Here is a 230,686-nt window from a genome sequence, read left to right as displayed (position 1 = left end):
TATGTCATCTATACTTCGGGATCTACCGGACAACCGAAGGGAGTGATGGTGTCGCACCGCAATGTCATTCATTTTTTTGCAGGAATGGATCAGCGCGTCAAACCTGCGGATGACGATGTCATGCTTGCCGTAACGACAATCTCCTTCGACATATCCGTTCTGGAATTGCTATGGACCCTTACGCGCGGAATTTCGATTGTACTGCATGGGAAGAAAGGGCGAGAGTTTGATTACTTTGACCGTTATTTGGATGAATACCGGGACACAAGTATGGATTTCAGCCTCTTTTTCTTTTCCAGTTACGATAACAAGCATAAAGAAAATAAATATCAGTTACTGCTGGATATGGTAAAGTATGCGGATCAGAACGGATTCAGCGCCGTATGGACACCGGAGCGACATTTTCACAGTTTCGGCGGCCTGTACCCGAATCCATCGGTAACGTCGGCGGCATTGGCGATGGTAACCGAGCGGTTGCAATTGCGCTCGGGAAGTGTCGTTGCACCTTTGCATAACACCCTTCGGATCGCGGAGGAATGGGCAGTCGTGGACAATCTCTCTGGCGGCCGCGCTGGCGTTTCGTTTACGGCTGGCTGGCACCAGGACGACTTTGCGTTGAATCCTAAGAATTATGAGCAACGGCACGAAGTCATGTTTCAACAGATTGAGGAAGTAAGACGGCTGTGGCGCGGGGAGAGCGTGCCTGTGTCGAATGGGCTGGGCAGTGAAATCGAGGTCCGAGTTTATCCGGAGCCAGTTCAACCCGAGATTCCGATTTGGATCACAACATCGGGTAGCCGCGATACGATAATCGGCGCCGGCCAGATCGGTGCTCATTTACTGACTCATCTGCTTGGCCAGGATGTGGATAGCCTGGCCGAGAACATCGCTCTATACCGGAAAACATTAACGGAAAACGGTTTTTCTGCCGATCACGGCAAAGTTGTTCTGATGCTGCACACCTTCATTGGCGAAGATCTAGAAGCCGTGAAGCAAACTGTCAAGGAGCCGTTCTGCGATTATTTGCGTTCCAGCCTGAGTCTGATTCGCAATCTGGCGGATGCTCTCAACATGAACATGGCGGAGCTTCAGACGGAAGAAGCCATGCAAACGCTGTTGGATTACGGCTTTGACCGCTATTGGCAGACTGCTGCGTTGCTCGGCACCTTGGAAAGTTGCAAGGAGATGGTGGGGCGATTGTCACGCGTGGGAGTAGATGAAATTGCCTGCCTAATCGATTTCGGTGTCGGGCACAATCTAGTTATGGAAGGTTTGGAAAAGCTTTCCTTGCTTCGTCAATCATTTGAGAAGCCATCCGGTGTGCCGGAGAAAACAGGCAACCGACACGTGACTATGCTACAGTGTACGCCTTCCCGTCTCCGTTCCTTAATCAAGGATCCGCAGTCGCAAGAGTTTCTCCGCTCGCTCCGCACGATTATGGTCGGTGGCGAACCGTTCCCTATGGATCTTGCCGAGAAGCTTGGAAGGTTGACGACCGCCCGCATTCTTAATATGTACGGCCCTACCGAAACGACAGTCTGGTCTGCGACGTACGAGATACCTCCACAGCCCACGCGCATGTGCGTTGGAACGCCGATTGCCAATACACAGATCTACTTGTTGGATCCGCACGGGAATCCCGTTCCGGTCGGAGTTGCCGGTGAATTGTACATTGGTGGCGAAGGGGTGACGCAAGGATATCTAAACCGGCCCGAATTGACCGCCGAACGCTTCCTGCCGAACTCGTTCACCGGCACAGGCCGAATGTACCGAACGGGGGATATAGGCCGTTACTTGCCTGACGGCAACATTGAAATATTCGGTCGGCGCGACGACCAGTTGAAGGTGCGCGGCTACCGCATGGAAGCGGGCGAAATCGAAGCCGTTCTGCTTCGTCACGACAGCATCCGGGAAGCTGCCGTTATGGTGCAGGAGGAGGAGTCCGGCGAGAAGACCCTTGTCGCGTATGTCACATGGAAGTACGCCGGGAACGAAGCAGATCTAAGAGCGTTTGCGAGCAGTTTTCTGCCTTATTATATGCTGCCTGCTCAATATATCGGCCTGGAGAGCATGCCGCTTACGCCTAATGGAAAGGCGGACCGCAAAGCGCTTCGACGCCTTGAGCACGTCGCTGGCCAATCCGACAGGTTCTTGGAGCCGACGAGTGAGATCGAAATCGTCATGGCCCGGATATGGCGCCAAGTTTTGGGTTTGGAGAACATCGGCATACACGACAACTTTTTCAAGCTCGGAGGCGATTCGATCAGCGCGTTGCAAATCTCCTCTCAATTGCACAAATACGATTACAGGATGGATATGAAGCATCTATTCCAACATCCGACAATCGCAGAATTAAGCAAGCTAGTGCACACCTCGAACGGCAAGAGGGATCATAGCCAACCGGTGGAAGGGCTTGTTCCGCTCACGCCGATTCAGCATTGGTTCCTGGAACAAAATCTGATGGATGCGCATCATTACAACCATGCCGTTGTTCTCCGCGCTGTGAACTGCTTTGATCCGTCAGCCGTGCAGTGTGTGTTGGAAAAGATTGTGTTCCATCACGATGCTCTGCGCATCGTTTTCCGGCAAGAGAGCGGTGACGGTTCGGTCAAGGCGATTAACCGTCCTACTAGCGCAGGGCTGATCGAGCTTCGTGTGACGGATCTGCGCGGGGAAGATCGATTCGTGGAAAAGGCGGAAGCGGAGTTTGCGGGGCTGCAATCGACGCTGAATCTGACGGAAGGGCCTCTGTTCCTGGCAGCATTGGTTCACACGGACGACGGAGACCACCTGATGCTCGTGATTCACCATTTGCTGGTCGACGGCGTATCCTGGCGGGTACTGATCGAAGATTTTACCGAAGGGTATCGGCAGATATTGCGCGGGGAGGACATTCGTTTTCCGAACAAAACGGATTCGTTTCAAACCTATGCGTTGCGCCTTGCGGAGTTTGCGAAAAGCGAAGCGTTGATGGCGGAGAAAAATTACTGGAAACAGTTGGGGGACTTTTTGTTCCAGCCGCTTCCGCGGAAAAACGCGCTCACGAAGCGGTCTGCGATGAACACGAGCCGTGTGGCTCATCTTACACTTTCGCAGCAGGAGACGCAGCAATTATTACAAGAGATTCATCACGCCTACAATACGGAAATCAATGATATTCTGCTTGCGGCGTTGGGGTACGCGGTGAAGGAATGGACCGGCTCCCCGCATTTGCTGTTCGATCTGGAAGGACACGGGCGCGAACCTTTCGTGGACGACCTTGACGTGACGCGGACGGTAGGCTGGTTCACCTCCGTGTTTCCTGTGGCGCTTGATATGTCGAAATCCGAAAACTTATCCGACCAAATTAAGCGCGTGAAGGAGAACTTGCGGCGTATTCCCGGCAAAGGTCTCGGCTATGGCGTACTGAAGTATTTGACCCCTGCCGAGAAGAAGTGCGAAATTTCCTTCGACGTGCAGCCTGAAATCATGTTCAACTATCTCGGGCAATTCGACCAAAGCGTGCCAGAGGATTTGTTCGAGCTATCTTCATTGTCGGCCGGGCCGATGCTCTCACCAGCCTCGGAACGCAGGTACGCCCTCCTAATTAACGGCATCGTGCGGCAAAAAACGTTCACGCTCTCGTTCGACTACAGCAGCGAACAATTCGAACAATCCGATATAGACAGACTGGTGGAATCGTATCATCGCCATCTGCTGCGGATTATGAATCACTGCCTAGGAAGAGAACAGACGGAACTCACGCCAAACGACCTGCAGTATAAAGGTCTAACGATTGAAGAGTTGGACGAGCTTAGCGAAGAAATCGCGGCGTCCATCACCGAAATAGGAGATAAAGATTAATCATGTCAAAAAAAATGGAAATCCAAAATATTTATTCGCTTAGCTCTATGCAGGAAGGCATGCTTTTCCGTTCGCTTGTCAATCCGGAAATTGGCGAATATGTGTTGCAGTCGGAGTTCGACATACGAGGATCGATAGACATCGAAACGTTTAACAACAGTTTTCAGATTCTGGTGAACCGCCACGACATTTTGCGAAGCATTTTTAACTACAAGAAAGCGAGCCGACCGCTGCAAATTGTTTTAAAAGAAAGGGCAGTATCCGTCCATTCGGAAGACTTTCGTCATCTGGAGTATCCGGACAAGCTTGAGCGGCTGGCCGCGTTCAAAGGCACGGATCTGGCGCGTGGCTTCGATTTGACCAAGGATGTGTTGATCCGTAGTGCGATCCTTCGTATGGACACTGACTACTGCAAGCTGCTGTTAACCTACCATCATATTTTGATGGACGGTTGGTGTCTCGGCATCTTGTTTAACGAGTTGACGCAAATTTACCGCAGCTTGAAAAACGATAAGGAGCTTCAGCTCCCGCATGCATATCCTTACGGAACGTTCATCAACTGGATCGAACAGCAGGACAAGGAAGCGGCGGAGCGATATTGGGAGCGGTTGCTTGCTGGCTATGAGCATCCAGCCCTGCTTCCTCAAGCGGAGACACAGCGGGATACAGGCCGATACGACTTTCAGAAATATGCGTTCGAATTCGATACCTACACGACGCGGGAGCTGACGCTGTTTGCACAAAGCTCGCAAGTGACGCTATACGTCGTCATGCAAACGCTTTGGGGCGCGCTGCTTCAAAAATACAATAATACAACGGATGTCGTATTCGGAGCTGTCGTATCGGGACGTCCGGCGGATTTGGCGGGTGTTGACCGAATGGTGGGACTGTTTATCAATACAGTTCCGGTACGTATCCGCCAGGAGGACGGTGAAACATTCTCCGGACTGGTCAGAAAGGTGCAGATGCAAACGACCGAGGGAAACCCGTACGAGTATTTCCCGTTGCACAACGTGCAAGCGAAGACTGCACTCAAGGGAAATTTGTTTCAGCATATCATCGCCTTTGAGAATTATCCGATGCACCGTGAACTGCGCGGCGCCGACTCCACAAACGACGATTTGGGATTTACCGTGGACGACTTCACGATTCGCGAACAGACCAACTACGACTTGAACGTCATTTTTGTTCCTGGCGAGCGAATGAAGGTGACGATGACCTACAATGCGGAGATATATTCGGCTATCGGAGTGCAAACAATTGAGGCGCACTTACGCCAGCTCGTTCGAGAGGTTCTGCACAATCCAGCGCGCGGGTTGTCCGATTTGGAAATCGTTACCGCACAGGAGCACAGCATTCAGCTCTCATTCAACAATCGTGCGTCTTATCCCGAACGGGCAACCTTATCTGAATTGTTCGAACGGCAGGCACAAACAACGCCTGACAAAGTTGCCGTTGTCTGCGGGGAGCAGAGCTTGACCTACCGCGATCTCAACATCCGAGCGAACCAGCTTGCATATGTGCTCCGTAGCAAGGGTGCAGGGCCGGACAAACTTGTGGCGCTGCTGTTAGAGCGCTCAGCTGAGATGATCGTGGCTATCCTCGCAACATTGAAAGCAGGAAGCGCTTATGTGCCGATTGATCCGGGCTACCCGGAAAAACGCATACGCTACATGCTGCAAGATAGCGAGGCGTGCTTGCTGCTGCTCGAATCGCAAAACAGGCAGATAGTAACGGATTTCGGAGGATCTGTTGTCGAAATCGATAATTCGGAAATCGCTCATGCACCGGGTTTCGATTTGCCGTCGGTGGCAGAAGCCCACCATCTTGCCTATATTATTTACACCTCCGGCACGACCGGCATACCCAAAGGGGTGATGATTGAACATCGCAACGTCGTTCGATTGTTTTTCCACGAAGGCTGTTTGTTTGATTTTGGATCGGACGATGTGTGGACGATGGGCCACTCCTACTGTTTCGACTTTTCGGTATGGGAGATGTACGGAGCACTTCTGTACGGCGGTAAGCTCGTCATCGTGCCGGAGCAAACTGTTCGCGATCCGCAGCAGTACTTGAAATTGCTGCAAACGGAGCAGGTGACGATCCTGAACCAAACTCCTACGATGTTCTATCACCTTATACAAGCAGAGGAAAAACTGCCGCAGTTCGATCTTCGCCTTAGAATGGTCATTTTCGGCGGCGAAGCGCTTGCACCTTACCAGTTAAAGAACTGGAAGGCAAGACATCCGCAAGTCCGGCTGATAAATATGTACGGCATTACGGAAACGACGGTACACGTAACCTTTAACGAGCTAACGGAAGCTGATATTGATCGCAATCTCAGCAATATTGGGCGTCCGATTCCTACACTCGCACTCTATATTCTGGATCGGAATTTGAACCTGCTGCCACAAGGCGTTGTTGGTGAAATGTATGTAGGAGGGGAAGGCGTTGGACGTGGTTATCTAAATCGGCCTGAATTGACGGCTGAACGATTTCTCCCGAATCCTTATGTCCCCGGCGATGTTCTTTACAGGACGGGGGATATGGGCAGGTGGAGGCACAATTGGGAATTAGAGTACTTGGGACGTGCGGATCATCAGGTGAAAATTCGTGGTTATCGGATTGAGCTTGACGAAATTGAGTTATGTCTGCTAAAGCATAACTCGATTCAAGGGGTTGTCGTGCTGCCGAAAGAGGGAGCAGGAGAAACAGCCGTTCTTTGTGCATACATCAAGGCAAATCGGCCTCTTCAATTGGAGGAAGTTAGGATCTATATGGAGGACAAGCTGCCATCCTATATGATACCTTCATTGTTCTTTCAAGTCGATCACATCCCGTTAACGACGAACGGAAAAATCGATCGTCAAGTGTTATTGGCAGAAAAAAATGCGCTTGGTACCTCTAAGGAGGAATCTATTGAACCAACGGATGAATTGGAACAGGAATTGTTTGCGATTTGGAAACAAGTATTGGGCGCTGACCATTTTGGCATACACGATCATTTCTTCGATGTCGGAGGAAATTCCATTTTATTGATTCAGGTTCACAATCGGCTCGACAATCGTTACCCAGGGAAAATAACGATTGCCGATTTATTTGCTTATTCCACCATCTCCAAGCTGAAGGAACAAATCAGTCGGCTAAATCACTCGGAGCTGTCGTCGGTAAACATTGAAGGACTGGTGCTGCCTTCCGAATATTATGCCGGAGATCCTTCGCTAGAAGAGGGGACCCAATATCGTTACACTCTCTCAAGCGATTTACATAATCGATTAGCGAGGATTTCCCGACAGGAGCAGATTTCGGTTTCGGATCTAATGCAGGGGTTGTTCGCGTACGTACTTTCCGAAATATTGCAAACAGACCGCATGCCGTTGCAACTCATTGAGTCAAGCGGCATCTTACAGGTTGTAATCGCGTTCAACTCGATTGCAGAGTTTTCGGATCTTTTCCATAGGGTGGCCGATGGAAAGGGGAAGCGGGACGAACTTTACAGCTTCTCACATATGAGCAAAGCGAGACAGCAAGCAAGCTCGGAAACGGTTTATCCTGTGTTCGTAGAAGCATCCGAAGAGGACGGAACGTTGAATTTGACGGACTTTTTTGATTTTGGATTGGAATGGAGAGCACAACAAGGGGGAGGAGAACTCTTCTTTCACTTTGATCATCGTCGATTGGAGAAGGAAAAAATGCGATCCATTTTTTCACAATACATCGGTTTCCTTAAGCTCTTTGCAGAAAATCACAATGGTGCGATCCGCAAATAACAAGGTCGTTTTAAGAAGGGCGGGTCAACCGCACGGAAGAACGCTTAGATGGTCTTGCTAGGGATAAGACCGTATTTGTCGCTCCCCTGCGGAAGCGGCAGCAGACGCTGACATCATCCTGGCCTGTGTGACAGATGACCAGGCGAGCGAACAAATATGGTCTGGATCGTACGGAGCGTTTCCAATGCAAAGCAAGGCATTGCTGCCATTGAAAGCTCCTCTTTGTCCGTATCTTACATTGATAAGTGGTAATCGGCTATATGGATTGCTCGTCTGTTAGCGAATTATATTTTGAACGCAACAATAGGCCCCATCGGCAATCGTGTGAGAATATAATCCAATGCTTGCCGAGTTGTTAGGACAATTAAATGATGAATAATGGCGGTGTTCAGTGATGCAAAAAATCGGAGTCGTCGGTGCAGGGACGATGGGGATCGGTCTTTCTCAGTCTTTGGCCCAAGCAGGTTTGGAAGTCGTTCTTGTCGATATTTCGGATGACATTCTCGCCCGTGCAAAAGAAGAAATTCGCAAAAGTATACGATTTTCCGCATTCTTTAATAAGGGTCATTCGTTGGAAAGCGTGGACGCTGTACTTACCAGAATCACCTTGACCACGGATCACCACTTGTTATATGACGTAGATTTCCTTGTGGAGAACGTGACCGAAAAATATGAAGTGAAGCAGGCGGTATATGAGATTATCGATCGGATTTGCCCTGAGCACTGTGTTTTTGCCGTTAACACTTCCTGTATTTCGATAACCAAATTGGCGGCTGGGACGAAACGTCCAGATCGGGTGATTGGCATGCATTTCATGAATCCGGTCATGATGAAGCCGACAGTCGAAGCGATTCGAGGTTTTCATACCTCCGACAAGACTATTGAAACCGCTAAAGATTTCCTTGCCCGCTTCGGCAAGGACATGATTCTCGTAAACGATCTTCCGGGGTTCGTTTCCAACCGTATTTCACACCTGCTCATGAATGAAGCGGCATTTGTCGTACAGGATCAGGTGGCTCAACCAAAGGATGTCGACGACATTTTTAAGAAGTGTTTTAACCATGCGATGGGACCGTTAGAAACGGCTGATCTTATCGGACTCGATACGGTCGTCCATTCTCTCGATGTGCTCTATGAAAGCTATCAGGATTCGAAGTACCGCGTCTGCCCGCTGCTACGCAAAATGGTCGACGCCGGCCTTCACGGTCGAAAAAGCGGACGCGGCTTCTACGACTACTGATTTTCCAGTTTGGTCAATTCTATCTTTGAAAGGTGAAACTAATATGAGGCTTAGGTTAAGTGCAGAGCAGGAGCAGTTTCAGGAAGATTGCAGAGCGTTCGTCGACCGTGAGGTATTGCCGTTGGCGAACCGGATGGACAGGGAGGAGCACACGCAAGCAGATTTGATCCGGAAAGTAGCAGAGCAGGGTTACCTCGGGGCAGTTATTCCGAGATCCTATGGAGGGTGTCAACTTGATTACATAAGCCTCGGCCTTATGCACGAGCAAACCGGGCGCGCCTGCTCCTCCATACGCAGCCTGTTGACGGTCCACGGTATGGTAACATTGGCGATTCGTAAGTGGGGCAATGAACTTCAGAAGCAGCAATGGCTGCCTGAACTGGCCTCAGGAACCCGGATTGGCGCATTCGGGCTCAGCGAACCAAACATTGGTACTGATGCAAAAAGCATCGAGACTACTGCTGAGTTGGTGAACGGGCGATATGTACTAAACGGTAGAAAAAAGTGGATCACCTATGGTCAAATCGCCAATCTCTTTTTAATCTTTGCACGCTGTGAGGGACAACCAACCGCTTTCCTGGTAGAACGTGACAGCAAGGGATTTACGGCCAATGCGATTGACGGCATTTTGGGAACAAAGGCTTCCATGCTTGCAGAACTTCACCTTGACAATTGCGAGGTACCAGCGGAGAACTTGCTAGGGAGAATCGGTATGGGACTATCCTTCGTCGGAACTCACTGCCTGGATTACGGCCGATTCTCAATCGCATTCGGTGCGGTTGGAATTGGACAGGGCTGTTTAGAAGATAGTCTCGAATATACGTCAAATCGTAAACAGTTCGGCGTCGTTCTCCGTGAACATCAATTGATTCAAAAAATGATAACCGAGATGATCGTCAATGTCGAGGCGGCACGACTGCTTTGTCATCAAGCTGCATATTTGGCCGATCTCGCCGATCCCGACTTTATGATGGCAAGCTGGAAGGCAAAGTATTTTGCCACGTCGATTCTTAGAAAGATCACAAGCGATGCGGTTCAGATACAAGGCGCATTCGGCTGCAGCACAGATAGCAATGCGCAACGCTATTTCCGCGATGCGAAGATTATGGAAATTATCGAGGGCACGACGCAGATGCACGAAATGATTATTGCGAGACATGCTTATATATAATACAGCACTGGGCGGAATTCCTCCAGAATCCTGAATCATCTCAATTTATTCAATTACTACGAACCTATATTCGTTCGTATTTTAGGAATTTTGAGACGTTTAATCCCCGTCCCGCATACGAGCATCTTGATACCGAATTCATGCTGTTCATGGTGATAAAGAAAAGATTCCGTTACAAGCTATCGAAGCCTGGCGTCATTACACTTCACGTTCTAGCCAAATTGAAGTATTTTCTGGTGGGCATTTCTTCATCAATGACTACGCCGAACAGCTAACAGAATTGATGAAGTGTATATTGTCCAAGCACAGGGAATAATGCAACTCGATAAGACAAAGAGGTGGGCTGAGTGGGACTTTCATCGAACAATCAAACGAAAATGGAAACCAATCATTTGTCTGAAATACTAAAGAAAGAGAAAATTCACAGCTGTTTGATCAGCGTAGGTAGCGAGCCCATATATCAATTTTTTAAGAACAAAAAATCGGTTAACAAACTTCATAAAGTCAATTCATGTACAAAAAGCGTGACCTCATGCCTGATCGGGATTGCACATGAAAAAGGCTTCATTCCCGACTTGACTGCTCCGATTGCAACCTATTTTCCATCGCTGCTGAAAGATCAAGATCCGAGAAAGCAGTTTATCACGATCGACCACTTGTTGACTATGACTGCCGGATTCGATTGGCCCGAGATGGAGGATTGGGGAGGCTGGCCTCAAATGATCCATAGCTCGAACTGGGTGAAGTATGTGCTGGAGAGGCCCTTACTCACCGAACCCGGTCTAGTGATGAACTATAACTCGGGTTGCAGCCAGCTACTTTTGGCCATTTTGCAAAAAGCGACGAATCAAAAAGCACGTGAATTTGCTGTCCGCCATTTATTTTCTAATCTGGGCTTTGAAGATTTCATTTGGCATGAGGATCCGCAGGGCGTGAATATCGGCGGCTTCGGACTTTATCTTACCGTTCAGGACATGCATAAATTTGGGAGCTTATATTTGAACATGGGAAGATGGGGAAAAAAGCAATTGATAAGCGAAAAATGGATTGCACAAACGACGCAGCCAGAAAATCTGTCCTACCCCGATTTGGGTCATTACGGGAGGCATTGGTGGGTTTCTCAAACCTCTGGTGCCGGAGGGTTTTATTTTGCAATGGGCATGGGAGGGCAGTATATTTGTGTCGTTCCGTCCCGAAAAATAGTCATTAGCATGACAAGTGATACTTACGGGGATACGCTGAGGCCATTGCAAATCATAAAAAGTTCCATTTTGTAGTTTCGCTGAGACAAGTGCTGTAAGCATTGGATTAAGTTATTATATGGTACAACTTGCTTTCATGAAAATTTGGAAAGTCTGCTTGGAGTTCAGTTAAAGTGCTAATACAGTATCAGATTTAAAACTGTGTGTAGGAAAAGGAAACTTATGCATTCCGGAATCACATTGTTATCTGAAACACTGTATTAGCTCTGATGCTGTACTGTTTTTTTACAAAATTGATTATTCGAAAGGCATGTATTGATACAAATTATCTAGGGGATGTATTATGGGTACAAAACGACTTCGTATTGCGATTCCACCAGTTCTCGGCTATTTAGGTCAAGCTTATCCACTCTCCATCATGGCACAGTCTAATCATTATTTACCTTGGTTTTATACTAACTTTATTCATCTATATTATGAAAGTAATTTACTCGATGCTAAGATCCAACAATCCACATTAAATTTCTACAACTATGCATATAAAGGGTATGATGGCCCAATAAACAGTCCATGGATTAATGCTGCTGGAATAGATGGGAAAATTGTTGAAGGGTATAAAGGTGGGCCAATAAAGTTTATTACTGATTGTATTGATAATCGACAATATGTTGAGTTAAATGTGGATGAGTTTTATATCCCTAATACTTATGCACATGGTGAATATGAATTCAAACATCAATTCATGGTATATGGATATAGTATGCGTAAGCAAACAATTTACGGTCTTGGATTTGATAAAGAAGGTAAATTCACCGAATTGCCTGTTACATTCAACGATTTTGAAAAATCTCTGATGAGTTACAAAGATATTGAAGGTAAGCTAGGCCTATACAATTTGTGGACATATAATGATAATGCGAATTTTCGTTTTGAAGTTCGTTTTGTAAGAGAATCATTGAGAGAGTATTTGGAATCAAAAAATCTTGATGAAAGGATAAGTATGTTTATAAATCCAAGAAAAAGGGTTTATGGAATGGCTATTTATGAGCAACTTTTGATATTTTTGGAAGGGTGGATGACGGGGAGAACATCCTATGATATTAGGCCAATTCATATTATGTTGGAACATAAAAAATGTATGTCTTCAAGAGTAAAATATATGATTAAACACAAATATCTCTCCGATGAATTTGATTATATCAAAAATTTCGTATCAATAGAAAAAATGGCCCGAACAGGAAAAAGTATGGTTATAAAGTATAAACTGACTAACGATAATGATATAATAAAAAGACTAATTGAGCTTTATCGTCAGATGCAACTGGAAGAATATAATGCAATTCAAGTTGTTGTTGACTCTTTAACTGAAAGAACTCTGCCTTAATATTTTGGTTGGCGTATCTTATTCAGTAAAGTCTATTAAAGAGTTCTGTAGATAAGATTGCTAAAAAGCTGAACTTATAACAATGAGACCACCCCCCTCCCTGTTTGTGAGAAAGGGATCAAAATATCTACAAGTTTAAGCAGCCAGTCGTCGGAAATTAACTGCCGACTGGTTATTTAGTTTCGTTTGAATGCGAATGAGTTATAGTAAGTAATGTAATCTCGAACGGTCTGCTCTACAATTGCCGTCAGGTTTGAAGCAGTGACGTGATCTTTCGGTACCCATAACGGAATTTATGTTCCGTACAGAGCTCTCGAATTTTCTCAACGACATAATTTACACGCTTAGCTCTGCAAGACGATTTCCAACGGTAATAATTAGCTCGAGGAATTCCTAACCATGTACAGGCCTGTGTAATACAATACTATTTATTTCTCCTCGAATGGACTCTACCCAAGCAATGACTAACTAACTTCAGCTGACACCTCCTTTCCAACTCCTTATACTTTTTTTAGAACATCTAGTTGCTGCTTAAGGAAACGATTCCCTGCTTTCACTTTTTCAAGTTCTGATGTGTATTCCGGCTCTTTACCGTAGCTATAGTGCTTACCTACTGGCTGTTCCAGACGATGGAGTTCATCTTCCCGATACCACTTTATCCTGACTTTTAATTGAGTCACATTTTTAATATTTAGCTCGTTCATGACTTCTTTCACAGGAATACCAGCTGATCTCATTTCAATTGCTTTCAATTTCACTTCCACAGGTAGCTCATTCTAGTTACCAACGCAAAAACACCTCCAAGATTGTCTCCCTTATCTTACGGTATGCTCATGTCTGCTCATATGTTGTTATCACTGACTGCGGAATGACTAAGTAGAATTTGGGTATTTCATTACACAACATCCATCTTAACTTAATTCTCTTCAAAATAATGACGCATATTGGGTTCTATAATAACGGAAAATAAGCTGAAAAACACGAACGATATTACCAGATTATTATTTATACAATCGTTAGGATATACAGTAGTTACAGCATTACATAATTATAAAATGTGCGTATCTCATGTAGATATGGATTGAGAGCTATATTCATGTCAGCTCAACTGTAGAATATATTCAGAACTTCAAGACTTTAATGAGTATCGAAAATGATATTCGCACAGAATCGAGTCTTAATATAGCAATATTAAGCTCAAAATCGCTTCCTCGCCACTTAACTGAAATGTTGTCGATACTGCTCATAAAACAATTATTTTTGGGATTGGAAAACCGACATGCCTGCTAGAATACCACGAGTGAAATGCCAATCATGTACCAAATTCACTCAACTTCCAGTGAAATGGGTTCGATCGCTCTCACATTTCACTCTGCTATTTGAAGCGTGGGCGATGCGATGATGGCTGAAATTCTCTTGACGGCGCAAGGGTTATGAAACTAGCAACTATGCTTTTACCCGTCTGTACAGCGAAGAGCCCTACTTCCGATGATCGATATTTTGTATCATCGTTTCTTTCCTCCCCGTGTAGTTTCTGAATACTCCTACCATGCTTCTTCTTTCTTGTATTTCATTTACATATGAACCCACTGGTCTGCAGCACCGACTTGTCTCACTTGAGCTCTAGATATCGACTTTATGAAAATATTGAAATCGCTTCCAAGTTGGATTATATCGGATTTCGCAAAGGGGGGATCAAAATCGAGCATTCACCTGGGACAGGGGGAATCGTTGTTAAGAAGAAAGGAGGCTAGGTCTGTACTTATACTGACTGTTGCATTTGACAATCCGTACGAGAAAAAATAAAAGAAAGGATGATAGTTATAATGAACAACTCCCGGTTTCAAAAGTCGTTGGCAAAGCTCTTGTTATTGTTTGTGCTGTGCATTGGTTTGTTTGGGTTCAATTATTCGCAGGCCTTTGCGCTTGACAATGGGCTTGCGGAAACACCTCCGATGGGCTGGAACGGTTGGAACGCCTTTCATTGTGACGTGAATGCCGTTCTCGTGAAGGAAACGGCTAAAAAGATGGTAGAATCCGGGATGAAAGAAGCGGGCTATCAATACGTTAACCTCGATGATTGTTGGATGCTTAGTCAGCGCGATGAAAACGGCAATTTGGTTCCCGATCCGGCAAAGTTTCCAGACGGGATTAAGGAAGTCGCCGATTATGTTCACTCTCTCGGTCTGAAAATTGGTATCTACGCAAGCGCAGGTACCACGACTTGTGCGTGGTATCCGGGGAGTCTCAATTATGAAGAGAAAGATGCCCAAAGTTTTGCCGAGTGGGGAATCGACTATTTAAAGTATGATAATTGTGGCGATCCTCAGGGTCGACCGATACAGGAACGCTATGAGAAGATGCGTGATGCGCTTGCGGCTACAGGACGGGACATTGTTTTCAGTATGAGCGTTGGAGGAGGCGATGATCCGTGGTTATGGGGCAAGCAGGTGGGCAATCTGTGGCGGACAATCGGTGATATTAGTGATTCGTATCTAAGGATGTTAGTCGTTTTCCTTAAGAATGTTGAACTGTATCCGTACGCCGGTCCGGGCTATTGGAATGATGCTGATATGTTGGAAATCGGTAACGGGGGCATGAGTCTAGAAGAATATCGTACCGAATTTAGTCTTTGGTCCATAATGGCTTCGCCATTGCTCGCGGGTACCGATTTACTGAATGCCTCCAAAGAAATTATGGATATTTACACCAATCGTGAAGTGATTGCGGTGAATCAGGATCCAATCGGGCTACAGGGACGTCCCATCAAGCAGAAAAACGACGGTAGTATGGTATTGTTGAAACCGATGGCCAATGGGGACAAAGCCGTGGTGTTCTTCAACTCAAGCAATGCTGCGTTAAATGTGGAGATAAGTCTTAGTCAATTGGGCATACCATTCTCTGTCGACAAGAAAACTTATACGGTTCGGAATCTCTGGGCACATGAAACGGTATCGACCACAGACAAAATCAGTGCTTCTGTTCCGGCTCACGGAATTATGATGTATCGCATCAGTCCGGGAACGAAAAATGAGGTTTCAACTGACGGATTTAAGCGTGTTATCAATAATGACGGCAAAGAAATTTGGGTGAAATCGTTATCTGACGGAAGCAAAATGATTACATTGGTCAACCGGACTACTGCCGCGACAACAATCAGTGCTGAGCCGGAAAAATTAGGTTTCAAACATGCCTCGGTTTATTTGGCTGAAGACTATTGGACTGGCCAAAAATTGAGTTATGCCAGCAAAATCTTCTCCGATGTTGAACCATTTTCAGCGGTTACCTACCGTGTTACACCGGGGACACCAAACGAGGTGCCTGCCGCTGTTGGTATATCGTTTGACGGTCCTTCTTTAATAGCCCCAGGTGAAACCAAAACGATCATAACAACGATGACCAATTATGGTAGAAACGCTGTTCATAACCTGGATCTCAAACTAAATGTACCGGAAGGATGGAAAGTTATCCCCGGTTCGGACACCACATTTAAAACCATGCCACCGGAAGGCAAAAACAATTCCGTTAAGGTGAGTTGGAAGGTGACGGCGCCTCAAGACGCTGAGGCTGGCTGGAGTCATCTTACAGCGGATGTCATGTTCGATTCTGGTGGGGGAAATCAGGGGCATGTACGCTCAGGATTATCCGTACAAATCCCGTCCGCCCCTCCGACAGAAAATGCATTTCTAAGCGACATGCAATTTTTTGGCAACGTTTCGAACGGCTGGGGTCCGATTGAAAGGGATACAAGTGTCGGTGGGAACTATCAAGGAGATGGCAAAATGATCACTCTGAACGGTAAAGGGTATGAAAAAGGATTGGGTGTCCATGCATACTCTAAAGCTTCATTTTATATTGGTAAAAACTTTTCAAGGTTTATTTCTGATATTGGACTAGACGGTGAAACTCATGGGGGCTCTGTCATCTTTCAAGTGTGGGGAGACGGGGAAAAGCTCTATGATAGCGGTGTAATGAAAGATAACGCGGATGTCCAGCATGTCAATGTTGATGTTTCCAATGTCGATGTTCTTATGTTGGAAGTAATGGACGGTGGCGTTGGCAATGGTGCGGATCATGCTGATTGGGCTGGAGCGAAGCTGTTGAAAGAGGTGTTAGTAGATGACATCAAGATCAACGGGGAATCCTTATCAGGTTTTGATCAAGTAACTACAGATTATTACATGACATATTTGGAAGGTACGATATCGGATGTACCTACGGTGGAAGTCATTCCGGCCAATAATGATGTTAAGGTAGATATTTCACCGGCTGAACAACTTCCGGGTACTACCGTGATTACCGCCACCTCGGCAGATGGATCAGTGACGAAAACGTATAAGATTCATTTTAACGTCACTCCACAATTGTATGTAAGCGACCTTCCGTGGATTTATGCGACGACTGGCTGGGGAACGATTCATCGAGATGCTAGTGTCGGAGAGAACCCGATTAAATTGTTAACTGATTCGGGCATTGTTACCTATGATAAAGGAATTGGAACGCATGCTATTTCAGAAATCATTTACGACATTGCCGGGAGAGGGTATGGTCGCTTTCAAAGCTACGTAGGCCTAGATCACGAATCACACAATAACGATAGCGGATCCATAGTTTTTCAAGTATGGGCCGATGGTGAATTATTATTTGACAGCGGGACGATGAAAAGAGACACTCTGGCCAAGTTTGTTGATGTTGATGTTAGTGGCAGAAAACAATTAAAGTTAATCGTTACCGATGCCGGCGATGGAAATGGCAACGATCACGCCGATTGGGCGGACGCCCAATTTATTGCTGGCAACACGGCTTCCGAAATCCATACAAAGATGAACGATGAGGATCTTCCAACTGAAGTGACTATACCTGATTCAAATCAATGATTTCACGTGGAATGATATAGGTTCTTATAGGCCGTGTCCAGTTCGGACTTGGCCTTTTTTTAAATGTCAGTTTACGTATTTTCACAGACAGTAGTTCTCGTATGGCGTATGAAAAAAATTGCGTAGTGTATCAAATTATGTTGCTTGTTCTCCTGCAAGTCCCCCTCTATCATGAACCCATGCGGAAGAAATTACAGTCATATTTCAATGTATAGGGTCGTGATCGCGTTCAAAATGATCTACAGGCGAAATATTTTTTTCTGTTTTGAAAGCGCTAACTAAATTGGTCTTGAAGCTATTGTTTGAAGGCTGGTACGCAGTACGTTTTTACTCAGCTTCTACTCATTCGTTTTCGGGTTTTGGGTGCCTGTTTCTGCAAGTGCTCCCTAAATGGTTTATGCCGGATGCTGCGAAAGGGGGGATCAAAAATCGAGAGTTCGTCTAGAACAAAGGAAGTGGTGAAAGGTTTCTGGAATTTCAGTACTTAATAATATAAGAAAAGGAGCTGAATTAATGAAATCGAATAAAAAATGGGGATCGGTTCTGATTGCAGCTTTATTGCTGATTACCTCAGTTTCTGTGGTGCAGGCGAAGTCAACTATTCCGACAGTGACCATCACAGAGACGGGAGATGCGATCCAGACAGAAGGGAATGACGCGGGAAATCCACAAACCTTACCGGAACAACCAACGGATGACGGAGGGACAGCTATGGATCAGGCTAATCAAACACAGGACGTATATCAAAAAGCAGCATCATCAGAGGATCAGATGAAATTCCGCAATCTTGCGTTAGGTCTTCCCTATGAATGGTCTGAACAGCCGGACGCATCGCATCCGGACGACGGCTATAAGCTTACAGATGGGAAATATGGAAAGTTGGATAGGAATGACCCGGCGTGGGTAGGACATGTGCGCGGAAAAGCACGTGAAGTCGTGTTCGATTTGGGCGAGGCAAAGTCGATCGGCAAGATATCAGCCCGCTTTTTTCAGGATTTCCCCACAAACTCTATCCTCGTGCCGTTAGAGGTATCGATGTATGTTTCCGACGATAAGGAGAATTGGGGATTGCTCTCTCATAACGCCACTCAGCTGCTCTGGGGATCAGGGCCTCCTAGACAGGAGACGTTTACATGGGACGGAAGCCGAGACGGAATCAATGGCGGGAAAACAGATGGCAAGCTGGCTTATGCCCGTTACGTGAAAATCATCTTTACGATGCATCCTTCACAATGGGAATACATTGACGAAATTGAAATAACGGGTACGGACGGCAAGGTAGACGGGGCAGTAACCGTTCCTACTGAGCAGCCTCATTTTTTAGAGCCGAGTGAAGCGACAGCTGGTATCCGAAACCTGAATTTACTGTATAACGGACAGTATGCAAATGGTTTGGGTGATTGGAGCAAGGAGCGGATTATTCCTAACATCAGTTATGTGAATAAGGATGGCGAGCCTACCGATTGGCTTTTTGATGGCGTTTTATATCTCGGGCTTGCTTCACCTGCTGGCCGTGATTACGGTCTAGGGCAAACGAACTTAGAAGACTGGAAATGGTATTTGGATAAAACATTTGCGTCCACGGGGGATATGCAGAACTTGAATGAGGCTACCAAGGAAGTCGGAGCCAAGCTGAACCAGCCTGATTATAAAGAGAAGGTTGTGTTAATGATTCCGGATCCAGGAGGATCTTTAACCGATTTTGGTGACGTTGACGGTACTGGTTCCTTGAATTTTAACGAATCCGTTGTCGGCAGAGATAAAGCGCTTGAAAACAGGGGGAAAGCGATACAGTGGTGGCTCGATCAGGTTCAGCAAAGATGGGATGCTGCGAACTATTCAAATCTTGAGCTTGTTGGTATGTACTGGCTGCCAGAACAAATCGATATAGGTGAAACGGGACCAGACGTGGCTCGAATGATGAGTGAAAAAGTGCATGCCATGAATTTGAAGGTGTTCTGGATTCCTCACTCTTTGGCATACAAAATGTATATGTGGAAAGACGTTGGAATAGATGCTGCTGCTTATCAGCCGAATTACTTCTTCGGTGGAATGGATGTTGACCGTCTGGAGGATGCTGCGAATAATGCAAAGCGGTACAGGATGGGGAATGAAGTCGAGTTTGATGACGGGATGCTGACGGACGCCGTACTCCGCGAGCGTTTTATCGAATACTTGAACAGCGGTGTTGAAACGGGATTGATGCAAAATGGCTTTAGAGCTTATTACCAAGGAAATAATGCCGTTTACAACTTAGGAGTAAGCAAGGATCCAAGTTTGCGTTTAATGTATGACTGGCTGTATCAATATTTAAACGGAACATACGTCGTCCACAATAGCCCGGCGCCGGAGGCGGACATATTCATCAACGGACAAAAGTTAAATGGCGATATGGCCATACCGGATACGGAGACCCTTCAGATTACGTGGAAAATCAAAGATGACGATGGAAGCGGATTGGCGAAGGTAACGGTCTTGATGGATGGTAAACCTTACATCCCGGGAACACCATTTGATCTGGCGGGAAAACCGGATAAACATCAACTGGTCGTCACTGTAGCCGCTGCGAAATCCAAGACGACTACTTACATCATCAGAGCGGTGTCGACGGCCGATACGATGAAAGCACATGTGGATCGATTCGCAGAACAGAATCAGTTTACGACGGCCGAAGCCCCTCGTTCGCTGAACAATTATTTGGAACTGATGAAACGCTTTGAAGGAACAGAAGCGGGCCAGGTTGACAAGTACCTAAAAGGCTTCAATGTGAAACTAGATCAATTATGGGCAGACCATATCATTTCGGATACGGCTTACGCCGCGTTGAAAGAAGAGGTTTATAGCCTCGTTGGTAATCTGGCCGAAAATAAACCAGCGACTGCATCTTCCGTAGAAGGCTCCCTTGCGAGATTGGCGCCGGAAAATGCTGTAGACGGATTCTCTTCGACAAGATGGTCGAGCGCCTATGTGGATGACACTTGGTTCCAAGTCGATCTTGGCGAATCCAAAGAATTCGATACGGTTAGTATCGACTGGGAGAATGCCCGAGCTAAAACCTACAAACTCCTTGTCTCCGATGATAATCAGAATTGGATCAGTGTAATTAAGGACAATAACGGAATCATTACTGCGCATGCTGGAAAAGAAACCGTTCATTTTGATCCAGCCACAGCTAGATACGTCAAATTCCAAGGCGTTCAAAAAAATACGGAATACGGCTATTCCTTCTATGAATTTGGAGTTTATAATCTTTCTGGAGGCGGTACGGTCACACCGATTGAGGGCGCAAGAGCTGTGATAGATGTCGATGCAGGGAAATTAACGATCGATGGTCTGGTGATGAATGGAAGCCAGTCCAAAGTGAATTTGAAAGTGCTCGATTCGAAAGGGAAAGTCCGGTACGAAGGCCATACAACAAGCTCGGAAACGGGGAAATTCCAATTTTCGATTAAGCTTGTCGGGAATCTAAAGGGAACGAACGACGCCTATCTCTGGATAGAGGGAATGTCCACACCCGTGAAGTTTACATTCGACTATAGCAAAAAGAACTGATATTTCGAAAACAAAGCCATGGACGCAGTGTTATTTCCACGCTGTGATCCGTGGCTTTTTCTTTTGAATCAGTCTTGATGGTCGTAAGGGAATGATGTGTCCGAGATGAATGAGCAAGCCAAGGGAGATGAGCATCTGTATGATGATCGGAAAAACATATTGAAAGTGAATTAGATTCTAGTTCATAATAAAATTAAGGAGGAATCTGAACTTAAATCGAAACCTGTGCTTTTAACCATCCAATATATCACAAACATGGAATCAATACAATTAAATGTTATCACAATTGAAGGGGAGAAATAATATGACAAGTAGCACGTCAAATATTTCAAATGAAAAGATATTACCTATGTCACCTCCAATTCTCTCCTCATATCCCGTATACTCAAACCTATTATCTGTAATATCAAATGTCCCCGAAGCATCTCCTTGGATATTAAGTAATTATATACAATTAGTTAATAACCCACAGAAACCAACTATTTATTTTCCCACTGGTTATGCTCATGAATGTCCTTTTATAACAGAACAAATTATTAATAAAACCTTCATTAGGAATAAATGGAACAACGATATAGTTGGATTTATTATAGATTGTATTAATTTAGGATACTATATTTATCTAATTGTAGATGAGTACTATATATCAGCATCATGGGCATACAAAAAGCAATCTTTTACACACGATTTATTTGTTTTCGGATACAATAAATCGTTAAAGAAATTTAATATTGCTGACAATTTCAAACACGGAATTTATGCATATAATACATGTTCCTTTTACGAATTACAGAAAGCGTATTCATCTTTAAAAAATGCTGACGAGGATTATTTAGGTTTTAATGGATGTGTAAGATTATATAACATAAATCCCAAAGTAATTTATGAATTCAACATTGATTTGGTTATTGATTCAATCAATGATTATCTTGTTGGTAAATCTACACCACGTGAGCCTGAACATTACCGTAAAAATTATGTTTTTGGAATAAATGTATATAATTATATGAGAGATTACCTAAAAGCAGTGCATAAAGAATGTGATCTAAGAGCATTTCATACTCTTTTTGAACATAAAAAGTTAATGTTGCAACGTATTCAATTCATGGAGAAGTTAGGATTCCTTGAAAATTCTGGTTTGATTTATGACGATTACTCTGCAGTTAAAAATAAATGTGAAACTAATCTTTTCAGGTTAATAAAATTTAACATGACTCAAAATAGTTCCCTTTTAGATAAAGTAGTATCGAGTATGGATGAAATTGTTAGTAGGGAGAAATACGCTTTGGAAAATCTCTTAAATAACATTGTTTTAAAATAAGCTATGCTCCATGTACTTCGAGCTGGAATCCCTCCTGATCCTGAATGATCGCATATCTGATGTCAGAGGATGCAAAACCTCAGATTTTACAACCTATGGACATTTACTTTTTGGAGCTCATATCCAACCTTGAACAACGAGGGAAAATACAGCTTTCCTCGTACATGCACGTATAGGCCACCGCCTACATACAATGTATCACTGCGCCACAACTGTGAAAGAGAATCGAGAATGAACAGGCGCAAGATGCAGAACACAATGTCGTCAGACTTCTGGAGGTGGCTATTACATGACGGGATTATTCACGGCGATCGCACTCTTCATTAAGCAAATATCGCTGCTCGTCTCATACGTGAAGAACAATGCGTTTCCGCAGCCGTTGGCAGAGGAAGAGGAGACAAAGCACCTGCTTCTTATGGCAGAAGGGAATGCACATTCGAGAAATATGTTAGTTGAACATAACTTAAGGCTTGTTGCCCACATCGTGAAGAAGTTCGATAATACCGGCGAGGATCTTGAGGATCTGATCTCGATCGGCACGATTGGATTGATTAAAGCGATCGAGAGCTTTCAGCCGAATAAGGGGACGAAGCTGGCTACTTTCGCAGCTCGCTGTATAGAAAATGAAATTTTGATGCATCTTCGTTCGCTGAAGAAGACACGCAAGGATGTATCGCTGCACGATCCGATAGGGACTGACAAGGAAGGTAATGAAATTACATTAATTGACATACTTGGCACGGAAAGTGATGAGGTTGTCGAGAAGGTGCAGCTTAAGATCGAGAAAAGCAAAATATATCGCAATCTGGATATATTGGATGAACGGGAGCAGGAGGTTATCCGGGGGCGGTTCGGATTAGATGGAGGCGGCGATGAGCGAACACAGCGGGAGATTGCGAAGGAATTAGGCATCTCGCGTTCGTATGTGTCACGGATAGAGAAGCGGGCGCTTATGAAGCTGTATCATGAGTTTTATAAAGTGAAGCGAGATTGATCTATTACGAATAAGAGCTGAGCCTGGTCATGAAGAAATCGAGAAACCGTACAGAGCTGCGAGGATTGCCTTGCGGCTCTTTTTGGTGTGAGCGGATGGAGCACGATGTCGCAATCTCTTATTATTCACAACCTATTCTATATGTGCGACATTTTCTATTGCTTGTTGGCTAACACGTGATACCTATTTAACTCGAAATCGATTACACTTGTGCTAGGACAACAATGATAGAGCATAAGGAGAGAGAGCGAATGACATCGGCTAAGCATCAAGGAATGCAACATACAGAGAATGATTTGCGTAGACCGCTGGACTATCCATGTACCTATATGCCAAGCGGTACGCCAGATTGGAGCTTAACGGATTCGGTAGAGCTAGTAGATGTAGTAACGGGGGCAGCTCCACGCCAACAGACGAAGGTGAGGGCTTGCTGGACAGATACGACGTTCCATATGCAATTTGAATGCGAGGATGATTACATCGTCAGCCCATATACTGACCGGGATGATCCTTTGTACGAGGCGGATGTAGTAGAGTGCTTCATTGATCCTGACGGGGATGGCCGAGCTTATTATGAATTTAATGTAAGTCCGCATAATGTGATATTCGATGCTTACATTACGAACAATCCTGGCGAACCGAAGGGCTTCCATCCGGAATGGAATGCCGAGCATCTGCTATCCTCTGTGTCGTATGTCAATGTTCCAGTACGCAGAGTGATATATGAATTGGCGATTCGCTTTGAGGATTTGGAATGTACTACACCAGAAGTGGGCTCTCATTTCCGTCTTAACTGGTTCCGAATTGATCAAGATAAGCTTGGTGCTCGCACTTATGATGCTTGGGCTCCGACAGGTGCAGTTAATTTCCACATGCCAGAATGCTTCGGAACGATTCGATTTACGAAATAGAATAGTGGTTGATACGAGTAAGCGCCTTTCAGGCCCGTACTCAGCTTCTGTGCTGAGTGGGGACTGGGGGCGCTTATTTGTATAGCGAATAAACGAATCCTCCGAATATGGACATCCTGAAGGCTATTCTTCCTTAGCTTGTAGCGGATTATCAGGAACTGCATACACTAATGTATCGCATAGGGCCGTATCCAGTAATGCAGAGAGGAAGAGTGAATTTGGATAACAGGGTCATGGTACCGTTGTTCAGCTGTATTGTGCTTGTTCTGTTCGTCCTGCTCGCTATTTGCTTGCTTCTGCTGCACCTGCAGCGACTGTTGTAGGCTGTGCATGAAGGCAGTATGAGATACATGACATATTCCATCTCCGAAAGACAAATACTGTGTAGGAATGATGATGCATGTGAAATGATGAATGCTACACAAGTATGTTGCAGGAGGTGGAGATATGGCGTCATCAACGAAATCCGGAACACCGAAATGGAAATCAGGAAATTGGACGCTTTCTGAGCAAGAGTACAAGCAAATCGCCAGTCGACGGGAGCCCGCACGGACGGTAGGCAAAAATTGCATTCGTGCGTTCCTCGTTGGCGGAACGATTTGTTTGATTGGACAAGTTATCCAGCAGCTATATATGACGTATTTAGGAATGAGCGAGAAGGAGGCAGGCAACCCGACAGTCGTCACCTTAATTTTATTGTCCGTCATTCTTACATGCTTCGGCGTATACGACAAAATCGCACAGTGGGCAGGCGCGGGTACGGCCGTCCCGGTTACTGGCTTTGCCAATTCCATGTGTTCGGCGGCATTGGAGCATCGCAGTGAGGGCTTAGTACTGGGGGTAGGAGCGAACATATTCAAATTGGCAGGGTCGGTCGTCGTGTTCGGAACCGTAGCGGCGTTCTTCGTTGCGTTGATTTATTTGATCTTTGGACTCCAGCATTGACCTGCTGCCGCATTATGAACGCATGCATGAGGAAGGGGGATTTGGATGCAAATCGGACGTCATACATGGCGATTCCAGAGTGAGCCAGCGATCATTGGTACGGCAACAGTTGTGGGTCCTGATGAAGGAGAAGGGCCGCTGGCTGCTGACTTTGATTATATACATGATACGCTTGATATGCAGGAGAAAAGCTGGGAGAAAGCCGAACGTAAACTATTGGAGCAGGCGACGCAGCTTGCAATTGTTAATTCCCATATTACGCAGGACGATCTGAACTTTTTTGTCGGCGGGGATTTGCTTAATCAGATTATTAGCAATTCCTTCGCAGCGCGTACCCTGGGAGTTCCTTATATTGGCGTATTTGGTGCTTGTTCGACATCGATGGAATCGCTTGCGATTGCCTCTCTGCTTGTAGATTCGGGCAATGCGAACAAGGTGATGGCAGCTACTTGCAGCCATAACTGCACAGCGGAGAAGCAGTTCCGCTATCCGACCGAATATGGTTCCCAGAAGCCGCCTACGGCGCAATATACAGTAACAGGTGCTGGAGCAGCTGTAGTTGCCAAGGCAGAGAAGCAATACTCATCCATGCCTCGTGTGATTGCAGCTACGATCGGCAAGATTGTCGATCTCGGAATTAAGGATCCATTCAATATGGGGGCGGCAATGGCTCCAGCCGCAGTCGATACGATCCAGACTCACTTAAGCGATCTGGATCGCAAGCCTCAGGATTATGACTTGATTGTCACGGGCGACTTGGCATCCATCGGTCTGTCGATCGCCAATGATCTGTTCCAACAGAACGGACTGCATATGGAGCGGACAACTTTCAATGATTGCGGCCTTATGGTCTATGACTTGAACAAGCAGGCCGTACAAGCAGGGGGCAGTGGCTGCGGATGCTCGGCAGTCGTTACATACGGCCACATTCTGAAGCGTTTGCGCGAACGGAAGCTGAGACGTGTGCTTGTAGCTGCTACGGGAGCACTGCTCTCGCCGCTATCCTTCCAGCAAGGGGAGACGATTCCTTGCATTGCACACGCAGTAACGATTGAAATGAAGGGATGAAGCAGGATGATATATGTATGGGCATTTGTCATAGGCGGGTTAATCTGTGTAATCGGTCAGCTCATGTTCGATGTTGCCAAGCTGACTCCGGCGCACACGATGACGATTCTTGTTGTCGCAGGAGCGATTATCGACGGACTTGGCTGGTATGAGCCGCTTATTAAATTTGCAGGAGCAGGGGTAACCGTTCCGATTACGAGCTTCGGCAACTCTCTTGTACATGGAGCCTTGACCGAGATTAAAGCTTCCGGGTGGGTAGCACCTGTCAGCGGTATGTTCAAGACAACAAGTGCAGGCATTTCCGCTGCGATTGTGTTTTCCTTTTTAGCTGCTCTTGTCATTCGACCTAAGGGATGAGTGGAAGTTCTATTCAGATCTCGTCAATCGAATAAGGATACATGTAAAGTTCTGACGCTATTTCGATGGTGTCAGAGCTTTTTTTGTTGGTGATCACAATCCATGGTTTTAGCGATAAAACGAAGATATTTGACAAGATTCACCATGAATGGACATGTACGTTATTCCTTGAATGGTGTAAAATGAAAAAATGCATGAATTTTTAAAACTTTATCACGTGGAAAGTTACTAATTCTTCTACAAAATAATGAATGAACCCAATAGGAGGTCGTTGCCATGTCATCCTACCAATCATTGCATGCCCTAATGCGAAAGATGCAATCGACATTGGAACGATGTATTTTAGGTAAATCCCAAGAAATTGAACTTCTGCTGACAGCGATGCTGGCCGGAGGGCACGTTCTTATTGAAGATGTTCCCGGGACAGGCAAGACGCAACTTGTCAAATCATTAGCTCGTACGATGAATGGTTTATTTCGGCGAGTGCAGTGCAACCCGGATTTGCTTCCAACTGATATTACAGGTGTATTCATCTTCCATCCTAAGGATCAGCAATTTGTCTATCGTCCGGGCCCAATCATGGCGAATGTCCTGCTGGTAGACGAAATTAACCGTGCTACTACAAAGACACAATCTGCATTGCTTGAAGCAATGGAGGAACATCATATTACGGTAGATGGGCAGACTTTCTCTCTTCCTTCACCTTTTGTTATGTTTGCAACACAAAATCCGATTGAATTTGAAGGTACTTATGTACTTCCGGAAGCACAGCTGGATCGTTTCATGTTCAAGCTTAAGCTGGGGTATCCGGATGAGCAGACAGAGCGTACGATGCTGATTCGCCATGCGGAAGGTCTGCCATCGGAGAGAGCGGAGACTGTCACGGATATTGCCTCCATCAAGCTGATGCAGGAGGAAGTTCGCAATGTATATGTGGATGATGCAGTCGCGGCCTATATGATTGAGATCGTGCGGGCTACACGTGAACAAGCACATGTCCTGCTCGGAGCGAGCCCGCGCGCTTCCGTTGCCTTGATGCAGGCTGCGAAGGCGAGAGCATGGATGCATGAGCGGAATTTCGTTACGCCTGATGATGTGAAGGAACTGCTTCCTTTTGTATTGACGCACCGGATTGTATTGCGCATGGAGGCGAAAATGGAGGGCATTACAGCTCAGCATATTGTAAGCGGTATTACGGAGCGTGTTCGTGTACCAATCCGATTGGGGACGTAGCATATGAATCATTCGCAACGTATGTGGCAGCGCAAAGGAGCTCGCAAGCGAACGATTATAGCTGTAGCCAGCATGTACGTCTCGTGTTTGTTCTATTTCTTATTTCAAGGCGGCAAGACGTCAGTCATGCTGCTAGCTATGGCGACTGTGCTGCTAGTGTATTGGGGTTTAGTGTTAGTTGGCGGCATTCGCAGCGTACGGGGAACAAGAATGCTTGGCGATGGATCAGGTGTCTTCTTTCCCGCCAATTCGCAATTATACGTTAACATCCGAGTCACTGTACCAGGTTGGCTCCCCATTCCTTACCTCGTCGTCCGTGATGAGCTCTGTCGCTTCGGCAGCAGCTGTAATACGATGGAGTCTGCAGTTGTTTTAGGTGCTGGCCGTTCGGCTGCAGTCACTTACCGGACTCCGTCTTTGGCAAGAGGATATTATGAATTTGCTCCAGCGATATGCAGTTCTAAGGATCTGTTCGGGTTGTTCGAGCAGTGTAGAAGCTTGAATGCGCCATCCGCCTTCTATGTGATGCCAACTGTCATACCTATTCCGAGGTGGACACACGCGGAGCGACAGGTAGGTCACGGTGTGCATGCAGCATCTTCTGTCCGTCATCACAGAGAATCTTCACAACAAAACGGTGTGCGTGAGTATGTGTACGGAGATAAATTATCTCGCATTCACTGGAATGCAACTGCGAAGACGGGGATGTTGAAGACAAGACAGTTCGAACCAGAGTCCCAATCGCCTATCATTGTTGTGTTGGATTGCCGTTCACTTTCCTATGAGGGAAATAAAACAGTGGCGGATGAAAAATTTGAAGCTGCTGTATCTACGATGGCATCTCTTGTACAATACGGTGCTCAGTGTCAACGCCCAACCTATGTGGCGGCTATCGGGGAGCGATTGAATTGGTGGACGGCTGATCAGGCCAAACCAGAAATTGCTGTATTTCGACAATGGATGTCTACTGTGCAGCTGGAATCATCAGAAGAGCAAGAACAACTGCTTGCAGCACTTACTGAGCATGCATCGATGCTTCACGGAGCCTCACTTGCTTTCATTAGCGGACATGCCTCTTCAGATGTGTTGATATATACGCGGACATTATCGAAGCTGGGGTGTTCCGGGAGCTTTATTCATGTGAAGGAAGAGGTGTCAGCCCCGCATAACGAGAGGAGTCAATCTCTTATACGCTTGCTGGCCTCTCAGCGCTTGCACTACATTTCCTTGTCTCAAGTACAAGATCTGCCGAAGCTTCTAGGAGGTGGGGCCGCATGAAGACGGAACAGCCGTACTCCGCTCCTTCACGTACCTCAACCGTACAGAAGGCTGCAGATGATCGAATACAAGTGTGGTTATCCTCCTATTGGACAGAGCGGATGATCTGGACCTGTATGATTGTGATGGTCTGGCAATGGCTTGTCATGCTGGAACCGTATTGGTACGACGAGACGTTAGCCATGTCGCGCATGTTCATGATTGGATTATGGGGTGCAGTTATGCTCTTCCCATGCCAATTCATAGGCAGACTGATCATTACCCTCCCAGCTTTATGCTATATCGTGTATCGGAATCTCGTACAATTTGATATATGGATAGATGGTGGTGAACGGTGGGACAAGCTCCTTCAATTTCACCCTTACATCTGGTTTCTGCTAGGACTGTGGTTATGTTGCGAATCTCTTGTAGTGCTCGTGCAAGGCAAGGCGCGTGTTCTCTTATGGCTGCTTGTCCAAATTATGATCTTCGGCATACTGGATTCATTTACCGACGAAATATTGTGGATGCAGGTGGCGTGGATTGTTGGCGCGTCATTGATTTGGCTCATTTGTATTCACTATAAACAAATGAACACGGACTATCCGAACATATGGCGCGGATCCGTACGTTACCCGCTGCAAATGGGGCTGCTCGCTGTGTTCGTGATTTCTCTCATTATTTCTGTAGGGGTCAGTGTACCAGAAGTCAAGCCAATCTTGACTGACCCGTATACCGCTTGGAGCAATCGCTATGGCGATGGGAATAACCCGATGTCGGATCTCGTATCGAAAGTGACGGGTAGCGGGAGCGGATCTCGTACGAGTACATCCGGTTACAGCCATTCGGATGCAGAGCTGGGCAATGGCTTTAACATGGACTATATGCCTGTTATGTCCGTAACAACGGAAATGCGCGGCTACTGGAGAGGGGAATCGAAGGACTGGTACACTGGACAGGGCTGGGATAAAACACCAAGACGCAATCCCATTTTTAGTCTTCGACAACAGCTCACAGCAGCGGATCAGCCTGCTCGAAACATTCCTACAAGAATGATTCAACAAACAATTACGATGCAAAATAAGGACTTGTATCCCGTGTTATTCGGTTTAGGAATGATTGAGTCGGTAGAGTCAATTAGTAATTCTCTTGAGGCGGTTCTGCGTTGGAACGAGCAGGAAGGGGAAGTCAGGTATGAAGATCCGAAGACAGATAAATACCCGACTAGCTACACTCTAACTTCGCGAGTCCCGATTTTTACCGAGGAAGATTTGCGCAAGTCATCACAGACAATATCTACAGATGCGGATCGATTCCAGAGATATTTGCAAATTCCAAATACGCTTCCGCAGCGAGTCAAGGATTTGGCGCAGGAATTAACACATGACGAAACTAACTATTACGACAAGGTAAAAAAGGTAGAAAATTATTTGCGTACGCAGTATCGATATACGAATGCGCCGAATTTATCCTTGCGCAAGAGCGAGGATTTCGTCGATGCCTTTTTGTTCGAAATCAAGGAAGGGTATTGCGATCACTTCTCAACATCGATGGCCATTCTTCTTCGTTCTGCTGGCATCCCAACACGCTGGGTGAAGGGATACGCACCAGGAACGCGTCAGAACGGGGACGCTCCCACTCATGAGCTGGCCGAGCAATCGCAGGACAGTGGAGCTGGCACGTATCAGGTGACGAATGCAGAGGCTCATTCCTGGGTCGAAGTATACATGGGTGACTATGGCTGGGTTGCGTTTGAGCCGACGCCTGGCTTCACCTATCCGCGTCTGCAACAGGAAGAGAAGAAGCCGGAGCCAGAGAAGAAGGAAGAACAGAAGCCGGAAGAGAAGCAAGAGGAGAAGAAGCCAGAACCGAAGCAGGAGAGGCAAGACGCATCACTTCCAGCTTGGCTCGTTCAGGGGGCGAAGTGGATTGTTATCGTGATGGCGGCCGTATGTTTTCTTCTATTATTGTGGAAATGGAGAACGATCGGCTTCTCCCTGGGGTTCTTCTGGCTGCTGAAGCGTAATTTAACCTACAAGGAACAGATCATTTTGCATACAGACTTGTGGCTAAGCTATTGCAGATGGAAGGGCATGCGCAAGGGAGCGCATGAGACTGTGCGTGAAGCTGCCAAGAGATGGTCGGATCAGCGAGAGGGCAGAAGCGCTCCAGCGGCAGTGATCGTCAATAAGTTCGAGCAGGCGAAGTATGGCGGGCATCCTGTAATGGAATCAGATGTGAAGCAACTGAAAGAAGCAATTCGGGCGTACAAACACATCGGATAACAGGTTATATAGCATGTGACCATTTTCCAATAAGTAGTTGTTTTTGCGAATCCAATGCGAGGAAGATGTATCCGTAAATGTGGCAAATGAAAGTCGTTCCGCATAGGAACGGCTTTTTTTTGCACGAAAAACAAAGAATATGGTATAGTTTTTCGTATGAAAACGAGGTGACCGCTTTGTTGGAAAGGCTTATTCCCCGTCTTCGGGTTCGTACGGTGTACGATATTAACCTTGCGGAGCTGATGGACAAAGGATACAAGGGAATTATTACGGATTTGGATAATACGCTTGTAGGCGCGAAGGAACCTTTGGCAACGCCCGAATTAACGGCTTGGCTTGAACAAGCCCAGCAAATGGGGTTTCAAGTGGTGATTGTGTCGAATAACGATCATCCGCGAGTATCCCGGTTTGCGACGCCGCTCAATATTCCGTTTGTGAATTCAGCACGGAAGCCTTCGCAACGGGCCTTTCATCAAGCATTGAAGCTGATGGGGCTGACACCTGAGCAAGCGGTGGTAGTTGGAGATCAAATGTTGACCGATGTGCTCGGAGGCAACCGCATCGGGATGTATACGATATTAGTTGATCCAATCGCAATCCAAGATGAGGGTTGGATGACACGCATTAATCGGCGAGTCGAACGCATCGTAACGAAACGTTTTCGTAAAAAAGGAATGTGGCACGAGGAGGAACGACATTGACAGAAGAACAAATGGCACGGAAATGCAGCGGCTGCGGTACAGCTCTGCAAACGGAGAGTCCGGAAGCATCCGGGTACGTGCCGGCAAAAGCGTTGGAACGGACGCCTGTAATTTGCCAGCGCTGCTTTCGGATAAAAAATTATAATGAAGCAATATCCGTCGCATTCGATCAGGACGAGTTTCTTCGCCTATTGGGACGTATCGGCGAGGAAGACGCGCTCGTCATACACATTGTCGATCTATTCGACTTTGACGGCAGTATTATTTCCGGCTTGCAGCGATTTGTGGGGACTAACCCAGTACTGCTCGTCGTGAACAAAATCGATTTGCTGCCGAAGGTAACGAATTGGAATCGCATCATCAATTGGGTACAGCGCCAAGCGAAGGAACACGGCATTCGGATTGTAGACATTGCGCTCGTGAGCGCGAAGCGCAATCTTGGCTTCGACCGGTTGATCGATCAGGTTTCCGAGTGGCGCGGCAATCGCGATGTCTATGTCGTTGGTGCAACGAATGTAGGCAAGTCAACATTAATTAACCGCTTGATTCGGGACTATAGCGATTTGGACGGCGAGCTTACCACTTCTCGCTACCCGGGAACGACGCTTGATATGATCCATATCCCGCTTGACGATGGTAAGCATATCATTGATACACCGGGGATTGTGTACAAGAGCCGCTTGACGGAGCTTGCGAGCCGTGAGGACTTATCTTCCCTGCTGCCGGACAAATCTTTGAAGCCACTGGTATACCAATTAAATGAAGGGCAAACGTTGTTCTTTGGCGCGTTCGCTCGATTTGATTTCGTGGAAGGCGAGCGTCAATCCTTCACTTGCTACTTGTCGAACGATCTTCCGATCCATCGGACGAAGCTGGAACGTGCGGACGAGCTCTATCGTGATCACCGCGGCGAGCTGCTCGCTCCACCGACTCGCGAACGAATTGACGAGCTTCCAGCATGGACGAAGCACCAGCTTCGCATTGGGCGTGGAGGAGAGACAGACGTGTTCATTTCCGGCTTAGGCTGGATCAAGTGCAACGGTACAACTGGCGCGCTGGTTGAGATCCATGCGCCTAAGGGAGTTAAGGTGCTGGCACGCCACTCCTTAATTTAATTTTCGAAAGAGAAGAGACAGTCAATAAGCAGGGGGATGGGGTTCATGCCGGATAAGGATGCATCATATTCGAACAATCTTGTAATGAACATGAATAGCAGTTCCAAGGTGTATGCGGTAATCGGGGATCCGATTGCACATTCCAAGTCGCCGCTCATGCACAATGCAGCCTTGCAGGCGATGGACGTGAACGGGATATATACTGCATTTCATGTAAGGCCAGAACAGCTTGAATATGCCGTAGCAGGCATTCGCGCACTTGGTCTCGGAGGGGTGAACGTTACCATTCCGCATAAGGAGCGAGTGATGGCTTATTTGGATGAGGTTGATGGCAGCGCTCTGGTGATTGGTGCGGTCAATACGATTGTCCAACGTGACGGCAAGCTGCATGGTTACAACACGGATGGTCTTGGATATGTTCGTTCCTTGAAGGAAGAGATGCAAGCAGATATCCCATCCTCCCGCATTGTAATTATAGGGGCTGGCGGTGCGGCTCGGGGGATTGCGCACGCTCTTCTTACAGAGGGCTGCAAGGAGCTCATCATTGCAAATCGTACGGTGGAGCGAGCGCAGTCACTTGCGGACGACTTGTCGGGACTCGGCAATGTAAGAGCAGTTATGTTGGGCGATGCGCCTGCAATTGCGCCGAACGATGTTGACATCGTCATTCAGACAACTTCCGTCGGTATGCATCCCCATATAGAGGCGTCACCCGTGTCCGCGGAATGGCTGCAAGCCCATATGCTTGTAAGTGACATCATCTATAATCCACTAGAGACAGCCCTGCTGCAAGCAGCAAAGGCGAAGGGGTGCCGGATTCATAATGGGCTCGGCATGTTCGTTCATCAAGGGGCAATCGCATTTGAATTGTGGACAGGCTTGAAGGCCCCGACAGCGCTTATGCGGCAGCGCGTACTTGAGACGCTGCAATCCTAATTTCAAGATGTGGATACTCTAATACAGAAGCCATTAAGGCACGAAGGAGTCGCACGTTCCAGATATGGAGAGTAGGCTCATTACTATCACTCATGAATAGATAAGGCAGGTTAAACTTATATGCTAACGGGTAAACAAAAACGCTATCTTCGCTCTCTTGCACATCATCTGCAGCCTATTTTCCAAGTAGGCAAGGGCGGTATGAATGATCAACTCGTACGTCACGTTGAGGATGCAATCGAGAAACGCGAATTGATGAAAGTATCGGTATTGAACAATTGTTTGGAAGATCCGCGCGAAATCGCAGGGGAGCTTGCTTCACGCTCCGGATCCGAACTTGTTCAAGTCATAGGCAAAACGATCGTGCTGTACAAGGAATCGACAGATAACAAGCAGATTGAACTGCCATAACGATCACTGGAGGGCTACCGAATGAAGTTCGTAGGGATCATGGGCGGGACTTTTGACCCTATTCATCTCGGGCATCTAGTGGCAGCGGAATGCGCTAGGGAGACAGCTTCCTTAGATGAGGTATGGTTCATGCCAGCGCATGTGCCGCCGCATAAAGCGCATCGACCAGCTGCTTCTGCGGAGCAGCGCTTGGAAATGGCGAGGCTGGCGGTGCAAAGTAATCCGCATTTTCGAGTGTGCGACTGGGAGATTAAGCATGGCGGTGTATCCTACACGCTAGACACTGTCCATGGGCTGCGCCGGGAGTATCCCGACGTCAAGTGGGCGTGGATTATCGGCGGCGATATGGTCGCTTACTTGCCCCAGTGGCATCACATCGATGAGCTGATGGAGCAGATTCAATTTGTTGGATTGCATCGTCCTGGATCAAGCTGGGATGCTGCCAAGCTGCCTGCTGCGTGGTCTTCTCGGCTCATCGAGAGCGAGATGCCGCAGATGGATATCTCATCGACCGATATTCGGCAGCGATTGGCCGAAGGGCGATCGATCAAGTATATTGTGCCGGACGAGGTTCAACAGTATATAGCAAGGTGGGGTCTATATGAATCGGACGCGCGAACAACTGATTGAGGCTGTACAATCCCAGATGCCAGCTGTAAGATGGCAGCATACGCAAGGGGTTATGACAACAGCCGTTCAACTGGCCAAGAAGTATGGAGCAGACCCGAATAAGGCGGATATCGCGGCCATACTGCACGATGTAGCAAAGTACTGGCAGACAGATCGAATGGAACAGATGATTCGGGAACATAACATGCCATCCGAATTGCTGGAGTATGACAAGCAATTATGGCATGCGCCTGTGGGCGCACATGTGGCGCAGCATGAATATGGAATTGAAGATGTAGAAATACTGGATGCAATCAAGTACCATACTTCCGGCAGAGAGAAGATGACCCTGTTGGATAAGGTAGTGTGTCTGGCAGATTACATCGAGCCGGGGCGGGATTTCCCTGGAGTTGATCATATACGTGAACTGGCGGAGCAGAATCTAAATGCGGCGTTAATTGCCGGATTTGACTCGACCATTCGATTCTTGATTGAGCGCCGCCGCCGGGTATTCCCGCTGACGATCCTTGCTCGCAATGGGCTGATCCTCGAACTGGAGGCAGAACTTGAACTGTCAGCAACTTAATCACGAAATGGGCTTAGAAATACAAGAATAAGAATGGCTCAAACACAATGTGGAGGTAATTGAATGGCAGACAACATTAAACAATTGCTCGAAATCGCCGTAAGTGCGGCTGAAGATAAGAAAGCGATGGATCTTATTGCGCTTGACCTGCAAGGCATATCCCTTATTGCAGATTACTTCGTAATCTGCCACGGCAACTCGGATACACAAGTTCAAGCGATTACGAACGAAATTCGCAAGCGTGTGCATGAGGTAGGCGGACATGTGCGTGGTACAGAAGGATTTGACTCCGCACGCTGGGTTCTCATTGATTTGGGTGACGTAATCGTGCACGTGTTCCACCGCGAAGAACGCGAGTACTACAACATTGAGAAGCTGTGGTCCGATGCGAAAGTTGTGGAGTTTGCATGATTTGGGAAGCAGGAACGATTCAACGATTAATAATCGACCGTGAAGTATCTCCGTACGGATATTTCTTGACGAACGGAGAGCAGGACGTGTTGCTGCATTATACAGAGCTTACGGGCAAAGTAGAGCCTGGCGATTACGTGGAAGTGTTTTTATACTATGACACGGAAGATCGCATTGCTGCGACAATGAAGCGTCCGCTGTTGACACTCGGAGAGATTGCTAAGCTTACGGTAGCGGATATTCATCCGAAGTACGGCTGCTTCCTGGAGATGGGGATTGGGCGTCAGCTGTTGCTTCCGAAGGGAGAGCTTCCCGAGTTTGAGCCGCTTCACCCGAAGGTTGGCGATGAGGTATATGTCCGGATGGAACAGGATCGCTACGGACGACTTATTGCACTGCCAGCTCGTGAAGATGATTTGGTTCCTTATATGTTCGCAGCTCCTGAGTCTTGGAACAACACATGGCGCGATGCGGTCGTGTACCGTCCTCTCAAGATGGGAACGTTCGTAGTTGTAGACGGCGCGCCTGTTGGAGAAGGTGTTATTGGATTCATACATGAATCGCTTCGTCCGCGCCTGCTTCGTCTAGGTGAGTCTGTCCGTGTTCGCATTACGCATGTGCGTGAGGATGGCCGCGTTAACGTTACGATGGCAGAACGCAAAGAAGTCGGCATGGATCAAGATGCTGAACGCTTGTTCACCTTCTTGAAGGAGCGTCCGAACGGCACAATGCCATATTCCGATGAGACGCCTGCCGATATTGTGAAGCAGCGCTTTGGCATTAGCAAGTCAGCATTCAAGCGTGCTATCGGCCGCTTGCTGAAGGCAGGTCTCATTCGTCAAAATGGGAATTGGACCGAATTGACGGAAACGGCTGCTGCAATGGATACGGCACAGCTTCACAAGGCACTGTCGGCGGCACAAGCCGAAGCGCGTGAAGCACATAAGGCTCGCTCGCACGGCACCGACAATGCACGCTAAGTCCTTCGTTCAACATGCATTACGAATGATGGAATGATGGAATGAGGGAACAACCTCCGGCAGGGGAAGTGAAAATAGATGATTTCATATGGGCGTGTAGCGGAGGTTTATGACCGCTTAATGGAGGACATGCCATACGACCAGTGGGTGTCATTTGCTCGGCAGGCCTGGGAACGATTTGGAAGCGGCGAGGTTCGTTCTATCGTTGACCTTGGCTGTGGAACCGGGAGTACGGCATTGCCACTGGCGAAGCTCGGTTATGATGTAATCGGCATCGATATTTCAGAATCGATGCTGTCAATTGCGAGCAGCAAGGGAATAGAGGCTGGACCGCTGAAGGGCGACGTGCGTTGGGTGAATCAGGATATGTGCGATTGGGCCATGCCTGGAGAAGCGGATGCCGTCGTTTCGTTCTGTGACAGCTTGAACTATGTGACAGAAGAGGACGACGTGAAACGTGCTTTTCAAGCTACCTATAACAACTTGAGATCTGGCGGCGTTTTCTTGTTCGATGTGCTTCATGTCCGTCAATTCGAACATTATGCGGAGACCCAGCCTTTTGCCTATGATGATGAAGATATCTCTTACATTTGGTTTTCGGATTATGATGAAGAACGCCAGGAGATTGAGCACCAGCTGACCTTGTTCGTTCGTCAGCAGTCCGGAGGCTTGTACGAGCGTATTGACGAGGAGCATGTTGAACGCGCCTATGATCCAGACTGGTTAGAACGTATGCTGAAAGAAGCTGGTTTCGATCATGTCGAGCAATTTGCGGACTTTGAATGGCAGTCGCCGGACGAAGAGTCGCGCCGAATCTTTTTTGTTGCAGTGAAGCCATAAAGATAGATGTGCATAGTTTCTGAAGATGCATGTGATATGCACATTGATCCGTCGTGAGATGTAGAATTCGGTGTTACTTTCTCAATTCAAGGCGAATGAACAAGAAAGATTTGGAGTTGCATGGCGATCATTGACAATAAGAAAATTTTTCATTATGATATAGCTACTTGCATCTATTTGGATGCATCATAATCATATTCAAGCTGAATAGGTAGAATGGAAAGACTTCGAAGAGGAATAGTACCTTAGGTCCCATCTTCAGAGAGCCGGCGGTTGGTGCAAGCCGGTGATGGTGCAGAAGCGAACTCGCCTCAGAGTCGCGCAGCAGAATCGGGAGCGGTAAGCTGCGACGTATTGCCAGCGTTAATGGTGTAAAGGGAGTGGATAGCAAAGCATGCTGTCCGCTAACTAGGGTGGTACCACGGGAATAATGCCTCTCGTCCCTAGCGATAATCGCTAAGGATGGGAGGCTTTTTTAATCACATTTATTCATTGCCACAAGTATGACGGACATGCGCGAGCAGCCGTCTGGGCATCGTAGGAGGAGTAAGCATGAGTCAAGAAGCGAAGCAGCCGCACGGTTACGTGCCGCAGCAGATCGAGCCGAAATGGCAATCCTATTGGGATGAACATAAGACATTTGCAACGACAGAAGATGAGAACAAGCCGAATTTCTATGCACTGGATATGTTCCCATATCCATCTGGCGCCGGACTTCATGTAGGACACCCGGAAGGATATACGGCTACAGATATCATGTCTCGTTACAAGCGCATGCAAGGATACAATGTCCTTCATCCGATGGCATGGGACGCATTCGGCCTTCCAGCTGAGCAATATGCGATCGATACGGGACAGCATCCGCGTGAATTCACGGTAAAGAATATCGACAACTTCCGTCGTCAGATCAAGTCCTTGGGCTTCTCTTATGATTGGGATCGTGAGTTCAGCACAACTGATCCGGAATATTACAAGTGGACGCAGTGGATCTTTATTCAATTGTACAAGAGAGGACTCGCTTACGTTGCAGAAGTTCCTGTTAACTGGTGTCCAGCCCTCGGTACAGTACTTGCGAATGAGGAAGTCATCGATGGCCGTTCGGAGCGTGGTAATCACCCAGTTATTCGTAAGCCAATGCGTCAGTGGGTATTGAAGATTACGGAGTATGCAGAGCGTTTGTTGCAAGATCTGGATGAGCTTGACTGGCCGGAGAGCTTGAAAGACATGCAGCGCAATTGGATTGGGAAGTCCAAGGGAGCTGAAGTTCGCTTTGTAATCGACGGTCACGAAGAGGAACTGGTTGTATTTACAACTCGTCCAGATACGCTGTTCGGTGCAACTTACTGTGTCATGGCTCCTGAGCATGAGCTTGTCGAACGCATCACGACAGCTGAACAGCAAGCTGCTGTGAAGGCATATCAAGAGCAGGCGGCACGCAAGAGCGATCTGGAGCGTACGGATTTGGCGAAGGATAAGACGGGTGTATTCACAGGCAGCTATGCGGTGAACCCGGCGAATGGAGCGAAGCTTCCAATCTGGATCTCGGATTATGTGCTTGCTGGATACGGTACAGGTGCAATTATGGCTGTTCCCGGACATGATCAGCGCGACTGGGAATTTGCGAAGCAATTTGACCTGCCGATCATCGAAGTGATTGAAGGCGGCAATGTGCAGGAAGAAGCATATTCCGGCGATGGAGCTCATGTGAATTCAGAATTCCTGAACGGAATGGACAATGCGGCTGCAATGGCGCGCATGATTGAATGGCTTGAAGCAGAAGGCAAGGGCGAAGGCAAGGTAACGTATCGCCTGCGCGACTGGTTGTTCAGCCGTCAACGCTACTGGGGAGAGCCGATTCCAATTCTTCATCTGGAAGACGGAACAATGAAGCCTGTACCGGAATCCGAACTTCCGCTTACACTGCCGGATGTCGATCAGATTCGTCCATCGGGTACTGGAGAATCTCCGCTTGCGAACGTAGACGAATGGGTGAACACAGTTGATCCGGAGACAGGCATGAAGGCTCGCCGTGAAACGAATACAATGCCGCAATGGGCGGGAAGCAGCTGGTACTACCTGCGCTACATCGATCCGCACAATAACGATGAAATCTGCTCCAAAGAGAAGCAAAAGAAATGGCTTCCAGTTGATTTGTACATTGGCGGCGTTGAGCATGCGGTTCTTCACTTGCTGTATGCGCGCTTCTGGCACAAGGTATTGTTCGACCTTGGTGTCGTAGATACGAAGGAGCCATTCCAGAAGCTTGTTAATCAAGGGATGATTCTTGGTACAAATGGCGAGAAAATGTCTAAGTCCCGCGGCAATGTCATCAATCCAGATGATATTGTGAACGAGTTCGGCGGCGATACGCTGCGCATCTATGAAATGTTCATGGGTCCACTGGAAGCGACGAAGCCATGGAACACGAATGGTGTAGAAGGAAGCTACCGATTCTTGAGCCGCATCTGGCGCTTGTTCATTAACGAGGAGACAGGAGCCCTGAACAGCAAGATTGCTGACGGAACGGATGGAGCAGATCCGGCCTTCGTTCGTACATGGCACAAGACCATCAAGAAGGTGACGGAAGACATCGAAGGATTCCGCTTCAATACGGCAATCAGTCAATTGATGATCTTCATCAATGAGGCGTATAAGACAGAGGTTCTTCCACGCCAAGCGATGGAGAACTTCGTTCAATTGCTGGCACCGCTCGCGCCACATATCGCGGAAGAATTGTGGCAGCGTCTTGGCTACCAAGAGTCGATTACGTACGCTGCGTGGCCGACTTATGATGATTCGCTTACAGTTGATGCGGAAGCAGAAATTGTTATTCAAGTGAATGGCAAGATTGTATGCCGTGCAAATGTAGCAGCAGATGCTGACGAAGAAGCAATGCAGCAAAAAGCGATGTCCCTCGCGAACGTTCAGGATGCCATCGCTGGCAAGACGGTTCGCAAAGTCATCGCAGTAAAAGGCAGACTTGTTAACATTGTGGTCGGTTAAGTTCTTCGCCAAATAGTTGGGATTCGACCTTGTGTAGATCCTCCTCATATTTGGCATGGGTGACTTGAATGAGCTGCTGGAATACCCCATCCAGCTCACCATCCAACAGACGGAGCGCCTCGGCGGTAATGCCGCCGGGGACTGCTACCCGCTGTCTCAAGTGCTCCAGGCTGAATCCTCCCTCCGTTAGCAGCTTGCCAGTACCAAGCAGCATCTCGCTGGCCAGGCGCTCTGCCTCATTCCTTTCGATTCCTGTAACTTCAACTGCAGCCTCTATCCATTTCTGCACGAAAAAGGCGATAAATGCCGGCCCACAGCTTGAGATATCCGAAGTGATGCGCGTATACTGCTCGGATACCTGAACTGGACGGCTAATGGACATCATCAACTGTTCCAATAGCAGCCTGTCTTCTGTTTGAATTCTGCTTCCATACATACATAAGGATGCTCCACTCCATACATAATTCGTAACACTTGGTATAATTTTTGCTATCTTGCAGGATAGCTGCCGCTCCAAATGGCTAATGAGCACTGGACTCGTTATCGATACAATGATGAGAGAAGGCTTTACATATTGTGCGATTTCGTTCAGAACGGCTTTGAATTCTGAAGGCTTCACACATAAAAAGACGATATCGCTTTCTTGTACAGTTTCTACATTGCTGCTGGCCAATTGCAGCCCAGGATATTGTGCAGCCAGCTGTTGAACCTTATTCCTCGTGCGATTGCTCGCGATAAGCTGAGATGGTTCCAATGCACCTGATTGAATAAGTGCTTCAATAATCGTAGACCCCATGCTTCCCGTACCTATAAACCCGACTTTCAAGTACGTTCCCTCCCTTTGCTTCTGCCTATTCCGCTGTTGTCGTAGGACGTGATTATGTTCACTTCGTATTCATTTGTGATGAACACAAGTTTATCAAGCTTATTGATCCATATGATGACATGGTTGACCATTATGCCGTCATTCGCTGACGAAGGGTGTGGTGACATGAGAGAAGGAATGAGGAAGACCAGTGCATTGCCAATGCGCTGGCTAATTGCAATGAGTCTAGCAGTAATCGGTGTTGCAATCTGTATGTGGATATGGGTGAAGCCGCAAGGGTCACTGCAAGCAGGGACTTGGGCGGATTTGAATGATGAGATTGAATCGATAATGGCTGCTGAAGGGAAGGAAGCCCAGATCACGGAATCGAAGATGTCTTCGAAGTCGATTCCCGCTGCGGAACAACATGCACAGAACAAGCAGCAGTCTTCCGTATCGACAGTAGCCCATAAGGATGATGGTGCTGATGCGGGAAAGGGAGGACAATCGGAGGCCGCTAGTTTACTTCCTTCAACGGATGTCCTTAAGACGGAGAAGGAGCATTCCAGTGCGTCTGGGAACAAGGGAGCTATGGGAGCTGAATCCCAACTTCTTAACATTAATGAAGCTGATGCATCTGCACTGGTGACACTTCCAGGTATTGGCCCGAGTAAAGCGAAAGCAATCATTGAATATCGCGAGAAGAAGGGGGCCTTCCGCCACGTTGACGATCTCATGAAGGTGAAGGGAATCGGCAAGAAGATGATGGCCAAGATCCGGGATCAGGTACGTGTGGAATAAAATGCGTGAAATGTGCAACATTGTGATGTCTTTAGTTGCATGAATGCGCAGGCCTGCTTACAATAAGGGTAACATACACAACATAGACAAAGGCAGAAGAATGGGGATTGGAGTTATGACAACGACTATGCGCAAAGACTGGGATACGTATTTTATGGATATTGCCTATATGGTGTCTACTCGCTCGCGCTGTCCAAGGCGGCATGTGGGCGCTGTGCTCGTACAGGGCAAGAAGCTGCTTGGTACCGCTTATAATGGCGCTCCGATGGGGATTCCTGACTGCAGTGAGGCTGGCTGCATGATCGCAGAACAATATGAGAAAGTTGTCGTAGACGGCGAAGCGCAGATGGTTAAGAAGCAGCGCTGCATTCGCACGATCCATGCAGAACAGAATTTGTTGCTATTCACGGATCGGAATGATAGAGAGGGATCTACGGTATACGTGACGGATCAGCCTTGCTGGACATGTGCCAATATGCTCGCCAACAGTGGTGTTGTCGAGATCGTTTATCACCGTCCTTATTTGAAGGATAGCGATAAAGTGGCTGCGATGATGGAGCATAAAGGAATTGTGTTCCGTCAACTTGATCATTATCATCCGCCGGCAGAGTCGGTAATGGATGAAGTTAGCGAATAAATGATAAATGTATCGTTGTGAATAGGGATGAGGAAGAACCTCCGTGCTCGAGCAGCACTGTTCGTTTCGTATTTAAATGCGAAGAGCAGTGCTTGCGAGTATAGAGGTTTTTTGTATATGGGCAGGGGGGATGATATGCTGGCACGTCGACCGTTGGTTGTGGCTGCCTGTATGATTGCCGGAGGCTTCCATCTAAGCGCAGTTCTCCCGAATGGAGAGGCTTGGATTTCAGCTCTCGGAATTGTGCTAGTATTGCCGCTTTGTGTCATAGGAGGCTGGTGCAGACGTATGCAAGCAGTCTTGTATGCGCTGCTGCTGCTTATGGCTGTACTCTATTATCAGTTGACGGTGAACAGTGGAGATAGTGTCTGGTCGTATGAGGGAGTTAGTTCTTATGTAGATCAGGTACAGGAAGTGAACGGAGAATGGGAAGGGGTGATCCTAACCCCGCCAGAGCTGGACGGAGATCGGATGCAGTTCCAATTCGGAGTTACAGGCTGGAGAACACCAGAAACGAAGCGCATGGAAAGTGTAAGGGAGACGCTGCTAGTTCAAATCAAGTTATCTAGTAAACAGGAACTGCAACAGGTGCATCAATGGAACCGAGGGCAATTGGTGCGTATACAAGGTAAGCTTGAGGCTCCCGGCGATGCGGGGAACTTTGGCGGATTCAGCTACAGAGACTATTTACATAATTTACAAATCGACTGGTTGTTAAGGGTGTCGGGTTTACAGCATATGACCTCGCAAATAGCACTTGAGACGATCTCTTCCTATGCACCTACTATCATGTGGAATCGAATGCTGGCATATGTGGATCAAGGCAGGGAGCGTCTGGCGGCGATATTGGAGCATATGTACAAGCAGCCCCATAGCGGCTATATGCAAGGGCTTATCCTGGGAACACGGGGAGATATGGATCCGGATATTTATCAACAGTTCTCGCAGTTGGGACTTACCCATATACTCGCCATATCTGGATTGCACGTAGGTGTACTTATCGGAGCTCTATTGTATCTCTTCCGATTGCTGCGCATGACGAAGGAGACGGGCATATCGATCACGATGGGGTTCATCCCGATGTATGTATTGTTGACGGGGGCGTCGCCATCGGTTATTCGTGCAGGTATGATGGCTTTCCTAGCCCTTTATGGGGCGAAGAGAGGCTGGTTGAAGGATGGGCTGCATCTTCTGGCAGCTGCCTTCATTTTCATGGCGGCATGGCAGCCTCGTTATGTACTGCAGGTCGGATTTCAATTGTCTTTTATTGTCACGGCTGGGCTGATTTTATTTGTCCCCCTCGCTATGAGGCTAATGGCTTCTTTGCCGCGGACATTGGCCAGTTCGCTCTCGGTTACACTGGTTGCACAAGCTGTTTCGCTGCCTCTTACTGTCTATTACTTTAATCAATTTTCGCTGTTGTCCTTTTTGGCTAATTTTGTTATTGTCCCCCTCGTCAGCGTTGTTGTGCTTCCAATTGGCTCAGTATCGTTGATTGTCGGTTCACTATATGAACCTGCGGCAGTACCGATCGTTTGGCTTGTTGAACGGTTGAATGAGGTTACGTTCCAACTAGTGTATTGGCTGGCACAAATGGAAGGTGCTACGATCATATGGCCGACCCCTCCATTATGGTGGATCGCTCTTTACTATCTCGGATTCGCCTTGGCGCTGACTTCTGTTCGGCGTTGGTGGGATGCGAGGCAGATTAACCGCAGAGAAAGAGATCGAGGGCATAATTTGAACCATGCTGATGATACACAACCGCTCGATTTTATCCAGCTCCCGGCAGGCGGATATCGATATAGAGGAGCAATTGCGCTTGCAGCCGCTTGCTTGCTCGGGTTCATCGTGCTGCAAGGATATTCCATGGGGCGTTCGAATGATGCAGTTGTTAGTTTTATCGACGTCGGTCAGGGTGACAGCATCTTAATCTCAACGGCTTCGGGCAAACACATGCTTATTGATGGCGGGGGTACTGTGAATTTTCGCAAGCCAGAAGATCGCTGGCGGGAACGCAGAGTGCCCTTTGAGGTAGGGGAGAAGGTAGTTGTTCCGTTGTTGAAGCAGAGAGGCATCAGAGAATTGGATGCTGTTCTGTTAACGCATGCCGATCAAGACCATGCTGGGGGATTGCAAGCTGTACTGAAGCATATCCCGGTGAAGCAGTTCATTATGAACGGGACATGGAAGTATTCCGCCTCGATGAACAGTCTATACCGCACTGCGATTGATCAAGGGATCCCTATTCGCAAATGGGAAGCAGGCCAGCAATGGGAGCTAGATTCGTGGAGCTCCATAGAGGTGATGTATCCTTATCCTTCGACGGATGGTTCTACCCTCGACTTTCAAGACAATCAGAACGAGGCCTCCCTTGTCGTCCAATTGACACTTACCCATCCAACAAGCAGGAAGCAGGCGGTATTCATGCTTACAGGAGATCTGGAAGCCGATGGAGAGAGGCAGATGCTCGAGCGTGTTGCATTGCAGCAATCGAAGTCTATCGACGTCTTGAAGGTGGCTCACCACGGAAGCAAAACCTCTACTACACCTGAATGGCTTGAGCAATGGAAGCCCCAGATAGGGGTCATATCGGCAGGGCGCAATAATCGATATGGACACCCTCATCCGAAGGTGCTGGATACACTGCATGATGCGAAGGTTCCTGTGAAACGAACAGATATGGAAGGGGAGATCCAATTCAAGCTGACGCCTAGTGGTTTGAAGGTGAGGGCGAAGCGTGATAGGATACATTTATAGAATGGAGCAGACAGCACGTCATGCGACGTGCTCTTTTCCTGTTTCTTTCTTCTATTTTTTAAGTTTCGTGACAATTTGATATGCTTTTCAGGGTGTTTTTTGCTATGCTAATCTTGAATTATTGAAGGGAATATCAAGTATTAAAATTAATCTACAAATTGGTAACGATCATCTGCAACCATTTCAGACGTTCTCACGTCAATGGATATGCAAGAGAGGGGGATCAAGGTGGTAGAGCCAGGACTCATTCGATCCGCTCAGTCTGGCGATAGAGACGCGCTTATCACTCTTTTGCGGGAAATCGAACAATATGTGTATCGAACTGCTTATTACATACTGAATAATGAGCAGGATGCACTGGACGCGTCCCAAGAGGCCTTAATCCGGATATATACTAAAATTCAATCGTATGAGGAGAAAGCACAGTTCAAGACTTGGGTACAGCGCATCGTGACGAATATTTGCATCGACAAATTCCGCCGCACGAAGCCGACTGTATCGATAGAGGAGCATAATCTCACATTCCTTGGCAATGAAAGCGTAGAGAGGGATGTCCTATCCTCCCATGCAGCGCAGGATATACGAGAAGCGATTGATCAACTGCCGGAACATCACCGTGCTGTCGTTGTTCTTCGCTACTTGCAAGATTTCTCGTATAACGAAATTGCTGATAGCTTGAACTTGCCTCTCAATACGGTGAAATCATATCTATTCCGCGCCAGACAACAGCTGCAGACTATGCTGCAAGATTACGAGAAAGGTGGTGTGCGAGGATGAACTGTTCAGAGGTGATGGAACTTATGCAGCGGAAATTGGATGGAGACTTGAATGATTCGGAACAGCACCTTCTGACTGAGCATATTAACCATTGCCCCGCCTGCAGTGAGATGGCTAGGCGATTGGAACGACTCCATACGGAATTAGTTCAGCTGCCTAAGGTCGAGCCGAAATTCAGCCTAGTTGATGCGATTATGCCAGCGCTGGATATCATTGATCGAGATGAGCAGCTAGCTGCGGTCGAACCAAATGCAGAAGCATATCCGCAAGAGGCTGTGTCAGCGGGCCATGCAGCGACTGGATCGCCTATCAAGCCGCGTATCGTCAAGGGAACTGCGACGCCTCAATCAACTCAGCAACGTTGGTTCGAACGAATCCGCTGGCGTGCGACCAGCGCTGTCATCGCAGCAGGGCTTGTGCTTGGTCTATTTATTGTCAACTTCAAGCCGCCTACAGAGGAACAGGCTGGCGAGTTTAGTGAGCTTAGGAACGAGCAGCTCATGAAGACCGAGACTGCAGACAAATCCGATAGTTCTCAAGTTACGAAATCCGAATCTAGCTCTCCGATGAAGGAAAAACCGTCGAATAACGATCCACAGAACAATTCAACCGAACCTTCTTCATATGCGACAACAGAGGAAACGGGAGAAGCGGATAAGGAGAAGTCTACTCAAGATAGACAGAAGGAAATGAAAGACTCATCCCAACAGAAGATCGGCATTCCGACACCGAAGGATGTGGAGAAGAAAGAAAGCACTTCTCATCCTAAGAAGGATCAGGAGACAGTTTCAGCAGATCGTTCTGTGGCAGGTGGACAGACGCGAACAAGACCGGATGCAGACAAACAGCCGCCAAATCAAGATGGGCAGAAACAAGATGCGAAGAAGGATCCACAGCAGAAGGATACAGAACAGGTTCTAGCAGAAGAGCCGCCGAAAGAGCCTCAGAAGGATGGAAGCGATAAGATGCCAGAACAGAAGGAAACTAATTCCTTTGTCGGCCCTTCTATTACATCTGTAGCCGAAGCGACGGCACCGAACGGCAGCCTTATGGCGACATGGGACAATGGACAGCTGCTGCTCTATAAGCTAAATGGTCAGGAGCGAACGAAGCTGCAGACGATTGCTGTAGCAGAGAAGCCATCTGAGCTGATTTGGTCGGCAGACAGCTCGAAGCTGACAGTTGTCGCATCCGGAGAGGATGGGAAGTCGAGTAAGCTCCAGTATGAACTGAAGAATGATGCGCTCGAGCCGATTGTGGACGCAGGCAATCCAGCGGAGAAAGAAGTCATTCAAGGAACAATTCAACAATCGAAATAAAAAGGGCTTACATGCAGGGCTATCATGCACACATTGTTACGTCCTTGCGTATAGTATGGTATCAAGAAGACAGAATGCTTTCCCGTACGTCGAATGACCATTTGTGCGGAGTTTCTAGAGCTTCGTGGCAAATGTTTATTATAGATGTTAGGGGACAAAGGGACTCGCGCAACAGTGATGTTGTGCCAGTCCCTTTGTTTTTGTGTCAAAGTCTGCTATGATGAGGTTCGTTATATCGTAAGGGGAGGCTAGCAATTTGGTAGATATTAAAGCAGCCGTCAAGGAAATTAAGCGCGGCTTTCCGCGCCCTATCTATATTCTGTACGGTACTGAAAAATATCGGATTCAGGAGTTCGTACAATTCTTAATAGAGCATGCAGTCGGTGAAGATAATCGTGAATTAGCAATTATGAAGATGGATACTTCGGAACACCCGGTTGAGGCAGTCGTTGCAGAGGCGGAGACGATGCCGTTTCTAGTTCCACGCAAATGTATTCTCGTGAAGGATTCGACAGTATTCGCATCTGGGAAGGATGGCAAGATTGAGCATCAGACGGAGCGATTGCTTGAGTATATGGATAATCCAATGGACACGAGCATTGTTGTATTTCTCGTGCAGGCGGACAAGCTGGATGAACGGAAGAAGACGGTTAAGAAAGCCAAGACAGCTGGAGCAGTGCTTCCTTTCCTGCCGCTTAGCGCAGACGAGCTGACGATGTGGGTTCGCAAGGAAGCGGAGAAGCATGAGTGCTCGATCGAGGATGAGGCTATCCGTGCAATTCTGAACAGTGCAGGGACGAATTTGCAGACATTGTCGGCTGAAATTGAGAAGTGCTGTCTGTTCACAGGGAGAGGCGGAACGGTTGTGGTAGAGACCATCCATTCCTTGATTGCCAAGAACACAGAACAGAATGTATTTCAGCTTGTTGAAGATATTATCAAACGGCGAGCGGATCAGGCGCTCGATACTCTGCACGAATTGTTGAAGCAGAAAGAAGAGCCTATTAAGATTATGGCGCTTATCGTACGGCAATTGCGGATTATGGTACAGGTGAAGGAATTGACGAGCCGCAGCTTCAGTCAGCAGCAGGCAGCTTCCCAACTTGGGCTGCATCCATACGCCGTCAAAATGGCTTATGAGCAAGCGCGTGACTATGATGGAAATAAGCTGACGCAATGGATAGCGGAGGCGGCAGAACTCGACTATGAAATGAAGTCAGGCCGAGTAGAGAAGGTACTAGGCTTGGAACTCTTCATTATGCGGATGTCTAAAGGAATAGCAAGAATACAAAAAGAAACCAGAAGATGAACGCCGAGGCGTTCATCTTCTGGTTTCTTCGCTTCTAGCTAAGTATGAAAAGGCTCCAGCTTACGCTTGTGCAAGCAGAGCGTTCAATTTCGTCGCCAAGCGAGACTTTTTGCGGGCAGCCGCGTTTTTGTGTACCAAGCCTTTTGTCACTGCTTTGTCCAATTTCTTGGAAGCCAAAGCGACAGCAGATTTAGCTGTTTCTGCTTCGTTGTTCGCCAAAGCAGTGTCAGCAGCTTTAACAGCTGTGCGAAGTGCTGATTTTTGGGAAGCGTTCAACAGACGGCGCTTGTCGTTTGTTTTAACGCGTTTAACAGCGGATTTAATGTTTGGCATTGATTTCACCTCCGTTGCATCGTAGTGCGACAACAGAATCCAATTCCCTCGTTCATAAGAAAAATAGATTCACAACTTAAAGTATTCTATCACGCCACAACTTAAAAAGCAATACATTTACCATGTTGGTATCGGAATACACGAACGATGGATAAGGAACGTTCAAAGCTCTGTCACGGTTGGCTTTAGCTTACATCATGATTCGTATAAGAAATGCGTCTGTGCGCAAAATATACGTTAGAAAATGATGTGCGTAGCGGGAGGCGTTTACCATGACAGCAGATTTGAAATCTTATTCAGTTCGAACCGACTTAGCATTAGAATCGAGAGAAATTGCTCAGCCGGACAGTGCAATTCCAATACCTGGGGTATCCGAAGATGTGGAGGATGTTCGCGGGATTAAAGTGACGAAGATTCATGTTCAGACCGAGGAAGGATCACGAGCCATTGGCCGTCTCCCAGGACGATATATTACGATTGAAGTACCGGGCTTGCGGCGCAAGGATAGTCAGCTGCAGGATCGAGTGGCAACCAAATTCGCACAGTTGTTCGAAGGATTTTTGGCAGAGGTCGGGGTGAATCAAGACTCCAAGGCGCTCATTGTTGGTCTAGGCAACTGGAATGTCACGCCGGATGCGCTTGGCCCTCTTGTCGTTGAGAACGTACTTGTTACTCGGCATTACTTCGAAATTATGCCGGATCAAGTAAGTCCCGGATACCGAGAGGTAAGTGCAGTTGCACCTGGAGTACTTGGAGTAACAGGGATTGAATCAAGCGAAATTGTACAGGGAATTGTAGAACGGACGAAGCCTGATGTTATCATTGCGATAGATGCATTGGCGTCCAAGGCGCTCGAGCGAGTGAACACGACCATCCAAATTGCAGATATCGGTATCCACCCAGGTTCCGGTGTAGGTAATAAGCGCCGTGGATTGACGAAGGACATTCTTGGCATACCGTGTATAGCAATAGGGGTGCCAACGGTCTGCTATGCATCCACGATTGTGAATAATGCAATTGATTATATGAAGGAGCATTTCAAGCAGGAAACGAATCAGACGAGAGAAATCCTTGGCATGCTGGACGATATTAACGAACAGGAACGGTTAATGCTTGTCAAGGAAGTACTAGAGCCGCTAGGCCATGATTTGGTCGTTACGCCGAAGGAAGTGGACGAATTCATGGAGGATATGGCGAATATTATTGCGAGTGGGTTGAATGCTGCACTGCATGATGCAGTCGATACAGAGAATGTGAATGCGTATACGCATTAAGTCATCCACAAGTATGACGCGGTCATGCAATGGAGTAACGCCACGACAATAACGAAAAAGATCGAGTTCGGGCCTCCTTAATGTGCCTGCACTCGATCTTTTCGCTTGTTCTCTGACGAATCTATTCGTCGTTATCTTTCTATGAAGAATCGATATCTCATTTCATAGAAGCTGCATCATAAAGTAAGTAAGTGAGCATTCATAGCTGCTTACTTCGTTGCGACAGCACTTTGGCCTGTAATCGTTTGGCCGAACACGGGCTCAATCCCGCCTTCAAAACGAATGCGGATCGACATGCCCTCTTCGAACTGCGGTGTATCAGACACTTGGAAATGAATGTGCGGTTCGCTTGAATTGCCTGAATTGCCGCACTCTCCTAGCAGTTGGCCTTGCTTGACAACGTCGCCCTTTTTGACAACAACACTGCCTTTTTTGAAATGAGCAAGCATGCTGTATTCCCCGTTGCCATGATCAATGACCGCGTAATTCCCCGCCATTTCTTTCTCATTCATGACGCCAACAGGACTATTGTCTGCAACATTGTTCTCCACTCGGACGACTGTTCCGTCTCGCGGAGCTACGACTGGTTGGCCAAATGCGTAGTAGCTTTCATTTTTCGTCGGATCGCCTTTGTAGCTGAATCCATCACGCTCCATAATCAGATCATAGGCATACCGCTGTACTAATGATTCGTAATGATAGTTCAAGAACTCATTATTGCCGCCCCAGAACACAAACCATTGTCCCACAAACGGTGGCTTATAGGCTTGTTTGGTTGGATGAAGATCAGACTCCCATTTGTGAAGCGGGTACATTTGTAAAGTTACGATCTGATTGCCCGCTATCCCTGTTTGAATTCCTCGCAGCCCAGTTGCATCTGTCCATACATAGGATTCAATACCACTGAAGCTCTTGTGGGCGGCAAGGGTGGGACGCTCGCCCTCTTTCCATAGTGCTTGAAGCAGCTTCGGCAGATAGCCTTCCGGTATTGCTTCTTTTAGTTCCTTGGACAAATAGCGGTACAATTGCGAGCCGTTTCGTTCTTGGATCCACTGTTCAACCTGCTGCTGTGTAATTTGGACATTGGCTTTTTCCTGTACAGACACGATCTGGCCTGCTACAGAAGTCGAGACGGGTGCTTTATTCCCATCTTTTTGTTCAGCAGCGGCGGTTAACGGTACAAGCATGCTCAGTGCCATGCATGCAGATAGCAATGCGATTTTTCTTGGAGTAGGTTTCATATTCTGCCATCCTTTCGATAAAAGCTTGGAATGTTGTTATTAAATGTGGGTTATCTGGATGTGATTGTAATGGTAATGTCTAAACGATATATAAACAGCTAGCTGAACTAGCGTTCGAATGTTACTTGATGGATTGGCTTTGTCCTTGAATGAATTGGCCCCTTATCGGGTCGATTTCGTTTTCGAAGGAAATGCGAATAGATCGTCCCTTCATCATGTCAGGTGAATCCGACACTTGATAGTGAATATGCGGCTCGCTTGAATTTCCAGAGTTACCGCATTGCCCTAACAATTGTCCTTTCTTGATCGAGTCTCCCACTTTGACCACAATACTGTCCTTTTTGAAATGAGCAAGACTACTGAATTCTCCATTGCCATGATCGATAACGACTACATTGCCTTCTAGTTGCTGTACATTGGATACGCCTCCAGGTGAATTATCTTCGATGTTGTTTACGACTCGAACTACTTTGCCATCACCCGGAGCAAGTACTTGCTGGCCAAATGCGAAATAACTCTCATTTTTAGTTGGGTCGTTCTGATAACTCAATCCGTCACGGACGATGATGAAGTCATAGGCGTAGCGCTGGTTCGGGTAAGCATAATGGTAGTTGACGAGTACGTTCCTTCCTCCATGTCCCACGAACCATTGATCCGTAAATGGAAGACCATACACTTGCAAAGTTGGGTGATTGTCGGATTCCTGCTTCTGCAATGGAAGCAGTTTAAGACCAGTGATTTGATCATCAATAATCCATATATTGATTCCCTTCAACCCTGCTTCATCGGTTAAAGCTAAATGTCTCGCTCCATTTAGGCTGTATTCGATTATTTGTAAGGGAATCTCATCTTTGTTCCAAAAATTACGGAGAAGCGTACTGAATCCTTCTTCAGATGCAATTTGTTTCATTTCTGCTGAAAAGTAGCTATACAATTTTGCTCCGTCACGCTGTTGTATCCATGTGGAAATGGACTCTGCTGTAAGCTGCTGTACATTTGCAAGTTTGAATTCTGCAATGGCTCCGTTGCCTACTGTTGTGCTTCCTGTAGCAGCTTTCGTTTTTTGTTCTGCAGCAGATGCTAATGAGGGAGTCATGCTAATTGCGAGGCATACGGAAAGCGCAGCGAACCAGCTTTTTGAATTCGTCATTTTCTCAACCCTTTCTACTTAACCTTCATGCTTCATCATGAATGGTTTAGGTCAACCCACTGAAGCCATTGTAAAATGCGAAGCTGAACAGAAGGAAAACGGAAGATCATATGTTTCTTAATTTTGAAGCCATTCTGCCTATAGAGTTAAGGTTGCGTTAAGAAAGCGGTGATAAAGGGGACAGAACGGTGTGATACAATGGGCACAAAAGTAGGATAGAAATATAAATCTCACAGTGAATGGGAGATGGGGGATATGAATTTGCAAGAGGCACGCATTCTCATCGTTGAGGATGAACTCGCGCTGAGCAAGATGGTTCAAGCAGTGCTGCAAAAGGAAGGCATGGAATACATAACTTGTGTCTCGACGGGGGAAGAGGCAATCCGTTGTATCGATAATTCACAAATGGATCTGATCATATTGGATGTGATGCTGCCGGGCAAGAGCGGTTTTGATATCGCTCCTTTTATTCGCCAGAAATGTGATGCCCCAATCATTTTTGTGACAGCGAGAACGACGGATCTAGATAAGCTAACTGGCTTTGCACTAGGTGGAGATGATTACGTTACGAAGCCGTTTAATCCATTGGAATTGGCTGCGCGAGCCAAAGCATTGTTGAAGCGTTATATGACGAATAAGGGGAAGCCAGAGCCTTCAACTGCTACTTCTTTCCCGGAGGTGAAGCGGATATACCGCTATGGTGACTTCCAGCTTGATGCAGCTGCAGGAGAGCTTCGTGTTCGGGGGAAAGTTACGGAGTGTCCGGCAATGGTATTTCAATTGCTGTTGTTCTTTTGCGAACACCCGAATCGGATTTTCTCGAAATCTGAATTGTATGAGCGAGTATGGGGGTATAATTCGCTCAGCGATGATAACACGGTCATGGTTCACATTCACCGAATACGGGAGCGAATTGAGGATCAACCGAGCAATCCGCGTCTGCTGGTCACGGTTCGAGGACTAGGATACAAGCTTGTCCCGCCTGAGAAGGAAGAGGATGATCAATCAGAGCCAATATACGCACAGGGAGACAACAGATGAAGACGGGGAAGCGTTTGGCGTGGCATTATGGTGGTCAATGGATATTGATTGGGGTAATTTTGCTGTTCTTCGTGTTGATTACCTTCGGCTGGATGGTCGATCGGATGAATGAGCTTGAACTTAATCGCAATTTTATGCGTAATGGGTGGGGGTTCATCTCAGAATCAATTTCAATTGATGATGAAGGTAGAGTTACATGGGATGATGAATTGCTAAAACGCGTCCATACAAGCGGGGGCTGGCTGCAAATTGTAAATGAGAAGGGGGACGTAATCAAGTCATATCATGTACCGCCGGATGTTCCGAATCATTATTCGACTGGAGAGATTACTGCTTACTCGGAGAAGAATGTTCCTTTCCCTTATCATCTAGGTGTCTATGTAACAAGTATTAATAACCATATGATCACCGTATTATTTGGTGTTGATTCCTCCAAAGACATATTGCTTGAACGATGGCTGGCTGCCAAAGCGAAGGGAACGGAAGATGCATTCGGGGAAGCTGATAAGATGCTGCGTGATGAGAGAGCTTGGGTTCAACATATTAATAGGGACGGTAAAGAACTGCAATCATGGCGCAAGCCGGGAGAGTGGATTACACAGTATGCCGCATATGATATCGGCCTTCGTAGTGCGTATCCTGAACGATACGGCTGGAGTCTATCCTACCGCTATGAACCTCAGACGAAGGAAACATGGCTGCTGTACCGCCCTCACATTTCAACAGAGTCATCAATCCATGTGGCAGGATTTGCAGTAAGCAGCAACATCCAGTTAATCTGGATAGCCGTATCAGCTGTCATTGTCCTAATGATCCTTGTTTTTATTGGAATGGCATGGTGGCAGAGTGCCCGGCTTGCTAGACCGCTCCAGCATATTATGAATTGGACGGGGCAGATCCAGATCGGGAATTATAAGGAGCCAGTAAACGCGCGTGGAATCCCTCGTTCGCAGAAGTCCAATGGCAAATGGAAACGGAACTATCGGATTTACGGGGATGTAATTCATGCGCTAGAACGCATGGCCCAGCGTTTGCAGGAAGCGGATGAAGCGCGGAAGGGGAATGAGAGACTGAGGGAAGAATGGCTCGCGGGCATCTCGCATGATATGAAAACACCGCTTGCATCCATTATAGGATATGCGCATCTCTTAAATGCCCCTCAATATAGATGGTCAGAGCAAGAAATCGCTGAATTCGCAAATATGATGAAACAGAAGGCAGAGGTAATGGATGAGCTCATTCAAGAGCTGAATTTAACCTATCGACTTCAAAGCGGGAGTCTCCCCTTGCAGTTGGAAATCGTGGATTTGCGGGATTGGCTCCGAGAAGAACTGAGACATTTGCAGCCGCTGCCCGAAAATGCGTCCGAACGTATCGTCTGTTCGATGCCAGAAGAAGAGGTTCTATTCTCGCTAGATCCGCGTTATTTCCGGAGAATGATCGATAATGTATGTGCAAACGTCTTCTTGCATAATCCGCCGGAAACGAAGCTGCATGTACAGGTAACCCGTAAGGAGCAAGAACTAGAGGTAATGTTCAGTGATGATGGGAATGGGATGGACGAGCAGACTTTATCAAACCTTTTCAATCGTTATTATCGAGGGACTGCTACGGATGAATCTGTACGCGGGTCGGGATTGGGGATGGCGATTGCTAAACAATTGGCAGAATTGCATGGGGGTACGGTGATAGCCAGAAGCATACTTGGCGAGGGAACATCTATCATTTTCACCTTCCCAGCTTCGGTAGACTCATAGAGTCTATTGTTATAGTGCTTATGTTGCTTATTTTACAATTATTAATTGTTCTATTTCATAGATTGTCCTCATAGATTCTAGTAAACGTACTCTCTTAGATGATTCATCCTTAGCTGAGCTGAGAGGGGATACGGATGAAGGAGGACAGCACATGTTTCGGACATTTAATGTAGGAAAGTGGAAGCGGAAATGGCTGCAGGCGCTTGTCATGGGGCGGACGTTTGCATTGTTGTCTATCGGAACGGCTATGTTTTTTATCGTATTAGGTATAGGAGGAATGGCGGAGAATAAGCTGAATTCCTCTCCCTTGTCTTCCATGAAGGGTGTTGCAGCACAGCTCTCGACGCGATTCTTCGTAGACATGATGGCTTTGGAGATGCCGAGTCTTCCACAAGGGGAAGGGGAGGCCACACTCACACGCAATCAAGTGGCTCAATTCCTTGTAAGACTTGCAACGAATGTGAATCCGCTTGACCCGAAAACGCTGCTAGCTGGTGAAGTGCCAGGGATTAATAGAGATGCCGCAATTCCACTTCGTCTAAGTATTGGCAATCAGACAGGCATCGAACCGCAGGATTATCCAACGTCCTTAGACAAAGGTGGGAATGCACAGGGTGAGCATGGCGGAGAGCCTCCACAAGATGTGACGCATGGTGAAGTTATAGACGAGAACGATAATGGGACAGAAGAACCGCCTAAGTCCACAGATCCACCAACCAAACCAGGAACAGATAAAGGGGATTCTCCCACGCAAACAGAAGGAGACTCGAAATTACGCAAGGTTGTGTTCATCTATCATTCTCATAACCGTGAATCCTTCAATCCTTTGTTAAAAAAAGAAAGCAGCAATCCGAATGATCCCAAGAAGAATATTACGCTTGTTGGCAAGCGTCTGCAGGAGCAGCTGGAGAAGAGAGGAATTGGAGCTTCCCATTCTAACAAAGACTATTCTTCAAGTGTAGAGGGCTACAACTGGAACATGTCCTATAAGTATTCGAAGCAGACGGTGAAGCAGGCAATGAGCGCGAATCAGGAACTGCAATTTTTCTTCGACATTCATCGGGATTCGAATAGACGCAAGGAATCCACTGTAACCATTAATGGGAAGGATTATGCAAGGGTTTATTTTATAATCGGACACTTAAATCCAAATTGGAAGAAGAATGAGCAGTTTGCAAATGAGATCCATGAACGTCTCGAGAAGAACTACCCAGGGATTTCCCGGGGAATATTCGGCAAGACTGCATTACAAGGCAATGGAGAGTATAATCAATCGCTTTCACCAAATAGTGTCGTTATTGAAGTTGGCGGTGTGGATAACACAATGGAGGAATTATACCGTACTGCTGACATATTAGCTGATTATATCGCAGACATTGTCCAGAAGAAAAAGGATGCCAAACCAGTCAATAAGCCAATTCCAAATCCAACGAACGGGAAAAATGTCGGCAAAACAGTGATGGGTAAAACGCAGTCGAAATCTGTGGGGACGAAGGGATAACCCAAGGGGGGCGCTTGCATGACACGGTTTATGAAACAACTGATCGGCATCGTGGTATTGCTAACGCTTGGTGTATTTATCGGCATGGAAATCACTACTTCGGGGATTGAGCGCATATATGGCCCGATCAATCCATCCCGCATAACAAGCGCCCCAGAGTCGACTGAACGATATTCCAGGGCTAATTCGAATCGAGACAATCTGCCGACGGATAACCGCCGAATGAACGAAGACGCTGCCGCTCAAGACAACTCGCGTTTGACAGTTAATGAATCCACTCCTATAGAAGAGTATCGTAATACATCAGCAGATACCGAGCGTAATACGGCGAATAATCATGAAAATGATATCAACAATACGAATGTAGCGCCTCTTCCTCCGGTAAAAGATGCTACTGTGAATCAATTGGCGGACAAGACGGCGGGTATGCTGCAGCGTGCATCGCAAGCTGGTATTCAAGCGGTTGTTGGCTTGTTCAATGGACTATTCTAAGCGTCATGTGTGTGCCTCAAAGGTTACCAGGATGAGAGGATTGTATGCCCCCATTGCTGTTAGAGGGTCATTCCGGTATAATAAATAAATTGAATCTTGGCATAGTGGTGGGGGTATTGAAATCGAATGACGGAATTGCTGTCACGACAAAAGAAAATTCGGAATTTTTGCATCATAGCACATATTGACCATGGTAAATCAACACTCGCCGACCGGATATTAGAATATACCGGGGCGTTAACGTCCCGTGAAATGCAAGCTCAAGTACTCGATCAGATGGATCTGGAGCGTGAGCGTGGGATAACCATTAAATTGCAGGCTGTGCGCTTGAACTACACAGCAGATGACGGTGAAGAGTATATCCTGAACCTGATTGATACACCGGGACACGTCGACTTCACGTACGAAGTATCCCGCAGCTTGGCTGCTTGTGAAGGCGCCTTGCTCGTTGTAGACGCTGCGCAAGGGATTGAGGCTCAGACGCTGGCGAACGTATATTTGGCGCTAGATAATGACCTGGAGATCATCCCGGTTATTAATAAGATTGACCTTCCAAGTGCAGAGCCTGACCGTGTGAAGCAGGAGATCGAAGAAGTTATCGGTCTGGATTGCTCTGAGGCGGTTCATGCTTCTGCCAAAGCAGGTATCGGAATTAAGGAGATTTTGGAGCAAGTGGTGCAGAAGGTGCCTGCTCCAACAGGGGATCCAGAAGAGCCGCTTAAGGCGCTTATCTTCGACTCCCATTATGACCCGTATAAAGGCGTAATCGTGTACGTTCGCGTTATCGACGGTGCAATTCGCGCGGGCAGCAAAATTAAAATGATGGCAACGGATAAGACATTTGAAGTTATCGAGGTTGGTGCGTTCAAGCCGCGCATGTCAATTGTCGATGAACTTAATGTTGGCGATGTTGGCTTTGTTGTAGCCGGTATTAAAAATGTAGGGGATACTCGTGTCGGTGATACGATCACGGATGCGAAGAAGCCGACTCTGGAGCCGCTTCCAGGTTACCGTCGGATCAATCCAATGGTATTCTGCGGCTTGTATCCGATCGAAACATCGGATTATAACGATCTGCGGGATGCGTTGGAGAAGCTGCAATTGAACGATGCGTCTCTTACATTCGAACCGGAAACTTCCTCAGCGCTTGGCTTTGGTTTCCGCTGTGGCTTCCTTGGTCTTCTGCATATGGAGATTATCCAGGAGAGAATTGAGCGTGAATTCAATATTCCGCTCATTACGACAGCACCAAGCGTTATCTATCGCGTTACGTTGACGAATGGCACTTCTCTAGACATCGATAACCCGTCGAATTATCCAGAGCAGGGAAAGATCGATTTTGTAGAAGAGCCTTATGTCAAAGCATCTATTATCGTTCCTAACGATTTCGTCGGAGCGATTATGGAACTGTGCCAAGGCAAACGCGGTGATTTCGTGGATATGCAGTATCTGGATACGACTCGGGTAACGATTACGTATCAAATTCCATTGTCGGAGATCGTATATGACTTCTTCGATCAATTGAAATCAAGCACAAAAGGATATGCATCCTTCGACTATGAATTGTCCGGTTACCGCAGGTCTAATCTTGTGAAGATGGACATCATGCTTAACAACGAGCAAGTCGATGCGCTGTCTGTTATCGTGCACAAGGATCGTGCTTACCATCGCGGTAAACTCATTTGTGAGAAGCTGCGTGGGCTTATTCCGCGTCAAATGTTCGAGGTACCGGTTCAGGCGTCTATCGGAACGAAGATTATTGCGCGTGAAACGGTTAAGGCAATGCGTAAAAATGTACTCGCGAAATGTTACGGCGGCGATATTTCCCGTAAGCGGAAGCTTCTTGAGAAGCAGAAGGAAGGGAAGAAGCGCATGAAGCAGGTCGGCAGCGTTGAGGTGCCGCAGGAAGCGTTCATGGCCGTATTGAAAATCGACGATAACTAATTCGGAGGAGGGGGCGGAACGCCTCCTCTTTTTTAGAAAGATCATTATTATAGATAGGCTGGTGTCATACAGCCATGAAAGGAGGGTCTCGCCATGCCGGCGAATCAACCTTCACCAGAGCAAGCATCAATACCGGCACGTGCTCCACGCGCGGTATATATTCATATTCCATTTTGTACGAACAAATGCCATTACTGTGACTTTAACTCCTACGTACTGAAAGGACAGCCTGTTATGGATTATTTGCGGGCGATGGAGCAGGAGATGGCATATACAGTGGAGCAGTATCCTCCAGGCGTCATTGACACAATATTTGTAGGCGGCGGTACCCCGACGGTCTTGACGCCAGATCAAATGTCTTACTTCTTGGAGTCTGTTCGTAAGGCATTTCCGAACTGGAGTCCCTCGATTGAGTTCAGTATGGAATCCAACCCGGGTACGACGGATTTAGACAAGCTGCGGGCGATGCGAGACGGAGGAGTGAACCGGATCAGCTTCGGAGTCCAGTCGTTTAATAACGACCTTCTTCATGGCATTGGCCGCATCCATAATACGGATGATGTGTATCGCAGTATTGAGAATGCGCATAAGGCGGGCTTCAGCAATATGTCCATCGACTTGATGTTCGGCTTGCCGAATCAGACGGTCGAAATGCTCGATCATAGTGTGACGAAGGCATTGGAGCTGAATTTGCCTCATTTGTCGATATACAGCCTGAAGGTAGAAGAGAACACTTTGTTCCATGCCATGTACCATCGCAATGAGCTTCCGCTGCCTAGCGAAGAGGATGAGCTGGATATGTATATGCTCATTATGGATCGGATGAAGGCAGCTGGATATGGGCAATATGAGATCAGTAATTTTGCGAAGCCTGGCTATGAGAGCCGTCATAACACCGTCTACTGGCGCAATGAGGATTACTATGGCATTGGTGCAGGTGCGCACGGTTATGTGAATCGGGGGCGCCATCTGAACATTAAAGGCGTTAATCCCTATGTGGAGGCCTGCAAGCAGAGCTTGCCGAGACTCGATTCGTTCACCATTGAAGAGAGTGAAGCGATGGAGGACTTCATGATGGTTGGTCTTCGCTTGCTGGAGGGTGTGAGCAGCACACGCTTCGCGACGCAGTTCAATGGGGCGCTGCTGGATAAAGTATTCTCTGATCCGATTCGCCGACTGTTGAAACAGGGGTTAATCGAAGCTACAGATGACGGATACCGTTTGACGGAGCAAGGACTGCTGTTTGGCAATAATGTGTTCGGAGAGTTTGTAGGTACGCTCACTGCGAAAGAATAACAGTACGACGATAAGGATGGCTGGTCTCTAAACGGGCAACGGCATCGTAACCGTATTGTATTGTAGCAGGTACAGTAATAGATACAATGATTGATAAAACGAGCTTGAGAACATGGATTTGTTTCTCTTGCTCGTTTTTTTATTTGTTGTAAAAAGAGAAGGAATAATTCCGATATGGTGCCTGCCTGTAATAGTCGCTATGTCTGTAGAGGTATCATCAGAATCTGCTCAGGCCTCTCTTCGTTTACGTATTTTACATAAAGAGTAATGGACATGATGTTGCTTGAAGTCGCTAATATGGCGGTTACACATAAGGAAGAAGCAGGTAAAAATAGTCTTGATAATATATGCAGTTGGTTGTATATTAATACGTACATATTTTGGAGTCGAACAGAGATGTACATCCAGTAGATAGAGATTGGGTTGGAGGGACTATACTTATGGTAGCAACGATTCGCAAGGCAGATGAGAACGATATTGAATCATTGGCAGAGCTTATTCAATTTTATGCACAGCAAGGAATTATGCTTCCTCGTTCCAGAGAGGTGCTGGCGAAGCAGATTGAGCATTTTGTCGTTGCCGAATGGGAAGGGGAGCTAATTGGCTGCGGCTCGCTCTGCCAGCTTGGAGCTGACTTGGTTGAAATTCGCTCATTGGGCATATCGCCTGATTTTAAAGGGAGAGGCATCGGAACAATGCTAGTGGATGAACTGCTAATAGAAGCAAAGGCGCGAGCTATTCCCAAAGTTATGGCCTTAACCTATGAATCGAAGTTCTTTCAGAAAAATGGCTTCGATATTGTAGAAAAAGAGATCTTCCCAGAGAAGGTATGGACGGATTGCATTCATTGCAGCAAGCTCCATTGCTGTGATGAGATCGCAGTGATGAAGGTGCTGGATTGATTTGGTGAAGATCCGGAAGTGGTTATATTAGAGACCCTAAATCAGGTACAAAAGGACTGACCCCGTCAAGTAGACAGTACAAAAAATAAGAACCAATTAAGCGGTCTTGATCCTGAGTTCCATCGGACTGAGACCGTTTAACTTTGCTTGTAATCGTTCGTAATGTAAAAATGGATGTACGCCTGAGAAAGCCCTAATACATAGGAGACAACTGATTTATAATGAAGGTTGTGAGTTAATTTTATATTTGATGCACGTCTGGTTTCTTGTAAAAGTTCCCCGATTTTTTTGATGGCCGTAACTTCCAATCTCCTCCCCCCTTCCAATCAATTTATTACCTATATTTTACCATGTTATGAAGGTTAGAGTAAATTGTAGGATGACATTAGAAGCAAAGATAAGAAACGGAGTGAGATAATTCTTCCTCTCTTGTTTTGGGTGGTAAATAGGTTCGATTATAGAACTTCCTCTTCTTCGCATCTGGATTAATCAATGATACAAATGATTTTTAAGAATACACAATAAAATACTTTTACCTACTTAGAGAGGATAAGCAGTGTTTTTTACTTTATTAAATATTGTAAGGACACTAAACTCTTTCCCTAGTCTACTATTCAGGCAATTCAAGCCACTATATAATTGAAGATAAAGCCCTTACGATATAGTGGTTTGGCAACAATCATGTCGGATTCGATCAATAATACTGCTGAATACGGTTCTACAGATAAAATAGGCACGCCCAAAGTACCTAACTGACTTGACAATGGTCTCGTCCGTTTGGTATTTTTGTATTAACGGTTAGCACTCGACGCTGATGAGTGCTAACGACTACAGCAAGAACATTCACGAGGAGGGAATGCGCATGTTGACGGAACGACAACGTATGATTTTGAATGCCATCATTGATGATTATATCCGTTTTGCGGAACCGGTGGGTTCCCGCAGCATCTCCAAGCGCGGCGATGTCGGATTTAGTCCGGCGACCATTCGCAATGAGATGGCCGATCTGGAAGAGCTCGGCTTTTTGGAGCAGCCGCATACGTCTGCAGGTCGCATTCCTTCCCAAAAGGGATATCGCTACTATGTTGATAACTTAGTTCAGTTGGATAAGTTGTCGAGTGAAGAGGTTGGCCGATTGAAATCCGCGTTCGCGGAAAAAATAACGGCAATGGAAGAAATCGTGCAGCATACGGCTTCGATATTGTCGCAGATGACGAACTATACGTCGATTGCGCTCGGCCCAGAAGTATTTGAAGCTTCCTTCCGCCATTTTCAGCTGCTTCCGCTGAACGAGGATACTGCAGTAGCTATTGTTGTTACCAATACGGGGCATGTTGAGAATAAGACAGTACCGATCCCTCCGGGGATCTCGGTGTCGGAGCTTGAGCAGGTTGTGAACTTGCTCAACGCGAAGCTCGTCGGTGTTCCATTATATAAGCTTCGTTCTCAATTATATACCGAGGTCGGCAATGAGATGGGCAGATACGTCTCTCATGTGCAAGAACTGATGACACTGGTTGAGAGTGTGCTCATCGGGGATGACAACCATCGTGAAGTATTCTTGAGCGGAACAACCAATATGTTGGCGCAGCCTGAGTTCAAGGACGTTGATAAGATTAAGACGATCTGGGAGCTGCTTGAGGAAACACCGACGCTTATCAAGGTCGTAGGCAGTGCGCCCACCGGTATCCAAGTCCGTATCGGGCAGGAAAATCCACATGAGGCGATTGCCAATTGCAGTTTGATTACGGCGACATATACGATAGATGGCCAGACGTTGGGTACGATAGGCGTATTGGGACCAACACGCATGGAATATGCGAAGGTCATCAATTTGATGAATCATTTAACGAGTCAATTTGCGTTGCTGCCGCAGCGCTGGAATAAATAACGAATCAAGGTAAAGGAGGCGTCGTCATGACTCAAGCAAGCGGGCATGTGCAGGAGACCGATGAGCGTTATGCGACGCTTCTCAATAATGCAGGGGCTGTTCGTGCCTTGTGCGCAGCAGTAGAAGGAACGCTAGGTCCTAAGGGTCTTGATGTCATGCTCGTTGGGGGTGACGGCGAGGTCATTATTACGAATGACGGGGTTACGATTCTAGAGAAGATGGACGTATCCCACCCGGCTGCCAAGCTGCTCATTCAAGTGGCGCGTGCACAGCAGCATGAAGTAGGCGACGGCACGACTACGGCTACCGTCCTTGCAGGTGCATTGGTACAAGAGGGAGTAGCCCAAGTCACACGCGGTGTTCCAGCAGCTAAGGTGGTTACAGGACTTATGCATGGGGTTGCGGCCGCATGCGAGGAACTTCGCCATCGCGCGGTGCCGCTCAGCGGATGGAGTGATGATCGGCTCCATCGCGCTGTACATATAGCAGGACGAGAGCAAAAGGATATTGTGCAGCTCGTGCTTGAAGCCGGACAGGCGGTAGGCTGGGAACAGCTAGGACAAACGAATTATCGGTATGCAGACAGTATTGTCGCGCATGAGAAGGCAGAGAATGAATGGTTCCACGGTGTAATGCTCAAGCAGAAGCCGCTGCAGCGGGATTGGCTGCCAGAGCGATTGAACTGCCGGGTACTCGTATTGCAGGACAGCTTGGAGCCAGTGGCGCTTGATGAGCAGCTGCTGACGACGGAAGCTGGCTTCCAGCAGTATATGGCGGAACAGGCTCGTTTTATGCATATGCTCGAACAACTTAACGAGCTTGGTGTAGGATTTATCGTACTGGAGCGCGGTATTCATCCCGATGCGGAACAATATTGTCTGGATCACGATATGATGGTCGTGCAGCGCGTTAGCCGCGAGGATATTATACGCGTCTGCCGGCTAAGCGGTGCCAAGCCGCTGAAGCGCACAGCGCTTGCGAAGCAGCGCAGCGAGCTGGAGCCGCTGCTCGGGCGCACCGCCTGCGCTCGCTACGATGAGCGCCTGGAGCGCGTACGGCTGTATGCCCCGGCACAGCCGGGCCACACAGCCCGGAACGCCGATGCCGGCTCCGTCCCGGATCCAGCTTCGGCGCCGCATCGCCCGCAGGTGACGCTCATCGTCGGCGCAAGCACGCGCGAGGTGGTGGGCGAGCGAGCACGCATCGCCCAAGATGCCGCCTCCGCGCTGCAGGCCGCCATTCAAGGCGGCGTGCTTCCTGGCGGAGGCACGACAGAGGTAGCGCTCGCCTATCGGCTGGAGCGCTACCGCGAGAGTGTGCGCGGCATGGAGGCATTCGGCATCGCTGCCGTCGCACAGGCACTGCGCAAGCCAATGGCACAGATCGTGCTCAATGCCGGATTCAATCCGCTTGAGAAGCTGGAGGAGGCGCGCGCGGCGCAGCTTGCCTCGAACAATGATGCAATCGGCATTGACTGCGATTCAGGAGCATTGCTCGATTATGCACAGGCGGGCATTTATGACCCGGCAGCCGTGAAGCTGCATGCTTTGCGTGCTGCAGGAGAAGTAGCCGCAGCGGTGCTTCGCATCCATACGGTAATTAAGATGAGAGCACAATCCTGATTGGAGAACGCTCGCCTGAGCTAAAACTAGGTAACAATGTATATCAACTATAGATGAAAGTATTGAACTACGAAGGGGAGGTGAAGGGGTTGAACCCAGAAAAAGAAGAGAACATTGCAACTGAAACGATGAATGAAGAGGCGGCACAAGCTGCCCATAATCATACAGAAGACATTCCTGCTGCTGATAACGCGACAGCGGAGTCCAGCGAAGGGAATACTTCTTCGAGCGAAGGTGCAGTGGAGGATGCTGAGCTTGCCAAAGCAAAAGCAGAAGCAGAGGAATACCAGCAGCGCTTCTTGCGTGCGCAGGCAGATTTCGATAACTTCCGCCGCCGCACACTGAAGGAGAAGGAAGATCTCGCGAAGTATGCTTCTGCGAAGCTCGTTACCGAGCTGCTTCCTGTGCTCGACAACTTCGAGCGCGCACTTGCAACTGAGCAAGCGGCGAGCGAAGCTGAATCATTCATCAAAGGGGTAGACATGATCTTCCGCCAGTTGGGCCAAGTGCTGGAGCAGGAAGGTGTGAAGCCGATGGAAGCTGTCGGCCAGCCTTTCAATCCAGAATTCCATCAAGCGGTAATGACAGTCGAAACTGATGAATTTGAAGAAGGCACTGTAGTTGAAGAACTGCAGAAGGGCTACTTGCTGAAGGACAAAGTATTGCGTCCGGCAATGGTCAAAGTTAGCGGATAACGTGAACGTACAAGCCGGATTACACGGCCAATGTATGAGCACATCACATTAAGAAATTCATGATAAATGAGAATCGAAGTTAGTTAGAGGAGGATATATTCATGAGTAAAGTAATTGGTATTGACTTAGGTACAACAAACTCTTGCGTTGCGGTTATGGAAGGCGGCGAAGCTGTCGTTATCCCGAACCCAGAAGGTGCGCGCACAACCCCTTCCGTATTAGGTTTCAAGAAGGATGGAGAGCGCGTTGTTGGTGAAACAGCGAAGCGTCAAGCGATCACAAATCCTGATCGTACCGTGATCTCCATTAAGCGTCATATGGGAACAAACCATAAAACATCAATTGATGGCAAAGACTTCACACCGCAAGAGCTTTCCGCAATCATTTTGCAAAAATTGAAATCCGATGCAGAAGCTTATTTGGGTCAACCGGTTACTCAAGCCGTAATTACAGTTCCTGCATACTTCAACGATTCCCAACGTCAAGCAACGAAGGACGCTGGTAAAATCGCAGGTCTTGAAGTTCTTCGTATCGTCAACGAGCCTACAGCGGCAGCACTTGCTTACGGCGCAGACAAAGAAAACGATCAAACGATCCTTGTATACGACTTGGGCGGCGGTACATTCGACGTATCGATCCTTGAGCTCGGCGACGGCTTCTTCGAAGTTAAAGCGACAAGCGGCGACAACCAATTGGGCGGCGACGACTTCGACCAAGTTATCATCGATTACTTGGCTGCAGAATTCAAGAAAGAGCATGGCATTGACTTGGCTAAAGACAAAGCAGCAGTGCAACGCTTGAAAGATGCTGCTGAAAAAGCGAAAAAAGAATTGTCCGGCGTAATGACAACAACAATCAGCTTGCCGTTCATCACGGTTGTTGATGGAGTGCCTCAGCACTTGGAAGTAAACTTGACTCGTGCGAAGTTCGAAGAATTGTCTGAGAACTTGGTTGAGCGTACACTTGGCCCAACTCGCCAAGCGATGCAAGATGCAGGCATGACTCCTGCTGACATCGACAAGATCGTTCTTGTCGGCGGTTCTACTCGTATCCCAGCGGTACAAGAAGCAATCAAGAAGCTTACAGGCAAAGAGCCTCACAAAGGCGTTAACCCGGATGAAGTGGTTGCACTTGGTGCAGCCGTTCAAGCTGGCGTATTGACTGGCGACGTGAAGGACGTTGTATTGCTCGACGTAACACCATTGTCCCTTGGTATCGAAACAGCAGGCGGTGTATTCACGAAGATGATCGAGCGCAACACTACGATTCCTACAAGCAAGTCGCAAGTGTTCTCGACTTATGCAGACAACCAAACGAGCGTAGAAATCCATGTGCTTCAAGGTGAGCGCTCCATGGCTGCTGACAACAAGACACTTGGCCGCTTTATGCTGGCGGATATCCCACCAGCTCCACGCGGAGTGCCACAAATCGAAGTTAGCTTCGATATCGATGCGAATGGTATCGTAAAAGTATCTGCACAAGACAAAGGTACTGGTAAGACTCAAAACATCACAATTACTTCCTCCAGCGGCTTGAACGATGAGGAAATCGACCGCATGATGAAGGAAGCAGAAATGCATGCGGAAGAAGACAACAAGCGCAAAGAAATGGTCGAAGTGAAGAACAGCGCTGACCAATTGGTATACACAACGGAGAAAACAATTAAAGACTTGGGCGACAAGGTTGACCAGGCTGAAGTAGATAAAGCAAACGAAGCAAAAGAAAAAGTGAAAAAAGCACTCGAAAGCAACAACGTTGACGAGATCAAAGCAGCAACAGAAGAGTTGACGCAAATCGTACAGCAGTTGTCTGTGAAGCTGTATGAGCAAGCTGCTCAAGCTCAGCAAGCAGCACAAGGCCAAGAGCCAGAGCAAGGCGCAGCGAAGAAAGACAACGTCGTTGATGCTGATTATGAAGTCGTAGACGAAGACAAGAAATAAGCTTTTCGATGGTGAGGTCAAAGCCGGGAGCACTCGGCTTTGACTTTCCTTTTGCAGTGAATTCGTATAGTCTTCTATAGAGGTATGCTACGAAAGCGTATGGGGGTGGAATAGTGGCGAAACGAGATTATTATGAAGTGCTTGGCGTTGCCAAAGGTTCTGGCGACGACGAGATTAAGAAGGCGTATCGCAAGCTCGCACGCCAATATCACCCGGATGTCAACAAGGCCGCGGACGCAGAAGACAAGTTCAAGGAAGTCAAAGAAGCGTACGATGTGCTAAGTGACAATCAAAAACGGGCAATGTATGACCAATACGGTCATGTCGATCCGAACCAAGGTATGGGTGGCGGCGGAGGCGACTTCGGCGGATTTGGCGATATCTTCGATATGTTCTTCGGCGGCGGTGGCCGCAGCAAGGATCCGAACGCGCCTCAGCGTGGCGGAGATTTGCAGTACACGATGACGATCGAATTCAAGGAAGCTGTATTTGGCAAAGAGATGGACATTACCATCCCGCGTACCGAGCAATGCGACACATGCTATGGTTCTGGAGCGAAGCCGGGAACGAAGCCAGATGCATGTACGACTTGCCACGGAACAGGACAGCAAGAAGTCGTGCAGAATACGCCGTTTGGCCGCATGGTCAACCGTCGTGCATGTTCGACATGTCAAGGCCGAGGCAAAATTATTCGTGAGAAGTGTGGAACTTGTCACGGTGCAGGTACTGTGAAGAAGCAGCGCAAAATTCATGTCCGCATTCCTGCGGGTGTCGATGATGGCGCACAGCTGCGCATGAGCGGCGAAGGGGAAAGTGGACTTCGCGGCGGGCCGAGTGGGGATCTGTATATCGTAATCCGTGTGAAACGCCACGAGTTCTTCGAGCGTGACGGGGACGATATCTATTGCGAGATTCCGCTTACGTTCGCGCAAGCAGCGCTCGGCGACGAAATTGAAATTCCGACGCTGACGGAGAAGGTGAAGCTGAAAATACCGGCTGGTACACAGACGGGCACGTTCTTCCGCCTGCGTAACAAAGGGGTTCCTCGCCTGCGCGGTTCCGGTCAAGGCGATCAGCATGTGAAGGTTGTTATCGTGACACCGACGAAGCTGTCTGACGAGCAGAAGGAGCTGCTTCGCCAATTCGCGGAGAAGAGTGGCGAACATCCGAACTACGGCGGGAATGAAGAATCGTTCTTTGATCGGATGAAGCGTGCTTTCCGCGGAGATTAACAATAATTTCATACAACTGCGATTGGCCGATTTGTCTGTACCATTTATCATTCATGTATATGTTCATAATTTCGGTCGGAGCATAGAGAAGGATCACAACGAACGTATTGAGATTTTCAATGCGTATGTTGTGATCCTTTTTATTGTTTCTTAGAGAACCATGTAAGACTGTATTTACGCCATATGCATAATCCGAGGGGAACTGACTCAAGTTATGGAGGAGATATATTGATGACGAACCCGAAGGAGGCGCACCGATGAACAATTTCCATGATACGCATAACCGCCCCTCAAGCGCTTACAGCGAGCAGGCAGATGCGGACGTTAATCAACAGGTTGTCCCAGCGGACGGCAAGTTTGAAGATGTGGAATTTTCATATGAAGAGGCGGATCGCGATGACTTGAAGGCATTGGAGCGTGCGAATCAGGCCGATGAGCGTGCGGAACAGTCGTGACACGCATAACAGCTACTTTTGAGCATGCTTCGGCTGCAGATGTATGTGAGCGCAAGCTGGAGGCATTAAGAGGGCAAGACATACGTATTACGGCAGGCGACGACTATTACATGGTCAGCGCGGATGTTAAAGAGGACGTGCTGGATCGGGCCTATGCGCTCATCCGCGACCATTTAGGCGAAGCCTCCAAGTAGCGCCGACAACTGAATAATGCGTTGAATGAATCAACATAAAGAGGCAAAACTCCACAGCGATAGCGCTCCTTAGTGAACGCTCGTTGTATGGAGTTTTGTTTTTGTGTACAATAAATAGAATGTGTAGCTATTTTAAGATGTATAGGAGGATGTACGATCGTGCATTGGCATGAATTAACGATACATACAACCGAAGAAGCAATTGAAATGATATCGAACTTTTTGCATGAGGCTGGCGCTGGGGGCGTGACGATTGAAGAATCGGGGACGCTTAACAAGCAGCGCGATACTACGTATGGGGAATTGTATCAATCTCCACTGAACGATATCCCTGAGGGACAAGCAGTCGTACAAGGATATTTTGCAGATGGAACGGATTTGAAGGAAGTAGAAGCAGTCATTCGTGAGCGTATTGAAGAACTCAGAAGCTATCAGATCGATCCGGGTGAAGCTCTAATTTCGTGGAAGACCGTTCATGAGGATGACTGGGCAAATGCATGGAAGCAGTATTTCAAGCCAGCGCGTGTTACAGAGCGATTGACAATTAAACCGACATGGGAGTCCTATACGGCGCAAGAAGGTGAGCAGATTATTGAGCTGGATCCAGGGATGGCATTCGGTACGGGAACACATCCGACGACCTCGCTCTGCTTGCGTACCTTGGAAAGTGTCGTACAAGGCGGAGAAGATGTCATTGATGTTGGGACAGGCTCAGGTATATTGGCAATTGGAGCCTGCAAGCTTGGCGCCAAGCATGTGCTTGCGATTGATCTGGATCCGGTTGCGGTATTAAGCGCGAAGGAAAATACCAGCTTGAACGGTCTAGCCGATGAAATAACAGTGCGAGAAGGCGACCTGCTTAGTATTATCAAAACGAGCGGTACCGATGAGGAGCAGGAGCTTGGCGTGCGGCTTCCGGTTCAGATCGTAGTAGCCAATATTTTGGCGGAGATCATTCTGCTGTTCGTCTCGGATGTCTACGAAGCATTGCAGCCAGGCGGAGTTTACATCGCATCAGGCATTTACAAAAATAAAGAAGACGTCGTGGAGCAGGATTTGCTCGCGAAAGGCTTCATTGTTGAAGCGAAGCACCGGGAAGAAGACTGGATTGCATTCGTTGCGCGCAAGCCGTTTGAATAGAGGAGAGGGGACAATTTATGGATTTTCTAAATAGCCTGCTGGTAGTCAAGCTGGAGTTGCTGCCCTTTCTCGTACTGTCACTGTTGATTTCGTTCACTGTTCACGAATTTGCACATGCTTACTCCGCATGGAAATTTGGTGATCCGACAGCGAAGATGCTCGGCCGCGTCAGTTTGAACCCGACGAAGCATATTGATTTCCTTGGTATGCTGTTGTTCGTCATCGCTGGCTTCGGATGGGCAAGGCCTGTTCCAGTCAATCGGGACAACTTCAAAAAGCCGCGTGCAATGGGGATTGTTGTATCCGCAGTCGGACCGCTCAGTAACTTGCTATTAGCGTTCATTGGTACATTGGTGCTTCATCTTGGATTTAAATTGGGGTTTGTCGATGTGGGATCTGGGAATCGGATCCACTTGGCATTATTTTATTTCTTGTCCTTCTTGATCTCGAACAATGTCCTGCTGTTCTTGTTCAACTTAATTCCACTGCCGCCGCTTGACGGCTATCGCATAGTGGAAGATTTGGCGCCGGCTCATGTACGTTCCCGGCTGCAGCAGATTGAACAATGGTCGATCTTTATCTTCTTGATTATCGTGTTCATCCCTGTGTTACGGGATAAGACGCTAGGGCCTTTGTTCAGCTTGATCCAGCCGATCATGAGGGAGATGTCCCGAGCAGCTATGTTCATCGTAGGCAGTTAAGAATGCCTGCGCAGCAAGCTGTCCACGCTGTCTAAGGAGTAACCAGAATACGAGTGAAAAATGTTGACAATGCTGGCGAATGCCGCTTAAAACGTGTATGATGAGGAATGTTGATTACGATGCAGAAATATTTTGTGCCCTCCGCGCAGTTCGGAGATCAAAGCATACAAATTACGGGCAATGATGCCCACCATATTATGAACGTAATGCGCCTCAAGCCTGGAGCTGAGATATTGGTCAGCGATGGGGAGAAGCGTGAGGCGGTCGTCGTGATTGAGCAGTGTGGTGCGGATGGGGTAGAAGCTCGAATTGTCGAGATGCGGGACTTCGACCGAGAGCCGACCGTACAAGTAACCATTGCGCAAAGCTTGCCGAAAGGCGATAAAATGGAGCTTATCATTCAGAAATGCACGGAGATTGGTGCCGTGCATTTCATGCCGTTCATCTCAGAACGGACAGTTGTTCAATACGACAGCAAGAAGGAAGCGAAGCGCTTGGAGCGTTGGGGCAAGATTGCGAAGGAAGCAGCTGAGCAGTCTCATCGGAATGTTGTCCCGACGATCGCAACATCAATGAACTGGAAGGCCTTGACGGCCCAGTTCGCATCCTATGACCTTGTTCTTATCTGCTATGAGGATGAGCGAGGGACGATGCTGCGTGACGTATTAGAAGCGTTCGCACCTACACAGGGCGACATGCAGGGAGGTATGGCGAAGCAAGCTCGAATGATGGTTGTCATCGGGCCTGAGGGTGGATTTGCTGCGCAGGAAATTCATTCCGCTGTGGAAGCTGGAGCACGATGTGTCAGCTTAGGCCGCCGCATATTGCGAGCAGAAACGGCAGGAATGGCTGCATGTGCCTGCATCATGTATCAATTCGGAGAAATGGGGGGAATGTGAACGATGCCATCAGTAGCATTTTACACATTGGGCTGCAAAGTCAATTTTTACGATACAGAAGCGATCTGGCAATTGTTCAAAAATGAAGGCTATGAGCAGGTCGACTTCGAGCAGACGGCAGATGTATACCTGATTAATACGTGTACCGTAACCAATACAGGCGACAAGAAGAGCCGTCAAATCATTCGTCGCGCTGTGCGCCGCAATCCTGACGCAATTATTGCGGTAACAGGATGCTATGCGCAGACATCGCCTGCGGAGATTCTTGACATTCCAGGCGTTGATCTCGTTATCGGCACACAGGATCGTGAGAAGTTGATGGATTACATTCGTGAGCTGCATGAACAGCGCCAGCCTATTAATGCGGTACGCAACATTATGAAGACACGTGCGTTCGAGGAGTTGGACGTGCCTGATTTCGCAGAGCGGACGCGTGCGTTCTTGAAGATTCAAGAAGGCTGCAACAACTTCTGTACATTCTGTATTATTCCTTGGTCGCGTGGTCTATCCCGCAGCCGTGAAGCGGAGAGTGTGTTGAATCAGGCTCGCCAGCTCGTAGCGGCAGGCTACAAGGAGATCGTGCTCACAGGGATTCATACCGGTGGATACGGCGACGATATGGAGAACTATGACTTGACCGATCTGCTGTGGGATTTGGACAAGGTAGAGGGGCTTGAGCGTATTCGTATCAGTTCCATTGAAGCCAGCCAAATTGATGATCGCATGATCGAAGTACTGAACAAGTCCTCGAAAATGTGTCGTCATCTGCATATTCCGCTTCAAGCGGGCAATGACGAAGTATTGAAGCGTATGCGCCGCAAATATACGACACAGGAATTCGCGGAGAAGATTGCTCGTATTCGCGAGGCAATGCCGAATGTGGCGATTACGACAGACGTCATTGTAGGCTTCCCAGGTGAGACGGATGAGCATTTCCGTCAAGGCTATGAATTTATGAAGCAAGTGGGCTTCTCTGAAATGCATGTATTCCCGTATTCGAAGCGTACAGGTACTCCGGCTGCGCGCATGGAGGATCAAGTAGATGAAGAAGTGAAGCATGCTCGCGTTCATGAACTGATTGATCTGTCTGAACAAATGCAGCTGGAATATGCACAAAAGTTCGTTGGAGAAGTTGTCGATGTGATTCCAGAACGGAACACGAAAGGCGATCAAGGTGCTGGCATGTTGATGGGTTACTCGGACAATTACCTTCAAGTAATCTTCGAAGGAGATGAGTCCTTGATTGGCCAATTATGCCGCGTGAAAATTACAGAAGCGGGCGTGAATGAGAATCAAGGTATTCTTACACGCGTCATTGGCCAGGAGCCAAATGTTGCTTCCTAATCGCCTTGTCTAACCAGGATAGGCTATTGGAAATAGAGAAAAATGCAATAAGCTAGAGAACGAAACAACCGAAACTACTGAATAAAGAATCGAGGAGGATTCTCCGCTCAGCAATGGCTGAATGGATGAAATCCTCTTTCTTTTCGGTTAGGATATATACATAGGAGTAACGAACATAAATGGAGGTGCGCACGATGAAGGAAGTATCCGCAGGAGGAGTCGTTTACCGTAGAAGAGGAGAAGGAATTGAGATCCAACTGATCCAAGATCGGTATGGCAAGATCTCGCTGGCCAAGGGCAAGATGGAGGCCGGAGAGACGATTGAACAGACGGCGTTGCGTGAAATATGGGAAGAGACGGGGATTCATGGACGAATCGATACCAAACTCGATACCATTTATTATCAATATGTACAACCACAAGCGGGTACAATTGATAAAGAGGTGCATTATTTCCTCGTTGAGGCAGAGGAAGGCAAGCTTCATGCGCAAATTGAGGAAATTCGCAGCGTAGAGTGGTACAGTCCGCAAGAAGCGTGGGAGAAGCAGCGTGAGTTCGGATATGATAACAACGACCACATCCTGCAAAAGGCATTTGAGGAATTGTCCATATCCGTAAATCTTTAATTCTCTGCACATTGCAGGAAGGAGAGAGTTTGCATGACGGATCAGCTTCAATTGGCACCATATATCGATCACACCCTGCTTAAGCCGGAAGCGACAGCGCGCGATATTGAGAAGCTGTGTGCGGAGGCGAGCCGATATCACTTCTACAGTGTGTGCGTGAACGGAGCTTGGGTATCCGTTTGTCGCGATCTACTGAATGGAACCGGCGTGAATGTGACGGCGGTATGCGGGTTTCCATTGGGGGCTAGTGCCAGTCAAGCCAAGGCATTTGAAGCGGCTCGGGCGGTAGAGGACGGGGCTGCTGAGATCGATATGGTGCTGCAGATTGGAAGCCTGTTAAGCGGAGATGTGAAGGCTGTTGAACAGGATATCGCCAAGGTTGTCCGGATGGTTGAGGGAAGCGCGATCGTCAAGGTCACCTTGGAGACAGGCATTCTCCATACAGAGCACAAGATTGCGGCATGCAAAGCATCGGAAGCGGCAGGTGCCCGCTTTGTCAAAACGTCGACCGGCTTCGGCAAGGGCGGGGCAACGCTGGAAGATATTCGTCTGTTGCGGGCACATGTACCTGTGCATATGGGCGTTAAGGCTTCCGGCGGCATTCGGGATACCGCCGCAGCGCTCGCAATGATTCAAGCGGGAGCAACGCGCATCGGCACGAGTTTCGGTATTGCAATTGTTAACGGATCCGGTTCCAAACCGGCAGGTAACACAAAGGCAGGGCCAGGAGGGAACTTGCAATATTAAAAATGGTCTGGGCGTGTGCAATCTGGCCGGCGGCGTCGGAGCCAAATACGGCGCTAAGCTGTCCGATCTGGCTGATAAAAGGATAGAATAGGACAGCGCCGCCAATGTTCAGCACGACATGGGTCCAGGCGACGAACTGTCCGCTTCTTGTCCCGCCAAGTGAAGCAATGACGGCTGTGAAGCAGGTGCCAACATTCGATCCAATTGCGATCGCAATGCCAACTTCAACGGGTAATGCCCCGGTAGCTGATAATCCCATGGCCATTGCAATAATAGCTGCACTGCTGTGCACGAGTGCTGTTATGACGACGCCCGCTGCCAAGGCCCAGAGCAGACTGTCGCTTGATCGTTCCAAGAACCAAGTGAATAATCCGCGCTGCTGCAGCGGCTCACTAATCTGCTTCATCCATTCAATGCCGAGCATAATGAAGGCGAAGCCAGCTGCGGCAAGGGAGCCGAATTGGAGCGGTCGCCACCAAGAGGCGATGCGGTGCAGCAGCTTAGGCTGATATTCGTCGGCCAATGCCCCAATGAACCATCCGGCTAAGGACAGGAAGAGGAGGGGCTTGGCGAATTGGCTTATATTTAGACTAATCAACTCGGTTGTCAGACAAGTGCCGATATTGGTGCCTAGAATGATGCCGAGCGTGCGGGAGAAGTTCATAATACCGGCATTGACCAGACCTATCGTAATGACCGTGATGGCCGTGCTGCTCTGCAGTACGGCTGTCATGCCTGCGCTGAACAGCATTCCATGTATAGGGGTGCGGGTAGAACGGTATAGAAACCGCTGCAGGTAGGGGCCAGCCCAAGCATGCAGGGCAAGCTCCATTGTTTTCATTCCGAATAGAAACAATGCCAATCCGCTAAGGAGCGGGAACCAAATTTCTTTAAACATGAAGGGCTCCTTTGTCATCCATAATTCGTCGCAATAAGCTATTCCATTCTATGCTTGCGAGTGGACAACCATGACATGCCATTGGAGCTGAGAGGAGAACTGTAATTGAATAGGCCTTATGTGAAATTAATCCGTTCGCGGAAAAAGAGAATTGAACGCTCCCATCCTTGGGTATATCAATCAGAGATTGAAACAGTCGAAGGAAATCCTCAGCCGGGGATGCTTGTCGATGTCCAGAACGCTCAGGGGAAATACATTGCAACAGGCTATTATAATCCTGCCTCGCAAATTACGGTGCGCATCGTATCCTATGAGCCAATTGAAGCAATGGATGAAGCCTTCTTCAAAGAGCGAATCGAACGTTGTGTTGCACATCGTCAGCGCTTCTTGCCTGGAGCCAAGGCTTATCGCCTCGTATACGGCGAAGCAGACTTTCTGCCAGGACTTATCGTGGATCGCTTTGGCGATGTTCTCGTCGTGCAGATTGTGACGCTGGGCATGGATGTCCATCGGGAAGCGTTGGTGGCAGCCCTAGTCGATGTCATGCAGCCGCGCGGCATCTATGAGCGCAGCGATGTGCCAATTCGTGAGCGTGAGGGTCTTGAACTGAAGACAGGCGTGCTGTATGGAGATTGTCCGCGCCATGTCCAAGTAGAGGAGAACGGGCTTATCATCGAAGTTGATATCGTAGAAGGGCAGAAGACAGGCTACTTCTTCGACCAGCGTGAGAACCGCGCTTCCATTGCGCCGCTTATGACAGGCTGGGGAGCTCGAAGCGGTATCCACATGGGTGAAGTAGAGGCCGAGGATGGAACCGTGCAGAGCTTGCCACTTAATGCGAAGGGAAAGCCGGTTACATTCCCATGGTGGGATGGTGCGACGGTGTTGGAATGCTTCTCTCACACAGGAAGTTTCACGTTGAATGCTTGTAAATATGGAGCCAAGAAGGTCACTTGTCTCGATATTTCCGAGCATGCGATCGAGAGTGCAAAGCGCAATGTCGAACTGAACGGCTTTACAGACCGTGTTGAGTTTGTCGTTGCGGATGCCTTCGCCTATTTGCGTGAGCAGGTTCATGGCTTGGAGGAGCGCACGCAGCGGGCAAGCGGAGAATCTAGTGCGAAGAAGGTGGATACTTCGAAACCGATGACTGCTGGAGGCGGACGTACGTGGGATGTCGTCGTGTTGGATCCTCCGGCCTTCGCGAAGACGCGAGGTGCTGTCGAAGGCGCGTACCGGGGCTACAAGGACATCAATCTTCATGGTATGAAGCTGGTCAATGAAGGCGGCTATCTTGTGACAGCAAGCTGCTCCTATCATATGCGTCCGGACATGTTCATGCAGTCCATATTGGATGCAGCCCAGGATGCAGGCAAGGTGCTGCGCCTTATCGAATGGCGTCCTGCCGGCAAGGATCACCCGCAAATTGCGGGAGTGGATGAAGGTCATTATTTGAAGTTCGCCATCTTCGAGGTTCGCTCGAAGTAATCTTCCTAAAGTATCGATAGGATAAGGAAGAGTAAACAAGAAAAGCGCCATTCATTGCAGACAGGTTTGGGATCGTCTGCAATGAATGGCGCTTGCTGTATTTATGGGATAAAGTCAGCAGTTAGCATATATTCGAGTTTCTTCGGTTTCTTCACTCTATGCTCTTATTCCAGCTGTCGATCGGGTAATAAATGCGCCGCCAAGCCAGCGTCCATATCCACCAGTCTGAGCCCAGTTGAGAGTACCATCCAGTACCTGCTGACCGCTTTTGGTTAAGAGGAGGTGACCAGCATCGGCTAATGGAGACATGAGAGGTTCCGGCAAGGAGGATGAAGAGGGAGAGAGCTCAAGCAACGGAGCGTCTCCGCGGGTCATTCGGCGCAGGTATCCCCAGAACTGCATATCCCCAAGTCCGTATTGCGGCAGTTGATTGCGAACAATCTCGAAGCAATTCTGAAATGTAACAGCCCCATCTTGAACAGCGCCTAGCGTGGATCGCTCGACAATCCCGATTCCATCCTGTGTTGAGGGGTAACGGGAGAGGTGGAATTGAAGCGCTTCCGTAATAGCGCAAAATGGAGCAGGGATACTGCTTGATTCCTGAACCCATTGTGCAATTTTCTGTGGGTTTGGACTTGTATACGCAATCCAAGCAGAACGCATCCATTCGATGCGCTCAGCGGATAACCGTATGGCGGCATCTCGATAAGGGGCCAACTGCTCTCCCGTAAGCACCCCAAATCCGAGATAGCGATCATGTTCAGCAATGGAGGCGATGTCGATCCAATATAGCTTGGCATGCGCATTCTCTTGTGTCAGGCGATCTACTAAGCGGAGCAGCATGGTAATGTCGAACAGATCGTGTTCGAACCATAATGCAATCTCTTGAGCAGGCAAAATATCTGATTTCCACGTGCGTTCCTGTTCATTTCCTCTTTGCAAAAAAACAGTGGAAGGCAGCCCGCACATTCGCTCCAATTGCAGCGCTCGATAAGCCAGATACTGCTCAAGCCTAGCGTATACGGGGCCTTCGGTCAGCAGCTCTGAATATACCCATACCTGCTCATTCCACAGCTGTTCGGCGACTTTGGTTAGCTGCATGGCAGTACAATCTCCATTGACAATATGTATCATGACAATCAGCCTCCTTATTCGAATAGAGGGTAGGTTGAACATGAGCCTCGCCTTCGATTACGAAGTTACATGATGCACTGCAACTCACAAGAAGCAGATGGCGAATATCGGCATCGTTTCCAAACATGTGTTCTATCGCTAGTTTGAAATATGATATAATGAAACCTAATGCTAGAATCGGGTGTAACCGAAATTATATACCAATTATTGGTTTGATCATAGTGTATCATATCGTGGCAAGTAGATGCCATGAATCGCATTTAGGGAAATGGAGGGATCACTTTGCCGTTGCATTTTGTCATCGGTCGTTCCGGCAGTGGCAAGACGGAGCATGTGTTAAGAAGCTTACGAGATGAGCTTCGCAGCCAAGCGGACGGGGCACCGATTATATGGATAGTCCCCGAACAGGCAACCTTTCAGGCAGAGCATGCACTCATTCGTGAGGATGGAATCGCTGGCATATTGAGAGCGCAAGTACTAAGCTTCCGGCGACTTGCGTATCGCGTCATGCAAGAGGCTGGCGGCACTGCACTAACAGCGATCAATGAAGAGGGCAAGAAGATGCTGCTCTACAAGATTTTGCAGCGCCGCAAGTCAGATTTGCCTTTATTTGCGGGTGCAGCAGAACAATTCGGATTTATCGAGAAGCTTAACGATCTCTTTGATGAGATGAAGCGGTATCGAGTAGAGTCCAGTGAAGTTGAGGAGCATCTTGCTTTTTTGGACGCTCACATGACAGGACAACCGCTGTTATCCGCGAAGCTTCGCGACATTTCCAGCATCCTGCATGAGTTTGAATCGGAATTGGCTGGTCGTTACTTGGATGGGGAAGACGTGCTTGCTCGGTTGTCCGAGGGTGTTGCAGCATCGGAGTACGTGAAGAACGCTGATATTTGGATTGACGGGTTTCACGGATTTACCCCACAAGAATATGCGGTTCTCGCTTCGCTCATTCTCCATGCGCCGAATGTAAGTGTGACGCTGTGTTTGGATAAGGCTTATGCGCTTGGCGAAGTTCCGCATGAGCTGAATTTGTTCCATCCAACGGCAACTACTATGCTGAAGCTGTTAGAGATGGCCGATACGCTTGGTGCGGACATCGGAAGCATAACGCATCTTGACTCGAAGGAAGCGCCACTTCCTCGTTATACAGCTTCTCCGAAGCTTGCTCATCTGGAGCGGCATTTTGAACGCAAAGTGCCCTATCGTGAACCGGAAGTTAATGTGAAGAGCAAGGATAGCCATGCGTCCGATCACGATACGAAGCGAGAGGTTACGGTGCAGGCGGCAGTACATCGCCGCGCCGAGGTTGAAGCGGTTGCTGGGGAAATGCTGCGGCGTGTGCGCAACGAGCAGGTACGCTGGCGGGACATGGCGGTAATGGTGCGGAACATTGCACATTATGGTGAGCTGATTGATACGGTATTCACCGAGGCGGGGATTCCCTATTTTACGGATCAGAAGAAATCAGTACTGCATCATCCATTTGTTGAGATGACGCGAGCGGTGCTTGATATCATAATAGGCAATTGGAAATACGACGCAGTATTTCGGTTTGTTAAAACCGATTTTTTGCTGTCCGAAGATGGTTCGATTACAAGAGAGCATTTTGACAAGTTGGAGAACTATGTGCTTGCATGCGGCATCGAAGGGGGCAGGTGGACAAGCAAGCGTCCATGGCCTGCAATGCCGGAAATGTCGCTTGATCCTGATCATGCAGATGGAGCAGCGGAGGGCACAACTGAAGAAGCTGAGGCTGTTGAACGGCCAAGACATGCTCCAGAGTGGGTGGAGCAATGCCGCAGCATCATTGCCGATCCGATTGCTGAGCTTGCACGCGCAATGAAGGCGAGCTCGAACGTTCGCGGCATGTGCGAGGCTATGTATGCGTTCTGGATGGCGCTTGGTGTGCCTCATAAGCTGGAGCGCATGAGCCAAGATGCATTGCTTGACGGAGAGGTTCAACTATCACGGGAACATCGGCAAATATGGGGGGCTCTCTTAGATATATTGGATCAAATGGTAGAGATGGTCGGCGAAGAGAAGATGAGCATTGAATTGTTCGGCGGCATGCTGGATACCGGATTTGAGAGCATCAAGATGGCGCTTGTTCCGCCAGCGCTGGATCAAGTGCTCATTGCTTCGATGGATCGGACAAGACCCGGCCAAATTAAGCACTTATATATGCTTGGCGTGAACGATGGCGTTATACCGGCTCGTCCGATTGAGGATGGCGTGCTTACGGAGCATGAACGGGACACTCTGCAGCAGATAGGCATGGAGCTCGCGCCTGGCGTCCGCCGCAAGCTTCTGGACGAGCGGTTCTTAATTTATCAGTCCTTCGCGACGCCTAGCGACAGTCTGTGGATTAGCTACGCACTCGCTGATGAAGAAGGGAAGACATTGCTGCCGTCCGAGGTGGTTCGGCATGTACGCGGCATGTTCCCACGTGTACAAGAGCGGCTCGTCATGGCTGAGCCGAATGAATTCATGAATGAGGAGGAGCAATCGGAATTCGCTGTCTATCCGGAATCTGCGCTGAAACACCTGATTGTTCAGCTGCGACAGTGGCGCCAAGGAAGACCAATGGCGAATATATGGTGGGATGTATACCGCTGGTTCGCCGCGCAGCCAGCATGGCATGATCGGCTGAAGGTGCTGATGGGCTCGCTATTGTATCGGAATCAAGCAGAGACACTTACTCCGACCACAAGCCGTCACTTGTACGGTACTGCCTTGCGAACCAGTGTGTCTCGCATGGAGCGCTTCGTAGCCTGTCCGTTCTCGCACTTCGCCTCCCATGGCTTGAAGCTGAAGGAACGTCGGGTATATCGATTGGAGGCTCCAGACATCGGGCAGTTGTTCCATGCAGCGCTCAGCCGCTTTGCCATAGATTTGCAGAGCTCGAATCGAACTTGGGCAGCACTGTCGGCGGATGAATGTCGAGCAGAAGCAGATCGTATCGTGGATATGCTTGCCCCAAAATTGCAAGGGGAGATTCTGCTTAGCTCGAAGCGTTATGAGCATATCTCGCTCAAGCTGAAGCGAATCGTTGGCCGTGCTGCTTCCGTGCTTGGAGAGCATGCTCGCAGAGGTCAGTTTGAGCCAATTGGACTGGAAATGGATTTTGGTCCGGACAAGCCGCTGCCGCCGCTTCGATTTACTCTAAGCAATGGATGTACGATGGAGATCATCGGGAGGATTGACCGGGTAGACAAGGCGGACAGTGACCACGGCGTGCTGCTTCGCGTCATTGACTATAAATCGAGTTCGACAGATTTGAAGCTGCAGGAAGTGTATTACGGTCTGTCGCTGCAAATGCTCACTTATTTGGATGTATTGATTACGTATGCGGAACTGTGGCTCGGCTCGTCGGCATTGCCTGCTGGCACACTCTATTTCCATGTTCACAATCCTTTGTTGCAGGCGGCGAATGGAATGAGTGTGGAGCAAGCTTATGAGCAAATGATGAAGAAATATAAAATGCGCGGACTCGTCCTGGCGGATCGCGAAGTTGTGTCCTTGATGGATGAGCCGCTTGAAAAAGGGTATTCAGACATTCTCCCGGTTGCGGTGAAGGCGGATGGGTCGTTCTACAGCAATGCATCTGTTGCGACTACGGAGCAATGGGATATGCTGCGGGGGACGGCTCGTCATGTGATCCAAGATATCGGAACCCGGATTACAGATGGTGATGTTCGGATAGACCCTTATCGCCTTGGGACGAAGAAGGCATGTGATTTTTGCAGTTATAAGCCAGTTTGTCAATTCGATGAGTTGACCGAAGGCAACGACTATCATGTATTGCCGCGGATGACGAAGGACGAAGTGTGGATGAAGATGGAAGGAGGAGCAGCGGACAATGAATCAGAACGAGAATCATAATGGGGACGAAGCGCTCGGCGGCAAGCGGCAGCAGGAGCTGGAGTTCGATCTGCTGAATCTGAATTGGACACAGTCTCGTTCTGTAGAGGCATCGCCTACAGTAAGGGTGCTGCCAGATAAGCCGGAAGGAAGCACCTGGACAGATGAACAATGGCGTGCTGTCGTTGACGGGGGACAAAATGTGCTTGTCGCAGCTGCTGCTGGATCAGGGAAGACAGCGGTTCTCGTGGAGCGTATTATTCAGACGATTAGTGATGAAGAACACCCCGTTCATGTCGACCAGCTGCTTGTCGCAACCTTTACAAAGGCGGCTGCATCCGAGATGAGAGAGCGTATTCGACTTGCCTTGGAGCGGGAATTGGAGGCGAAGCCTGATTCTGAGCATCTGCGCCGTCAACTGGCGCTATTGAATCGCGCTTCTATCACGACACTGCATTCCTTCTGTCTAGAGGTTATTCAGCGCCATTTCCAATCGGTGCAGCTCGATCCGGCCTTTCGCATAGCAAATGACACGGAGACAGAGCTGCTGCGGCAGGACGTATTGGAGGAATTGTTTGAACAGCGCTATGCGGACGGTCACTCGGAATTCAAGCGAATGGTTGATTGGTTCAGCGGGGAACGCAGCGATGAAGCCGCATTCCGCTTAGTGCAGCAGTTGTTCGACTTCTCGCGCAGTCATCCATGGCCGGATGAATGGCTGAAGGAGATGGCCGCTTCGTTCGAGGTGCAATCGGTGGAAGAACTGGGCAAGTCACCTTGGACGACAAGTGTTATGCAGGATGCACGCCTGACCTTGAATGGAATTGTAGAACTGCTGCGGCAGGCGTATCGATTATTGGACGCTCCTGGAGGCCCTGAGCCCTATCGGGAGGCACTAATTCAGGAATTGTCAGGTGCTGCTGCATTGGCTGAGGCCGCTGAACATGAACCATGGGAGAGGCTTTTCTCCTCATTTGACTTATTGGCGTTCGGCCGTTTGGCTGCTTGCCGGGGAGATAAGTACGATAAATCACTGCAGGAGCAGGTGAAGCGTCTTCGCGACCAAGCAAAAGCGAGGCTGCAGCAGCTGCGGGACGAATTGTTCCGCAGAACACCAGAGCAATTTCTACAGGAACTGAACGTGATAGCCCCAATCATGCATACGCTGGCTGATGTTGTCATTGAATTCGGTGAACGCTTTGAGGAAGCAAAGCGCAAGAAGGGATGGCTGGATTTTTCGGACTTGGAGCATTATTGCCTTCGAATATTGCGCCATCCAGACTCGACACCAGCGCATACGATTCCTTCGGAGGCAGCTAGACAGTATGAAGAACAATACGTTGAGATCCTGCTCGATGAATATCAGGACACGAACATGGTTCAAGAAGCGATTGTGAATCTGATTACGCGTTCCGGCGCTGGCAACCGCTTCATGGTAGGGGACGTTAAGCAGAGTATTTACCGCTTCCGCCTTGCTGAACCAGGTCTGTTCTTGAGCAAATATGAATCTTATTCTTCAGATAGCTCCGAGCAGAAGGGGATACGCATTGATTTGGCACGCAATTTCCGCAGCCGACAGGGTGTAGTAGATGCGGTCAATATGCTGTTCCGCCAGATCATGAATGACCGAGTAGCTGAGCTGAAATATGATGAAGCTGCTGAGCTCGTTTGCGGGGCGACTTATCCAACCTTGGAACAAATCAGCGATGAATTGCGTGCTGCTCAGCGCGAGCCGAATATGGAGCAGCTTGCAGAACGCCAAAACTATGCAACCGAACTGGTGCTCATTGAGAAGGCTAGTGCAAGTTCTGATGGTGAGCTGGCCTCCGATGAAAATGAGGATATTGATTCAGATGTGGAAGCTGCGGCTGTCGAAGCGCTTGATCCTGCTGAAATGGAAACAGCACGCCTTGAGGCGCGGGCAATTGCGGCAAAAATCCGCAGGCTGCTCGGGGATGAAGGAACAGAACCGTTCCTCGTGTACGATAAGCATTTGAAGCGAATGCGTCCAGCGACGTATCGGGATATTGTAATTTTACTTCGGGCGACGCAAGCATGGGCACCGCTCATGGTAGAAGAGCTGAGATTGGAAGGCATTCCTGCTTACGCCGAGTTCAATACGGGCTATTTTCAGGCTACGGAGGTAGAGGTTGTACTCTCTTTGCTTCGTGTTATTGATAATCCGCAGCAGGATATTCCATTGGCGGCGGTTCTCCGCTCTCCGATTGTCGGACTTACGGCAGAAGAGCTGGCACAAGTTCGACTTCAGGGAAAGGGTATTTCTTTCTATGATGCTGTGTGTAAAATGATGCAAACCGAAGCGGGAGAACAAGAAGCTCAGGAGGTATCAAGCGACACTGACTTGCAGGATAAGCTGTATCGCTTTCTGTACAAGCTGGAGCATTGGCGGTCGGCGGCACGTCAAGGAAGTCTATCGCAGCTCATATGGCGGCTGTACCGAGAGACGGGGTATTACGAATGGGTAGGCGGCTTGCCAGGAGGTATGCAGCGTCAGGCCAATCTGCGAGCGCTATATGATCGGGCACGTCAATACGAATCCTCTTCCATTCGCGGTCTGTTCCGATTCCTACGCTTTATTGACCGCATGCGCGATACAGGAGGAGACTTGGGAACTGCTCGTGCGTTAGGGGAACAAGAAGATGTAGTTCGCATTATGACGATTCATAAGAGTAAAGGGCTGGAGTTTCCAGTTGTTTTTGTTGCAGGACTGTCGAAGCGATTCAATCAGCAAGACTTGAACTCGCCATTCTTGATGCACAAGCGGCTCGGATTCGGGCCGAAGTTCGTAGATGAAGAGCTCCGAGTTTCTTATCCGACACTTCCGAACTTGGCAATTCGCAGGCAAATGAAACTGGAACTGCTTGCTGAGGAGATGCGGGTGCTGTACGTCGCCTTGACAAGACCGAAGGAGAAGATGATTCTAATCGGTACTGTCAATGATCCAGAGAAGTCAATTCGGGAGTGGGGAGAAGCACTCGATGTAGAGTCCTTGCTGCTGCCTGATTATATGGTGGCACGGGCACGTTCCTACATGGATTGGATCGGGCCATCTGTTATTCGACATATGTCCGCGTCGGAATGGCGCCGATTCGCGGGGCTTCCGAATCGGAACGGGGAGTGCCTGCATGACGATCGCTCGGAGTGGAGACTGTCAATTATGTCCGCCGCGGTTCTTGCATCTGGTACAGCACTCGGCGGAGTGGAACTGGATGAGGATAAGGCGCAGGTGCTTGAGGCATTGGAACGGTTGGAAGTGCAGGAGAACATGCCGTCAAGCGATTGGCAAGCTGTGCTGGATGAGCGGCTTCGCTGGCGGGATCCGAATCGGATTGCAACTTTACTACCGGCGAAGACTTCAGTCACGGAAATGAAACGGATGTCGGCGTCGGATGAATGGCCAGCTGACCAATGGATTTCAGAGCCTCGTACCGACGAGCATGAGCCGATCAATGGAGCGATGGCTGGAAATGAAACAACTATAGTCAATGGTCATTCCTTGGAGATATCAGGGGGGAATAGCTCCGCTACATCTTCTCCTCAGAGTGAAGAGGGCTTCACGCTGCATCTGCGCCGTCCTAAATTTATGGAGGCCAGCAAGGTGACGCCAACGGAACGGGGGACGTTATATCATCTCTTTATGCAGCATATGCCTCTGCATTCGGATGTGACGATAGATACTGTTCGCAATACTCTGCTTTATTTGGTACAGCATCAATATATGACGGACAAGCAAGCGGAAGCGATTGATCAAGCTGCGGTAGCTGGCTTTTTCGAGAGTGAGGTTGGCCGTCAACTGCTGCAGGCAACATGGGTGAAGCGAGAGCTTCCGTTCAGCTATGGTCTGACAGCTGCTGAAGCTTATACGATCGAATTGACGAGACAGCTGCATCTCAGTTCCGGGAATAGCAATCTCGCTCAGGAGCCCCCTGCTCATGAAGATGTGCCGGTAGCTGAGCCAGTTTCTAGCGAACAACCAACGCTCGACAACGATCGGTCGGGGAAATCGTCGATGGAGCGGTTTGTCGCAACTTCGACCTTCGCGGCACGAGACACATCTGGCTTGCTTGATCAGGAGACGGTACTTGTTCAAGGGGTCATAGACTGCCTGTTCGAATGGGAAGGGCAGCTCGTGCTGCTCGATTATAAGACAGATAAGGTGCTTGCACATCGAGGCGGCCTAGAGGCGCTAACGGAGCATTATCGTTTCCAGTTGAATTTATACGCACGTGCAATCGAACAGATATGGCATCGTCCAGTCGACCGTAAGGTGCTGTACTTTTTCGATGCTAAGCAAGCGTGTGAACTATAGTCTATAAGAATCGCAGGAAGAAAGGAGAGACAACCATGCGTATTTTGCATACAGCGGATTGGCACTTTGGGCGGACGCTGGAAGGCAGGAGCCGTCTAAACGAACAGGCTGCTTTCGTCGAAGAGTTCATACAGCTGGCGGATGATGAGCAGGCAGACCTGATCCTGATCGCAGGGGATGTATATGATTCGGTTAACCCACCGGCAGCGGCAGAGCAGCTGTTCTATGAGGCTGCTGCCAGATTGTCGCAGCAGGGCAAGCGCCCGGTCGTAATTATTTCCGGGAATCATGACCACCCAGATCGCTTATCGGCATCAGCGCCACTCGTGCATGAGCTTGGCGTGACGCTAATCGGGCAGCCTAGTCTGGAGCCAGTGACCATACATTGTGCGAGAACGGGGGAAGATGCAGTTATTGCAGGGCTGCCTTATCCATCTGAGGCGCGATTAGGAGAGCTGCTTACAGCCTCCAATGAAGAACATGAGCTGCGCAGTGCATACAGCGCGAAGGTAGGGAAGCTGCTGCTTCATCAGGCCATGCATTTTCGACCTTCTACCGTTAATTTGATTATGAGTCATTTGTACGTTCTTGGCGGACTGGAGAGTGATTCTGAGCGCCCAATTCAGGTGGGTGGAGCTTATACTGTTGATCCAAGCGTGTTCGCTTGTATGGGAGCTTCTGCTGCACCGCAGTATAGTGCACTTGGCCATTTACATCGGCCACAGGCAGTGAAGGGGCCGGGGGTTATCCGCTACAGTGGATCGCCGCTCGGCTACAGCTTCTCAGAGGCGGGTCAGGCGAAGTCGGTCACTCTGCTGGATTTGGCACCGGGTCAGGAGGCTGTTCCTCAGGAGCGATTCCTCTCTTCCGGCAAGCCACTCATGAAATGGAATGTTCGCGGTGGGTATGAAGAGACGCTTCGCTGGATTGAGGAGGGCAAGGATGCTGGTGCTTGGCTGGATGTCTGCATTCATCTTACAGAAGCACTGACGTTAGAGCAGATTCAGAAGCTGCGTCGAAATCATGAAGGTATCGTCAATATTCGTCCCATTTATCCAGAGATTGAACGAATTGCGGCTGAAGAAGGACGCCGTAGTGAACTACCGGTACATGAACTGTTCCGGAGGTTCTATGAGCGTCAGACTGGAGGAGCCAAGCCTGATGATGCATTAGTGGACTGCTTCTTGGAATTGATCGGAGAAGATGGGCTGGAGAAGGAAGGTGAAGGCGCATGAAGCCAATCGAGTTGAAGCTGGCAGGATTGCAAAGCTATCGAGAAGAGCAGTGCCTCGACTTCCGAACACTGTGCGAGACAGGTTTATTCGGTATATTTGGCCCGACAGGAAGCGGCAAGTCTACGATCTTGGATGCGATGACGCTCGCACTGTATGGGAAGGTAGAGCGAGCTACGAATGGCACGCAGGGCATATTGAATCAGGCGGAAAATCAATTGTCCGTAGCGTTTACATTTGAGTTGAACGGTGCTGGGGAGCGTAGAGCGTTCCGCGTAGAGCGCAGGTTCAAGCGGACGGGCGATATTACAGTAAGCAACTCGGTCAGTCGGTTTGTTGAGATTACGCCTGAAGGCGAGGTTGTCTTAGCTGACAAGCTGGCTGAGGTAACTCGCTGTGTTGAACAGCACATTGGATTGAAAATGGATGACTTCACAAGAGCAGTCGTTCTTCCTCAAGGCAAGTTCGCAGAGTTCTTGTCGCTTAAGGGCAGTGATAGACGTCAAATGCTTCAGCGTCTCTTCTCGCTTGAGAAGTACGGAGATGAGCTGTCTGCTCGTATATCTCGTCGTGCCAAGGATGCTGAAGCTGAACTGATGGCTTACTCGGCTGAACAGCAGGGATTGGGTGATGCCTCGCAGGAAGCGCTGGCGAGTGCAGAACAGGCATTGACAGAAGCGGCGGAACAGGCAGAACTGGCCAAGGCGTCCAAGCAGGCTGCTGAGCAGGAGTATCACGCTATGGCTGAGCAGCGTGAGCTTCAACAGGAGCATGCACGAATATCGAGAAGAATGTCTGAGCTGCAGAATGAGGCGCCGAAGCGCGCTGAAGAGGAAACGAAGCTGAATCGTGCGAGAGAGGCAGAGCGGATTGCACCTATTGCCTTGGAAGCGGAGCAGTTGATTGTAAAGCGGAACATGGCTGTGGCAGAGCATGCATCTCGTGAAGAACAAGCGGGTATCGCTGCATCGGATGCACAGAAGGCTGTGACTGCTGCCGAGGAGGCGAAGCACGTTCAAGAGCGTGAAGAGCCGGAATTGCTCCGTCGGAGTGAGCAGCTTCAAGAGGCAGTTCGCCTGCAGCAGGAATGCGAGCGTCTGCGCAAGGAGGAGGGCGAATGGAAGCTCCGCTTGGAGAGTGCCCATGCACGTTATGACTCTGCAGCGTCTGATATTGAACGATCAGAGCAGCTGCTTAAGAAGGCGGCGGCACGTCAAGAGGAGCTTCGAACGACGCTTGCGGCACATGTCAAGACTGCCGAGGAGCAGGAACACTTCCATCAGGCGATCTCTTACTATGATAAGATCACGTTCATGGAAGGACGCTCCAATGAGTTGAATAACCATCGAATGAAGCATGAAGCACAGACAGAAGCTGTCAATCGCAAGCTTAATGATAAGCTTGAAGAGCTGTTGTCCGCAGCTGGGACGATTCGGCATAAACTGGAAGAGGGGCTTCATTCAAGAACATGCTGGAGACGGCTTCGCGAGCAAGTGAGCCATCTCTTTGTACAGGTCGAATCGGCAATGGATGATGAGCGCCAGAAGCAGTGGAAGGAAACAGCGGAGCAAATGGCTGTCCAGTTAGCATTGTCATTGGTTAATAATGAGTCCTGTCCGGTATGCGGATCGAAGGAACATCCAGCCCCCGCCCATGTACATGCGAGTGCTAAGGTCAACTCCACAAATGGAGACGAGCGCTGGCGGCAATGGGAGCAACTGAAGAACATATCGAGCCGATTGCTTCTGGATGTGGACGCTGAAGCAGCTCGTAGTCGTGAACAGTTCTCGACCTGGATGCAGCGTCTGCAGGAAGTGTCCGAGCGAGCGTCGCAACTGATACGCGATCAGTTGTCAGCAGTGGCTGAAGAAGACCAACTGAGAGGCGAACATCCTTCGTGGAGAGACTCTTTGACCGAGCTTGCTGCCGCGCAATCGTTCGGTTTAGATAACAAGGACATGCTGTTGGAAGGTGAATCGCCGCTGCAAGCCGGCGAAGGAGCAGCATCTGAGCAAGCAGGATCACATACGTACAAAGATGTTGAAGAATTGGATTTGGCTGCAGTGGAGAATCAGTTGACAGCTCTACAGCAAGACGTGCAGTCATTCATCCAGAATGCTCGTACAATGGAAGGCCTTATGGAGCAACTGCTGAAGGATGCTGCAGGCAAGCAGTGGGAGCTGCAGCAATTGTCGTCTAGCTACCAATCTTCATATGTGGCGTTGCGTGACGCCAATCGTGCATGGAAGGAAGCAGAAGAGGCTCTGGCCAAGCAGCATGAGGAATGGAATCTTCGTTACAAAGCGTTCCAATGGGAATTTGCACAGATGCCGTCTTTGCAGCAGGAATGGACTGCAAGAGAAGCAGTCGTGAGCGATTGCCGGGAACGACTGGAGAAGAGTGCAGTTTATATAGAGGAAATGAAAGAACGAATTCTTCAATACACGAAAGAGCGTCAAGCTGCTGAGGTTGAGCGTGTCAATGCGCAAGCGGAGTGTAATGGTGTTGCCCGTCTACTAGGGGATTACGAGACTCGGTTGAAGCCATGGTTGCAGAAGCAATCCATAGAGGAGTTTGCAGCAGCTACATCAGCTCGTCTAGCGGAGCTTCGTGAACGAGTTAAGCGAACAGCGGACGAGGCTGAAAGGTTACGGGCTGCAAGCGAAGCTGCAGGCCGTCAGGCGGCTCTTGCTGCGCAAGTCTTGACGAGTCTTGCCGAGCAGGTAGAAGTGAGCGGTCAACGTCTTCAAGATCTGCTGTCGAAGTCTTCCTTTACAGAAATTTCAGATGTGCATGCCGCTCGGATGACAGAAGAACTCACCTCACAATTAGAGCAAACGCTGCTCGCTTATCACGATGCAGTTCGGGATGTTAGTTCGCAGCTGAATCGATTGCAAGAGCGAATAGGTTCTTCAGTGGTTACGGACGAGCAGTGGAACGCTTGCAGCGAGAAGAAAGTGGCGGCCGAAGCAGCGGCAGAGGAAGCCCTTGCTCGGAAAGCAAAGGCAGAGCGGGACGCGGAGCAGTTACGTAGCAAGCATGCACGCTGGACAGAACTTGAGGAAGCACGCTCGCGCACCGAAGAATATGCGGGCCGATTGCACCAGCTGCAGGCTGTATTCCGCGGTAACGCCTTCGTTGAATTTATTGCGGAAGAACAGCTTATGCAGGTTAGCCGCGCTGCGTCAGAACGATTGAAGGTATTAACGAAGCAGCGCTATGCGCTGGAAGTGGATTCTGGCGGGGGCTTCGTCATCCGCGATGATGGCAATGGAGGTATCCGCAGACCAGTATCTACACTATCGGGAGGAGAGACCTTCTTGACTTCGCTTGCACTGGCTCTTGCACTGTCCTCTCAGATTCAATTACGAGGCAAGTACCCTCTCGAGTTCTTCTTCCTTGATGAAGGATTCGGGACACTCGATCCTGAGCTTCTTGATACGGTTGTTACCGCACTGGAGAAGCTGCATTCGGATCGCTTGTCAGTTGGGGTAATCAGCCATGTTCCGGAGCTGCGTGCTCGCTTGGCGAGAAAGCTGGCTGTCATACCGGCAGAACAAGCAGGAGAAGGGTCACGAATCGTAATGGAAACGAATTAGATAGTTGTGAACTAGCTCACAGTAACAGTTTCAACAGGCTGTTATAATACAGACAGCCGACATCAATAATTTTCCTATTTGCACCTCGGTGATCGTATTGTGTCTGCAAACAGTCGTGATCAATGAACCAGAGTCGCGATGCTTGCAGCAACAGTACGCTCACAGCGCTGACGCGCTGCCCGCAATTGCGGGGTACGAGGTGCTCTTTTTTTTGTCCTTTTTTTAATAAATTCCAACCTCATAGTACGGTATGTGCGCATACAAACGCTATTGCTTTTTATAGATCACTTGGACAGGTTTCTTTTTTTTGCTATGATAAGGGTACGCCAAATTAAGAGACATACAGCCTGAATTCAGGCTCAGAGCGAATACATATGAGGGAGGAATGAAAAGAGATGGATTGTATTTTTTGTAAAATTGTCGAAGGCTCCATTCCTTCGAAAAAAGTGTATGAGGATGATACGGTAGTAGCCTTTCACGATATTACTCCCCAAGCTCCAGTACATATTCTCGTGATTCCGAAGAAACATATTGCAACAATGAACGATGCTGAAGGCGAGGATTTCGCCCTAATTGGAGACATTCATCGCGCTGCTCAGCAAATTGCACGTGAGCTAGGCATTGCAGAATCGGGTTACCGCTTGATTAACAACTGCGGCAAGGATAGTGGACAAGTGGTATTCCATATCCATTATCATTTGCTTGGCGGCGAACAGCTGGGAGCATTGGTTGGATAAATCGCGTATTATAGCCATATAGTGGTAGATAAACATGTGGGAAAATGCCGCTGTGCAAACATTTCCAACCATGAAATGTCGTTATAATCTGTTCACATGGTTGACACCTAGTTTTACAATCACATATAATGTAATTTGATGAACCGTGTTTTTGTTCTTGGACGGTCTGTTCGGAGGGAGGGATAACTGGTGTCTGAAACGAAAGTTCGCAAAAACGAGACAATCGATGCTGCACTTCGTCGCTTTAAGCGCTCCATCGCGAAGGATGGCGTATTGGCTGAAGTTAAAAAGCGCAAGCACTATGAGAAGCCAAGCGTTAAGCGCAAGAAGAAGTCCGAGGCTGCCCGCAAGAGAAAGTTTTAGGAGGATTACGCACCAATGGATCTTAGCCAAAGATTGAACGAAGATATGAAGCAAGCGATGAAAAGTCAAGACAAGTTCAAACTCTCCACCATCCGAATGGTTCGTTCGGCGATCAAGAATGTTGAGATAGATGAAAGAAGAACTTTGAATGACGATGAAGTGCTTGAAATTCTAGGTCGTGAGATCAAACAGCGGAAAGATGCCCTCCACGAGTTCGAAAAAGCAGGTCGAGGCGATTTGGCAGATGGGGTTCGGGCGGAAATTGATATCTTGACGCCTTATCTTCCTGCTCAGCTTTCCGAAGAAGAGATAAAAGTGATTGTACAAGAGACCATCCAAGAGACCGGTGCTTCTTCGAAAGCCGACATGGGGAAAGTTATGGGTGCCCTCATGCCAAAGGTGAAGGGGCGCGCAGACGGCAAGTTAGTCAATTCTGTCGTGCAACAATGTCTGCAATAAACGATCTCTTTGCGTCTATTGACGAAACGATAAAAAACACTCCTTATTCATAAGGAGTGTTTTTTTCTATATATCTAAAGATGAAACGCAAGGCATGATCAGGACGTATTATTATATGTGTTCAAAAGGGCTGTTTTCACAATGTGAGTCATGCCACAATTGTCAGCAAGCTTTTTGAATAGCACGTATCGCATTTGTCTACAACAGAATAAGAAAGGGGGTAGTCATTCACCATGCGGTATTTTCGAGGGAAACCACTAGGATTAGCCACCTTAGTTTTGACAGCGATCATGCTCCTGTTCTCCTGCATCCCATTTGTAAGCGCTCAAGTGAAAGCGGAAGGCAGTTCGGCACACAATGTGATTGTCCTTCCACTGAAGGGAACGGTGAATCCAGTTATGGAATCCTTCCTGTTCCGTGCAATTGATGAGGCAGAACAGCTAAGTCCTGAAGCAATTATTATCGAGATGGACACACCGGGTGGACAATTGGAATCTGCGGGCAATATCAGCCAGAGAATTATCTCCAGCCCTGTGCGTACGATTATGTTCGTAGAGGGCAATGCAGCATCGGCAGGCAGTTATCTTGCACTGAGCGCCAATGAGATCGCAATGACTCCAGGCAGTGCAATCGGATCGGCAGCATTGGTTGATGGAGCTCATAATTACGTGAATGATCCGAAGCTGGTCGCCATGTGGGTTAGCAAAATGAAAGCCGTTGCACAAAAAAATGGCAGAGATCCGCTCGTTGCACAAGCAATGGCTGATTTGCAAGGCGCTTACGAAATTAAGGAGCTGGGACGGACAATACCATCGGGTGAGGTGTTGTCATTGAGCTCGGAGGATGCGCGCAAAGCTGGCTATGCGGAATATGTAGCTTCCAATACGGCAGATCTGTTGAAACAGTTGAAGCTGGATCAAGCAAATCTTGTTCAGATTGAGCCTTCTACCTCAGAACAAATTGCAGCCTTTGTTGTTCATCCAGGGATTGCGACATTGCTCCTGTTCCTAGGAATCGCAGGTGTTGCAATTGAACTGTTTGTACCAGGCTTCGGTGTCCCAGGAATACTGGGGATTGCTGGATTTTGTTTGTATTTCTTCGGTCACTACATTGCAGGACTAGCGGGGGTGGAGACCATCGTACTATTTATCATCGGGCTAATACTGCTAGCACTGGAGTTGTTCATCCCAAGCTTCGGCATATTGGGTATACTAGGATCGTTAAGCTTGATTACGGGTGTCGTGCGAGCTGCTAATGATACTGCAGATGCGCTGATGTCGCTTGGCATTGCCTTTGCAGCTGCTCTGGTTGTGGTTATCATTGTCGTTCGTGTGTTCAAGCACCGCGGCATTTGGAATAAGTTCATTCTCCGCGATTCCTTGACGACAGATGAAGGTTACGTGTCGAATATAAATCATACAGAGCTGCTCGGGAAGACAGGGCGTGCATTAACAACATTGCGTCCATCAGGAACGGCTTTGATTGGAGATATCAAATATGATGTCGTCACAGATGGCGGTTTTATAAGCCGTGACGAAGAGATTGAGGTTGTTGAGGTGGAGGGCGTACGAATTGTCGTACGATCGTTGACCAAAGATTGACCCCTTTATGTATTTTTGACTATAGGTTCTAACTCTTGCTTCACACATATAACAAAATATTGGAGGATGATTGAATATGGATCCATCTACGGTAACTGCGCTATTAATAGGGGTTGTTATTGTTATTGCACTAAGTGTATTCTTTAGCTTCTTCCCAGTAATGCTCTGGATCTCGGCTATTGCATCCGGGGTGAAGATCGGGATTATCTCACTCGTCGCTATGCGTCTGCGCCGTGTAACGCCAAGCCGTATCGTCAACCCAATGATTAAAGCTACTAAGGCCGGTCTTGGACTGAATATTAACCAATTGGAGAGTCACTACTTGGCTGGCGGTAATGTTGACCGTGTTGTTAATGCGTTAATCGCTGCACAACGTGCGAATATTCATCTTGAATTCGAACGCGCAGCAGCAATCGATCTTGCAGGACGCGATGTATTGCAGGCGGTGCAAATGAGTGTTAACCCGCGTGTTATTGAAACGCCTATCGTTGCCGCTATGGCGAAGGACGGTATTGAAGTAAAGGTTCGTGCGCGCGTTACCGTACGTGCGAACATCGAGCGCCTAGTCGGTGGTGCTGGGGAAGAGACGATTATCGCGCGTGTTGGCGAAGGTATCGTTACAACTGTAGGTTCCAGCGCATCCCATAAAGACGTTCTGGAGAATCCAGATCTTATCTCCCGTACTGTACTCGGCAAAGGTTTGGATGCAGGAACGGCCTTTGAAATCTTGTCTATTGATATTGCAGACGTCGATGTAGGTAAGAACATCGGTGCACATTTGCAAACTGAGCAAGCTGAGGCGGATAAGCGCATTGCGCAAGCAAAAGCAGAAGAACGCCGTGCAATGGCAGTCGCACATGAGCAAGAGATGAAGGCACGCGTCGTTGAAATGCGTGCACTTGTTGTTGAGTCGGAATCTCAAGTGCCCCTTGCTATGGCTGAAGCGCTTCGCGGCGGCAAATTGGGTGTTATGGATTATATGAATTTGAAAAACATTGAAGCTGATACGCAAATGCGCGGTACAATCGGCAAGGTATCCGACAACAATCCCAACAATAATCACGACAACAAATCAGAAAGCTAGGCGATGAGCCATGGTGATCATTGAGAAGATTATTCATTTCGTCACAAGCAATCCGTTAATAGCGATTATTATTTTGGGAGCTCTTTTTTCTTCACTGGGCGGCTCGAAGAAAAAGGACAAAACCAACCGGATGCCTGATTTTAGTGGAGGGGCTGCAAAAAGCAGCGATGACAAGAGGTATGAGGATGCAGGCGAGGAGGAATATGAGGAGGTAGAACGCAAGCCAGAACGTCAGCCTGTGTTTACGACCAGCGCTGAACGTCCAGCGCCAGCAGGGATGGCTTCAAGTCCGGATAACTCGTATGATTTCATTGACTCGGATGAGGCGCGTCTGACGGAGCTAGAGCAGCGTCTGGCTGCAATCGACCGAATGGCGATCTCGTCCGGATCAGCTTCCAGATTCTCTAAGCGCCATACTTCATCAGCTGCTTCACCCGAACAGGGGCAGGGTTCTTCAAGCCGTGCAGTTACACCTGATGAAGTGATGCAGGGAGTCATTTGGGCGGAGGTACTCGGCCCACCGCGTGCCAAGCGTCCCTATCAGCATCGCCGCTGAATCTATAAGTATTAATACAAGTCCTTGCTGTTCCGTTCAGGAACAGCTGTAGGTGAAGATAGAAGTTCCACATACAGGCTTAGTACAATACGTGCTAAGCCTGCATAGTGGGGCTTTTTTTTATTTCTGCAGTTCCACAGACAATCATTAACATGGAATATTCCTCGAGGATCTCGCGTGAAGGGTCGCTGCAATCGTTATAATCGCGTCATTCTGCGCATAAATTGTAACGAATAGGAAGGGGGCCCGTCGCAAAATGAGTCGCTTTGGCCGCAAATTAAGCAACTGGACAGCGAATTGGCTGGATCTGCCGCAGGATACATTATCGGATACGCCCCGGTTAGCCATGATTGGAAATCGGCATCTTATCGTTGAGAACCACCGCGGGATTGTGCATTTTTCGAACGAGCTGGTTCGGTTGGCGCTAACCAATGGAGAACTAGAGATATCCGGATCAGAGCTTGTTATTCGGGCGATATGGACGGAAGAGATACGTATTGAAGGAATCATACGCAATATCACATACAATGGAACGGGGGAAATGAAGTGAAGGCACCTACGTTGGCCAATGCTCGCGGCTATGTTCGGGTTCGCATTCGAGGAGGGAATGCGGAGTCTTTTATTAATGCTGTCGTCTCTAAACAAATCCAAGTGTGGGATGTGCAGCGGACTTCGTTCCAAGACTTCCAGTGCTATGTACTGCTGTCTGATTATTTTAACCTGAGGCCCATTTTGAAGCAGACAGGCTGTCGGGTTCATGTGGAGCAGCGGATAGGATGGCCTTTTGCGTTGAGACGAGTCCTCCGCCGCAAGTTCTTCTTGATTGGTTTCGCTATGTTTATGCTTGGATTGTACATGCTCTCCTCGCTGGTATGGTCCATTGATGTGAAGGGCAATGATCGCATACCAACAGAGCAGGTGCTTGCGGCTGCGAAGGAGCAGGGGATATATCCTTTTCAGTGGACATTCCGTCTGCGTGACCCTGATCTAATTGCGAAGGCGATGCACACGAAGCTGAAAGAGGCATCATGGGTGGGAGTCAATTGGGAAGGGACCAGGGTATCAATTCAAGTGATTGAAGCAACGAAGCCCGACTCATTGAAATTGGTTAATCCAAGACATATTGTTGCTTCAGAGGATGCAATCGTAACTGATATTATCGCGGAAAATGGACGAGCTGTCGTTGCCCGCAATGCCCGCGTCAAAAAAGGCGCTGTACTTATTTCCGGGGCCGTTGGAACTGAAACTGAACCGAAGGATGTGGCGGCCAGGGGAGAAGCAAGAGGGCTCGTCTGGCACCAATATGAGATTTCCTCGCCGCTCGTAATGAAGCATAAAGTATACACAGGGGAAGAGAAAGAAAGAAAATATATCGTGACAGGCAACCGGAGGCTTATGGTCTCTGGATTCGGAGATATTCCTTATGCTCATTATGAGCAGCTGCAGGAGGACAACACGCTGAAATGGAGGCAGTTGTCGCTGCCTATTGGCTGGACGAATGAGAAAATTAAGGAAGTTCAGTTCGCATCTGAGGAACGAACGGAGACGCAAGCTGCAGAGGCAGGACTGAAGCAAGCTAGGGCGGATGTGCTCGGCAAGAACGGACCTAATGCCCGCATTCATTCGGAAAAAATTTTGCATCAGAAGACGGACAATGGTAAAGTGGTCATGAAGGTGCTTTTTGAAGTGGAGCAATCAATAGCGGAAGAACTTCCGCTTGTTCGCCAGTTTGAACAGAAATCACAACCGGAATCAGAACCACATGAACAAGGACACTGAATACAAGGAGACTGAGGTTTTTGTCGCAACAACAGACTGTTAAAATTTCACTACAAAATGCTGCTGAAGGACTAGCCCTGTTCGGGCCGCAAGATAAGCATCTGCGCTTGATTCAAAGCCGTACAGTTGCACTAGTGACATCGCGCGAGGCGGAGGTTGTCATTACGGGGGAAGCGGAAGAAACTGAAAAATTGGAGCAGTTATTCCTCGTTCTGCTCGAGCTGATTCGCAACAATATTATCCTGTCTGAACGGGATATCATGTATGCAGTCGATTTAGCGCAGGAATGGAAGGTTGATGAGCTGCTTGATTTATTCAGGGGCGAAATCGCACATACATACCGCGGCAAACCGATCCGCGTTAAGACAATAGGTCAGCGGCATTATGTATCAACGATTAAGAAGAGAGACATCGTATTCGGTGTAGGGCCTGCAGGTACAGGGAAAACGTATCTTGCCGTTGTACTTGCCGTCGTTGCGTTGAAAGAAGGAGCCGTCAAGCGAATCGTTTTGACTCGGCCTGCAGTAGAAGCCGGAGAGAACCTTGGTTTCTTGCCTGGAGATTTGCAAGAGAAGGTAGATCCGTATTTGCGCCCTCTCTATGATGCGCTGTATGACGTGATGGGCACGGAACAGGTTGCTAAGGCTCTTGAGCGTGGATTGATTGAGATTGCGCCTCTCGCCTATATGCGGGGACGGACGCTGGATGATGCGTTCATCATATTGGATGAGGCACAGAACACGACGCCTGAGCAAATGAAGATGTTCCTGACACGACTTGGTTTCGGATCGAAGATGGTCATTACCGGGGATATTACCCAAATTGATTTGCCTCGCGGTAAGAGATCTGGTCTCGTGGAAGCAGGGCGAATCTTGAACGGGATTGAGGAGATCGGATTCGTGCATTTTGCCGAGCAGGATGTCGTTCGTCATTCCTTAGTGCAGAAAATTATTACAGCTTACCAGAAGGAAAGCGAAAACCAAGGATAGAGAGGACTGTTCTCTATGCTACAGACAAATCGTTCCGGCAACGGAAATAGCAAACGTCAAGTGAATATGACGGGATGGAAGTATAGCGTAGGCGTACGTTTTCTTCTGTTTTTCTTATTAACATTATTATTTTATTTCAGTTTGGCGCCGAGCATTCTGCCAGAGAAGCTGGATATTGAAGTCAATGCGAAGAGTGAGAAGGATATTATCGCACCGATTCAAATCCCAGATAAGAAGGCAACGCTTAAAGCTCAAGAGCAGGCTGCTGAGCGCGTACAGCCCATTTATGAGATTATCTCGCTCAAAAATGAGCGCTTAATCGATTCTCTGTTCGAGCGTATCGACCAGTTAAATGACGATGAGCTCATATCGTACGCACAGAAGATCAGCTTATATCGCACCGTCATCCCTGATGAGGTCAATAAGTATCTTAGGGAGTTTCTGACGACAAGCCGCAATAAGGATACATATTCGAGTACACTGCTTGACGAAGTAAAGAAACGCATTGACGAGCAGAAGTACGATATCCCTGAAGAAACGTATCTGAAAATTGCACGCTTGACTAAAGAAGACGTCGCACAAATGAAGCCTGTTGCTCGGGAACTAGTGTCTAAGCTGATGGCTGACGCGGTTCCAGATGCCTCTGTGCCGCGTGCCAAGGTACCGGAATACGTCAATGCAAGCTCGCTGGATAAGCGCTCTGCTCGCGAGGTGGTGCAGGAGCTCGTTCGCCTCTGCATTACGCCGAACAAGTTCTACAATGATGACGCAACGAAGGATGCAAAGGTTCAGGCGCGGGAGAACACGCAGCCAATCTTCATTAAGCAGGGCGATATCTTTATTAAAAAAGGGCAGGTTATCTCTCAAGAGACTTATGATTTGCTGAAAGAGAACGATCTTTTGAAATCAGAAGTTAACTACTGGCCGCAATTTGGCTTGTTGCTTCTGTCGGTGATGTTCTCGCTCGTCTTGTTTATGTTTATGCGTCAATCAAGCCATACTCATTTCAAGTTCAACAACGTGCAGTTGCTGATGCTTGTGTTGATTTTCATAATCAATATTATTGCGATTCATATAATCGGCTACGCGCAGACGAAGGAAATCCCTTATATTGGGTATGTTGCACCAACTGCGATGGGGGTTATGCTGATTACCCTGCTCATCGATCTGCCGCTAGCGTATATATGTGCAGTCGTTCTGAGTATCCTTGCGGGGATGATCTTGAACACCAACCAAGGCACGTTGTTTGATTTCCATTTTGGATTTTTTGCGCTCGTGACCAGTTACGCAGCGATATTCGCCATTCATCGTGCAAGCCAACGCTCCACGATCTTGAAGGCAGGCATTATGGTATGTATCTTCGGCAGTGTAACAGCTCTGACGCTGTCCATGCTATATGGAGAGCCAATGAATCAGAGTCATACGATGCTGTCGGCTGCATTTGCTTTTGCCAGCGGACTGCTCACATCAGTCCTTGTACTCGGACTGATGCCGTTTTTTGAAGTTACATTTGGCATTTTGTCTGCACTTAAGCTGGTTGAATTGTCCAATCCGAACCATCCATTACTGCGCAAACTTCTGACAGAAACACCGGGAACCTATCATCATAGCGTGATGGTAGGGAACCTGTCTGAACAGGCTGCGGAATCGATTGGTGCGAATGGACTGCTGTGTCGAGTAGGTGCCTACTATCATGATATCGGCAAAACGAAGCGTCCAAGTTACTTTATTGAGAATCAGACGAATATGGACAACCCGCATGATCAAATCGATCCGAAGCTGAGTACGTCCATTATCGTTGCTCATGCCAGAGACGGCGCTGAGATGCTGAAGGATTACAAGCTGCCGAAGCCGATACGAGATATTGCTGAACAGCATCATGGTACAACCTTCTTGAAGTATTTCTACTTCAAAGCGAAGAAGCAGGCGGAAGAACAGGGTATTGAGCCTGACTTTACTGAGGATGATTTCCGTTATCCTGGGCCTAAAGCTCAATCGAAGGAAGCGGCTATTGTAGGGATAGCGGATTGTGTGGAAGCTGCAGTGCGTTCACTTCGTCATCCGACGGTCGAGCAAATTGAATCGATGATTCATAAAATTGTGAAGGATCGGATGGACGACAATCAGTTCAACGAATGTGATCTGACACTGCGCGAGCTGGATATTGTTGCTCAGTCACTGAAGGAGACTGTAATGGGAATCTTCCACTCCCGTATTGAGTATCCGGATGACTCGAAGTTGAAGAATAAGGACGCGGGTGCTGCAGCGGAAGCTCCGAAGTCGTAGCCTGCGATTGATTCGGTTGAACGTACATCTTAAAACTGCAAGTAAGGAGCAACGAACATGTCGAGTATGAAGCTGGAATGGAATGACGATCAAGACATTTACCCGATAGATCCTTCCCTAATTGATCTGCTGGAGCGTATCCTACAGGAAGCTGCGGCGATGGAGGGCATTCAAGAGGGAGAGGTCGCGTTAACGTTCGTTGATAATGAGCAAATTCATGAGTTAAATCGTGAATATCGAGGAATTGATCGTCCGACAGATGTATTGTCCTTTGCCTTGAACGAATCTGTTGAAGAGGAATTGGACATTCTATACGAAATTGAGGATGAGCAAGAATTGGATGAGATGAATGATCTGCTTGGCGATATCATCATCTCAACAGAACGCGCCAAGGAGCAGGCGGATGAATATGGCCACTCCTTGGAGCGTGAAATTGGATTCTTGTTTGTTCACGGCTTCCTGCACTTGCTCGGATATGATCATCAGGATGAGCCAAGTGAACAAATTATGATGGACAAGCAGGAAGCAGTGCTAGAGAAGGTAGGTTTGCGCCGCTAATGAAGCGTCCGTGGAGCGATACCTTTCGTGTTGCCTTCGCAGGAATAGCCTACGCAATACGAACGCAGCGCAATATGAGGGTACATGCAGCAATGAGTGTGTTGGCACTTCTATTAGGGGCTGTACTGCAAATATCGACTTCGGACTGGCTGTGGCTAGGACTCGCCATTACCATCGTAATCTCAGCTGAACTATTGAATACCGCAGTAGAATCTGTCGTCGATCTCGTGATGCCGAAACCGCATCCATTGGCGAAGGTAGCCAAAGATACCGCCGCAGGAGCCGTGCTCGTGACGGCGGTATTCGCCGTTATAGTTGGCGTTGCTATCTTTTTCGAACCGGGAATGAAGCTGCTTGGTGCGATTCTGCGCGTTATGCACGGATGAAGACATTCATACACGGCGCTATTGTCGTTATTGAACGGCAGAGCGCCGTGTATGCACATACAGAGAAGTTTTGGAGGGGAATTCATGTTTCATAATCAAGATCAAATGAATCGTAATACGTATAAATCGGGCTTCGTCGCGATTGTAGGTCGCCCAAATGTCGGCAAATCTACACTGATGAACCATGTGATCGGCCAGAAAATCGCCATTATGTCAGATAAGCCGCAAACGACACGCAACAAAATTCATGGCGTGTACACAACGGATCACTCGCAAATTGTATTTTTGGACACTCCTGGTATCCACAAGAGAAAGTCGAAGCTCGGCGATTATATGAACAATGTGGCACTGAACACCTTGAATGAGGTAGAGGCTGTCCTCTTCCTTGTCGATGTATCTGCTGGGCTTGGCGGCGGAGATAAATATGTGATTGAACAATTGAAAAAAGTCCGTACTCCTGTCATACTCGTCATGAACAAAATCGATCAGGTTCATCCAGAGGCTCTACCGCCGATGATTACAGAGTACAATGAGCTGCACGACTTCGCAGCGATTGTGCCGATCTCGGCGATAAATGGAAGTAACGTCAACCGGCTGCTGGATGTGCTCGGAGGCTATTTGCCAGAAGGCCCGCAGTACTATCCAGATGATCAAATTACGGATCATCCGGAGCAATTCGTCGTTGCAGAATTGATTCGCGAGAAAATATTGCACCTGACGCGAGAAGAAATTCCTCATTCTATTGCGGTAACGATCGAGGATATGCGTGTGCAGGAGAATGGCGTTGTATATATCTCGGCAGTTATTTTCGTGGAACGGGATTCACAAAAAGGAATTGTTATCGGCAAGCAGGGTGCCTTGCTGAAAGAAATTGGAAAGTTGGCGAGACAGGATATCGAAAACTTGCTCGGTTCCAAGACATTCATGGAGCTATGGGTGAAAGTCAAAAAAGATTGGCGAAATCAGGATCGAGTCTTGCGCGATCTTGGTTTTAGACACGAGTAAATCAAGCGAGGAACAGGCTGGTCTAAACCATACACTCCAATTTTTGCAATGGATATTCCCTTCTAAGCAGCACAACCTAAATGATGACGCATAGTCTTACTGGTCTGTATCCGAAGATATTGCCTCGAACGTTCGCTTCAGGTACAGCAACTATAACTGCCACTATTGTTGCTTGCGGGCATCATAGGAGCATGTCATTGATTAAGGTTCTCTTAACGAAAGGGGATTGTAGCAATGCGTGATTTTTCATGGAATGTATTTGCGAAGACGGGGGATGTCGACGCTTACTTGCTATATAAGCAGGCAGGAATGACTGAAGAGCTTGAGGAGCACCCAACAGAGATTGCGCCAATCGTGGAGCAATCTACAGATTAATTATGATTATGCAGCGTCAATCATGGGAGGACGAGAGTGTTATATCGGGTTGAAGGAATTGTCATCCGCAGCATGGACTATGGGGAAGGCAATAAGATCATCACACTTTGTACGAAATCTCACGGCAAAGTCGGTGTTCTTGTTCGTGGCGCGAAAAAGGTTCGCAGCCGACATGCTGCGGCGACTCAGTTGTTCACTTATGGGGAGTACGTGTTCTTTCGTGGAATGGGGCATATTGGTACTCTTAATTCTTGTGAGATAGTAGAGGCGAATCATCAGCTTCGTGAGCAGCTCCATCTGGCAGCCTATGCGTCCTATGCGGCTGAATTAGTGGATAAGGCACTGCATGATGAAGAAGCTGGGGGGCCAATGTTTGATCAATTCCATGCCTACTTGCAAGCTATTGCCCAAGGCAAGGATGTACAGGTGACAACCCATCTCTTCGAGATGAAATTGTGGCAGCGAACTGGCGTAGCTCCTCAACTGCATGCATGCGTCGCTTGCGGTACAGAGGAGAGGCTTGCTGCTTTTAGTTGGCGGTTAGGTGGTGCACTGTGTGCAAGCTGTAAGCCGAGGGAACATGCGAATTACGTCGCCAATCTGCAAATGCTTGCATTGCTTCAAAAATTCGAGATGACAGACTTGCATCGTCTGGGCAATATTACATTGAAGCCTGCAACTAAGCTGCAGCTTCGGGCTTGCATGCGTGGTTACATGGATACGCATGTTGGGGTACGTCTGAAATCATTGCAGTTCCTTGAGCAGATGGAGAAATATGATCTGGCGCAGCTTGACGAGTAATATCCATTTCGCTATAATAAATCAATAAATTGAGGTATACCTTGTGTTGAAGAAGAAAGTAGTTCGCAGCGTTTGAATGCAGCGATTCAGGGGCAGTGGAAGCCTGAACGAACGAACGAATGAAATGGCACTTTGGAGCAAGGCTCATGTGAAAGTGGATCGGACTTTATTTCGATCAAGTAGGGTGGAACCGCGGGAATATAACTCTCGTCCCTACGTCTGGCATCAGGCGTAGAGGCGGGAGTTTTTTGCATTCTCCCATACGTCAATGCCGTCAATATGAGGCAAAGGAGTCCTGACTGTGAATTTTCAACAAATGATCTTGACGCTGCAGCAATTTTGGGCTGAGCAGAATTGCATCATCGTACAGCCGTATGATGTAGAGAAGGGTGCAGGGACGATGAACCCGATGACCTTCCTTCGTTCCATCGGGCCAGAACCATGGAATGTAGCTTATGTAGAGCCATCTCGTCGTCCAGCTGACGGCCGTTACGGGGAGAACCCGAACCGATTGTACCAGCATCACCAGTTCCAAGTTATTTTGAAGCCATCTCCAGACAATATTCAAGAATTGTATCTGGAGAGTTTGAACCGCCTGGGGATCGATCCGACAATCCACGATATTCGTTTTGTAGAGGATAACTGGGAATCGCCAACCTTGGGTGCATGGGGTCTAGGTTGGGAAGTATGGCTTGATGGTATGGAAATTACGCAGTTTACTTATTTCCAACAGGTGGGCGGTATCGATGCACATCCAGTGGCTGTAGAGATTACGTACGGCTTGGAGCGCCTTGCGTCCTATATTCAAGACAAAGAAAATGTGTTCGACTTGGAGTGGGTAGAAGGCGTAGCTTATGGCGACGTATTCCACCAGCCTGAATTCGAGCATTCGAAATATACATTCGAAGTAAGCGATACGGAGATGTTGTTTACGCTGTTCAATATGTATGAGAAAGAAGCAAATCGTGCGATGGATGCTCATTTGGTATTCCCAGCATATGATTATGTGCTGAAATGCTCCCATACATTCAACCTGCTTGACGCACGCGGCGCGATTAGCGTAACGGAGCGTACAGGGTACATTACACGCGTGCGCAATCTTGCGCGCCATGTGGCTGCGACTTACTATGAAGAACGTGAGAAGCTTGGCTTCCCACTCTTGAAGAAAGGAGAGGAACAAGATGCCTAGACATTTATTGCTCGAGCTTGGCTTAGAGGAAGTGCCTGCACGTTTCATTCGCAGTGCGATGGAACAACTGAAGGAGCGTACGGAACGCTGGATGACAGAATCGCGGATTGCATACGGAACGGTATCTGCGTATGCAACACCAAGACGTCTCGCAGTGCTCATTCAGGACGTTGCAGATAAGCAGACAGACGTTCATGAGGAAGTGAAGGGGCCAGCCAAGAAGATTGCTCACGATGCGAGCGGTGAGTGGTCGAAGGCAGCCCTTGGATTTGCACGCAGTCAAGGCGTAGATCCGTCGGAATTCTTCTTCAAAGAGTTGAACGGAGTCGAGTATATCTACGCGAATAAGAGCAGCCTTGGGACGAATACGGCGGATGTTCTTGTTGAGGGATTGACTTCAATTATTCATGCAATGACTTTCCCGAAAAACATGCGTTGGGGTGCGAAGGATATGCGCTTCGTTCGTCCGATTCGCTGGATTGTTGCTCTGCATGGCGAGGATATTATCCCACTTGAAATTGCAGGCGTAAAAGCGGGCCGCACGACTCGTGGTCATCGTTTCCTTGGTGATGAGGCGGTTATTGATGCGCCGCTTCAATACGTGGAGCGCCTTCGTGAACAGTCCGTCATCGTTGATGTGGCAGAACGCGAAGCAAATATTAAGAACCAAATTCAAGAGCTTGCAAAGAGCAAGGATTGGCACATTGCGATTAAGGAAGATTTGCTGGAAGAAGTACTGTTCTTGGTTGAAACCCCTACCGTATTGTTCGGTGGATTCGATGAAGCGTTCTTGAACATTCCTCAAGAAGTGTTGATTACTTCGATGCGTGAGCATCAGCGTTACTTCCCTGTATTGAATGCAGAGGGCCAGCTCCTTCCTTACTTCGTAACCGTGCGCAACGGTGACTCCAAGGGATTGGAGATGGTTGCAAAAGGGAACGAGAAGGTGCTGCGCGCACGCCTGTCTGACGCGAAGTTCTTCTATGAAGAAGATCAGAAGCTTAAAATTATCGATTGCGTGCACAAGCTAGATTCAATCGTGTTCCACGAGGAGCTAGGCTCTATCGGGGATAAGGTGCGCCGCATTCATGCAATTGCGGATGCATTGGCGCTGGCGGTTCAGACGGATCGTGAGACAGCGCTGTGGGTAAGTCGTGCAGCGGATATTTGCAAGTTCGACCTTGTTACGCAAATGGTCTATGAATTCCCTGAATTGCAGGGGGTTATGGGTGAGGATTACGCTCGCAAGGCAGGGGAACCAGAGGCGGTAGCCCAAGCAATCAACGAGCATTACAAGCCTAGATTCGCTGGCGACCCAGCACCAGCTTCACTTGTCGGTTCGATAATCAGTATGGCTGATAAGATGGATACGTTGACTGGCTGCTTCGGGATCGGCATAATCCCGACAGGGTCGCAGGATCCATATGGCTTGCGGAGACAGGCGACAGGTATTGTGCAAATTCTACTGGAACGCAATCTTCCACTTACTTTGCATACGATCTTCAACATTACGCTTGATGTATATGAACAAGCAGGATTGTTGAAACGTGAACGTGAGGAAGTTCGTAAAGAATTGTATGAATTCTTCGGCTTGCGGGTGAAGAATGTATTGTCTGATTCCGTTCGATACGATGTTGTTGATGCGGTAATGGCTGCTGGCTATGACGATGTGAAGCTCACAGTAGCTCGTGGAGAAGCACTTATGCGTGCTGTACAGGCAGATGAGTTCAAGCTGACGGTTGAATCGTTCAACCGTGTGGGCAATTTGGCTGCTAAAGCAGACAGCAAGGAGATACGTTCTGAGCTGTTCGAGCAGGATGCAGAACGCAATCTTCATGAGAGCTGGCTGCGAGTGCATGAAGCTTATGAAGCAGCTTATAGCAATCCATCAGAGGCACTGAGCGTATTGTCCCAGCTGAAGGATGAAGTCCATTCGTTCTTCGAACAAGTGATGGTTATGGCTGAGGATCAAGCGGTGCGGGTGAACCGCTTGGCTTTGCTTGCGAATATTGCAAATGACATTCAGCGCTTCGCAGATTTCTCCAAGCTTGTCTGGGCGTAATAAGCAACAATGAGATTTATCGTCTATGGACAGTAGGGTAGTTGTTGTAAATGGATGGAACATGAAGAAGGGATTCTTCGGATTCTCTTCGACATGTTCCATCCTTATTTTCATCGATTCGACAAAAACTGAGTTGATGTAGAGGAAATCCGGATTTCGAAGCAGGAATTTTAAACGATACAGCGTATATAATATAAACGGTGAAACGATTAATGAAAGTTCCGACGCTTTACGAAAATGGTGAGAACATGTCTTCTAAACTTCGAATCGTAGTAGACGCCGATGCTTGTCCTGTGAAAAATGAAATTGTTGCCGCAGCCATTGAAATGGGTGCAGGAGTTATTTTTGTAGCTTCTTATGCTGCATTTGCTCCAGACTGGCAGCTTATGAATCTTGATATTCATACTGTTTTTGTGGATCAAGCGTTTCAAGCGGCGGATATTTATATTGCCAACACAGCGCGGTCAGGGGACGTAGTGGTTACGGGCGACTACGGGTTGGCCGCGCTCTGTTTGCCAAGAGGTGCATCCGTACTTACGCCGAGAGGCAGCGAGCTGACCGGCGATAATGTAGATGAGTACCTGACAAGGCGGCATATCTCAAGCAAAGCGAGAAGAGCAGGTTTACGAACGAAAGGTCCGCGAGCGATGAGTGAAGAGGATCGCGAAATTTTCCAACATAAACTGACAAAACTTTTGCTTCGTGAGCAGGAGAAAATGCGCCCATAGCGAATTAGTAATACGTGTTCAGATGAAGGTGATTGACGATGAACGGATATGGACTTATTCCTGACGAAGTTCGCGATGAAGTATTGAAGCGCAACGATATCGTCGATATTGTTGGACAATACGTCCACTTATCGAAGAACGGTAAATATTTGAAGGGGCTCTGCCCTTTTCATTCAGAGAAGACACCATCGTTCACGGTCACGCCGGAGAAGCAAATTTTCCATTGCTACGGCTGCGGGAAGAGCGGGACAGCCATTCAATTTGTGATGGGCCTTGAAGGATATTCCTATCCTGAAGCGATTACCCATCTAGCTGAGTTGGCGGGCATTCCTATAACATGGGGAAGCGGTGACTCGTATGCTGAACGCAATCCGCGGAATGAAGCGAAAGATCGGCTGATTGAAGCACATGAACTGACTGCGAAGATGTATCATTACATATTAATGAATACGACGGAAGGTCAGGAAGCGCTTCGCTATTTGCGTGAACGCGGCATTAATGACAAGCTCATCGAACAGTTTCAGATTGGATACGCACCGCCGAATTGGGATATGATCGTGAAGTTTCTAACGAAACGGCAGTTCGACCTAGCTCTGGTAGAGAAGGGCGGTATCGTATCGGCTAGAACGAATGGTGAAGGGTATGTCGATCGTTTCCGTAACCGGGTCATGTTCCCGATATGGGATCGCCGGGGACGCATTGTTGGATTTGCAGGTAGGGTACTGGACGGAAGTCAGCCCAAATACTTGAACTCACCCGAGACTATGCTATTCAACAAATCGAAGCTGCTGTACAATGTGCATCAAGCAAGACCGCACATTAAGCGCAGCGGAGAAATTGTTCTGTTTGAAGGATTTGCAGACGTTATTCAAGCGTGGGAAGCCCAAGTGATGAATGGCGTTGCAACAATGGGAACTGCGTTAACCTCTGAGCATGTCCAGTTGCTGAAGCAGCTCGGGGATAGTGTTACATTATGTTATGACGGCGATGATGCTGGACAAGCAGCCGCCATGAAATCGATTGACCTATTAGAGGGAAGCGGCCTTCATGTTGCTGTCGCCATGCTTCCTGATCGGATGGATCCTGATGAATTTATTAAGGCACACGGAGCTGAACGGTTCAGGCATGCGATCATCGCGTCAGCTGTTACGCCAACCAAATTCAAGCTTATATCTTTACGTCGAAATCATATACTGCTAGAAGATGATGGCAAACGGCGCTTCAAAGATGCGGCGTTGCGTGTTGTGGCGCAGGTTGAATCTCCTGTCGAACGGGAGATGCATTTGAAGGAGCTCGCTTCACTGCTTGAATTATCAGGGGATTCTGCGATTGCTTCTTTGAAGCAAGAATGCGCGAATATCCGTCAAAAACTGCAAAAAAACAACCAAAACGGGGATAATCAAGACAATTGGTGGAATAATGTTAGGAATGATAAACAAGTTATCTCCCCGCCCGTGTTGCGTCCAGCATACGTCTATGCAGAACGCAGTCTGCTGGCGCTAATGTTCCAAGATATCGAAGTGTCCAACTATGTGGAGCGGAATCTTGGTGAGCAATTCAATGTAGATGATCATGCGGCACTTGCCGCTTATCTATATGCTTATTACGCGCAAGGCAAGGAGCCTGATTTCAGTTGTTATTTGGCGACATTGCAAGATGACCGATTAGAGAAAACGGCTGCATCCATATCGATGGCTGAAGTGCCATTGCGAAATGACACCGCCTTATTAGACGATTACATCGGTCAGATCTTGAAAGTGCCTAGGCATCGTGAAATTGAGCGTAAAAAGGAAGAAATGGTGCAGGCGGAGCGTTCTGGAGACATCTTGCGTGCCGCGCAAATTGCACAAGATATTATAGCCCTAGAGCAACAACTGAAGCGGTAGGAAGCAGAAGTTTCTAGGGAGGAGGGAGTCGGAAAATGGCGAATGATCAACATACTGGACTAGATGCCGAAGCAGCGTTGGAACATGTGAAGGATCAATTGATTGAGCTCGGTAAAAAGCGCGGCTCGCTCAGCTATAAAGATATTACTGAAAAGTTATCGACGTTCGATCAAGACCCTGAGCAGATGGATGAGTTTTATGAACAGCTATCTGATTTGGGCATTGAAGTGGTAAATGAAACGGAAGATGGAATGGGCAATCGCAATAATGGTGATCGGGAGAATGGGGATAACGAAGATTTCCATTTCGATGATGACTTATCGCTGCCACCGGGAATTAAGATTAATGACCCGGTTCGGATGTACTTAAAAGAGATCGGCCGTGTTCCGCTCTTGTCAGCAGAAGAAGAGATCGAACTTGCGAAGCGAATTGAGCAGGAGGACGAAGAAGCGAAGAAACGCTTGACGGAAGCGAACTTGCGCCTCGTAGTAAGCATTGCGAAGCGTTATGTTGGACGTGGAATGCTGTTCCTCGATTTGATTCAAGAAGGAAATATGGGACTGATTAAGGCTGTTGAGAAATTCGACTACAGCAAAGGATACAAGTTCAGTACGTATGCAACATGGTGGATTCGCCAAGCGATTACAAGAGCGATTGCCGACCAAGCGCGTACAATCCGTATCCCTGTTCATATGGTAGAAACGATTAATAAGCTTGTCCGTGTATCCCGTCAATTGCTTCAAGAACTTGGGCGCGAACCAACTCCAGAAGAAATTGCAGCAGAGATGGAGCTTAGTGTTGAGAAAGTACGCGAGATCATGAAGATTGCTCAGGAACCGGTATCGCTTGAGACACCAATTGGTGAAGAAGACGATTCTCACTTGGGAGACTTCATTGAGGATCAAGAAGCATTGGCACCTGCTGATGCGGCAGCATATGAGCTGTTGAAGGAGCAGTTGGAGGATGTCCTTGACACATTGACAGAACGTGAAGAAAATGTGCTTCGTTTGCGCTTTGGTCTCGATGACGGCCGTACTCGCACCTTGGAAGAGGTAGGCAAGGTATTCGGTGTCACACGCGAACGGATTCGCCAAATTGAAGCGAAAGCACTTCGTAAATTGCGTCATCCGAGCCGCAGCAAGCGACTTAAAGATTTTCTTGAATAGTGGCTAACGACGAGACCTTCTTGCGCGCAGTATGCGTGGGGAAGGTCTTTTGTCGCCATGTAAGGTATTCCCACACAGGAGCGTGACAAGCCTCATGGATCAGAAGCAGCGCCAATGGATGTCGCAGGAAATTGCACGTTGGAGACATAATCGATTATTGCCGGAACGCTATTGCGAATTCCTTGCTCAATTGTACCAACTGCCAGAATCAACAGAAGCAGCTGAGCCGTCTGTGGTATCTAACAGACGCTTCGCGGAATGGCTGGCCGATCTTCCTGCCGCCAAATGGCTGGCGTTATTTATCATTTCTGGTTTGTTCTGTACTGCTGGATTTCATTTTACCGCTTTTGACATTCCAATGCAAATTGGGGCTGTCGCCTTATTTGCCCTTATTAACTATGGGCTTGCCGTCTTCAATTCAAAGTATGCGGTAAAGAAAAGTAAAGTGCAAATCGCGGTATTTATAAGTCTCGGCAACGCTGTAAGCATGCTTGGCGCGCTTGCCATTCTCATGCTGCATCAATGGCTTTCCTGGTATGGCGTGGCGCTGTGGCTGATTGGAGCAGGGCTCTTATGGATCATAACAGGATTGCTACTGCGGCGCGGCGGAATGCAGGGTTTCGGTTGGCTCCTGCTGGCGATCGCCTATGCGGTAATTCTCTATTCAATGGGGGGAGAACTTACGCTCATTGAGACGCAGTGGTTGTGGCTTCCAGAGAGCTTATTATTCATCTGGATGGCTTGGGTGATGCACAGTGTTCTTCCTTCAGCTTCAGCAGGGCTGCTGATAGCTTCCCTGATTGCTTGGCATATGCCTGAGGCCGCTTGGCTTGGCAGAATCATCACACTGAAGCTTAATACTGGTGGCGAGGTTCTGCTATTTATGCTAATGAAGCTTTTTATTACGTTTTACATGGGATATTACTTTAGACAACAGTGGGTGAAATGGATTCGTGAACATCAAACTGTCCAAACGACTACAATGGATTGCGGATTGGGTGCCTGAAGGCAGCAAACTTGCAGATATCGGTTCTGACCATGCGCTGCTGCCATCTTATTTGGCGAAGCAAGGCATTATTTCTTATGGCGTCGCAGGTGAAGTGAATCAAGGTCCGTATGAAGCAGCTAGACGCCAAGTGCTCGGATCTCGCTTGGAGAATATTGTACAGGTCCGGCTTGGTGATGGGCTTGCCGTATTGGAGCCTAATGAGGTGGACTGCATTTCTATCGCTGGAATGGGGGGGAGCCTCATTGTCAGTATATTATCAGCTCAACCTGAGAAGCTTGAGGGGGTCAAGCGACTCATCCTCCAGCCGAATGTGGGCGAGGATATCGTTCGTCGCTGGCTTCGCAAGGAAGGCTGGGCACTGCTTAAGGAGCATATTTTAGAGGAAGACGGCAAAATTTATGAGGTTCTGCTTGCAGAGCGCCAGTTCGAATCAGCAGAGACACATAACGCTCGTCTGTACGAGTCTCGGCCTTTATTATGTGGGAAGATGCTGTCAGAGGAGTGGCTGCTGCAATTCGGCCCACTGCTGTCGCAAGCTCCTACAGATGTATTCTTTGAGAAATGGAAGCGTGAAGTAGCGAAGCGGGAGCGTGTACTGCGTACAATGGAACAGGCCGAGAGTGAAGAGGCGAAGCAGCGTCGAGAAGTATTCGTTCAGAACAAAGCGGAACTGGAGGCGATTATTGAATGTTTGCGAAAGGGTCAACAATAATTCAGTGGATGGAGCAGCTGGCGCCTAAGTCATTGGCTGTACCAGATGATCGAATTGGGCTTCAACTAGGTTCGCTAAATAAGGAAGTAGCGAAAGTACTCGTTGCACTCGATGTGAATGAAGAGGTCGTGGAGGAAGCTATCGCTCAGCAAGCGAACCTCATTATCGCTCACCATGCAATCATTTTCCGACCTTTGAAGCATTTACAGACAGATACCCCTGCCGGCCGATTATATGAGAAGCTCATCAAGCATGACATCTCGGTATACATCTCACACACGAATTACGATGTGGCAGTAGGGGGCATGAATGATTTGATGGCGGAACGCCTCCAGCTTACGAATGTCCGTGTCCTCGAAACGCTGCAGCAGGAGCAGATGCACAAGCTGGTTGTATTTGTACCGCAGACGCATGCAGATGAAGTCCGTGCTGCAATATTGGATGCCGGGGCTGGGCACATCGGGAACTACAGCCATTGCAGCTTCAATAGTGAAGGCTTCGGCACGTTCAAGCCTGGCGACGGCACGAATCCGCATATCGGACAAGCGGGCAAGCTGGAGAATGTACCAGAAGTACGAATTGAGACAATTATTCCGAAGTCGGTTCGAAGCCGTGTGCTGCAAGCGATGTTTAAGGCGCATCCATACGAGGAAGTCGCTTATGATCTCTACCCTGTAGATATTCAAGGAACAGAGTATGGCTTGGGCCGAGTAGGCAAGCTGACTGAAGCTGTAACTCTTCATCAATTATCAGAGCAGGTGAAGAGCAGCTTCGAGGTATCGAATGTACGTGTGGTCGGCAATCTGGATCGTTCTGTGCGCAAGGTTGCTGTCCTCGGCGGTTCAGGCGCCCGATATATCCATCATGCGATATTCCACGGAGCGGATGTGCTCGTCACGGGAGATGTGGATTACCACACTGCCCACGATGCACTCGCTGCAGGTCTTGCAATAATTGATCCGGGCCATAATGCAGAGAAGATGATGAAGCAGGATGTCGCAGGACGCCTGCAGCAGGTGGCATCTGACAAGGGAGTATCGACACAATTCGTAGCTTCTTCCACAAATACCGAGCCATTTCAGTTTTTGTAAAAGTTGACGGTTGAGTTTCTTGCGCGAAACTTGTATACTAACGAATGTTGACGGAAAGTTTGACAGACAATCGCTGGTGACTTGGTCACGAGAGGAAAGTCCGGGCTCCATAGGGCAGGGTGCTGGATAATGTCCAGTCAGCGCGAGCTGAAGGATAGTGCCACAGAAATGGACCGCCGATGGCTGCTTCGGCAGCACAGGCAAGGGTGGAACCGTGGTGTAAGAGACCACGAGGAGCGTTGGTGACTTCGTTCCTGGTAAACCCCATCTGGAGCAAGACCTAATGAGATGCATGCCCGCAAGGGCAGCCTTAGCCCGAGGTGCGTCTGGGTTGGTCGCTTGAACCGTGCAGCAATGTACGGTCTAGATAGATGATTGTCACTTTGTAGTGGAAGGGTAGCTCCCGTAATACCACGATCAGTACAGAACCCGGCTTACGGCAAACTTTCCGGAGCTACAACACTTATTGTTCGAAGGATGCATTGTGTACGGAGTGTATAATGCAGATGTCTAACAAGAACGAGTCAACTCAGCTGCTGCATTTGGTTGCACAGCCTCAATACAAGATTATAAGAACCCCCGCACACAAGCTGTGCGGGGGTTTTTGGTTGGAGGACATCAGCTACAATGTCCCATCCCATGGCCATAAGTCGTTTACGGCTGGGAAGCGGGGATTATTGAAGATGGCGTAGATGGACGCTTCACATATTGAGCAATCGTGCGCTTGATTTCGCGTGCAATATTTTGCGGAAGCAGCGACAATGATGTTGTTCCTTGCTCTGCAAGGCTTAGGGCCTGTGCGACATCAATTTCACCATAGCCATAATACATATCTTTACCCGGTGTTCCTAAGTCGACTACACTCTGCCGCATAATATCGTACACCTCCGTATTCTTTAACGAAGGATTCACGGAGCGAATAAGTGCAGCCAATGCGGATACATGCGGGCAAGCCATTGAAGTGCCTGACAATGCCGCATATTGATTGTTCGGATACGTGCTTGCAATCGACGTGCCGGGCGCCACAACATCTACGTAGTTGCCGTAGTTGGAGAAGGAAGCGCGCTTCTGATTCGCATCCGTAGCGGATACGGCAAATACTTCTGGATAAGCAGCAGGGTATCCAGGACGCCGGGTATTGTCATTGCCCGTTGCAGCGATCAGCACGACATCGCGATCATAGGCATACTTGACTGCATCATGCAGAAATGCGCCATCGACATAGTTGCCTAAGCTCATGTTGATGACCTTGGCTCCATTGTCAGTCGCCCAAATAATTCCTTCCGCAACAGAGTACGATGTACCTGATCCGTTATTGTCAAGCGCTTTGACTGGAAGAATCGGATTGTACCATGTAATCCCGGCAATGCCTTCACCATTATTGACAGTAGCGCCAATAATGCCGGCTACATGAGTACCATGTCCGACTTCATCTTTTGGAGGCTGGTTTTTATCAAAGACGTTATAACCCTTCAGCAGCTTGCCTTGCAAATCACGATGATTGGAATCGACGCCGGTATCGACAACCGCCACAATGACATCTTTGGCCCCTTTGCTCGTCATCCATCCTCGGTTCGTATGGATATTCGGCAAATTCCATTGATAAGCCTTGTACAACGCATCATTTGGTTCCTCAGCAGCATCCCCTTGTGTCGGTTCATTCAATGTCTTGGGGCGAGCTTGAGAAGAAGGAGTCGATGGAACTGGTGAGGGCTTCTCATTTGTCATATATAGAAAATGAGGCTCACTGTATATCGGATTGAATTGTTTGAAATAAGAAGTTAATTGCTTAACACTCATCTTATGAGAACGAAACACATACGTGTAACCGAGCTTGCGCGGGTGTGCGCACCCAGTATCCCGCATCATACGCTGCAATTGAATGGTGTCGGGGTCAGAACGGAAGCGCACGACGATTTCATTCTCATAATAATGGCTTGTGCCGGCGTTATCTTCTCCGTCTTGAACCTTTACATCCCGCATCGAGTTGGAATCGACAGACTTGACACGGTACTTGGATTCAGGCGGGTAAGGTACAAGTCGAAGATTTTTTTGCTGATGCTTGCGTACGGTCTGGATGACATCTTGATTCACGATTGCGACAATCCCCTGCTGCGATTGGGGAGAGGCAATGCCAATGACCATATGGCTTTTCCCATTCACTAACACTTCAGGAGAGGAATATGACTGCTGCTTCGTTACGTTCATGGTAGCAGTCCGAACATAACTCTCGAGCTGCTTGTTGGCGTCCCAGCGCTCATCCTTCGGTACATTTCCTTTCTCCCAAGCGGTTGAACCACCTTCGACCCATTTCATGTACACGAAGTGGGGATGGGATTTCATAAATTGCTGAACGGTATCCTGCTTCTGGGCATGAGTCTTGGCTCCCCAATTGGCAAGCGCATCTTCCAGATCACGTCTGGAATCAATGGCGAACATCCGGCTTGTGCGTGTAACGTCCTGATGCAAGATTTGTTTTTTCATGCTCTCTTCGTGTGCGGCTGTCGTCATGCCCCTTGGCTCGGGATGGCGATCTGGAGCCCATAATAGCGGGATCGTAAGTACGGCTGCACAGAGAGCAACTATTCCAACCACATATCGTCGCTGCATACAACTTCCTCCTCTAGCGTTCCTTCCTAATTGTCCTGCCTTTTGATATCAAGCGCCTCTCGGCTGCAGATATCGTATCGTGAACAGACCTGTTTATAGGTTGAGAATTGGTACACGAATTTATTCGGGACGCGGCGGAAAATGATACCCATCATGATCGGATTGTGGTAGGATGAAGGGGAAATGAAAATGATTCCAAATCGGATGCCCGAAGAGTTGAAATTCCAAATGGACGAATGGGGTAAGGGGGAGCTTTCATGCCAGCATCCAATGTGAAGCAGCAATGCGAAGTTTCGAAGGACAAACTTAAGGAAGCGATTGATAAGCTTGAGCAATTTTTAAATGAGTATTCGCTAACTGCTCTTGTTCAAGGGAATGAGGAAGACGAGACTGTTAGTTTCTATAAAGGATTCCTGACGGATATTCGGCATTTGCTCGTATTCACGGAGCAGAGCTATGAACGGCTGGGTGTTGCGTTAAGAAGAGCAACCTTTGATACGGCATTTGGCGAGCACTGCTTGTACGAAGTGTATCATCATTGTGTGAATGCCTTCTTCTACCCGAAGAACGAGTGTTATTCAGAGGATGGTCGATACGCGTATACGGGTCAAGACGCAATTCGTTTCCGGAAGAAGCCTGTTCGAGCAGCGAGGGATATTGTTCTGTCGGTTGTGAAGCTGTTCGAAGATCTCCGCGATGAGCTTGCCTATTATGAGAGTGACTATTTAACGCAGCGTCGTATGCAAGGCTCGAAATAAGGAATTCCAAATATATCAATTACGAAGACGTTCCGTTTATGCCACGGAGCGTCTTTTTCGTTAGATCATGGCAGGAAGAGAGCAGGATATGACATCACGGACTAGGACATGCTGATAACACGGAGGTGATGGATGTGAGTGAAAAACCTGTAGTTCGCTGCAGCGTATCCAACTGTAAATTTTGGGGGGATTTTCGCTGTCAAGCTTCTGAAATTATGATTGATATTGATGCACATGCTAATGTAAAGGCCAATTCAGAGTTTGCGGACGAAACGTTCCGAGGCGACCATAAGGATACAGCCTCTAAGTCCTCTTCAACATGCTGTCAGACGTTTGTGCCCAAATGATCTTGAACGGAAGCTAGGAGTGAGGTGTGATGTCAGGTCACAAAGCACGCAATTCACGCCGTTTTAAGCGGCACCGGGTTAGAAGTCATACCGCGAGAAATCCAGAACAGCAGCAGGATATAGAATTTGGGCAAGAAGCGGGAACTTTCTCAGACACGCTTCGCATTGCAACACAGCATTCGAAGCTCAATCATTGGTCGGGTATTGGCATGCTGGCCGTTATTTTCTCGATTATCGCCTTCTTTCTATTTCCAATTCCGATGGGGATTGGGGCCGCCGCGTTAGGTGTTCTTGCCTACTTGCAGGGAAGTCGTTCATCTGGAATCTTTGCGACCGTTGCTGGGTTATTAGCCGTCCTTGTCCAATTCATAACGATGTCATCATAAGTGAGCATTCAAGCTTGAACCGGTAAGTTGCCCCGGATCAGGCTTTTTCTATATGGGGAGCAAGGGAGCATTAGCTGCATGAAGGATCGATAAGAACATGGGATTAGGGATGGTGCTTTTATGTTGAAACGTGTAAAATAAGTAACATCTTATTTCGTACATGAGATCAACAACGGTGAGGAGCCGATTGCGCCTCGATCCGATTTTGATCTTTTTTGTTGTCATGAGGAGGGAATGTGGTGAGCGCAACTCAGTTGTATTTCGATCATTGTGCATCGACTCCCCCCCATCCGGATGTTATTCGGACGGTTGCGGAGGTGATGGGGCAGGTGTATGCCAACCCTTCATCGATTCATGGTGCTGGGGGGCAAGCAGAGCAGCTTATTCGACGCTCGCGCGAGGTTGTAGCTCGTGCCCTGGAAGTGGAGCCCGAAGATATACTGTTCACATCAGGGGCGACAGAGAGCAATAACATTGCTATATTCGGTATTGCGAAGGCCTATCAAGCTGCAGGCAAGCCAATCCATATGATCGTATCTGAAGTTGAACATGCATCCGTATATAAATGTGTTCAGCAGCTAGAGCAGGAGGGGATTGAAGTTACCTACCTTCCTGTGGATGAGAACGGCCGAGTCCGTCCTGACGAAGTGGAGGCTGCAATTCGGCCTCATACAATACTCGTTAGTATCATGCACGTCAACAATGAAATGGGTGCTATACAGCCTATTGGAGAAATTGGAGATATGCTGCGCCGCTACCCAAAAGTAACGTTCCATGTGGATGGGGTGCAGGGCCTAGGCAAGGTTCCCGTTCGTCTTGCTGAATGGGGTGTAGACCTATATAGTCTCTCGGGACATAAGATTCAAGGGCCACGTGGGGCTGGCGTCCTCGTTAAGCGGAAGCAAGTCGCATTGAAGCCGCTAATGTATGGAGGTTCTCAAGAGGGGGAGCTTCGTCCTGGTACAGAGAATGTCCCCTGCATTGTAGGGCTTGCTAAGGCGGTCAGACTAGCGGTCGAAGGGCAGTCTGAACGCTATGACAAGCTTGTTCGCCTGCGTCAATTCGTACTTGAACATTTGTCACAGATGAAGCCGCTTGTTGTGAACAGTCCTGCTGTTCCATATGGCGCTCCACATATCATCAATGTATCATACCCTGGAATGAAATCAGAGGTTGTGGTTCACGCCCTCGAACAGCGTGGCATTATTGTCTCAACACAATCCGCGTGTTCATCGAAGCTCCATAAGCCCAGCCGTGTGCTGCTGGCGATGACGCATGACTCTCAAGTTGCTGCAAGCGGAATCCGCATCAGTCTGGATGCGAACTGCTCTGAGGATGAGTTGAAGCGGCTTGTACAGAGTTTCAAGCAAATGACAGAACAATTGCAATCTCTTGTGCAGCGATAATATAGGTATTGGAATCGATAGCAAGCGAAAGGCAGGGAAAGAGAAAATTATGGAATACGATATGATTCTTCTTCGTTATGGGGAAATCACAATTAAAGGCAAGAACCGCAGCAAGTTTGAAAAGGCAGCTTACCAGCATGTCAATGCAATGCTTAGTCCTTTTCCTAATGCTAAAGTCATTAAAGAATACGGTCGACTCTATGTTGAGCTGAATGGTGAGCCATTAGACGAAATGATTCAAGTGCTCAAGCATGTGTTCGGTGTGGTGTCCATTAGTCCAGTTAAGCGAACTCCTTCTGAGCTAGAGCCGATTATTGAAACGGCCGTCCAATTAATCCGTGAGATGAATCCTGCGGATGGGACAACCTTTAAAGTTTCTGCGAAGCGTGCTTGGAAGGGATTCCCGCATGGCAGCCAGGAGATGAATTACCTTGTTAGTGCGCCTGTGCTGCGCGAGTTTGAGGGGCTTAAGGTCGATGTGCGCAAGCCTGAAATTGATTTGCGCGTTGAGGTTAGAGAAGAATGGACCTATGTGTATAGCGAAGTTGTACAAGGTGCGGGAGGCTTCCCATTGGCATCCAACGGCCGCGGCGTGCTGCTTCTATCTGGGGGGATTGACAGTCCAGTTGCCGGCTATGAAGCATTGCGCAAAGGGCTGCAACTGGATGCGATTCATTTCCACAGCTATCCGTTCACAAGTGAACGGGCGCAGCGGAAGGTGCTCGATCTTGCTCAAGTGCTTGCGAACTATGCAGGACGGATGCGTGTGCATATGGTTCCCTTTACAGATATCCAGACTCGCCTTCATCAGAGTGGACATGATAACTTGCTTATTACGTTGATGCGCCGTGCCATGCTGCGTATTGCCACACAAATTGCAGAGCAGCGCAATGCGCTGGCAATCGTAACGGGAGACAGCTTGGGTCAAGTTGCGAGCCAGACGCTTGGCAGCATGAATGTCATCGGCCGTGCGACAGATCTGCCATTGCTTCGTCCGCTTGTTACGGTGGACAAGGATAAGATCATTCGTGAAGCAGAGTATATCGGAACTTACGACTTGTCCATTCTTCCCTATGAAGATTGCTGTACTCTATTCATTCCGAAATCGCCGGCGACGAATCCGAATTTGAATATCGTTGAGCATGCGGAACGTTCTATCCCCGAGCTGGATGATCTCATTAAAGCTGCTGTGGAAAACACGGAAGCGATCCTGCTGAAGGCGGGCGGCTCGCCTGATGATGCAATCGTGTTGTCGGGTAAAGACAAAGACAAGGTAGCGAATGCGAATGAGCCTGCTCAGGTTATACAGATAGCAGATGAGTCTGCTGGGCCGGCAGCGCCAGCAACTGGAGATTGGTTCTAAACAATTGGATTGACTTGTTCTGCGCATTGGCTAGCGAATAGCGGAATAGCTCGGCCTCCTCTGTCATAGACCTAACTACAGGGGAGGGACGGGCTGTGGAATCGATATGGTTGTTAGTGGAGATTATGCTGATTAACTTGGTGCTTAGTGGAGACAATGCAGTCGTAATTGCCATGACGAGCAGACGCTTGCCTAAGCAACAACAGCAGCAAGCCATCTGGTGGGGTGCCGCAGGCGCGGTTGTACTTCGTATTGTGCTGACTGTAGCGGCATTATGGTTAATCAACATTCCGCTCCTGAAGGCAGCGGGAGGGGTTATGTTGTTCGTTATCGCGGTTCAACTGATTGCTGAACAGGAGCCTGCAGATACCCGGGATAACGAGGCCCACTCCTTATGGGGGGCAATTCGAATTATTCTATTAGCCGATGTGGTCATGAGTCTCGACAATGTGCTGGCGATTGCAGCGGTAGCCAAGGGAAATCTGGCATTTGTTGCAATCGGCATAGCGCTAAGTATTCCCATTATCGTGTGGGGAAGCGGGTTCATCAGCATATGGCTTCAGAAAATGCCGCTGCTTCTGTATGCGGGTGCAGGGATACTTGGCTATACCGCGGGCGAGATGATTGCGTCTGATGAACGATTGGCGGTATGGCTGCCTGCCATGTGGAGCAAGCTTCATTACGGATTCCCGTGGATCGCTCTTGCGCTCGTCGTGCTGCTCGGATTTTGGTTTCGGCGCCAGGTACGTTATTAGCTCTTTTTGATCTTCTGCAATAGATAATCGGAACAGATGCTTTGTACCTGCCGAAGTACGCTGATGGCAGGTTTTTCTATTATGAATAGAGGGCGGTTATGGAAGTCTCAGGAGGGTTTGGTAAGGGTATTGTGTTTTTTTCAAGGAGCAGGTAGTAATTTTACGAACTTTCATATACACTAGAAAAAGTAAAAAACGACGCGAATTGCGTCACATCGTGTCCGAATCAGAAATCTGGACATGGAGGTTGACCTATGCCTAGAAACCAACAAGTGATTGGCATTGCTATATTGGCTGCAGGCTTATTCATTTTGCTTGGGAAAATGGGAGTGTTTGCTTTCATCGGCGGTACGATGTGGCCGCTCCTCATGTTCCTTATCGGTATTGCCTTGTATGTATTTGCACGAATGGCAATCCTGCCGCCTGTAATGATGGTTCCAGCAGGTATGCTGACGATGTATGGCGTCCTGTTCATGCTAAGCCACTGGATCAATTGGAGACTGTTCGGGTATTTATGGCCACTGCTTCTCATTGGGATTGGCGTGGGCCTGTATGGATACTACGCATACGATCCATACCATTCGAGAGGCGCATGGCAAGGCGCGCTGTTGTTCGGTGGGGTCGGTGTATCCATGCTGATCTTGATGCTCGTATTTGCAATTGGCACGTATATGATTGCCGTTGCACTCATACTTGCCGGAGCAGGGCTTGCATTTGGCGGACTCAGAAATCGATTCCGTTAATGGAAGCACTAGCTGGCGAACATGTAAGCGTAAAGTTCTGAAGTGTCCGTGCTAACATGCTTCAGAATGACCTATCGTAGGAATAGATGCCGCCCTCTATGGCGGCTTTATTCGTGGTTAGCTTGATTTGGATTTTTGGTATGATTCCACACCCAGAAAGGAAAGATTTTACGATGCAAGACAGAAGCTTACTTCGCAATATCGCAATTATCGCACACGTTGACCACGGGAAAACGACGTTGGTAGACAAACTGCTTCAACAATCCGGTACATTCCGTGAGCATGAAGCTATTCAAGAACGCGCAATGGACTCCAATGACTTGGAGCGTGAACGCGGAATTACGATCCTGGCTAAAAATACAGCCATCACGTACAAAGATAATCTGATTAACATTGTAGATACACCAGGCCACGCTGACTTCGGCGGCGAGGTAGAACGCATAATGAAAATGGTTGACGGCGTATTGCTCGTCGTGGATGCATTTGAAGGCTGCATGCCGCAAACGAAGTTCGTACTTCGCAAAGCGCTTGAGAGCCAATTGACGCCAATTGTTGTTGTAAACAAAATTGACCGTCCAAATGCTCGTCCAGAAGAGGTCATCGACGAAGTACTTGAGCTGTTCATCGAGCTTGATGCGAATGATGAGCAATTGGACTTCCCAGTTGTATATGCATCTGCGCTTAACGGTACATCGAGCATGGAATCCGATCCTGCGAAACAGGAAGAGAACATGCAGGCGTTGTATGAGACGATCATCTCCCACATCCCTGCACCAACTGAAAATCCAGAAGAGCCATTGCAATTCCTCGTTACTTTGCTCGATTACAACGAGTACATGGGACGTATTGCGATTGGTCGTGTGAACCGTGGTACGATCCGTCAAGGTCAATCTGTAGCGGTTATTAACCGTGAAGGGAAGACGAAGCAGGCACGCATCGAGAAGCTGTTCGGTTTCCAAGGGTTGAAGCGTGTTGAGCAAGAAGAAGCTGGAGCGGGCGATATCATTGCCATTGCCGGCATTAAGGATATTAACATTGGTGAGACGATTGCAGATCCGGCGAATCCAGAAGCACTTCCGGTTCTTCATATTGATGAGCCTACTCTGCAAATGACGTTCCTCGTGAACAACAGCCCATTTGCAGGGCGTGAAGGGAAATGGGTTACATCACGTAAGTTGCGCGAGCGCTTGATGAAAGAATTGGAAACAGACGTCAGCCTTCGTGTTGAAGAAACAGAGAGCCCAGATGCATTTATTGTATCAGGTCGTGGCGAATTGCATTTGAGTATTTTGATTGAGAACATGCGCCGTGAAGGATACGAGCTGCAAGTTTCGAAACCAGAAGTTATCATCAAAGTTGTGGATGGTAAGAAGACGGAGCCGATTGAGCGCTTGCTTATCGACATTCCAGAAGAAGCTACAGGTCCGGTAATGGAAAGCTTGGGAACGAGAAAAGCAGAAATGGTCAACATGATTAACCATGGCAATGGCCAAGTGCGTTTGGAGTTCTTGATCCCTGCACGTGGTCTTATCGGATACAGCACGTACTTCTTGACGCTGACACGCGGATACGGCATCATGAACCACGCGTTTGACAGCTATGGCCCATATGCTGGCGGTCAAGTTGGCGGACGTCACCAAGGCGTTCTCGTATCGACAGAAACAGGAAATTCAACACTGTACGGCATTATGTCCGTTGAAGATCGCGGTACGTTGTTCGTAAACCCAGGTACTGAAATTTATGAAGGTATGATCGTTGGTGAGCACAACCGCGACAACGATATCGTCGTAAATATTTGTAAAGAGAAGGCGTTGACGAACGTTCGCTCCGCAACCAAAGACGATACTGTAAAGATGAAAACTCCTGTTCTATTCTCTTTGGAACAAGCTTTAGAGTATTTGAATGATGATGAATATTGCGAGATTACACCGTCTTCTGTACGGTTGCGCAAAAAAATACTGAACAAAAGCGAGCGTGAACGCGCAGAAAAGACGCGCAAAGTATCCGAATCCCATGTATAATGGGATTTGGACAACTTTGGCAAAGGAGTGAGCGTTTACGATGCAGGAATGGTTGGCTTCCCATCCCTTTGTAAGTTATGCGCTTATTTATCTGTTAATCGTGTATGTGTTCAATAAAGTCTTCCGTGTGCAGAAACTCCCGATATTGAAGGAGGTACTGATCTATTTGCTGATGGGATTGGGCGCGTTTGTTCTGCTCATCTTTCAAATAGACAAGCTGCCAATCATTCAATGTTTGTTTGTCGCGGTCGCTTTAATGTTCATGGTACGCATTCGCTATTTTATGGAAGCTCGCCGCAAGAAGGCGACAGATTCAAAGAACTAATGGATTGTGCGTCATCGTTATCACCATCACCGACACGCAAAGGGGAGAGAAGGCCGGATGATGAAGCTGCAAGTTGCACTATTCAATTGGCTGCAAATTCATATTGTGTCTGAGCAGCGCCCGGATGATGGGGCAGCGAAGGAGACGGTACAATTTTTTGAGACAATCTTGAAGGAGGATCATCAACTGACCTCCTTCGAGGCTTGCTTGGATGGATCGGATGAGCGATATGTCATTACGTATTGGCGGGAAGAAGAAATGAGCACAGAAGTATTCGACCGCGAAGATGCAGAGCGATTATGGCAGGACATCGAAGCGAATCCGAAATACAATGAGTAAGTGAGGTAAGATATGAATTCATCGACACCATTGCCACCTAGAACGAAGCAGAAACGGCGGAAGTCGCCTGAGAGGAAGCCCTCCGAAGGGAAGTCTTCCACGAAGAAGCGAGGGATGCCGAAATGGTTGAAGGTGACCCTTATCACCGCGCTTATCGCAGCTGTTGTCGTTATATTCATTGTCGGATATTTTGCTTGGTATGCGAACAACAAGTTGAACGATATTTCTACAGTTGCTAAACAGGGCGGCGGCAGTTCAACGGTGCAAGATACGCTTTCACCGAACAAGGAGCCTTTTTCCTTCATCTTGCTCGGTATCGACTATCGGCCAGAGCTGCCTGGACGTCGTACTGATGTTGTCATGGTCGGCGCAATGCATCCGGAAACACAGGAAGCGGTGCTTGTTTCTTTGCCGCGTGATACGTATTTCGAACTGCCCGGCTATCATCCGGATAAGCTAAATCATTATTATCCGAAGTTCTTCACACTTAAGGAGCAAGGCAAGTTGGACAGCGCTACTCCAGAAGATGAGATGAAACTGATGCTTGGCAAGTATATGGGCATGCCGATCGACTATGCCGCAGTGATTAACTTCCAAGGCTTCTCTGATGTCGTGGATGCAGTCGGCGGCGTCAACGTGAACGTGGATCAGAATATGTGCTATAACGATAATGCGGATGGAACTCATATCAAACTGAAGACAGGCCAGCAAACGCTCGATGGCAAGAACGCCCTTGACTTCGTTCGCTACCGCAAATCGAACTGCCGTCCGATGACGAAGGGCACGACAGATATGGACCGCAACGTCCGCCAGAATGCAGTGCTGAAGGAAATCGTCGGCAACATGCAATCGCTTGGCGGTCTAACAAAGGTAACAGGCGTTATTGATGCGATGGCTGATAACTTTAAAATTGATATGACACCGGACCAAATTCGCAGTTCCATTTCTACGTACTTGGGAATTAATCGCGATAACATCCACTACATCTCTGTAGATGGGAATTGGGTTAGCCCGTACATCTATCCGGACACGGTGAAGTTGGAAGAGGGCAAGCAGGCGATTAAGGATGTACTTGCCGGCAAATCATTGAAATCAACCTTATCCGGAGAAGGCGGAGCGGACTCGCAGCATGCGAATACAACCCAACCTGGCTCCTAATGGATAAGGGTATGCAATTTTTGAAGCATCATTAATATAATAGAGTAAAGCTGCAATTATGATGTGGAGGAGGTCTGAGTGATGTCCGAAGCTTTGATGATGGGTAATCCCTTATTGCAACATAAGATGTCCCAAGGGTCTCATCTGTTATCCGATCAAACAGGCATCGGGACGGACTATATTGCCCATCTGCAGCTGTTATGCTGGATCATGAATATGACGATGTCTTCATGCGAAAAGCCTAGTGGAACCCCACTAGGCTTTTCGTGCGTCAATATGCTTGTCCGGTCTTCACGCGGCCGTGCGGCAATCATGCAGCTACATCTGTTTTTTCAGTTTAGGCTGGTCTGTATTGCGGGATGGATCAATATGTTGGACGTCGCTTGGCATCTGCGGCACGATGCGGCCCATAATATCTGCAAGTTCTTCTGTAAAGCCAGAAATAGGGTGGCCTTGCCGAATATCAACCGCCATCTCATGAAGACGCTGATTCAAATCGATATCTGCGGTAACAAGTGCATGGGCGCCATATTTGTCTTTGCTGAGAACCTCTGCAACGGAATATTTGACAGTTCCGACTCGAGAGCGTTCTAGGCTCGCATCGACGTCAATCCCGACAATTGCGGTATTGCCGAATACGACACAGTTAACGTTGCGAACCCCCGGCACCTTCCTAGCCAGCGCAGTTAAGTGTTCGCGAACGGCTTCCCGATCGTGAATGACCGGTTTTCCATTATTCGTCGATCTCGCCTTAACTTGATTGGAGGAGTTATTCGTAGCAGCGTGCTTATTCGCGTTGCCGCATCCGGCGATGAGTCCGATGACAAGCATGGCAATTAGCAACATACGCATGAATTCATCGTTCCTTTCTTTGTTCGTTGGTCAAATAAGTAGTGCGGCATGTGTACTGACTATAGTGTGAGCGGTGCCTGCATTTTTTATGTAACACCGAGCGCGGCTGTCCGCTGGTGTTGCAAGTACGGGCATGCGAACTGAAAGGGAGATCGTATGAGTAAAATTTTTGTACTGGATACGAATGTGTTGCTGCATGATCCGAACGCATTATTTGCATTTGGCGACAATGAAGTGATTATCCCGGCAGTTGTACTGGAAGAGATTGATTCGAAGAAACGAAATGCAGATGAAATCGGGCGCAATGCCCGTACTGTTTCCCGCTTGCTAGACGGGCTTCGCGATGTAGGCCATCTTCATTCGGGGGTTAAACTGCACAACGGTGGAACGTTGAAGGTGGAGTTGAATCATCGCAGCTTTGTCAAAGTACAGGAGATGTTCGGGGAAGTATCGAATGACAATCGGATCTTGGCCGTGGCATTGAATTATCATTTAGAGCAGGAGGAACGGCAACCCGAGCCAGCAACTGTCATTCTAGTAAGCAAGGACGTGCTTGTGCGAATCAAGGCAGATGTATTGGGATTGCATACAGAGGACTATATGTCAGATCGTACCGTACAATCTGGCGATGAGTTGTATAATGGCTGCGTCACCTTATTCGTTCATCCTGGGGTGATCGATGAATTTTATTCCTTCCGGCATCTCCCCATCCGCAGCTTAAATGTCAATATGTCATTTCACCCGCATGAATTCGTCATCTTGAAAGATAACATGGGGACGAGTAAGTCTGCTTTGCTCAAGGTGAGCGCAGATGCCAAGAAGCTTGAGCCGCTATTTCTCAGTAATGATCCCGTGTGGGGCATTACTGCACGGAACGCTCAGCAGCGTATGGCGCTTGAGCTGCTGCTCAATGACGATATTCCCCTTGTTACTATGGCAGGGAAGGCAGGTACAGGCAAGACGTTGTTGGCGCTTGCAGCTGGCCTCATGAAGGTGGAAGATGAGCGCAAGTATAAGAAGCTTCTCATTGCAAGGCCAGTAGTGCCAATGGGGAAGGATATCGGGTACTTGCCAGGGGAGAAGGAAGAGAAGCTTCGGCCTTGGATGCAGCCGATTTATGATAATTTGGAATTTCTGTTCGATACGAAAAAAGCTGGGGACATTGAGAAAATATTGCTGGGTATGGGCAATATCCAAGTTGAGGCGCTCACTTATATTCGTGGCCGTTCCATACCAGGACAGTTCATCATCATTGATGAGGCTCAGAATTTATCCAAACATGAAGTGAAGACAATCGTATCCCGAGTCGGGGAAGGAAGTAAAATTGTCCTCATGGGAGATCCAGCGCAGATTGATCATCCTTATCTGGATTCAGCAAGCAACGGTCTCACCTATCTGGTGGAACGGTTTAAGACAGAAAGTGTAAGCGGCCATGTCACCCTTGAGAAGGGAGAACGCTCCCGACTCGCTCAGCTTGCAGCTGATCTCCTATAGAGTCATTAGTGAGCGACAGCCCTCAGAGCCTCTGGATAGTCCCAGGGGCTTATTTTTTGCTCTAATGACGCATTCAGATAGGGACAGCTAGTGCGTTCGGTGCTACAATAAGGATGTGGAAAAGTCAAAAATGGTAACGTGGGAGGAGAATGAGTGCCGAACTTAAAAAAGCTGCTAGTTGCGGTTATTATGATTTTCGTTTCGTTACTCTTGCTGTCCCAATTTCATATAGATGATCAATTATTCGTACCATCACAGCCCTCAACGAATGAGGTAGCCAATCGCCCGCCTAAGGCGAAGAAGAGTCCAGAAACGTGGAAGCAGCTAAGAGTGCAGGTGAACCTGTCACCTATATCATTTATCCAACTCAATCAAGCCAATCAGACTTTTATTGACGAAACGGGCATCTATGTAGAGCTTGTCAATACGACAGATAAATTGACTGATGCTGATTGGTTCAATCAGCTGGTTCAGGAATATAGTGCGGACATTATGCTGTCAGACAGTGTTTCCGTAATGGGCTTTGCCAAAAAGGGGTGGCTGCTGCCGATTGAGCAGTCATCGAATGCTGGTTTCTCCTCTCCGGCATGGCTAATGAATCAACTGAAGTGGAATGGGTATACGTGGGGAGTACCTGCTCAGATTGATCCTTATGTGCTGGTATGGAACAAGGAATTAATGGCCGGCAGAACCAAAGAATCCTTGCCTTCTAATTGGGAGGAGTGGAAGAGGATCCTTGACCCTAGCAGTCAGGAGGGGGCTTCTGCTCTGCTTGAGCGTGGTACAGCTGCTGTAGAATTGCGTGCTATGCCTCAAGCCTGGTTTGCCTGGCATGATGGAGATAAGGAAGCCTTCTTATCGTTAATTCGGCGGTTGGGCTTGCTATGGCCGGAAGTGAATCAAGCGCCATTGATGCGTGCCGATTGGTATGCGAAGGGAGTTGCCGACAATGCGCAAGGATCCGGTCTTAAGTGGAACCAACAGTTAGCCCAGCTGGAGTCTTATCGAGCTCATTTTATACCTTGGGGAGAGAAAGCGAGCAAATCAGATACGTGGGATTTGCTGCGTGCCGGTCGAGTAGCCTTTGGGATCGTTCCCTATTCGGAAGCAGTGGCCGAGGTTAGTGAACCGCTAGCGATTGAAGCGCCAGCCGATGTACATCTTCCTGCTGGGCAGTGGGCAACGAGCAGAAGCTATATGATTGCTTCCAGTTCACAGCATGAAGCGGAGGCAAGGCAATGGATTGATTATATGACGAGTCTTGCGGTTCAGCGAGAATGGTACGATACATTGTCTGTGCTGCCTGCTCACGAACAAGCATACATAGATCGCTGGAGAGATATCCGTCGCTGGCTGCCAGATATGTTCCTGCCTCAAGCCAATCAAGGAGCGGCGTTATTTCATGCAATGGAACCGATTTATGGATGGATTGGGACAGCTGAGCTTTGGCTGAAGGGGGCTGCAACAACAGAGCAGCTCCAGAAAGAATGGAATCATTCAAGCACGATCAGCAGATAGCGGGATTGAGTATCCATCCATGGTACAATGCACTGGATACGGCCATCTGCTGATTCTCTTAACGAGGAGAAGCCCTAGCCTTACCGCCTTACCAGCTGAGCGCCAGCTTGACGGTAAGGCTTTTGTCTTCAATTGTCACTTCTTTGGCTTCAATAAAAGATACGAGCTGCTTCGGGTAGAATCCAAGATCGAATTTTTGCTCCAACTCTGTACGCGTCGACTCGGGCAGTTCAAGCCCATTGAACAACATTCGATCAACATGGAACAAGATTCGATTCTCAGGTTCCGATTCTATCGTATAATGTCCTTCGATACGTACGCTCATGCCAGAGCGCGAGCCTTCAGCGGCGATCATGCCTTCCTTGAATTGGAATGCAAAGGTTTCGAACATGGGATCCTGCTCACGGAGAAACTGATTGAGTTGTTCTTCCTTGACTGTGATCGTATAATTAGTACCCTCGATGCTAAGGCTTCCACTATTTTTGACAAAATCGGGGAGCTTGTTCATCGCATTCGCCAATGCTCGGAAATAATGACGAACTTCATAAAGTCCAACGTTCTGCCAGTAAGTTGTAAACTCTTGTATAAGTGCATTCATCGCTTTAGGATCATTGCTGGCCGATATGTCAGCGTCCAGCTTCTGCTGCAGCCGCTTGAGCCGATCGCGCTGATCAATCAGCTGAGTGCGTACCGTTGAAAGCTCCCTTTCCAGACGCATATGCTGATCTCTTGTCTGACGCAAGGCTTGCGTTTGTTCCTTATAGTCATTCATAATGTCCTGATCAGACTGGAAGAGGATCTGGAAATATTCGAATAACTGAAACATATCTTGCAGCTGATCCGCAGAAAGAACAGCCTGGAGCATCATGTCTCGTTCTCCAATATAATAAGCGCGAAGCACACGACCGGCTTGTTCTCGCTTCTGTTCCAAGGCGGCTTCGCGGGTCTGAAGCTCAGCTTCCGTTCGTGAACGTTCTTTGGCTGTCGATGCTTCCTGAACGGAGATACGATCGATCTCCTTATCCAGTTCTGTGATAGAGAGACTCTGTTGAAGCAGCTGCAGCTCTTCAGCGGTAGGCTGAATGCTCCATTGTACAGGTGAAGCTGGCTCCGCACCTGTCGCACACGGAACGATCGCGATGAGCTGCATCGATAGTAGAAGTCCGATAAGCGAGCGCCATGCGCGTGTCGTTGTGGTCATGAGGCGACCTCCTTAAATAGTTGCACAACATTATCGTATGTTCAGATCGGGTTGGACATGACCTGAACCCGTGGTTGTGTACATAGAGTTGTATACATGGATGATACTTGCATGACTTAGCAAGATACTTCTATTGAACCTGCATAGATAGAAAGGAAGGACTGTATGTCTCATTATCAGCCGAATCCCGTCCTCATTCAATACTTAATTAACCAAATTGAACAATCCGATAGCAGCTGCATCCCTTTCTCGCAGTTTATGGGCACCTGTCTGTATCACGCAACAGACGGATACTATATGTCAGAACGACCGAAGATCGGGCGTAACGGCGATTTCTATACAAGCTCGAATATCGGCTCAATCATGGCTGAGATGCTTGCTGTCTATGTAGAACGACGCACAAGGGAGCGTGGCTGGGATGCTGATTCCATCACGCTGGTAGAATGGGGAGCTGGTACAGGACGACTCGCACTGCAGATGAGCCAGCGGCTTAAGTATGATCGCTTCGAAGGCTATAAGCATGTCATTGTGGAAAGAAGCCCTCATCATCAGAGACTAGTATCCGAATTGCTCGGAGGAGAGCGGGTTCCAATTACTTGGTGGGATGAACAGGTGTTTGAACAAGAGGCTCCTACACGGCGCCTGTTCGTTGTAGCCAATGAACTGCTTGATGCATTCCCAGTCGAGCGCATCCGGCATCATGATGGCCGGTATGAACAGTGCTATGTGAAGTGGGATGAGGAGAAGGAGCAATTCATGCCGCTATGGCTGCCCGCAACGGAAGATATTCTCCTATGGCTAGAGGAGCATGAAATTCAACTTGTGGATCAGCAAATTTTCGATGCGGGGATTGCGATGACGGCTTGGATGACCTCAATTTTAAGTCAGGTGGGGGAAGCAGAGTTCATATTTATTGATTATGGGGATGGAACGAATGAGCTGACAGCAGCACATCGGATGGAGGGGACACTGATGTGTTACCATCGTCATCAGGCTCATGACAACCCTTGGATTCATATTGGCGAGCAAGATATCACGTCGATGGTGGATTTCGATATTTGCCAGCGTGTTGCGAAGCAAGTGAATGCTGCGATCATCGGTTATATGACACAAAAGTCATTTTTACTCGAACAGGGGTTGCTAAATGAATTGCAGCAGCATACCAACCCAGATCCGTTCAGTGCGGAAGCGCGTCGCAATCGTGCCATTCGACAATTGCTGCTGAGTGATCAGATGAGTGAACGGTTTCATGTACTCCTGCTGTCTTGCGGTTCGGAACCGGAAATTGGGATATTATAAGATTCAACACAAAAGAAGCGCCAAGAGATCGCCGATCTCTTGGCGCTTCTTTCTGTATCTATTCATTCTTTCATTCATTATCCGTCCGCAACAAGTCAACAGACAGTGATGCTGCTTAGTAAGGGTTTTTCATAACGAAGACGCTCCAGTACGAAAAGCCGCTGAAGCATACGACCATGTACGCCCAAAACAGCATTGTATATGTACGTTCGGACAATTTCAAGTAACCCAGCAATACAAAAAAAGCAGTCTGCATGAAGAACAGGAGCGCCATCTCAATCATGTCTCCTGCGAACGCCATCAGACCGATTACTAATGTCCAGAAGCCGAGTACGCGATACATCCGTGCCACGATTCATCCCCCTCTCGTTACGTTCAACCCAACATTTACTATTGACATTATAGCGTTCTAGCCATCTGGTGTAAACTGCCAATCTTGATGGATTAACGAACTTTTTCGGAATCTCCCCTTCATTGTGATCTATTGTATGGACAGGCATACGTATGATTCATAGAAAAAATGGATATACATTTTAGTATCCGATAGATTCTATGAACTCTACCATGGGCATAGAGATGGAATAAGCGGTTGATTACCGACTGATCATCCTTCGTCACTTGCTTCAATGCATATGGCGTGGGTGCTGTATACAACCGAATTGAATGAGTGTCGTTAGGAGGGTATCGCATGACAGCAATTAGACAAGATGCGTGGACAGCGGACGATGATTTGATTTTGGCAGAAGTGACGTTAAGACATATTCGAGAAGGAAGTACTCAGCTAGCTGCTTTTGAAGAAGTAGGGGAAAAGATTGGCCGCACCTCTGCGGCTTGCGGATTCCGCTGGAATAGCTGTGTCCGTAAAAAATATGAAGCTGCCATTCAGCTTGCAAAAGCACAGCGTCAAAAGCGAAACTATATGAAAAAGCAGCCTATTGGTGCACAGGTGGCCTCTATTGCATTGGCGGACAGTGAAGAAGTCGGCCTTAAGCCAGAGCTCATTACCGAAGAATCACTTTCCATGGATATGGTGATCCGCTTCTTGCGTCAATGGCGCAACAGTTATCAAGAGCTGTCGCGTCAATTGAAGCATACGGAGAAAGAACTGCATGAGAAGGAAGAGCAGTATCATCGTCTGCGTGAAGAGAATGAGTATCTCTCCAAACAGGTGAATGCCGTTCAAACGGATTACCGTACGGTAAATGATGATTATAAGGCGCTCATTCAAATTATGGATCGTGCTCGCAGATTAGCGATTTTAAGTGAAGAAGAGGACGACTCCAAAACTCGCTTTCGGATGGACGCCAATGGCAACCTAGAGCGAATTGAATAGTTCCATCCGCTTACAGAAAGCGTGAAGGGAGAGCATTGCTCACTCTTTGCGCTTTTTTGTGTTTTTGCATTCGGTTTGATATAACAAATAGGATACTTGTACACAAGGGAAGGTGCCTGATATGGTTATCGATATTATTGGCGGGGGGTCATTGGGGCTGCTTCATGCAGCGATGCTGATGAGAACACGTAATTCAATAGATAGCAGCAATACGAAGGTGAGGATGTGGACACGAACTCCGGAGCAGGCGGAGCTAATTCGTAGTCAAGGGATTCATCTCGAGGATCTGGATGGGAGGCAGGCCCATATCTATCCAGTACATGCCTATCCGTTGACAGAAGCAGGAAAAGTACTTGAACGGACAGGTATGAGAGCGAGCAGCATATGGTTGTTCGTGAAGCAGACACATATTGATTCTGAGCTTCTTAGTCAGTTAGAGAAGTTTCCTAGAGAGCAGACAGCTTCATTGGTGTGCTATCAGAATGGGGTTGGTCATATGGAAGCACTTAGTGCGATATGGCCGCACGAGCAATTAATATGGGCGGTTACAACGGAAGCGGCTAAGCGAGTAAATTGCAATGAGGTTGTACATACGGGGCACGGGCATACGTCAATTGGCATCTGGGAGCCTGCTGGAAGCCGAACAGAACAAAAGGAATTAGTCAATTCTTTATGTTTGTCAACAAAGAAGTTGCTAGAAAATGCAGGATTTCAAACGTTTTTGTCGAACAACATCGAAGGTATGGTTTATCAGAAATTGCTTGTCAATGTCATTATTAATCCATTAACGGCTGTGCTGCGCATCAAGAACGGTCAACTGCTGCTGCAAGAGGACAGGCTGTCTTTAATGAAGGAGTTGTTCGGCGAGGCTGCTGCGGTATACCGAGCGGCTCATATTTCTATCGATGAAGAGAAGGATTGGGAGCGGGTTGTTCAGGTGTGCCGGATGACTTCGTCCAATTCGTCGTCCATGCTTCAAGATGTAGAAGCGGGAAGAAGGACAGAAATAGAGGCAATAACGGGGGCACTTATCCGAATGGCTGATCGATATGAGGTTGCAGTACCGCTTCATCGTATGATGTACCGTCTTATTCTAGCAAGTTGCGAATAACATTTCCCGTGCTGATCCCTTGTTGAGAGGAGTGAGTCTACCCGAATATGTTTCAACTGATGTTTGACGGATTCGTTCTGCTTTCTTTACTGCCCTTCTTTCCATTTCTTATTACTTGGCTAATTGGTAGGGGGCTGCTTAAACCGAAGAAGAGGGCAATTAAGCTGGCAATGGATATAACGACGGTGTTTCTCATTGCCTCGGTAGGTGGTTTATATAATACGTTGTTTGACTCTAAGGCAGGATTTTATTGGATACTGTTCTTTCTGTTAATCGCGGCAGGGTTAATCGGTGGGTTGCAACAGCAGAAGTATGGCAGGTGGGATCCGAGAAAATTGATTCGTGTCATTTGGCGAATAACTTTCTTCTTGCTTGGCGTACTGTACGTTTTCTTGCTATTGATTGGAATAATTATTTATTCGGCAAGCATGTAGGATAAGCTATACTCATAAAGGTAGATTATTGATAGGACTCATGCGCCAATATCAATGGATGATGGCAGCTAGTTGTTGAATTGTGCATGAAGGAATGGAATACATAATCTTTGTTTTGACGGTCAGAAGCCGCATTGTGTACAATCGAGACGAGGCAAAAAGGGAGGCGGCTATCTTTGAAATGGCCAATATTATCTATTCCGGTTCAGCAACCGCTGACCGTACAGTACATGGAACGCGAACCATCTGTTGTCGAGACGTTCTACGAATATCATCCGGACTTGGATTGGGAGAAGAGAGCGGATTGGGTGGAGCGTTCGGGACAGCTAAGAGTGAATCGCACACGCTTGGCCGATGTGCTTACCCGCTATAATGAGCGGTTCAATAACAGCCAAGCTGTACGAGATTCCATAGAACGACTGAAGGATGAGCGGTCGTTAGTCGTTGTAGGGGGACAGCAGGGCGGCTTGTTTACGGGTCCGCTGCTTGTTCTGTATAAAGCAATTTCCATTATTCGAATGGCGCAAGAAGCAGAAATCAAATTAGCAAGACCAGTGGTTCCTGTCTTCTGGATTGCTGGAGAGGATCATGATTTTGATGAGGTTGATCATACGTATGTGGTAACCTCCGATCCTGCTGTACAGCGTATACGAATGGAGAAGCCAGGTGATCGACGTGCCCCTGTGAGCCATGTGAAGCTGGATGCTGCTGCATGGGAATCTGTTCTTACAGAGCTAGAGAGTTCCTTGCCCAAGACGGAGTTTACACCTGGGCTGCTCGAGCACCTGCGCGAATCAGTGGCTACTTGTGCCACGCTGTCAGATTCCTTCGCAGCGACTATGGGCCGACTATTTGGTGAATATGGACTCGTGCTCATCGATTCGGCAGATGACGGACTGCGCGAGCTTGAAGCGCCTATGTTCGAGGCAATCCTCCAGCACAATGACCGACTGGAGAAGGCTTACGACACCAGTGAGCAGCAGCTTGCTTCTTATGGCTATAGCCCTCAGGCGATACGTTCCGAACACAGCGCGAATGTGTTCCTCGTGCGTGACGGGGAGCGACACTTGCTGCATAAGGAGAACGGGCAATTCGTCAATCATCGCCAAGGAATATCGTGCACGATGGAGCAGATGTTGGACATCGCACGGAATTCACCGCAGGAGCTGAGCAATAATGTATTGACGAGACCGCTTATGCAGGACTATTTATTCCCAGTACTGGCTACCGTGCTTGGACCAGGAGAAATTGCTTACTGGGCGCAGACGAAGCAGGCATTCAGAGAGCTGGGCATGAGAATGCCAATCATATGGCCACGCATGGGATTTACTTGTATTGAGGGGACACTAAATAAGCTTCTGGATAAGTATGAGTTGTCGGTTGAAGATGTTGTGTATCATTACGAAGCAAGAAGAGCTTCGTGGCTGCAAGCGCAGGATGCACTTCACTTGGATGAACGCTTCGAGACGCTGCGTGCAGAAGTGGATACCAGATATACGGAGCTGCTGGAGGATCTTGTCGCATCGCTTCCTGCACTTGGGAAACTTGGTGCTACGAATCATAATAAAGTACTTGAACAGATTGATTTCCTTCATCACCGTGCTAAGGACGCGATGGCGAAGCAGCATGAATCAGGTTTGCGGCAGTGGGAACGGCTGCATGTCTCCCTTCATCCGCTTGGCAAACCACAGGAACGTGTATTGAATATGCTAGGGTATGCCTGCCGTTACGGTGAGAATTGGTTTGCGATGTTGATGGAGGCTCCTGTCGTATGGAGAGGGGAACATCGCATCGCCCTGTTGTCATAAGCTATGTTAAGAGCATGAGCTGGAAAGCCCCGATTTCCTGAAATCAAGACGGATCATGAAATGGCTTCTTAATCCAAAATGGGAGAGGATGAACTGTCCATGAGTAATACACCAACTCGTAATACAAATGCGGCAAACAAGAGCATCATCCGAGATATTGCATTGGCACCAGAAGGTCATTTGAAAATTGAATGGGTTCAAGCGCATATGCCTGTGCTTAACCGCATTCGGGAACAATTTGAGGCGGAGCAGCCGTTCAAAGGACTCAAAGTAGCAATATCGCTTCATTTGGAGGCGAAGACCGCATATTTGGCGAAGGTCGTTCAAGCTGGCGGCGCAGATGTAACGATAACAGGAAGCAACCCGTTGTCGACGCAGGATGATGTATGCGCTGCGCTAGTTGAAGACGGCATTACTGTATACGCCAAGTACAACCCAGATCCGGAAGAATATAAGCAGTTGCTTATTCACACATTGGAGACGAAGCCTGATTTGATTATCGACGATGGCGGAGATTTGGTCTCGATTCTGCATGCTGAGCGCCCTGACTTGCGTAATCAAGTGAGAGGCGGCGCGGAAGAAACGACTACAGGCATTCTCCGCTTGAAGGCGATGGAGAAGGATGGCACGCTTCAATTCCCGATGGTTGCCGTTAATGATGCGTATTGCAAGTATTTGTTCGACAACCGTTATGGTACTGGTCAGTCGGTATGGGATGGCATTAATCGTACAACGAATCTGGTTGTAGCCGGCAAGACGGTGGTCGTGGTCGGGTACGGATGGTGCGGCAAGGGTGTTGCCATGCGTGCCAAAGGTCTCGGCGCGAATGTCGTTGTTACCGAGGTGGACGCGATCAAAGGCGTAGAAGCCTACATGGATGGATTTACAGTGCTGCCGATGATCGAAGCCGCTCGTGTAGGAGATATCTTTGTGACCGTCACAGGCAACCGTGATTGCATCCGTGGTGAGCATTATGACGTGATGAAGGACGGTGCCATCTTGTCCAATGCTGGACATTTCGATGTTGAAGTGAATAAGCCTGAGCTTGAGGCTCGTTCCACATCTGTACGTACGGTACGCAAGAACATTGAAGAATACAAGCTGCAAGATGGCCGCAGTATCTACTTGCTGGCTGAAGGCCGTCTAGTCAATCTGGCTGCAGGGGATGGCCATCCAGCTGAAATTATGGATATGACATTTGCGCTTCAAGCAATGTCCTTGAAATATGTAAATGATCAATATCAATCCATTGGGAAAAAAGTTGTCAATGTGCCGTATGAGCTTGACGAGCAAGTTGCACGCTACAAGCTGGAGTCGCTCGGAATCTCCGTAGACACGCTTAGCAGCGAGCAAAAGTCTTACTTGGAGAGCTGGCAAGAGCACTGATGGAATGAAGCGATGAAGCCTGTATCAGACAAGAAGGAAGAACCGCCATTAGCGATATGCTAGTGGCGGTTTTATTTTGGGTATGAAGCTTACCTATGCAACATATTTCTTGGCAATTCGTCTATTGATTGAGTATGGAGAACAAAGCCATTACATCCAAGATATCCATGCCAAGATGATAGAGGGGGCATACGGGATGAAAAAGAGAAATTGGGGATGGCAAACAGTCGTGCTGGCGTCGCTTCTGCTGTTGCTGCTTCTTGGTGGCTGTAGTTCGGCATCAGACAGCCAAGGGTTAAAAATGGCGGGGAATACAGCGCCAGAAGCGGCTCAGATGGAAGCGACTAGTAATGATGCTGCTGTAAGCAGAGAGGAACCATTACAGGTGGGTGCGGGGCAGCAAGTGCAGGTAAAGACCGATCGCAAGCTCATTTATGAAGCGCAGCTTCGCATGGAAGTTGCCGACTACGGGGCTGTGAAAGAGAAGCTGAATCGATTCATTGCGCAATCACAAGGCTATGTGCTGCAATTTTCGGAGACGGACAGCGAGCGAGGCGGATCCTATGTCATTAAAATTCCTGCTGTTGGATTTCAATCGTTCATTGATGAGCTAGGCAAGTGGGAGTCGATCTCCTATACTCGTCAATATTCGGCTAATGATGTGACCGAGGAGTATGTTGATTTACAGGCGCGGCTTAAGGCGCGCCGCACAGTAGAGTCAAGACTGCTGTCCTTCATGGAGAAGGCCACGAAATCGGAAGATTTATTAAACTTCTCGAATGAACTGGGGAATGTACAATCGGAAATTGAACAAATTGTGGGGAAAATGAGATATTATGATAACAATGTAGCGATGTCCACGATTACATTGGATATGGTTCAACGGCTTAAAGCGAAGCGTGGTCAAGCGCTTGAGGATGCATTTGGAACTCAAGTTGCGGATACCCTTGTAGGCAGTTGGGACGCTCTTGTAAAATGTGTGAAGTCTATTGTTCTCGTGCTTGTTGCGCTGCTTCCTTTTCTTTGTGCGCTGCTCATTATCGGAACTCCGATCTGGCTTATCACCAGAAAGAAGAGAGGAAGGAATGGAAACTTGAGCGGGAATACCGGGGAGAATGTGTTGGGATCAATAACACCAGCAGATGCTGAGGCGGCAGAGGCAGCATTAGAAGACGCAAGTAAAGACAAGGCTGCGGATTCTTCTGAAGTGCAGAGTGACACAGGCAACTCGGCTGTAGACAATGGCGAAGATAGAAGGTAAGAGCATGATTAGGCATGCTGATGTCCTGTCTTTGTATGTGTTAATGGAAACATATCCAAAATTTATATAGGCCTATTTCGCAATAAAATCCTGCTTTCTAGCAGGATTTTTTTCTTTTATGGCGAAGTATACATTCGTTGTGGAGGAAAGTGGGGCACTGTGGTGGATTTAGGGGGAGGAGTGGTGGCTGATGTTCATGGGCGAGTATCAACATAGCATCGATGACAAAGGCCGTCTCATCATACCTGCTAAGCTGCGTGACTCTTTAGGAACCACATTTATACTGACTCGAGGGTTGGATCAGTGTCTCTTCGTCTACCCTATGAATGAATGGGAAGCACTTGAGCAGAAGTTAAAGGCACTTCCCTTAATGAAGGCTGATGCTAGAGCCTTTACCCGTTTCTTCTTTTCTGGGGCAAGTGAATGTGAATGGGACAAGCAAGGTAGGGTTACAATCCCTTCCCATTTGCGCGGCTATGCACATTTGGAAAAAGAATGCATGGTTATCGGTGTCCAGAATCGGGTAGAGATTTGGAGCAAGGATGCTTGGGAACAATATGTAGAGCAGTCGGAATCCGCATTTAACGAAATTGCGGAGACGTTGGTTGATTTTAATTTTTAGGTGAACATCAGGACTATCATAACGCATCGCAGCTAGATGGGAACCGAAATTGGGAGGTATTGCGTTGTTTCATCATATTACCGTGTTGAAAGAAGAATCGGTAGAAGGCTTGCGAATACGTCCTGACGGCATATATGTCGACTGTACGCTAGGAGGAGCTGGACACAGCGAGCGAATTGTTTCTCAGCTGTCATCTGCCGGAAGACTAATTGCGCTGGATCAGGACGATTGGGCGTTGGATAATGCGAAGGTTCGTCTTGCGTCTTATTTGGATCGGGTAACGCTTGTCAAAACCAACTTCCGCCATTTGGAGGAAGCATTGATTCAAGCAGGTGTGCCGCAGGTTGATGGAGTTCCACAAGTGGATGGGATCCTATTCGATCTTGGCGTATCATCGCCTCAGCTTGATGAAGGAGAGCGCGGATTCAGCTATAACCATGACGCGCCGCTGGATATGCGTATGGATCAGAATGGCGAATTGACAGCTTACGATATTGTCAATGGCTGGTCAGAAGCCGATATCGCGAAAATTTTGTATCAATACGGGGAAGAGAAATTCTCGAAGCGTATTGCCAGAGAGATTGGCGCAGCTCGCGCTAAGCAGCCCATTCAGACGACCGGAGAACTCGCAGAGCTGGTCAAGGCAGGTATTCCTGCTGCTGCAAGACGAACAGGCGGACATCCTGCGAAGCGAAGCTTCCAGGCGCTCCGAATTGCTGTTAATGACGAGCTTGGCGCTTTTGAAGATGCCTTGCATCAAGCGGTACGCTGCTTGAAGCCGGAAGGGAGAGTGGCCGTGATTACGTTCCACTCGCTGGAGGATCGGATCTGTAAGCATATTATGAATGAGTATGTAGGAAAATGCACATGCCCACCGGGGTTGCCAATGTGTGCATGTGGCCACAAAAGTGTATTGTCGTTAGTGAATCGCAAACCAATTGCCCCGAATGATAACGAGTTGGCAGACAACCCGCGGTCGCGTTCGGCTAAGTTGCGTGTTGCTCAAAAATTGGGATGAGGGGGAGCAGATAAATGGCCTATGTGCGCGGCAACCTGGCGATGCGTCCAGAGAAACAGACACAGCAGAAGCCTCGATATCGTCAAACGAAGAAGAAGGTAACCCGGAAATCTACTCTACCTACTCGAGAGAAGCTGCTTTATTTGGGCACAATCGGTTTCTGCGCGGGCGTAGCTTTGTTCATCATTAGTGGGTATGCCAATATTTACAACATGAACCTGAAGGTTCAAGAAACGAAGCGGGCAACGGTTGCACTGACGAATGAAGTGTCGGAGCTAACGGTGGAGAAGGAGAAGCTGTCCGATTGGAATCGGATTGAACGCGAAGCAAGAAAGAATGGTTTGCGCTTCCCTGAGACATTATCTGAAATTGAAGTATACAAACAACAAGTAGGAAACGATTAAACGAGGGATGAAGATGGTCAAACGAATTAAGTTGCGCACGTTGACGATCGGGGGCTTATTCACCCTCTTTTTTATTGTCATTATTGGGAGACTGTTTTGGTACCAAGTTATTAATCAGCCATTTTGGATGGCGGAAGCCAAGCAGTCTTGGGCTGTGAAGAAGGAGATTACCCCAGTTCGAGGCACGATATATGACAAGAATGGTGAAGTGCTTGCTATGGATGCACCTGCATACACAGTAGCGGTCGGCCCTAAGATCATTCAGGAACTGCGCACCTCGAAGAAGTTAGTTGAGAAGAATATTGATGTAGAGCGGCTTATCGTAGAAAAACTGAGCGTCATACTGAAGAAACCTGAGAACGAATTGTATGAGCTCGTCCGCAAGAAGAAAGACAAGGATGAGTTCTATGCGCAGGTAGAAGTTCGCAGTGAAGGCTGGAAGGTGAACGATGAGACTGCACAGAAGCTGAGAGACTTCACAGAAGAGTTGAAGAAGACGACAGAATTGAGAGATGTCGGACTCTACCTCTTGCCTGAGGTGAAGCGTTTCTACGCGAAAGAATCATTGGCGTCGCATGTGCTTGGTTATACAGATAAGCAGGGCAATCCGATCGGCGGAATTGAGAAGCTGTATGACGAACAGCTGCGCGGAGCTGCAGGGATGCTCCAATATGAGAAAGATCGGATGGGTAATAAGCTGCCGAAGGCTTCGGAAGTATACAAGCCATCTAAGGATGGAGACAACATATACCTCACTATCGATCGTAATATTCAGCAATATATTCAAGATGCAATGCGTGAGGTGTACAATAAATACTCTCCTCATAGCATGACGGTAATAGCAGCAGATCCGAAGACTGGCGATATATTGGGGCTCGCGAATATGCCAGATTTCAATCCGAATACGTATTGGGATGCTAAGGACATTGCAGCTTTTTACAATCATGCGGTTCAGTCTCGATATGAGCCGGGCTCAACATTCAAAATTGTGACACTGGCCGCGGCTGTGCAGGAAGGCATCTTTGATCCGAATGCGACATTCGTTTCTGGACGCATCTATGCGGGAGGACGGCTCATCCACGACGTTAACCGTGATGGATGGGGGAGAATTACGTACTTCGAAGGTCTTAAGCGATCCAGTAACGTTGCCTTCGTTAAACTTGGATTTGAGCAATTGAAGGAAGAGCGCTTGAAGGCGTACATTGAGAAATTTGGCTTTGGCAAACCGACAGGCATTGAACTTCCCGGAGAGAACAATGGTCTTATCCGATTTGAATATCCGGCAGACGTGGCTGCGGCATCGTACGGACACGGTAAGGTTCAAGTTACGCCAATCCAGCAAATTATGGCAGTGGCAGCTGTAGCCAATGGCGGCAAGCTTATGAAGCCGCATATTGTTGGGAAGGTTCATGATCCCGTTACGGGTGAAGTGACTGAACGCAAGCCGGAGGTAGTTCGTCAAGTAATCGACCCAGGCGTTGCAAAAACGGTAAGTGAATATTTGGAACAGGTTGTGGCGGATCAGCAGATTGGTACAGGTAAAAATGCATACATCGAAGGATATCGCGTTGCCGGCAAGACAGGTACAGCATTGAAGGTCATTAACGGTGAATATGCCACGACTCGTGCGGTAGTATCTTTCGTCGGCTTTGCTCCTGTTGAGGATCCACGTATAGCACTTTTGGTTGTTGTGGATGATCCGCAGGATTATTGGGAAGGTGGCGGCTTTGTAGCGCCGCTCATGTTCAAGAAGATCGTATCGCAGTCGCTGCGTTACATGGGTGTTCCTTCCTCGATCTCCGGCCAAGAAAAGGACAGTGAGAAGAAGACGGGTGCACCAACAACCGTTAAGGCACCTGATATTCAGGGCCTGAAGCCTTACGATGCCAAACAGCGATTAGCTGAGCAAGGCATCGTCTTCGAGACGGTTGGAGCTGGGGAGAAAGTGAAGCGTCAATATCCGGCGCCAGGCGAGCCATTGGCAATCGGCCAACGGATATACCTGCTTACTGATGAGCCTGAAAAGCTGCCTTTGCCGAACTTTAAGGGCAAATCGCTGCGTGATGTCATGGAGATCACCTCTATGCTCGGTTGGGAAGTTCGTGTTGATGGAGAAGGCTACGTCACCCAACAAAAAGAAACCAATGAAAATGGGGCGCGTATCGTTCATATTAAATTGGAGCCGAAACATCCGTAAGGTGTGAGGTAGAGAAGGAAAAAAGTGGTCTTGTGTAGGCTTGCGGATCATCCTCTTGAAGCTTGTTCTATCCGCTGGTTGTCCCGAATAGGTTGTTTATGAACCGATGTCGGACGAGGGAGGGTATATATGAAGGTTACAGGGGTGACGATCCGTAAGAGGTTAATCGTTGGAATGGTGCTCATATCGATTGGATTTATCGCGCTCATTGTCCGCTTGGCGTATGTGCAGCTGTGGGAGGGCAAAGAACTTGCGAATCTGGCAGAAGATTCGTGGCGGAGGGAGATTCCCATTTCCCAGAAGCGCGGTGAGATACTGGATCGCAAAGGCGAAAGAATCGCCTACAATATCAGTTCTCCAACGATATGGGCTATTCCTGTGCAAATTGAAGACCAGAAAGCCACTGCAGCACAAATTGCACCTCTCCTTGGGATGAAAACGGAAGTTGTAGAGCGCATGATTGCGAAAGGGCAGTCTGTGAAGCAGATTAAGGGCGGCGGTCGTAAAATATCGCTTGAAACAGCGGAAAAAGTGCGGGAGTTGAACTTGCCGGGGATCGTCGTGGCAGAGGATAATAAAAGATATTATCCTTATGGCGATTTGGCGGCTCATATACTCGGCTTCACCGGTATAGACAATCAAGGGTTGACAGGTATTGAACAGAGGTATGATTCTGCATTAACCGGCTTGCGAGGGAACATCGCTTATTTGTCTGATGCAAGCGGCAATCAGATGCCGAATTCCTCAGAAAAGTACATCGTCCCCCGAGATGGATTAAATTTGCAATTGACGATTGACAAGCAGATACAGACAATTATGGAGCGGGAACTTGATCGTGCGATGGAGGAATTGAAGCCGAATCAGGCGCTGGCGATTGCCATGGATCCGAATACAGGTGAAATTTTGGCAATGGCAAGCAAGCCAAGCTACGATCCGGCTCATTACAAGGACTTCCCCTCTGATGTATATGATCGCAACCTGCCCATTTGGATGACTTATGAGCCGGGTTCTACGTTCAAGATCATAACGCTTGCTGCTGCGATACAGGAGGGCAAGGTTGATCTGTACAATGAACATTTTTTTGACCCTGGACGTGTAGAAGTCGGTGGAGCGAAGCTGCGCTGCTGGAAACGCGGGGGTCATGGCAGTCAGACCTTTTTGGAAGTCGTCCAAAATTCGTGCAATCCGGGCTTTGTTGCACTTGGCAATCGACTGGGTAAAGAGACATTGTTCGATTACATACGCAACTTTGGTTTCGGACAGAAGACAGGCATTGACCTTAGTGGAGAAGCAAGCGGGATTTTGTTCAAGCTGAGCCGGGTAGGCCCCGTTGAGCTTGCCACTACTGCGTTCGGACAAGGGGTATCTGTCACGCCTATTCAGCAAATTACGGCAGTGTCTGCGGCCATCAATGGAGGCAAGCTGTTCAAGCCTCATGTGGCGAAGTCATTCATTCAGCCGGAGACAGGGATGGTTGTTGAAGATATTAAGCCGGAATTGGTCAGACAAGTCATCAGTCCAGAGACCTCAAGCAAGGTGCGTGATGCTCTTGAACATGTGGTTGCTCAAGGCACGGGGAGAAATGCTTTCATCGATGGTTATCGCGTTGGTGGCAAAACAGGTACCGCACAGAAGGTTATCAATGGCAGATATTCGCCGAACGAGCATATTGTATCGTTCGTTGGCTTCGCACCTGCTGATGACCCGAAGGTTGTTATCTATACAGCAGTTGATAATCCGCAAGGCATACAATTCGGTGGTCTTGTAGCCGCACCGATTGTGAAGCGGATTATGGAAGATACGCTCCATTATATGGGCGTTGAACCGCGGAAGGAACAAGTTTCTCGCAAGTATCGTTTCGATGAGACGCCGGTTGTTGTCGTTCCTAACTTAGTAGGGAAGACCTTGACTGATATCTACGAAGATATGAATATGAATTTTCAATTAGCCAAATCCGGTACGGGCAACACCATTATTCATCAGGCGCCTAAGCCCGGAACCCGTGTAGATCGAGGATCTACGATTCGAATCTATATGGGAGAAGAGAAAGAGACGGAGGAATAATTCATGCAACAGATGCAATTGGCTGAAGCTTGCTCACGAATGCTGACAGCGAAGTGCAAGGGAGACGAACATACAGTCGTAACAGGACTCGCGATGGATTCACGCCATGTGGCGCAGGGGGATCTGTTCTTCTGTATTTCTGGTACGGCCGAAGACGGTCATCGTTATGCAGAGCAGGCGGTTCAAGCTGGTGCAGCTGCACTTGTGGTAGAACGTGAATTGGAGCTGCCAGTTCCTCAATTGATTGTGAAGAGTGCTAGACATGCACTTGCAGTACTGTCAGATGCGTTCTATGGTTCACCTAGCCGCAGTATGAATCTAATTGGCATTACGGGAACGAACGGTAAGACAACAACCACGTATTTGATTGAAAAAATCTTGAATGATGCGAAGCGAAATGCAGGTGTCATCGGAACGATTCAAATGCGTTATGCAGGCAAGGTATTCCCAATGTCGCGTACAACCCCGAATGCCTTCGAACTGCAAAAGTCGCTTCATGACATGGTGAACGAGGGTGTAGATGCCGTGGCTATGGAGGTATCTTCCCACGCACTTGTACAGGGACGTGTACAAGGCTGCCGTTTCCGTACGGCTGTCTTCACGAACTTAACACAAGATCATCTGGACTATCACGAGACGATGGAAGCATATCGTGAAGCCAAAGGCCTGTTGTTCTCACGGCTAGGCAATATATTCTCTGACGCTGAGGAAGATCGCTCCTATGCGGTGCTCAACGCAGATGACCCGGCTTCTGAATACTTCGCAAGCATGACAACCGCTGAGACGATCATGTATGGCATGACAGAGCAGGCGGATGTTCGTGCCGAGAATATTCGGATTACGGCAAAAGGAACGAGCTTCACAGTTCATTCATTCAGAGGCTCGGCAGACATTCAGCTGCGCATGGTTGGTAAGTTCAATGTGTACAATGCATTAGCAGCGATTGCTGTAGGACTCATTGAAGGCATCGAACTGGATGCGATTCGTGTGAGCCTTGAAAGTGTTGCTGGAGTTGACGGGCGTGTAGAAGCTGTTGAGGCAGGACAATCCTTTGCCGTGATCGTGGACTACGCGCATACACCGGATGGACTGGAGAATGTGCTGCAGACGGTGAAGGAGTTCGCTGAAGGACGTGTCATCAGTGTATTTGGCTGTGGTGGAGACCGAGATCGTACGAAGCGTCCGCTGATGGCCAAAATCTCGGCGAAATACGCGGATTATTCCATCGTAACCTCCGATAACCCTCGTACGGAAGACCCTGATTTGATTATTAAGGATATTGTAGCGGGCCTTCATGAAGTGAACTTGGATCCAAGCCGTTATGAATGCATCGTTGATCGCCGTGCTGCCATCACGAAAGCTATTGAAATGGCAAGCCCGCACGATGTAGTATTGATTGCGGGGAAAGGCCATGAAACTTACCAAATCATCGGCAAGGAAACATTTGACTTCGATGACCGCTTGGTGGCCAAAGAAGCGATAAGGGGCAAAGTTCAGTGATTGAAACGACGTTACGAGAAGTAGCGGACTTGTGTGGAGGGACACTCTCTGATCCCTCCTATGGAGACCGCACGGTAAAAGGGGTTAGCACGAACTCGCGCAAGATCGATTCTGGTGTATTGTTCGTGCCGCTTCAAGGGGAACGATTCGACGGACATCTGTATGTGGATCAAGCCTTGAAGGATGGGGCAGCGGCTGCGATGTGGCAGTCCAATCATGATGATATGCCGCAAGGCTATCCGCTCATTATGGTGGACAATACATTAGAGGCGCTTCAGCGGCTGGCACAAGCTTATTTAGCCCAGCAGCAGGTTAAGGTTGTAGCCATTACAGGTAGCAATGGCAAGACGACCACGAAGGATATGATTGCTTCTGTTCTTGCGGAACGTTATCGTGTTCACAAGACGGATGGCAATTTCAATAATCATATTGGCCTTCCGTTAACGATATTGTCCATGCCGAAAGATACGGAAATTGCAGTTCTCGAAATGGGGATGAGCGGAAGAGGTGAAATTGAACTTCTGTCTTCCATCGCTCAGCCTGACGCAGCAGTCATTACAAATATCGGGGAAGCGCATCTGCTGCAGCTTGGTTCCCGGGAAGAGATTGCGCGTGCTAAGCTAGAAATTACTAGCGGACTACGAGAAAATGGAGTGCTCATCTGTCATGGAGACGAACCACTCGTTGACATGGCACTTTCAGAAGAAGCGACGAAGCGGCCTGAGCATATGTCAGTTATTCGCTTCGGTGCAGGTATGCAATGTGATGTTCGACCAGAGCATATCGATCTTCATGAGGCGGGGACAACATTCACAGTTGCGGCATCAGGCAGTCAGAAGGCGTTGACTGTCGAGCTTCCGCTCTTAGGCAAGCACAATGTCATTAACGCGTTGGCTGCTATTGCAATAGGCCGTTTGTTCGGTCTGGCTGACGAGCAGATTGCGCATGGTCTTGGCAATGCACAAATAAGCGGGATGCGATTTGAACGGACGATTACGTCTGGCGGATGGGTGTTGTTAAATGATGCCTATAATGCAAGTCCGACTGCGACGAAGGCGGCGCTTGACGTGCTTGCTGGACTGCAGGGCGGCAAGCGGATTGCGATTCTCGGCGATATGCTAGAGCTAGGCCCTGATGAGGCGAGGCTCCACTATGAAGTAGGAGCATCCATACGCCCGGGCAGCTTGGATCTATTGCTCACGTATGGCGAACTGGGCCGTGAAATTGGAACGGGTGCCCTGCAACATTTTGCAGAGAACGCCGTTTATTCATTTGATGATAAGGCAGCATTGAAGGCTTGCCTGCTGCAGCATGTTCAGGCGGGCGATACCGTGCTTGTGAAGGCATCCAGAGGAATGAAACTAGAAGAAGTTGTTAATGAATGGACTAGTGTCCATCATTAATGGGTTGTGTAACGGGAGGTGTAAGGATTGGACTTCAAGTTGATGTTAATGACAATCGGTGTATCTTTTCTCCTAGCCGTCATATTGGGCCCGTTAACGATACCGCTTCTTCGTAGGTTGAAGTTTGGTCAGCAGGTTCGTGACGATGGTCCGAAGGCTCATTTGAAAAAAGCAGGAACGCCAACGATGGGTGGCGCAATTATCTTACTTGCGTTTGCTCTCTCTTTCCTTAAATTTTCGGTGATGGATACCGATTTCTATGTGCTGCTTATCGCAACACTTGGATTTGGCTTAATTGGATTTTTAGATGACTATATTAAAATTATTTTTAAACGTTCGCTCGGTTTAACTGCAAAGCAGAAGCTGATTGGACAGCTCATTTGTTCAGGACTCATTTGCTTCCTGTTGTGGCAGTCCGGTCACAGTACAGTTATTTCGATACCAGGGACGTCTCTAGGGCTTGATTTCGGATGGTTCTACTATCCGTTCATCGTCCTGATGATGCTTGCCGTGAGCAACGCGGTCAACTTCACAGATGGCTTGGATGGCTTGCTTGCCGGTACAAGTGCGATTGCCTTCTCGGCATTTGCAATCATCGCGATGCAGGCATCGGAAATATCGGCTGCGGTCAGCGCAGCAGCTATGGTTGGCGCAGTACTCGGGTTCCTCGTGTTCAATGCGCATCCAGCTAAGGTATTCATGGGCGACACAGGCTCGCTCGGGATTGGTGGAGCCATTGCAGCGGTAGCGATTCTAACGAAGACAGAACTGCTCATCATTATTATTGGCGGTATCTTCGTCATTGAAATGCTGTCGGTAATTATTCAGGTCGTATCCTTCAAGACACGCGGCAAGCGCGTGTTCAAGATGAGCCCGATCCATCATCACTTTGAACTGTGCGGATGGTCGGAATGGCGAGTAGTTATTACGTTCTGGCTTGCGGGAATCGTATTGGCCGGACTTGGATTATGGATCAACAAGGGGATGTAACGAATGAATCACCCAGAAACGTATCAAGGGAAGCGCGTCGTCGTACTTGGCTTAGCCAAGAGCGGCGTCAGCGCAGCGCAATTGTTCCACAAGTTCGGTGCGATTGTCACCGTCAATGATAAGAAGGATCGCGACAAGTGCCCCGAAGCTTCGGTATTAGAAGCTTTGGGCATTTGTGTTGTATGCGGGCATCATCCAGATAACTTGATCGATGAGCAGGTAGCGCTTGTAGTCAAAAATCCGGGAATCCCCTATACGGCTCCTCCAGTAGCCCGTGCTGTGGAACTCGGCATCGAGGTCGTAACGGAGGTAGAGGTTGCGTATCAGCTGAGTCCAGCTCCGATTATCGGGATTACGGGAAGCAATGGGAAGACGACAACGACAACATGGGTAGGCAAGACGTTGGAAGCTGCAGGAATGAAGCCGATTGTTGCAGGCAACATAGGCACTCCGCTTTGTCAGGCGGCTCAGGATGCGAACGAGGACAATACACTGGTTGTGGAACTCAGCAGCTTCCAGTTGAAGGGGACAAGCGCTTTTCGCCCTCACATTGCATGCTTGCTTAACATTGCTGAGACACATCTTGACTATCATGGCTCGATGGAGGATTACGTCAATTCGAAGGCACGATTATTCGCCAATATGGGAAGCGAAGATATTGCGGTGCTGAACGCAGATGATGAGACTTGCTGTAGTCTTGCATCCGATATTCAAGCGACGAAGTGGTGGGTATCTTCGATGAAGCGCGTGGAGCGCGGCGTATTCGTAGAGCCATCCTATGAGGTTGAGGCGAAGGAAGAGGAGCGAATGATCGTCTATGCAGATGGCACAGGCCAAATGCATCGGATTCTTTCTGTCGTGGAACTCGGCATTCCAGGAAGATATAACGTGGACAACGCCTTGGCAGCGTGTGCCATTTCGATTGCTGCGGGTGCAGAGCCTTCAGCACTTGCAGAGCCTCTGCGTTCGTTCCAAGGGGTAGAGCATCGTCTTGAATTCGTATGCGAGCAGGACGGTGTGAAGTACTACAATAACTCCAAGGCTACGAATACGAAGGCTACTCTGATGGCATTGGGCGCATTTGAACGCAATATTATTCTTATTGCGGGTGGACTTGACCGAGGGCTGGACTTCCATGAGCTGATCCCCATTATGGGAGAGCGAGTGAAGGCAGTTGTTACGATGGGCCAAACGCGTCACATTATGAAACAAGTTGCCGAGAAGGCAGGTTTAACGGATATATCTGTCGTCGACAATGTAGATCATGCAGCCGACGCAGTGAAGGAAGCTGTCGATATGGCGCACGCTTATGCGAAGCCAGGCGATATCATTCTCTTGTCACCAGCATGTGCAAGCTGGGACATGTTCCCGTCTTATGAAGATCGGGGACGCATGTTTAAAGCGGCGGTGCATAGTCTGTAGTAGGGGGGTGTTCAAGCCCCTACATTGTCCTAATAGAGGTGTACCGCATGGTCAAAGCACGCACTGCGCCCGATTTGTGGCTAATCGTCTCGGTACTGTCCCTGCTATCGATCGGTATGATTATGGTATACAGCGCCGGTGCTGTTCTCGCCTTCCGGGAATATGGAGATTCGTTCTACTTCGTTAAGCGTCAATTGCTGTTTGCTCTGCTGGGGATTGCTGCGATGTTCGTTACGATGAATACGGACTATCGCGTATGGAAGCGATATGCGAAGATTGGACTTCTTATTTGCTTCGTGCTCCTGATTGTTGTTCTCATTCCGGGAATCGGCAATGTTCGGGGTGGGGCGCGAAGCTGGCTAGGCATCGGTTCGTTTGGCATACAGCCGTCCGAGTTTATGAAGCTCGGGATGATTCTGTTCATGGCCAAAATGCTCTCCGAGGAGCAAACGAGCATTACGAGCTTTACAAAGGGGTTGCTGCCGCCGCTTGCGATTATGGGAACGGCGTTCGGACTTATCATGCTGCAGCCGGATCTCGGTACAGGAACGGTCATGGTTGGTGCGGTGCTGCTTGTTATTTTTGTGGCGGGAGCTCAAATGAAGCATTTGCTGTCGCTTGCTGCAGTTGGGGTAGCTGGGTTCGTTGGACTCGTGCTCGCTGCGCCCTATCGGCTTCTGCGGATTACCGCATTTCTTGATCCTTGGCAGGATCCGCTGGGGGCTGGATACCAATCGATTCAGTCGTTATTTGCTATAGGGCCAGGCGGTCTTATGGGACTTGGCCTCGGTGCAAGCCGCCAGAAATACAGCTATGTGCCTGAGCCGCAAACTGATTTTATCTTCTCGATTTTAGCAGAGGAACTAGGATTTTTAGGTGCAGTTACGGTTTTGATTTTATTTCTTATCTTAGTGTGGCGAGGTATGCGAACTGCTCTGACGGCGCCTGATAAATTCGGCAGCCTGCTGGCGGCAGGCATTGTTGGAATTGTGGCAGTTCAAGTGATCATCAATATTGGTGTCGTAATTGGACTCATGCCAGTTACGGGAATAACGCTGCCATTAATTAGTTATGGTGGCTCGTCGCTGACCTTAATGCTGACTGCACTAGGAATTTTACTGAATATATCACGTTATGCGAGGTGAAAGTCATGCGCGTCGTGCTCAGCGGTGGCGGGACAGGTGGACATATCTACCCGGCAGTCGCCATTGCAAGGGAATGCGAGAAGCAGTATCCCGGCAGCGCTTTTTTATATATCGGAACAGAGAAGGGATTGGAGAGCCGTCTCGTTCCTGAAGAGGGCTTGGATTTTCGGGCGATTGAAATTACAGGATTTCGCCGCAAGCTTTCAATGGAAAACTTCAAGACGATCATGCGTTTCATTCGCGGTGTAGGCAAGGCCAAAGAAATGCTGAGAGAATTCAAGCCTGATGTAGTCGTTGGAACGGGTGGATATGTGTGCGGTCCCGTTGTATACGCTGCAGCGAAGCTTGGAATTCCGACCGTCATTCATGAACAGAATGTGATTCCAGGCTTGACGAATACGTTTCTAAGCCGATATACGAGTACAGTTGCGGTTAGCTTCGAGCAATCTGCTCCGTATTTCAAGAAAGCAAAAAACGTAGTCTATTGTGGGAATCCGCGAGCAACGGCAGTGATGGAAGCGGAGAAAGCACGCGGCTTCGCGACTCTCGGATTGCCGAGCGACAGCCGAATTGTCCTTATCGTAGGCGGTAGCCGAGGTGCAAAGGCAGTGAACGAAGCGATGATCGGCATGGCGCCATTACTGAAGCAATTGCCGGATGTACACTTCGTGTATGTGACGGGGCAGAACTATTATGAAAATACACGGAAGGCTGTGCTGCAGACGAGTGATGCAGTTCGCAATCATCTGCATGTCCTGCCTTACATCAGCAACATGCCTGAAGTGCTTGCGGCAACAACGCTCGCTGTCAGTCGAGCGGGAGCTTCTTCACTTGCAGAGATGACTGCTCTCGGAATTCCTTCCATCTTGATCCCGTCGCCAAATGTGACGAACAATCACCAGGAAGCGAATGCGCGCTCCTTGCAGGATGAGGGAGCAGCCATTATGATTACCGAGAAAGAACTGTCGACAGAAGCTTTGTTCGGCCATATCAAGTCGTTGATGACTGATGAAGCGAAGCGAAAAAACATGTCTGACGCTGCCAAGTCTTTTGGACAGCCAGACGCAGCTGCAAGAGTAGTAGCTGAATTACAACGATTATCGGGCAAGTAAGCTTGCCCGATTTTTTTGTGCCTAATTTACGAGCTTAAGGGGTTTGATGCAGCTATTGTCCTGAAATTGTCAGGACGTCATATAGTAGAAGAATCGGGAATGGGCTCCTGTCACACAACGTTTCGCCCGAACATAATATACTCTATACATCGTGACAGATTCCCCCAGACCGCTGCCTCGTCGTACACTCTTCAAGATTGCACGGCTTGTGAATATGAACCTAAGTATAGCTGGCGGCAGCTCACAATCCTTGTGAGATGGTGTGGCGTGGCTTTGCCACGGAAGCGAGGAAGGCAAATTGGTATGCTGGAGCGACCCTCCATTCATGAAGATGGAGCTATCCACACACAGTGTAGAGCTGTCGAGGCTTGAATATGCTGAGCGCATTCATGAACGGTCTGAAGCGCCGTATCCATGAGTGCAGGAGCGAAGGGGTCGGATGTGTCACGAATAATTGATACTGCTGAGATTGAACTGGGATAGGGAAATTGGTGAGTGAAATGACGGAACCTGTGCATTTTTCGCATACGGCCCTCTGCGCTGCTTAACAGGTTTGTCGGAAATGCGACGCTAAGCTCTTCAGCATAGGGGATGCCAATTTCATTGTTATCACCGGTCAAGCAACAGCGTCAGACGTGCTTGCCCTTATAGCGTGCATTCAACAGATGATACAAGAGATACAATCATGCAGCGTTGGTGCCGAAAATCGAGTAGTGGGTGAGCGGTAATCTCGGAGGTGACACATTGGACAAATTGGTGATTGAGGGTGGAAGGCCTCTATCTGGTACGATTCGTATCCAAGGAGCTAAAAATGCCGCTTTACCAATTATGGCAGCCTCGATTCTAACCGATGGCATCGTTAGGCTAGAGAACGTTCCGCAATTGCTAGACATCGAGGTCATGCAGCACATTATGCGAAGTCTGGGCTGCAGGACGATCCAAGATGGAGGGACGGTCTCCATTGATACGTCAGGCGCCCATTCCACGCATGTGCCGGAGGATTTGATGCGCCAGATGCGTTCTTCTATTTTCTTGATGGGGCCGCTGCTTGCAAGGTTTAAGGAGGTTCACATCTATCAGCCAGGTGGCTGTGCAATCGGTGAGAGGAAGATTGATCTGCATCTGCGTGGACTGCAGTCATTAGGCGCAGAGCTGGAGCATTGCGGCAATCGAATCACATGCCGTGCAGAACGGCTCATTGGGACAGATATTCATCTTGATTTTCCAAGTGTTGGTGCTACGGAGAATGTGATGATGGCAGCCGTTCTCGCAGAAGGAACGAGTGTCATAACGAATGCAGCAAGAGAACCGGAAATTGTTGACTTGCAGCATTTTCTGAACAGCATGGGTGCACAGGTGTCAGGAGCCGGTACAGACACAATTGTCGTTGAAGGCGTTACGAAGCTAAGAGGAAGCCAATATGAAGTGATGCCTGATCGCATTGTAGCGGGTACGCTCATGATAGCCGCTGCGGCAACCCGAGGAGCAGTAACGCTGACCAATGCGCATGCGAGCCACTTGACTTCGCTAATCCATATCCTGCGCCGCGCCGGTGTTCAGATCGCAACGAGTGATGGTATAATCAACGTAACTAGCTTTGGTAGAGCGAAGGCTGTAGAGCGAATTGTAACGTCGCCATATCCTGCGTTCCCGACTGATTTGCAATCTCAGCTGATGGTGTTACTGTCACTTGCTGATGGGGTAAGTGTGATGAAGGAGACGGTATTTGAAGGCCGTTTCCGGCATGTCGAGGAACTCGCCAGAATGGGAGCAGATATTCGGGTTGATCTGAGTAATGCATTTATCAAAGGTGTGCCAGAATTGTATGGTTCGACAGTCGAGGCAACCGACCTGCGCGCAGGAGCGGCGCTCGTTATTGCTGGGCTTGCCGCAAGCGGTCGTACCGTCGTAGAGAATGTTCATCACATTGATCGCGGATACGATAGTATCGAGCATATGTTTACTAGGCTCGGCGCGAAGATTGAACGAATCACGTCTGTGCCTAAGCTTGATATTGCCAACGGATAATGCAATAATTTATACTCGGTCCCCTTCTTTGATACGGAAGGGGACTGTAGTAATTCTCGTATTGATGTTTCTAGTTACTTTGAAATGTGTATTGATAGAAGGGGATGAATCCAGTGTCATTGAGAACGATACCCCCGCTGCCTGATAAGCCGGTGAGGAAGAAACGGATAGGTGTCAGAGTGAAATGGCTGCTCCTCTTCCTTCTAGTTGTGCTGCTTGTTGTCCTGTTCTTCAGGTCATCAATCAGTAAAATAAAAGAAGTTCGCTGGATTGGGAATCACCTCGTCAGTTATGAACAATTAAGCAGCAGCAGTGGTGTGAAGCCGGGTGAACCGTATTTCGGAACGAGTGAAAGTTCTGTTGCGGAACGAATCAAGGCGGAGTTCCCATTTGTCAAATCGGTTCAAGTGGACAAGCAGTTCCCAAGTGTCATTGAAATTTATATTCAAGAATATGCTCCAGTTGCTTATGAGTTGACGGAAGATGGGAGCATCCAAGCATGCTTGGAGAATGGTGCGGTGATCTCGCTGAAGGACAAGCAGAAGCTTGTACTGGAGAAGCCGGTTCTTACACAGTGGGAAGGTCAAGCCGAATTGAAGACCGAGCTAAGCAAGGCACTTGCGGCTACGCCAAGAGGGCTGCTGGCTGATATTTCGGAGATCCGCTACTACCCGTCCTCTTCTTATCCTGATCGGATTAAGATGTATACACGTTCTGGGTTCGAAGTGGTTACGACTGTGCCTTTACTTCCTGATAAGATAGCTTACTTGAGCGGTGTCGTGGAATCTCAGTCTCCTGGACGGATAACGATGCTGAAGGCAGACTCGTATATTCCGTATTCCAGCCTGCCAAATGACATCGAGGCTCTCGAGGGAGCCAAAGAGGACAAGGGAGAAGCTGAAAGCTCAGAGCAGAATAAGGAAGGCACCGGCTCGGAGAATACAAATGAGAAAGTACGTGGATCTGAGCAGGAAAAAGGAGCTGACGCAGAGAATGATATAAAGGAACCTGAGAAAGGCCAAGAAACAAACAAGGAAACGGAATAAGACAATGGTTCATCCATGAATGAGCAAAATATGGAGAGATAAAAAAACTCTACTCAATAAACGGAAAAAATGCTAGAATAAAACTTATGGGTATTTCCGTTCTCTCCTTCTTTTTTCTTCACGTTTTTAAGAAAGAAGACGGTTACTGCTTATATGGAAGGAATTTGTCTTCAAAAAATTTGTAGAAAAAAGAGGGAATGACTAAACTTTGTTGAATACATACAAAGTGTCCGGGGATACAAACATACCAATTGATTGGGAACTAGGAGGTGCCACGGGTTGAGCAGCAATGACATCATTGTGAGTTTGGACATCGGTACATCCAAAGTGCGCGCTATCATCGGGGAAATTAACAACGGAACGCTGCAAATTATCGGCGTTGGATCTGCTGACTCAGAAGGTATTCGCAAAGGTGCGATTGTAGATATTGATCAGACTGTCCAGTCAATTCGTAATGCGGTAGAGCATGCGGAGCGAATGGTCGGCATTGAAATTACGGAAGTGTACGTAGGCATATCAGGCAATCATATCGGCTTGCAATCCAGCCATGGAGTTGTCGCGGTATCGAATGAAGACCGTGAGATTGGCGAAGAGGATATTGAGCGTGTGCTCAAAGCAGCAGAAGTTATTGCTTTGCCACCAGAACGTGAAATCATCGACGTGGTTGCAAAGCAATATGTTGTTGATGGACTGGAGGATATTCATGATCCTCGAGGCATGATAGGTGTTCGCTTGGAAGTCGATGCCACGATTATAACTGGGGCGAAGACAGCTGTACATAACTTGTTGCGTTGTGTGGAGAAGGCTGGCTTGCATGTCAAGGATCTAATATTAATGTCTCTTGCCGGAGGGCAGTTGGCATTGTCTAAAGATGAGAAGATGATGGGCTCCGTCCTTGTAGATGTCGGTGCAGGCGCAACGACTATTGCTGTGTTCCAAGATGGAACGCTTGCTGCTACGTCTACATTGCCTATTGGCGGGGACTTCGTTACGAACGATATCGCATATGGTCTTCGAACCATGTCTGACCATGCAGAGAAAGTAAAGCTGAAGTTCGGCTGTGCATGGATTGAGGACGCGCTAGAGGATCATGTGTTCAAAGTAACGCGTATCGGCAGCAATGTGGAGAAGGAATTCAATCAAGTATTCCTTGCCAACATCATCGAACCGCGTATGGAAGAAATATTCCAGCTTGTCAAAAATGAAGTGAAGCGACTAGGCTTCACGGAGCTGCCAGGTGGGTACATTCTGTCTGGAGGCACAGTCTCTATGCCTGGAGTTCTGAAGTCCGCCCAAGCTGCCATGCAGACTTCGGTACGAATCGCGGTACCTGACTTTATTGGTGTACGCGATCCAGGATTCGTAAGCGGTGTTGGGGTATTGCATCATGTGTTGCGCTCCGTTCGTCCACGCAGTGCAGGTGGCGCCAAGAAAGCGGCAACTCGGAAGCCAACTCCAATGGAATCATCAAACAAACCTAGCTTCATTGATCGGTTAAAAAATATGTTTAGTGAATTCATTTAATAAAAGTTGACTTCAGGCCATCGGTGCACAATGAAGAGGAGATGGAGGACTCATGTTGGAATTTGAATTTGAAATGGAACAGTTGGCCCAAATTAAAGTTATTGGTGTCGGTGGCGGCGGTAGCAACGCGGTTAACCGAATGATTGATAATGGCGTTCAGGGCGTTGAATTTATTACAGTAAATACGGATGCGCAGGCGCTACACTTTGCGAAGTCCGAGCACAAGCTGCAGATCGGCGACAAATTGACGCGCGGTCTTGGTGCAGGTGCGAACCCAGAAGTAGGGAAGAAGGCTGCAGAAGAATCCCGCGAGTTGATCAGCAATACACTGAAAGGTGCGGACATGGTATTCGTTACTGCCGGTATGGGAGGCGGAACAGGTACTGGTGCTGCTCCTGTAATTGCTGAGATCGCGAAGGAATGCGGCGCATTGACTGTTGGTGTCGTTACGCGTCCATTCACATTCGAAGGCCGCAAGCGTTTTTCGCAAGCAGAAATCGGTATCGAAGCATTGAAGGAAAAGGTAGATACGCTTATCGTAATCCCGAATGACCGTTTGCTAGAAATCGTAGACAAGAAGACACCAATGCTGGAAGCTTTCCGCGAGGTTGATAACGTACTCCGTCAAGCTGTGCAAGGTATTTCTGACTTGATCCAGGTACCAGGTCTTATCAACTTGGACTTCGCGGACGTGAAGACGATTATGACTGAGCGTGGTTCTGCCTTGATGGGGATTGGTGTTGCGAACGGTGAGAACCGTGCTGCTGAAGCAGCACGCAAGGCGATCATGAGTCCATTGCTCGAGACTTCCATTGATGGTGCTCGTGGTGTCATTATGAACATTACAGGTGGCGCAAATCTGTCCTTGTATGAAGTCAATGAAGCAGCAGAAATCGTTACGGAAGCTTCCGATGTGGAAGTAAATATGATCTTCGGTGCGATCATCGATGAGAATATGAAGGACGATATTAAAGTTACGGTTATTGCGACAGGATTCGAGAGCAAGGCGGCTGCGCCAATTCCAGGACGTCGTCCAGCTACTGGCTCGACTAGTTCAAACTCTGGCGAATCTCAGGAATCTCGTTCCTCGTCTACATTGCGCCCGTTCGGCAATCAACCAGCGTCTGATCAGCTAGATATTCCGACGTTTTTGCGTAACCGTCCACGCAGCACAAATAACGAATAATACGTACTACTTTACTATAAGCGTTTGCCCGTTAAGGGCAGACGCTTTTTGCATTTTCCACAATTACCTCCGACGGCGACTAGAGCTGTTATCTAATGGTCCTTCCCGATGAAGATTGGAATGATCGACAAAAAAAGTGCCATTCCACACCCATCATTAGACAGACTTCGAATACATCACTCTTTATACTAATTAATAACTTCCCAATAGTTGGCGGCAGAAAAAGGAGGGAAGCGCATTGACCGTCATCTATGCCGATCTTCTATTCGGCCTAAACTTAGTATTGGATTGGACGCTGCTGCGAATGACTGCGAAGATCCGCGGAATCCCGTTTTCGCGCTGGCGGATCGTTGCCGCAGCAGGCTTGGGTACTGCGTATGCAGCAGTGCTCTTTATTCCTTCTTATCCGATCCTCTATACGTATGTTGGCAAATTACTCTTATCTATACTTATGATCATCTTGGCGTTTGGATTTCAGAATGCCGGATATTTTCTTAAAAATATTGCTGTCTTTTATTTTTCGGCCTTTGTCATTGCTGGCGGGGCATTTGGGCTGCAATATTTGCTGCAGGATGCGCGGGCTTGGACAATATCCGATCGTGCGACACAATGGATGGATGCTCATCGCACTACCTTTCAAGCTGGAATAGGCTTTCTCGTAGTAGCTCTTCCTGCCTCTTACGCATTATTCCGTCTCGTATGGCGACATAGTGCAAGACAGCAGCAGGTAGTGAAGCAGCTGGTGCAATTGGATATCTATATAGGCGATACAGTTCGACATTGTACAGGACTCGTAGATACGGGAAATCATCTGCGAGACCCACTAGGAGGAGCGCCTGTAGTAGTAACGGAGTCGAGGCTGTGGGAGGGCGTTCTGCCTTCTGAATGGTTGAAGAGGCTTCGGTCAGAGCAGCCATTTGATATGCTTCAGTCTTGGAAGGGAACAAGTGAAGACGGAGGAATGCTGGACGAATCCCGGCTGCGGCTCATCCCTTATCGTGGGGTGAATCGTGACATGCAGTGGATGATGGGACTGCGTCCGGATTCGGTTCGGATACGCACAGAGAACGAGACTTATCTATGTACGAAAGTAATTATCGGGTTGGATGGCGGGACATTGTCACATGATGGTGCCTTCCAAGCTATCGTGCATCCAGATTTGCTGCAAACTTCAGAGAATGAGTCTGCCTATCATGCTATGCCGGATTCTACTCACCGCGCTTCGTAAGCGGCCTGCTAGGATGAACATTGCTATTATTCTATCGATTATACTGATGTACCTATACGAACGACCCTGTCATCACTAAGTTGTAGGAGGATTGGCGATGCGTTTGCAATGGAAACTGAGGATGCAGCTTCACTATTATCGGCTGTTATTCTGGCTAGGACTGAAGCGGGATGAGATTTATTATATTGGCGGAAGCGAGGCTCTGCCTCCACCATTAACCAGGGAAGAAGAGGAATTTTTGCTGTCACGGCTGTCGACCGGGGAGTCAGCAGTACGAGCAATGTTGATTGAGCGTAATTTGCGTCTCGTTGTTTATATTGCGCGCAAATTTGAAAATACAGGCATCCATATTGAAGATTTGGTCTCGATTGGTGCTATTGGACTGATTAAGGCTGTTAACACCTTTGATCCAGAAAAGAAAATCAAGCTTGCTACGTACGCATCGCGCTGTATCGAAAATGAAATTTTGATGTATTTGCGACGTAACAGCAAGACAAGAACGGAAGTATCCTTCGACGAGCCGCTCAATATTGATTGGGATGGCAACGAATTGCTGTTATCGGATGTGCTCGGCACAGAGAACGATACAATTTATAAAAATATTGAAGAGCAGGTTGACCGCAAACTGCTGCACAAAGCCTTGGATAAGCTAAGTGATCGGGAACGAATGATCATGGAGCTGCGCTTCGGATTGACAGATGGAGAAGAGAAGACACAGAAGGATGTGGCCGATATGCTGGGCATATCCCAGTCGTATATTTCCCGGCTTGAGAAACGGATTATTAAGCGTTTGCGCAAAGAATTTAATAAGATGGTGTAAACGTTTCACTGCTTGAACGGGTGCGGAATACGGCTCAATCGGAACTAATCAGGCGGAGGAAACGCAGGAATAAAAAAGCACCCCGGGGAGATAATGTACATTAATGTTTCATCCCTGGGAGGTAATACGAATGACCCGAAACAAAGTCGAAATTTGCGGTGTCGATACATCGAAGTTGCCCGTCCTCACGAACGCCGAAATGAGGGAATTGTTCGTGTCATTACAGGAGCGAAATGAGCTATCGGCTCGGGAGAAGCTGGTAAACGGTAATTTGAGGCTCGTATTGAGTGTGATCCAGCGATTTAACAACCGAGGCGAATTCGTTGATGACTTATTCCAAGTTGGCTGTATTGGATTAATGAAAGCCATTGACAACTTCGACCTTGGTCAGAATGTTAAATTCTCTACATATGCGGTTCCGATGATTATCGGAGAAATTCGCAGATACTTGCGGGACAATAACCCAATCCGGGTGTCCAGAAGCTTGCGGGACATCGCGTATAAAGCATTGCAAGTGCGTGACTCCTTAACCAATCAGAATTCTCGTGAACCGACGATTCACGAAATCTCGGAGGCGTTGAATGTTCCGAAGGAAGATGTCGTGTTCGCACTTGATGCGATTCAAGATCCTGTGTCCTTGTTCGAGCCAATTTATCATGATGGCGGCGATCCGATTTATGTGATGGATCAAATTAGCGATGAGAAGAATAAGGACGTGTCATGGATCGAAGAGATCGTTCTGCGTGAGGCAATGCGGAAGTTGAACGAACGTGAGAAGATGATTTTATCGATGCGTTTTTTCGAAGGCAAAACCCAAATGGAAGTTGCAGACGAGATTGGCATTTCACAAGCGCAAGTATCTAGGCTAGAGAAATCCGCAATCAATCAGATGCAGAAGCATGTTCGCACGTAAATACCTAGTTTGAACAGATAAGCCGTCCGCGGTTATGCGGCGGCTTTTTTTTATGTCTGTCAGGGCATTTTGCCCAATGCATTCATATACTAAGGTATGTACGCTGGCTACGGTCAAATTCCTGGTGGAATGGTGATTGCGATGAAAATTTCTGATTTTCAAACGAAGGATGTAATCAACATTATCGACGGCAAGAAATTAGGTCAAGTAAGCGATGTAGAGCTCGATATGAAACAGGGAAGAATTGAATCCATCGTTGTTCCCAATTACAGTAAGTTCATGGGGTTGTTCGGTGGCGGAAGCGAGTTGATCATTCCTTGGCGAAATATTGTGAAGATCGGCGCTGATGTCGTTCTGGTGAAAATGGAGGAAATGAAGCAGGCGCGAACTGAAGAATATGACAGCACTGCCTTTGTACAGAAACAATAGGCTTCACCGTACGGTTTGTGGTAAACTGTACGGTGAGGTGATTATCGTCATGGAACCATTTCAATTACAGAAGCCTGAGGCAGCAGAAGGGCCTGTCCTATTGAATGTCAAGAAATGGACAGAGGCTTATCCAGAGTTGACGGCTGGTTTCACAACAAGAAATGGCGGCGTGAGCAGTGAGCATTTTAACTCATTGAATTGTGCGCTGCATGTACACGATAATGAGGCAGATGTCATCCATAATCGCGAGCTTGTCGCCAAAGCGTGCGGCATGCCATTTGAAGCATGGACATGTGGTGAGCAGGTGCATGGAAGTCATGTTCATGTCGTTACAGAGGAAGAACGAGGAAAAGGAAGGCTGAATCGTGAAGATGCGATTCAAAATACGGATTCTTTGGTTACTGATGTTACGGGAGTTCTATTGACTTCATTTTATGCCGACTGTGTTCCATTGATGTTCTTAGATCCGATCCAGCGCGTGGTCGGTCTTGCACATGCAGGGTGGAAAGGAACCGTCAGCAATATTGGCGCTGCAACGGTACATAAGATGCAGGAGCAGTTTGGCTGCCGTATTGAGCATATTCAAGCAGCGATTGGACCATCGATTGGCTCCTGCTGCTATGAGGTGGACGAGCGCGTAATTGGCGAAGTGCGGCGTGTGCTCGCAGGCGATCCACAAGCGGAGCAAGTTCAGAATGATATCATCCGTCCGACAACATCTGGGCATGCTATGCTTGATTTGCGTGAATTGAATCGACATTTGTTGATCCAAGCAGGAATTTTGGCAACAAATATCGAATGTACTACACTGTGCACCGGCTGCAATATAGATATGTTCTATTCCCACCGAATGGAGGGCGGGACGACCGGTCGCATGATGAGTTGGATTGGCTGGAAGAAGGGATGACAGAATGACGCTGCAGCAACGAATCGAAGCTATAGGGCGGAACATTCGCTGCTTCATTCAGGTGAATATCTAGGGTGAGGAATCCAAGCATGGATTAGAACCGGAACAAGCCGCGGCATTTGTGGAGCAATTGCGCGCGTTTCCTCATATTGAGCCGATTGGACTAATGACGATGGCTCCATACGAAGCTGAACCGGAACAGACGAGACCCGTATTTCGCAGATTACGGCATATTACGTGAGTTGCGAGACGAATTTGGATCATCGTTGTCCATATCATTGCCGCACTTATCGATGGGGATGCCCAATGATTTTGAAGTCGCTGTGGAAGAGAGGGCGACATGGCTGAGATTTGGATCCGTCCTAGTTGGGAAGGAAGGGGAAACGTAATGGGTGTAATGAACCGATTTATGAATTTTCTAGGACTTCAAGAAGAAGAAGAAATCATTGAGCGTGAGAAAGTAGTAACGGATATGAACGAGCAAGAGGTAGAAGCGCCGAATTTTGACCAGCGCAAATCCTCTAAGGCTGCTAATGTAGTGAGCATACACTCACAGAAGTCCTCCAAGATGGTGCTATATGAGCCGCGTTCTTATGATGAGGCCCAAGAGATTGCGGATCACTTGCGTTCACGTCGCTCGGTTATCGTGAATTTGCAAAGAGTTCGGAAGGATCAAGCTTTTCGGATTATTGATTTCTTGAGTGGCACGGTCTATGCATTAAGCGGAAACATATCCAAGGTTGGTGGAAATATATTCGTGTGTACCCCCGAGCAGGTTGAAATTCAAGGTTCCATCACAGAAATCCTACACGACGATTACGAAAACATGCAAACGAGGTGACCTTGTTGGAGTATCAGATTGCTGAATACGTGTATTACCTGTTCAACATATACAGATGGTTAATTATTGTTTATATTTTGATGTCTTGGGTACCTAATGTACGCGAGAGCTTTATCGGCGAGATTCTAGGCAAGATTGTTGAGCCTTATTTGGCTCCGTTCCGCCGTATTATTCCGCCGATCGGCGGGATGCTGGACATTTCCCCAATCGTGGCATTGTTCACGCTTGAGTTCGTGTACAGAGGTGTAATTGCAGTACTTCAGTATTTTATTTAGCAATAGGTGAGTGCTAGTGATGACAGCAAATGAAAATATTTATACGCACTTTCACCCTGATGAGCGTGTGTTTGTCGATCGCGCTGCGGAGTGGGTGGAACGTGCGGCGCAAGTCCACGAGCTCCGTCGTACTGATTTTTTGGATCCGAGACAAGCTTTTATTGTGGCTACATTGGTCAATCGGAATGCTGATGTTCAGCTGCGCTTGGATGGAGGGCATGAGCAGGCCGAACGCAAGCGTGCGCTCATTGCTCCCGATTATGTATACGCAGACGGAGAAGAAATGGGGATGCAAGTCCTTCAAATTATTTCTTCCGACCGCAATTGGGGGCAGCTTGAGCATGGCGATTTCTTGGGTGCTGTGCTCGGGCTTGGCATAAAGCGAGACAAAATTGGCGATATTCACGTTAACGATGATCGTTGCCACATTGTGATCACAGAAGAAATTGGGGCTTTTCTCGATACACATCTGCGTCAGGTACATCGCGTGAATGTAATGACCGAGATTGTCCCATTATCCGAGCTTCGGACTGCTCATGCAGAGCTGAATATGATGTCCATAAGTGTTGCATCCCTTCGATTGGATGGCATTGCCAGCGATGTATTCAGACTTAGCCGAACGAAGATCGTAACCCCGATCAAGGCGGGGAGATGCAAGGTGAACTGGAAGGTAGAAGAAAATCCGTCCACCCAGCTCCAAGCGGGGGATGTTGTCTCCTTGCAAGGGTTCGGACGATTCAAAGTAATAGAAATTGAAGGCGTATCGAAAAAAGGCCGCATGCGTATTTCGGTAGGTACTTATACACGTTGAGCTCGCTGTAGTTTGTACGTTTGCAGCTAAGAGGGTTCGAAAAGACATGATTTGCCGCATGCTTTTGTAATTTTGAGGAGGTGCACACGATGCCATTGACACCACTAGACATACATAACAAGGAATTTAGCCGCAAGCTGCGCGGTTATGATGAGGACGCTGTTAACGAGTTCCTCGATCAGATTATTAAAGATTATGAAGCGCTAATTCGCGAGAACAAGGAACTGCAAAACCATGCAAACTCCTTGCAGGACAAGCTTGACCATTTCGCGAATCTTGAGGAAACCTTGAGCAAAACGATCATCGTTGCACAAGAAGCTGCGGATGAAGTGAAGAGCAATGCGAAGAAGGAAGCACAGCTTATCGTCAAAGAAGCTGAGAAAAATGCAGATCGCATCGTGAACGATGCACTGGCGAAGTCGCGCAAAGTTGCGTTGGAAGTTGAGGAGCTTAAGAAGCAATCCTCGATCTATCGTGCACGCTTCCGCACATTGGTTGAGGCTCAGATGGAGCTGCTCAATCAAGACGGCTGGGATGCGCTTGAGCGTGAAGAAGTGAAGGAAGTTAAAGAATTGTATTAGTCGTAGGGGCGGCTGATTGACATTTGCCGCAAAACACGATATAAATATGTATTAATAACGTGATATTCAATGACGGGAACGCACTGACACGCCCATCCGTTCTTCAGAGAGTCGGAGCAGGTGAGAACCGACGAACGAATCGTGTTCAGACATCATCCCAGAGAAGATATGCCGAATGCAGTTGGTTGGATTAAGGCTGGCGTAGTAAGCATATCCGGATCCCCTCCGTTATTGGGGGCTTGTATGCTTGGAGAAGCATGCATGATGAAGGTGCCGTACGACAATGTTGTAAGTCATTGTTGGACGGAACAAGGGTGGTAACGCGAGCAGAACCTCGTCCCTTTTTGGGAGGAGGTTTTTTTTGTTTCCTCAATTATGTATCGAAGAAAGGAAGTATCACTGTGAGAAAAGTTGATGTCAAAGAACGCGCCCGGGAACGGGAGCTGCGTGTATTGGCGAAATGGAACGCGGAAGATACATTTGCCAAGTCCATCGAGCATCGCGCAGACAAACCTAATTTCGTATTTTATGAAGGACCGCCTACAGCAAACGGAAAGCCTCATATTGGGCACGTGCTCGGACGTGTAATTAAGGACTTTATTTGCCGCTACAAGACAATGTCCGGCTATCGTGTCGTGCGTAAAGCGGGCTGGGATACACATGGTCTACCTGTAGAGCTTGGTGTTGAGAAGCAGCTTGGCATTTCTGGCAAACAGGAAATTGAGAACTATGGGGTAGAAGCATTCGTTAAAAAATGTAAAGCGAGTGTATTCGAATATGAGAAGCAGTGGCGTGAGCTTACGGAAGCGATCGGGTACTGGACGAATCTCGATGATCCATACATCACGCTTGATAACAACTATATTGAAAGTGTGTGGCACATCCTGTCCACGATTCATAAAAAAGGATTGTTGTACCGTGGGCACCGTGTAAGTCCATATTGCCCATGCTGCCAAACGACACTCAGTTCGCATGAGGTAGCACAAGGTTATGAAACGGTGAAGGATTTGTCTGCAACTGTGAAGTTCAAGCTGCATGACAATGGCGAATATGTGCTTGCTTGGACAACCACACCGTGGACATTGCCAGCACACGCTGCACTTGCCATGAATCCGAACATGGATTATGTTCGCGTTCAGCAAGAAGACGGTGTATATATCGTTGCGAAAAATCTGGTTGAAGATGTGATGCAGGGCGAGTACACGATCTTGTCTGAGCATAAAGGCTCTGAGTTCATTGGCAAGACGTATGCTGCTCCATTCCCATATGTTGTGCCCGAGAAGGGACATCTTATCGTCGCTGCTGATTTCGTAACAGATTCCAGCGGTACGGGTATCGTTCATATGGCCCCGGCTCACGGTGAAGACGACTACAAGAGCTGCCGTGAGAATGGAATCAGCTTCATCAGTGTTGTGAATGCCCAAGGCCGCTATAACGATGAGATTACTGATTTTGCAGGACGCTTCGTGAAGGATTGCGATATCGACATCGTGAAGAAGCTGTCTGAGAACGGAACCTTGTACTCCAAGGAAAAATACGAGCACAGCTATCCATTCTGCTGGCGCTGCAAAACGCCGCTTCTCTACTATGCGACAGAATCGTGGTTCATTGAGACGACAGCGGTTAAAGATCAATTAATAGCAAATAACAGTAAGGTCGACTGGTACCCTGGTCATATTCGCGAAGGCCGCTTCGGCAACTTCTTGGAAGACTTGGTGGACTGGAATATTAGCCGTAACCGTTACTGGGGCACACCGCTAAACGTATGGGTATGCGGATCCTGTAAAGGTGAATACTCGCCAGACAGCCATCAAGACTTGCGCGATCGTGCGACGTCGCCGGTAGATGAGAACCTGGAGCTGCATAAGCCATATGTGGATGAAGTTAAGCTGCACTGTCCACATTGCGAACACGGTGTAATGGAACGTACGTCAGAAGTTATTGACGTATGGTTCGATAGTGGTTCGATGCCATTCGCTCAGCACCATCATCCGTTCGGAGATGAGAAGAAGTTCGAAGAACAGTTCCCTGCAGACATCATCTGTGAAGGAATTGACCAGACTCGAGGCTGGTTCTTCAGCTTGCTCGCCGTTGCAACGCTGTATAAAGGCATAGCGCCATACAAGGCCGTTATCTCAACGGGTCACGTGCTCGATGAAAATGGACAGAAAATGTCCAAATCGAAGGGCAATGTTATCGATCCATGGGATATTATCAATGAGTACGGTACAGATGCATTCCGCTGGGCATTGCTGTCGGATAGTGCACCTTGGAACTCGAAGCGCTTCTCGAAGCAAATCGTAGCAGAAGCGAAATCCAAAGTAATTGATACGCTTGTGAACACGCATGCCTTCTATGCGCTGTATGCTTCCATTGATCAATATGATGCTAGTGCATATGAAGAGCGTCCATCGAACAACAAGCTGGATCGTTGGATCTTGTCTCGCTTGCATACGCTGATCGCAAGTGTAAGCAAAGGACTGCAAGCGAATGATTTCTTGAATCCGGCAAAAGCTATCGAGTCTTACATCGATGAGTTGAGCAACTGGTACATCCGCCGTTCCCGTGACCGCTTCTGGGGCAGCGAGATGACAGAGGACAAATTGACCGCCTACCAAACGCTTCGCCGTGTTCTGCTCACGTTGTCCAAACTTATCGCGCCATATGCTCCGATGATTGCAGAAGACATCTACATGAATCTTGGCGGCACAAGCGAGAGTGTGCATTTAGCTGACTATCCTGTTGCAGATCAAGCCTTGATAGATGCCGAATTGGAACGCGATATGGAAACAGCTCGTGAAATCGTTGAGCTGGCACGCAACGTACGTAATGAAACAGGCATCAAAACGCGTCAACCGCTGTCTGAACTTATCGTGTCCATGGATCGAGAGTTCCATCTGGAGGCTTATGAAGAAGTCATCAAGGAAGAGATCAATGTGAAGGAGATTCGCCTCGAGACAAGCGACTCCGGCTTTGTTGATTTTACATTGAAGCTTAACCTCAAAGTAGCCGGCAAGAAATACGGCAAAAATGTCGGTGTCCTGCAAGGCGCTTTGAAGTCGATGGCTGCTGAGGACACTCGTCGTATCGTCGAATCCGGTGTATGGAACTTCACGAACCAAGACGGTGAAAGCTTCGAGGTGACACGTGAGGAGCTTCTGATTGAGAAGCAAGCGAAATCTGGCTTCGCATCAGCATCAGGTTATAAAATTACAGTCGCATTGAATACGGAGATTACGCCGGAACTCGAGCAAGAGGGCTGGGTTCGCGAAGTTGTTCGCGGTATCCAAGACTTGCGCAAGAAGCTTGATCTGCCAATTGAGAAACGGGTCGATATCGTTCTGGATGTCGATGCGCAATTGCAAGCGGCGATTCAAGCGTTCGAGTCCACACTGCGTGATAACGTACTCGTTGCGAACTTGTCGTTTGGTTCTCAAGAGGGTATGGAATCCGTTGATTTGGGACAGAAGACGATCCGAGTCGCAATTGCGTAGCAGTTTCTGCGTATAGATGTTTCCAATTCAGGGGAGTCTATGACGAATAAGAGGGGGAGAGCGTTGACCTTGCAGATGGTTAATCCATCTGTTCGGTCACGCTCTTTTTGCGATATAAGGGGATGTAGTACATCGGCTTTCACAGAGGAGGAAATGTCATGACAGCGCATGATTCGAACAATTCTACAAATCCACAGAACCCAAGTGCCGAGCGTGAACAAATAGCAATTCAACAAGGGGGCAATACTCACACAACCAAGAGTGGGCAGCAATTGACGGATTCGAGTTCATTGGATACCCAAGGAGAATCAAAAGCAGGCGTATCCATCACCACTACGCAAGATGAAGATGATGCTAAAAAAATGATGAAGAGCATTCATGATTATACGCTGCAAATTGCACAAGCGATGGAGAAGTCTAGAATTTCAGAATACAATGAATTGCTGTTCAATCCGCGCAAGCTGATCTGGGTGAACCTCATGGGTGGAGCGGCCCGCGGTGTTGGAATTGCGATTGGATTTACGCTATTTACGGCTATCATTGTCTACATTTTGCAATATTTAGGCGCGCTCAATCTGCCTATCATCGGTGATTTTATCGCTGACATTGTACGAATTGTTCAACATCAGCTTGATGCGAAGTTCTATTGATTCCCATCGTAATCGGCATCATATTCTTGATCAGGCTCGAATAACCCGACGCCCTCTTGGTTATCCATATATTGACGATATTGACGATTGCGAACGATAGTTACATGGCGTCCTGTCATATCCGTAGCGACAAAGCTCTCATAGGCTTCAACACAGCCATCGAGTTCTTCGGATGCTTCGATGTAGAGATTGCCATAATCATCGACGTCGCGTTCTTCATGCATGGCAGGTGTATTGGATGTCCCCCAGGACTCGACTATTTGCCAAGCATCTTCACCGTCGAAGCCATTTTGCGTATCTTCGTCAAGGCTAGTCCTCCCGAATGGAGGCATAAGAAACTGTTCTTCGACCGGCCGACGTTCGGACACAATCTGCTCAGGGGAATGCTCGACGCAATACATCGTGGAAGGGACGGCTTCAAGACGTTCATAAGGGATGTCTCTGCCGCATGCAACACACTTGCCGTATTGTCCCTTATCCATGCGGGATAGGGCAGTATCAATGCGTTCAAGCAATATTTCATCGTGCTCATTTAGTGCGATGTCCTTACCGCGCTCGAACATCTCAGTACCAACGTCCGCGGGGTGATTGTCCAGTGTAGACAGCTCTCCTGTGTTTTCACGTAAGGAATTGGACAAACCATAATGATCTCCGTGATGAAGACGGCGCTCGATCTGAGCCTTGGATTGCAGCAATTGTTGTTGCAAGCTGTTTAATTGTTCAGAGGATAGTCGATTCATTCGTGCAGAACGCTCCTTTCGCGTTGGCGTAACTTATGTCTAGCATGTGCAAGTTGAAGGACGTTCCTGCGTGGTAAATGGCGTAGGCGTTGGATTGGTTTGGGTTCGGCTCCTGTGATACAATGAGCACAGCTTCAAGTTCTTTCACACTTAATAAAAATTAAATGAGGTGACTGTGGCACGTGTGGTACTATATTATCGCCTTTATCGTTTTGCTGATTGATCAAGTAAGCAAATGGATGATCGCTACGAATTTGCAACTGAGAGAAAAAATTTCGGTAATTGGTGACTTTTTCTTGATTACGTCGCATCGGAATACGGGGGCGGCCTTCAGTATTTTAGAAAATCAACGCTGGTTCTTCATTGTCGTTACGACAGTGGTAGTAATCGGACTTGTATGGTATATGCAGAAGATTAAACATCAGAGTGGAGTCATATTGCCACTGGGACTCAGCTTGATCTTAGGTGGGGCGATCGGCAATTTTATCGACCGTCTGCTTACAGGGGAAGTTGTTGATTTCCTGCAGTTCAATTTCGGGTCGTACACGTTCCCAATATTCAATGTAGCAGATATGGGAATCTGTATCGGCGTAGGACTGGTACTGCTTGATGCGCTCGTTACCGTGAAGCGGGAGAATCAATCCGGCACGGGTACACCTGCAGAACAACAAGATCATTCATCGAACCAAGCATAGGATTAGCATAGAGGGGATTGTAAGTAATGACAGAAGAACATCGATTGCAAGAACAAGCAGGGGACGAAGGTCGAGAGCCATACATATGGACGGTCGAGTCGGCTAATGCCAAAGATCGGATCGACAAATTTATTACAGAGTCAATTGAAGAAGAGGTTTCTCGGTCACAAGTCCAACTATGGATACGTGATCAGCATGTGCTCGTGAATGGTAATCCAGTGAAGCCGAACTACAAAGTAGCAGCCGAAGATGTCATCACACTGACAATGCCTGAGCCGGAGTCTGCTGATATTGTAGCTGAGGATATTCCACTGGATGTATATTTTGAAGATAAGGACGTTATTGTAATTAATAAGCCGCGTGGAATGGTTGTCCATCCAGCACCAGGACATACCTCGGGGACGGTTGTTAATGCATTGATGTTCCATTGTCGTGATTTGTCTGGTATTAACGGCGAACTTCGGCCTGGAATTGTTCACCGCATTGATAAGGATACATCAGGCTTGTTGATGGCGGCCAAGCATGATCGCGCACATGTTCACCTAGCAGCACAGCTGAAAGAACATTCGGTTACACGGAAATATGTGGCGCTTGTGCACGGGAATGTGCCTCATGATCAAGGAACAATCGACGCCCCAATTGGGCGTGATACCCATGATCGGAAGATGTACACCGTAACCGAGAATAACAGCAAGCATGCAGTGACACATTTTAAAGTAATGGAGCGGTTCGGAGACGCGACCCTTGTTGAATTGCAATTGGAGACAGGTCGTACACATCAGATCCGTGTGCATATGAAATTCATTGGTCATCCTCTTGTCGGGGATCCAATGTACAGTCGAGGGACGCGCGGTCTGACTATGAATGGACAGGCATTACATGCCATGACGCTGGGATTCGCACATCCTGCAAGCGGGGAGACTGTGGAACTTCATGCTCCGCTTCCGGAAGACATGGAGAACTTGCTTCATTCCATTCGCAATAGATAGTTGCTGTGTAGTCGTAATTATGCAAATTAAACCATGATATTTAGTTGTAAAATAGTGTGTATTCTGATATTCGTGTGAAAAAAGTGCAAATTGTATTGGAGATCGTTCATTCCTTTCGTCGTCATTATCAAGCATAGTTAATACATTGGCATCATAACCGATGATATAAGACTGGTGCAGGAGAAGGGGCTGGATAAGATGACGACAGAATTTTATCAAAACACATATATTCAACATACATTTGCAGAGCGAATTGGTGGAGCCAATTACGGAAAAGACACGAATATCTACAAATTTGAAAAGATCAAACGAGCTAAGGCTGCTGCCAAATTACAGTTCCCTGATGTGGAATTGATCGATATGGGTGTCGGTGAACCGGATGAAATGGCTGACGCAGGTATCGTGGCTGCATTGGCAGAAGAAGCGTCCAAGCCCGAAAACCGCGGTTACGCTGATAATGGCATTGCAGAGTTTAAGCATGCTGCGGCAACCTACTTGAAAGAAGTATTTCAGGTCGAAGGAATTGATCCAGACACTGAGGTGCTTCATTCCATTGGTACGAAGCCAGCGCTTGCGATGCTGCCTTCCTGCTTCATCAATCCAGGGGACATTACGATTATGACGGTTCCTGGCTATCCGGTAATGGGTACGCACACGAAATATTTAGGAGGAGAAGTGTATAACATTCCGCTTACGGCTGACAATAACTTCTTGCCTGATTTGGATGCTATCCCTGAAGAGGTGTGCCAACGGGCCAAGCTGCTCTATTTGAACTATCCGAACAATCCAACTGGAGCAGTAGCGAGTGTTGAGTTCTTCGCCAAGGCCATTGCTTGGGCGAAGCAGCATAAGGTCATCATTGTACATGATGCCCCTTACGCAGCGTTGACCTATGACGGCAACAAGCCGCTAAGCTTCTTGAGCGTACCTGGGGCGAAGGACGTTGGGGTTGAGCTCCATTCCTTGTCCAAATCGTACAACATGACGGGATGGCGCATTGGCTTTATTGCCGGCAATCCGCTCATTGTGAAGGCATTCGGTGACGTCAAGGACAATAACGATTCCGGCCAGTTCATCGCGATCCAGAAGGCAGCTGCATACGGCCTGGCTCATCCAGAGATTACGGAAGCGATCGCTGACAAATACTCTCGCCGTCATGACCTGCTAGTTGCAGCACTTAATGAAGCGGGCTTCCGCGCCGTTAAGCCGCAAGGTTCCTTCTTCCTCTATGTTGAAGCGCCAAAGGCGGTACAGGGCGGGCCAGAATTCAGAACGGCTGAGGACTTCTCCCAATATTTGATTCGAGAGAAGTTAATCTCGACAGTGCCTTGGGATGATGCAGGACGCTTTATTCGGTTTTCGGTTACGTTCCAAGCCCGGGGCGAGGCCGAAGAGAAGCGTGTAATGAGTGAGCTCAAGCGCAGACTTACCGACGTTGAATATATTTTCTAAAATTTATATGAGTAGTATTACTTGACATGGATCGTGAGAAGTGGGATAATCCAGTTAATCAAATAAGACCTTTAAATCAGTCCCGTGAGACTGGCAAGGTAACGCTCGTTTACGAGAAAGAACACGTGAAGAGCGGAAGGAAGAAGCATGTCCGTCAGATGCCGAGAGCTATGATGGATCGCGAAGAGCTTCTACTTCTGCGCTGTAGCTTCATGCAGCTTCTTTCCGCGCATATCGTGAATGCACAACTCCTTGCCTACGGGCAAGGAGTTTTTTTGTATCTGCGCACACTATCGATAAACAGCCCAGTCCTTACTCGTGTAAGGGTGGGAAAACGGAAGGAGACAAAATCCAAATGAGCACGACCGAATTCAACATCATTATGGATGAAGCAGCGATTCGACGAGCACTAACACGGATCGCACACGAAATTCTCGAACGAAATAAAGGCATTGAAAACTGTGTACTTGTCGGAATCCGGACAAGAGGGATCTTCTTCGCAAGGCGCATTGCCGAACGAATCCAACTGATTGAGAATGTGAACATTCAAGTCGGAGAGTTGGATATCACGAGATATCGCGATGACAAGAAGCGGGAAGAGCGGGAGGCGGCAGACATTAGTGAGCCATTCCCAATACAGGATAAGAAAATTATCTTGTGCGACGATGTGCTCTATACAGGGCGGACGATTCGTGCAGCAATGGATGCACTAATGGATCAGGGCCGACCGCAAATGATTCAGCTGGCGGTACTGGCAGATAGAGGGCATCGGGAATTGCCGATTCGACCTGATTATGTCGGTAAAAACGTACCGACTTCACGCACCGAAGAGATTGAAGTTGCCTTGAAGGAATTAGACGGCATCGATGAAGTGAAAATCGTACACCACAGGGGGTAGCAGTAATGACAATACAGTTGGAACGTACGGTAAAAGACCGCAGCTTACTGGGCTTAAAGTCACTAAGCAGATTCGAAATCGAATCCATTTTGAATCGAGCCGCACATTGGGATGGGCAGGATGTTAAAGTACAAGATGCATTAAAAAATAAATTTGTAGCCAACATGTTTTTCGAGAACAGCACGCGCACCCGCTGTTCGTTCGAAGTAGCCGAGAAGCGTCTGGGTGCAGAGGTTATCAACTTCTCTGCATCCTCCTCGAGTGTAGAGAAGGGCGAATCAATCTACGATACGGTTCGAACACTCGAATCTATGGGCATGGATGCAGGGGTTATCCGCTTGAAGCCGATTGGGCTCTTGGAACAAATTGCGGAACGCGTCAAGATGCCGCTGATCAACGCAGGCGACGGGAATAATGAGCATCCTACACAGGCACTCCTAGACCTGTACACAATGCGCAAGCATTTTGGACAGCTAGATGGACTGAATGTCACGATAGTCGGAGATATTGAGCACAGCCGAGTGGCACGCTCTAATTTATACGCGCTTCGCAAGTTCGGAGCGAACGTAAGCTTCTGTGCACCGGACAATATGCGTGCTCATGATTTGGATGCACCGTTTGTGACGATGGATGAGGCGCTGCAGTCAGATGTGGTCATGATGCTTCGCGTACAACTTGAGCGTCATGAATCAGAAGTGATGCACTCGACAGCGGCGTACCGGTCAGAGTACGGCATGACGATTGAACGCGTCGCATTGATGAAGAAACATGCGATTGTTATGCATCCAGCTCCTGTCAATCGCAATGTAGAAATCGATGACGAGGTCGTTGAAGCAGAACAGTCGCGAATCTTCGAGCAAATGGCAAACGGGGTTCCCGTACGGATGGCAGTACTGGAGCGAGCACTCTCATAGGAATCACATCTTATATAGAAGAAATCGATAGATTGAAATTGAATGAAATTGAAAAATACCAACCAAACGGACGAAAACTTCACAATGGCACCGTAAGGAGAGAGAAACCGATGATCGTATTAACAAATGCAAAGATATTAAATACCGAAGGCGAATTGGTTGACGCTAACATTTGGATGGAAGAAGGCGTCATCCGTCGGATTACGAATCGCGAAGAAGCTGCTCCAGCGGGAGCAGAAGTTCATGACATCGAAGGAAAATTCGTATCGGCAGGCTTCATCGACATGCACGTTCATTTGAGAGAGCCTGGCTTTGAACATAAAGAAACGATTGCAACAGGTACTCACTCCGCGGCAAAGGGTGGATTTACAACAATCGCATGTATGCCAAATACACGTCCAGTCACAGACACATCAGAAACGGTACAACTTATACTCGATAAGGCTAAGCAAGAAGGCTATGTGAAGGTCTTGCCTTATGGCTCGATTACGAAGAGTGAGCTGGGAAGAGAGCTTACAGACTTTGTAGCCTTGAAAAATGCAGGTGTTGTCGGCTTCACAGACGATGGGGTTGGCGTACAGAATGCCCAAATGATGAAGGATGCGATGAACTGGGCCAAGGAACTGGGCATGCCGGTTATCGCACACTGCGAAGATGATTCGCTAGTTAAAGGTGCGGCAGTAACAGATGGAGAGTTCGCCCGCAAGCATGGATTGAAGGGGATTCCGAATGAATCGGAAGCGATTCATGTAGGCCGGGATGTGCTGCTGGCAGAAGCGACAGGCGTACATTATCATGTGTGCCACGTTAGCACAGAACAGTCCGTTCGGCTTATCCGTCAAGCGAAGCAGTTCGGTGTGAAGGTGACTGCAGAGATATGTCCACATCACCTGCTTCTCTCAGATGAAGATATCCCGGGATTGGATGCAAACTGGAAGATGAATCCACCGCTTCGCTCGCCTCGCGATGTAGAAGCCTGCATTGAGGCGCTGGTAGATGGCACAATCGACATTGTCGTAACAGACCATGCACCACATAGTGAAGAAGAGAAAGCCAAAGGGATGGAGCTTGCACCGTTCGGTATTGTCGGATTGGAAACTGCATTCCCTCTCCTTTATACGAAATTTGTAGCGACAGGCAAATGGCCGCTATCTCTGCTCGTCAATCGCATGACAAGCGACCCGGCAAGAACGTTCGGCTTGAATACAGGACGTCTTGAAGAAGGAGCGCCGGCTGATATTACGGTTATTGACTTGGAGACCGAGCATAAGGTGAATCCGGACGAATTCTTGACTAAGGGACGGAATACGCCGTTCACAGATTGGAGCTTGAAGGGATGGCCAGTGAAGACATTCGTAGACGGCCGTCTTGTATGGAGCAAGTAACAAGATTGATAGATAGTCCATTATAGATAGATAAGAATAGCAACGTGAAGTGCATAAGATAGAGAGCGAGGAGTGACGGACATGCAAGCAAGATTGTTGTTGGAAGATGGTACCCTCTTTACAGGAACGGGGTTCGGTGCAGACGGTGAGTCTGTAGGTGAGGTTGTATTTAATACAGGGATTACAGGATATCAAGAGGTATTATCCGACCCATCTTATTGCGGACAAATTGTAACGATGACGTACCCGCTGATTGGCAACTACGGCATTACGCGCGATGACTTCGAATCCATTCGTCCCTACGTAAACGGGTTCGTCGTGCGCAGACATGAAGAAGTTCCTAGCAACTGGCGCGCTGAGTATTCGGTAGACCGTCTTCTGAAAGAATACGGCATCGTAGGCATCAGCGGCATCGATACGCGCATGCTGACTCGCAAGCTTCGTCACTTTGGTACGATGAAGGGATTGCTGACAACGGGTAACCAATCAATAGAAGAATTGAAGGAAATGCTAGGTGTTGCGGAATTGATGCGGGATCAAGTAGCACGCACTTCAACGAAGCAGATGTTCTCCAGCCCTGGTGACAAAGAACGCATCGTACTTGTCGACTTCGGCGCGAAGAGCGGTATCGTGCGCGAGCTGACAAAGCGCGGCTGTGATGTAGTCGTCGTTCCTCATGACACAACAGCAGACGAAATTCGGCGCTTGCGCCCTGATGGAATTCAATTGTCCAACGGCCCTGGGGATCCGAAGGATGTGCCGCATGCTGTGAAGATGCTGCAAGAGCTTCTTGGAGAGTACCCAATCTTCGGTATCTGCTTGGGACACCAATTGTTCGCACTCGCTTGCGGAGCTGACACTGGGAAATTGAAGTTCGGCCATCGCGGTGGAAACCATCCGGTTAAAGAGCTCGCAACGAATCGCTGCTATATTACTTCTCAGAACCATGGATATACAGTTCTGGAGGATTCGGTACAAGGTACGGAATTGAAAGTAACTCATATCAACAATAACGATAAAACAATTGAAGGACTTGCACATGCGAAGTACCCAGCCTTCTCGGTACAATATCACCCAGAAGCGGCTCCTGGTCCGCATGACAGCAGCTACTTGTTCGACCAATTCATTGATATGATTCGAGAGCATAAACGCAATCAACCTAAGACTCCGCGCCAAGCGGAGCTCGTAGCACAGCTGAAAGGGGAACTATAAAATGCCGAAAAATAACAACCTCAAGAAAATCCTTGTTATCGGATCAGGCCCGATCGTAATCGGTCAGGCAGCCGAGTTCGACTATGCAGGAACACAAGCATGTGAAGCACTGAAAGAAGAAGGCATGGAAGTCGTTCTCATCAACAGCAACCCAGCTACGATTATGACAGATACAAATATGGCCGATAAGGTGTATATCGAGCCGATTACTCTGGAGTTTGTAACACAGATTATCCGCCAAGAGCGCCCAGATGGATTGCTTCCGACACTGGGTGGCCAGACTGGCTTGAATATGGCTATGGAACTTGCTCGTGCAGGTGTGCTTGAGCAAGAGAACGTGAAGCTTCTCGGGACGCAGCTAGATTCCATTGAGCGCGCAGAAGACCGTGACTTGTTCCGCGACCTGATGCGTGAACTGGAGCAGCCGGTACCGGAAAGTGTTATTGTCAACTCGGTACAGGAAGCAGTTGACTTCGCAAATACGATTGGGTACCCAATCATCGTCCGTCCTGCTTATACGCTTGGGGGTACAGGCGGCGGTATTTGTGCGAACGAAGAAGAGTTGCGCGATACGGTTGCATCAGGTATCCGCTACAGTCCAATCGGACAGTGCTTGATTGAGAAGAGCATCGCGGGCATGAAGGAAGTCGAGTACGAAGTTATGCGTGACGCGAACGACAACTGTATCGTAGTCTGCAACATGGAGAACTTCGACCCGGTAGGTGTCCATACAGGCGACAGTATTGTCGTAGCACCGAGCCAAACGCTGTCGGATCGCGAGTATCAAATGCTGCGCTCCGCATCGCTTAAAATTATCCGCGCGCTCAACATCGAGGGTGGGTGTAACGTTCAGTTCGCGCTGGATCCACACAGCTATCAATACTATGTCATCGAGGTTAACCCTCGTGTCAGCCGCTCTTCTGCACTCGCTTCGAAAGCAACAGGCTATCCGATTGCGAAGATGGCAGCGAAAATCGCGGTCGGCTACACACTTGACGAAATCGTGAATCCAGTTACGGGGCAAACATACGCATGCTTCGAGCCTACACTCGATTACATCGTATCGAAGATTCCACGCTGGCCGTTCGATAAATTCACACAAGCGAACCGTAAGCTCGGTACGCAAATGAAAGCAACTGGCGAAGTCATGGCTATCGGACGTACATTCGAAGAGTCCATGCACAAGGCAATCCGCTCCCTGGAAATCGGCGTACATCGCTTGATGTTGAAAGGTACGGAAGAGCTGGACAAAGAAACACTGGAATATCGTCTGCAAACACCAGATGATGAGCGCATGTTCTTGCTGGCAGAAGCATTCCGCCGCGGATACACACTGCAGCAGTTGCAGGATCTCACGAAAATCGACTGGTGGTTCCTCGACAAGCTGGAAGGCATGGTCAAGTTTGAGGATCGCATTCGTGAAGAAGAAACACTGACTGAGCAAACGCTCTACGAAGCGAAGCGCATGGGCTTCACAGACCGCGCGATTGCTGAACTGCGCAGTGAAGGCCAGCCTGGCGGCACTTACACGAAGGAAGCCGAGGTTCGTGACTATCGGGTACAACAAGGCTTGAAGCCTGTCTATAAAATGGTCGATACATGTGCGGCAGAGTTCGAAGCGACAACACCGTACTACTACTCGACCTATGAAGTAGAAAATGAAGTTATTGAATCCAATAAAGAAAAAATCTTAGTACTTGGCTCTGGTCCAATTCGCATCGGTCAAGGTATCGAATTCGACTACTCGACTGTACATGCGGTATGGGCGATTCAAGATGCAGGGTATGAAGCAGTAATCATCAACAACAATCCTGAGACCGTATCAACGGACTTCAACACATCAGACCGCTTGTACTTCGAGCCGCTCTTCTTCGAAGACGTAATGAATGTTATTGAGCAGGAGAAGCCGGTAGGGGTTATCGTCCAATTCGGTGGACAAACGGCTATCAACCTTGCAGCACCGCTGGCAGCCGCTGGTGTGCGGATTCTCGGTTCGAGCTTGGAGAGCATCGATGAAGCGGAAGACCGGAAGAAATTCGAAGCTTTGCTGTCGCGCCTTCATATTGCACAGCCGCAAGGCAGCACGGTAACATCTGTTGACGAGGCAGTAGGTACGGCACAATCACTCGGCTACCCGGTACTTGTTCGTCCATCCTACGTTCTGGGCGGACGCGCAATGGAAATCGTGTACTCTGACCAAGAACTGTTGACCTACATGGAGCAAGCAGTGAAAATCAACCCTGAGCATCCGGTTCTCATCGACCGCTACATGCTTGGCAAAGAGGTTGAAGTCGATGCCATCTGTGATGGCGAGACGGTGCTCATCCCTGGTATCATGGAGCATGTTGAGCGCGCAGGGGTACACTCCGGTGACTCGATTGCGGTATATCCACCACAGCACTTGTCCGAAGAGCTGAAGCAGCAAATCGTGGATGTTACGATTCGCATCGCAAAGGAACTGAAGACGGTCGGCTTGATTAACATCCAGTTCGTCATCTACCATGACCAAGTATATGTGATTGAAGTGAATCCACGCTCCTCGCGTACGGTTCCATTCTTAAGTAAAGTGACGAACATTCCAATGGCGAATGTGGCAACGAAGCTTATCTTGGGTACGAAGCTGAGTGACCTTGGCTATCAAGAGGGCTTGTGGCCAGAAGATGACCATGTATCGGTTAAAGTTCCTGTGTTCTCGTTCGCGAAGCTGCGCCGCGTTGAACCGACACTCGGTCCTGAGATGAAATCAACAGGTGAAGTTATGGGACGCGACAAGCAATATGCGAAGGCATTGTACAAAGGCCTTATCGGTTCCGGTATGAAGATTCCTTCAACTGGCGCCATCATCTGTACAGTAGCAGATAAGGATAAGGAAGAAGCAGTTGAATTGATGCGCGGTTTCGTGGGCCTTGGCTACAAGATCATTGCGACTGGTGGAACAGCGGTTGCGCTTGAAAATGCAGGTCTGAGCGTGACAAATGTCAAGAAACTGACAGAAGGCTCGCCTAACATTCTGGATCTCATCCGCGGAGGAGAGGCGCACTTCGTTGTCAACACCTTGACGAAGGGCAAAACGCCAGAACGCGATGGCTTCCGCATTCGCCGCGAAGCAGTAGAGAACGGCGTAGTCTGCATGACATCGCTGGATACTGTACACGCGCTGCTGGGCATGCTGGAGCAAATCAACTTCTCATCCCGCGCAATGCCGGTTGTTCAGAAGTAATCACAGAAGTAATAGACGAGTATCGTCTCACAATAGAAGCAGAATCGAGGAGGCCGCAAGGCCTCCTCGGAGTATGAATAGGCTATGGACGAAGCTTGGGGTAAGGTACGAGAAAAATACGAAGAGGTGTCACGATGAACAAACGATGGAGCGAGGCAGAAGCGGCGGGCAGAATTATGGTCGCACTGGATTATCCGAATGCAGACGCAGCGAGAGAGCTGCTGCAGCAGCTGCAAGGAATCCCTTGTTATATGAAGGTAGGCATGCAGTTGTTCTATGCGGCGGGCCCAGCGTTTGTTCGCGAGCTGAAGGATAAAGGCTACAAAGTTTTTCTTGATGTAAAGATGCATGATATCCCGAACACAGTTAAGGGTGGAGCGAACAGCATCACGAAGCTAGGCGTTGATATGTTCAATGTCCATGCCGGCGGCGGTGCAGCGATGATGGCTTCTGCTATGGAGGGTGTTGAAGCGGCACTGGCTGAAAATGCGGAATTGAAGCGACCCGTCGTGATTGCAGTCACGCAATTAACGAGCACGAATGAAACGGTCATGAATGAGGAACTCGGAATTCCTGGCAAGATAGCTGACACTGTCGTACGTTATGCGAAGCTGACGAAGCTAGCAGGGCTTGATGGAGTTGTGGCATCGCCTCAGGAAGTAACTGCAATTAAGGCTGCTTGCGGAGAAGAATTCCAGACGATTACGCCTGGGATTCGTCCAGCAGGCAGTGCAAAGGGTGACCAATCCCGTGTCATGACTCCAGCACAAGCATTTGAGCAAGGAACAGATTATATTGTGGTCGGCCGCCCGATAACTGCTGCACCGAATCCACGCAACGCGATTCTATCTATTATGAAGGAGCTGTTGAACTAATGACTACAACGAACCTGGAACGCACAATTGCACAGCATCTATTAAATATCCAAGCGGTAGCGCTTCGTCCAAATGAACCATTTACGTGGACGTCAGGCATGAAATCTCCAATCTACTGCGACAATCGCTTGACGATGTCCTACCCAGAGATTCGAGATGCAATTGCAGAAGGATTTGCTTCCTTGGTGAAACAATACGCTCCTGATGCAGAAGTTATCGCAGGCACAGCTACAGCAGGCATTCCGCATGCTGCTTGGGTAGCGGACAAGCTTGGCTTGCCAATGGCTTATATTCGCGACAAGGCAAAAGGCCACGGAAAGCAAAATCAAATTGAGGGAATCATTCGTCCTGGACAGAAGGTTGTTGTCATAGAGGATTTGATTTCTACAGGTGGAAGCTCCTTGAAAGCCGCACTTGCCGTCAAGGAAGCAGGAGCTGAGCCATTGGCAGTACTGGCGATCTTCAGCTACCAATTGGAAAAAGCAACTTCTGCATTCGAGGAAGCAGGGATTCCACTTCGCACGCTGTCGAACTATACAGCACTGACGCAGACGGCACTGGATCATGGTGTTATTCAAGCCGAAGATATGGATGTGCTCCAAGCATGGCGTCATGATCCAACGACATGGGGCAACTAAGAAGAAAAGAAGGCGAATTTGAATTTGATTTTGAATTCTATTTCTATAGATAGCATTTCTTGAAGACCTTTCCTGCATCATGAGGAAGGGTCTCTTTTTTGATAGAGTCATGAACTGACAAAAGACTACCAAAAAATAATCAGAATATTTGTCATTTTTACAGAAAAACGGTTAAGATCATTGTAACTTTTCACGCAAAACTTTCGTTTATACTTGAGGAGAGTTTGACGTCATGTCCGAGAAAGGGGCAGATATAAGGATGAAATGGCTTCGCAAACGGAAGCAGGCTGACGAGGTCGAGGCTAACGAGGCAACCCCAAATCTCGCAGTGCATAATCAGGACGAGACAGTTGCGAATAATGAGGCGAAATACATAGACGACAAAAAAACATCTTCAGAATGGCCTGAACGTGCGGTTCCTGTCGCTACAGATGAACCTATCCTCGAAGTTCGCGGTGTGGAACGAACCTTCCAAGTGGGCAGTGAGAAGCTTCATGTCCTGAAAGGCATCAATATGCAGGTTAACCCAGGTCAGTTGGTAATGCTGAAAGGTCGTTCCGGTTCAGGGAAAACGACTCTTCTTAACATGCTCGGCGGCCTGGATCTGCCTACAAAAGGCGAGATTTATTTTCGAGGAGAGGAGCTCTCATCTTGGAGCGATAACAAGCGCACCTTTACAAGACGCAATGATATCGGATTCATATTTCAGGCGTTTGCTTTGATGCCGTTGTTATCTGCATATGAGAATGTCGAGCTGTCGCTGCGTATGGCGAACATTCCGCGTCATTTATGGAAGGAACGCGTACAGCATTGTTTGGAATTGGTTGGTCTCGGAAAGCGAATGAAGCACCGTCCGTTCGAAATGTCCGGCGGTGAGCAGCAGCGTGTTGCGATTGCGAAGTCGATCGCGCATAAGCCTCTGTTGCTGCTTGCAGATGAACCTACAGCAGAACTTGATTCACAGATGGGTGCACAGGTCATGGGAGTATTCCGGCAAATTATACGTTCTGAGAAGATCGCAATCTGTATGACAACCCACGATCCTACAATTTTGGAGGTAGCTGATCATGTTTATGAAATGGTCGACGGAAAATTCATCTCATAAGGCAGTAGATAAAAGGAAGAAATGGCGCCGCTCCGCGCTGATATTGATGTGCGGGGTCATGATGCTTACCTCTGCATGTTCCTTGCTTCCAGATGAGGAACAAGAAGAGACGCTGCCGACAATTACGCCGCCAGCAATCTCGAAGAAGCCCGAATATGATGTTATGAAGGGCGAATGGATATCTGATGTGAAGGCAACAGGGAAGGTAATGTCGGAGCAGGAAGAGACGTTCTTCTTCACGCTTGATAATAAGCCTGTCAAGGATGTAAAGGTCAAGAACGGCGACAACGTAAAGGCAGGTCAGGTATTGGCAGTACTTGATGTTGAAGAAATGCAAAGGGACCTGCGTTCGAAGCGGAGAGAGCTTCGCAAGTTGGAAGTGAAGATGAAAGAAACGCTCCGCCAGAAGGATGAGATGGATCCAATTCTATTCGAAGATGAGCAAATCGCATACGAAGAGGCTCTCGAAAAGATTGCGGAAGTAGAAAACGATATCGCAAAAGGATTGGTTACTGCTCCATTCGCTGGAACGGTCGTTAACGTCGCTGCGAAGAAAGGGAATATGACGAAGAAGTATGACCCTGTCGCGACAATCGCCAATACATCCCGATTGGTTGTTACGGTGGATGTACCGAAGGATGATTTGAAGAAAATTGCCCCTGGAATGGATGTTGAACTAAGCATTAATTCGACAGGCAAAATTTTAAAAGGAAAGGTTAAGGCGCTTCCTGCTCCTACATCAGACAAGGACAACGGAGGGAACAACAACAACAACAATCCGGGCGGGGGCAATATGCCTGAACAGGATCGGATTGATAAATATGTAACGGTGACATTGAATGATAAGCTGCCTTCTACAGTAACGCGTGGATCCATGCTTGGTGCGACCATTATTACGAAGAAACGGAGCAATGTTGTCTATATCCCGCCATCCGCACTTCGCACGCTTGGTGCTAGAACCTATGTTCAAGTCGTTGATGACAATGGCAAACGTGAGGTTGACGTGGAAATCGGTGAACAGGATGCAACGAGATTGGAAATCAAAAAAGGACTTGAGCCTGGACAGAAAGTAGTGGGTCGCTAATGGGCATTCCTTTGTTGCGGTTTCTATTCCGGAAAATGTGGAATACCCGCTGGCTTACGTTCAGCACACTTCTAGGGCTCATTGTGGCTGTATCCTTTACAGTCAGCATTCCGATGTATGCTGATGGCGCCTTGAAGCGGGTTGTCTCGAAGACATTGGAGGACAATAGTGCAGCAATGCCAGCCGGCTCGTTGTCAATCAAGTACCAGGCGACAGGTGGAACCAAGACGGATCCGAAAGAATTAAAGGAAGTTGATCGTTACATACGTGAGGATGTGAAGGCGCAGGTTGGGTTTCCAGCTCAAATCTTTGTCAATGCGCGTTCGCTCCGAGGAACAGAAGTTTACCCTGTAGATCCGAGCAAGGTTGATGCCAGCCGGGTTCGAACGATGACGCTTGGCTCTTTATCCGATTTGAACGACCGAGTAGAGTGGACACTGGGTAAGGAATATGAAGATGGCGAGCAGAATGGGACATTGCAGGTTGTCATGATGGAGGAAGCCATGTACCGCAATGATCTCCATATTGGTGACGAGCTTGAATACCCAGTAACCGGCACGGATACCGTGCTGAAGGTGAAGTTGGTAGGTACTTTTAAGCCGAAAGAAGATACGAGTGCTTATTGGTTCCAGGGCTTAGAAGGAATGATGAATTCCTTGTACGTCTCACCGGCAACGTTCGATCATTTGATGGAACAGAAAAAGCTGCCGATCTCTGTATCCAGTTGGTATTATGCGTTTGATCTGCGCGAGGTAAAGACAAGTCAGTTGTCCTCACTTAGCTCTATGCTAGAACGCTTGAATATTGATTTGTACCAGAAGCTGAAGGGAACGCAAGTGGAGATTTCCTTCGCGAAGGTATTGAATGAATTCCGCAGTCAGAGCGTACAGTTGCAAATGATGCTGTTCACGCTTGCTGCACCGATGATTGCAATGGTGTTCTATTATATTGCGATGAATGCAAGTCAATCGCTAGAGAAGCAGCAAAGTGATATTGCTGTGCTGCGAAGCCGTGGAGCAAGTACGCGGCAGATTATATGGCTTTATCTATTGGAAGGAATCATTCTCGGCTTGTTGGCTCTGGCATTGGCCCCTATATTCGGCTGGTTTATGGCGAAGTCAATAGGCTCGGCGAACGGCTTCCTGGAGTTCGTAAATCGGAAGTCTATTCCGGTAGGATTTACGACAGATGCTGTTTTATTTGGCGTGGCTGCAGTTGTCATTGCCTTGTTCGCAAGCATTATACCAGCAGTAGTCTTCGCTCGTTCATCTATCGTGAACTTGAAGCAGAAGATGGCACGATCAGACCGCAAGCCTGTATGGCAGCGCTGGTTCCTTGATGTCCTGCTGCTGGGCTTGGCGGGTTATGGCTATTACCTGCTTAATGAGAGACAGTTGTTGACATTCCAATCAGGAGTGAGCTCTGATCAGCTGCAAGTACAGCCATTTCTATTTTTTGTGCCGGCACTCGCGATTTTTGCGTGCGGACTGTTCTTTTTACGATTGTTCCCGCTTATTCTTAAAATCGTGCAGTGGATTGGCGGAAAGCTGCTGCCAGTTCCGCTATATTTGACGCTTACGCAGTTGTCCCGTTCTGCCAAGACGTATTATCCGCTTATGATTCTGCTTATTCTTACACTTGGTCTTGGCGTATACAATGCGTCGGCAGCTCGCACGATTGACATTAACTCGACAGAACGCACCTTGTACAAATATGGTACGGACGTCATTGTCCAAACGGTATGGGAATCTGAACAAGAGATTATTAGAGATAAGGATAAAGGCAAAGGAAACAATGGAGGCGGCAATCCAGGGCAAGGTGGTGGTGGCAACCAACCACCGAAGGCGGGCAAGACGATTTATACGGAGCCGCCGTTTGAGCTCTTCAAAAAGATGCCGGGTGTTGAAGGAGCCGCACGAGTGCTGAAGACGAAGGGGAATGTAATCATTTCCGGACGTTCAATCGGTCAAGGTGAGATTATGGGAATCGACAATGTCGACTTCTCGAAGGTTGCCTGGTTCCGTCAGGACTTGTTCCCAAACCATCCGTTCCGCTATTTGGATGCACTAGGGAAGTATACGGAATCCGCTGTGATTATCCCGAGCAATGTCGCGAAGCAGTATCAATTGAAGGAAGGCGACATCATCTCCATCGGATTTGGGGAGCAGTTGGTTGAATTCGTAATTGTTGGGGTACTCCCATATTGGCCGAGTATGTATCCAGACGAGAAACCGTTCTTTATTGCGAACTTAGATTATATTTATGATCAAGTACCAATCACACCGTATGAAGTATGGTTGAAAATGAAGGACAAAGCACCGCTAGGCCCTGTCATTACAGAACTGCAAAAGAAAGGGATAGAAATATTCAGCGTGACGGATGTACGAAGCGAGCTTGCAACACAGAGCAAGCATCCTACCCGGGGCGGCGTATTTGGCATTCTGAGTATGGGCTTCTTAATATCCGTCATTATCTCCTTGATTGGATATTTGTTGTTCTGGTTCTTTAACTTGACAAGACGTGTGCTTCAGTTCGGGATTTTGCGTGCAATGGGGTTGTCGCGCAGACAACTAACCGGTATGCTGCTGCTGGAACAGCTATTTACAGCAGGGCTTTCTATCCTGCTTGGCATTTTGCTTGGGAAGGTGGCGAGCCGCTTGTTCCTGCCATTCCTACAGACGGCAGAAAGCTCCAAGATGCAGGTGCCACCATTCCGGATTGTATTTGAATCACGAGATACGATCCAGCTGTACATCGTCGTTGGCGTGATGATCTTTACTGGGGCGACCTTGTTGTTCATGCATATTCGTCGTCTACGTGTCCATCAAGCCGTGAAGATGGGAGAGGAGCGTTAATCGGTGATACATTGTGAAGGGTTAGTTAAAATTTTCAAAACAGATGATATTGAAGTTGTTGCCCTGCAAGGGCTGAACCTGTCTGTTAAGCAAGGCGAGCTGATGGCGATTATCGGCAACAGCGGCAGTGGGAAATCGACACTTCTGAACATACTCGGCGGGTTGGATCGGCCATCCGCCGGCTCCGTTCAGGTAGGGAAGTGGGATCTGCTTAAAATTTCGGATAAAGAGCTTGTTGAATACAAGCGGGATACTGTCGGATTTATCTGGCAGAACAATGCGCGCAACTTGCTTCCTTATTTGACGGCGTTAGAGAATGTTGAAGTGCCGATGATGCTGGCCGGCAAGATGGATCGCAAATATGCAAAGGAACTGCTTGAATGGGTTGGGCTAAGTCATCGCATGCACAATAAGCTGCAACAGCTATCAGGCGGTGAGCAGCAGCGGGTGGCCATTGCGATTTCACTAGCGAATCGCCCACAAATGCTGCTTGCCGACGAACCTACTGGATCTGTGGATACGCAGACATCAGATATGATCATGAATATTTTCCGCCGTATGAGTAGGGAATTAGGGGTAACAGTGGTCATCGTAACCCATGATTTGTCGCTTGCAGGGAAGGTGGATCGTGTCGTTGCCATACGTGACGGCTTAACTAGCACAGAATTCATCAAGCGTAATCCGAATTTGGATGCTGGTGGAGGTGAGGAAGGATTCGGGCTTCAGGATCATCATGAAGCCTACGTGGTAGTTGATCGAGTCGGTCGATTGCAAGTGCCAAAGGAGTATTTGGAAGCTCTCGATATTCAAGACAAGGCATCTATGGAATTAGACGGAGACAAAATTATTATCCGCACACCTAAGGAATTGGAGGAGTAACCAGATGAAAAAAAACTGGGTACGTAAATTATTGACGGTTACACTGGTATTGACGATGATTATCCCAATGCTGGCTGCTTGTACGAACAAAGATGAGGTTGTTCCAGGACAAGAGCGAGTATTGCGTATTGGCATGCAGTATGGAGGATACGACGACACCTATTTCCGTCAGCAATGGACGGATACATTTGAAATTACACATAAAGGAATCCGTATTGAGCTTGTTCCAGCACTTGATGGTGCAGATATGCGTTATGACAATTCAGGGGATCCGAAGAAACAGCCGGATCGCTATGAAGCGATGAAAAAACTGCTGAATTCCGCGAATCCAGTTGACATCATCGTCACGGATTCGTTCCAGTTCCGCAAGCTCGTGGAAGATGGAATGTTGAAGCAGCTTGATCCGCTTGTACAGAAGGACAGTATTGATTTGTCCGACTTTGTCCCAACGGTTATTGATGGGATAAAAGCAATGGGAGACAACAGCTTGTATGGTCTTGCGCCTACATTCTCCTCGAATGCACTGTTCTTCAACAAGAAGCTCTTCAGTGATGCAGGCATTGCGCCGCCGACTGATAATATGACATGGGATCAAGTATTTACGCTCGCGGCTAACCTATCGAAAGGTGACGGAGCAGATCGCAAATATGGTTTCAGCTTCAATCGTTATAATGGCTCCGATGTGTTTAGCGATATGATGAATTTATATATTCCGCCATTAAATCTTCGTATGTTCGATGAAAAAGGCGAGAAGATGACGGTAAACACGCCGCAATGGGAAAAAGTATGGACAACGGTAAGTGATCTGGCGATCAAGAAAATCGTCCCACCTGCCAACAGTACTGAAATGCCTGTTCAAACGCCGGAAAATGAAAATCCGTTCGGACATGATAACTTCCTGTCCGGGAAGGTTGCTATGGCGATCGGAGACTATAATTACATTAATACGGAATTGTCAGATGCCATGAAGAATGCTGACAAAATCAAAGGCTTTACGAAGTTTGATTGGGATGTTGTAACCATTCCGTCACATCCAGAATCTCCTGGAGTATCTGGCGGTTCTCAGTTGTATAATATTTTTGCAATCAATCAAAAAGCAGCTAACCCAGACGATGCTTGGGAATTCATGAAGTTTATTAATAGTGAAGATTGGGCTAAGCTTCGTTCCCGCAGCAGTTGGGAAATGGTATCTCGTCAAAAGTACATTAAGCCTAAGGATGGCACTAACATTAACGTAAGTGCGTTCTACAAAACAAAGCCGGTTCCTCCTACAAAGACAGATATGGAGAAGTTCATGATGGACGGAAGCTACTGGCAGATCAATCAGCTTGGTACGGAGTTGATGCAGCAAGTGATCGAGAAGAAGAAATCCGTTGCGGATGCCTTGAAGGAATGGGAAACAAAAGGGAACCAAATTTTAATTCAAGCGAAAAAGAATCCGAACGGTAATGATACTCCTCCAGGAAACGTATACAAGGGCTAATCATCGTAATGCAGGAAGAATCGGTGGCTCCAAGTGAACTTGCCGGTTCTTTTTTGCACTATTGGGGAATAGTAGGGGGGAAGGGGAGGATGCTGATGACAAGAAAAGGGTGATAAAGTGCATTGGGTCTATTGGGGCAAGTTGTACGATTCCAGATTTCAAGCTCGTTGTTTGCAGCAGCGGCTTGAGCATGATGCTTGGATTTATGGATATGAGGCAATGAAGGAGATTGAAGTATATCGATCACGTAGAGGAAAATACGGGGTGCGATTTCTTCCTTAGCCCATTATGTACAATAAATTCAAACTATTTTAATTTTTCTCTTGACTGAACATATGCAACTATTGTATAGTAATACTTGTCGCTGCTGAAGAAGTTCAGCTGTTGAATCATATCGCGGGGTGGAGCAGTCTGGTAGCTCGTCGGGCTCATAACCCGAAGGTCGTAGGTTCAAATCCTGCCCCCGCAACCAAACCTCATGAAATTGCAATGGTGAGGGCCCTTAGCTCAGTTGGTTAGAGCGGTCGGCTCATAACCGATTGGTCGGGGGTTCGAGTCCCTCAGGGCCCACCAATTCTAATTTCATAGATACATAGTTTTGTAAAGTGCATCTTTCATCATCAGTTCTAGCAGTTTGCTAGATTTGCATGAGATAGGTGTTTTTTTATTATTGAGGATCTATGGAAGCCCACTTTGCATGTTTTGCGGAGGGCTTCCTTTTTTTGTGTCGCTATTTTCTTTTTTGCAACGCATCGTAGGCATCGAGGACATTTTGGAGTGCAGCCTTTTCTTTTTTTGTTATCGTACGGTCATCATAATAAGTATCGCCTTCATGGCGAATGATGGTTTTCTTTGATTTAATAATGGCGCGAATCATTGAGATATCTGATTCAGATGGAGCGACATCGGCCCATTCCCAGATTCGGGTATTATTATCTCGGATGATCTCATCACTATTAGGGAAGATGGAATAGGTCTTATCATCGACTTTCAATGTGTACTTCTCGATGAACAGCCAATTTTCAGCTTCGTATTGAATACGCAGCCGCAGCCAAGATATATTTGCTTCTTTCCCTATATATAAGAAGAAACTGTTCTCATTCGCATAGTGAGGTGAAGTTTTGTCATAATACCAGGTAATACTTTTGACTTCATCTACACTTTTTCTCATCTTAGATAGTGCTTGCGCCAAGCGCTTTTCTTCCGCCGCTTGTTTACGTTTTTTCTCCAACTGCTCGGCCTCGATCTTCTTACGCTCTTTTTCTTCAATTTGCGAAATCAATGTTTTGGCGATGCCTGCTTCCTTGCTTCCGGGATGTTTCTTCATTAAAGCATTTAGTTTGTCCTTTGCGTTGCCTAATGCCCCTTTAGTAAGACTATCTCTCGCTCCGGCAAGCATGCGGTCAGCTCCATTTTTGATATCATCGATTTCTTTCTTTAACTCGTTAATTGTACCTTTCAATTGTGTATTTTCTTGTTGCAGGTTTCTTACTTTAGCGGTCAGGTTCTCGTTCGCAGATACCATATCGTCATATGAGGATTGCGAGATGTTAGAACAGCCTGAAAGGAGTAAAAAAGAAACACATAGTAGGGTAGTTATTCGCTTCACTGCCCGGATCCTCCTAGATGGTAGTAGTTCTATTGTACGACAAAAGCCCAATATTCCAATGAAAATAATGGTAACAAAGTTGGTGTGAAGATAATTCAATAGGAGGAAAAAGACCAGATGATGAATGTTCAATTGCGAACATTCACATTGATAAATTTAGTGTTGACATCATATGAAGGCGTATGATATATTATATCTTGTCGGTTGCGATGTACAGTGTTTTGAAGCGAAAGTGGATGAGCAGCCTGTAGTGCGCAATGATGCAGCATATTGAACCACATGACGATGTGGCAAATATGCCGGGGTGGCGGAATTGGCAGACGCACAGGACTTAAAATCCTGCGGTAGGTGACTACCGTACCGGTTCGATCCCGGTCCTCGGCACCACGTATTGATGATGAGAACTCCTTTCCTGTTCAAGCCTTGAACAAGTGAGGAGTTTTTTGCTTTATACTCTTTTTTAATATGAAATGTGAAATGATTTGAGGATTACATAATAATCGTAATAGACTGATAGATACCAACATGGAAGGGGAATGTACAGTGGGAATGCATGTACAGAATGATTGGGCGGAATTGCTTCATGAGGAAGTTAGACAGCCATATTTCAAGCAGCTGTGGGGCTGGCTTCGAGAAGAATACGAGTGTGCAGTCATTTATCCGCCATATGAACTTATATTTTCTGCGTTGAATGCGACGTCCTATGCGGATACGAAGATTGTCATCGTTGGGCAAGATCCTTATCATGGGCCAGGACAAGCTCATGGATTAAGCTTTTCCGTTCAACCGGGTGTTAAGCTGCCGCCTTCACTTCAGAACATGTTCAAAGAGGGCGCAGCAGATGTTGGTCTGAAGATGCCGAACAACGGAAGCTTGCTGCACTGGGCCAAGCAAGGCGTCCTTATGCTTAACACAGTACTGACCGTCGAACAAGGACAAGCAGCATCACATCGGGGGAAGGGCTGGGAGAAGTTCACCGATCGTATCATTCAATTGTTGAATGAAAGAGATCGCCCAATCATATTTGTTCTATGGGGAAGCCATGCACAAGCGAAGGTGAGCATGATTGATTTGTCAAAGCATTATATTGTACAAGCGCCGCATCCAAGTCCATTGTCTGCACATCGTGGGTTCTTTGGGAGCAAGCCGTACTCGAAAATTAATAATAAGCTGCGCGAATGGGGCGAGCAGGAGATCGACTGGCAAGTCCCTAATATCTAAATAAGGAATAGGCGTCATCGTGAACTGCTTTCATGGAATAGTAAGTTGTTATATGCTTGTAAGAAGGTGTGAGCGATAACTGTGAAAGTGGTTCATGTGGCTGCCGATCATTTTGGAAAAGTTAGCTCTAGTAATTGACATGGTAATATATTGATGTTATATTAAATTTGTTAATAAACATGATCTGTTAGCTCAGCTGGGAGAGCACCATCTTGACAGGGTGGGGGTCAGTGGTTCGAGCCCACTACAGATCACCATACTTTTAACATCAAAAGCCTTGATTATCAAGGCTTTTTCTATTTCTATTCCTTTGAACAGTGCAAACCTGCAGCAGAATCTTCTTTGCTCAATGAAAGTGATGCGACAGATGATACAAAACCACTATATTTGTCAACATCATGCATTAAGAAAAATAAGATCAATGATATAGTTTAATATAACTCATTCTCTGCCTATTTTCATTGATTTCTCTGAGGTGATCAAGTCCGTCATGCCTTGTTTGTAGGGGAAGCGAGTGTGTATGCCTCGAAATATATATTATTACAAGATCAAGCATCTCTCATTCGTATCTAACGGGTGATGGATGCTTTTTTATTTTGTTCGTAATTGCAAGAACTAAACTTGCAACTGCTTTCATATAGTGAAGGTATAACGAATGTTTCGCTATTGAATGGGGACAAGCGGAGGAGGTTGGGTTATGGGAGCCGAATTGAGTGTATGGATAATCGGTGTGTTCGGGATCGTAGCGGTTGTCTGTTGGTTTTTATCCAAGCTTCTAATCTTTGATAGTACAAAGCATGATGAGCAATTTGTATGGCTTCGCTCAGTTGAAGAGGATACCAGCAAAAAGGAATGAAGTCATGAGCAAGGGCATGAGATGTTTAAGGGATTAACTTTACGGTGAGAATAGGGGCTATATCGTGAAGTTATTAGTGTTGTTAGCGGGGGTAGCAGCATGCGTAGACGATGGAACGTAATAGGCGTGGTAATGTTGGCCGGAATCATCACGGGCGTCCTGCTTGTTGGGCTTAGTATGAACGCTGTCGACGCAAGTCGCTTCTATCCTGGGATTGATCCTGTAGAGAAGAAGATACCGATCTATGAGGATGTGTATGGTAAGCCAATTATTGAGGAAGTGTATGAGCCCTAGAGTATAACCATACAAGTGGCCGACAGCCCTAGAGATCCTAAGGATCTCCAGGGCTGTTTTCTTCATAAATGTCGTTCATTATGCTTCATTAATCTGTGTTGGATGAATGATTGGGCTGCCTAGCTGTGCTGTCTATAGGCTCTTCTGCATCCCATTTACGTGCGTAGGCTTTCTTCGTCACGTAGAGAAGCAGAAGCACCATGCCTACTACCATGACAACAACTGCGATTACTGTAGCCAGTATCGGATCCATCGTGTACCCCCTTGCTAATGTAAGCGTGTCCGTTATTGCAACTATACATGAAATTCATTTTTTTGTATAATATAAATTCGTTTGCAGCAGCTAAGATATTATACATAATCGCTGTTGCAACATTTCATTCGGAGGTGAGCGGGAGTGGCTGCTGAAATCATTGAGGTTAAGACACAGGAACAATTGGACGAGTGTATTGCGATACGAAAGGAAGTATTCGTTGCTGAGCAACATGTACCGGAAGAAGAAGAATGTGACGAGTACGATAACTTGGATGCTCCGGCCTTTCACGTCCTGCTGATGTCAGACGGACAGTACGCTGCAACAGGACGAGTGAAGCTGTTGGATGAATTCACTGCTAAGATGCAGCGTATTGCAGTAAGAAAGCCATTCCGCGGGAAAGGGATTGGAAGAGTTTTAATGGTAGGGCTGGAGCAAATCGCCCGGAAACACGGTGTGGAGAAATGCGTGCTGGACGGTCAGTGCCAAGCGGAAGGGTTCTATCATTCTTTAGGGTATGAGACAGTGTCAGAGGAGCCATTCTTGGATGCGGGTATTCCTCATATTCGCATGGAGAAGAAGCTGTAATTCGTTGTACCGATTTTCGGTTCATAAAAGTTTTGGGTTATGGACACTCTACCTAACAAACGCATCTAATGTAGGATGTATATAGTTAGGAGGATGATGTTCGCATGTCACAGCGAGAATCCATTGTAGCTGTTCAGAAGAATGGGGACGGGGATCTAACGGCGTTCCAAACGAATACAGGCCGAATCTTAAATTACGAGCAGGCTCTTCTAGCCGTGCAAAATGGGGAAATTGCGGGTGTGAATGCCTTCAAGGGAAGAGACGGCGGTACTTATCTTCGTGGAGATGCTGATGGTGATCCAAGCAACAATCTGGATAATTTGCCGACTTTCCAATAACGGTATAGAAGACATAACGAAAGAGCACTTGCAGCGGCCAAATTGGGTCGTTGCAAAGTGCTCTTTGGTGTATTATTCGATTGTATAGAGCTGGTGTTGATCGACAAAGGACATGGCGCCAGTATGCCCTTCGTACTGCGGCCGTTCATCTCCATAGTGCATGAGGGAGGTAAGCTTCTGCAGTGTATCTGGAAGCGTCAAGAGCTCCGCCAATGTCGCATGAACCTCTCCATTCCCACCTAATTGACAGTCATGGAAGATCGTGGTTACTCCACGCTGTTCAACTAAGTGGTGAAGCAGTTCCGGCTGGAACTGCATATCAGCGCTGTAGAAAAAATGATTGTTGATAAGAAGAGAGAAGCTGCGCTTGCCTTCAATATGTGGAGTCTCTAATAATTCGACGGTAAGACCCGCTGCAATGTCATAGGGCTGCCCTGGCTCTATTGCATGTACATCGAATACATCCTCTAAGCAGCTTATTCCCTCTTGAGTTAGTCCACCCTTCAATGTATGCTCCCATAATACGGATACGAGTGGAGAAGCTATGTACAATTTTGGCTTACGTCCATATTTGAACTTCATCTGGAAGGCCAATTCTTCTAATCCCCCAACATGATCAGCATGAATATGAGAGATAAGAACACCATCGATGTCAGAGAATGACTTATTCAAATGGTGTAGAGCCATCGGTGCCGTAATTCCACAATCGATGAGCAGTGTGAATCCACCAGAGTAAAGTAATCCGTTGTTATTGAAGTATGATTTGGCAAATGCACTGCCTGTCCCTAACATTTGTATGTGAAGGTTCATCTTCATCCTCCTATTGGCTGACAAGGCTAGAATTACGCCTATACTGTACCATGTCTGGGATAAATGCACAAGCAAAGGCAGCGCAATCTGCATAATGTGCAATAATCAGGTTCGGCCGGAAGCGGCAGGCAACGTGAAATGCACATGAAGCGGGTGAAGGGCATGACGAAGGGGAAGGGCAAAAAGAAGACGAGTCTACAGTCTGGTCGTGAACAGTTCACGATGAAAATAGTAACTTCAGATCGGTGTGAAGCGTGTAAGACACCCTGCACGCGCGGGATGGATTATGTGGAGCGGATGTCTCAGCCAGGCGCAGTTGGAAATGGCGTTCCCTGTATATTAACCCGTACCAAACTGGGCGGCTAATTGTCCCTACCCTACACAATAGGGTACATGTTCCCGGGGTGATAACATGTCTGTTGCACACCCAATCATTTCCCGGGACATAATGGATTTCCGGATCGCGCGAATCACCTATAATCGTCTTACCTATTGAACAATGGGGGGATCGTGATGCAGTTGGAGATTGTATGGAAGGGAAATGAGCATACCAATTCGAGTGATCGCAAGGGGGAGATCCCTGCAATTATTGTGAATCATATTTCTGCTCAGAGCTTAACGAGTCTAGATGCATGGTACACATGTCCTGACAACAAGATTTCTTCAGCTCATTTTGCAGTGTCAAAGAATGGGACAATTCATCAATATGTATCCATTGAGCGAATGGCATTCTCACAAGGACTAGAAGGAGAACGAATTGCCTTAGCGCCTGCTTTTGTTGTACGTGAAAAAGGAATGAATCCTAATCGATATGCGGTATCAATCGAGCATGAAGGAATGGACGGGCTGCTGACAGACGAACAGTATCAGGCATGTCTTCGTTTGCATCGTTATATACAACGATATGTAATGGAGAAGTGGGGACATTGGATCTCCTTGGATTATGAACATGTGTTGGGACATTTTCAGATCGATGCCATAAGAAAAGCGAACTGTCCAGGCCCTAACTTTCCATGGAGCCGGTTATATGAGGATTTGCGGCATATGAAGGAAGGGTGAGAGCATTGCTGGGATACCATAAGTTTTTGCGGGCGAAATAGTTCATGGCTTTGTTCATGATAGTATGAATGCACATGAGAGTTATTTGCGAATTAGGCGCAACTCTAAAGCATGATTGGAGTATAACTTTACAACAAAGAAATTTGGGGGTAACGAGATGAAATGCAGGAGACTTGCAGCATTCGTTCTGCTTGGTTCTATTGTGGGTGGAGCGTATGCATCGGCACAGACAGATGTCGCACCTAGTTCTGCGCAAGCCGCTCCAGTGGCTGAAAAGATTGATGTTGTTCTGAATGGGAATGCGGTAAATGAAGGCGGGTATATGATAGATGGACGTGCTTATTTGTCTGTACGACAAATACAAGAAGCACTTCAGGCATTTATATTCTGGGATGATGCCAATAAGAAGGTTGTAATTGACAAGCCTAATGTGGACTTGCTGCTGTTCAAGGACAATAAAACATTTGGCAAAGTCGAGACAGGGAAGACCTCATTTACAGTATTCGTCCAAGTCGACAGTTTGCAGTCGACAGTTGATGCGATCAAGATTACGATCACAGATCCGAAAGGGAAGACAACGGAGCTTCAGGAATCGAGTGTTCCAACAAATGAAGATAATTTCTGGTTCCGTACGAATGAGCATAAGTATGATTTCAAGGCTAAGGGCGACTATATGATCTCTTGTTATTTGAGACAGAAGAATGGTGAATTCACCCTTATATCGCAGAAAAAGTTGCCTGCAATATCTAAACTTTAGCTTTTGGTTATTATACATACTGAAGCGAGTAGGCGTTCGTTGACCTCTTTCGCAGAAAGTGGTACGATACGTGAGTATAACCACTACCTGAACATAAAGGAGATTTACTCATGAGCGAACATAACCATGATTGCGGATGTGGGCACGATCATGATCACGACCACGATCACGATCATGAATTGATTATTACAATGGTAGACGAAGACGGCAACGAAATCGACATGACGATGGTCGAGACGTTCAACGTCGACGAGCAGCTATATGCACTTCTTCTCCAACGCAACGATCCAGAAGCGGACGGCATTATCGTACGTCTGGAAGAGCAAGGCGAAGAAATGGCAATGCTTCCTATCGAAGATGACGCTGAGTGGGAACGCGTACAGCAAGCATACAACGAATTGGTAGCTGAGCAAGGCGAGTAATTCATTCGCTCTGCCAATATACAGGTATGGAACAAGCTCCGGAGAATTCCGGGGCTTGTTCTTTTTTAGAGCATGATTCCGTTCGGAGCGGATCAATTGGGATATTCTTATAGATGCTCTTATTTGCGTGGATTGTAATACATAATTCTACCGTTGAACAGCGTAAGTTCCGCTTTCCACTTTTTCGCCAAATATTTGCACAACTCGTTCCCTTTGGCCTTGTCTCCGTGAGTGGCATCGTCAGGCAGAACCATTTGGACGTAGCGGCGGGAATCCTCTTTCTCGCCAACACCAAATACGATATGTCGATATAATGGATTGGAACCTTTTAAATAGAACCATTCCTGCTCTTGCCCGGGCTTTGTTTCAATTGTATATGGAAAGGCAGCCTCGGCATAATCCCAGCCTAATTGTTCTCCGGTTAATTGGGTTTGTTCCCGGTAATGGAGAAGTTGGCCCTTCAATTCATCTAATGTAATGGACGCAACCTCCGAACCATCGACAAACGTAATGAATGCGCTTTGACTCATCGAATCTATCCTCCCCTTGGGACATCTTCTACTTATAGCACGAATCGCTTACATCATACCATTTGACTGAATGTGATGGCAATATTTACATGGAATGAAAGTTCGAATCTTGTTCTAGGAACGCGATTTATGTTATACTCGATCGTATAACCATTAAATGGTTTGTGTTCTTGGAAAAGGATATCCCGAGGAGGTGTGCGATGTTTGACCATTTGTATGAAGTTTCGGAGCAAGCAAATGTTACCTTTGTCGGTTGGGCCACAGAACAGATTCGTTATGATTTCGCACTCATTTATTCCGATCATTTTATCGGCAAGACATTAGTTGTATGTATGCAGACTGGTCGCTCGACATTATTATGCGCGGATGATTTGCGTCCAGAAATTCTCCAAGTCAAATTCAATTTGCCTCATGCTGAGGCGGCAAGTGAAGCGGCGCAGCTGTTGCTTACGCGAATACATCCACTCGAGGTGCAGGATCAATACTGAATGATCCTGCAGAGAATGAATACAGGGTGCCCCATATCGGGGCACCCTGTATTGTGTATTAGAAGATCGCGCGTTCCTCACGAATAACCTTAACAAATTCAATATTGCGATCTTCTGGTCCCTTGACCGGAAGCCCAATATCGACGTGATCACGAATATAGTTGATGTTTTCTTGCGAGATGACTTCGCCTGGAAGCAAGATCGGAATGCCAGGCGGATAAACGTATATAAATTCTGCAATAATTCGTCCTGCAGACTCCTTAAAAGGTATGACCTCAGTATCCGCATAGAAGGCATCGCGCGGTATGAGGGACAACTGCGGAATCTCCGGAATTTTGACGACGAGCTCCTGTACTTCATTGCGTTCATGGTGAAGACTGGACAAGTCGCGCAATGCGCGGAGCAGAATGTTGATCGTCTCCTTGGAGTCGCCCGGCGTGACGAGACAGAGAATATTGTACATATCGCTCAGTTCGACTTCGATGTTGTAGTGCTCCCGCAGCCAGTTCTCCGTTTCATAACCGGTTATCCCCAAATGGCGGACATGAATGGTCAGTTTCGTCGGATCATAGCTGTAAGTCGCTTCTCCGCCGAGAATCTCTTCGCCAAAACAGTACAGGCTAGGAATTTCATTAATTTGCTGGCGGGCAAATTCGGCCAGCTCAATGGTGTGTTCCGCCATTTCATGACCGTTAAGAGCCAAGTTGCGACGGGATGTATCCAAAGATGCCAGCAATATATAGGAAGTGGAAGTCGTTGTCAGCATGCTGAATATGGTTTGTACACGCTGATGATTCACGAGTCCATTTTTCGTATTTACATTAAGCACAGAACTCTGGGTTAGGGAACCGCCCAGCTTATGCACACTTGTCGCAGCCATATCGGCACCGGCCTGCATGGCTGACATCGGCAGCTTTTCGTGGAAATGAATAAGAACACCATGTGCTTCATCAACAAGTACAGGAATATCGTAAGAATGTGCTAAGTCGACAATCTCCTTCAAGTTCGCGCAAATCCCAAAGTACGTTGGATTAATGACGAGCACTGCTTTCGTATCTGGGTGTTTCTCCAAGGCTCTGCGTACCGAGCTGGTTGTGATGCCGTGATCGATTCCTAAATTCGCATCGCGCGCTGGCGAGACGAATACAGGCTTTGCACCGGCGAAAATAATGGCGGACATGATCGATTTATGAACATTGCGTGGAACCAGGATTTTATCTCCTGGAGAGCATACGGACATAATCATTGTCATGATTGCGCTGCTTGTGCCTTGTACGCTGAAGAGCGTATAATCGGCACCTAGTGCGTCAGCAGCAAGTTGCTGCGCCTCGGCGATGACGCTCGTAGGCTGGTGCAAGTCATCAAGCGGAGCAATGTTAATCAGATCTATAGAGAGCGCCTGATCTCCGATAAAGCTTCGGAATTCTGCATCTGTCCCTGCGCCTTTTTTATGACCTGGAATGTGGAACTGCACCGGATTATTGGAGGCATGTTCCGTAAGTGCGGTAAATAAGGGCGTCCGATGATGGTTCATCGCCGTATCACAACCTTTCATGTTGGCAATCTACTAAGCTGCGCATGGCGTGTCCTGCGCAAACAAGGTTTAGTTTAACAAAAACGACCCGGAATGCAAGATCTTTTTCCTCTATAGTAAGGGGGGAGCATGAATAAGTATTCGCACTTTATTCATTTTTGTTTCAAGGTATGGTGTGATAGGATGTACATATCGGAGGGAATTGTCATGAAAAAGAAAATGTCCGTTGTCATGTTCATGCTGATGATGGTGTTCATTGGCTTCGGTATCGTGATTCCGGTTCTGCCTCGAATGATAACGAATGCAGGCGCCAATGAATTTCATTTGGGGCTTATGCTCTCGATCTATTCATTAATTGCGTTCGTGGTGTCTCCAATATGGGGAGCATTGTCGGAGAAGGTTGGTCGGCGTCCCATCATCCTTATCGGGACTCTCGGGTTCAGTATAAGTTATCTGCTGTTCGGATTAGCGAATGGTGAGCTTTGGATGATGTATGTTTCCCGCGCATTGGGAGGCATCTTCTCTGGTGCTGTAGCTTCAGTTATTGTTGCCTACGTCGCCGATATCACGACACCTGAGCAACGCACGAAGGGTATGGCCTTTGTTGGAATGTCGATTGGGCTAGGTTTTACATTTGGGCCAGCCTTTGGCGGTATTTTAAGCAGATACGGTTATAATACGCCCTTTTTTGCAGCTTCAGCATTGACATTTATCACATGCGTGCTAGGCTTCGTATTACTTAAGGAATCGCTGACTCCTGAGGAGCGCAAGGGAAGCCTCGAATCGGCTCCTTCACGCTGGACAGCCTTTACGGGACGAATGAAGTATTTGTATGTATTGTCCTTCTTTGTTACCTTTACGCTGGCAGGATTGGAAGCGACACTATTGTATTTTGAAGCAGCTAGAATCCCAGGAATTACAGAGGAGCAGATCGGATACATGTTCTTCTTCTGTGGCCTTTCAGGTGCGCTTGTTCAAGGTGGGGTTGTAAGACGCTACATCAAGAGTGGAGGAGAGAAGAAGGCGATTGCGGTAGGTCTGATTATATCTGCTGCAGGATTTTTGCTGCTCTTGTTGTCCTCAAGTGTTGTCGACGCAACCATTTACTTATGCGTGTTCGGTATCGGCAATGCCTTGATCCGCCCGTGTGTAACTTCATTGATCACACAGAAGACGACGGTTAGCCAGGGTGTTGCTTCAGGTTTGAATTCTTCGATGGACAGCTTTGGCCGTATTACAGGGCCGCTGCTTGCCACGGGTCTGTTCGGATGGAACATGAATCTTCCTTACATAATCGGAGCAGTCTTATGTGTTGCTGCGATTTGGCTTCTCATCCGCTTTGCTGTGCTGGATCGAAATCAGACGGCCGCGAACACAACTGCATAAACAAGAACATGTGCAAAAACTGCGCTTGGCGATTGCTGGTTACGTAATCGCTGAGCGCAGTTTTTTGTTGAGTGTCACTATATGACGTTATATGTGCGTGTTCAAAAAGGTCGGTTTTCAGCACCGAAGCTTATGCTTCCGATGTGCGTTTTTTCAAAACGCCTCAGTTGGATGAAGCTAGGGCCTGAGGAGCGGAGCGTACGTTTTGGGTACGTGAGCACCGGAAGGCCCGGCTGAATTCAAGTTTCGATGCCGAGTCCACTTCATGATTTACTTCGTGATCAAAAGTGGACTTTTTGAACAACCTCTATATGACGTTAATTAAGCTTCGACAGCCAACCGGTACAGTGGCATTAACGTCGTGAACGTCTGCCTAGCAAGCTCCATAAAGGCCTCACCGTTCTGCAGCAGTGGATCATTCATCGGAACGTGGCGTCCAACCAGCCATTCTGCCGACTTGATATCCCGGAAGCGGGTAAGCTTGTCAGCCATCTCCGTCTCACTCAGATCTCCGATTTGGTCGGCGTCTTTCTTCATATGATCCATGGACAATACATAATTATTAGGGATGATGCTTCTAAGTTGTTTTTGGTCATCAAGCATCGCCTGCGCAATGTTGCGCTTGTTCGCCACCTCATAAATGAAAGCCAGCCAAATAAAGACATGATCATCGAACAAGCCAACCTGGAAATGGGGAAGGGATTTGTATCCGCGTTTGTTCGGCCCAATGGCAAGCCATGTATCCTTCGGCGGATTAACCGTACGACGAGCATGCTTCGCAATATGGAGGAACATTTCAGTTCCGCTTTGCATCGCTACATCACTAATTAGCTGTTCTCCAATGATGCGGAATTTCGGTTGAATACGATCACGGATGGCCTCCATACGGGCATCAAGCCCCTCAATTGTAAAGGTTTCAAAATCTGAAGGAGAAAATCCAGAAAACGTCATTCATCTCTTCCTTTCTAAGCTGTTGTCATCTATACACGAGCTGGTACAGAAGTTATCGAAACTCACTTACTTACTCGCTCGGGAATTTAAACATCAAGTAATCCGTGCATGTTGCCTGTGTCGAACAAGCAGTCACCCACTCAGTATATCATAATATATTGAGAATGTTTATCAAATTATAATTATTATATTTTGATGGAACAAGCCTCTTGTTTGGAAATCCAGTCAATAATCCAAGTTGATGAATCATATGATGGAGTATACGACAAGGTAAGGAGGGATTGCCGTGAATCGCAGCGACGAGGTGGAATACTGCAACCTGGAGCTACGCTTTGACCGTCGGCAAATCCAGAACCTCATCCGTGATCTTATACAAGAAGGTTATTCCTTGTATTGGAGTGAAAATGAATCGCTATTTATCGTATCTATCCGAACAGGAAGGAAGTTGGTCAAACTTCGGTTCCAACGTATGGAGCAGCGCTACAAAATTGTCGGCGACTATACGATTCGGGATGAGAAGCTGGCTGACTTTATGGAAAAACTGATCGGCGATTCACGCGGGCATGCGGTCGTCAAACGGTTCAAAGATAGACAGATTTTTATCGAGAATATTTTGTTCGGCGAACGAATTCGTCTGGTTGAGGTCATAGGGCCGAAGCAGCGCGTATTGTATCAGAAGAGGCCTATTGTAACTACTGAGGAGATGATGCAGGCATTCTTATCCAATCGGGCAGAGCAGCGTATGCGTGTGCTGCGGCTCGAAATGGATTATGTGCTCGCGGAGCTGTTTGAGGCGATGAATGAGCAAAAAATAGCTGTTATAGAGAGATGCAAAGAGAAGCTGAATGAGCTTCGTTCCGAGATGATTCAGCTGGAATGGTAATTGTTATTCATGGTTTAATCACCCTCCCATCCGCCAAATGTATGGATGAATTGCAAGGGCGAGATGGTTGCAGGGTGTTTTGCTGTGCTGTACAATAAGCGTAATGCAAACTATATAAATTTATGGATAAAGGGTGGAACAACCATATGGCTAACAATCAAATCGGTGTCATTGGCCTTGCCGTAATGGGTAAGAACCTGGCGCTTAACATCGAGAGCCGCGGCTTCACAGTATCGGTATACAACCGTTCCCGCGAGAAGACAGATGCACTCATTGCCGAAGCAGAAGGCAAGAACCTGACTGGTACATATTCCATTGAGGAATTCGTACAATCTCTTGAAGCACCACGTAAAATTTTGATTATGGTACAAGCTGGACAAGCTACAGATGCAACGATTGAGCAGTTGCTTCCACACTTGGATCAAGGCGATATTATTATTGATGGCGGTAACGCTCATTTCCCTGATACACAGCGTCGCAGCAAGTACTTGGAAGAGAAGGGCTTCCGCTTCATCGGAACAGGCGTATCCGGCGGTGAAGAGGGCGCATTGAAAGGCCCTGCAATCATGCCTGGCGGCCAAGAGAGTGCTTATCGCTTGGTTGAGCCAATTTTGACAAGCATTTCAGCAAAAGTAGGCGGCGACCCTTGCTGTACATATATTGGGCCGGACGGTGCTGGCCACTATGTTAAGATGGTTCACAACGGCATCGAGTATGGCGACATGCAATTGATTTGTGAAGCTTATCATTTGCTTACGAATGTATTGGGTGTAAGTGCTGAGGAGCTTCACTCCATCTTCGGTGAATGGAACAAAGGCGAGCTTGACAGCTATCTGATTGAAATTACAACAGATATCTTCTCTAAGTACGATGAGGAAACAGGCCAGCCAATGGTTGATGTCATTCTTGACTCTGCCGGTCAAAAAGGTACGGGCAAATGGACAAGCCAAAGCGCGCTTGATCTTGGCGTGCCATTGTCTATGATTACGGAATCCGTATTCTCCCGCTTCTTGTCCGCATTGAAGGACGAGCGCGTTGTAGCGAGCAAAGTGTTGAAAGGGCCGAAGACCCCTGCATTCACTGGAGACAAGGAGGCATTCATCGAGAGCATCCGCAAGGCTTTGTACGCGTCCAAGATCGTATCTTACGCGCAAGGCTTCGCACAAATGCGTGCGGCTTCCGAAGAGTTTGACTGGAACCTTCGCTATGGTGAGATCGCAATGATCTTCCGCGGCGGCTGCATTATCCGTTCCCGCTTCTTGCAGAACATCAAAGAAGCTTACGACCGCGAACCAGAGCTGAAGAATCTGCTGCTTGATCCATATTTCCAAAATATCGTGGAAACGTACCAAGACGCTTGGCGCGAAGTCATCAGCACTGCGGTTGCATACGGCGTTCCTGTTCCAGGATTCGCAAGTGCACTTGCTTACTTCGACAGCTATCGTACAGAGCGCTTGCCAGCGAACTTGCTGCAAGCACAACGCGACTACTTCGGTGCGCATACATTCAAGCGTGTAGACAAAGAAGGAACATTCCATTACAACTGGATGTCATAATAGAGATCAAAAAACAACGCCGAGCCTGCTTAGGACTCGGCGTTGTTTTTGCGTACGGTTGATTATTCGCATTCATTCATATAAACCGGATACAAGTTCAGCCAAATATTTGCGAATCCGATCTGATTCTTGTCCGTAACTGCTGCTGTACACGAGCAGAGAAGAGATTTCGGCATAGCTATGGAAGCGGCGAACCAATTGATTCGGCTCAAGCATAGCCCACTTGTCAGGATAATCTGTGAGCTGCTGCTTAATTACATTGAGCGCCCATACGATGTCTTCCCTGCACAATGGATGATTCGAATCCATAATACGAGCCAGGCGAACAGATGTGGAGCGCTGAATGGTCGATTTGGATGGATGCGGTTCTGGGACAGGCAATTGGGGCATGTCTCATTCACTCCTACATAAAAAATGGCACTAGACGATTACTTAATTTCATTGACGATGGCAGGGCTATTATTCATCTTTATGTTGAACTTCTTCATTTTATACCTATCACCATTGTCGAATAAAAGAAACGTGTGGTATCATGTGGGAAGTTTACCGTCATATTGGTCATCATCTGACCTACTCGTTCACGATGAGCCATTTGACTTAGAGAAGCGAGGCTGGAAATGATGCAGCATATTATTTTAATCGGATTTATGGGCACCGGGAAATCGACGGTTGGGCAAGAAGTTGCCAAGAAGCTGGGCTGCAGCTTTGCAGACTTGGATGCTGCTGTGGTCGCGCTAGAGGGCCGTACGATTCCTGATATCTTTGCCTCTGATGGAGAAGTATATTTTCGAGAACAAGAAAGTCATGTTCTAGCTGGAATATTGAACAGTCCGACAAGGCACGTCATTGCAACGGGCGGTGGCATTGTCCTCCAGGAGAGCAACCGAGAGCTGATGCGGGATGGAGGCTTCATCGTGCATTTAGCAGCGAGCAAGGAGACGATACTGTCGCGTGTGAAGCGGGATCGCAATCGTCCTCTGCTTCAAGGCGATGTGGAAGAACAGGTGTCTAAGCTCATGCAGCAGCGCGAGGGACTGTATGACTTTGCACATACAACAGTTCTGACCGACCATGAGACAGCTGTGCAATTGGCTGCTCGCATTTGTAAGCTGGTCGAAGGCAATTGTGAATAAAAGCCCCTAGCAGGAGGGGCGTGCAGATTATTTGAGGCGTTATTTAGAGGTGTGCTCCAATTGACTCCAGGCGAGCATTCCGCCTTCCATATTCACACAGCCCTCCAAGCCGATATGCTGCAAGTATTCGCATACTCGTTCGCTGCGATATCCGCTTCGACAAATGAAAATGATTTCTTCCGTCCGCTCGATTTCGTCGAGACGATCTGGGATTTCATTCATGGGGATATGCTTGGCACCGGGAATCATCCCGTGAGCGACTTCCTCATCTTCCCGTACATCTATTAAATTTAGTGCTTCGCCGCGTTCTAGGCGTTGTTTCAGCACAGCCACATCAATTTGAGCAATTGGATTCATAACGATTAGGCATCCTTTCTTATCTGGAATTCATTCGAGATAAGAGTTATTATACGTTGAAAGATAAAGGAGTGGAAGCGCATGGACGTAATCGTTCGATCAACACCAAAACTGCAAGGAGATATTCAGGCCTTATCCTCGAAAAACTATACGACACGCTATCTTCTTGCAGCTGCACTGGCAGAGGGGACAAGCACGATTTATTATCCAGCTCACAGTGAAGACAGCGATGCGATGCGCCGCTGCCTCCGTGATTTGGGTGCCCAGCTGGTTGAGGACGAAGAGAAGATTGTCATTACCGGCTTCGGTAAGCATCCAACATTGAGTAATTCCCATGAGCTGAATGTAGGGAATGCAGGAGCGGTATTGCGCTTCTTGATGGGCACAGCCTCTCTGCTGGAGGAAGTGAAGTTTGTTAATACGTATCCGGATTCCTTAGGGAAGCGTCCACACGACGACTTGATTACTGCACTTGAACAAATGGGCGTAGCGATTGAGCATCGGGAAGGCAAACTTCCGATTACGATCCGCGGTGGGAAACCACGTGGAGGAAAAATCAAGGTATCCGGCAATGTGAGTTCGCAGTATTTAAGCTCGCTGTTGTTCTTGGCTCCATTGCTGGAGGAAGACAGTGAAATTGAAGTAGTAGATGATTTGAAATCGAAGGTTGTCGTTGGACAGACGCTTGAAGTGCTTGCGGAAGCGGGCATTCGGATCGAGGCGAGAGAAGATCTGATGTATTTCAAGATTGCCGGCAACCAACAATATGAAGCGAAGACCTATACGGTGCAAGGCGACTATCCGGGCTCTGCAGCGGTTCTTGCTGCAGCGGCTGTCGTTGATTCTGATGTGATCATTCGCGGATTGACTGAGGACAGCAAGCAAGGAGAACGAGCCATTGTCGATGTGCTCCGCATGATGGAAGTACCACTGCAGCATGAGCATTCGGTCGTTCGAGTCCAAGGGAATCGCAAGCTGAAGGCCGTTGAGATTGATGGTGACGTCGCAACGGATGCAGTTCTCGCTATGGTGGCTGCTGCGGTGTTCGCAGAAGGTACATCCCGCTTCTATAATGTAGAGAATTTGCGCTACAAAGAATGTGATCGTATCACCGATTATCTCACTGAACTTCGCAAGGCTGGAGCGAATGTGGAGGAGCGTCAAGCAGAGATTATTGTTCATGGACGCCCTGAAGGTGTTACAGGAGGCGTAGAAATTAACGCTCATTACGATCATCGTGTTATTATGGCATTGACGGTGGTTGGCTTGCGTGCAGAGCAGCCGATTCGAATTAAGGATGCTCACCATGTTGCCAAGTCGTATCCGCAGTATTTCGATCACCTGCGTGCGCTGGGAGCGCAAGTAGAATGGGTCGAAGAGAATGCGTAATGCATGATACGTTTTGCTTGATGTAAAGCATAAATATGTAAAGCATAAATATGTAAAGCATGATATGTAAAGTATGATACACAATGCTTGATAAACCGGCAGTATACTGTCCAGTGGAAGGGAGTTGTTACGATGAGTTATCAGCATCCATCGCAAGAGGCGATCAAGGAGCTACTGCGAAGCAGCACAAACATTGCAGTCGTCGGACTGTCAGACGATCCGACTCGCGTGTCCTATATGGTGGCGGAGGCGATGCAGCGCAAGGGATATCGCATCATTCCGGTCAATCCGAAGGCGGAGAGCATCCTTGGGGAACAATGCTATGCTTCGCTGCGTGATGTACCGGATCATATCGACATTGTTAATGTGTTCCGACGCAGTGAATACTGTGCGGATATTGCTCGTGAAGCTGCGGCTGTTAAGGCAGGGGCAATTTGGCTGCAGCAGGGGATCGTTAGTGAAGAGGCGGCTGCCATTGCAGAAGAGCACGGAATGACTGTCGTGATGGATTTGTGCATTAAGGTACTGGACTCGATTTTATTGCCGCATGGCAAGGGTGAGTCTGCTTCCACATAAAGAGTAAAGACGAAAGCCGGGCATTCCTAGTTGCTGCTGCGATGAAGGTGTCCGGTTTTTCGTGTGATAGGAGATAGAAGTGGCTACGAGAGAGGGACGCGGCTGTAAAATGCTTTGACAACAAAGCGTGATGCCCTTACCATTCTTGGTAGAAGGGAGGATGTGCATTGAATCAATTAGGGCGATTGCAGCAATTGTCGCGTGCGCTCATGCAGCCGCTAATCGCACTTCCCGCCGCCGCGCTTGCGATAGCAATCGGCAATTTGCTTCACAGCGCAGGTTTGACGGATACTGCGGTACTATTTGAACTGACAGGGAAGACGGTGTTTGCTGTTCTTCCTTATATTTTCGCAGTCGGGGTTGCACTTGGACTGTCCAATAATGCCGGTGTAGCTGCACTATCGTCCCTGCTTGGTATGTTTATTTTCAGGCAGCTGCTCGTCCAATGGCAAGCTACATTCGAGCCAACGATCCTCAACGGCATCCTGTTTGGGGTAATGGCAGGCTTCTTGCATGAACGGTTCAAAAACATAAAAATGCCAGAATATTTACAGTTTTTTGGCGGCCCGAGATTCGTCATTGCGATTACGATTATGGCTTCAATCCTGCTTTCCTGGCTGATGAAGCTGTTCTCGCCGATTTTACAGCAAGGGGTCATGTTTCTTGGCCAGGAGCTGCTTGCGATGGGAGGATTCGGGGTATTTCTATACGGGGTTCTGCATCGGGTGTTAGTGGCATTTGGATTGCATCATCTGCTTAATAACGTATACTGGTTCCAAATCGGCTCCTATACGAATAGTGAAGGAATGACCTTCACTGGAGATTTGCCGCGGTTTTTCGCTGGAGATCCGAATGCTGGCATCTATATGGCAGGCATGTATCCCATTATGATGTTTGCACTTCCGGCAGTCGCACTGGCCATCGTGCATGAATCACGAGAGGACTTGCGCCCGAAGGTGCGCAAAACCTACTTTACGGCTGCCTGTGTATCATTGTTGACCGGGATTACCGAGCCGATTGAGTTTGCCTTTTTGTTCGCAGCGCCGTATCTATTCGTTGTCCATGCGCTGTTAACCGGAGCTGCGATGTGGCTGACCGCTGAGATTGGTGTAAGACACGGCTTCTCCTTCTCAGCAGGAGCGATTGATTATGTGATTAACTTCCACCAAGCAACGAAGGCGCTATGGATTATCCCGATTGGAATCGCATTCGGATTCATTTATTATGTGGTGTTCCGCTTTGCCATTCAGCGATTCCAAATTCCGACGCCAGGCAGAGTTGACGGTTCATTGCTTGATGATATGGCAGGAGATTTGCTGCCGAGGGTGCCGCTTATTATTCGGGCGCTTGGGGGTAAAGATAACATCATTGATCTGCAGGCTTGTATTACGAGATTGAGATTAAGGGTTAAGAACGATAAGTTGGTAGATCGTCACGCACTTCGTGTTATCGGTGCAGCAGGGGTCATTCGTCTTGGGGGCGGACATATTCAAGTCGTATTTGGAACCTACTCGGAGCTGATTAAGGACGAAATGGCGAAGCGCCTGCAGCGTGATCCGAACCAAATCTGGTTCGTAGCACCCGTACAGGGGCGGATGATCCCAATCGAAGAAGTGCCGGATACGATATTTGCCAAGAAGCTCGTTGGCCATGGCGTAGCTTTTTATCCGGATAAGGGAGAGCTTGTATCGCCTGTGCGCGGACGCATCCGCCACATTTACCCTACGATGCATGCGATCGGCATTGAAACGCCGGAAGGGTTAGAAGTGTTGTTACATATTGGAATTGAGACGTCATCATTGAATGGCGCCGGTTTTCAAGCAGTAGTACAGGAAGGTGATGAAGTGAAACCGGGACAGCTGCTCATAAAATTCGATTTGCCGGAAGTGAAGAAGCGCTGTAAATCGCTCGCGACACCGATGGTGATTACGAACTCAGACACTGTCGCTTCGTGGAGTATAGCGCCATATGCGCCTGTTCGGAAGGGACAGACTTCAGTCATGTCAGTCATTATGCATGAACACGCGGTTGGAGGTGCAAGCCGATGACACAGAAAGTCCAAGGTATCGGTGCATCCGCAGGCATTGCCATAGGCAAGGCATTCGTATTGCCGACTTGGGAGTGGGATGTTCCTGAGGAAAAGATGGATCCAGCCGACTTAGCGCGTGAATTCGAACGATTGTATGACGGAATCCGCTCCTCGAAGCATGAGATAGAATTTATTAAGAGTGAAATTAAAGAAATGGTTGGCAGTGAAGAATCCAGCATCTTTGATGCGCACCTGGCCATTCTGGAAGATCCGATCTTCATGAATGAGATTCAAGGGATCATTCAGCGGCAGTATAAAGCTGCCGAGGTTGCGGTCAAGGAAGCGATCGATCATTTCGTAACGATGTTCGATCTGCTCGATGATGAATATATGAAGGAGCGGGCGTTGGATATCAAGGATGTCGGCAACCGACTGCTCAAGCATTTGCTGGGTGCACCGGAAATTACACTTCCGACGGACACACAGCCGTATATTCTTGTTGCGAAGGAGCTGTCTCCGTCACAGTTGGTTCATTTAAATCCGAAGAATGTGCTTGGCATTGTGATGCTTCAAGGCGGGAAAACCTCGCATTCGGCCATTATGGCTAGAGCGCTGGGCATTCCGCTTGTGCTTGGACTGGAAGGGAAAGTTGCGAAGCCGATTCAGACCGGGGATACCGTCATTGTCGATGGGGAATATGGCATCGTACATATTGCTCCGCTGCAAGATGTGATCACTTGCTATGAAGCGCGGCGTGATGCCTATGTACAGGAAGCAGACGAGCTGCAGAAGATTGTATCCCTGCCAGCTGTCACACTCGATGACTTCGTTGTTCAGCTGGGGGCGAATATCAGCTCCACACGTGAGCTGAATATTGCCGATCAGAATGGAGCGGAGGGGGTTGGTCTCTTCCGTACCGAGTTCATGTACATGGATCGTTCATATCCGCCTTCAGAAGCGGAGCAGTTTACGGTTTATCTGGAGGCGGCAGAGCATTGTAAGGATAATTCGGTGATTATCCGCACATTGGATGTAGGCGGAGACAAACCAATGGATTATTTGAATCTGCCGGAAGAGGATAATCCATTCCTTGGGTATCGGGCGATTCGCATTTGTCTCGATCGGCAGGATCTGTTCAAGACGCAGCTGCGGGCAATCTTGCGGGCAAGCGCACATGGCCCGATTATGGTCATGTTCCCGATGATTACATCGGTGAATGAGGTGCAAGCGGCTAAGTCCATATTGGAACAGGCCAAGGCAGAGCTGCGGGAAGAAGGACTTCCATTCAATGAAGGGCTGCCGGTAGGCATTATGATTGAGGTTCCTGCCGCTGCGATGATTGCCGATCAGCTGGCGAAGGAAGTTGACTTCTTCAGTATCGGAACGAATGACTTGGTTCAGTATACACTAGCCGTGGATCGGATGAACGAGCAGATTGCACATATGTATGATCCTTTCCATCCAGCGGTGCTGCGCTTGATTCGTTATACGGTTCAGGCGGCGAAGCAGGCAGGCATTATGGTCGGTGTATGCGGTGAAATGGCAGGGGATCCGCGGGCGGTTCCGATTTGGCTTGCACTTGGCGTGAATAAACTAAGTATGTCCTCACGCTCCATTCCACGCGTGAAGGCGGCAGTTCGCCGTTCGACGGTGGAGCAGTGCAAGCGTATTGCAGATAGTGTGTTCGAGTCCGGAACGAAAGAAGAGATTGAGATGGTGCTTGAACAGCGTTAATAGGAGATCCTTTCAAGGAGAAATACCATATACAAAAAGGCATGCCTTAGTACCGAAACTAAGGCATGCCTTTTTCGCATGAAGCGGGATATCCATTTACTTCTCTGCAAGCTTGTCGCAGAAAGCTTTGCCGTAGGCAGGCAAGTCAGGCGGTCTTCGTGCAGATACGAGGTTGCCGTCTACAACAACTTCTTCGTCAAGCCATGTGGCGCCTGCATTTTCCATGTCGTCGCGAATTCCCGGTGTTGACGTCACTGTGCGACCGTTCAAGATTTTTGCAGAGATAAGCACCCAGCCAGCGTGACAGATTTGTCCGACAGGTTTGCCGGCCGCATCCATTTCCTTCACTATGCGAAGGGCGTCGGCGTAGCGACGGATCTTATCCGGTGCCCACCCGCCAGGGACGAGTACGCCATCATATTGAGTTGCATCAATATCTGCATAAGCATAGTCTGAGGTTGCAGGAACGCCATATTTGCCGATATAGGTCTTGCCGCGCTCTAGACCTACCAGATGCACTTCAGCGCCTTCTTCGCGCACACGGTGTACCGGATACCACAATTCTAAATCTTCAAATTCTTCATCTACAAATGCAACAATTCGCTTGCCACTTAAACGCATGAATGTTGTCCCTCCTTCGTATGGTTATAGCAGAGCTTCTCACGGAGCCTCTCCTATTTCTTGCAGTTCTCTCAGATAATTGGGGTTTTTCCCATACAATGTCCATTGTCTCTTTTGCCATTATGACCTACGATCATAGACAACAGAATATCGCGTGTTGTCCACCTATTATTTAACCATATTGCCTGCAAAAAGCATACATGGGCATGTACGATTTGTCTTGGAAACGTGATATTCCTCATTGAAAAATGAAAAATGACAATCTGTCCGCTGTTAAAAGTGTAAAAAAATACATATCCACGCATGGAAGGAGATTGTAGAGCGTAGTCGAATATTAGGATAACCCAAAATCGAAATACAGAAAACTGCACAAATTTGCAGCAAGAAGTCATAAGGTTCATCTAGAGATATGGTAAGACTACCTTGTATGTTCAGGGGTGAATGATATGTATACAAGATGCATTTGTGATCATTACATGGATATTACCGTTCGTACCGTTGTACATGCGCGGACAATTCATATCCACCGCGTTCCGGTGGTGACTTGTGTGAGTTGTGGGCGTTCGGAACTGCTTGCTTTTGTCAAAAAAGATGTAGCCGCTCTCATACACAGCCGCATGGATATGATTGCTGAGAATCCACTTGCACTTGGGAAAGCTCCTCTGCATGTGTCCTTTGATGAGCAAAATGAGCTGGCCAGTGTCATCGTATCCTTGCTGGATGAAGAAGAAAGCGATGATATGCTGTCTCGATTGGAATGCCGCATTGCAGAGCGTGTCAATCAATTGCTTGACTTGTATTTATTTGCTCGAACATGCAATGACACGTTATGGATGGATGAGCTGCAATGTAGATTAAAGCAGATTTCCGGTTTTAGTTTTGAGTCATATCGGGTTAAAATAAGTTAAAGCGCATTTTCATAGATCATTGCTTTGAATATGAATGATCTTCTCATACATGACAGGGAATATATATCGAAGCATAGGAGGCATATGATGGAAGCAGTTACGACGATGGAAGCATTGGAATCACTAATTGAACGGTCGAAGGAGCAGACAGTTATTCTATTCAAGCACAGCACACGCTGTCCAATTAGCGCACATGCGGATGAAGAGATGGTGAAGGTAGCTGAGGATTTCGAGCCGCAAGGGATTGCTATAGGCCGAATACTGGTTGTGGAAAATCGTGATGTCTCGCTCGCGTGTGCGGATATGCTCGGCATTCAGCACGAATCCCCTCAGGTCATCGTATTGCGGGATGGGGAGCCAGCATGGAATGAATCGCATCATGCGATACGATACGACAAGCTGGAGAGCGTCCTTGGGCAATAAACGGTAAATAATGACAAACGGTAGCTGATTTGCTCGTGACATTGCGAATTTTCTGAAAATAGCGTATCATTAACATAATATCAATGGTCGCAACAAATTTATCGTTAATTGGAGAGAAGGATCGTGACGGTAACTATTTATGATGTAGCAAGAGAAGCGGGCGTCTCGATGGCCACCGTTTCCCGGGTTGTCAATAACAACCCGAACGTGAAGCCGCAAACGCGTAAAAAGGTATACGAAGCGATTGAACGTTTAGGTTATCGCCCGAATGCAGTTGCACGCGGACTTGCGAGTAAGAAGACGACAACCGTTGGGGTTGTCATTCCTGATATTTCGAATTCTATCTTTGCCGAAGTAGCGCGCGGTATTGAAGATATTGCCAATATGTATCATTACAATATCATCCTGTGCAATGCGGACAAGAAGAAGGAGAAAGAAATTCGGGTTATTAATACACTGCTGGAGAAGCAGGTGGACGGACTGTTGTTCATGGGCGGAGTTGTTACGGAGGATCATGTTCAAGCATTCCGTACCGCTTCGGTGCCGATTGTTCTCTGTGCAACTACAGATGAGCATGGCATTATCCCATCGGTTGATATCGATCACGAGGCAGCAGCATTTGATGCCGTAAATACGCTTATTCGCCATGGACATCGCGATATTGCGATGATCAGCGGTACGCTTCAAGATCCTGCGAACGGGTTTGCTCGTTTCCAAGGATATAAGCGTGCATTGGAAGGCGCGGGGATCGAATACAAGGAGGACTTGGTTCGAATCGGCAACTACCGCTATGAGTCCGGCGTAGAGGCGATGAAGTACTTCCTCGGCTTGAAGAAGCGTCCGACGGCAATCTTTGCCGCAACGGATGAGATGGCTATCGGTGCAATCCACTGCATTCAAGATGCTGGCTTGAAGGTGCCAGATGACTTCTCTGTCATCAGTGTTGATAATATCCGTATGGCGTCTATGGTTCGTCCGCAATTGACAACAGTAGCTCAGCCAATGTATGACATTGGTGCGGTTGCGATGCGCTTGCTGACGAAGCTGATGAAGAAGGAAAATGTAGAACATTCACGTGTTATTTTACCGCATGAGACAATACTTCGTTTGTCTGTAAGTGAAGTATAGGGCTATCGGTTGGTGCATGTGAATCAATAAGGATACCGTGTTGGTATATACGCAAGGCCCCATGTATTGGGGCCTTTTGTATGATTATGAAGATGATATACATACAGGAGGTAGGTCTCGATGACAAATGCGCATGAAGCGGTTATTGGTATAATTGGGGCGATGGATGAGGAAATCGAATTGCTGCTTCAGGCAGCGCAGCCTGTAGAGCAAGTAGATGTAGCGGGATTGCGTTATTACAAAGGCTCACTTCACGGCAAGCATATCGTGATCTGCAAGTCTGGAGTCGGCAAGGTGAATGCTGCTGTCAACACGCAGGTGCTCATTGACCGCTTCCATGTATCGAAGGTGATATTCACGGGTGTAGCAGGTGCGGTTCATCCAGAGCTGAACATTGGTGATATTGTCATCTCGACATCGTGCATGCATCACGATATGGATGTCACAGCGTTAGGCTTTGCTCCAGGGATCATTCCATTTCAAGAGACTTCGCAGTTTATGGCGGATACGGGTCTTATTGAACTGGCAGAACGCGCGTGTGAACAGCTTGTTCCAGGCCGTTATCGCAAAGGTGTCGTGCTATCAGGTGATCAATTTGTTGCAGATCGGGACAAAGTGCGTCAACTGCATGAGACGTTCGCCGGATCGGCTTGCACAGAGATGGAGGGGGCTGCAGTAGCGCAAGCATGCTTCATTAATGAGATTCCGTTCGTCGTTATCCGCTCAATGTCGGATAAGGCAGACGGCTCTGCTCATGTGAACTTTGCTGAATTCACGGTGGAAGCGTCGCATCGTTCCCATCAAATTGTAGACAGCATGCTGCAAGGACTCACGGTCTAATTGCGAAATCATAGCCTCCAACAGATAAATAGAGCGGCGCAAGCAGTCCCATACATCGGACTTGCCTGCGCCGCTGCTCGTTCTATCGGATATATTCAAGTGCGAGCTCTTTGGCACGTGCATTACGATCTTCGATAATGCTGCGCCTCGGCATTGGCGCCCACTCTGTGGCATCATCGTGCCAGGTATGCGGGAGAGGCACAGGCGATTGCATCGACCACTTCGCTAACCACTGCTGCGGCAATGGCTGCTGGGGGTGGTTCTGTAACGAATGAGCCAGTGGATGCTCACTCATCTCCAGCCACAGCATGCTCCAAGCCCGCGGTACGACACGCCAGATGTCATAGCCGCCGCCGCCAACGGCAACCCACTTGCCATCGCAGTATTGATGAGCAAGCCGATGAATGATACGCGGCATTTCACTGTAGATGCGGGTACTGCAATGCATATGAGATAGTGGATCGAGTGCATGAGCATCACAGCCATGCTGGCTGATAATAATGTCTGGCTTGAATGCCGCGGCCGCACTTTGCACGGTTTCAGTGAAGCATTCCAGCCAAGATTCATCCTCCGTATACGGCTCCAGAGGAACATTGACACACGCGCCGAACCCTTCGCCGCCGCCACGTTCATGAACGAAGCCGGTACCAGGGAACAGAAACTTCCCTGTCTCGTGGATGGAATAAGTGAACACATCCGGGTTCGTATAGAAGCACCATTGAACGCCATCTCCGTGATGGACATCGGTATCCACATAGAGGACACGTGCTTGGTACGTTTGCTGCAGCCATGCAATTGCAACAGCTGCATCATTATAGACGCAGAAGCCCGCTCCCTTATCGCCGAACGCATGATGAAGGCCGCCGCCTAAATGCAGGGCATGCTGTGATTTTCCAGACATGACAGCCTCGCATGCAGCGATGGAGCCGGCAACTATCGCACATGCCGCTGTATGCATCCCTGTGAAGTAAGGGGTATCCTCGGTATGCAGGCCGTATTGTGCAGCACGGGCTACCCATTCGGTTGATGGGTTTGGATCGCTGAGATGCTTCACTGCGTCGATATAGTCAGCGCGATGAATGAGGGGCAGCCAGCGTTCGGTATCAGAGGCTTGCGTCTGAAGGCGAATGACAGCGCCTTCATCTATTGCTTCGGCGTACTCTAGCAGGTCATGCGTCATGGCAAGCCGCTGCTGATCGAATGGGTGATCTGCATTAAATCGATAACGGAGGGCTTCCTCATGCATGAAGTATAGGGCCTTACCTGACATGTCCAACATCCCTCTCTACAATACTAGTACATGAACCGCTGGCGGAATCGGACGCGATCGAATTGCTCCTCTGACGCTAACGGGACGTCCTTGCCGATGCGGACCATAAGGCAGTTGGCAGGGTGGGAACAAATTTCAGGATCATCCGTTGCATACCAGATCATGCCTACGGATTCCATCAATTTCTCCATCATCTTCCGATAGTCCCATACGTTCATCCGGGTGCCGTCTAAATCCCAATGCCAATAATATTCAGTCGTAAATACAATATAGCGTTCCATCTGTTCATCTTCAAAAGCCGTCGATACCATGCTTCTGCCAAGGCCCAGCGAGCGATATTCCTTGGCTACCTCGATGGCGCCAAGCTCAATGAGATCATCCATTCCCCCATCTGACCAGCGCTCTAGTTCATCAGGGTAATGGAAGGTGACATATCCGACGATGGTAGAGCCTTCCCTAGCAATAATAATGCGTCCTTCCGGCAAATCCGCAATCTCGATAAGTGCTTGTTGCTGTTCTGCTGGCCTGCGGAATGCCTTCAGATCGGTGTGCATAGTCAAGGTGCGAAGAATATCGGAACGTACGGGGCCTTCGACGACGACAACTCGTTCTCGTTCCGTATGAGGAATAACATGAGCGTAGTATCTCTTCGGATGTTCCACACCGAGCAGCTCCTTTCGTCTCTTCCATTCCGTTATAGCAAAAAAAGGTTGATTTGAAAAGGAAAAGAATAGGCGAAAAAGAAAACGTATGCTATAATGATTTTGCCTTAAAGTTCATGATTTTTTCCCTTGACACCACGAACTGCATCATCGTCCTTTAGTACAGTTCTTCATGAAAGCGATTTATTGCGCTTAGGCGTGAATAGTGAAGCATGAATAAAGAATGAGAAAGACATAGGAGGATGGAACAATATGGGTAATGTGCAGGGAGAAATTATTGCTGCTATAGCAAGCAATCCGAACATGAGTGACTATGAACAATGGTCGGCCGATTTCAAATGGGAAGACGTAGAGAAGCAATTCTCATGGTATGAGACAGGTAAAGTGAATATGGCTTATGAAGCGATTGATCGGCATGTTGCGAACGGGCGTGGTGATAAGGTAGCGCTCTATTACAGCGATGCTGCGCGTGATGAGTCGTATACGTTTGCAGACTTGAGCCGCAAGACGAATCAGTTCGCGAACGTGCTGCGCAAGCTTGGCATTCAGAAGGGAGATCGTATCTTCATCTTCATGCCGCGTACGCCTGAATTGTACGTCAGCTTGCTGGGAGCATTGAAGGTCGGTGCGGTAGTAGGTCCGCTGTTCGAAGCATTTATGGAGACAGCGGTTCGGGATCGTCTGGACGACAGCGGGGCGGTTGCGATCGTGACGACGCCATCGCTCGTTCATCGTGTTCCTCGCTCCGAGCTGCCAGCATTGAAGAATATCGTTCTTGTTGGCGAGGGCGTAGAACAAGAAGAAGGTATAGTGGATTTTCATGCAGAAATGTCTACAGCTTCCGAGGAAGCTGAAATCGAATGGCTGCAGCGCGAGGATGGACTCCTTATTCACTATACATCTGGTTCGACAGGGAAGCCGAAGGGTGTATTCCATGTTCACAATGCTATGTTGCAACATTATCATACTGGCAATGTTGTACTAGATTTAAAAGAAGACGACGTATATTGGTGTACGGCAGATCCGGGCTGGGTAACGGGGACTTCGTATGGAATTTTCGCACCATGGCTGCATGGGGCTACGAACGTTATTCGCGGCGGACGCTTCAGTCCACAAGACTGGTATGCGACGATTGAGAAATATAAGGTATCGGTATGGTACAGCGCTCCGACTGCATTCCGCATGTTGATGGGTGCTGGAGATGACGTGATTGCGAACTTTAATTTATCGAGCTTGCGCCACGTCTTGTCCGTCGGTGAACCACTTAATCCAGAAGTTGTTCGCTGGGGAATGAAAGTATACAATCATCGGATTCATGATACTTGGTGGATGACAGAGACAGGCGGGCAGCTGATTTGCAACTACCCAGCAATGGCCATTAAGCCTGGTTCCATGGGCCGCCCTGTTCCAGGTATAGAAGCCGCAATTATTGATGATCAAGGCAACGTGCTGCCTCCGTTCCGTATGGGGAACTTGGCAATTCGTACGCCGTGGCCTTCGATGATGCGCAAGGTGTGGAACAACCCTGCCAAGTATGAGGAATACTTCCGTCTGACTGGTTGGTATGTGTCAGGTGATTCTGCCTATATGGATGATGAGGGCTACTTCTGGTTCCAAGGCCGTATTGACGATGTCATTAATACTTCAGGTGAGCGCGTTGGGCCTTTCGAGGTAGAGAGCAAGCTGGTAGAGCATCCGGCAGTTGCTGAAGCAGGTGTTATCGGCAAGCCTGATCCAATGCGCGGTGAGATTATAAAGGCTTTCATTTCTTTGCGGGAAGGCTATACGCCGTCAGACGAATTGAAGGCGGATATAGCGCGGTTCGTTAAGGAAGGATTGTCTGCACATGCGTCTCCTCGCGAGATTGAGTTCAAGGATAAATTGCCGAAGACACGCTCAGGCAAGATTATGCGGCGTGTGCTTAAGGCTTGGGAACTGAACCTGCCAACAGGTGATTTATCAACGATCGAGGACTAATCCCTGAAATCTTGTTGACAAATCCATAATCGTGGGATATTATCCCAATAGCGAAGCGAATCTGCAACGCGAAACGACAAGTACAATAGAATGGACATAACATGTTACCGCAAGGGCATTCGTTATGGAAGTTCAGTCGCTATGTGACTGCCTTCTTAACGTATGCCTTTTTTTGTCGTTGCACCGTTATCGCGAATTCAATCCATGTTGACGGAGAGGGGTATATCCATGAACGGAATGCATCACAAGTGGGGCAGATCCTTACTGCTGCTTATCATTAGTGCACTTGTCTTAATGACGGCAGCAGGTTGCAGCTCGGGCAGTCAGAAGAATGGGGAATCGAATAACGGAAGCAGTGGAAAGACAACGGAACAAGCACAAAACAACAACAGCGATGCTGGCAAGACAGATTCATCTGGCGGTGAGGTGTCCGGTGATTTTGAAATTCAGTATTTCGTCGGCGGATATGGGGATCAGGGCTGGAAGAAGATTATCGCTGAGTTTCAGAAGAAGTACCCAAATGTAAATGTGAAAGAGTCAGCAGGCCCGAAAATCAATGATCAGATGAAGCCGCGCTGGATTCAAGGCAATCCTCCTGACTTCGTCTACATTGACGGTGCGGGCTCAAATGCAACCCAAATGGTGCAAGATGATCAACTGATGGATTTGACTGATTACTTTAAAGAGGCCAAGAACGCAGACGGCAACAAGATTTCAGATGAACTGCTGCTGAAGCCAATCGATTACAGCGGCAAAACGTATACGATTCCATTTGTTTTCGGTTCCTGGGGAATTTTCTACGATAAGAAATTCTTTGCAGACAATGGCTGGGCGGAACCGAAGGATTTCGACACTTTTATGAGCGAAGCGAAGAAAATCAAGGAGTCTGGCAAGGTCAATGCACCATTTATATTTACAGGCAAGTATCCATACTATTTCCAAAGTGGTGTGATGGATTCCGCATTCGTCGTGAACAACAACAACGATACTTCGATTCTGCTGGACATGTTCGCTTTGAAGGAAGGCGTATTCAAGAGCGAGCCTGTGAAGAAGGCATTGGAGCAAATGGTGCAAATGCGTGATGCAGGTCTTATTGATCCTGCTTCAGCCCCAATTAACCATATCGATTCGCAAATGCTATTCTTGCAACATAAAAATGCGTTTATCCCGAATGGACTCTGGCTCGAAAATGAAATGAAGAAAGATGTTCCGCAAGGTTTTGAATTCGGTTTCATTCCATCTATAACTCAAAAGCCGGGCGGGAAATTTGTAGCCATTCCATTTACGGCTACGGTTGGCATAGCGAAGAAGGCGAAAAATCCAGCAGCCGCTAAAGCTTTTCTTGAATTTTTGTTCACGAAGCAATCCGCCATTACATGGGCGGAAGAGACAGGCGCACTGGGCAACTTGAAAGCGGATTTGGAAAAATCCAATGCGAGTGGGCTGTCCAAGACAGCTATGAAATTTTATAGCTCAGACAATACCATTGTCGCCCCTTACATTGAATTGAATGCGGATGTGGATAAGGTGCGATCAGACTCCACACTCGCGCTTATGATGGGCAGCATTACTCCAGATGAATGGATGGAGCGTATGGAGAAGGCTGCTGCGAAGGCAAGGAAGTAAAGTGTACAGCGGTTAAGAGAGGGATGCATGCGTGAACAGACGTGTGCATCCTAATCCGCATCGACAAATTGATGAATGGAGAGCGATAAGGAGGGGGCTGGTTGAACAAGATGGTGCCTGCACAAAAGACTCCTGTTAAGGGGGATGTGAGCGGACGGGTCGGCCTTTCATGGAAGCGTAAGCGCCAGATCTTCATGTTCGTATTTACCGTACCTACGTTGTTATTTTTCTGTTTATTTATGATATATCCGATTTTTCACGGGCTATATTTCAGCTTCACAGATTGGTCGGGAGGATCGGAGACGAAGAACCTAATCGGTATTGATAATTATCGCGAATTAGCGAAAGATCCGATTATCAGGAAGGCTATTCTGAATGACTATTTCTTCGTATTCTGGAAAGTAGTTGGCATTGTTGGGCTGGGGGTCTTATTCGCGGTGCTGATGACTCGCTTTCGGATCCGTGGGAGCGGGTTTTTCCGCTCGGTGTTCTTTATCCCGAATATTCTGTCTGTCGTTGTCATTGGAGTGTTATGGAATTATATATATAACCCAAGCATCGGATTCTTGAATTCATTTTTGTCATTGTTCACGGCGGATAAGGTTCAGACGCCATGGCTTGGAGACCCAAATCTTGCGATGTGGATGCTGCTTCCTCCAGCAATATGGGCGGGTGTAGGATTCGTTATGATTCTAGTTATCGCAGGAATCTTGAACATTCCGAAGGATTTATATGAAGCGGCCAGCATCGATGGCGCTCAGGAATGGCAGCAGTTCTGGCGCATTACGATGCCGCTTACGTGGGAACAAATTAAAGTATCGATTTTATGGGTTGTGATGACGACGTTAAATGGATCATTTGTTATCGTATGGATGATGACCGAAGGTGGCCCGGATAATGCGACACAGGTCATGGGCTCGTACTTGTATCAGATGGGATTCCGCCAATTCCATTTCGGCTATGCTTCTGCGATAGGCGTACTTATTCTAATTCTGTCGCTCATTACGACGTTGGCGCTTCAACGGCTATTGCGCAGAGATGCAATTGAAATGGCTTAACTATTTCGACTGGAAAAGGAGAGGGCGGCCTATGGAATCCATGCAGCAATATCCTCGTAAGCGTTCTTATATGATGGTTAGAGCTTTGATGTATGCATTACTAGGGATATGGACGTTACTCGTCATTTATCCGCTGCTGTGGTCCATCCTTGGCTCGTTCAAGACGAATCAGCAGTTCCTGCTAAATGCGCCATGGAGCTTGCCGGAGTGGCCGTTTGAATGGGCTAATTTTACAACAGTATGGAACAACTATCACCTAGGAACGTACTTCATGAACTCGTTAATTGTTACGGTTGTAAGCACAGTGTTGGCTTTACTGCTTTCTTCAACGACATCATATATTATCGCTAGATTTCCGTTTCGCGGCAGCATGGCACTGTATAATCTATATTTGTCCAGCATGATGATTCCTCTTATTCTTGGATTGATACCGCTGTTTTTTCTACTTTCCAATCTGCATCTAGATAATTCTCTCCTTGGACTGATTCTTGTTTATACGGTGACTAATTTGCCTTTTGGTGTATTTGTACTCGTGGGATTTTTCCGTTCAATGCCTAAGGAATTGGATGAGGCAGCTTCCATCGATGGAAGCTCGCATTATGGGGTCTTCTTCCGTATTATGCTTCCACTTGCCAAGCCTGGACTCATCTCTGTCGGCATGATGAACGTGTTGAACATTTGGAACGAATATATTATTGGTACAGTGCTGGTGAACGATCCTGAGAAGTATACAATTCCTGTCGGCATCGCAATCATGCAGGCAGAGATGCAGTATCGGACAGAATGGGGGCCGTTATTCGCGGGATTGTTGCTCTCAATCATCCCTGTGCTGGTTTTATATATGATCTTCCAGAAGCAGATTACAAGCGGCATGATGGCCGGAGCGATAAAATAATGCAGCATCCTAGCAGCTAGGTAAGGGGAGCGGTGTTGCGAATGAAAATGATGACGTATATGCAGCAAATTGGCCGATCGCTGATGATTCCCATTGCAGTGCTTCCTGCAGCATCAATATTAGTGCGGATTGGAGATATCAAATCCAGTATTCCGTGGGTGGACGCAGCAGCAAATGTATGTAAATTAGGCGGGAACGCCATTTTTGATCATATGCCGTTATTTTTTGCGGTTGGGGTAGCGATCGGATTAACTTCAGGCCAAGGGGTTGCCGCTTTGGCTGCTGCTGTTGGATACTTCGTATTTACCAATGTCATGAAGCATTTCGAGAATGAAATTGCCCTCGATACCGGAGTGCTTGGCGGGATGCTGTGCGGCGCAATTGTAGCAATATTGTATAAGCGCTATCATGGCATTCGGCTGCCGGCAGCACTCGGCTTCTTCGGAGGCAAGCGCTTCATTCCGATCATCTCTTCACTGGTTATGGTCATTGTAGGAGTTGGAGCTGGTCTTATTTGGCCCGCGATTCAAGAGGCCATCCGTGATACAGGTACCAGTATCATGACCGCGAAGGGCTGGGGAGCGGGCTTGTATGGCTTGTTGAACCGATTGCTCATACCTACAGGATTGCATCATATACTGAACAATATTGCATGGTTTCAAATTGGAGAATATGTAACAGATGCAGGGGCGATAGTACGAGGGGATTTGTGGCGGTTCCATGCTGGCGATCCGACGGCGGGAACCTTTATGGCAGGTTTTTTCCCTGTTATGATGTTTGGATTGCCGGCTTACGCACTTGCAATCGTCCGCTCATCTCAATTGCAGGAACGCAAGCGTATCGCTTCGATTATGCTAACAGCTTCACTGACAAGCTTCCTGACCGGAATTACGGAACCGCTTGAATTCACGCTTATGCTGACGGCGCCTGTCCTCTACGGGATACATGCGTTGTACACTGGTTTAGCGCTCATGCTTGCAGATCTCATGGCCATACGAGCAGGGTTTGGATTTTCAGCGGGCTTTATCGATATGTTCATATCGTGGACGAGCGTAAAGGATACTTTGCTCTTACTGCTGCTTGGCGTCCTCTATTTTGGATTGTATTATGCGACTGCGACTATCGCCATCCGGATGTTTCATGTCCACGCACCTGGCCGAGAGGAGGATCGGGCGAGCGGGGCAACAAGCCCGAGCCCGACTGCTAGAACGCAAGATGATGCAGATGCTCTATTGGAACGGTTGCTTGGCTATATAGGAGGAATGGGGAATATTCGCTCTGTTGATGCGTGCATTACTCGACTACGGCTGCAGCTTGAAGATGAATCCAAGGTAGATGAAGTAGGAATTATGTGTCTTGGTGCATATGGTATGATGCGTGTAGCCAAGGGTCACATTCATATTGTGATGGGGACGGATTCGGAGCTGTTGCGGGAGAAGATTGAGCGAAGATTAAGTGTATCGGCATTTATTAACGGTTAGCGGGCACATTCTCAGTTATCCATCAGCTGGGCAGTTCGATTCTTGGAAGGGGAGAGCGGATGATTGAACGAAAGATTGTTCATGTCCTGTCGCATAATGTGGTAATGGCCAAACTATCCAATGGGAAGAACTCCATTGCCTTTGGCAAAGGGATAGGCTTTCAAAAAAAGCCTGGGATGGAGGTAGATGCAGCTGATATTAAACAGGAATTTTTGCTGCACACAACGGATGTGCTGGAGCATTACGAGCATATTCTGCATGCGGTTGATTTCAAGATTATTGGTGTGGTCGAAGAGGTCATCGCTTTCGCTCAGGGGCATTTAGAAGGGGATTTCTCGGAGACGATTCACTCTGCACTCGTTGATCATATTAATTTAGCGATTGAACGCTGCAAGCGCGGGCTTGTCATCAGCAACCCGTTTATGTTCGAAATTCAGCACTTGTATCGAGATGAATACCGAGTGGCAGAACGAGCGATTGACTATTTGAATGATCAGCTGAAAGTGAACTTGCCTCAAGATGAGGTTGCCTTTTTGGCTATGCATTTCCACGGTGCACGAAGGGGCGGTAAGGGCAATAAGTCAGTTGCAGAATTGAAGATGATATCGAGGGTACTGGAGGAAGGAAAGAATTTTGGGATAGACTTTGACGAATCACTTTCTACAGTCCTGTTCATCGGACATCTGAAGGGACTCATAGATCGGGTACGGGCAGGGAAGACACTAAATAATCCGCTTCTCGTTCAGATTCGTGAAGAATATGAAGAAGCCTACGAGAAGGCTGTGTTATTAGCAGGTTGGATTGCAGAAGGGCTGGAGAAGACGGTTCCACCCGAAGAAATCGGATTTCTTACAATGCATTTGGAACGGCTTGTTCAACGGAAAAATGTAAGTATATGAAATGTGATTTTGCTTGCAGCGATGACAAGAACATACAGAATGAAAAAAGGGGGGCGTCCCAAGTCTTTTTAGACTTTTGGGACACCCCCTTCTGTATAAATTGCTCAGTTATTGACCTGGACGGCAGGAGAGGAAGTAGATTCTCCTGCACTATTTGTAGCAGTCACGTAATACCATCCGCCTGGTGTCAAGGTAATCAACTCAAAGTCCGTTGACGTTGACGAGCCGATGCGTTCGTAAGAGCCGTTCTGGCTCGCACTATAATAGATATAATATTCACTTGGATTGTTGGACGCAGCCTTCCAAGAGAGACGCACGCCCATGTCCGTTAGTGCCGTCTTCAGTCCATTTGGTGCATCAGGTACTTGAGCAGCAGCCCGTTGCGGTTCCTGTTCGCTGCCGTTGTCGACTTCATGACTGCTCTCCTCTCTACCTGAATTGCTGCTCCCTGATTCTGTTGGATCATTGGAACCCGGCGTAGGCGTTACCTCTGTGCCAGCTCCTGAACCATTAGAGCCCCACTGTACAATCTCCGATGGGATCGATTCATGACCGCCCACGTCGACAGCTGTTACATAGAAGCTGTACTGCTTGTTACCTGATACATAGCCAGTGAAACTCGTCTCTTCTCCGGTCAGAACGGTTCCGCTCTGTTGTTGGTAAGCGCCGCCGCCCATTGATCGATACAGACGGTATCCTACAACATCGGATTCTGGATTGCGCGAGAAGGTGATGCGAACGGCATCGCTCTTCAAGGCAGCGATTCGAACGCTCCGTGGTGCAGAAGGTGCCTTGCCGTCATCCTTGCGCGGATCGACCTTCGCAGGCGCGTCGTTGTTAGCATCTTCTGGCAAGTAATCCGAAAAAGAGCGTCGATTGCTGCTGGATGAGAGATGCCCCAGCGCTTTCTTCAATTCCTCCACGAGCACTTGAATCGGCTTCTCGCGTTTCAGCACTACTTTCTCACCGATCATATCGGCAGGAGTGCTGTCCTGTGGAATATAGTTGACGCCGTCATAGGTGATGTACTTCATGTGAACAAGCGCGTCTTCCTCGGTTTTCGGCACATATTTACGGTTAAAAATGTCCGTGACGAATTTGCCGCCGAGTCTCGTTAACTCATTCGGAAGCTTGCCGCTATAACCAGACACAGTCATGCTCACGATACCGTCAGGGCGTGTGAACTCCTTCGTGTGGAGCAAATTAGGCTTGGCCTTGTTCACCTCATTCATCACCTTCGACCAGATCTCTGTTGAGCGTGAACGAGCGTCGCGGTTCAGTACATGAATCGGCTTGTCGTAACCGACCCATACACCCATCGTGACATCTGGTGTCGAGCCGATGAACCACGTATCCGCATAGTTCTGGGTTGATCCGGTCTTGGCCGCAACCTCAACTTTCCCGTAGAGATCAAATTCGCCTCTCACGCGGCGCCCGGTACCTCTGGAATCCGTAATGACGGATTTCATCATATCAGTCATCAGGTATGCGCTTTGCTTCGAGACAACTGCTTGCGGATCTTCCTTGTGTTGATACACGATATTGCCATTGGAATCTACAATCTTGCTAATTAAGTACGCATCGTTGAATACGCCCTGATTGGCAATTGCTCCGAACGCGTTCGTAATTTCTTCAACCGTTACTCCATACCGCAAGCCGCCGATGACGCCAGTCTGCGCGTAATAATCTTCAGGCTGAATGGTCGTGATGCCGAGCTTCTGTACGAAGTCCAGTGCCTTCTTCACACCGAGCTTCTCAATATAGATCTTGAGCGCCGGCAAGTTGAGCGATTGACTTAATGCGCTCCGAGCAGTAACAAGACCTTGATAGCGTCCGTTGGCGTTGCCTGGAATATGGTAACCCTTGGAGCCATCCTTGAGTACAATTGGAGCATCGTCCAATATGGATGCGGGTTGAATTAACCCTTGATCCAGTGCCGGCAAGTAAGCTGCGAGCGGCTTCATTGTCGAGCCAGGCTGCTTCAGCATCTGCGTGGCGAAGTTCATCTG

The 230,686-nt window shown here is 48.0% G+C and carries 202 protein-coding genes, 4 tRNA genes, 1 other RNA gene, 1 pseudogene and 1 other annotated feature (2 of these 209 cut by a window edge); of the genes and pseudogenes, 183 read left to right on the top strand and 25 right to left on the bottom strand.

Annotated elements, in window-relative coordinates:
- The 6 genes from PBN151_RS11045 to PBN151_RS11020 form a co-directional block, all read left to right on the top strand.
- Positions 1-3,843, top strand: partial view of a MupA/Atu3671 family FMN-dependent luciferase-like monooxygenase gene (locus PBN151_RS11045; RefSeq protein WP_072728941.1) — the 3' portion only. 1,821 nt of this gene lie to the left of the window's left edge; 3,843 of the gene's 5,664 nt are visible here — the last part of the coding sequence; its start codon lies off the left edge, out of view; its stop codon occupies positions 3,841-3,843.
- A 2-nt stretch (positions 3,844-3,845) separates the two neighbouring features.
- Positions 3,846-7,613, top strand: coding sequence for a non-ribosomal peptide synthetase (locus PBN151_RS11040; RefSeq protein ID WP_072728940.1), 3,768 nt, complete (start codon positions 3,846-3,848; stop codon positions 7,611-7,613).
- 391 nt (positions 7,614-8,004) lie between these two features.
- Positions 8,005-8,853 carry a 3-hydroxyacyl-CoA dehydrogenase family protein gene (locus tag PBN151_RS11035; protein ID WP_227774564.1) on the top strand — a complete coding sequence of 283 codons (849 nt, stop codon included), beginning with the start codon at positions 8,005-8,007 and terminating at the stop codon, positions 8,851-8,853.
- A gap of 43 nt (positions 8,854-8,896) precedes the next feature.
- On the top strand, positions 8,897-10,024 hold the full coding sequence (locus PBN151_RS11030) for an acyl-CoA dehydrogenase family protein (RefSeq protein ID WP_072728938.1): 1,128 nt from the start codon (positions 8,897-8,899) through the stop codon (positions 10,022-10,024).
- A gap of 377 nt (positions 10,025-10,401) precedes the next feature.
- A complete protein-coding gene (locus PBN151_RS11025) occupies positions 10,402-11,301 on the top strand; it encodes a serine hydrolase domain-containing protein (RefSeq protein WP_072728993.1) in 900 nt (299 codons plus the stop codon).
- Positions 11,302-11,569: 268 nt separating this feature from the next.
- Positions 11,570-12,610 (top strand): hypothetical protein, encoded by a 1,041-nt coding sequence (locus PBN151_RS11020; RefSeq protein WP_072728937.1) that lies wholly within the window; start codon positions 11,570-11,572, stop codon positions 12,608-12,610.
- A gap of 500 nt (positions 12,611-13,110) precedes the next feature.
- Here PBN151_RS11020 and PBN151_RS11015 read toward each other — a convergent pair whose 3' ends face one another.
- Positions 13,111-13,374, bottom strand: a complete 264-nt coding sequence (locus tag PBN151_RS11015) for a hypothetical protein (RefSeq protein ID WP_139295315.1) — start codon at positions 13,372-13,374, stop codon at positions 13,111-13,113.
- A 1,062-nt stretch (positions 13,375-14,436) separates the two neighbouring features.
- On the opposite strand from PBN151_RS11015, the gene PBN151_RS11010 reads away from it, so the two are divergent.
- The 6 genes from PBN151_RS11010 (at position 14,437) to PBN151_RS10985 (ending at position 24,265) form a co-directional block, all read left to right on the top strand.
- Positions 14,437-17,487 (top strand): NPCBM/NEW2 domain-containing protein, encoded by a 3,051-nt coding sequence (locus PBN151_RS11010; protein ID WP_072728936.1) that lies wholly within the window; start codon positions 14,437-14,439, stop codon positions 17,485-17,487.
- 513 nt (positions 17,488-18,000) lie between these two features.
- Positions 18,001-21,039 (top strand): DUF4855 domain-containing protein, encoded by a 3,039-nt coding sequence (locus PBN151_RS30405; RefSeq protein ID WP_083545088.1) that lies wholly within the window; start codon positions 18,001-18,003, stop codon positions 21,037-21,039.
- Positions 21,040-21,343: 304 nt separating this feature from the next.
- On the top strand, positions 21,344-22,360 hold the full coding sequence (locus PBN151_RS10995; RefSeq protein WP_072728935.1) for a hypothetical protein: 1,017 nt from the start codon (positions 21,344-21,346) through the stop codon (positions 22,358-22,360).
- A 289-nt stretch (positions 22,361-22,649) separates the two neighbouring features.
- Positions 22,650-23,354: an RNA polymerase sporulation sigma factor SigK gene (gene sigK / locus PBN151_RS10990; protein WP_072728934.1), complete on the top strand. Its 705-nt coding sequence runs from the start codon at positions 22,650-22,652 to the stop codon at positions 23,352-23,354.
- A gap of 29 nt (positions 23,355-23,383) precedes the next feature.
- Positions 23,384-23,527: a hypothetical protein gene (locus PBN151_RS31225; protein ID WP_175560682.1), complete on the top strand. Its 144-nt coding sequence runs from the start codon at positions 23,384-23,386 to the stop codon at positions 23,525-23,527.
- A 78-nt stretch (positions 23,528-23,605) separates the two neighbouring features.
- A complete protein-coding gene (locus PBN151_RS10985; RefSeq protein WP_072728933.1) occupies positions 23,606-24,265 on the top strand; it encodes a carbohydrate-binding family 9-like protein in 660 nt (219 codons plus the stop codon).
- A 167-nt stretch (positions 24,266-24,432) separates the two neighbouring features.
- Here the strand turns inward: PBN151_RS10985 and PBN151_RS31220 are convergent, their stop codons facing one another.
- Positions 24,433-24,597 carry a hypothetical protein gene (locus tag PBN151_RS31220; protein ID WP_175560681.1) on the bottom strand — a complete coding sequence of 55 codons (165 nt, stop codon included), beginning with the start codon at positions 24,595-24,597 and terminating at the stop codon, positions 24,433-24,435.
- 115 nt (positions 24,598-24,712) lie between these two features.
- On the opposite strand from PBN151_RS31220, the gene spoVAC reads away from it, so the two are divergent.
- The 16 genes from spoVAC (at position 24,713) to leuS (ending at position 41,002) form a co-directional block, all read left to right on the top strand.
- Positions 24,713-25,210: a stage V sporulation protein AC gene (gene spoVAC / locus PBN151_RS10980; protein WP_021256862.1), complete on the top strand. Its 498-nt coding sequence runs from the start codon at positions 24,713-24,715 to the stop codon at positions 25,208-25,210.
- A 45-nt stretch (positions 25,211-25,255) separates the two neighbouring features.
- A complete protein-coding gene (spoVAD, locus tag PBN151_RS10975; RefSeq protein ID WP_021256861.1) occupies positions 25,256-26,278 on the top strand; it encodes a stage V sporulation protein AD in 1,023 nt (340 codons plus the stop codon).
- Between the two features lie 6 nt (positions 26,279-26,284).
- On the top strand, positions 26,285-26,635 hold the full coding sequence (gene spoVAE, locus PBN151_RS10970) for a stage V sporulation protein AE (RefSeq protein WP_021256860.1): 351 nt from the start codon (positions 26,285-26,287) through the stop codon (positions 26,633-26,635).
- A 276-nt stretch (positions 26,636-26,911) separates the two neighbouring features.
- Positions 26,912-27,868, top strand: a complete 957-nt coding sequence (locus PBN151_RS10965; protein WP_072728932.1) for an AAA family ATPase — start codon at positions 26,912-26,914, stop codon at positions 27,866-27,868.
- Between the two features lie 3 nt (positions 27,869-27,871).
- Positions 27,872-29,146 carry a DUF58 domain-containing protein gene (locus PBN151_RS10960; protein WP_072728931.1) on the top strand — a complete coding sequence of 425 codons (1,275 nt, stop codon included), beginning with the start codon at positions 27,872-27,874 and terminating at the stop codon, positions 29,144-29,146.
- Positions 29,143-31,410 carry a transglutaminase TgpA family protein gene (locus tag PBN151_RS10955; protein WP_072728930.1) on the top strand — a complete coding sequence of 756 codons (2,268 nt, stop codon included), beginning with the start codon at positions 29,143-29,145 and terminating at the stop codon, positions 31,408-31,410. Before PBN151_RS10960 ends, PBN151_RS10955 begins: the two co-directional genes overlap by 4 nt.
- A 176-nt stretch (positions 31,411-31,586) precedes the next feature.
- Positions 31,587-32,111, top strand: a complete 525-nt coding sequence (locus tag PBN151_RS10950) for a YqeG family HAD IIIA-type phosphatase (RefSeq protein ID WP_028531308.1) — start codon at positions 31,587-31,589, stop codon at positions 32,109-32,111.
- A gap of 11 nt (positions 32,112-32,122) precedes the next feature.
- A complete protein-coding gene (yqeH, locus tag PBN151_RS10945; protein ID WP_036618494.1) occupies positions 32,123-33,226 on the top strand; it encodes a ribosome biogenesis GTPase YqeH in 1,104 nt (367 codons plus the stop codon).
- 45 nt (positions 33,227-33,271) lie between these two features.
- Complete coding sequence (aroE, locus tag PBN151_RS10940) at positions 33,272-34,162, top strand: shikimate dehydrogenase (RefSeq protein WP_072728929.1); 891 nt, start codon at positions 33,272-33,274, stop codon at positions 34,160-34,162.
- A 120-nt stretch (positions 34,163-34,282) separates the two neighbouring features.
- Positions 34,283-34,573 (top strand): ribosome assembly RNA-binding protein YhbY, encoded by a 291-nt coding sequence (gene yhbY, locus PBN151_RS10935; protein WP_072728928.1) that lies wholly within the window; start codon positions 34,283-34,285, stop codon positions 34,571-34,573.
- 21 nt (positions 34,574-34,594) lie between these two features.
- Entirely contained in the window at positions 34,595-35,203 is a 609-nt protein-coding gene (gene nadD / locus PBN151_RS10930; RefSeq protein WP_021256852.1) for a nicotinate-nucleotide adenylyltransferase, read from the top strand.
- Positions 35,175-35,768 carry a bis(5'-nucleosyl)-tetraphosphatase (symmetrical) YqeK gene (gene yqeK / locus PBN151_RS10925; protein WP_072728927.1) on the top strand — a complete coding sequence of 198 codons (594 nt, stop codon included), beginning with the start codon at positions 35,175-35,177 and terminating at the stop codon, positions 35,766-35,768. The genes nadD and yqeK overlap by 29 nt, the downstream gene beginning before the upstream one ends.
- A 63-nt stretch (positions 35,769-35,831) precedes the next feature.
- Positions 35,832-36,179: a ribosome silencing factor gene (rsfS, locus tag PBN151_RS10920; protein ID WP_021256850.1), complete on the top strand. Its 348-nt coding sequence runs from the start codon at positions 35,832-35,834 to the stop codon at positions 36,177-36,179.
- Complete coding sequence (locus PBN151_RS10915) at positions 36,176-37,159, top strand: CvfB family protein (protein WP_072728926.1); 984 nt, start codon at positions 36,176-36,178, stop codon at positions 37,157-37,159. The genes rsfS and PBN151_RS10915 overlap by 4 nt, the downstream gene beginning before the upstream one ends.
- A gap of 78 nt (positions 37,160-37,237) precedes the next feature.
- Complete coding sequence (locus tag PBN151_RS10910; protein WP_021257759.1) at positions 37,238-37,999, top strand: class I SAM-dependent DNA methyltransferase; 762 nt, start codon at positions 37,238-37,240, stop codon at positions 37,997-37,999.
- 218 nt (positions 38,000-38,217) lie between these two features.
- Positions 38,218-38,447, top strand: a binding site (T-box leader).
- Positions 38,448-38,551: 104 nt separating this feature from the next.
- The gene (leuS, locus tag PBN151_RS10905) at positions 38,552-41,002 is read left to right on the top strand and encodes a leucine--tRNA ligase (protein WP_072728925.1); all 2,451 of its coding nucleotides are present in this window, start codon (positions 38,552-38,554) and stop codon (positions 41,000-41,002) included.
- Here the strand turns inward: leuS and comER are convergent.
- Entirely contained in the window at positions 40,983-41,828 is an 846-nt protein-coding gene (comER, locus tag PBN151_RS10900; RefSeq protein WP_072728924.1) for a late competence protein ComER, read from the bottom strand. The two genes, leuS and comER, sit on opposite strands and share 20 nt — an antisense overlap.
- A 111-nt stretch (positions 41,829-41,939) precedes the next feature.
- Between comER and PBN151_RS10895 the strand changes: the two genes are divergently transcribed.
- The 6 genes from PBN151_RS10895 to holA all read left to right on the top strand — a co-directional run bounded on the left by PBN151_RS10895 (position 41,940) and on the right by holA (position 49,410).
- Positions 41,940-42,608: a ComEA family DNA-binding protein gene (locus PBN151_RS10895; protein WP_227774561.1), complete on the top strand. Its 669-nt coding sequence runs from the start codon at positions 41,940-41,942 to the stop codon at positions 42,606-42,608.
- Between the two features lie 115 nt (positions 42,609-42,723).
- Positions 42,724-43,245 (top strand): deoxycytidylate deaminase, encoded by a 522-nt coding sequence (locus PBN151_RS10890; RefSeq protein ID WP_021256844.1) that lies wholly within the window; start codon positions 42,724-42,726, stop codon positions 43,243-43,245.
- A 135-nt stretch (positions 43,246-43,380) separates the two neighbouring features.
- Entirely contained in the window at positions 43,381-46,005 is a 2,625-nt protein-coding gene (locus PBN151_RS10885; protein WP_072728922.1) for a ComEC/Rec2 family competence protein, read from the top strand.
- Positions 46,006-46,233: 228 nt separating this feature from the next.
- Complete coding sequence (locus PBN151_RS10880; RefSeq protein WP_021256842.1) at positions 46,234-46,782, top strand: RNA polymerase sigma factor; 549 nt, start codon at positions 46,234-46,236, stop codon at positions 46,780-46,782.
- Complete coding sequence (locus PBN151_RS10875; protein WP_072728921.1) at positions 46,779-48,101, top strand: anti-sigma factor family protein; 1,323 nt, start codon at positions 46,779-46,781, stop codon at positions 48,099-48,101. Before PBN151_RS10880 ends, PBN151_RS10875 begins: the two co-directional genes overlap by 4 nt.
- Before the next feature lie 256 nt (positions 48,102-48,357).
- Positions 48,358-49,410, top strand: coding sequence for a DNA polymerase III subunit delta (gene holA, locus PBN151_RS10870; protein ID WP_021256840.1), 1,053 nt, complete (start codon positions 48,358-48,360; stop codon positions 49,408-49,410).
- Positions 49,411-49,470: 60 nt separating this feature from the next.
- On the opposite strand, the gene rpsT is transcribed toward holA, so the two are convergent.
- Positions 49,471-49,743, bottom strand: coding sequence for a 30S ribosomal protein S20 (rpsT, locus tag PBN151_RS10865; RefSeq protein WP_021256839.1), 273 nt, complete (start codon positions 49,741-49,743; stop codon positions 49,471-49,473).
- Positions 49,744-50,015: 272 nt separating this feature from the next.
- On the opposite strand from rpsT, the gene gpr reads away from it, so the two are divergent.
- The gene (gene gpr, locus PBN151_RS10860) at positions 50,016-51,017 is read left to right on the top strand and encodes a GPR endopeptidase (RefSeq protein WP_072728920.1); all 1,002 of its coding nucleotides are present in this window, start codon (positions 50,016-50,018) and stop codon (positions 51,015-51,017) included.
- Between the two features lie 209 nt (positions 51,018-51,226).
- On the opposite strand, the gene PBN151_RS10855 is transcribed toward gpr, so the two are convergent.
- Both PBN151_RS10855 and PBN151_RS10850 read right to left on the bottom strand, forming a co-directional pair.
- Positions 51,227-52,258 (bottom strand): M23 family metallopeptidase, encoded by a 1,032-nt coding sequence (locus PBN151_RS10855; protein WP_072728919.1) that lies wholly within the window; start codon positions 52,256-52,258, stop codon positions 51,227-51,229.
- 121 nt (positions 52,259-52,379) lie between these two features.
- The gene (locus tag PBN151_RS10850; protein ID WP_072728918.1) at positions 52,380-53,408 is read right to left on the bottom strand and encodes a M23 family metallopeptidase; all 1,029 of its coding nucleotides are present in this window, start codon (positions 53,406-53,408) and stop codon (positions 52,380-52,382) included.
- Between the two features lie 261 nt (positions 53,409-53,669).
- On the opposite strand from PBN151_RS10850, the gene PBN151_RS10845 reads away from it, so the two are divergent.
- The 20 genes from PBN151_RS10845 to deoC all read left to right on the top strand — a co-directional run bounded on the left by PBN151_RS10845 (position 53,670) and on the right by deoC (position 75,827).
- On the top strand, positions 53,670-54,449 hold the full coding sequence (locus PBN151_RS10845; protein ID WP_072728992.1) for a response regulator transcription factor: 780 nt from the start codon (positions 53,670-53,672) through the stop codon (positions 54,447-54,449).
- Positions 54,446-56,206, top strand: a complete 1,761-nt coding sequence (locus PBN151_RS10840; RefSeq protein WP_072728917.1) for a sensor histidine kinase — start codon at positions 54,446-54,448, stop codon at positions 56,204-56,206. The genes PBN151_RS10845 and PBN151_RS10840 overlap by 4 nt, the downstream gene beginning before the upstream one ends.
- Before the next feature lie 151 nt (positions 56,207-56,357).
- Positions 56,358-57,707, top strand: coding sequence for a stage II sporulation protein P (locus tag PBN151_RS10835; protein WP_072728916.1), 1,350 nt, complete (start codon positions 56,358-56,360; stop codon positions 57,705-57,707).
- Between the two features lie 18 nt (positions 57,708-57,725).
- Positions 57,726-58,199 carry a hypothetical protein gene (locus tag PBN151_RS10830; protein ID WP_072728915.1) on the top strand — a complete coding sequence of 158 codons (474 nt, stop codon included), beginning with the start codon at positions 57,726-57,728 and terminating at the stop codon, positions 58,197-58,199.
- Positions 58,200-58,325: 126 nt separating this feature from the next.
- On the top strand, positions 58,326-60,143 hold the full coding sequence (gene lepA, locus PBN151_RS10825) for a translation elongation factor 4 (RefSeq protein ID WP_021256832.1): 1,818 nt from the start codon (positions 58,326-58,328) through the stop codon (positions 60,141-60,143).
- A 93-nt stretch (positions 60,144-60,236) separates the two neighbouring features.
- The gene (hemW, locus tag PBN151_RS10820) at positions 60,237-61,439 is read left to right on the top strand and encodes a radical SAM family heme chaperone HemW (protein WP_072728914.1); all 1,203 of its coding nucleotides are present in this window, start codon (positions 60,237-60,239) and stop codon (positions 61,437-61,439) included.
- 440 nt (positions 61,440-61,879) lie between these two features.
- Complete coding sequence (locus PBN151_RS10815) at positions 61,880-62,341, top strand: N-acetyltransferase (protein WP_044356348.1); 462 nt, start codon at positions 61,880-61,882, stop codon at positions 62,339-62,341.
- 862 nt (positions 62,342-63,203) lie between these two features.
- Entirely contained in the window at positions 63,204-64,232 is a 1,029-nt protein-coding gene (gene hrcA, locus PBN151_RS10810; protein ID WP_021256828.1) for a heat-inducible transcriptional repressor HrcA, read from the top strand.
- Positions 64,233-64,258: 26 nt separating this feature from the next.
- On the top strand, positions 64,259-65,854 hold the full coding sequence (locus PBN151_RS10805; RefSeq protein ID WP_072728913.1) for a TCP-1/cpn60 chaperonin family protein: 1,596 nt from the start codon (positions 64,259-64,261) through the stop codon (positions 65,852-65,854).
- A gap of 53 nt (positions 65,855-65,907) precedes the next feature.
- Positions 65,908-66,549 (top strand): nucleotide exchange factor GrpE, encoded by a 642-nt coding sequence (gene grpE / locus PBN151_RS10800; protein ID WP_065290474.1) that lies wholly within the window; start codon positions 65,908-65,910, stop codon positions 66,547-66,549.
- 101 nt (positions 66,550-66,650) lie between these two features.
- Entirely contained in the window at positions 66,651-68,489 is a 1,839-nt protein-coding gene (gene dnaK / locus PBN151_RS10795) for a molecular chaperone DnaK (RefSeq protein ID WP_021256825.1), read from the top strand.
- A 110-nt stretch (positions 68,490-68,599) separates the two neighbouring features.
- Positions 68,600-69,721 carry a molecular chaperone DnaJ gene (gene dnaJ, locus PBN151_RS10790; RefSeq protein ID WP_036592446.1) on the top strand — a complete coding sequence of 374 codons (1,122 nt, stop codon included), beginning with the start codon at positions 68,600-68,602 and terminating at the stop codon, positions 69,719-69,721.
- 257 nt (positions 69,722-69,978) lie between these two features.
- Complete coding sequence (locus PBN151_RS10785) at positions 69,979-70,176, top strand: YfhD family protein (RefSeq protein WP_021256823.1); 198 nt, start codon at positions 69,979-69,981, stop codon at positions 70,174-70,176.
- Positions 70,173-70,370: a hypothetical protein gene (locus PBN151_RS10780; protein ID WP_072728912.1), complete on the top strand. Its 198-nt coding sequence runs from the start codon at positions 70,173-70,175 to the stop codon at positions 70,368-70,370. Before PBN151_RS10785 ends, PBN151_RS10780 begins: the two co-directional genes overlap by 4 nt.
- Before the next feature lie 159 nt (positions 70,371-70,529).
- Entirely contained in the window at positions 70,530-71,510 is a 981-nt protein-coding gene (prmA, locus tag PBN151_RS10775; RefSeq protein ID WP_072728911.1) for a 50S ribosomal protein L11 methyltransferase, read from the top strand.
- Positions 71,511-71,527: 17 nt separating this feature from the next.
- The gene (locus PBN151_RS10770; protein WP_021256820.1) at positions 71,528-72,211 is read left to right on the top strand and encodes a site-2 protease family protein; all 684 of its coding nucleotides are present in this window, start codon (positions 71,528-71,530) and stop codon (positions 72,209-72,211) included.
- A gap of 119 nt (positions 72,212-72,330) precedes the next feature.
- Positions 72,331-73,110 (top strand): 16S rRNA (uracil(1498)-N(3))-methyltransferase, encoded by a 780-nt coding sequence (locus PBN151_RS10765; RefSeq protein ID WP_072728991.1) that lies wholly within the window; start codon positions 72,331-72,333, stop codon positions 73,108-73,110.
- A gap of 3 nt (positions 73,111-73,113) precedes the next feature.
- Entirely contained in the window at positions 73,114-74,454 is a 1,341-nt protein-coding gene (gene mtaB, locus PBN151_RS10760; protein ID WP_072728910.1) for a tRNA (N(6)-L-threonylcarbamoyladenosine(37)-C(2))-methylthiotransferase MtaB, read from the top strand.
- 194 nt (positions 74,455-74,648) lie between these two features.
- Positions 74,649-75,080: an NUDIX hydrolase gene (locus PBN151_RS10755; RefSeq protein ID WP_028531296.1), complete on the top strand. Its 432-nt coding sequence runs from the start codon at positions 74,649-74,651 to the stop codon at positions 75,078-75,080.
- A 33-nt stretch (positions 75,081-75,113) separates the two neighbouring features.
- Positions 75,114-75,827 carry a deoxyribose-phosphate aldolase gene (gene deoC / locus PBN151_RS10750; protein WP_072728909.1) on the top strand — a complete coding sequence of 238 codons (714 nt, stop codon included), beginning with the start codon at positions 75,114-75,116 and terminating at the stop codon, positions 75,825-75,827.
- Here the strand turns inward: deoC and PBN151_RS10745 are convergent.
- A complete protein-coding gene (locus tag PBN151_RS10745; protein ID WP_072728908.1) occupies positions 75,760-76,725 on the bottom strand; it encodes a Na/Pi cotransporter family protein in 966 nt (321 codons plus the stop codon). The genes deoC and PBN151_RS10745 overlap by 68 nt on opposite strands.
- Positions 76,726-76,830: 105 nt before the next feature.
- Between PBN151_RS10745 and PBN151_RS10740 the strand changes: the two genes are divergently transcribed.
- A complete protein-coding gene (locus PBN151_RS10740) occupies positions 76,831-78,213 on the top strand; it encodes a class I SAM-dependent rRNA methyltransferase (protein WP_072728907.1) in 1,383 nt (460 codons plus the stop codon).
- Positions 78,214-78,369: 156 nt separating this feature from the next.
- On the opposite strand, the gene PBN151_RS10735 is transcribed toward PBN151_RS10740, so the two are convergent.
- Positions 78,370-79,347: a DUF1835 domain-containing protein gene (locus tag PBN151_RS10735; protein ID WP_072728906.1), complete on the bottom strand. Its 978-nt coding sequence runs from the start codon at positions 79,345-79,347 to the stop codon at positions 78,370-78,372.
- A 282-nt stretch (positions 79,348-79,629) separates the two neighbouring features.
- Here PBN151_RS10735 and addB point away from each other — a divergent pair, with 282 nt between their 5' ends.
- The 30 genes from addB to PBN151_RS31210 all read left to right on the top strand — a co-directional run bounded on the left by addB (position 79,630) and on the right by PBN151_RS31210 (position 115,886).
- Positions 79,630-83,232 (top strand): helicase-exonuclease AddAB subunit AddB, encoded by a 3,603-nt coding sequence (gene addB / locus PBN151_RS10730; RefSeq protein WP_072728905.1) that lies wholly within the window; start codon positions 79,630-79,632, stop codon positions 83,230-83,232.
- Positions 83,210-87,541, top strand: coding sequence for a UvrD-helicase domain-containing protein (locus PBN151_RS10725; RefSeq protein WP_072728904.1), 4,332 nt, complete (start codon positions 83,210-83,212; stop codon positions 87,539-87,541). The genes addB and PBN151_RS10725 overlap by 23 nt, the downstream gene beginning before the upstream one ends.
- Before the next feature lie 35 nt (positions 87,542-87,576).
- On the top strand, positions 87,577-88,776 hold the full coding sequence (locus tag PBN151_RS10720; protein ID WP_072728903.1) for an exonuclease SbcCD subunit D: 1,200 nt from the start codon (positions 87,577-87,579) through the stop codon (positions 88,774-88,776).
- Positions 88,773-92,372, top strand: coding sequence for an AAA family ATPase (locus tag PBN151_RS10715; RefSeq protein WP_072728902.1), 3,600 nt, complete (start codon positions 88,773-88,775; stop codon positions 92,370-92,372). The genes PBN151_RS10720 and PBN151_RS10715 overlap by 4 nt, the downstream gene beginning before the upstream one ends.
- Positions 92,373-92,767: 395 nt before the next feature.
- Positions 92,768-93,109, top strand: coding sequence for a histidine triad nucleotide-binding protein (locus tag PBN151_RS10710; protein ID WP_021256808.1), 342 nt, complete (start codon positions 92,768-92,770; stop codon positions 93,107-93,109).
- A gap of 189 nt (positions 93,110-93,298) precedes the next feature.
- Positions 93,299-93,472, top strand: a complete 174-nt coding sequence (gene rpsU / locus PBN151_RS10705) for a 30S ribosomal protein S21 (RefSeq protein WP_005547957.1) — start codon at positions 93,299-93,301, stop codon at positions 93,470-93,472.
- Between the two features lie 15 nt (positions 93,473-93,487).
- Entirely contained in the window at positions 93,488-93,931 is a 444-nt protein-coding gene (locus PBN151_RS10700) for a GatB/YqeY domain-containing protein (protein WP_021256807.1), read from the top strand.
- Positions 93,932-94,164: 233 nt separating this feature from the next.
- A complete protein-coding gene (locus PBN151_RS31875; protein WP_072728901.1) occupies positions 94,165-95,532 on the top strand; it encodes an NfeD family protein in 1,368 nt (455 codons plus the stop codon).
- A gap of 76 nt (positions 95,533-95,608) precedes the next feature.
- Positions 95,609-96,616 (top strand): flotillin-like protein FloA, encoded by a 1,008-nt coding sequence (floA, locus tag PBN151_RS10690; RefSeq protein WP_028531291.1) that lies wholly within the window; start codon positions 95,609-95,611, stop codon positions 96,614-96,616.
- Between the two features lie 10 nt (positions 96,617-96,626).
- On the top strand, positions 96,627-97,172 hold the full coding sequence (locus PBN151_RS10685; protein WP_072728900.1) for a hypothetical protein: 546 nt from the start codon (positions 96,627-96,629) through the stop codon (positions 97,170-97,172).
- A 256-nt stretch (positions 97,173-97,428) separates the two neighbouring features.
- Positions 97,429-97,722 carry a sporulation protein YqfC gene (yqfC, locus tag PBN151_RS10680; protein WP_021256803.1) on the top strand — a complete coding sequence of 98 codons (294 nt, stop codon included), beginning with the start codon at positions 97,429-97,431 and terminating at the stop codon, positions 97,720-97,722.
- Positions 97,719-98,951, top strand: coding sequence for a sporulation protein YqfD (yqfD, locus tag PBN151_RS10675; protein WP_072728899.1), 1,233 nt, complete (start codon positions 97,719-97,721; stop codon positions 98,949-98,951). The genes yqfC and yqfD overlap by 4 nt, the downstream gene beginning before the upstream one ends.
- A 20-nt stretch (positions 98,952-98,971) precedes the next feature.
- Positions 98,972-99,940: a PhoH family protein gene (locus tag PBN151_RS10670; RefSeq protein ID WP_072728898.1), complete on the top strand. Its 969-nt coding sequence runs from the start codon at positions 98,972-98,974 to the stop codon at positions 99,938-99,940.
- A 15-nt stretch (positions 99,941-99,955) separates the two neighbouring features.
- Complete coding sequence (locus PBN151_RS10665) at positions 99,956-102,226, top strand: HD family phosphohydrolase (protein ID WP_072728897.1); 2,271 nt, start codon at positions 99,956-99,958, stop codon at positions 102,224-102,226.
- A 57-nt stretch (positions 102,227-102,283) separates the two neighbouring features.
- Positions 102,284-102,784, top strand: coding sequence for an rRNA maturation RNase YbeY (ybeY, locus tag PBN151_RS10660; RefSeq protein ID WP_072728896.1), 501 nt, complete (start codon positions 102,284-102,286; stop codon positions 102,782-102,784).
- A complete protein-coding gene (locus PBN151_RS10655; protein ID WP_072728895.1) occupies positions 102,784-103,170 on the top strand; it encodes a diacylglycerol kinase family protein in 387 nt (128 codons plus the stop codon). The genes ybeY and PBN151_RS10655 overlap by 1 nt, the downstream gene beginning before the upstream one ends.
- Before the next feature lie 84 nt (positions 103,171-103,254).
- Positions 103,255-104,175, top strand: coding sequence for a GTPase Era (gene era, locus PBN151_RS10650; RefSeq protein WP_370510413.1), 921 nt, complete (start codon positions 103,255-103,257; stop codon positions 104,173-104,175).
- A gap of 234 nt (positions 104,176-104,409) precedes the next feature.
- On the top strand, positions 104,410-104,550 hold the full coding sequence (locus PBN151_RS10645; protein ID WP_072728894.1) for a YqzL family protein: 141 nt from the start codon (positions 104,410-104,412) through the stop codon (positions 104,548-104,550).
- 36 nt (positions 104,551-104,586) lie between these two features.
- Complete coding sequence (gene recO / locus PBN151_RS10640; protein ID WP_021256796.1) at positions 104,587-105,351, top strand: DNA repair protein RecO; 765 nt, start codon at positions 104,587-104,589, stop codon at positions 105,349-105,351.
- 76 nt (positions 105,352-105,427) lie between these two features.
- Positions 105,428-105,586, top strand: coding sequence for a hypothetical protein (locus tag PBN151_RS31870; protein ID WP_227774559.1), 159 nt, complete (start codon positions 105,428-105,430; stop codon positions 105,584-105,586).
- Between the two features lie 66 nt (positions 105,587-105,652).
- Positions 105,653-106,540 carry a glycine--tRNA ligase subunit alpha gene (gene glyQ / locus PBN151_RS10635; protein ID WP_021258134.1) on the top strand — a complete coding sequence of 296 codons (888 nt, stop codon included), beginning with the start codon at positions 105,653-105,655 and terminating at the stop codon, positions 106,538-106,540.
- The gene (glyS, locus tag PBN151_RS10630) at positions 106,533-108,602 is read left to right on the top strand and encodes a glycine--tRNA ligase subunit beta (RefSeq protein ID WP_072728893.1); all 2,070 of its coding nucleotides are present in this window, start codon (positions 106,533-106,535) and stop codon (positions 108,600-108,602) included. Before glyQ ends, glyS begins: the two co-directional genes overlap by 8 nt.
- Positions 108,603-108,850: 248 nt before the next feature.
- Positions 108,851-109,330, top strand: a complete 480-nt coding sequence (locus tag PBN151_RS10625) for a YaiI/YqxD family protein (protein ID WP_028531288.1) — start codon at positions 108,851-108,853, stop codon at positions 109,328-109,330.
- A 38-nt stretch (positions 109,331-109,368) separates the two neighbouring features.
- Complete coding sequence (gene dnaG / locus PBN151_RS10620; protein WP_028531287.1) at positions 109,369-111,216, top strand: DNA primase; 1,848 nt, start codon at positions 109,369-109,371, stop codon at positions 111,214-111,216.
- A 35-nt stretch (positions 111,217-111,251) separates the two neighbouring features.
- Entirely contained in the window at positions 111,252-112,382 is a 1,131-nt protein-coding gene (rpoD, locus tag PBN151_RS10615) for an RNA polymerase sigma factor RpoD (protein ID WP_021256791.1), read from the top strand.
- A 94-nt stretch (positions 112,383-112,476) separates the two neighbouring features.
- Positions 112,477-113,388, top strand: a complete 912-nt coding sequence (locus PBN151_RS10610) for a hypothetical protein (RefSeq protein WP_072728892.1) — start codon at positions 112,477-112,479, stop codon at positions 113,386-113,388.
- The gene (locus PBN151_RS10605) at positions 113,336-114,103 is read left to right on the top strand and encodes a tRNA (adenine(22)-N(1))-methyltransferase (RefSeq protein ID WP_072728891.1); all 768 of its coding nucleotides are present in this window, start codon (positions 113,336-113,338) and stop codon (positions 114,101-114,103) included. The genes PBN151_RS10610 and PBN151_RS10605 overlap by 53 nt, the downstream gene beginning before the upstream one ends.
- Positions 114,079-115,194 carry a Nif3-like dinuclear metal center hexameric protein gene (locus tag PBN151_RS10600; RefSeq protein ID WP_065290497.1) on the top strand — a complete coding sequence of 372 codons (1,116 nt, stop codon included), beginning with the start codon at positions 114,079-114,081 and terminating at the stop codon, positions 115,192-115,194. The genes PBN151_RS10605 and PBN151_RS10600 overlap by 25 nt, the downstream gene beginning before the upstream one ends.
- A gap of 54 nt (positions 115,195-115,248) precedes the next feature.
- An RNA gene (rnpB, locus tag PBN151_RS10595) (RNase P RNA component class A) lies at positions 115,249-115,646 on the top strand.
- Between the two features lie 54 nt (positions 115,647-115,700).
- Positions 115,701-115,886, top strand: a complete 186-nt coding sequence (locus PBN151_RS31210; protein ID WP_175560679.1) for a hypothetical protein — start codon at positions 115,701-115,703, stop codon at positions 115,884-115,886.
- Here PBN151_RS31210 and PBN151_RS10590 read toward each other — a convergent pair.
- Entirely contained in the window at positions 115,849-117,804 is a 1,956-nt protein-coding gene (locus tag PBN151_RS10590; RefSeq protein ID WP_072728890.1) for a S8 family peptidase, read from the bottom strand. The two genes, PBN151_RS31210 and PBN151_RS10590, sit on opposite strands and share 38 nt — an antisense overlap.
- Before the next feature lie 257 nt (positions 117,805-118,061).
- On the opposite strand from PBN151_RS10590, the gene PBN151_RS10585 reads away from it, so the two are divergent.
- The 11 genes from PBN151_RS10585 (at position 118,062) to PBN151_RS10535 (ending at position 127,405) form a co-directional block, all read left to right on the top strand.
- Positions 118,062-118,562 (top strand): DUF3907 family protein, encoded by a 501-nt coding sequence (locus PBN151_RS10585; RefSeq protein WP_072728889.1) that lies wholly within the window; start codon positions 118,062-118,064, stop codon positions 118,560-118,562.
- Positions 118,563-118,690: 128 nt separating this feature from the next.
- Positions 118,691-118,909 carry a DUF1540 domain-containing protein gene (locus tag PBN151_RS10580; RefSeq protein WP_072728888.1) on the top strand — a complete coding sequence of 73 codons (219 nt, stop codon included), beginning with the start codon at positions 118,691-118,693 and terminating at the stop codon, positions 118,907-118,909.
- Positions 118,910-118,938: 29 nt separating this feature from the next.
- Positions 118,939-119,295 (top strand): hypothetical protein, encoded by a 357-nt coding sequence (locus PBN151_RS10575; protein ID WP_072728887.1) that lies wholly within the window; start codon positions 118,939-118,941, stop codon positions 119,293-119,295.
- Positions 119,296-119,534: 239 nt separating this feature from the next.
- Complete coding sequence (locus PBN151_RS10570) at positions 119,535-120,701, top strand: cysteine desulfurase family protein (protein WP_072728886.1); 1,167 nt, start codon at positions 119,535-119,537, stop codon at positions 120,699-120,701.
- A gap of 49 nt (positions 120,702-120,750) precedes the next feature.
- A complete protein-coding gene (gene thiI, locus PBN151_RS10565) occupies positions 120,751-122,064 on the top strand; it encodes a tRNA uracil 4-sulfurtransferase ThiI (protein ID WP_072728885.1) in 1,314 nt (437 codons plus the stop codon).
- 95 nt (positions 122,065-122,159) lie between these two features.
- Positions 122,160-122,819 carry a TerC family protein gene (locus PBN151_RS10560; RefSeq protein WP_072728884.1) on the top strand — a complete coding sequence of 220 codons (660 nt, stop codon included), beginning with the start codon at positions 122,160-122,162 and terminating at the stop codon, positions 122,817-122,819.
- A 254-nt stretch (positions 122,820-123,073) separates the two neighbouring features.
- The gene (locus PBN151_RS10555) at positions 123,074-123,562 is read left to right on the top strand and encodes a glutamate synthase (protein WP_072728883.1); all 489 of its coding nucleotides are present in this window, start codon (positions 123,074-123,076) and stop codon (positions 123,560-123,562) included.
- A 173-nt stretch (positions 123,563-123,735) separates the two neighbouring features.
- A complete protein-coding gene (gene typA / locus PBN151_RS10550; RefSeq protein ID WP_065290521.1) occupies positions 123,736-125,583 on the top strand; it encodes a translational GTPase TypA in 1,848 nt (615 codons plus the stop codon).
- 40 nt (positions 125,584-125,623) lie between these two features.
- Positions 125,624-125,908 carry a YlaH-like family protein gene (locus tag PBN151_RS10545; protein ID WP_021256778.1) on the top strand — a complete coding sequence of 95 codons (285 nt, stop codon included), beginning with the start codon at positions 125,624-125,626 and terminating at the stop codon, positions 125,906-125,908.
- A gap of 60 nt (positions 125,909-125,968) precedes the next feature.
- Positions 125,969-126,247, top strand: coding sequence for a hypothetical protein (locus PBN151_RS10540; RefSeq protein WP_028531282.1), 279 nt, complete (start codon positions 125,969-125,971; stop codon positions 126,245-126,247).
- A gap of 12 nt (positions 126,248-126,259) precedes the next feature.
- Positions 126,260-127,405 carry an LCP family protein gene (locus PBN151_RS10535; RefSeq protein ID WP_072728882.1) on the top strand — a complete coding sequence of 382 codons (1,146 nt, stop codon included), beginning with the start codon at positions 126,260-126,262 and terminating at the stop codon, positions 127,403-127,405.
- Between the two features lie 318 nt (positions 127,406-127,723).
- Here the strand turns inward: PBN151_RS10535 and PBN151_RS10530 are convergent, their stop codons facing one another.
- A complete protein-coding gene (locus tag PBN151_RS10530) occupies positions 127,724-128,257 on the bottom strand; it encodes a YhcN/YlaJ family sporulation lipoprotein (RefSeq protein ID WP_065290505.1) in 534 nt (177 codons plus the stop codon).
- Positions 128,258-128,413: 156 nt separating this feature from the next.
- On the opposite strand from PBN151_RS10530, the gene PBN151_RS10525 reads away from it, so the two are divergent.
- Both PBN151_RS10525 and PBN151_RS10520 read left to right on the top strand, forming a co-directional pair.
- Positions 128,414-129,751 carry a PhoH family protein gene (locus tag PBN151_RS10525; protein ID WP_072728881.1) on the top strand — a complete coding sequence of 446 codons (1,338 nt, stop codon included), beginning with the start codon at positions 128,414-128,416 and terminating at the stop codon, positions 129,749-129,751.
- 153 nt (positions 129,752-129,904) lie between these two features.
- Positions 129,905-131,269, top strand: a complete 1,365-nt coding sequence (locus PBN151_RS10520; RefSeq protein ID WP_072728880.1) for an extracellular solute-binding protein — start codon at positions 129,905-129,907, stop codon at positions 131,267-131,269.
- Positions 131,270-131,357: 88 nt separating this feature from the next.
- Here the strand turns inward: PBN151_RS10520 and PBN151_RS10515 are convergent, their stop codons facing one another.
- Complete coding sequence (locus tag PBN151_RS10515; RefSeq protein WP_072728879.1) at positions 131,358-132,470, bottom strand: coiled-coil domain-containing protein; 1,113 nt, start codon at positions 132,468-132,470, stop codon at positions 131,358-131,360.
- A gap of 165 nt (positions 132,471-132,635) precedes the next feature.
- Here PBN151_RS10515 and PBN151_RS10510 point away from each other — a divergent pair, with 165 nt between their 5' ends.
- A complete protein-coding gene (locus PBN151_RS10510) occupies positions 132,636-133,769 on the top strand; it encodes a class I SAM-dependent methyltransferase (RefSeq protein ID WP_072728878.1) in 1,134 nt (377 codons plus the stop codon).
- A gap of 115 nt (positions 133,770-133,884) precedes the next feature.
- On the opposite strand, the gene PBN151_RS10505 is transcribed toward PBN151_RS10510, so the two are convergent.
- Positions 133,885-134,121: a DUF2626 domain-containing protein gene (locus tag PBN151_RS10505; protein ID WP_021256770.1), complete on the bottom strand. Its 237-nt coding sequence runs from the start codon at positions 134,119-134,121 to the stop codon at positions 133,885-133,887.
- Between the two features lie 336 nt (positions 134,122-134,457).
- Between PBN151_RS10505 and PBN151_RS10500 the strand changes: the two genes are divergently transcribed.
- The 34 genes and pseudogenes from PBN151_RS10500 (at position 134,458) to PBN151_RS10340 (ending at position 171,712) form a co-directional block, all read left to right on the top strand.
- Positions 134,458-135,102: an RsfA family transcriptional regulator gene (locus PBN151_RS10500; RefSeq protein ID WP_021256769.1), complete on the top strand. Its 645-nt coding sequence runs from the start codon at positions 134,458-134,460 to the stop codon at positions 135,100-135,102.
- A 121-nt stretch (positions 135,103-135,223) separates the two neighbouring features.
- A complete protein-coding gene (locus PBN151_RS10495) occupies positions 135,224-136,213 on the top strand; it encodes a ketopantoate reductase family protein (RefSeq protein WP_072728877.1) in 990 nt (329 codons plus the stop codon).
- Between the two features lie 47 nt (positions 136,214-136,260).
- Positions 136,261-136,647, top strand: a complete 387-nt coding sequence (locus tag PBN151_RS10490; protein WP_021256767.1) for a DUF3397 domain-containing protein — start codon at positions 136,261-136,263, stop codon at positions 136,645-136,647.
- A gap of 176 nt (positions 136,648-136,823) precedes the next feature.
- Positions 136,824-138,455 carry a bacillithiol biosynthesis cysteine-adding enzyme BshC gene (gene bshC, locus PBN151_RS10485; RefSeq protein ID WP_072728876.1) on the top strand — a complete coding sequence of 544 codons (1,632 nt, stop codon included), beginning with the start codon at positions 136,824-136,826 and terminating at the stop codon, positions 138,453-138,455.
- A 78-nt stretch (positions 138,456-138,533) separates the two neighbouring features.
- On the top strand, positions 138,534-139,841 hold the full coding sequence (locus PBN151_RS10480; protein ID WP_370510412.1) for an adenosylhomocysteinase: 1,308 nt from the start codon (positions 138,534-138,536) through the stop codon (positions 139,839-139,841).
- A 196-nt stretch (positions 139,842-140,037) separates the two neighbouring features.
- On the top strand, positions 140,038-141,102 hold the full coding sequence (locus tag PBN151_RS10475) for a DUF4349 domain-containing protein (protein ID WP_083545099.1): 1,065 nt from the start codon (positions 140,038-140,040) through the stop codon (positions 141,100-141,102).
- Positions 141,103-141,292: 190 nt separating this feature from the next.
- On the top strand, positions 141,293-141,724 hold the full coding sequence (mraZ, locus tag PBN151_RS10470; RefSeq protein ID WP_044356991.1) for a division/cell wall cluster transcriptional repressor MraZ: 432 nt from the start codon (positions 141,293-141,295) through the stop codon (positions 141,722-141,724).
- A gap of 64 nt (positions 141,725-141,788) precedes the next feature.
- Positions 141,789-142,742: a 16S rRNA (cytosine(1402)-N(4))-methyltransferase RsmH gene (gene rsmH, locus PBN151_RS10465; RefSeq protein ID WP_021256762.1), complete on the top strand. Its 954-nt coding sequence runs from the start codon at positions 141,789-141,791 to the stop codon at positions 142,740-142,742.
- 14 nt (positions 142,743-142,756) lie between these two features.
- Positions 142,757-143,146: a cell division protein FtsL gene (ftsL2, locus tag PBN151_RS10460; protein ID WP_021256761.1), complete on the top strand. Its 390-nt coding sequence runs from the start codon at positions 142,757-142,759 to the stop codon at positions 143,144-143,146.
- A gap of 13 nt (positions 143,147-143,159) precedes the next feature.
- Positions 143,160-145,343 carry a penicillin-binding transpeptidase domain-containing protein gene (locus PBN151_RS10455; RefSeq protein WP_072728874.1) on the top strand — a complete coding sequence of 728 codons (2,184 nt, stop codon included), beginning with the start codon at positions 143,160-143,162 and terminating at the stop codon, positions 145,341-145,343.
- Between the two features lie 129 nt (positions 145,344-145,472).
- Positions 145,473-147,407 carry a stage V sporulation protein D gene (locus tag PBN151_RS10450; RefSeq protein WP_065290516.1) on the top strand — a complete coding sequence of 645 codons (1,935 nt, stop codon included), beginning with the start codon at positions 145,473-145,475 and terminating at the stop codon, positions 147,405-147,407.
- Between the two features lie 12 nt (positions 147,408-147,419).
- Positions 147,420-148,907: a UDP-N-acetylmuramoyl-L-alanyl-D-glutamate--2,6-diaminopimelate ligase gene (locus PBN151_RS10445; RefSeq protein ID WP_175560687.1), complete on the top strand. Its 1,488-nt coding sequence runs from the start codon at positions 147,420-147,422 to the stop codon at positions 148,905-148,907.
- Positions 148,904-150,310: a UDP-N-acetylmuramoyl-tripeptide--D-alanyl-D-alanine ligase gene (locus tag PBN151_RS10440; protein WP_072728872.1), complete on the top strand. Its 1,407-nt coding sequence runs from the start codon at positions 148,904-148,906 to the stop codon at positions 150,308-150,310. The genes PBN151_RS10445 and PBN151_RS10440 overlap by 4 nt, the downstream gene beginning before the upstream one ends.
- Before the next feature lie 27 nt (positions 150,311-150,337).
- Complete coding sequence (gene mraY, locus PBN151_RS10435) at positions 150,338-151,300, top strand: phospho-N-acetylmuramoyl-pentapeptide-transferase (protein ID WP_021256756.1); 963 nt, start codon at positions 150,338-150,340, stop codon at positions 151,298-151,300.
- 3 nt (positions 151,301-151,303) lie between these two features.
- The gene (gene murD / locus PBN151_RS10430) at positions 151,304-152,722 is read left to right on the top strand and encodes a UDP-N-acetylmuramoyl-L-alanine--D-glutamate ligase (protein ID WP_072728871.1); all 1,419 of its coding nucleotides are present in this window, start codon (positions 151,304-151,306) and stop codon (positions 152,720-152,722) included.
- Positions 152,723-152,769: 47 nt separating this feature from the next.
- The gene (gene spoVE / locus PBN151_RS10425) at positions 152,770-153,867 is read left to right on the top strand and encodes a stage V sporulation protein E (protein WP_021256754.1); all 1,098 of its coding nucleotides are present in this window, start codon (positions 152,770-152,772) and stop codon (positions 153,865-153,867) included.
- Between the two features lie 5 nt (positions 153,868-153,872).
- Positions 153,873-154,979: an undecaprenyldiphospho-muramoylpentapeptide beta-N-acetylglucosaminyltransferase gene (gene murG / locus PBN151_RS10420; RefSeq protein ID WP_021258097.1), complete on the top strand. Its 1,107-nt coding sequence runs from the start codon at positions 153,873-153,875 to the stop codon at positions 154,977-154,979.
- Positions 154,980-155,723: 744 nt separating this feature from the next.
- On the top strand, positions 155,724-157,007 hold the full coding sequence (gene murA, locus PBN151_RS10415) for a UDP-N-acetylglucosamine 1-carboxyvinyltransferase (RefSeq protein WP_065292689.1): 1,284 nt from the start codon (positions 155,724-155,726) through the stop codon (positions 157,005-157,007).
- A gap of 113 nt (positions 157,008-157,120) precedes the next feature.
- Positions 157,121-158,053: a cell division protein FtsQ/DivIB gene (locus PBN151_RS10410; protein WP_072728870.1), complete on the top strand. Its 933-nt coding sequence runs from the start codon at positions 157,121-157,123 to the stop codon at positions 158,051-158,053.
- A 279-nt stretch (positions 158,054-158,332) separates the two neighbouring features.
- Positions 158,333-159,577, top strand: coding sequence for a cell division protein FtsA (gene ftsA / locus PBN151_RS10405; RefSeq protein WP_021256750.1), 1,245 nt, complete (start codon positions 158,333-158,335; stop codon positions 159,575-159,577).
- A gap of 52 nt (positions 159,578-159,629) precedes the next feature.
- Positions 159,630-160,763 (top strand): cell division protein FtsZ, encoded by a 1,134-nt coding sequence (ftsZ, locus tag PBN151_RS10400; protein WP_072728869.1) that lies wholly within the window; start codon positions 159,630-159,632, stop codon positions 160,761-160,763.
- Positions 160,764-161,001: 238 nt separating this feature from the next.
- Complete coding sequence (spoIIGA, locus tag PBN151_RS10395) at positions 161,002-161,991, top strand: sigma-E processing peptidase SpoIIGA (protein ID WP_072728868.1); 990 nt, start codon at positions 161,002-161,004, stop codon at positions 161,989-161,991.
- A 97-nt stretch (positions 161,992-162,088) separates the two neighbouring features.
- Entirely contained in the window at positions 162,089-162,811 is a 723-nt protein-coding gene (gene sigE / locus PBN151_RS10390) for an RNA polymerase sporulation sigma factor SigE (protein ID WP_028531271.1), read from the top strand.
- Between the two features lie 130 nt (positions 162,812-162,941).
- Positions 162,942-163,724: an RNA polymerase sporulation sigma factor SigG gene (gene sigG, locus PBN151_RS10385; RefSeq protein WP_005548072.1), complete on the top strand. Its 783-nt coding sequence runs from the start codon at positions 162,942-162,944 to the stop codon at positions 163,722-163,724.
- Between the two features lie 141 nt (positions 163,725-163,865).
- The gene (locus PBN151_RS10380; protein WP_036592529.1) at positions 163,866-164,153 is read left to right on the top strand and encodes a YlmC/YmxH family sporulation protein; all 288 of its coding nucleotides are present in this window, start codon (positions 163,866-163,868) and stop codon (positions 164,151-164,153) included.
- Positions 164,154-164,202: 49 nt separating this feature from the next.
- Entirely contained in the window at positions 164,203-165,060 is an 858-nt protein-coding gene (gene pgeF / locus PBN151_RS10375) for a peptidoglycan editing factor PgeF (RefSeq protein WP_072728867.1), read from the top strand.
- Positions 165,059-165,449, top strand: a pseudogene (locus PBN151_RS30705) (alanine racemase); the annotation flags it as partial. The gene pgeF and the pseudogene PBN151_RS30705, both read left to right, overlap by 2 nt.
- Positions 165,449-165,901 carry a cell division protein SepF gene (locus tag PBN151_RS10365; RefSeq protein WP_021256744.1) on the top strand — a complete coding sequence of 151 codons (453 nt, stop codon included), beginning with the start codon at positions 165,449-165,451 and terminating at the stop codon, positions 165,899-165,901. The pseudogene PBN151_RS30705 and the gene PBN151_RS10365, both read left to right, overlap by 1 nt.
- Before the next feature lie 2 nt (positions 165,902-165,903).
- Positions 165,904-166,176, top strand: a complete 273-nt coding sequence (locus tag PBN151_RS10360) for a YggT family protein (RefSeq protein WP_036592436.1) — start codon at positions 165,904-165,906, stop codon at positions 166,174-166,176.
- A gap of 19 nt (positions 166,177-166,195) precedes the next feature.
- Positions 166,196-166,987, top strand: a complete 792-nt coding sequence (locus tag PBN151_RS10355) for a YlmH family RNA-binding protein (protein ID WP_072728866.1) — start codon at positions 166,196-166,198, stop codon at positions 166,985-166,987.
- Between the two features lie 89 nt (positions 166,988-167,076).
- Complete coding sequence (locus PBN151_RS10350; protein WP_021256741.1) at positions 167,077-167,568, top strand: DivIVA domain-containing protein; 492 nt, start codon at positions 167,077-167,079, stop codon at positions 167,566-167,568.
- A gap of 120 nt (positions 167,569-167,688) precedes the next feature.
- Positions 167,689-167,889 (top strand): hypothetical protein, encoded by a 201-nt coding sequence (locus PBN151_RS30700; RefSeq protein ID WP_139070715.1) that lies wholly within the window; start codon positions 167,689-167,691, stop codon positions 167,887-167,889.
- A gap of 80 nt (positions 167,890-167,969) precedes the next feature.
- Entirely contained in the window at positions 167,970-171,062 is a 3,093-nt protein-coding gene (ileS, locus tag PBN151_RS10345; RefSeq protein WP_072728865.1) for an isoleucine--tRNA ligase, read from the top strand.
- A gap of 362 nt (positions 171,063-171,424) precedes the next feature.
- The gene (locus PBN151_RS10340; protein ID WP_051250047.1) at positions 171,425-171,712 is read left to right on the top strand and encodes a DUF5665 domain-containing protein; all 288 of its coding nucleotides are present in this window, start codon (positions 171,425-171,427) and stop codon (positions 171,710-171,712) included.
- Here the strand turns inward: PBN151_RS10340 and PBN151_RS10335 are convergent.
- Positions 171,706-172,452 (bottom strand): TraR/DksA C4-type zinc finger protein, encoded by a 747-nt coding sequence (locus PBN151_RS10335; RefSeq protein ID WP_072728864.1) that lies wholly within the window; start codon positions 172,450-172,452, stop codon positions 171,706-171,708. The two genes, PBN151_RS10340 and PBN151_RS10335, sit on opposite strands and share 7 nt — an antisense overlap.
- Positions 172,453-172,634: 182 nt before the next feature.
- Here PBN151_RS10335 and lspA point away from each other — a divergent pair, with 182 nt between their 5' ends.
- The 19 genes from lspA (at position 172,635) to PBN151_RS10245 (ending at position 192,709) form a co-directional block, all read left to right on the top strand.
- Positions 172,635-173,147, top strand: coding sequence for a signal peptidase II (lspA, locus tag PBN151_RS10330; protein ID WP_072728863.1), 513 nt, complete (start codon positions 172,635-172,637; stop codon positions 173,145-173,147).
- A gap of 26 nt (positions 173,148-173,173) precedes the next feature.
- Positions 173,174-174,136, top strand: coding sequence for an RluA family pseudouridine synthase (locus tag PBN151_RS10325; RefSeq protein ID WP_072728862.1), 963 nt, complete (start codon positions 173,174-173,176; stop codon positions 174,134-174,136).
- 198 nt (positions 174,137-174,334) lie between these two features.
- On the top strand, positions 174,335-175,588 hold the full coding sequence (locus PBN151_RS10320) for an LL-diaminopimelate aminotransferase (RefSeq protein ID WP_072728861.1): 1,254 nt from the start codon (positions 174,335-174,337) through the stop codon (positions 175,586-175,588).
- 26 nt (positions 175,589-175,614) lie between these two features.
- A complete protein-coding gene (locus PBN151_RS10315) occupies positions 175,615-175,947 on the top strand; it encodes a hypothetical protein (RefSeq protein WP_028531264.1) in 333 nt (110 codons plus the stop codon).
- Positions 175,944-176,486 carry a bifunctional pyr operon transcriptional regulator/uracil phosphoribosyltransferase PyrR gene (pyrR, locus tag PBN151_RS10310; protein WP_021256733.1) on the top strand — a complete coding sequence of 181 codons (543 nt, stop codon included), beginning with the start codon at positions 175,944-175,946 and terminating at the stop codon, positions 176,484-176,486. The genes PBN151_RS10315 and pyrR overlap by 4 nt, the downstream gene beginning before the upstream one ends.
- Positions 176,487-176,491: 5 nt before the next feature.
- Positions 176,492-177,400 carry an aspartate carbamoyltransferase catalytic subunit gene (locus tag PBN151_RS10305; protein WP_072728860.1) on the top strand — a complete coding sequence of 303 codons (909 nt, stop codon included), beginning with the start codon at positions 176,492-176,494 and terminating at the stop codon, positions 177,398-177,400.
- Positions 177,401-177,510: 110 nt separating this feature from the next.
- The gene (locus PBN151_RS10300; protein WP_072728859.1) at positions 177,511-178,785 is read left to right on the top strand and encodes a dihydroorotase; all 1,275 of its coding nucleotides are present in this window, start codon (positions 177,511-177,513) and stop codon (positions 178,783-178,785) included.
- An 81-nt stretch (positions 178,786-178,866) separates the two neighbouring features.
- Positions 178,867-179,997, top strand: coding sequence for a glutamine-hydrolyzing carbamoyl-phosphate synthase small subunit (gene carA / locus PBN151_RS10295; protein ID WP_072728858.1), 1,131 nt, complete (start codon positions 178,867-178,869; stop codon positions 179,995-179,997).
- 1 nt (position 179,998) lies between these two features.
- Complete coding sequence (gene carB, locus PBN151_RS10290; protein WP_072728857.1) at positions 179,999-183,217, top strand: carbamoyl-phosphate synthase large subunit; 3,219 nt, start codon at positions 179,999-180,001, stop codon at positions 183,215-183,217.
- 134 nt (positions 183,218-183,351) lie between these two features.
- Entirely contained in the window at positions 183,352-184,092 is a 741-nt protein-coding gene (pyrF, locus tag PBN151_RS10285; RefSeq protein WP_072728856.1) for an orotidine-5'-phosphate decarboxylase, read from the top strand.
- Positions 184,092-184,730 (top strand): orotate phosphoribosyltransferase, encoded by a 639-nt coding sequence (gene pyrE, locus PBN151_RS10280; RefSeq protein WP_072728855.1) that lies wholly within the window; start codon positions 184,092-184,094, stop codon positions 184,728-184,730. The genes pyrF and pyrE overlap by 1 nt, the downstream gene beginning before the upstream one ends.
- A 232-nt stretch (positions 184,731-184,962) precedes the next feature.
- Positions 184,963-185,835: an ABC transporter ATP-binding protein gene (locus PBN151_RS10275; RefSeq protein WP_021256726.1), complete on the top strand. Its 873-nt coding sequence runs from the start codon at positions 184,963-184,965 to the stop codon at positions 185,833-185,835.
- Positions 185,798-186,919, top strand: a complete 1,122-nt coding sequence (locus PBN151_RS10270) for an efflux RND transporter periplasmic adaptor subunit (protein WP_021256725.1) — start codon at positions 185,798-185,800, stop codon at positions 186,917-186,919. Before PBN151_RS10275 ends, PBN151_RS10270 begins: the two co-directional genes overlap by 38 nt.
- Positions 186,919-189,774, top strand: coding sequence for an FtsX-like permease family protein (locus PBN151_RS10265; protein WP_072728854.1), 2,856 nt, complete (start codon positions 186,919-186,921; stop codon positions 189,772-189,774). Before PBN151_RS10270 ends, PBN151_RS10265 begins: the two co-directional genes overlap by 1 nt.
- A gap of 3 nt (positions 189,775-189,777) precedes the next feature.
- Positions 189,778-190,653, top strand: coding sequence for an ABC transporter ATP-binding protein (locus tag PBN151_RS10260; protein WP_021256723.1), 876 nt, complete (start codon positions 189,778-189,780; stop codon positions 190,651-190,653).
- Between the two features lie 4 nt (positions 190,654-190,657).
- Positions 190,658-192,136 carry an ABC transporter substrate-binding protein gene (locus PBN151_RS10255; protein ID WP_072728853.1) on the top strand — a complete coding sequence of 493 codons (1,479 nt, stop codon included), beginning with the start codon at positions 190,658-190,660 and terminating at the stop codon, positions 192,134-192,136.
- A gap of 117 nt (positions 192,137-192,253) precedes the next feature.
- Positions 192,254-192,418, top strand: coding sequence for a hypothetical protein (locus PBN151_RS31865; protein WP_175400557.1), 165 nt, complete (start codon positions 192,254-192,256; stop codon positions 192,416-192,418).
- Between the two features lie 113 nt (positions 192,419-192,531).
- Positions 192,532-192,608: transfer RNA gene (locus PBN151_RS10250), tRNA-Met, on the top strand.
- A 24-nt stretch (positions 192,609-192,632) separates the two neighbouring features.
- Positions 192,633-192,709 (top strand) — tRNA-Ile (locus PBN151_RS10245).
- A 157-nt stretch (positions 192,710-192,866) separates the two neighbouring features.
- Here the strand turns inward: PBN151_RS10245 and PBN151_RS10240 are convergent.
- The gene (locus PBN151_RS10240) at positions 192,867-193,745 is read right to left on the bottom strand and encodes a hypothetical protein (protein ID WP_072728852.1); all 879 of its coding nucleotides are present in this window, start codon (positions 193,743-193,745) and stop codon (positions 192,867-192,869) included.
- A 298-nt stretch (positions 193,746-194,043) separates the two neighbouring features.
- Here PBN151_RS10240 and PBN151_RS10235 point away from each other — a divergent pair.
- From PBN151_RS10235 to PBN151_RS10220, 5 genes are all read left to right on the top strand, one after another.
- Positions 194,044-194,132 (top strand) — tRNA-Leu (locus tag PBN151_RS10235).
- A gap of 162 nt (positions 194,133-194,294) precedes the next feature.
- Positions 194,295-194,966, top strand: coding sequence for a uracil-DNA glycosylase (locus tag PBN151_RS10230; protein ID WP_370510414.1), 672 nt, complete (start codon positions 194,295-194,297; stop codon positions 194,964-194,966).
- Between the two features lie 181 nt (positions 194,967-195,147).
- Positions 195,148-195,223 (top strand) — tRNA-Val (locus PBN151_RS10225).
- 440 nt (positions 195,224-195,663) lie between these two features.
- Complete coding sequence (locus PBN151_RS31205; RefSeq protein ID WP_161627341.1) at positions 195,664-195,822, top strand: hypothetical protein; 159 nt, start codon at positions 195,664-195,666, stop codon at positions 195,820-195,822.
- A gap of 99 nt (positions 195,823-195,921) precedes the next feature.
- A complete protein-coding gene (locus PBN151_RS10220; protein ID WP_021256718.1) occupies positions 195,922-196,116 on the top strand; it encodes a hypothetical protein in 195 nt (64 codons plus the stop codon).
- 88 nt (positions 196,117-196,204) lie between these two features.
- Here the strand turns inward: PBN151_RS10220 and PBN151_RS31200 are convergent, their stop codons facing one another.
- Positions 196,205-196,369, bottom strand: a complete 165-nt coding sequence (locus tag PBN151_RS31200) for a hypothetical protein (protein ID WP_162833935.1) — start codon at positions 196,367-196,369, stop codon at positions 196,205-196,207.
- A gap of 144 nt (positions 196,370-196,513) precedes the next feature.
- Here PBN151_RS31200 and PBN151_RS10215 point away from each other — a divergent pair, with 144 nt between their 5' ends.
- Both PBN151_RS10215 and PBN151_RS10210 read left to right on the top strand, forming a co-directional pair.
- The gene (locus tag PBN151_RS10215) at positions 196,514-196,957 is read left to right on the top strand and encodes a GNAT family N-acetyltransferase (RefSeq protein ID WP_021256717.1); all 444 of its coding nucleotides are present in this window, start codon (positions 196,514-196,516) and stop codon (positions 196,955-196,957) included.
- 104 nt (positions 196,958-197,061) lie between these two features.
- A complete protein-coding gene (locus PBN151_RS10210; protein WP_072728850.1) occupies positions 197,062-197,295 on the top strand; it encodes a DUF3892 domain-containing protein in 234 nt (77 codons plus the stop codon).
- 72 nt (positions 197,296-197,367) lie between these two features.
- Here the strand turns inward: PBN151_RS10210 and PBN151_RS10205 are convergent, their stop codons facing one another.
- Positions 197,368-198,105: an MBL fold metallo-hydrolase gene (locus PBN151_RS10205; protein ID WP_072728849.1), complete on the bottom strand. Its 738-nt coding sequence runs from the start codon at positions 198,103-198,105 to the stop codon at positions 197,368-197,370.
- Positions 198,106-198,267: 162 nt separating this feature from the next.
- Between PBN151_RS10205 and PBN151_RS10200 the strand changes: the two genes are divergently transcribed.
- The 4 genes from PBN151_RS10200 (at position 198,268) to PBN151_RS10185 (ending at position 200,343) form a co-directional block, all read left to right on the top strand.
- Positions 198,268-198,471, top strand: coding sequence for a hypothetical protein (locus PBN151_RS10200; protein ID WP_028531255.1), 204 nt, complete (start codon positions 198,268-198,270; stop codon positions 198,469-198,471).
- Between the two features lie 147 nt (positions 198,472-198,618).
- A complete protein-coding gene (locus PBN151_RS10195) occupies positions 198,619-199,164 on the top strand; it encodes an N-acetylmuramoyl-L-alanine amidase (RefSeq protein WP_072728848.1) in 546 nt (181 codons plus the stop codon).
- Positions 199,165-199,321: 157 nt separating this feature from the next.
- Positions 199,322-199,921: a stalk domain-containing protein gene (locus tag PBN151_RS10190; protein ID WP_021256712.1), complete on the top strand. Its 600-nt coding sequence runs from the start codon at positions 199,322-199,324 to the stop codon at positions 199,919-199,921.
- 110 nt (positions 199,922-200,031) lie between these two features.
- Positions 200,032-200,343: a DUF1292 domain-containing protein gene (locus PBN151_RS10185; RefSeq protein WP_021256711.1), complete on the top strand. Its 312-nt coding sequence runs from the start codon at positions 200,032-200,034 to the stop codon at positions 200,341-200,343.
- Between the two features lie 119 nt (positions 200,344-200,462).
- Here the strand turns inward: PBN151_RS10185 and PBN151_RS10180 are convergent, their stop codons facing one another.
- Positions 200,463-200,873: a DUF1885 family protein gene (locus tag PBN151_RS10180; RefSeq protein ID WP_065290247.1), complete on the bottom strand. Its 411-nt coding sequence runs from the start codon at positions 200,871-200,873 to the stop codon at positions 200,463-200,465.
- Between the two features lie 200 nt (positions 200,874-201,073).
- Here PBN151_RS10180 and PBN151_RS10175 point away from each other — a divergent pair, with 200 nt between their 5' ends.
- Complete coding sequence (locus PBN151_RS10175; protein ID WP_021256709.1) at positions 201,074-201,361, top strand: DUF3055 domain-containing protein; 288 nt, start codon at positions 201,074-201,076, stop codon at positions 201,359-201,361.
- Positions 201,362-201,419: 58 nt separating this feature from the next.
- Here the strand turns inward: PBN151_RS10175 and PBN151_RS10170 are convergent, their stop codons facing one another.
- Entirely contained in the window at positions 201,420-202,895 is a 1,476-nt protein-coding gene (locus PBN151_RS10170; protein WP_065290248.1) for an aminotransferase class I/II-fold pyridoxal phosphate-dependent enzyme, read from the bottom strand.
- A 207-nt stretch (positions 202,896-203,102) separates the two neighbouring features.
- On the opposite strand from PBN151_RS10170, the gene PBN151_RS10165 reads away from it, so the two are divergent.
- Positions 203,103-204,281, top strand: a complete 1,179-nt coding sequence (locus PBN151_RS10165) for an MFS transporter (RefSeq protein ID WP_072728847.1) — start codon at positions 203,103-203,105, stop codon at positions 204,279-204,281.
- A gap of 321 nt (positions 204,282-204,602) precedes the next feature.
- On the opposite strand, the gene PBN151_RS10160 is transcribed toward PBN151_RS10165, so the two are convergent.
- Complete coding sequence (locus PBN151_RS10160; RefSeq protein WP_072728846.1) at positions 204,603-205,232, bottom strand: YktB family protein; 630 nt, start codon at positions 205,230-205,232, stop codon at positions 204,603-204,605.
- 286 nt (positions 205,233-205,518) lie between these two features.
- Between PBN151_RS10160 and PBN151_RS10155 the strand changes: the two genes are divergently transcribed.
- Both PBN151_RS10155 and gndA read left to right on the top strand, forming a co-directional pair.
- Positions 205,519-206,115 carry a hypothetical protein gene (locus PBN151_RS10155; protein WP_021256705.1) on the top strand — a complete coding sequence of 199 codons (597 nt, stop codon included), beginning with the start codon at positions 205,519-205,521 and terminating at the stop codon, positions 206,113-206,115.
- Positions 206,116-206,261: 146 nt separating this feature from the next.
- Entirely contained in the window at positions 206,262-207,671 is a 1,410-nt protein-coding gene (gene gndA / locus PBN151_RS10150) for an NADP-dependent phosphogluconate dehydrogenase (protein ID WP_072728845.1), read from the top strand.
- Positions 207,672-207,743: 72 nt separating this feature from the next.
- Here the strand turns inward: gndA and PBN151_RS10145 are convergent, their stop codons facing one another.
- Positions 207,744-208,061, bottom strand: coding sequence for a hypothetical protein (locus PBN151_RS10145; RefSeq protein ID WP_021256703.1), 318 nt, complete (start codon positions 208,059-208,061; stop codon positions 207,744-207,746).
- A 227-nt stretch (positions 208,062-208,288) separates the two neighbouring features.
- Between PBN151_RS10145 and PBN151_RS10140 the strand changes: the two genes are divergently transcribed.
- Positions 208,289-208,804 (top strand): shikimate kinase, encoded by a 516-nt coding sequence (locus PBN151_RS10140; protein WP_370510411.1) that lies wholly within the window; start codon positions 208,289-208,291, stop codon positions 208,802-208,804.
- Positions 208,805-208,843: 39 nt separating this feature from the next.
- Here PBN151_RS10140 and PBN151_RS10135 read toward each other — a convergent pair whose 3' ends face one another.
- Positions 208,844-209,161 carry a rhodanese-like domain-containing protein gene (locus PBN151_RS10135; protein WP_021256701.1) on the bottom strand — a complete coding sequence of 106 codons (318 nt, stop codon included), beginning with the start codon at positions 209,159-209,161 and terminating at the stop codon, positions 208,844-208,846.
- Between the two features lie 81 nt (positions 209,162-209,242).
- Between PBN151_RS10135 and aroA the strand changes: the two genes are divergently transcribed.
- The 4 genes from aroA to ptsP all read left to right on the top strand — a co-directional run bounded on the left by aroA (position 209,243) and on the right by ptsP (position 214,889).
- Positions 209,243-210,550, top strand: coding sequence for a 3-phosphoshikimate 1-carboxyvinyltransferase (aroA, locus tag PBN151_RS10130; protein ID WP_072728844.1), 1,308 nt, complete (start codon positions 209,243-209,245; stop codon positions 210,548-210,550).
- 132 nt (positions 210,551-210,682) lie between these two features.
- A complete protein-coding gene (locus PBN151_RS10125) occupies positions 210,683-211,126 on the top strand; it encodes a CoA-binding protein (RefSeq protein WP_072728843.1) in 444 nt (147 codons plus the stop codon).
- Between the two features lie 167 nt (positions 211,127-211,293).
- On the top strand, positions 211,294-213,174 hold the full coding sequence (locus PBN151_RS10120) for a glucose PTS transporter subunit IIA (protein WP_175400463.1): 1,881 nt from the start codon (positions 211,294-211,296) through the stop codon (positions 213,172-213,174).
- Entirely contained in the window at positions 213,171-214,889 is a 1,719-nt protein-coding gene (gene ptsP, locus PBN151_RS10115; RefSeq protein ID WP_072728842.1) for a phosphoenolpyruvate--protein phosphotransferase, read from the top strand. The genes PBN151_RS10120 and ptsP overlap by 4 nt, the downstream gene beginning before the upstream one ends.
- A 96-nt stretch (positions 214,890-214,985) precedes the next feature.
- Here the strand turns inward: ptsP and PBN151_RS10110 are convergent, their stop codons facing one another.
- Positions 214,986-215,510, bottom strand: a complete 525-nt coding sequence (locus tag PBN151_RS10110; protein ID WP_021256696.1) for a type 1 glutamine amidotransferase domain-containing protein — start codon at positions 215,508-215,510, stop codon at positions 214,986-214,988.
- 446 nt (positions 215,511-215,956) lie between these two features.
- On the opposite strand from PBN151_RS10110, the gene PBN151_RS10105 reads away from it, so the two are divergent.
- The 4 genes from PBN151_RS10105 to PBN151_RS10090 all read left to right on the top strand — a co-directional run bounded on the left by PBN151_RS10105 (position 215,957) and on the right by PBN151_RS10090 (position 218,809).
- On the top strand, positions 215,957-216,418 hold the full coding sequence (locus tag PBN151_RS10105; RefSeq protein ID WP_021256695.1) for a hypothetical protein: 462 nt from the start codon (positions 215,957-215,959) through the stop codon (positions 216,416-216,418).
- 87 nt (positions 216,419-216,505) lie between these two features.
- Positions 216,506-216,841 (top strand): bacillithiol system redox-active protein YtxJ, encoded by a 336-nt coding sequence (ytxJ, locus tag PBN151_RS10100; RefSeq protein ID WP_028531252.1) that lies wholly within the window; start codon positions 216,506-216,508, stop codon positions 216,839-216,841.
- Positions 216,842-216,964: 123 nt separating this feature from the next.
- The gene (gene ccpA, locus PBN151_RS10095; protein WP_021256693.1) at positions 216,965-217,969 is read left to right on the top strand and encodes a catabolite control protein A; all 1,005 of its coding nucleotides are present in this window, start codon (positions 216,965-216,967) and stop codon (positions 217,967-217,969) included.
- A 120-nt stretch (positions 217,970-218,089) separates the two neighbouring features.
- On the top strand, positions 218,090-218,809 hold the full coding sequence (locus PBN151_RS10090; RefSeq protein ID WP_072728841.1) for a 5'-methylthioadenosine/adenosylhomocysteine nucleosidase: 720 nt from the start codon (positions 218,090-218,092) through the stop codon (positions 218,807-218,809).
- An 82-nt stretch (positions 218,810-218,891) separates the two neighbouring features.
- On the opposite strand, the gene PBN151_RS10085 is transcribed toward PBN151_RS10090, so the two are convergent.
- The gene (locus PBN151_RS10085; RefSeq protein WP_065290259.1) at positions 218,892-220,079 is read right to left on the bottom strand and encodes an acetoin utilization protein AcuC; all 1,188 of its coding nucleotides are present in this window, start codon (positions 220,077-220,079) and stop codon (positions 218,892-218,894) included.
- A gap of 23 nt (positions 220,080-220,102) precedes the next feature.
- Entirely contained in the window at positions 220,103-220,741 is a 639-nt protein-coding gene (locus tag PBN151_RS10080; RefSeq protein WP_072728840.1) for a GNAT family N-acetyltransferase, read from the bottom strand.
- Between the two features lie 252 nt (positions 220,742-220,993).
- On the opposite strand from PBN151_RS10080, the gene acsA reads away from it, so the two are divergent.
- The 6 genes from acsA (at position 220,994) to PBN151_RS10050 (ending at position 228,677) form a co-directional block, all read left to right on the top strand.
- Positions 220,994-222,718, top strand: coding sequence for an acetate--CoA ligase (gene acsA / locus PBN151_RS10075; protein ID WP_072728839.1), 1,725 nt, complete (start codon positions 220,994-220,996; stop codon positions 222,716-222,718).
- Positions 222,719-222,946: 228 nt separating this feature from the next.
- Positions 222,947-224,344 carry an extracellular solute-binding protein gene (locus PBN151_RS10070; protein ID WP_083189027.1) on the top strand — a complete coding sequence of 466 codons (1,398 nt, stop codon included), beginning with the start codon at positions 222,947-222,949 and terminating at the stop codon, positions 224,342-224,344.
- 110 nt (positions 224,345-224,454) lie between these two features.
- Positions 224,455-225,402, top strand: a complete 948-nt coding sequence (locus PBN151_RS10065; protein WP_175560686.1) for a carbohydrate ABC transporter permease — start codon at positions 224,455-224,457, stop codon at positions 225,400-225,402.
- 40 nt (positions 225,403-225,442) lie between these two features.
- Positions 225,443-226,297, top strand: a complete 855-nt coding sequence (locus tag PBN151_RS10060; protein ID WP_072728988.1) for a carbohydrate ABC transporter permease — start codon at positions 225,443-225,445, stop codon at positions 226,295-226,297.
- Between the two features lie 41 nt (positions 226,298-226,338).
- Positions 226,339-227,778 (top strand): PTS transporter subunit EIIC, encoded by a 1,440-nt coding sequence (locus PBN151_RS10055; protein ID WP_072728838.1) that lies wholly within the window; start codon positions 226,339-226,341, stop codon positions 227,776-227,778.
- 59 nt (positions 227,779-227,837) lie between these two features.
- Entirely contained in the window at positions 227,838-228,677 is an 840-nt protein-coding gene (locus tag PBN151_RS10050; RefSeq protein WP_072728837.1) for a PRD domain-containing protein, read from the top strand.
- Positions 228,678-228,781: 104 nt separating this feature from the next.
- On the opposite strand, the gene PBN151_RS10045 is transcribed toward PBN151_RS10050, so the two are convergent.
- A protein-coding gene (locus PBN151_RS10045) for a penicillin-binding protein 1A (protein ID WP_072728836.1) crosses the window boundary here: on the bottom strand, positions 228,782-230,686 show its 3' portion. It continues 1,242 nt past the right edge of the window; only the last 1,905 of its 3,147 coding nucleotides appear in the window; the start codon falls outside the window, past its right edge — the gene reads right to left on this strand; it ends in the stop codon at positions 228,782-228,784.

The sequence above is a fragment of the Paenibacillus sp. NAIST15-1 genome (assembly GCF_001894745.1).
GTDB classification, from domain to species: domain Bacteria; phylum Bacillota; class Bacilli; order Paenibacillales; family Paenibacillaceae; genus Paenibacillus_B; species Paenibacillus_B suaedae.
This window is presented reverse-complemented; position numbering and strand designations above follow the sequence as displayed.

Excerpts from the sequence above, each read along its gene's own strand:
- PBN151_RS11040 (WP_072728940.1), top strand. The coding sequence starts at position 3,846 with ATGTCAAAAAAAATGGAAATCCAAAATATTTATTCGCTTAGCTCTATG.
- PBN151_RS11030 (WP_072728938.1), top strand. The coding sequence starts at position 8,897 with ATGAGGCTTAGGTTAAGTGCAGAGCAGGAGCAGTTTCAGGAAGATTGC.
- PBN151_RS11025 (WP_072728993.1), top strand. The coding sequence starts at position 10,402 with ATGGAAACCAATCATTTGTCTGAAATACTAAAGAAAGAGAAAATTCAC.
- PBN151_RS11020 (WP_072728937.1), top strand. The coding sequence starts at position 11,570 with ATGGGTACAAAACGACTTCGTATTGCGATTCCACCAGTTCTCGGCTAT.
- PBN151_RS11010 (WP_072728936.1), top strand. The coding sequence starts at position 14,437 with ATGAACAACTCCCGGTTTCAAAAGTCGTTGGCAAAGCTCTTGTTATTG.
- PBN151_RS30405 (WP_083545088.1), top strand. The coding sequence starts at position 18,001 with ATGAAATCGAATAAAAAATGGGGATCGGTTCTGATTGCAGCTTTATTG.
- PBN151_RS10995 (WP_072728935.1), top strand. The coding sequence starts at position 21,344 with ATGACAAGTAGCACGTCAAATATTTCAAATGAAAAGATATTACCTATG.
- sigK (WP_072728934.1), top strand. The coding sequence starts at position 22,650 with ATGACGGGATTATTCACGGCGATCGCACTCTTCATTAAGCAAATATCG.
- PBN151_RS31225 (WP_175560682.1), top strand. The coding sequence starts at position 23,384 with ATGAAGAAATCGAGAAACCGTACAGAGCTGCGAGGATTGCCTTGCGGC.
- PBN151_RS10985 (WP_072728933.1), top strand. The coding sequence starts at position 23,606 with ATGACATCGGCTAAGCATCAAGGAATGCAACATACAGAGAATGATTTG.
- PBN151_RS31220 (WP_175560681.1), bottom strand. The coding sequence starts at position 24,597 with ATGCACAGCCTACAACAGTCGCTGCAGGTGCAGCAGAAGCAAGCAAAT.
- spoVAC (WP_021256862.1), top strand. The coding sequence starts at position 24,713 with ATGGCGTCATCAACGAAATCCGGAACACCGAAATGGAAATCAGGAAAT.
- spoVAD (WP_021256861.1), top strand. The coding sequence starts at position 25,256 with ATGCAAATCGGACGTCATACATGGCGATTCCAGAGTGAGCCAGCGATC.
- spoVAE (WP_021256860.1), top strand. The coding sequence starts at position 26,285 with ATGATATATGTATGGGCATTTGTCATAGGCGGGTTAATCTGTGTAATC.
- PBN151_RS10965 (WP_072728932.1), top strand. The coding sequence starts at position 26,912 with ATGTCATCCTACCAATCATTGCATGCCCTAATGCGAAAGATGCAATCG.
- PBN151_RS10960 (WP_072728931.1), top strand. The coding sequence starts at position 27,872 with ATGAATCATTCGCAACGTATGTGGCAGCGCAAAGGAGCTCGCAAGCGA.
- PBN151_RS10955 (WP_072728930.1), top strand. The coding sequence starts at position 29,143 with ATGAAGACGGAACAGCCGTACTCCGCTCCTTCACGTACCTCAACCGTA.
- yqeH (WP_036618494.1), top strand. The coding sequence starts at position 32,123 with ATGGCACGGAAATGCAGCGGCTGCGGTACAGCTCTGCAAACGGAGAGT.
- aroE (WP_072728929.1), top strand. The coding sequence starts at position 33,272 with ATGCCGGATAAGGATGCATCATATTCGAACAATCTTGTAATGAACATG.
- yhbY (WP_072728928.1), top strand. The coding sequence starts at position 34,283 with ATGCTAACGGGTAAACAAAAACGCTATCTTCGCTCTCTTGCACATCAT.
- nadD (WP_021256852.1), top strand. The coding sequence starts at position 34,595 with ATGAAGTTCGTAGGGATCATGGGCGGGACTTTTGACCCTATTCATCTC.
- yqeK (WP_072728927.1), top strand. The coding sequence starts at position 35,175 with ATGAATCGGACGCGCGAACAACTGATTGAGGCTGTACAATCCCAGATG.
- rsfS (WP_021256850.1), top strand. The coding sequence starts at position 35,832 with ATGGCAGACAACATTAAACAATTGCTCGAAATCGCCGTAAGTGCGGCT.
- PBN151_RS10915 (WP_072728926.1), top strand. The coding sequence starts at position 36,176 with ATGATTTGGGAAGCAGGAACGATTCAACGATTAATAATCGACCGTGAA.
- PBN151_RS10910 (WP_021257759.1), top strand. The coding sequence starts at position 37,238 with ATGATTTCATATGGGCGTGTAGCGGAGGTTTATGACCGCTTAATGGAG.
- leuS (WP_072728925.1), top strand. The coding sequence starts at position 38,552 with ATGAGTCAAGAAGCGAAGCAGCCGCACGGTTACGTGCCGCAGCAGATC.
- PBN151_RS10895 (WP_227774561.1), top strand. The coding sequence starts at position 41,940 with ATGATGACATGGTTGACCATTATGCCGTCATTCGCTGACGAAGGGTGT.
- PBN151_RS10890 (WP_021256844.1), top strand. The coding sequence starts at position 42,724 with ATGACAACGACTATGCGCAAAGACTGGGATACGTATTTTATGGATATT.
- PBN151_RS10885 (WP_072728922.1), top strand. The coding sequence starts at position 43,381 with ATGCTGGCACGTCGACCGTTGGTTGTGGCTGCCTGTATGATTGCCGGA.
- PBN151_RS10875 (WP_072728921.1), top strand. The coding sequence starts at position 46,779 with ATGAACTGTTCAGAGGTGATGGAACTTATGCAGCGGAAATTGGATGGA.
- rpsT (WP_021256839.1), bottom strand. The coding sequence starts at position 49,743 with ATGCCAAACATTAAATCCGCTGTTAAACGCGTTAAAACAAACGACAAG.
- gpr (WP_072728920.1), top strand. The coding sequence starts at position 50,016 with ATGACAGCAGATTTGAAATCTTATTCAGTTCGAACCGACTTAGCATTA.
- PBN151_RS10855 (WP_072728919.1), bottom strand. The coding sequence starts at position 52,258 with ATGAAACCTACTCCAAGAAAAATCGCATTGCTATCTGCATGCATGGCA.
- PBN151_RS10850 (WP_072728918.1), bottom strand. The coding sequence starts at position 53,408 with ATGACGAATTCAAAAAGCTGGTTCGCTGCGCTTTCCGTATGCCTCGCA.
- PBN151_RS10840 (WP_072728917.1), top strand. The coding sequence starts at position 54,446 with ATGAAGACGGGGAAGCGTTTGGCGTGGCATTATGGTGGTCAATGGATA.
- PBN151_RS10835 (WP_072728916.1), top strand. The coding sequence starts at position 56,358 with ATGTTTCGGACATTTAATGTAGGAAAGTGGAAGCGGAAATGGCTGCAG.
- PBN151_RS10830 (WP_072728915.1), top strand. The coding sequence starts at position 57,726 with ATGACACGGTTTATGAAACAACTGATCGGCATCGTGGTATTGCTAACG.
- lepA (WP_021256832.1), top strand. The coding sequence starts at position 58,326 with ATGACGGAATTGCTGTCACGACAAAAGAAAATTCGGAATTTTTGCATC.
- hemW (WP_072728914.1), top strand. The coding sequence starts at position 60,237 with ATGCCGGCGAATCAACCTTCACCAGAGCAAGCATCAATACCGGCACGT.
- PBN151_RS10815 (WP_044356348.1), top strand. The coding sequence starts at position 61,880 with ATGGTAGCAACGATTCGCAAGGCAGATGAGAACGATATTGAATCATTG.
- hrcA (WP_021256828.1), top strand. The coding sequence starts at position 63,204 with ATGTTGACGGAACGACAACGTATGATTTTGAATGCCATCATTGATGAT.
- PBN151_RS10805 (WP_072728913.1), top strand. The coding sequence starts at position 64,259 with ATGACTCAAGCAAGCGGGCATGTGCAGGAGACCGATGAGCGTTATGCG.
- grpE (WP_065290474.1), top strand. The coding sequence starts at position 65,908 with ATGAAAGTATTGAACTACGAAGGGGAGGTGAAGGGGTTGAACCCAGAA.
- dnaK (WP_021256825.1), top strand. The coding sequence starts at position 66,651 with ATGAGTAAAGTAATTGGTATTGACTTAGGTACAACAAACTCTTGCGTT.
- PBN151_RS10785 (WP_021256823.1), top strand. The coding sequence starts at position 69,979 with ATGAACAATTTCCATGATACGCATAACCGCCCCTCAAGCGCTTACAGC.
- PBN151_RS10770 (WP_021256820.1), top strand. The coding sequence starts at position 71,528 with ATGGATTTTCTAAATAGCCTGCTGGTAGTCAAGCTGGAGTTGCTGCCC.
- PBN151_RS10765 (WP_072728991.1), top strand. The coding sequence starts at position 72,331 with ATGCAGAAATATTTTGTGCCCTCCGCGCAGTTCGGAGATCAAAGCATA.
- mtaB (WP_072728910.1), top strand. The coding sequence starts at position 73,114 with ATGCCATCAGTAGCATTTTACACATTGGGCTGCAAAGTCAATTTTTAC.
- PBN151_RS10755 (WP_028531296.1), top strand. The coding sequence starts at position 74,649 with ATGAAGGAAGTATCCGCAGGAGGAGTCGTTTACCGTAGAAGAGGAGAA.
- deoC (WP_072728909.1), top strand. The coding sequence starts at position 75,114 with ATGACGGATCAGCTTCAATTGGCACCATATATCGATCACACCCTGCTT.
- PBN151_RS10745 (WP_072728908.1), bottom strand. The coding sequence starts at position 76,725 with ATGTTTAAAGAAATTTGGTTCCCGCTCCTTAGCGGATTGGCATTGTTT.
- PBN151_RS10735 (WP_072728906.1), bottom strand. The coding sequence starts at position 79,347 with ATGATACATATTGTCAATGGAGATTGTACTGCCATGCAGCTAACCAAA.
- PBN151_RS10725 (WP_072728904.1), top strand. The coding sequence starts at position 83,210 with ATGAATCAGAACGAGAATCATAATGGGGACGAAGCGCTCGGCGGCAAG.
- PBN151_RS10720 (WP_072728903.1), top strand. The coding sequence starts at position 87,577 with ATGCGTATTTTGCATACAGCGGATTGGCACTTTGGGCGGACGCTGGAA.
- PBN151_RS10715 (WP_072728902.1), top strand. The coding sequence starts at position 88,773 with ATGAAGCCAATCGAGTTGAAGCTGGCAGGATTGCAAAGCTATCGAGAA.
- PBN151_RS10710 (WP_021256808.1), top strand. The coding sequence starts at position 92,768 with ATGGATTGTATTTTTTGTAAAATTGTCGAAGGCTCCATTCCTTCGAAA.
- PBN151_RS10700 (WP_021256807.1), top strand. The coding sequence starts at position 93,488 with ATGGATCTTAGCCAAAGATTGAACGAAGATATGAAGCAAGCGATGAAA.
- PBN151_RS31875 (WP_072728901.1), top strand. The coding sequence starts at position 94,165 with ATGCGGTATTTTCGAGGGAAACCACTAGGATTAGCCACCTTAGTTTTG.
- floA (WP_028531291.1), top strand. The coding sequence starts at position 95,609 with ATGGATCCATCTACGGTAACTGCGCTATTAATAGGGGTTGTTATTGTT.
- PBN151_RS10685 (WP_072728900.1), top strand. The coding sequence starts at position 96,627 with ATGGTGATCATTGAGAAGATTATTCATTTCGTCACAAGCAATCCGTTA.
- yqfC (WP_021256803.1), top strand. The coding sequence starts at position 97,429 with ATGAGTCGCTTTGGCCGCAAATTAAGCAACTGGACAGCGAATTGGCTG.
- PBN151_RS10665 (WP_072728897.1), top strand. The coding sequence starts at position 99,956 with ATGCTACAGACAAATCGTTCCGGCAACGGAAATAGCAAACGTCAAGTG.
- ybeY (WP_072728896.1), top strand. The coding sequence starts at position 102,284 with ATGTCGAGTATGAAGCTGGAATGGAATGACGATCAAGACATTTACCCG.
- PBN151_RS10655 (WP_072728895.1), top strand. The coding sequence starts at position 102,784 with ATGAAGCGTCCGTGGAGCGATACCTTTCGTGTTGCCTTCGCAGGAATA.
- era (WP_370510413.1), top strand. The coding sequence starts at position 103,255 with ATGTTTCATAATCAAGATCAAATGAATCGTAATACGTATAAATCGGGC.
- PBN151_RS10645 (WP_072728894.1), top strand. The coding sequence starts at position 104,410 with ATGCGTGATTTTTCATGGAATGTATTTGCGAAGACGGGGGATGTCGAC.
- PBN151_RS31870 (WP_227774559.1), top strand. The coding sequence starts at position 105,428 with ATGCAGCGATTCAGGGGCAGTGGAAGCCTGAACGAACGAACGAATGAA.
- glyS (WP_072728893.1), top strand. The coding sequence starts at position 106,533 with ATGCCTAGACATTTATTGCTCGAGCTTGGCTTAGAGGAAGTGCCTGCA.
- PBN151_RS10625 (WP_028531288.1), top strand. The coding sequence starts at position 108,851 with ATGTCTTCTAAACTTCGAATCGTAGTAGACGCCGATGCTTGTCCTGTG.
- dnaG (WP_028531287.1), top strand. The coding sequence starts at position 109,369 with ATGAACGGATATGGACTTATTCCTGACGAAGTTCGCGATGAAGTATTG.
- rpoD (WP_021256791.1), top strand. The coding sequence starts at position 111,252 with ATGGCGAATGATCAACATACTGGACTAGATGCCGAAGCAGCGTTGGAA.
- PBN151_RS10610 (WP_072728892.1), top strand. The coding sequence starts at position 112,477 with ATGGATCAGAAGCAGCGCCAATGGATGTCGCAGGAAATTGCACGTTGG.
- PBN151_RS10600 (WP_065290497.1), top strand. The coding sequence starts at position 114,079 with ATGTTTGCGAAAGGGTCAACAATAATTCAGTGGATGGAGCAGCTGGCG.
- PBN151_RS31210 (WP_175560679.1), top strand. The coding sequence starts at position 115,701 with ATGTCTAACAAGAACGAGTCAACTCAGCTGCTGCATTTGGTTGCACAG.
- PBN151_RS10590 (WP_072728890.1), bottom strand. The coding sequence starts at position 117,804 with ATGCAGCGACGATATGTGGTTGGAATAGTTGCTCTCTGTGCAGCCGTA.
- PBN151_RS10585 (WP_072728889.1), top strand. The coding sequence starts at position 118,062 with ATGCCAGCATCCAATGTGAAGCAGCAATGCGAAGTTTCGAAGGACAAA.
- PBN151_RS10580 (WP_072728888.1), top strand. The coding sequence starts at position 118,691 with ATGGATGTGAGTGAAAAACCTGTAGTTCGCTGCAGCGTATCCAACTGT.
- PBN151_RS10575 (WP_072728887.1), top strand. The coding sequence starts at position 118,939 with ATGTCAGGTCACAAAGCACGCAATTCACGCCGTTTTAAGCGGCACCGG.
- thiI (WP_072728885.1), top strand. The coding sequence starts at position 120,751 with ATGGAATACGATATGATTCTTCTTCGTTATGGGGAAATCACAATTAAA.
- PBN151_RS10555 (WP_072728883.1), top strand. The coding sequence starts at position 123,074 with ATGCCTAGAAACCAACAAGTGATTGGCATTGCTATATTGGCTGCAGGC.
- typA (WP_065290521.1), top strand. The coding sequence starts at position 123,736 with ATGCAAGACAGAAGCTTACTTCGCAATATCGCAATTATCGCACACGTT.
- PBN151_RS10545 (WP_021256778.1), top strand. The coding sequence starts at position 125,624 with ATGCAGGAATGGTTGGCTTCCCATCCCTTTGTAAGTTATGCGCTTATT.
- PBN151_RS10540 (WP_028531282.1), top strand. The coding sequence starts at position 125,969 with ATGAAGCTGCAAGTTGCACTATTCAATTGGCTGCAAATTCATATTGTG.
- PBN151_RS10535 (WP_072728882.1), top strand. The coding sequence starts at position 126,260 with ATGAATTCATCGACACCATTGCCACCTAGAACGAAGCAGAAACGGCGG.
- PBN151_RS10530 (WP_065290505.1), bottom strand. The coding sequence starts at position 128,257 with ATGCGTATGTTGCTAATTGCCATGCTTGTCATCGGACTCATCGCCGGA.
- PBN151_RS10525 (WP_072728881.1), top strand. The coding sequence starts at position 128,414 with ATGAGTAAAATTTTTGTACTGGATACGAATGTGTTGCTGCATGATCCG.
- PBN151_RS10515 (WP_072728879.1), bottom strand. The coding sequence starts at position 132,470 with ATGACCACAACGACACGCGCATGGCGCTCGCTTATCGGACTTCTACTA.
- PBN151_RS10510 (WP_072728878.1), top strand. The coding sequence starts at position 132,636 with ATGTCTCATTATCAGCCGAATCCCGTCCTCATTCAATACTTAATTAAC.
- PBN151_RS10500 (WP_021256769.1), top strand. The coding sequence starts at position 134,458 with ATGACAGCAATTAGACAAGATGCGTGGACAGCGGACGATGATTTGATT.
- PBN151_RS10495 (WP_072728877.1), top strand. The coding sequence starts at position 135,224 with ATGGTTATCGATATTATTGGCGGGGGGTCATTGGGGCTGCTTCATGCA.
- PBN151_RS10490 (WP_021256767.1), top strand. The coding sequence starts at position 136,261 with ATGTTTCAACTGATGTTTGACGGATTCGTTCTGCTTTCTTTACTGCCC.
- PBN151_RS10480 (WP_370510412.1), top strand. The coding sequence starts at position 138,534 with ATGGGAGAGGATGAACTGTCCATGAGTAATACACCAACTCGTAATACA.
- PBN151_RS10475 (WP_083545099.1), top strand. The coding sequence starts at position 140,038 with ATGAAAAAGAGAAATTGGGGATGGCAAACAGTCGTGCTGGCGTCGCTT.
- mraZ (WP_044356991.1), top strand. The coding sequence starts at position 141,293 with ATGTTCATGGGCGAGTATCAACATAGCATCGATGACAAAGGCCGTCTC.
- ftsL2 (WP_021256761.1), top strand. The coding sequence starts at position 142,757 with ATGGCCTATGTGCGCGGCAACCTGGCGATGCGTCCAGAGAAACAGACA.
- PBN151_RS10455 (WP_072728874.1), top strand. The coding sequence starts at position 143,160 with ATGGTCAAACGAATTAAGTTGCGCACGTTGACGATCGGGGGCTTATTC.
- PBN151_RS10450 (WP_065290516.1), top strand. The coding sequence starts at position 145,473 with ATGAAGGTTACAGGGGTGACGATCCGTAAGAGGTTAATCGTTGGAATG.
- PBN151_RS10445 (WP_175560687.1), top strand. The coding sequence starts at position 147,420 with ATGCAATTGGCTGAAGCTTGCTCACGAATGCTGACAGCGAAGTGCAAG.
- murD (WP_072728871.1), top strand. The coding sequence starts at position 151,304 with ATGAATCACCCAGAAACGTATCAAGGGAAGCGCGTCGTCGTACTTGGC.
- spoVE (WP_021256754.1), top strand. The coding sequence starts at position 152,770 with ATGGTCAAAGCACGCACTGCGCCCGATTTGTGGCTAATCGTCTCGGTA.
- murG (WP_021258097.1), top strand. The coding sequence starts at position 153,873 with ATGCGCGTCGTGCTCAGCGGTGGCGGGACAGGTGGACATATCTACCCG.
- ftsZ (WP_072728869.1), top strand. The coding sequence starts at position 159,630 with ATGTTGGAATTTGAATTTGAAATGGAACAGTTGGCCCAAATTAAAGTT.
- sigE (WP_028531271.1), top strand. The coding sequence starts at position 162,089 with ATGCGTTTGCAATGGAAACTGAGGATGCAGCTTCACTATTATCGGCTG.
- sigG (WP_005548072.1), top strand. The coding sequence starts at position 162,942 with ATGACCCGAAACAAAGTCGAAATTTGCGGTGTCGATACATCGAAGTTG.
- PBN151_RS10380 (WP_036592529.1), top strand. The coding sequence starts at position 163,866 with ATGAAAATTTCTGATTTTCAAACGAAGGATGTAATCAACATTATCGAC.
- pgeF (WP_072728867.1), top strand. The coding sequence starts at position 164,203 with ATGGAACCATTTCAATTACAGAAGCCTGAGGCAGCAGAAGGGCCTGTC.
- PBN151_RS10365 (WP_021256744.1), top strand. The coding sequence starts at position 165,449 with ATGGGTGTAATGAACCGATTTATGAATTTTCTAGGACTTCAAGAAGAA.
- PBN151_RS10355 (WP_072728866.1), top strand. The coding sequence starts at position 166,196 with ATGACAGCAAATGAAAATATTTATACGCACTTTCACCCTGATGAGCGT.
- PBN151_RS10350 (WP_021256741.1), top strand. The coding sequence starts at position 167,077 with ATGCCATTGACACCACTAGACATACATAACAAGGAATTTAGCCGCAAG.
- PBN151_RS10340 (WP_051250047.1), top strand. The coding sequence starts at position 171,425 with ATGATGAAGAGCATTCATGATTATACGCTGCAAATTGCACAAGCGATG.
- PBN151_RS10335 (WP_072728864.1), bottom strand. The coding sequence starts at position 172,452 with ATGAATCGACTATCCTCTGAACAATTAAACAGCTTGCAACAACAATTG.
- PBN151_RS10325 (WP_072728862.1), top strand. The coding sequence starts at position 173,174 with ATGACAGAAGAACATCGATTGCAAGAACAAGCAGGGGACGAAGGTCGA.
- PBN151_RS10320 (WP_072728861.1), top strand. The coding sequence starts at position 174,335 with ATGACGACAGAATTTTATCAAAACACATATATTCAACATACATTTGCA.
- PBN151_RS10315 (WP_028531264.1), top strand. The coding sequence starts at position 175,615 with ATGGATCGTGAGAAGTGGGATAATCCAGTTAATCAAATAAGACCTTTA.
- pyrR (WP_021256733.1), top strand. The coding sequence starts at position 175,944 with ATGAGCACGACCGAATTCAACATCATTATGGATGAAGCAGCGATTCGA.
- PBN151_RS10305 (WP_072728860.1), top strand. The coding sequence starts at position 176,492 with ATGACAATACAGTTGGAACGTACGGTAAAAGACCGCAGCTTACTGGGC.
- PBN151_RS10300 (WP_072728859.1), top strand. The coding sequence starts at position 177,511 with ATGATCGTATTAACAAATGCAAAGATATTAAATACCGAAGGCGAATTG.
- carA (WP_072728858.1), top strand. The coding sequence starts at position 178,867 with ATGCAAGCAAGATTGTTGTTGGAAGATGGTACCCTCTTTACAGGAACG.
- carB (WP_072728857.1), top strand. The coding sequence starts at position 179,999 with ATGCCGAAAAATAACAACCTCAAGAAAATCCTTGTTATCGGATCAGGC.
- pyrF (WP_072728856.1), top strand. The coding sequence starts at position 183,352 with ATGAACAAACGATGGAGCGAGGCAGAAGCGGCGGGCAGAATTATGGTC.
- pyrE (WP_072728855.1), top strand. The coding sequence starts at position 184,092 with ATGACTACAACGAACCTGGAACGCACAATTGCACAGCATCTATTAAAT.
- PBN151_RS10275 (WP_021256726.1), top strand. The coding sequence starts at position 184,963 with ATGTCCGAGAAAGGGGCAGATATAAGGATGAAATGGCTTCGCAAACGG.
- PBN151_RS10270 (WP_021256725.1), top strand. The coding sequence starts at position 185,798 with ATGTTTATGAAATGGTCGACGGAAAATTCATCTCATAAGGCAGTAGAT.
- PBN151_RS10265 (WP_072728854.1), top strand. The coding sequence starts at position 186,919 with ATGGGCATTCCTTTGTTGCGGTTTCTATTCCGGAAAATGTGGAATACC.
- PBN151_RS10255 (WP_072728853.1), top strand. The coding sequence starts at position 190,658 with ATGAAAAAAAACTGGGTACGTAAATTATTGACGGTTACACTGGTATTG.
- PBN151_RS10230 (WP_370510414.1), top strand. The coding sequence starts at position 194,295 with ATGCATGTACAGAATGATTGGGCGGAATTGCTTCATGAGGAAGTTAGA.
- PBN151_RS31205 (WP_161627341.1), top strand. The coding sequence starts at position 195,664 with ATGGGAGCCGAATTGAGTGTATGGATAATCGGTGTGTTCGGGATCGTA.
- PBN151_RS10220 (WP_021256718.1), top strand. The coding sequence starts at position 195,922 with ATGCGTAGACGATGGAACGTAATAGGCGTGGTAATGTTGGCCGGAATC.
- PBN151_RS31200 (WP_162833935.1), bottom strand. The coding sequence starts at position 196,369 with ATGGATCCGATACTGGCTACAGTAATCGCAGTTGTTGTCATGGTAGTA.
- PBN151_RS10210 (WP_072728850.1), top strand. The coding sequence starts at position 197,062 with ATGTCACAGCGAGAATCCATTGTAGCTGTTCAGAAGAATGGGGACGGG.
- PBN151_RS10205 (WP_072728849.1), bottom strand. The coding sequence starts at position 198,105 with ATGAACCTTCACATACAAATGTTAGGGACAGGCAGTGCATTTGCCAAA.
- PBN151_RS10200 (WP_028531255.1), top strand. The coding sequence starts at position 198,268 with ATGACGAAGGGGAAGGGCAAAAAGAAGACGAGTCTACAGTCTGGTCGT.
- PBN151_RS10195 (WP_072728848.1), top strand. The coding sequence starts at position 198,619 with ATGCAGTTGGAGATTGTATGGAAGGGAAATGAGCATACCAATTCGAGT.
- PBN151_RS10190 (WP_021256712.1), top strand. The coding sequence starts at position 199,322 with ATGAAATGCAGGAGACTTGCAGCATTCGTTCTGCTTGGTTCTATTGTG.
- PBN151_RS10185 (WP_021256711.1), top strand. The coding sequence starts at position 200,032 with ATGAGCGAACATAACCATGATTGCGGATGTGGGCACGATCATGATCAC.
- PBN151_RS10180 (WP_065290247.1), bottom strand. The coding sequence starts at position 200,873 with ATGAGTCAAAGCGCATTCATTACGTTTGTCGATGGTTCGGAGGTTGCG.
- PBN151_RS10175 (WP_021256709.1), top strand. The coding sequence starts at position 201,074 with ATGTTTGACCATTTGTATGAAGTTTCGGAGCAAGCAAATGTTACCTTT.
- PBN151_RS10170 (WP_065290248.1), bottom strand. The coding sequence starts at position 202,895 with ATGAACCATCATCGGACGCCCTTATTTACCGCACTTACGGAACATGCC.
- PBN151_RS10165 (WP_072728847.1), top strand. The coding sequence starts at position 203,103 with ATGAAAAAGAAAATGTCCGTTGTCATGTTCATGCTGATGATGGTGTTC.
- PBN151_RS10160 (WP_072728846.1), bottom strand. The coding sequence starts at position 205,232 with ATGACGTTTTCTGGATTTTCTCCTTCAGATTTTGAAACCTTTACAATT.
- gndA (WP_072728845.1), top strand. The coding sequence starts at position 206,262 with ATGGCTAACAATCAAATCGGTGTCATTGGCCTTGCCGTAATGGGTAAG.
- PBN151_RS10145 (WP_021256703.1), bottom strand. The coding sequence starts at position 208,061 with ATGCCCCAATTGCCTGTCCCAGAACCGCATCCATCCAAATCGACCATT.
- PBN151_RS10140 (WP_370510411.1), top strand. The coding sequence starts at position 208,289 with ATGATGCAGCATATTATTTTAATCGGATTTATGGGCACCGGGAAATCG.
- PBN151_RS10135 (WP_021256701.1), bottom strand. The coding sequence starts at position 209,161 with ATGAATCCAATTGCTCAAATTGATGTGGCTGTGCTGAAACAACGCCTA.
- aroA (WP_072728844.1), top strand. The coding sequence starts at position 209,243 with ATGGACGTAATCGTTCGATCAACACCAAAACTGCAAGGAGATATTCAG.
- PBN151_RS10125 (WP_072728843.1), top strand. The coding sequence starts at position 210,683 with ATGAGTTATCAGCATCCATCGCAAGAGGCGATCAAGGAGCTACTGCGA.
- ptsP (WP_072728842.1), top strand. The coding sequence starts at position 213,171 with ATGACACAGAAAGTCCAAGGTATCGGTGCATCCGCAGGCATTGCCATA.
- PBN151_RS10110 (WP_021256696.1), bottom strand. The coding sequence starts at position 215,510 with ATGCGTTTAAGTGGCAAGCGAATTGTTGCATTTGTAGATGAAGAATTT.
- PBN151_RS10105 (WP_021256695.1), top strand. The coding sequence starts at position 215,957 with ATGTATACAAGATGCATTTGTGATCATTACATGGATATTACCGTTCGT.
- ytxJ (WP_028531252.1), top strand. The coding sequence starts at position 216,506 with ATGGAAGCAGTTACGACGATGGAAGCATTGGAATCACTAATTGAACGG.
- PBN151_RS10090 (WP_072728841.1), top strand. The coding sequence starts at position 218,090 with ATGACAAATGCGCATGAAGCGGTTATTGGTATAATTGGGGCGATGGAT.
- PBN151_RS10085 (WP_065290259.1), bottom strand. The coding sequence starts at position 220,079 with ATGTCAGGTAAGGCCCTATACTTCATGCATGAGGAAGCCCTCCGTTAT.
- acsA (WP_072728839.1), top strand. The coding sequence starts at position 220,994 with ATGGGTAATGTGCAGGGAGAAATTATTGCTGCTATAGCAAGCAATCCG.
- PBN151_RS10070 (WP_083189027.1), top strand. The coding sequence starts at position 222,947 with ATGAACGGAATGCATCACAAGTGGGGCAGATCCTTACTGCTGCTTATC.
- PBN151_RS10065 (WP_175560686.1), top strand. The coding sequence starts at position 224,455 with ATGGTGCCTGCACAAAAGACTCCTGTTAAGGGGGATGTGAGCGGACGG.
- PBN151_RS10060 (WP_072728988.1), top strand. The coding sequence starts at position 225,443 with ATGCAGCAATATCCTCGTAAGCGTTCTTATATGATGGTTAGAGCTTTG.
- PBN151_RS10055 (WP_072728838.1), top strand. The coding sequence starts at position 226,339 with ATGAAAATGATGACGTATATGCAGCAAATTGGCCGATCGCTGATGATT.
- PBN151_RS10050 (WP_072728837.1), top strand. The coding sequence starts at position 227,838 with ATGATTGAACGAAAGATTGTTCATGTCCTGTCGCATAATGTGGTAATG.